191 protein-coding genes, 11 tRNA genes, 3 rRNA genes and 7 pseudogenes (2 of these 212 only partly in view) are annotated in these 230,686 nt (G+C 61.0%); 104 read left to right on the top strand and 108 right to left on the bottom strand.

From position 1 onward, the window contains the following. Positions 1 to 207 (top strand): annotated as a pseudogene (locus JOE32_RS02165) (hypothetical protein); it begins 1,025 nt to the left of the window's first position. Positions 208 to 373: 166 nt separating this feature from the next. After that, positions 374 to 723: pseudogene (locus JOE32_RS02160) on the top strand (transposase); the annotation flags it as partial. A gap of 80 nt (positions 724 to 803) precedes the next feature. Here the strand turns inward: JOE32_RS02160 and JOE32_RS02155 are convergent. After that, entirely contained in the window at positions 804 to 1,661 is an 858-nt protein-coding gene (locus tag JOE32_RS02155; RefSeq protein WP_307495551.1) for a DJ-1/PfpI family protein, read from the bottom strand. A gap of 289 nt (positions 1,662 to 1,950) precedes the next feature. On the opposite strand from JOE32_RS02155, the pseudogene JOE32_RS02145 reads away from it, so the two are divergent. Then, positions 1,951 to 2,715: pseudogene (locus JOE32_RS02145) on the top strand (zincin-like metallopeptidase domain-containing protein); the annotation flags it as partial. A 134-nt stretch (positions 2,716 to 2,849) separates the two neighbouring features. Here JOE32_RS02145 and JOE32_RS02140 read toward each other — a convergent pair. Then, positions 2,850 to 3,044, bottom strand: coding sequence for a hypothetical protein (locus tag JOE32_RS02140; protein WP_096480588.1), 195 nt, complete (start codon positions 3,042 to 3,044; stop codon positions 2,850 to 2,852). Between the two features lie 228 nt (positions 3,045 to 3,272). Between JOE32_RS02140 and mobH the strand changes: the two genes are divergently transcribed. Next, a complete protein-coding gene (gene mobH, locus JOE32_RS02135) occupies positions 3,273 to 4,994 on the top strand; it encodes a MobH family relaxase (RefSeq protein ID WP_209981003.1) in 1,722 nt (573 codons plus the stop codon). Positions 4,995 to 5,492: 498 nt separating this feature from the next. Here the strand turns inward: mobH and JOE32_RS02130 are convergent, their stop codons facing one another. After that, positions 5,493 to 6,113, bottom strand: a complete 621-nt coding sequence (locus JOE32_RS02130; RefSeq protein WP_048392779.1) for a hypothetical protein — start codon at positions 6,111 to 6,113, stop codon at positions 5,493 to 5,495. Positions 6,114 to 6,324: 211 nt separating this feature from the next. Between JOE32_RS02130 and JOE32_RS02125 the strand changes: the two genes are divergently transcribed. The 3 genes from JOE32_RS02125 to JOE32_RS02115 all read left to right on the top strand — a co-directional run bounded on the left by JOE32_RS02125 (position 6,325) and on the right by JOE32_RS02115 (position 9,637). Then, positions 6,325 to 6,945 (top strand): SLATT domain-containing protein, encoded by a 621-nt coding sequence (locus JOE32_RS02125; RefSeq protein WP_048392778.1) that lies wholly within the window; start codon positions 6,325 to 6,327, stop codon positions 6,943 to 6,945. Continuing rightward, positions 6,938 to 8,221 carry a nucleotidyltransferase gene (locus tag JOE32_RS02120; protein WP_209981001.1) on the top strand — a complete coding sequence of 428 codons (1,284 nt, stop codon included), beginning with the start codon at positions 6,938 to 6,940 and terminating at the stop codon, positions 8,219 to 8,221. The genes JOE32_RS02125 and JOE32_RS02120 overlap by 8 nt, the downstream gene beginning before the upstream one ends. 111 nt (positions 8,222 to 8,332) lie before the next feature. Further along, positions 8,333 to 9,637, top strand: a complete 1,305-nt coding sequence (locus JOE32_RS02115; protein WP_048392774.1) for an FRG domain-containing protein — start codon at positions 8,333 to 8,335, stop codon at positions 9,635 to 9,637. A 145-nt stretch (positions 9,638 to 9,782) separates the two neighbouring features. On the opposite strand, the gene JOE32_RS02110 is transcribed toward JOE32_RS02115, so the two are convergent. The 8 genes and pseudogenes from JOE32_RS02110 to JOE32_RS02075 form a co-directional block, all read right to left on the bottom strand. Next, entirely contained in the window at positions 9,783 to 12,248 is a 2,466-nt protein-coding gene (locus JOE32_RS02110) for a DEAD/DEAH box helicase (RefSeq protein WP_209980999.1), read from the bottom strand. 1 nt (position 12,249) lies between these two features. Continuing rightward, positions 12,250 to 13,050 (bottom strand): hypothetical protein, encoded by an 801-nt coding sequence (locus tag JOE32_RS02105; protein ID WP_048392770.1) that lies wholly within the window; start codon positions 13,048 to 13,050, stop codon positions 12,250 to 12,252. Between the two features lie 1,347 nt (positions 13,051 to 14,397). Further along, positions 14,398 to 16,241, bottom strand: a pseudogene (locus JOE32_RS02100) (integrase arm-type DNA-binding domain-containing protein). A 235-nt stretch (positions 16,242 to 16,476) separates the two neighbouring features. Continuing rightward, positions 16,477 to 16,552 (bottom strand) — tRNA-Gly (locus JOE32_RS02095). 60 nt (positions 16,553 to 16,612) lie between these two features. Beyond that, positions 16,613 to 17,173, bottom strand: coding sequence for a CDP-diacylglycerol--glycerol-3-phosphate 3-phosphatidyltransferase (gene pgsA / locus JOE32_RS02090; RefSeq protein ID WP_003232771.1), 561 nt, complete (start codon positions 17,171 to 17,173; stop codon positions 16,613 to 16,615). Between the two features lie 32 nt (positions 17,174 to 17,205). Next, positions 17,206 to 19,029, bottom strand: coding sequence for an excinuclease ABC subunit UvrC (gene uvrC, locus JOE32_RS02085; protein WP_209980996.1), 1,824 nt, complete (start codon positions 19,027 to 19,029; stop codon positions 17,206 to 17,208). Between the two features lies 1 nt (position 19,030). Further along, a complete protein-coding gene (gene uvrY, locus JOE32_RS02080; RefSeq protein WP_003190387.1) occupies positions 19,031 to 19,672 on the bottom strand; it encodes a UvrY/SirA/GacA family response regulator transcription factor in 642 nt (213 codons plus the stop codon). Positions 19,673 to 19,822: 150 nt separating this feature from the next. Beyond that, entirely contained in the window at positions 19,823 to 20,206 is a 384-nt protein-coding gene (locus tag JOE32_RS02075; RefSeq protein ID WP_209980994.1) for a helix-turn-helix transcriptional regulator, read from the bottom strand. 142 nt (positions 20,207 to 20,348) lie between these two features. Here JOE32_RS02075 and JOE32_RS02070 point away from each other — a divergent pair, with 142 nt between their 5' ends. After that, positions 20,349 to 20,528 (top strand): DNA-binding protein, encoded by a 180-nt coding sequence (locus tag JOE32_RS02070; RefSeq protein ID WP_307495549.1) that lies wholly within the window; start codon positions 20,349 to 20,351, stop codon positions 20,526 to 20,528. Positions 20,529 to 20,562: 34 nt separating this feature from the next. On the opposite strand, the gene JOE32_RS02065 is transcribed toward JOE32_RS02070, so the two are convergent. Together JOE32_RS02065 and JOE32_RS02060 are read right to left on the bottom strand one after the other, a co-directional pair. Further along, positions 20,563 to 20,994: a GNAT family N-acetyltransferase gene (locus tag JOE32_RS02065; RefSeq protein ID WP_209980992.1), complete on the bottom strand. Its 432-nt coding sequence runs from the start codon at positions 20,992 to 20,994 to the stop codon at positions 20,563 to 20,565. Beyond that, positions 20,995 to 21,744, bottom strand: a complete 750-nt coding sequence (locus JOE32_RS02060) for a carbon-nitrogen hydrolase family protein (protein ID WP_209980990.1) — start codon at positions 21,742 to 21,744, stop codon at positions 20,995 to 20,997. Positions 21,745 to 22,355: 611 nt separating this feature from the next. Here JOE32_RS02060 and JOE32_RS02055 point away from each other — a divergent pair. Next, on the top strand, positions 22,356 to 23,435 hold the full coding sequence (locus tag JOE32_RS02055) for a 3-deoxy-7-phosphoheptulonate synthase (RefSeq protein WP_209980988.1): 1,080 nt from the start codon (positions 22,356 to 22,358) through the stop codon (positions 23,433 to 23,435). Positions 23,436 to 23,604: 169 nt separating this feature from the next. Next, on the top strand, positions 23,605 to 24,423 hold the full coding sequence (gene dkgB, locus JOE32_RS02050; RefSeq protein ID WP_209980986.1) for a 2,5-didehydrogluconate reductase DkgB: 819 nt from the start codon (positions 23,605 to 23,607) through the stop codon (positions 24,421 to 24,423). Positions 24,424 to 24,425: 2 nt separating this feature from the next. Here the strand turns inward: dkgB and JOE32_RS02045 are convergent, their stop codons facing one another. The 5 genes from JOE32_RS02045 to mgtA form a co-directional block, all read right to left on the bottom strand. Next, positions 24,426 to 24,842, bottom strand: coding sequence for a chemotaxis protein CheY (locus JOE32_RS02045; protein WP_209980983.1), 417 nt, complete (start codon positions 24,840 to 24,842; stop codon positions 24,426 to 24,428). Positions 24,843 to 24,976: 134 nt separating this feature from the next. Then, positions 24,977 to 28,570, bottom strand: coding sequence for a transporter substrate-binding domain-containing protein (locus tag JOE32_RS02040; protein ID WP_209980981.1), 3,594 nt, complete (start codon positions 28,568 to 28,570; stop codon positions 24,977 to 24,979). A gap of 36 nt (positions 28,571 to 28,606) precedes the next feature. Beyond that, positions 28,607 to 29,233, bottom strand: coding sequence for a response regulator transcription factor (locus JOE32_RS02035; protein ID WP_209980979.1), 627 nt, complete (start codon positions 29,231 to 29,233; stop codon positions 28,607 to 28,609). Positions 29,234 to 29,529: 296 nt separating this feature from the next. Beyond that, on the bottom strand, positions 29,530 to 30,246 hold the full coding sequence (locus tag JOE32_RS02030; RefSeq protein ID WP_209980977.1) for an MgtC/SapB family protein: 717 nt from the start codon (positions 30,244 to 30,246) through the stop codon (positions 29,530 to 29,532). A 93-nt stretch (positions 30,247 to 30,339) separates the two neighbouring features. Then, on the bottom strand, positions 30,340 to 33,045 hold the full coding sequence (mgtA, locus tag JOE32_RS02025; RefSeq protein ID WP_209980975.1) for a magnesium-translocating P-type ATPase: 2,706 nt from the start codon (positions 33,043 to 33,045) through the stop codon (positions 30,340 to 30,342). Positions 33,046 to 33,818: 773 nt separating this feature from the next. Between mgtA and JOE32_RS02020 the strand changes: the two are divergent. The 3 genes and pseudogenes from JOE32_RS02020 to JOE32_RS02010 all read left to right on the top strand — a co-directional run bounded on the left by JOE32_RS02020 (position 33,819) and on the right by JOE32_RS02010 (position 37,958). Next, positions 33,819 to 35,768, top strand: a pseudogene (locus tag JOE32_RS02020) (FAD-dependent oxidoreductase). Positions 35,769 to 35,883: 115 nt separating this feature from the next. Beyond that, positions 35,884 to 36,771: a nitrilase family protein gene (locus JOE32_RS02015; RefSeq protein WP_209980973.1), complete on the top strand. Its 888-nt coding sequence runs from the start codon at positions 35,884 to 35,886 to the stop codon at positions 36,769 to 36,771. Between the two features lie 14 nt (positions 36,772 to 36,785). Continuing rightward, complete coding sequence (locus JOE32_RS02010; RefSeq protein ID WP_209980971.1) at positions 36,786 to 37,958, top strand: hypothetical protein; 1,173 nt, start codon at positions 36,786 to 36,788, stop codon at positions 37,956 to 37,958. A 620-nt stretch (positions 37,959 to 38,578) separates the two neighbouring features. Here the strand turns inward: JOE32_RS02010 and JOE32_RS02005 are convergent. The 3 genes from JOE32_RS02005 to JOE32_RS01995 all read right to left on the bottom strand — a co-directional run bounded on the left by JOE32_RS02005 (position 38,579) and on the right by JOE32_RS01995 (position 40,702). Next, positions 38,579 to 38,923: an FKBP-type peptidyl-prolyl cis-trans isomerase gene (locus JOE32_RS02005; RefSeq protein ID WP_209990257.1), complete on the bottom strand. Its 345-nt coding sequence runs from the start codon at positions 38,921 to 38,923 to the stop codon at positions 38,579 to 38,581. Between the two features lie 69 nt (positions 38,924 to 38,992). Then, positions 38,993 to 39,613, bottom strand: a complete 621-nt coding sequence (locus JOE32_RS02000; protein ID WP_122457676.1) for a hypothetical protein — start codon at positions 39,611 to 39,613, stop codon at positions 38,993 to 38,995. A gap of 120 nt (positions 39,614 to 39,733) precedes the next feature. Then, positions 39,734 to 40,702, bottom strand: a complete 969-nt coding sequence (locus JOE32_RS01995; protein WP_209980969.1) for a hypothetical protein — start codon at positions 40,700 to 40,702, stop codon at positions 39,734 to 39,736. Between the two features lie 196 nt (positions 40,703 to 40,898). Between JOE32_RS01995 and JOE32_RS01990 the strand changes: the two genes are divergently transcribed. Together JOE32_RS01990 and JOE32_RS01985 are read left to right on the top strand one after the other, a co-directional pair. Then, on the top strand, positions 40,899 to 42,395 hold the full coding sequence (locus JOE32_RS01990; RefSeq protein ID WP_209980967.1) for a helix-turn-helix transcriptional regulator: 1,497 nt from the start codon (positions 40,899 to 40,901) through the stop codon (positions 42,393 to 42,395). 103 nt (positions 42,396 to 42,498) lie between these two features. Further along, the gene (locus tag JOE32_RS01985; protein WP_057009068.1) at positions 42,499 to 42,771 is read left to right on the top strand and encodes a DUF1652 domain-containing protein; all 273 of its coding nucleotides are present in this window, start codon (positions 42,499 to 42,501) and stop codon (positions 42,769 to 42,771) included. Between the two features lie 95 nt (positions 42,772 to 42,866). Here the strand turns inward: JOE32_RS01985 and JOE32_RS01980 are convergent, their stop codons facing one another. Both JOE32_RS01980 and JOE32_RS01975 read right to left on the bottom strand, forming a co-directional pair. Further along, positions 42,867 to 43,175, bottom strand: a complete 309-nt coding sequence (locus tag JOE32_RS01980; protein WP_209980965.1) for an RcnB family protein — start codon at positions 43,173 to 43,175, stop codon at positions 42,867 to 42,869. Positions 43,176 to 43,252: 77 nt separating this feature from the next. Beyond that, positions 43,253 to 43,540, bottom strand: coding sequence for a hypothetical protein (locus JOE32_RS01975; protein ID WP_209980963.1), 288 nt, complete (start codon positions 43,538 to 43,540; stop codon positions 43,253 to 43,255). Here JOE32_RS01975 and JOE32_RS01970 point away from each other — a divergent pair. Next, a complete protein-coding gene (locus JOE32_RS01970) occupies positions 43,532 to 44,089 on the top strand; it encodes an XRE family transcriptional regulator (protein ID WP_209980961.1) in 558 nt (185 codons plus the stop codon). The two genes, JOE32_RS01975 and JOE32_RS01970, sit on opposite strands and share 9 nt — an antisense overlap. A gap of 11 nt (positions 44,090 to 44,100) precedes the next feature. After that, positions 44,101 to 45,447, top strand: coding sequence for a glutamine synthetase family protein (locus tag JOE32_RS01965; RefSeq protein WP_209980959.1), 1,347 nt, complete (start codon positions 44,101 to 44,103; stop codon positions 45,445 to 45,447). A gap of 315 nt (positions 45,448 to 45,762) precedes the next feature. On the opposite strand, the gene JOE32_RS01960 is transcribed toward JOE32_RS01965, so the two are convergent. Next, positions 45,763 to 46,656 (bottom strand): LysR family transcriptional regulator, encoded by an 894-nt coding sequence (locus JOE32_RS01960; protein WP_209980957.1) that lies wholly within the window; start codon positions 46,654 to 46,656, stop codon positions 45,763 to 45,765. 129 nt (positions 46,657 to 46,785) lie between these two features. On the opposite strand from JOE32_RS01960, the gene JOE32_RS01955 reads away from it, so the two are divergent. The 6 genes from JOE32_RS01955 (at position 46,786) to JOE32_RS01930 (ending at position 54,665) form a co-directional block, all read left to right on the top strand. Further along, complete coding sequence (locus JOE32_RS01955; protein ID WP_209980956.1) at positions 46,786 to 48,432, top strand: GMC family oxidoreductase N-terminal domain-containing protein; 1,647 nt, start codon at positions 46,786 to 46,788, stop codon at positions 48,430 to 48,432. 65 nt (positions 48,433 to 48,497) lie between these two features. Further along, positions 48,498 to 50,120, top strand: a complete 1,623-nt coding sequence (locus JOE32_RS01950) for an MFS transporter (protein WP_209980953.1) — start codon at positions 48,498 to 48,500, stop codon at positions 50,118 to 50,120. Positions 50,121 to 50,271: 151 nt separating this feature from the next. Next, positions 50,272 to 52,221, top strand: coding sequence for a DNA topoisomerase III (locus tag JOE32_RS01945; protein ID WP_209980951.1), 1,950 nt, complete (start codon positions 50,272 to 50,274; stop codon positions 52,219 to 52,221). 128 nt (positions 52,222 to 52,349) lie between these two features. Continuing rightward, the gene (locus JOE32_RS01940; protein ID WP_209980949.1) at positions 52,350 to 52,790 is read left to right on the top strand and encodes a CBS domain-containing protein; all 441 of its coding nucleotides are present in this window, start codon (positions 52,350 to 52,352) and stop codon (positions 52,788 to 52,790) included. A gap of 8 nt (positions 52,791 to 52,798) precedes the next feature. Then, positions 52,799 to 53,644 (top strand): NAD-dependent protein deacetylase, encoded by an 846-nt coding sequence (locus JOE32_RS01935; RefSeq protein WP_209980947.1) that lies wholly within the window; start codon positions 52,799 to 52,801, stop codon positions 53,642 to 53,644. Positions 53,645 to 54,335: 691 nt separating this feature from the next. Further along, a complete protein-coding gene (locus JOE32_RS01930; RefSeq protein ID WP_057009060.1) occupies positions 54,336 to 54,665 on the top strand; it encodes a hypothetical protein in 330 nt (109 codons plus the stop codon). 57 nt (positions 54,666 to 54,722) lie between these two features. On the opposite strand, the gene JOE32_RS01925 is transcribed toward JOE32_RS01930, so the two are convergent. Then, positions 54,723 to 55,625 (bottom strand): LysR family transcriptional regulator, encoded by a 903-nt coding sequence (locus tag JOE32_RS01925; protein WP_209980944.1) that lies wholly within the window; start codon positions 55,623 to 55,625, stop codon positions 54,723 to 54,725. Between the two features lie 131 nt (positions 55,626 to 55,756). Between JOE32_RS01925 and JOE32_RS01920 the strand changes: the two genes are divergently transcribed. From JOE32_RS01920 to JOE32_RS01910, 3 genes are read left to right on the top strand one after another with little or no spacing between them, the layout of a single operon-like run. Further along, positions 55,757 to 56,455, top strand: a complete 699-nt coding sequence (locus JOE32_RS01920; RefSeq protein ID WP_209980942.1) for a CoA transferase subunit A — start codon at positions 55,757 to 55,759, stop codon at positions 56,453 to 56,455. Positions 56,456 to 56,489: 34 nt separating this feature from the next. Continuing rightward, the gene (locus JOE32_RS01915; protein WP_209980940.1) at positions 56,490 to 57,149 is read left to right on the top strand and encodes a CoA transferase subunit B; all 660 of its coding nucleotides are present in this window, start codon (positions 56,490 to 56,492) and stop codon (positions 57,147 to 57,149) included. A gap of 11 nt (positions 57,150 to 57,160) precedes the next feature. Next, positions 57,161 to 58,342: an acetyl-CoA C-acetyltransferase gene (locus JOE32_RS01910; RefSeq protein ID WP_209980938.1), complete on the top strand. Its 1,182-nt coding sequence runs from the start codon at positions 57,161 to 57,163 to the stop codon at positions 58,340 to 58,342. Between the two features lie 150 nt (positions 58,343 to 58,492). Here JOE32_RS01910 and JOE32_RS01905 read toward each other — a convergent pair. The 3 genes and pseudogenes from JOE32_RS01905 to JOE32_RS01895 all read right to left on the bottom strand — a co-directional run. Continuing rightward, positions 58,493 to 58,609 (bottom strand): annotated as a pseudogene (locus JOE32_RS01905) (DUF1615 family protein); the annotation flags it as partial. Between the two features lie 204 nt (positions 58,610 to 58,813). Beyond that, positions 58,814 to 58,930, bottom strand: a pseudogene (locus JOE32_RS01900) (DUF1615 family protein); the annotation flags it as partial. Positions 58,931 to 59,124: 194 nt separating this feature from the next. Further along, a complete protein-coding gene (locus JOE32_RS01895; RefSeq protein WP_209980936.1) occupies positions 59,125 to 60,210 on the bottom strand; it encodes a DUF1615 domain-containing protein in 1,086 nt (361 codons plus the stop codon). 245 nt (positions 60,211 to 60,455) lie between these two features. Here JOE32_RS01895 and JOE32_RS01890 point away from each other — a divergent pair, with 245 nt between their 5' ends. Beyond that, positions 60,456 to 65,234 (top strand): RHS repeat-associated core domain-containing protein, encoded by a 4,779-nt coding sequence (locus JOE32_RS01890; protein ID WP_209980934.1) that lies wholly within the window; start codon positions 60,456 to 60,458, stop codon positions 65,232 to 65,234. Position 65,235: 1 nt separating this feature from the next. Further along, positions 65,236 to 65,649, top strand: a complete 414-nt coding sequence (locus JOE32_RS01885) for a hypothetical protein (protein WP_003237934.1) — start codon at positions 65,236 to 65,238, stop codon at positions 65,647 to 65,649. A 75-nt stretch (positions 65,650 to 65,724) separates the two neighbouring features. Here the strand turns inward: JOE32_RS01885 and hemB are convergent, their stop codons facing one another. The 3 genes from hemB to JOE32_RS01870 form a co-directional block, all read right to left on the bottom strand. After that, positions 65,725 to 66,699, bottom strand: coding sequence for a porphobilinogen synthase (gene hemB, locus JOE32_RS01880; RefSeq protein WP_209980932.1), 975 nt, complete (start codon positions 66,697 to 66,699; stop codon positions 65,725 to 65,727). A gap of 115 nt (positions 66,700 to 66,814) precedes the next feature. Next, positions 66,815 to 67,645 carry a PhzF family phenazine biosynthesis protein gene (locus JOE32_RS01875; RefSeq protein ID WP_209980930.1) on the bottom strand — a complete coding sequence of 277 codons (831 nt, stop codon included), beginning with the start codon at positions 67,643 to 67,645 and terminating at the stop codon, positions 66,815 to 66,817. Between the two features lie 3 nt (positions 67,646 to 67,648). After that, entirely contained in the window at positions 67,649 to 68,347 is a 699-nt protein-coding gene (locus JOE32_RS01870; RefSeq protein WP_209980928.1) for a glutathione S-transferase N-terminal domain-containing protein, read from the bottom strand. Positions 68,348 to 68,600: 253 nt separating this feature from the next. On the opposite strand from JOE32_RS01870, the gene JOE32_RS01865 reads away from it, so the two are divergent. Together JOE32_RS01865 and JOE32_RS01860 are read left to right on the top strand one after the other, a co-directional pair. Next, a complete protein-coding gene (locus JOE32_RS01865; RefSeq protein WP_209980925.1) occupies positions 68,601 to 69,302 on the top strand; it encodes a histidine phosphatase family protein in 702 nt (233 codons plus the stop codon). Positions 69,303 to 69,360: 58 nt separating this feature from the next. Continuing rightward, a complete protein-coding gene (locus JOE32_RS01860) occupies positions 69,361 to 70,416 on the top strand; it encodes a permease (RefSeq protein ID WP_209980923.1) in 1,056 nt (351 codons plus the stop codon). 118 nt (positions 70,417 to 70,534) lie between these two features. Here JOE32_RS01860 and mnmH read toward each other — a convergent pair whose 3' ends face one another. From mnmH to JOE32_RS01840, 4 genes are all read right to left on the bottom strand, one after another. Then, complete coding sequence (gene mnmH, locus JOE32_RS01855) at positions 70,535 to 71,638, bottom strand: tRNA 2-selenouridine(34) synthase MnmH (RefSeq protein ID WP_209980921.1); 1,104 nt, start codon at positions 71,636 to 71,638, stop codon at positions 70,535 to 70,537. Continuing rightward, positions 71,638 to 72,672, bottom strand: coding sequence for a selenide, water dikinase SelD (gene selD / locus JOE32_RS01850; RefSeq protein WP_209980919.1), 1,035 nt, complete (start codon positions 72,670 to 72,672; stop codon positions 71,638 to 71,640). The genes mnmH and selD overlap by 1 nt, the downstream gene beginning before the upstream one ends. 93 nt (positions 72,673 to 72,765) lie before the next feature. Next, positions 72,766 to 73,515 (bottom strand): TerC family protein, encoded by a 750-nt coding sequence (locus JOE32_RS01845; protein ID WP_209980917.1) that lies wholly within the window; start codon positions 73,513 to 73,515, stop codon positions 72,766 to 72,768. Positions 73,516 to 73,543: 28 nt separating this feature from the next. After that, a complete protein-coding gene (locus tag JOE32_RS01840) occupies positions 73,544 to 73,795 on the bottom strand; it encodes a hypothetical protein (RefSeq protein ID WP_209980915.1) in 252 nt (83 codons plus the stop codon). A 134-nt stretch (positions 73,796 to 73,929) separates the two neighbouring features. Here JOE32_RS01840 and nhaR point away from each other — a divergent pair, with 134 nt between their 5' ends. After that, positions 73,930 to 74,832 carry a transcriptional activator NhaR gene (gene nhaR, locus JOE32_RS01835; RefSeq protein ID WP_209980913.1) on the top strand — a complete coding sequence of 301 codons (903 nt, stop codon included), beginning with the start codon at positions 73,930 to 73,932 and terminating at the stop codon, positions 74,830 to 74,832. Positions 74,833 to 74,904: 72 nt separating this feature from the next. Here nhaR and JOE32_RS01830 read toward each other — a convergent pair whose 3' ends face one another. Next, positions 74,905 to 75,414, bottom strand: coding sequence for a DUF1993 domain-containing protein (locus JOE32_RS01830; protein ID WP_057009041.1), 510 nt, complete (start codon positions 75,412 to 75,414; stop codon positions 74,905 to 74,907). Positions 75,415 to 75,529: 115 nt separating this feature from the next. Between JOE32_RS01830 and JOE32_RS01825 the strand changes: the two genes are divergently transcribed. Beyond that, positions 75,530 to 76,180 carry a DUF480 domain-containing protein gene (locus JOE32_RS01825; protein ID WP_209980911.1) on the top strand — a complete coding sequence of 217 codons (651 nt, stop codon included), beginning with the start codon at positions 75,530 to 75,532 and terminating at the stop codon, positions 76,178 to 76,180. Positions 76,181 to 76,300: 120 nt separating this feature from the next. Here the strand turns inward: JOE32_RS01825 and JOE32_RS01820 are convergent, their stop codons facing one another. Beyond that, positions 76,301 to 77,119, bottom strand: a complete 819-nt coding sequence (locus tag JOE32_RS01820) for a shikimate 5-dehydrogenase (RefSeq protein WP_209980909.1) — start codon at positions 77,117 to 77,119, stop codon at positions 76,301 to 76,303. A 156-nt stretch (positions 77,120 to 77,275) separates the two neighbouring features. Between JOE32_RS01820 and JOE32_RS01815 the strand changes: the two genes are divergently transcribed. From JOE32_RS01815 to JOE32_RS01805, 3 genes are all read left to right on the top strand, one after another. After that, a complete protein-coding gene (locus tag JOE32_RS01815) occupies positions 77,276 to 77,650 on the top strand; it encodes a hypothetical protein (RefSeq protein WP_169896687.1) in 375 nt (124 codons plus the stop codon). 243 nt (positions 77,651 to 77,893) lie between these two features. Continuing rightward, positions 77,894 to 78,088, top strand: a complete 195-nt coding sequence (locus JOE32_RS01810; protein WP_209980906.1) for a hypothetical protein — start codon at positions 77,894 to 77,896, stop codon at positions 78,086 to 78,088. Between the two features lie 93 nt (positions 78,089 to 78,181). Beyond that, a complete protein-coding gene (locus tag JOE32_RS01805; RefSeq protein ID WP_209980904.1) occupies positions 78,182 to 78,358 on the top strand; it encodes a hypothetical protein in 177 nt (58 codons plus the stop codon). Here JOE32_RS01805 and JOE32_RS01800 read toward each other — a convergent pair. Both JOE32_RS01800 and JOE32_RS01795 read right to left on the bottom strand, forming a co-directional pair. Continuing rightward, complete coding sequence (locus JOE32_RS01800) at positions 78,355 to 79,422, bottom strand: AI-2E family transporter (protein ID WP_057009037.1); 1,068 nt, start codon at positions 79,420 to 79,422, stop codon at positions 78,355 to 78,357. The two genes, JOE32_RS01805 and JOE32_RS01800, sit on opposite strands and share 4 nt — an antisense overlap. 121 nt (positions 79,423 to 79,543) lie before the next feature. After that, complete coding sequence (locus JOE32_RS01795) at positions 79,544 to 80,863, bottom strand: Na+/H+ antiporter NhaC family protein (RefSeq protein ID WP_209990255.1); 1,320 nt, start codon at positions 80,861 to 80,863, stop codon at positions 79,544 to 79,546. A 241-nt stretch (positions 80,864 to 81,104) separates the two neighbouring features. Here JOE32_RS01795 and JOE32_RS01790 point away from each other — a divergent pair, with 241 nt between their 5' ends. Beyond that, positions 81,105 to 83,252 carry a methyl-accepting chemotaxis protein gene (locus JOE32_RS01790; protein ID WP_209980902.1) on the top strand — a complete coding sequence of 716 codons (2,148 nt, stop codon included), beginning with the start codon at positions 81,105 to 81,107 and terminating at the stop codon, positions 83,250 to 83,252. 313 nt (positions 83,253 to 83,565) lie between these two features. On the opposite strand, the gene JOE32_RS01785 is transcribed toward JOE32_RS01790, so the two are convergent. Genes JOE32_RS01785 through JOE32_RS01770 form a run of 4 tightly spaced genes read right to left on the bottom strand, consistent with a single transcriptional unit; the run spans position 83,566 to position 86,163 of the window. Next, the gene (locus tag JOE32_RS01785) at positions 83,566 to 84,885 is read right to left on the bottom strand and encodes a sensor histidine kinase (protein WP_209980900.1); all 1,320 of its coding nucleotides are present in this window, start codon (positions 84,883 to 84,885) and stop codon (positions 83,566 to 83,568) included. Next, the gene (locus tag JOE32_RS01780; RefSeq protein WP_209980898.1) at positions 84,882 to 85,550 is read right to left on the bottom strand and encodes a response regulator transcription factor; all 669 of its coding nucleotides are present in this window, start codon (positions 85,548 to 85,550) and stop codon (positions 84,882 to 84,884) included. The genes JOE32_RS01785 and JOE32_RS01780 overlap by 4 nt, the downstream gene beginning before the upstream one ends. Beyond that, positions 85,550 to 85,861 carry a PepSY domain-containing protein gene (locus JOE32_RS01775; RefSeq protein WP_209980896.1) on the bottom strand — a complete coding sequence of 104 codons (312 nt, stop codon included), beginning with the start codon at positions 85,859 to 85,861 and terminating at the stop codon, positions 85,550 to 85,552. The genes JOE32_RS01780 and JOE32_RS01775 overlap by 1 nt, the downstream gene beginning before the upstream one ends. After that, entirely contained in the window at positions 85,861 to 86,163 is a 303-nt protein-coding gene (locus JOE32_RS01770; RefSeq protein WP_209980894.1) for a PepSY domain-containing protein, read from the bottom strand. Before JOE32_RS01770 ends, JOE32_RS01775 begins: the two co-directional genes overlap by 1 nt. A gap of 189 nt (positions 86,164 to 86,352) precedes the next feature. Here JOE32_RS01770 and JOE32_RS01765 point away from each other — a divergent pair, with 189 nt between their 5' ends. The 5 genes from JOE32_RS01765 (at position 86,353) to codA (ending at position 91,147) form a co-directional block, all read left to right on the top strand. Then, positions 86,353 to 87,432 (top strand): patatin-like phospholipase family protein, encoded by a 1,080-nt coding sequence (locus JOE32_RS01765; RefSeq protein ID WP_209980891.1) that lies wholly within the window; start codon positions 86,353 to 86,355, stop codon positions 87,430 to 87,432. Between the two features lie 89 nt (positions 87,433 to 87,521). After that, on the top strand, positions 87,522 to 87,878 hold the full coding sequence (gene queD, locus JOE32_RS01760) for a 6-carboxytetrahydropterin synthase QueD (protein ID WP_003237990.1): 357 nt from the start codon (positions 87,522 to 87,524) through the stop codon (positions 87,876 to 87,878). An 84-nt stretch (positions 87,879 to 87,962) separates the two neighbouring features. Next, complete coding sequence (locus tag JOE32_RS01755; RefSeq protein ID WP_209980889.1) at positions 87,963 to 88,403, top strand: GNAT family N-acetyltransferase; 441 nt, start codon at positions 87,963 to 87,965, stop codon at positions 88,401 to 88,403. A 162-nt stretch (positions 88,404 to 88,565) separates the two neighbouring features. Beyond that, entirely contained in the window at positions 88,566 to 89,834 is a 1,269-nt protein-coding gene (codB, locus tag JOE32_RS01750; protein ID WP_209980887.1) for a cytosine permease, read from the top strand. Between the two features lie 65 nt (positions 89,835 to 89,899). Next, a complete protein-coding gene (codA, locus tag JOE32_RS01745; RefSeq protein WP_209980883.1) occupies positions 89,900 to 91,147 on the top strand; it encodes a cytosine deaminase in 1,248 nt (415 codons plus the stop codon). Here the strand turns inward: codA and JOE32_RS01740 are convergent. The 4 genes from JOE32_RS01740 to JOE32_RS01725 are packed head-to-tail and all read right to left on the bottom strand — an operon-like array spanning position 91,144 to position 96,930. Further along, on the bottom strand, positions 91,144 to 93,288 hold the full coding sequence (locus JOE32_RS01740; protein WP_209980881.1) for a lipase family protein: 2,145 nt from the start codon (positions 93,286 to 93,288) through the stop codon (positions 91,144 to 91,146). The genes codA and JOE32_RS01740 overlap by 4 nt on opposite strands. Before the next feature lie 15 nt (positions 93,289 to 93,303). Further along, the gene (locus JOE32_RS01735; RefSeq protein ID WP_209980879.1) at positions 93,304 to 94,083 is read right to left on the bottom strand and encodes a hypothetical protein; all 780 of its coding nucleotides are present in this window, start codon (positions 94,081 to 94,083) and stop codon (positions 93,304 to 93,306) included. Next, entirely contained in the window at positions 94,076 to 94,912 is an 837-nt protein-coding gene (locus JOE32_RS01730) for a DUF4123 domain-containing protein (RefSeq protein WP_209990252.1), read from the bottom strand. Before JOE32_RS01730 ends, JOE32_RS01735 begins: the two co-directional genes overlap by 8 nt. After that, positions 94,912 to 96,930 (bottom strand): type VI secretion system tip protein VgrG, encoded by a 2,019-nt coding sequence (locus tag JOE32_RS01725; RefSeq protein WP_209980876.1) that lies wholly within the window; start codon positions 96,928 to 96,930, stop codon positions 94,912 to 94,914. Before JOE32_RS01725 ends, JOE32_RS01730 begins: the two co-directional genes overlap by 1 nt. 574 nt (positions 96,931 to 97,504) lie before the next feature. On the opposite strand from JOE32_RS01725, the gene JOE32_RS01720 reads away from it, so the two are divergent. Further along, a complete protein-coding gene (locus JOE32_RS01720) occupies positions 97,505 to 98,656 on the top strand; it encodes an MFS transporter (RefSeq protein WP_209980874.1) in 1,152 nt (383 codons plus the stop codon). Between the two features lie 393 nt (positions 98,657 to 99,049). Here the strand turns inward: JOE32_RS01720 and JOE32_RS01715 are convergent, their stop codons facing one another. Continuing rightward, positions 99,050 to 99,967 (bottom strand): type III secretion protein, encoded by a 918-nt coding sequence (locus JOE32_RS01715; RefSeq protein WP_209980873.1) that lies wholly within the window; start codon positions 99,965 to 99,967, stop codon positions 99,050 to 99,052. Positions 99,968 to 100,198: 231 nt separating this feature from the next. Continuing rightward, on the bottom strand, positions 100,199 to 101,137 hold the full coding sequence (locus JOE32_RS01710) for a type III secretion effector protein (protein ID WP_209980871.1): 939 nt from the start codon (positions 101,135 to 101,137) through the stop codon (positions 100,199 to 100,201). Between the two features lie 126 nt (positions 101,138 to 101,263). Between JOE32_RS01710 and JOE32_RS01705 the strand changes: the two genes are divergently transcribed. From JOE32_RS01705 to JOE32_RS01695, 3 genes are read left to right on the top strand one after another with little or no spacing between them, the layout of a single operon-like run. Continuing rightward, positions 101,264 to 102,064 carry a glucose 1-dehydrogenase gene (locus JOE32_RS01705; RefSeq protein WP_209980869.1) on the top strand — a complete coding sequence of 267 codons (801 nt, stop codon included), beginning with the start codon at positions 101,264 to 101,266 and terminating at the stop codon, positions 102,062 to 102,064. Beyond that, positions 102,057 to 103,883, top strand: a complete 1,827-nt coding sequence (locus JOE32_RS01700) for a glycoside hydrolase family 15 protein (RefSeq protein WP_209980867.1) — start codon at positions 102,057 to 102,059, stop codon at positions 103,881 to 103,883. The genes JOE32_RS01705 and JOE32_RS01700 overlap by 8 nt, the downstream gene beginning before the upstream one ends. Positions 103,884 to 103,923: 40 nt before the next feature. Further along, positions 103,924 to 104,826, top strand: coding sequence for an alpha/beta hydrolase (locus tag JOE32_RS01695; RefSeq protein ID WP_209980865.1), 903 nt, complete (start codon positions 103,924 to 103,926; stop codon positions 104,824 to 104,826). 166 nt (positions 104,827 to 104,992) lie between these two features. On the opposite strand, the gene JOE32_RS01690 is transcribed toward JOE32_RS01695, so the two are convergent. Continuing rightward, positions 104,993 to 105,958: a GlxA family transcriptional regulator gene (locus tag JOE32_RS01690; RefSeq protein WP_209980863.1), complete on the bottom strand. Its 966-nt coding sequence runs from the start codon at positions 105,956 to 105,958 to the stop codon at positions 104,993 to 104,995. A 92-nt stretch (positions 105,959 to 106,050) separates the two neighbouring features. On the opposite strand from JOE32_RS01690, the gene inhA reads away from it, so the two are divergent. The 13 genes from inhA to JOE32_RS01625 all read left to right on the top strand — a co-directional run bounded on the left by inhA (position 106,051) and on the right by JOE32_RS01625 (position 122,718). Further along, positions 106,051 to 106,731, top strand: coding sequence for an isonitrile hydratase (gene inhA / locus JOE32_RS01685; RefSeq protein ID WP_209980861.1), 681 nt, complete (start codon positions 106,051 to 106,053; stop codon positions 106,729 to 106,731). Between the two features lie 632 nt (positions 106,732 to 107,363). Beyond that, positions 107,364 to 108,803: an undecaprenyl-phosphate glucose phosphotransferase gene (locus tag JOE32_RS01680; RefSeq protein ID WP_209980859.1), complete on the top strand. Its 1,440-nt coding sequence runs from the start codon at positions 107,364 to 107,366 to the stop codon at positions 108,801 to 108,803. After that, complete coding sequence (locus JOE32_RS01675; protein ID WP_209980858.1) at positions 108,803 to 110,263, top strand: mannose-1-phosphate guanylyltransferase/mannose-6-phosphate isomerase; 1,461 nt, start codon at positions 108,803 to 108,805, stop codon at positions 110,261 to 110,263. The genes JOE32_RS01680 and JOE32_RS01675 overlap by 1 nt, the downstream gene beginning before the upstream one ends. 1 nt (position 110,264) lies before the next feature. After that, positions 110,265 to 111,176, top strand: coding sequence for a glycosyltransferase (locus JOE32_RS01670; protein WP_209980856.1), 912 nt, complete (start codon positions 110,265 to 110,267; stop codon positions 111,174 to 111,176). A gap of 29 nt (positions 111,177 to 111,205) precedes the next feature. Then, entirely contained in the window at positions 111,206 to 111,982 is a 777-nt protein-coding gene (locus tag JOE32_RS01665) for a polysaccharide biosynthesis/export family protein (protein ID WP_057009108.1), read from the top strand. 14 nt (positions 111,983 to 111,996) lie between these two features. Then, positions 111,997 to 113,988 carry an exopolysaccharide transport family protein gene (locus JOE32_RS01660; RefSeq protein ID WP_209980855.1) on the top strand — a complete coding sequence of 664 codons (1,992 nt, stop codon included), beginning with the start codon at positions 111,997 to 111,999 and terminating at the stop codon, positions 113,986 to 113,988. Further along, complete coding sequence (locus JOE32_RS01655; protein ID WP_209980852.1) at positions 113,988 to 115,178, top strand: glycosyltransferase; 1,191 nt, start codon at positions 113,988 to 113,990, stop codon at positions 115,176 to 115,178. Before JOE32_RS01660 ends, JOE32_RS01655 begins: the two co-directional genes overlap by 1 nt. Beyond that, a complete protein-coding gene (locus JOE32_RS01650; RefSeq protein ID WP_209980850.1) occupies positions 115,168 to 116,496 on the top strand; it encodes a beta-galactosidase in 1,329 nt (442 codons plus the stop codon). Before JOE32_RS01655 ends, JOE32_RS01650 begins: the two co-directional genes overlap by 11 nt. Before the next feature lie 8 nt (positions 116,497 to 116,504). Continuing rightward, the gene (locus JOE32_RS01645; protein WP_209980848.1) at positions 116,505 to 117,722 is read left to right on the top strand and encodes a glycosyltransferase family 4 protein; all 1,218 of its coding nucleotides are present in this window, start codon (positions 116,505 to 116,507) and stop codon (positions 117,720 to 117,722) included. After that, entirely contained in the window at positions 117,713 to 118,816 is a 1,104-nt protein-coding gene (locus JOE32_RS01640) for a glycosyltransferase family 1 protein (protein ID WP_209980846.1), read from the top strand. The genes JOE32_RS01645 and JOE32_RS01640 overlap by 10 nt, the downstream gene beginning before the upstream one ends. Next, on the top strand, positions 118,813 to 120,249 hold the full coding sequence (locus JOE32_RS01635) for an O-antigen ligase family protein (RefSeq protein ID WP_209980844.1): 1,437 nt from the start codon (positions 118,813 to 118,815) through the stop codon (positions 120,247 to 120,249). Before JOE32_RS01640 ends, JOE32_RS01635 begins: the two co-directional genes overlap by 4 nt. After that, positions 120,249 to 121,658 carry a lipid II flippase MurJ gene (locus JOE32_RS01630; RefSeq protein WP_209980842.1) on the top strand — a complete coding sequence of 470 codons (1,410 nt, stop codon included), beginning with the start codon at positions 120,249 to 120,251 and terminating at the stop codon, positions 121,656 to 121,658. The genes JOE32_RS01635 and JOE32_RS01630 overlap by 1 nt, the downstream gene beginning before the upstream one ends. A gap of 22 nt (positions 121,659 to 121,680) precedes the next feature. Further along, a complete protein-coding gene (locus JOE32_RS01625) occupies positions 121,681 to 122,718 on the top strand; it encodes an acyltransferase family protein (protein WP_209980839.1) in 1,038 nt (345 codons plus the stop codon). Positions 122,719 to 122,764: 46 nt separating this feature from the next. Here the strand turns inward: JOE32_RS01625 and JOE32_RS01620 are convergent, their stop codons facing one another. The 3 genes from JOE32_RS01620 to JOE32_RS01610 form a co-directional block, all read right to left on the bottom strand. Next, positions 122,765 to 123,334 (bottom strand): DUF4174 domain-containing protein, encoded by a 570-nt coding sequence (locus JOE32_RS01620; protein ID WP_209980837.1) that lies wholly within the window; start codon positions 123,332 to 123,334, stop codon positions 122,765 to 122,767. A 164-nt stretch (positions 123,335 to 123,498) separates the two neighbouring features. Continuing rightward, entirely contained in the window at positions 123,499 to 124,131 is a 633-nt protein-coding gene (locus JOE32_RS01615) for a glutathione S-transferase (RefSeq protein ID WP_209980835.1), read from the bottom strand. Positions 124,132 to 124,144: 13 nt separating this feature from the next. Further along, a complete protein-coding gene (locus JOE32_RS01610; RefSeq protein WP_209980833.1) occupies positions 124,145 to 126,502 on the bottom strand; it encodes a DNA polymerase II in 2,358 nt (785 codons plus the stop codon). Positions 126,503 to 126,719: 217 nt separating this feature from the next. On the opposite strand from JOE32_RS01610, the gene JOE32_RS01605 reads away from it, so the two are divergent. Further along, a complete protein-coding gene (locus tag JOE32_RS01605) occupies positions 126,720 to 128,945 on the top strand; it encodes a TonB-dependent siderophore receptor (protein WP_209980831.1) in 2,226 nt (741 codons plus the stop codon). A 41-nt stretch (positions 128,946 to 128,986) separates the two neighbouring features. Here JOE32_RS01605 and JOE32_RS01600 read toward each other — a convergent pair whose 3' ends face one another. From JOE32_RS01600 to JOE32_RS01565, 8 genes are all read right to left on the bottom strand, one after another. Continuing rightward, on the bottom strand, positions 128,987 to 129,454 hold the full coding sequence (locus JOE32_RS01600) for an SRPBCC family protein (protein ID WP_209980830.1): 468 nt from the start codon (positions 129,452 to 129,454) through the stop codon (positions 128,987 to 128,989). Positions 129,455 to 129,604: 150 nt separating this feature from the next. Next, positions 129,605 to 131,497, bottom strand: a complete 1,893-nt coding sequence (gene mrdA, locus JOE32_RS01595) for a penicillin-binding protein 2 (RefSeq protein WP_209980828.1) — start codon at positions 131,495 to 131,497, stop codon at positions 129,605 to 129,607. 234 nt (positions 131,498 to 131,731) lie between these two features. After that, positions 131,732 to 131,847, bottom strand: a 5S ribosomal RNA gene (gene rrf, locus JOE32_RS01590). Between the two features lie 172 nt (positions 131,848 to 132,019). Then, positions 132,020 to 134,911: ribosomal RNA gene (locus tag JOE32_RS01585) — 23S ribosomal RNA — on the bottom strand. A 237-nt stretch (positions 134,912 to 135,148) separates the two neighbouring features. After that, a tRNA-Ala gene (locus JOE32_RS01580) sits at positions 135,149 to 135,224 on the bottom strand. Positions 135,225 to 135,254: 30 nt separating this feature from the next. After that, a tRNA-Ile gene (locus JOE32_RS01575) sits at positions 135,255 to 135,331 on the bottom strand. Positions 135,332 to 135,455: 124 nt separating this feature from the next. Continuing rightward, positions 135,456 to 136,992 (bottom strand): 16S ribosomal RNA (locus tag JOE32_RS01570). Together the 16S, 23S and 5S rRNA genes with 2 tRNA genes alongside form the textbook arrangement of a ribosomal RNA operon. A 292-nt stretch (positions 136,993 to 137,284) precedes the next feature. Next, a complete protein-coding gene (locus tag JOE32_RS01565) occupies positions 137,285 to 137,674 on the bottom strand; it encodes a hypothetical protein (RefSeq protein ID WP_209980826.1) in 390 nt (129 codons plus the stop codon). A gap of 9 nt (positions 137,675 to 137,683) precedes the next feature. On the opposite strand from JOE32_RS01565, the gene rhtA reads away from it, so the two are divergent. Beyond that, positions 137,684 to 138,571, top strand: coding sequence for a threonine/homoserine exporter RhtA (gene rhtA / locus JOE32_RS01560; protein WP_209980823.1), 888 nt, complete (start codon positions 137,684 to 137,686; stop codon positions 138,569 to 138,571). A 166-nt stretch (positions 138,572 to 138,737) separates the two neighbouring features. Next, positions 138,738 to 139,019: a hypothetical protein gene (locus tag JOE32_RS01555; protein WP_209980821.1), complete on the top strand. Its 282-nt coding sequence runs from the start codon at positions 138,738 to 138,740 to the stop codon at positions 139,017 to 139,019. A gap of 98 nt (positions 139,020 to 139,117) precedes the next feature. Here the strand turns inward: JOE32_RS01555 and JOE32_RS01550 are convergent, their stop codons facing one another. The 3 genes from JOE32_RS01550 to JOE32_RS01540 all read right to left on the bottom strand — a co-directional run bounded on the left by JOE32_RS01550 (position 139,118) and on the right by JOE32_RS01540 (position 142,637). Continuing rightward, positions 139,118 to 140,926 (bottom strand): aminopeptidase P family protein, encoded by a 1,809-nt coding sequence (locus tag JOE32_RS01550; RefSeq protein WP_209980819.1) that lies wholly within the window; start codon positions 140,924 to 140,926, stop codon positions 139,118 to 139,120. Positions 140,927 to 140,974: 48 nt separating this feature from the next. Further along, on the bottom strand, positions 140,975 to 142,135 hold the full coding sequence (locus JOE32_RS01545; protein ID WP_209980817.1) for an aminotransferase class V-fold PLP-dependent enzyme: 1,161 nt from the start codon (positions 142,133 to 142,135) through the stop codon (positions 140,975 to 140,977). A 232-nt stretch (positions 142,136 to 142,367) separates the two neighbouring features. After that, complete coding sequence (locus JOE32_RS01540; protein WP_209980815.1) at positions 142,368 to 142,637, bottom strand: hypothetical protein; 270 nt, start codon at positions 142,635 to 142,637, stop codon at positions 142,368 to 142,370. 254 nt (positions 142,638 to 142,891) lie between these two features. On the opposite strand from JOE32_RS01540, the gene ssuD reads away from it, so the two are divergent. From ssuD to JOE32_RS01490, 10 genes are all read left to right on the top strand, one after another. Then, positions 142,892 to 144,031 (top strand): FMNH2-dependent alkanesulfonate monooxygenase, encoded by a 1,140-nt coding sequence (gene ssuD / locus JOE32_RS01535; RefSeq protein ID WP_209980813.1) that lies wholly within the window; start codon positions 142,892 to 142,894, stop codon positions 144,029 to 144,031. 32 nt (positions 144,032 to 144,063) lie between these two features. Then, on the top strand, positions 144,064 to 145,164 hold the full coding sequence (locus tag JOE32_RS01530; protein ID WP_209980811.1) for a sigma-54 dependent transcriptional regulator: 1,101 nt from the start codon (positions 144,064 to 144,066) through the stop codon (positions 145,162 to 145,164). Positions 145,165 to 145,409: 245 nt separating this feature from the next. Further along, entirely contained in the window at positions 145,410 to 146,603 is a 1,194-nt protein-coding gene (locus JOE32_RS01525; RefSeq protein ID WP_209980809.1) for a PepSY domain-containing protein, read from the top strand. After that, positions 146,600 to 147,136, top strand: coding sequence for a thiamine pyrophosphate-binding protein (locus JOE32_RS01520; RefSeq protein WP_209980807.1), 537 nt, complete (start codon positions 146,600 to 146,602; stop codon positions 147,134 to 147,136). The genes JOE32_RS01525 and JOE32_RS01520 overlap by 4 nt, the downstream gene beginning before the upstream one ends. Next, positions 147,133 to 147,462: a hypothetical protein gene (locus JOE32_RS01515; RefSeq protein WP_209980806.1), complete on the top strand. Its 330-nt coding sequence runs from the start codon at positions 147,133 to 147,135 to the stop codon at positions 147,460 to 147,462. Before JOE32_RS01520 ends, JOE32_RS01515 begins: the two co-directional genes overlap by 4 nt. Continuing rightward, the gene (locus tag JOE32_RS01510) at positions 147,459 to 148,019 is read left to right on the top strand and encodes a DUF6162 family protein (RefSeq protein WP_209980804.1); all 561 of its coding nucleotides are present in this window, start codon (positions 147,459 to 147,461) and stop codon (positions 148,017 to 148,019) included. The genes JOE32_RS01515 and JOE32_RS01510 overlap by 4 nt, the downstream gene beginning before the upstream one ends. A gap of 19 nt (positions 148,020 to 148,038) precedes the next feature. Beyond that, a complete protein-coding gene (locus JOE32_RS01505; RefSeq protein WP_209980802.1) occupies positions 148,039 to 148,959 on the top strand; it encodes a metal ABC transporter substrate-binding protein in 921 nt (306 codons plus the stop codon). Beyond that, positions 148,956 to 149,702, top strand: a complete 747-nt coding sequence (locus JOE32_RS01500; RefSeq protein ID WP_209980800.1) for a metal ABC transporter ATP-binding protein — start codon at positions 148,956 to 148,958, stop codon at positions 149,700 to 149,702. Before JOE32_RS01505 ends, JOE32_RS01500 begins: the two co-directional genes overlap by 4 nt. Then, positions 149,699 to 150,598 carry a metal ABC transporter permease gene (locus JOE32_RS01495; protein WP_003231872.1) on the top strand — a complete coding sequence of 300 codons (900 nt, stop codon included), beginning with the start codon at positions 149,699 to 149,701 and terminating at the stop codon, positions 150,596 to 150,598. The genes JOE32_RS01500 and JOE32_RS01495 overlap by 4 nt, the downstream gene beginning before the upstream one ends. Further along, positions 150,599 to 151,564 carry a zinc ABC transporter substrate-binding protein gene (locus JOE32_RS01490; protein WP_209980798.1) on the top strand — a complete coding sequence of 322 codons (966 nt, stop codon included), beginning with the start codon at positions 150,599 to 150,601 and terminating at the stop codon, positions 151,562 to 151,564. A gap of 45 nt (positions 151,565 to 151,609) precedes the next feature. Here the strand turns inward: JOE32_RS01490 and JOE32_RS01485 are convergent, their stop codons facing one another. Further along, positions 151,610 to 152,323: a UTRA domain-containing protein gene (locus JOE32_RS01485; protein ID WP_057008221.1), complete on the bottom strand. Its 714-nt coding sequence runs from the start codon at positions 152,321 to 152,323 to the stop codon at positions 151,610 to 151,612. A 346-nt stretch (positions 152,324 to 152,669) separates the two neighbouring features. Here JOE32_RS01485 and JOE32_RS01480 point away from each other — a divergent pair, with 346 nt between their 5' ends. From JOE32_RS01480 to JOE32_RS01445, 8 genes are all read left to right on the top strand, one after another. Then, positions 152,670 to 153,746: an ABC transporter substrate-binding protein gene (locus JOE32_RS01480; protein WP_209980796.1), complete on the top strand. Its 1,077-nt coding sequence runs from the start codon at positions 152,670 to 152,672 to the stop codon at positions 153,744 to 153,746. A 166-nt stretch (positions 153,747 to 153,912) separates the two neighbouring features. After that, positions 153,913 to 154,719, top strand: a complete 807-nt coding sequence (locus JOE32_RS01475) for an alkaline phosphatase family protein (protein ID WP_209980794.1) — start codon at positions 153,913 to 153,915, stop codon at positions 154,717 to 154,719. A gap of 62 nt (positions 154,720 to 154,781) precedes the next feature. Next, positions 154,782 to 155,561: an ABC transporter permease subunit gene (locus JOE32_RS01470; RefSeq protein WP_231423328.1), complete on the top strand. Its 780-nt coding sequence runs from the start codon at positions 154,782 to 154,784 to the stop codon at positions 155,559 to 155,561. Continuing rightward, entirely contained in the window at positions 155,548 to 156,348 is an 801-nt protein-coding gene (locus JOE32_RS01465) for an ABC transporter permease (protein WP_209980791.1), read from the top strand. The genes JOE32_RS01470 and JOE32_RS01465 overlap by 14 nt, the downstream gene beginning before the upstream one ends. After that, a complete protein-coding gene (locus JOE32_RS01460; RefSeq protein ID WP_209980789.1) occupies positions 156,345 to 157,334 on the top strand; it encodes an ABC transporter ATP-binding protein in 990 nt (329 codons plus the stop codon). The genes JOE32_RS01465 and JOE32_RS01460 overlap by 4 nt, the downstream gene beginning before the upstream one ends. A 34-nt stretch (positions 157,335 to 157,368) precedes the next feature. Then, the gene (locus JOE32_RS01455; protein WP_209980787.1) at positions 157,369 to 158,022 is read left to right on the top strand and encodes an HAD family hydrolase; all 654 of its coding nucleotides are present in this window, start codon (positions 157,369 to 157,371) and stop codon (positions 158,020 to 158,022) included. Positions 158,023 to 158,376: 354 nt separating this feature from the next. After that, positions 158,377 to 160,458 carry a carboxy terminal-processing peptidase gene (locus tag JOE32_RS01450; protein WP_209980785.1) on the top strand — a complete coding sequence of 694 codons (2,082 nt, stop codon included), beginning with the start codon at positions 158,377 to 158,379 and terminating at the stop codon, positions 160,456 to 160,458. A gap of 117 nt (positions 160,459 to 160,575) precedes the next feature. Beyond that, entirely contained in the window at positions 160,576 to 162,369 is a 1,794-nt protein-coding gene (locus tag JOE32_RS01445) for a bifunctional diguanylate cyclase/phosphodiesterase (protein ID WP_209990250.1), read from the top strand. Here the strand turns inward: JOE32_RS01445 and JOE32_RS01440 are convergent. The 4 genes from JOE32_RS01440 to JOE32_RS01425 all read right to left on the bottom strand — a co-directional run bounded on the left by JOE32_RS01440 (position 162,342) and on the right by JOE32_RS01425 (position 164,667). Next, a complete protein-coding gene (locus JOE32_RS01440) occupies positions 162,342 to 162,713 on the bottom strand; it encodes a hypothetical protein (RefSeq protein ID WP_209980783.1) in 372 nt (123 codons plus the stop codon). The genes JOE32_RS01445 and JOE32_RS01440 overlap by 28 nt on opposite strands. Beyond that, positions 162,710 to 163,051: a helix-turn-helix transcriptional regulator gene (locus JOE32_RS01435; RefSeq protein ID WP_209980780.1), complete on the bottom strand. Its 342-nt coding sequence runs from the start codon at positions 163,049 to 163,051 to the stop codon at positions 162,710 to 162,712. Before JOE32_RS01435 ends, JOE32_RS01440 begins: the two co-directional genes overlap by 4 nt. Positions 163,052 to 163,157: 106 nt before the next feature. Beyond that, a complete protein-coding gene (locus tag JOE32_RS01430; protein ID WP_209980778.1) occupies positions 163,158 to 163,616 on the bottom strand; it encodes a DUF1232 domain-containing protein in 459 nt (152 codons plus the stop codon). Positions 163,617 to 163,926: 310 nt separating this feature from the next. Further along, a complete protein-coding gene (locus JOE32_RS01425) occupies positions 163,927 to 164,667 on the bottom strand; it encodes an FKBP-type peptidyl-prolyl cis-trans isomerase (RefSeq protein WP_057008231.1) in 741 nt (246 codons plus the stop codon). 257 nt (positions 164,668 to 164,924) lie between these two features. Between JOE32_RS01425 and JOE32_RS01420 the strand changes: the two genes are divergently transcribed. From JOE32_RS01420 to JOE32_RS01410, 3 genes are all read left to right on the top strand, one after another. Continuing rightward, positions 164,925 to 166,733, top strand: a complete 1,809-nt coding sequence (locus JOE32_RS01420) for a cytochrome c (RefSeq protein ID WP_209980777.1) — start codon at positions 164,925 to 164,927, stop codon at positions 166,731 to 166,733. Next, positions 166,730 to 167,899 carry a catalase family protein gene (locus tag JOE32_RS01415; RefSeq protein ID WP_209980775.1) on the top strand — a complete coding sequence of 390 codons (1,170 nt, stop codon included), beginning with the start codon at positions 166,730 to 166,732 and terminating at the stop codon, positions 167,897 to 167,899. Before JOE32_RS01420 ends, JOE32_RS01415 begins: the two co-directional genes overlap by 4 nt. 328 nt (positions 167,900 to 168,227) lie before the next feature. Then, complete coding sequence (locus JOE32_RS01410; RefSeq protein ID WP_209980773.1) at positions 168,228 to 168,839, top strand: TetR/AcrR family transcriptional regulator; 612 nt, start codon at positions 168,228 to 168,230, stop codon at positions 168,837 to 168,839. A gap of 36 nt (positions 168,840 to 168,875) precedes the next feature. Here JOE32_RS01410 and JOE32_RS01405 read toward each other — a convergent pair whose 3' ends face one another. From JOE32_RS01405 to JOE32_RS01395, 3 genes are all read right to left on the bottom strand, one after another. Continuing rightward, on the bottom strand, positions 168,876 to 169,979 hold the full coding sequence (locus JOE32_RS01405) for a polyamine ABC transporter substrate-binding protein (protein WP_209980772.1): 1,104 nt from the start codon (positions 169,977 to 169,979) through the stop codon (positions 168,876 to 168,878). A gap of 37 nt (positions 169,980 to 170,016) precedes the next feature. After that, positions 170,017 to 171,354 (bottom strand): alginate export family protein, encoded by a 1,338-nt coding sequence (locus tag JOE32_RS01400; RefSeq protein ID WP_209980770.1) that lies wholly within the window; start codon positions 171,352 to 171,354, stop codon positions 170,017 to 170,019. Positions 171,355 to 171,472: 118 nt separating this feature from the next. After that, positions 171,473 to 172,735 (bottom strand): serine hydrolase, encoded by a 1,263-nt coding sequence (locus tag JOE32_RS01395; protein ID WP_209980767.1) that lies wholly within the window; start codon positions 172,733 to 172,735, stop codon positions 171,473 to 171,475. Positions 172,736 to 172,992: 257 nt separating this feature from the next. On the opposite strand from JOE32_RS01395, the gene JOE32_RS01390 reads away from it, so the two are divergent. Next, positions 172,993 to 174,033 carry an aromatic ring-hydroxylating dioxygenase subunit alpha gene (locus JOE32_RS01390; protein WP_209980766.1) on the top strand — a complete coding sequence of 347 codons (1,041 nt, stop codon included), beginning with the start codon at positions 172,993 to 172,995 and terminating at the stop codon, positions 174,031 to 174,033. After that, positions 174,030 to 174,980, top strand: a complete 951-nt coding sequence (locus tag JOE32_RS01385) for a PDR/VanB family oxidoreductase (protein ID WP_209980763.1) — start codon at positions 174,030 to 174,032, stop codon at positions 174,978 to 174,980. The genes JOE32_RS01390 and JOE32_RS01385 overlap by 4 nt, the downstream gene beginning before the upstream one ends. Before the next feature lie 6 nt (positions 174,981 to 174,986). Here the strand turns inward: JOE32_RS01385 and JOE32_RS01380 are convergent, their stop codons facing one another. The 4 genes from JOE32_RS01380 to JOE32_RS01365 all read right to left on the bottom strand — a co-directional run bounded on the left by JOE32_RS01380 (position 174,987) and on the right by JOE32_RS01365 (position 180,027). Further along, positions 174,987 to 175,700, bottom strand: coding sequence for a GntR family transcriptional regulator (locus JOE32_RS01380; RefSeq protein ID WP_057008247.1), 714 nt, complete (start codon positions 175,698 to 175,700; stop codon positions 174,987 to 174,989). 49 nt (positions 175,701 to 175,749) lie between these two features. Further along, positions 175,750 to 177,612: a feruloyl-CoA synthase gene (locus tag JOE32_RS01375; RefSeq protein ID WP_209980761.1), complete on the bottom strand. Its 1,863-nt coding sequence runs from the start codon at positions 177,610 to 177,612 to the stop codon at positions 175,750 to 175,752. A 61-nt stretch (positions 177,613 to 177,673) separates the two neighbouring features. Continuing rightward, positions 177,674 to 179,122 carry an aldehyde dehydrogenase gene (locus JOE32_RS01370; protein ID WP_209980759.1) on the bottom strand — a complete coding sequence of 483 codons (1,449 nt, stop codon included), beginning with the start codon at positions 179,120 to 179,122 and terminating at the stop codon, positions 177,674 to 177,676. 74 nt (positions 179,123 to 179,196) lie between these two features. Then, positions 179,197 to 180,027, bottom strand: a complete 831-nt coding sequence (locus tag JOE32_RS01365) for a p-hydroxycinnamoyl CoA hydratase/lyase (RefSeq protein WP_003231934.1) — start codon at positions 180,025 to 180,027, stop codon at positions 179,197 to 179,199. Positions 180,028 to 180,215: 188 nt separating this feature from the next. Between JOE32_RS01365 and JOE32_RS01360 the strand changes: the two genes are divergently transcribed. Next, a complete protein-coding gene (locus tag JOE32_RS01360; RefSeq protein ID WP_209980757.1) occupies positions 180,216 to 180,674 on the top strand; it encodes a MarR family transcriptional regulator in 459 nt (152 codons plus the stop codon). 4 nt (positions 180,675 to 180,678) lie between these two features. Here JOE32_RS01360 and JOE32_RS01355 read toward each other — a convergent pair whose 3' ends face one another. The 3 genes from JOE32_RS01355 to JOE32_RS01345 all read right to left on the bottom strand — a co-directional run bounded on the left by JOE32_RS01355 (position 180,679) and on the right by JOE32_RS01345 (position 183,996). Beyond that, positions 180,679 to 181,626, bottom strand: coding sequence for a transporter (locus JOE32_RS01355; RefSeq protein WP_209980755.1), 948 nt, complete (start codon positions 181,624 to 181,626; stop codon positions 180,679 to 180,681). Between the two features lie 71 nt (positions 181,627 to 181,697). Next, entirely contained in the window at positions 181,698 to 182,465 is a 768-nt protein-coding gene (locus JOE32_RS01350; RefSeq protein WP_209980752.1) for a coniferyl-alcohol dehydrogenase, read from the bottom strand. 55 nt (positions 182,466 to 182,520) lie between these two features. After that, on the bottom strand, positions 182,521 to 183,996 hold the full coding sequence (locus JOE32_RS01345) for a benzaldehyde dehydrogenase (RefSeq protein WP_209980750.1): 1,476 nt from the start codon (positions 183,994 to 183,996) through the stop codon (positions 182,521 to 182,523). Positions 183,997 to 184,476: 480 nt separating this feature from the next. On the opposite strand from JOE32_RS01345, the gene JOE32_RS01340 reads away from it, so the two are divergent. Together JOE32_RS01340 and JOE32_RS01335 are read left to right on the top strand one after the other, a co-directional pair. After that, positions 184,477 to 186,255: a sigma-54-dependent Fis family transcriptional regulator gene (locus JOE32_RS01340; RefSeq protein ID WP_209980746.1), complete on the top strand. Its 1,779-nt coding sequence runs from the start codon at positions 184,477 to 184,479 to the stop codon at positions 186,253 to 186,255. A gap of 60 nt (positions 186,256 to 186,315) precedes the next feature. Beyond that, positions 186,316 to 187,179 (top strand): EthD domain-containing protein, encoded by an 864-nt coding sequence (locus JOE32_RS01335; RefSeq protein ID WP_209980744.1) that lies wholly within the window; start codon positions 186,316 to 186,318, stop codon positions 187,177 to 187,179. Positions 187,180 to 187,191: 12 nt separating this feature from the next. Here JOE32_RS01335 and gspD read toward each other — a convergent pair whose 3' ends face one another. From gspD to JOE32_RS01275, 12 genes are all read right to left on the bottom strand, one after another. Next, positions 187,192 to 189,438: a type II secretion system secretin GspD gene (gspD, locus tag JOE32_RS01330; protein WP_209980742.1), complete on the bottom strand. Its 2,247-nt coding sequence runs from the start codon at positions 189,436 to 189,438 to the stop codon at positions 187,192 to 187,194. Further along, positions 189,435 to 189,959 carry a general secretion pathway protein GspN gene (locus tag JOE32_RS01325; RefSeq protein WP_209980740.1) on the bottom strand — a complete coding sequence of 175 codons (525 nt, stop codon included), beginning with the start codon at positions 189,957 to 189,959 and terminating at the stop codon, positions 189,435 to 189,437. The genes gspD and JOE32_RS01325 overlap by 4 nt, the downstream gene beginning before the upstream one ends. Beyond that, entirely contained in the window at positions 189,956 to 190,567 is a 612-nt protein-coding gene (gspM, locus tag JOE32_RS01320) for a type II secretion system protein GspM (RefSeq protein ID WP_209980737.1), read from the bottom strand. Before gspM ends, JOE32_RS01325 begins: the two co-directional genes overlap by 4 nt. After that, entirely contained in the window at positions 190,542 to 191,585 is a 1,044-nt protein-coding gene (locus JOE32_RS01315) for a PilN domain-containing protein (protein WP_209980735.1), read from the bottom strand. Before JOE32_RS01315 ends, gspM begins: the two co-directional genes overlap by 26 nt. After that, positions 191,582 to 192,307 carry a general secretion pathway protein GspK gene (locus JOE32_RS01310; protein WP_209980733.1) on the bottom strand — a complete coding sequence of 242 codons (726 nt, stop codon included), beginning with the start codon at positions 192,305 to 192,307 and terminating at the stop codon, positions 191,582 to 191,584. The genes JOE32_RS01315 and JOE32_RS01310 overlap by 4 nt, the downstream gene beginning before the upstream one ends. Next, complete coding sequence (locus JOE32_RS01305) at positions 192,304 to 192,933, bottom strand: prepilin-type N-terminal cleavage/methylation domain-containing protein (protein ID WP_209980731.1); 630 nt, start codon at positions 192,931 to 192,933, stop codon at positions 192,304 to 192,306. Before JOE32_RS01305 ends, JOE32_RS01310 begins: the two co-directional genes overlap by 4 nt. After that, positions 192,930 to 193,292 carry a type II secretion system protein gene (locus JOE32_RS01300; RefSeq protein WP_209980729.1) on the bottom strand — a complete coding sequence of 121 codons (363 nt, stop codon included), beginning with the start codon at positions 193,290 to 193,292 and terminating at the stop codon, positions 192,930 to 192,932. The genes JOE32_RS01305 and JOE32_RS01300 overlap by 4 nt, the downstream gene beginning before the upstream one ends. After that, positions 193,289 to 193,720 carry a type II secretion system protein gene (locus tag JOE32_RS01295; protein WP_057008264.1) on the bottom strand — a complete coding sequence of 144 codons (432 nt, stop codon included), beginning with the start codon at positions 193,718 to 193,720 and terminating at the stop codon, positions 193,289 to 193,291. Before JOE32_RS01295 ends, JOE32_RS01300 begins: the two co-directional genes overlap by 4 nt. A gap of 10 nt (positions 193,721 to 193,730) precedes the next feature. Beyond that, complete coding sequence (gene gspG, locus JOE32_RS01290; protein ID WP_003231965.1) at positions 193,731 to 194,156, bottom strand: type II secretion system major pseudopilin GspG; 426 nt, start codon at positions 194,154 to 194,156, stop codon at positions 193,731 to 193,733. 19 nt (positions 194,157 to 194,175) lie between these two features. After that, positions 194,176 to 195,378, bottom strand: coding sequence for a type II secretion system inner membrane protein GspF (gene gspF, locus JOE32_RS01285; RefSeq protein WP_057008265.1), 1,203 nt, complete (start codon positions 195,376 to 195,378; stop codon positions 194,176 to 194,178). Continuing rightward, complete coding sequence (gene gspE / locus JOE32_RS01280; RefSeq protein WP_209980727.1) at positions 195,375 to 197,105, bottom strand: type II secretion system ATPase GspE; 1,731 nt, start codon at positions 197,103 to 197,105, stop codon at positions 195,375 to 195,377. The genes gspF and gspE overlap by 4 nt, the downstream gene beginning before the upstream one ends. A gap of 63 nt (positions 197,106 to 197,168) precedes the next feature. After that, complete coding sequence (locus JOE32_RS01275; protein WP_057008267.1) at positions 197,169 to 197,390, bottom strand: hypothetical protein; 222 nt, start codon at positions 197,388 to 197,390, stop codon at positions 197,169 to 197,171. A 509-nt stretch (positions 197,391 to 197,899) separates the two neighbouring features. On the opposite strand from JOE32_RS01275, the gene JOE32_RS01270 reads away from it, so the two are divergent. Next, complete coding sequence (locus tag JOE32_RS01270; RefSeq protein WP_209980725.1) at positions 197,900 to 200,656, top strand: glycoside hydrolase family 3 C-terminal domain-containing protein; 2,757 nt, start codon at positions 197,900 to 197,902, stop codon at positions 200,654 to 200,656. Between the two features lie 20 nt (positions 200,657 to 200,676). Here JOE32_RS01270 and JOE32_RS01265 read toward each other — a convergent pair whose 3' ends face one another. Beyond that, positions 200,677 to 201,303, bottom strand: a complete 627-nt coding sequence (locus JOE32_RS01265; protein ID WP_209980723.1) for a TetR/AcrR family transcriptional regulator — start codon at positions 201,301 to 201,303, stop codon at positions 200,677 to 200,679. Positions 201,304 to 201,448: 145 nt separating this feature from the next. Beyond that, positions 201,449 to 202,384, bottom strand: a complete 936-nt coding sequence (locus JOE32_RS01260; RefSeq protein WP_209980721.1) for a helix-turn-helix domain-containing protein — start codon at positions 202,382 to 202,384, stop codon at positions 201,449 to 201,451. A gap of 563 nt (positions 202,385 to 202,947) precedes the next feature. Here JOE32_RS01260 and JOE32_RS01255 point away from each other — a divergent pair. From JOE32_RS01255 to JOE32_RS01220, 8 genes are all read left to right on the top strand, one after another. Next, the gene (locus JOE32_RS01255; protein WP_209980719.1) at positions 202,948 to 204,006 is read left to right on the top strand and encodes a phenylacetaldoxime dehydratase family protein; all 1,059 of its coding nucleotides are present in this window, start codon (positions 202,948 to 202,950) and stop codon (positions 204,004 to 204,006) included. Positions 204,007 to 204,093: 87 nt separating this feature from the next. Beyond that, positions 204,094 to 204,963, top strand: a complete 870-nt coding sequence (locus JOE32_RS01250; protein WP_209980717.1) for a transporter — start codon at positions 204,094 to 204,096, stop codon at positions 204,961 to 204,963. A 153-nt stretch (positions 204,964 to 205,116) separates the two neighbouring features. Continuing rightward, entirely contained in the window at positions 205,117 to 206,631 is a 1,515-nt protein-coding gene (locus tag JOE32_RS01245) for an amidase (RefSeq protein WP_209980715.1), read from the top strand. 78 nt (positions 206,632 to 206,709) lie between these two features. Then, positions 206,710 to 207,303 carry a nitrile hydratase subunit alpha gene (gene nthA / locus JOE32_RS01240; protein WP_209980713.1) on the top strand — a complete coding sequence of 198 codons (594 nt, stop codon included), beginning with the start codon at positions 206,710 to 206,712 and terminating at the stop codon, positions 207,301 to 207,303. A 41-nt stretch (positions 207,304 to 207,344) separates the two neighbouring features. Then, positions 207,345 to 208,007, top strand: coding sequence for a nitrile hydratase subunit beta (gene nthB / locus JOE32_RS01235; RefSeq protein WP_209980711.1), 663 nt, complete (start codon positions 207,345 to 207,347; stop codon positions 208,005 to 208,007). Continuing rightward, positions 208,004 to 209,266 carry a GTP-binding protein gene (locus tag JOE32_RS01230; protein WP_209980709.1) on the top strand — a complete coding sequence of 421 codons (1,263 nt, stop codon included), beginning with the start codon at positions 208,004 to 208,006 and terminating at the stop codon, positions 209,264 to 209,266. The genes nthB and JOE32_RS01230 overlap by 4 nt, the downstream gene beginning before the upstream one ends. Next, on the top strand, positions 209,263 to 210,552 hold the full coding sequence (locus JOE32_RS01225; RefSeq protein ID WP_209980707.1) for a PAS domain-containing methyl-accepting chemotaxis protein: 1,290 nt from the start codon (positions 209,263 to 209,265) through the stop codon (positions 210,550 to 210,552). Before JOE32_RS01230 ends, JOE32_RS01225 begins: the two co-directional genes overlap by 4 nt. Positions 210,553 to 210,622: 70 nt before the next feature. Continuing rightward, positions 210,623 to 212,263, top strand: coding sequence for an AMP-binding protein (locus tag JOE32_RS01220; RefSeq protein ID WP_209980705.1), 1,641 nt, complete (start codon positions 210,623 to 210,625; stop codon positions 212,261 to 212,263). Between the two features lie 150 nt (positions 212,264 to 212,413). Here JOE32_RS01220 and JOE32_RS01215 read toward each other — a convergent pair. From JOE32_RS01215 to JOE32_RS01200, 4 genes are all read right to left on the bottom strand, one after another. Then, positions 212,414 to 212,490: transfer RNA gene (locus JOE32_RS01215), tRNA-Asp, on the bottom strand. Between the two features lie 19 nt (positions 212,491 to 212,509). Further along, positions 212,510 to 212,585: transfer RNA gene (locus JOE32_RS01210), tRNA-Val, on the bottom strand. 176 nt (positions 212,586 to 212,761) lie between these two features. Further along, a tRNA-Asp gene (locus JOE32_RS01205) sits at positions 212,762 to 212,838 on the bottom strand. A 19-nt stretch (positions 212,839 to 212,857) separates the two neighbouring features. Further along, positions 212,858 to 212,933, bottom strand: a tRNA-Val gene (locus JOE32_RS01200). Between the two features lie 159 nt (positions 212,934 to 213,092). Between JOE32_RS01200 and rdgC the strand changes: the two genes are divergently transcribed. The 3 genes from rdgC to sugE all read left to right on the top strand — a co-directional run bounded on the left by rdgC (position 213,093) and on the right by sugE (position 215,557). Beyond that, positions 213,093 to 214,013: a recombination-associated protein RdgC gene (gene rdgC, locus JOE32_RS01195; protein ID WP_209980702.1), complete on the top strand. Its 921-nt coding sequence runs from the start codon at positions 213,093 to 213,095 to the stop codon at positions 214,011 to 214,013. Positions 214,014 to 214,169: 156 nt separating this feature from the next. Next, positions 214,170 to 215,135: a bile acid:sodium symporter family protein gene (locus JOE32_RS01190; RefSeq protein WP_209980700.1), complete on the top strand. Its 966-nt coding sequence runs from the start codon at positions 214,170 to 214,172 to the stop codon at positions 215,133 to 215,135. Between the two features lie 107 nt (positions 215,136 to 215,242). Further along, the gene (gene sugE, locus JOE32_RS01185) at positions 215,243 to 215,557 is read left to right on the top strand and encodes a quaternary ammonium compound efflux SMR transporter SugE (RefSeq protein ID WP_003237114.1); all 315 of its coding nucleotides are present in this window, start codon (positions 215,243 to 215,245) and stop codon (positions 215,555 to 215,557) included. A 102-nt stretch (positions 215,558 to 215,659) separates the two neighbouring features. Here the strand turns inward: sugE and JOE32_RS01180 are convergent, their stop codons facing one another. The 3 genes from JOE32_RS01180 to JOE32_RS01170 form a co-directional block, all read right to left on the bottom strand. Beyond that, on the bottom strand, positions 215,660 to 217,534 hold the full coding sequence (locus JOE32_RS01180) for an MFS transporter (protein ID WP_209980698.1): 1,875 nt from the start codon (positions 217,532 to 217,534) through the stop codon (positions 215,660 to 215,662). A gap of 58 nt (positions 217,535 to 217,592) precedes the next feature. Further along, a complete protein-coding gene (locus JOE32_RS01175) occupies positions 217,593 to 218,741 on the bottom strand; it encodes a TDT family transporter (protein ID WP_209980696.1) in 1,149 nt (382 codons plus the stop codon). 77 nt (positions 218,742 to 218,818) lie between these two features. Further along, on the bottom strand, positions 218,819 to 220,018 hold the full coding sequence (locus JOE32_RS01170; protein WP_209980694.1) for an MFS transporter: 1,200 nt from the start codon (positions 220,016 to 220,018) through the stop codon (positions 218,819 to 218,821). Positions 220,019 to 220,109: 91 nt separating this feature from the next. Between JOE32_RS01170 and JOE32_RS01165 the strand changes: the two genes are divergently transcribed. Next, positions 220,110 to 220,649 carry a TetR/AcrR family transcriptional regulator gene (locus tag JOE32_RS01165; protein ID WP_209980692.1) on the top strand — a complete coding sequence of 180 codons (540 nt, stop codon included), beginning with the start codon at positions 220,110 to 220,112 and terminating at the stop codon, positions 220,647 to 220,649. Between the two features lie 73 nt (positions 220,650 to 220,722). On the opposite strand, the gene JOE32_RS01160 is transcribed toward JOE32_RS01165, so the two are convergent. The 3 genes from JOE32_RS01160 to JOE32_RS01150 form a co-directional block, all read right to left on the bottom strand. Then, a complete protein-coding gene (locus JOE32_RS01160; RefSeq protein WP_209980690.1) occupies positions 220,723 to 221,502 on the bottom strand; it encodes an ABC transporter permease in 780 nt (259 codons plus the stop codon). Then, positions 221,499 to 222,431: an ABC transporter ATP-binding protein gene (locus JOE32_RS01155; protein ID WP_057008301.1), complete on the bottom strand. Its 933-nt coding sequence runs from the start codon at positions 222,429 to 222,431 to the stop codon at positions 221,499 to 221,501. Before JOE32_RS01155 ends, JOE32_RS01160 begins: the two co-directional genes overlap by 4 nt. 135 nt (positions 222,432 to 222,566) lie before the next feature. After that, positions 222,567 to 223,184, bottom strand: a complete 618-nt coding sequence (locus JOE32_RS01150; RefSeq protein WP_209980688.1) for a glutathione S-transferase — start codon at positions 223,182 to 223,184, stop codon at positions 222,567 to 222,569. Positions 223,185 to 223,460: 276 nt separating this feature from the next. On the opposite strand from JOE32_RS01150, the gene JOE32_RS01145 reads away from it, so the two are divergent. The 3 genes from JOE32_RS01145 to JOE32_RS01135 all read left to right on the top strand — a co-directional run bounded on the left by JOE32_RS01145 (position 223,461) and on the right by JOE32_RS01135 (position 228,280). After that, positions 223,461 to 225,908 carry an acyl-CoA dehydrogenase gene (locus JOE32_RS01145; RefSeq protein WP_209980686.1) on the top strand — a complete coding sequence of 816 codons (2,448 nt, stop codon included), beginning with the start codon at positions 223,461 to 223,463 and terminating at the stop codon, positions 225,906 to 225,908. Between the two features lie 75 nt (positions 225,909 to 225,983). After that, the gene (locus JOE32_RS01140) at positions 225,984 to 226,391 is read left to right on the top strand and encodes a PA2817 family protein (protein ID WP_003237131.1); all 408 of its coding nucleotides are present in this window, start codon (positions 225,984 to 225,986) and stop codon (positions 226,389 to 226,391) included. Between the two features lie 149 nt (positions 226,392 to 226,540). Next, positions 226,541 to 228,280, top strand: coding sequence for a dipeptidase (locus tag JOE32_RS01135; RefSeq protein ID WP_209980684.1), 1,740 nt, complete (start codon positions 226,541 to 226,543; stop codon positions 228,278 to 228,280). Between the two features lie 60 nt (positions 228,281 to 228,340). Here JOE32_RS01135 and gltS read toward each other — a convergent pair whose 3' ends face one another. From gltS to JOE32_RS01110, 5 genes are all read right to left on the bottom strand, one after another. After that, positions 228,341 to 229,552 carry a sodium/glutamate symporter gene (gene gltS / locus JOE32_RS01130; protein ID WP_209980682.1) on the bottom strand — a complete coding sequence of 404 codons (1,212 nt, stop codon included), beginning with the start codon at positions 229,550 to 229,552 and terminating at the stop codon, positions 228,341 to 228,343. Between the two features lie 237 nt (positions 229,553 to 229,789). After that, positions 229,790 to 229,865, bottom strand: a tRNA-Gly gene (locus JOE32_RS01125). Between the two features lie 3 nt (positions 229,866 to 229,868). Then, positions 229,869 to 229,944: transfer RNA gene (locus JOE32_RS01120), tRNA-Glu, on the bottom strand. A 105-nt stretch (positions 229,945 to 230,049) separates the two neighbouring features. After that, a tRNA-Gly gene (locus JOE32_RS01115) sits at positions 230,050 to 230,125 on the bottom strand. A 3-nt stretch (positions 230,126 to 230,128) separates the two neighbouring features. Further along, a tRNA-Glu gene (locus JOE32_RS01110) sits at positions 230,129 to 230,204 on the bottom strand. Positions 230,205 to 230,576: 372 nt separating this feature from the next. Here JOE32_RS01110 and JOE32_RS01105 point away from each other — a divergent pair. Continuing rightward, positions 230,577 to 230,686, top strand: partial view of a hypothetical protein gene (locus tag JOE32_RS01105; RefSeq protein ID WP_231423310.1) — the start only. Its footprint extends 649 nt past the window's final position; 110 of the gene's 759 nt are visible here — the first part of the coding sequence; it begins with the start codon at positions 230,577 to 230,579; the stop codon falls past the right edge of the window.

Below are 230,686 nucleotides of genomic sequence, written 5' to 3'. Positions count from 1 at the left end.
AGCGATCGCGACAAGGCGCGGGATCGCGACATTGAGACCATCTGGTGCGGCGAATTCCAGCGGCTGCAGGCCTTATTAAAAGACAAGGGTAGCGAGTTACTGATCGAGCGTGCGCTTTCGGTAGGTGAGGTTCCACTTAAAGAAACGAATATTTCCGAGCCGGGCGTAGAAACAATTACTGCTCAGCAAAAGACACTTCATAAATGAACCGCTAACTACAGGCGCCTTGACCTCAATCGAACTCCAGCCCTTGAGGGGTGTACTTCTCGGAAACCGAACGTCCAAGACAGGGTCCGTTATTGGCCCAGAGTGTGTAAAACGCCTTCGCAAACCCTTGCTATGATTTCTGAGGTTTTCATCGCAGGGATCGCCCATGAAGCGCTTTATTCAAGGTGAACATCGAGGTCAAGGAACCTTCCTTCCGGAGAGCCTCGACGATTACGTCACGGAGGCCAATCCGGTACGCGTAGTCGACGTCTTTGTCGACGAACTCGACCTGGTCAAACTGGGTTTTGAAAGTGCTATTCCAGCCGATACTGGCCGGCCTGCTTACCACCCTGCGATCCTGCTGAAGATCTACATCTAGGCTATCTCAACCGCATCCAGTCAAGCCGACGTTTGGAGCGAGAAGCCCAGCGCAACGTCGAACTGATGTGGCTGACCGGGCGTTTGATGCCGGATTTCAAGACCATCGCCAACTTCCGGAAACACAACAGCAAGGCCAGCCACGCTTTGCCTACAGTGGCTTGACGAGTTTTCGCAGTTGTTCTTTCGAAAGCCGCCGGGTTCTCGCACGCGATCATCTACGGTTTGACTACGGCGCTGGCCTGTAAGCCAAGTCTCGCGGCCGCTCGCTCAGAGGCTTGTCTCGCCTGAGCGTCCATCCACACCCGGGCTTTACGCTCTTCGATCATTCGGTCCGGCCCGACCTCATCAGGTGTACCTGAATGAAAAGGTGGCTCAGGTGAATATTCGATAATGAGCTGCACATGTTTCGCAGCATCTTCTCCGCAGAGTTGTGCGGCCAGCGTCAGGCCAAAATCCAGACCCGCGGTGACGCCTCCCCCGGTCAAACGATTTCGGTCGTGCACGACACGGCCCGTTTCATGAACAGCGCCCATGAGTGGTAACAGGTCAGCAACGCCCCAGTGCGCTGTCGCCCGATAACCGTTCAATAGCCCTGCCGCTGCAAGTACCAGCCCTCCGGTGCAGACGCCGGTTACGTATTTGGCTGAAGCACCTCGATCCGCGAGGAAGCTCAACGTCTGCTGATCCTCCATTGCAACCAGAGACCCCATCAGGCCGCCAGGTACAAACAACACATCCAAATCCTTAGGGCATTTCTCAAAGGTGATGTCCGGCGTGACGCTGATACCAACATCCGTTGAAACGGGCTCTAGCGTTTTCGCGACAAGATAAATGTCACACCCGAGTATTCGGAGGATGGTCTGCGGCCCGACCAGGTCCAGTAAGGCCATGCGTGGATGAACCAGCATTGCAATCTTGCGTCCAGCCCCTGGAGCCTGGGTACGTGGCATTGGCATACCCGCGTCCATTTCTTTGGCGCTAGCCTTTTCCCCAAGCAGCAGCCCACCCGCCAGTACCATGGAGAGGGATAGGAAGTCGCGTCTTCCCGGGTAGTCGGCGTCTATGTCAGTCATCTTGGATATTCCTCTACAGCATCAGGGCTGAAATGATTAGAAAGAAAAAGTGCTTGAGACCAGAACAGTCCGTGGCGCGCCACGTGACACGCCTGCAACCTGCCCTGCGGATGCAGATGCCCAATAATCCTTGTTCAACACGTTCTCCACTGCCAAACGCAGCAGCACAGGCTTGTCCATCAGCCCTTTGAGGGCGTAGCGAGCCCCCAGGTCGTAGCGGGTCCAGGCATCAATGGACTGGGTGTTGGCAGAATCGATGTATTGCTCACCGGTACGGATCGCTCGCGGGGGGTTCACTCAAGATCGCTGGCTGACCTTCAATCAAGCCAAAAAAGCCGGCGGGCACATCCGTAAGGGTGAGCACAGCACTCTGGCAGTGCTCTACAAACCGATGGAGCGCGAGGAACAGACCGAATCAGGCCAACCCGTACTCGATGAAAACGGTCAGCCCAAGGTCGCTCACTTCGGCATTCTCAGGACACATTTTCTGTTCAACATCGAGCAAACGGAAGGGCTCGAAACGCTCAACGAAACTTTAATCGAGACGGAACCGAGCGATCCCTTCTTCCCCAACGCTGCTGCAGAAAGTTTGTTGCGAAGTTCGGGCGCAAATATCATTCATCGATTTGCCGACGAAGCCTTTTACCACCCAATCAGGGATCTCATCCAACTGCCGACAAAAGCGCAATTTCACGATCAGGGTGGGTACTACGCCACCGCGCTTCACGAGCTGACGCACTGGACCGGGCACCACTCTCGGTTGCAGCGTGAAGGCGTGACCACACCTTGCCCATTCGGCTCGCCAGGTTATGCATTTGAAGAGTTGATCGCCGAAATGGGGGCCGCTTTTTTATGTGCCTACGCCGGTATACGGGGAGAGCTTCGGCACGAGGGCTATATCGACTCCTGGCTCGGCCTGCTCAAGGCTGACAACCGCGCGATTTTCCGCGCCAGTGGCCAGGCCCGATGCGCTTCGGAGTATGTGCTCAACCTGGAGCAGCAACGGAAGCAGACGGTAATGGATGACTCGCGATGCATGAACGATGGCGCTTGATCGTCACCTCACCGCTGCAAACGCTTCATAGGGTCCAACACGAGTTGGACCCTTTTTCTATGCCCAGAAAAATCCCCACACTGCGGAGCTCTGACGCAAAGAACATGAGGTAACCCCGTAACCGCAGTACGCCGTTACGTATCCAGATTCTCCGCCAGGTAATCCACCAGATCGAGCGGACTCCGGCTGTCGATCACCTTGTAGATAAGGTCACGTTTGCTGCGCGGTAGCTTCTTGACCACGCTCTTCGCCGAGGCCCTGACGGCTTCGTCTGTTCCATGGATACGTGCCGCGAGCAGCAGCACGAGCGTGGCGTCAGTGAGATTCATGACAAAACCCAATAAAATTCGCACCGCAGTGTACCGACACTTTCCTTTTTCGTACCAGCATGCACATCCAATAAAACGGCACCAGGACAAATCGATATTCCGATTGCCGCACAAAGGGAAACGCGTCAAAAGGACCGGTAAGGGTTGGAAGGGAATGGGGGTCAAGGGTAAGAGCCCTATCCGAAAAGGCTAAAAGGCTACTGATCCGCCATCTCCCGGGAGGCCGCGATGCTCAGGCTGTTTCGCCACAAAAGGCAAAAACCTCCTCCGCCACCCACCGTCAACGTCGCCGAAGGCTACCTGCCCATCGAATCGCCCCAGAGCTTGTTAGCAGCCGAGCACCGCCGCCAGTTGCTCGATCGCATCTGGCAGTACACCGCCCTCTCCCATCAGCAGTTCAGGCAGCTCTATTTAAATCCGATCCATCGCTACGCCGAGCTGGTCCAACAACTCCCGGCCAGCGAGACACACCACCACGCTTATCTTGGCGGCATGCTCGACCATGGGTTGGAGCTGGTCGCTTGCAGTTTGAAACTGCGTCAGTCGTATCTGCTTCCCACCGGTGCCGCGCCCGAAGACCAAGCTGCACAGACAGATGCCTGGTCCGCCGGCATCGCTTATGGAGCCCTGCTGCATGACATCGGCAAAATCGCCGTGGACCTGCTGGTCGAACGCCAGGATGGCCGTGTCTGGCATCCTTGGCAGGGATCCCTGGATCAGCCGTATCGTTTTCGCTACCTCAAGGGTCGCGACTACCACCTGCACGGCGCGGCCGCAGGCTTGATCTATACCCAGATTCTTGACTGCCCGATCCTCGATTGGCTCAGTGGGTTCCCATCGCTCTGGGCCAACCTGCTGTATGTCCTGGCGGGCCAGTACGAACGTGCCGGCGTGCTCGGTGAGTTGGTGATGCAGGCCGACCGCGTTTCTACTGCGCAGAACATCGGTGGTAACCCGAACAAGGCGCTGCAAGCACCGATTCATTCGCTGCAACATCACTTGATCGGCGGACTGCGTCATCTAGTTCTGAACGAGCTGAAACTCAACCAGCCAGGTGCCGCGGGATGGCTGACCCAGGACGCACTCTGGCTCGTCAGCAAGACGGTCACAGACAAGCTCCGGGCCTATCTGCTGTCGCAATCGATTGAAGGGATTCCCTCGTCCAATCTCGCGGTGTTTGACGAGCTGCAATCGCATGGATTGGTTGAGTCCACGCCGGAAGGCAAAGCCATCTGGACCGCGCTTGTGGCACAGGGAAATTGGCAGCAGAGTTTCACCTTTCTGCGCCTTCAACCCGCACTGATTTGGGGAAACGAAGACCGGCCCAAAATTTTCAGCGGAACAGTGACCATGGTAGTCGATGACCACCCGACTGACGCTCCGGTATCACCACCAGTGCCCAAGGCAGGCGGAACAGGATCACATCAAAACCAATCGCTGGAAGATTCACTAGCGATGGATGCCGATTACCTCGGAACGTTGCTGAATATGTTCGAATTGGCAGAGCCCGAGACTCCTGAATCACCACCCGAAAGAGCTCTTGAAATCCGAAGCTCCCCTTCGGACAACCCCGGTCGGGCATTCCTGAAATGGGTCAAGGAAGGCATCCAGAGCCACAAGCTGATCATCAACGACAGCAAGGCTAAAATCCACACGGTGAGCGGCAGCGTGCTATTGGTCACACCAGGTCTCTTCCAACGCTATGTGCAGGAGTTTCCTGGTATCTCACAGGATTTCGATCAAGAGATTGAAGAATGGCGTTGGGTGCAGAAGCAGTTCGAAAAACTGAAGGTCCACAGGAAACGAGACGATGGCTTGAACATCTGGATCTGTCATGTCGAAGGTCCTCGGAAGAAAGCAAATCTTAAAGGTTATTTGCTCGAGACCCCGGCGTTGTTGTTCAATATTGTGCCGGCCGATAATCCTTTTCTTAAAATCGTAAATGCTTAGATTTCCATAGAAATCTATTGGATCCTACGACATTCTGCACCGCGAGTATTAGGACTGCCGAACTCATGGCCGGCCACAATACTGTGACGCCGTTGCAGTTTGAGAGACCGCATACTACAGCCTACACCGACGCGGTGAAATTATGACAGCGTGCCCCGGTTTGACACAGGGTCGGCCAGGGGGGGGCTCCGTCTCTCTTCGCCCCCTTTCTATCTCATCCCTGAACCCGCAGATGATCACTAGTAAGGATGTTTGTCCACGCAGTCCTGAAGTCTCGCAACGCCTGGTTCGATGCTGGCTTCCCACGGAAAATCATTGGTGAGCTAGGCTCGTGCCAAGCTCACAGCCAAAAGCGCGCATTCGCACCGAAGGAATTGTCAAACACAAATGACTTTGTATTTGATGACGGTATGGCTACAGAAGAGCTCACCTTTAGCGATCCATTGAGTCTCCTGTTTTGCTCTCACCATCAACCGAGCTGGGTGGAAAAAACAAGTCTCAGATGGATAGGCGTTCTTCTGGCAGAGATTCATACCGAATCACACCTCGTGCCCATAGATCGCCTTTGCGAGCGGCCCTCCGGATGGATGAAGGCGAGATCACGAGCCACTTCCCAATTTTCGGCTTAACCAAAGGCCTCCCCATTCGGGCGTGACAGGCCGCAAGGAACGGCTCCATCTTTTCGATGATATGCGGTGCGAGCTGGGCTACCTCCGACGATGCATAGCTGGCTTCGGGTGCATAGGTCAGTCCTTTCGGAAAAGCGTACGCTGTATCCCAAAATACTGCCGGCATTTCGCACGCTAAGAAACCTGCACCCGCAGGTAGGTAGTACGTACCCAAGTCGATAATCGAGCCATCGAGTTCCACCCAATAATGAGAATGCTCGCCGGACTCAGATGCATACCCGTGAACGAAGCCCCTTCGCTGATCCTGCGAAACCACAAAGGCTGAAAATCTACCCCCCAGCACCTCAGGGCTATGTCCCAGCGACTGCAAGAGACTGTGCACACCAAAAGATGCATACAAACATCGTTTGTAGTAGTCATCGGGAAACTGGGCCTTCAGGCATCTATCTACTACACAGAGAACGCGCTCAACAACCGTAGCATCGACCAAAGCAAGCTCCTTCTCAGATTTGGTGCTCGAAGATAAATATAGTGGCCATTACATGACATAACATGACTAAAATCCACCCCGGCACCTGACGGATCGCCTTGCGCTGGAACGCCGAATTACCACGCCCAGCGCAACATGCGACGTCAGGGCCATCTATATACCTCTCTCAGCGGTAGCAGGCGACTGATGAGACTCTCTGCAGGTAAGCTATATGGATGAGCAGGTTGCGCTGAAGTTGATCGCCGAGAAGGCCTATGACGTCGGGTACTCCGCCAAACTTCACTTCTCCACCTACGACATTGTGGAGAAAGCTCCAGGCTGGATCGGCCTGATCTCCCTGGTGATTGGCGTGCTAGCGCTCTACATCGATTTCTTGGCGGCAAAACACATCTCGGCGCTCATTACGGTGATCGGCATCTGCAGCCTCTACATCACCTATTACGGCGATACCAAAGAGCAGTATTTCCAGGCTGGGAACAAGCTGACGCAGTTGCTGGATCAGCTGAAGAGCATGTCTGCCCGGTGCAAATCCAATCACCAGTTCACCTCCGCCGATCAAGCCGAACTGGATCAAATCACCACCGATTTCCGCTCAGCCTGTCAGAGAAAGCACATCCTGTTCTCAGGCTGGCTTGCTCACAAGAAATTCTTCTGGGATCAACAGGTCGACTGGATCGCTGAGCACCGTGAGTTTTCGTTTTTCAGGGACAAGATCCCGTTTTCCGTTTACGCGCTAATTGTGGTGGTTCTGATCGCTTATGCCGGCGGGTCATGGCTTGCCGCGCATCCAGATCTTCTGCTCTCCCTAAAGGACGCTTGCACCCATGAGTAAAGAGCTTTTTGAGCAATTTCGAAGAAACCTGGCCGTCAAGAACGCCGACGAGATCTCCAAAAGCTACCGGCAGATCACCGAGAAACTGAACGGAAAATACTACGACAGTGCCTCAGACATCCTCCACTGCCGCCAGGTCGGCTCGTACGGTCGCCATACCGCCGTCCACGGCGTAAGCGATCTGGACATGGCGTTCGTGCTGCCATGGTCGGTCTACGATCGCTTCCAGCGTTACGAAAATAACAAACAGTCGGCGTTACTCGGAGAGATACGCCTAGCCCTGAAGGAGCGCTTTCCTAATCATGAGGTCAGGGCTCAGCAGCAGGTAGTGTCGATCAACTTCACGGATTACGTGGTCGAGGTGCTACCTGCGTTCGAGCATGAGGATGATAGCTACACTTATCCGGATGCGAATGACGGGGGCAACTGGGAAACCTGCAACCCGGTCGCTGAAATCGATGAGATTAACGCGCTGAACCAGGCCAAAAACCATAACCTCAAGCGCCTATGCAAAATGGTGCGGGCCTGGAAGAACGACCACGGCGTGCCGCTTAAAGGGATGATGATCGACACTCTCTGCTACCAGTTCCTCAAGAACACCGCAGACTACGACGCCAACTCCTATTCCGCCTACGGCGAAATGACTCGGGATTTCTTCGCATACCTGGTGGATATCGACGAGGACAAGGAGCAATGGCGTGCGCCTGGAAGCAGCTCGATCGTCACGAAGTCAGGTAACTTCCACCCCAAAGCCAAGAAGGCCCTGAGGCGTTTACAGGAGGCTCTGGACGATGCTGAGGTTGCCCATGAGCGGTGGAGCACTGTCTTTGGCGAACATTTCCCAGAGTATGTCGAGCAGGAAAAGAAGCAGGCGATAGCGGAAAATCGCGTCAAAAATGGCGAACAGTTCATTGGCCGAAAATTCAGCCTCGACATCCAGTACACCCTTCGTATCGATTGCTCGGTCAAAAATGAGGGTGACCGACTTCGCAACCTCATGTCACGCGTTATGACCTACCGGATCCCGAAACAGCGTGAGCTGACATTTTGGGTAGCCGAGATCGATGTGCCGCCACCTTATAAAATCTACTGGAAGGTGAAGAATCTCGGCCCGGCGGCCATCGAGCGGAACATGATTCGCGGGGAAATCCGTATCGACAGCGGCCACCATCAAATCACCGAGCACTCAACCTTCCAAGGCGACCATTACGTGGAATGCTATGCGGTGAAAGACAACGTGTGCGTTGCCCGCAGCCGAATCATCGTGCCGATATGAGTACTGTCGAAGTGTTTCAGGAGACAGTCCGCACTTACGCAACTTTTTGTGACGAAACTACAAAGCACTGGTAAAAAACAATGCCATACGCTATCGGCGAGGGAGGCAGCTTTGAAGCAATATGCAGCGAATAGCGTCGACGAGTTAAACCAGCTCCTTGGGACCTTCGGTGAGGATATTTTGTTTCGTGGCCAGATCTCCCATTACGGTGAGGTGGGAGCCCCCTCCATAGGAACGTCCTTCGACAGGAAGGGGTGCATACCGAGCGAAATGCTCAAGTGGTGTCGCTACTCCCAAGGCGTGTTGGATGCCTACATCGCCCAGCACCGATCAGACTTTGCCTACCAGCAGGCCCTCCTTCAGCACTACGGGTGGCGTTCGTTTTACGTCGATTGCACTTCAAGTGCAGCCGTAGCTGCATGGTTCGCCAGCCACAAATACAGTGAAGCAACCACGCTGGAGCTGTGCGAGGACTGTGACGAGGTGGCGGTGATGGTCAGAAAGCGCATGGCCCGCTATGCACCTGTGATCGGCACTGGTCATCTGTATGTGCTCAGTAAGCAGGCCGCCAATCATGTAGGCCTAGTCAACTTGGCTACGTTGACGGTTGAGGGCTACAGGCCGCGCACCGTGGCTCAGTCAGCTTGGCTTCTTGGCCCTCTGCACAATCCGATTCCACAGAATTGCTATCTCGCACAAATCACTGTCCCGAGCGACGTTCTGCAGGCGTATGCCGCTGCCCGTGGCTTAACCGACACGAACACGCTCTTCCCCTCTCCCGCAGACGATCCGATCTTAAGATCACTGCTGGGCTTGCCGTGGGAGGAGATCAAGTTTGAAGCAAGCCTCAAAAATCTGCCTGCGTTCAAGCGAGCACTGGAGCTTCCGGAGTACCATCCAAGCTTAGTGAAAATCGCAGGTGCGCAAACGGCGTTCTATCGTGGTGCAAGGATTCTGGATACCCAGGATTCGATTGATGGTAACCCTCACAGTGGAATCTTCGTCGAAATCCCGGACATGGTGCTCTATGGCTCAGCCGACCCGAGCAAGCCCCTTCGCTTCCCTGAAATCGAGAAGCTAATCAACGAGAATGGCACGGTAGCATTCGAAGCAGACACGTTGATCAAGCATCCAACCCTAGATCACCTGACGCTCTACCAGAAGGGCGTCGGCGTCATACCTCGCGGGCCCGACCTATTTGAGGTTTGTGAACTCACCGTCAACCACCCAGGGCTCCGACTGAGCGGCGCCGGCTTCATCACGGGCTGGACATATCGGAGGCAGGCAAGCGGAGTGTGGACACGGGAAGCGCAGACCACAGATTGCTCATGCGGCAATCCCATCGTCCATGCACAGCACATCAGCGCACTGCACATCGCCGAAGAGTTCCTGAGAGATCCCAAAGGCTTCAATTGACGAAGCTCGTGCACTCAGCCGTGCCGATCACTAAGGAGCACGGACGGCTAGCCTCGACCAATGTCGGGATGAATCTCGACTCATCGCTGTACCCGACTCACTACGCTATCCTGATCAAACTCGCAGGCGCTTCCAAAATCTTCAATCAGATGGGTTTGAGGTTCATCTTGGCTTCAAAAATCAGCAGATCGCTTTCCTCGTTGGTGATCATCATGTTGACTAGGCGAGGGCTCACTTCGATCTCGCCGCCGAGCGTCGCACGCACAGTTTCGGGATACCGTTCGAGCATCAGATCCGCCAGGCCATGGCTGTAACCATCGCGGATGAGCTTGATCTTGGTGTCATCCGCAGTGCCGTATTTGATGAGTTTGTAGAACCCTGGATCCAGGGCGCCTACCCCATTCAGCACCTCGACGAACTTGAAGATCTTGTTGTCGAAGAAATCGTCCTCGTCCTTGAGACGGACGATTGCCAGGTTAATACGCTCGCCGTCATCCTTCTGGGAGATCCTTACCCAGTTCTCGTACTTGCTGTCGCGATATTTGGTATCACCCCATTTACCCACGAACACGTGATCGCTATGGCTAGTCTCGACCAGCTTTTTCCAGTACGCGAGCGTCTGTCGGATCGTCTGCTTGACGCTGAGTTTCTTCAGCTTCCAATCCAGGATCATGGCGTAGAAATTCCGGGCAGGCTCTTGCTTGAGACGCACCAGGTCGCTGTACTCTCGGCTGTTGTCGAAGTGATCGACGAACGATTTGGAGATCGCAAGCATCAGCCGGTCAACGGTGTTGATGACGCCGTTCGCCTCGATGCCTCGCCTGATCTTCCGTTCAATAGCCTCCTCCTCTGAGAACACGTCAATTTCACTGACACTGTTCGCGATTAGGAGCTTGCCCACCTGAGTGGTAACGTACCGACACTCTCGATCTTTAACCACGCCAGGATGCAGATTCTCAAGACGAGCCACGGCGTCGTCGTAGAGAAACGACACCTTCCCATCGATGATCTTGGTGGCTTCAAGCAGAACGTTGCTGACAGTGTCCTTGACCACCTTTGAAACGTTGACGGATTTATCGTAGAAAGTCTCAAGCGCTGCATTGTCGCGGGTGTAGCCATTTACGCCCAACAGGTAGATGCTGGACTCCAGCTTTCTCAACGCAGCCTTAGCTCCAGGCGCGAAGACCTCACTGAACCGGTTGACGCGTCCGACCAGGTTCTTGAATTGAGATGGCGTCAGCTTTTGCTTCCCTTTGAAAAAATCAAAGACGAAGAGTCGTTCGATCGGCAGGTTCACCCCTTCCAGAAGCGTGGAGTTGCAGACCAAAAACCTCATCTGCTTGGAGCTGCTGAACAGGTTCTCCAAGTAAAGACGGATGGTGTCAGGGATCGAACCATGGTGGTACATAACCCCTTTGCGCAGGCAGCCGATCAGTTTGTAGCGTCGGTCAAAAAGCTCTTCTAGCTCGGCACAGGCGGTCTGGATCAGCGGACAATCTACGAGCGGCAGCACGGCTGCCAGTTCAACCGCAAATGACTCAATGCTTTTTTTCCTGTTGCCGTAAACGATGTTTTTGGACAGTGCTTCGCCTTTGATGAGCTCGAAGCAGTTGGCATACCTCCGATCGAATTCCATCCAGTCATTCAGGAAATGGTCGTAGAGCTTGAGCTTCGTCTGGCCCCTCCCTGCCCTAAAATCCTTAATGTAGAAGCGCTCAGACTTGATGTACTCGTCGATCTTGAATCCGCTCGGGATCATGTCCAAGAAGCGCACACGGACATTGAGTTCATCGCATAGGAAGGGAGTCAGGAACTTGAATGATGTTTCCGGATTACGAGCCCCCAGGATGCACAGCATGGCAGCCAGTAATTCACTTCTGCGGTCGCTCTGCAGCAGGTTGTGGGCCTCGTCGACGAAGACCATATCGAAGCTCAGCCCGGCGTTCTCGTTCAAGAGCCTGTTGAGCCGCTCCTGGGTCAGGACAAATGCCCTGTTCTTCCGCTCAACCGAATACATCTCGGGGTGGGTCACCACCTTGCCCAGCCCCTCAATGTCCGCGTAGATCAACCGTTTTTTCGTCTGGGCCAGCAGAGCCTTAGAAGGCACGAGGATCAGGATCCGCTGCCCTGGATTTTCCCTCACCGATTGGATGATGAGCTCAGATTTACCGTAACTGGTCGGAGCAACCACGACTGACGACTTACGGTACTCCGACTGAACAAATGTCCGCAGGGCATCCTGTTGCTCAGTCAGCACGATGCCTTGATCACGGAAGGTATCGATGTAGCTGCCCACGATGTTTCGGATGAACGACTCGCTGCGGTGATCATCCTCGGAAAAGTAGCTGCTGATTACTGCTGAGACAGGGTGCAGACCACTGTTGAGTGCAACATCGTACAGCGCCTGGTACTGACCCGAAGCGTTACCGTAAAACAGGATAATGCGGTAGCCGAGACGCCGAATTTCGAGGGTCTTGTGGTTAAGGAGCAGCACGGCGATCGCCAAAAGTTTCACAATCTCTGTGTTACCCAGTTCGTCTCCCTTGAGGAGTTGGAAATACAGATCCTTGAACTTGGTGTTGCCCAGTTTCCTGATAGTCAGCTCTTCCATGCTACTGCTCCGCCTCCTGCCTCAAAAACTCTTCCAGCTTTTCCATGGTGCCTTTGTGGAGGGACAGCACCCACACCGTTTTGAACACAGCTTCAGCTACCAGCTTGGTGGTGAAATTTGACACGGTATTTTCGGCGATAGCCTGGGACACTTCGCTGAACAGGGCAGAGACCAGAAACACATTGTTGTCCGAAGCACTCGCCCCGTCTTCTTCAGCCAAATCACCTTCCATCTCCAAGATCTCAATAACCGAGTCCCGGTAATTAGCTTTGTTGTGGATCGCATTTTTCGCGGCATTGATCGCGTTAAGCCAGTGATTGAGCTCCGGCTCAGCCAAACGCCTCTTGAGGTCATCCCGAGCCAAACGCAATTGCGCACTTGTGGCCGAGCAAGAAGTCTTGTCCGCCCCTCTGCCGCCCGACTTGACCTCGGTGATCCAGACGTTGTTGGTTGAGGTCTCGTATAGGAGGAGATCGAAGCCCTTCCGGATACTCTTCTCTTCCATATTGAAGAACGGGGAGACCACATCGAAGTTGGGGAAGAGCTTCAGAATGATGACGTGAGACAGGAGCTCACCCAGCATACCAATCCGGGTTTCCCAAGTTTTCTTGGAATAGCGCTCGTTCCAGAAGTGCTTAATCGTCGCAGAGTATTTGTAGATCGCCCTGTCCTTGCTGGCCTGATCAGCACCATGGCAGATACGGGTGAGGTTTTCCCTCAGCGCGAGCTTAAGCTCATCAGAAAAATTCTCGACACAACACAGCGCATACTGGTCTACCTGCTTGAAGCTCACGCCATCCATAACACTTCCTACAAACACTAAACCGCAGAATCCTCTTGCGGTTGCTGCGCGCGATCAATGATCCCGCCCTGAATAAGGGTAGGCACCAGCTGAGCAGCCGTGCGCGCGAGTGAGATCTAGTCAGGGATGACCGATAGCGGCACTGTGCCAGCGTTACCGCAAGTTAGCGTGATTGACGGGACCGGTAAACAAGATCGGAGACTATTTTTGGTGCAAATCGTCGGAGTTTGCGTAACAGCTGTATAAATATCCAATTGTTCGTAGGTCAATCAGCGTCGGACTGAAAGATACGCAGCATTGTAGACAGCCCCATCCAACGCCGCTGGTCATTCCCGACTGAGAGGTAGGCAGCGTGAGCCACTCCCCCGCACTTATGAACTACTGAAAGCCATCTGAATCCATCTGGCTCTGTCGGAAATCGCCACTCGCGAACCTGATGCACTGGGGCAAAATTGGGGGCACATTTGAATTTTTTCCGCCTGAAAATACCTTCCTAGAGCCAAGTCAAAATGTTTTTCGGATATAACGACCTTGACTGTATTTACAGGCTTGGGATTCATCAAGCTTTCCGACGGGCTCAGCATCAACCTCAATCACGTAAGGACGGCATCCATAGCTCTAGCAATTAGGTTAATGCGTGTGATCGCGGCCCGAGCTTCCATCACCAGGAAGTTGATAGCCCCCATCGAAAAGAACCTCCGCCGTGGGAAGCATGTGCTATCCGATGACTCTACCGGAGTCTGAGCGACTGTCCGGATCACCTCACCAGCAATAGAAAGCTCCGCGCTCCCTACAGCCGTAACCCGAAGCTTGCCTTGCGGAATGTCCAGATAGGCAACCCACTGATGAATGTCTTCGCATCTTCAGACTCTCGAACGCCATCTGAGACGGCATACCGAGATCCACGATATCCGTGGGAGTAAATGTGGGAGTAATTTTCAGATATGAAAAAGCCGAACTGATTAGAGTTCGGCTAAGTCATTGAATTAAATGGTCGGGACGGAGTGATTCGAACACTCGACCCCTAGCACCCCATACATGGGGTAGCTGGATATTCCAAGTTTGTCCGCCAGCCGTGCCTGCCGAACGAATAAAAACCCGGCACGAGGCCGGGTGGTTACCCGCCATCCCCAAGACGCAGCCCCCAAATGAGAGGGATGGAGAGCTGACAAGAGAGGGCGGGAGCGAGATGATGCCAAAGGGTGTCTTCCTGCGCAATAGAAGTCTCTTGCCGAACATCTCCGCCGCACCTCAGGCCACGCGTGAAGTTCACGCATTTACGGCAGCCCGAGCTAGATGGACCCAAGCAAGCAGCGACATCCATTATCACAGCAAAAAGACAGCACCTCAGCTTGAACCCAGCGCACTGCAAACGATTTGTGCGGTCACATCGAAATTCTCCGTAGTAAGCACATCGATTGGCGCGCGACCTTTTAATCGCTCATGAGGCTTACAAAGGGCGCCATAAAGCCTCCATGCATCGACATCCGGAAACCGCGCTAACGCAGCAAGTACCAACTTGTGCCGCAGTGGATCAAGCTGCCAATCGGGAATACGCTGACCGCGATTCCCCAGACTCAGGGATAGCAGGCGCCGAGCCTTGATATCTCGGTTGATCTGATCTCTGGATTTGCCTGCCAGTTTGGCGAAGACAAACAGTGCCAAATTACTCGAAGCTTCATAGGTAGCTAGCATCTCGGCGCGCTGGCGTTGTATTTCAGATACTTGGGGGTCGCGCAGCTGTTCAGTCTGCGTAGGAGCAGGTAGGACTGGTGAATACTGAGCCGCGTTAAGGAGCGGTTCGTTGCTGACGGAAACTTTGGAGGCTGGAACCGTCGTCGCTGGGAAACCACTGCTGTACAGAACAGCGTTTGCGTTCGCGCTTTCCAACGAAGGTAATGAAGCTGCACCTTCTAAACGAATAGTCAGCGGAGAGCTTGCCGCTTTTAGTTGGCCCTGCCCCCAAAGATCCAGACGATTCGCCCAGTCCTGCATCATCGTCCGGCGCTGCTCCACGTACTCCGCGTGGTTGTAAGCCGCACTCACCTTATCCGGATCAGCATGAGAAAGCTGAGCATCCACCCAAACCTTCGGGTATCCGATCTCGTTCAACGCCGTCGAGATCGTCGCCCTCATGCCATGACCGGTGAGTTGATCGGCGTACCCCATCCGGCGTAACGCGCCATTCAGAGTATTCTCGCTAATGCGTTTGCTTAGATCGCTTCGATGCGCAAACAAGTAGCGTTGCGCAGGGACTACCTGGTCCAGCAAGTGACGCACGATCTCCAGCGCCTGAACCGACAGCGGCACGATATAAGGCGGTATATTTTGGGCCTGCTTACCTGGCTTTCGCATCGCTAACTGGAGCTGCTTCACCACCTCCGCCGGTATGACCCACAAACGCTTCTCCAGATCGAACTGGTCGGGTGTCGCCAAGCGCAACTCGCCCGTGCGGACACCGGTCAGCAACAACAACCGAAGGCCAAGCCGAGTTTGGTCGGCACCGCCGTAGTTTCGAAGCGCGGCCATCAACCCCGGGAGCTCGTCCATGCGGAGAAACGGATTGTGCGTCACGGGAGGTTTGGGAAGTGCGACCACATCGAGGTCTGAAGCTGGGTTGTGTTCCAGCCCCTCGATTTTCACCAGCGCATAGCGGAACAATTGGTTGAACCAGGTCCGGCATTTTTCGGCTGTTGTTAAGGCCTTGCGCTGTTCGATCCTGCTCAGTAAATCCAGCAGATCGTGACGATTGATATCGTAGATGGACCGTTCGCCCAGGGTGGGCAGAACGTCTTTATTGAAGATTCTCAAGATCTGCGAGAGCGTGCTCTGGCGTCCTTCCTTCAGGCTCAGCCTGCGGAACTCTACCCACTGATTGAACACGGCCTCGAAGGTATGCTCCGCCGCAAAACGAACAGCACGACGCTGTTGCTTACGGTACTCATAGGGATTGATGCCTTGGGCGACCAAGGCGCGCGCCTCGTCACGCCGGGCACGGGCTTTTCCTTAAGGCTGATTTGCGGATAACTACCAAGAGACATGCGTTTCTGCACGCCCGCCCAGTAATATCTGAAACGCCAGATTTTCCCGCCGCGTGCGGTCACGTTGAGCGCAAGCCCATCCGTGTCGCCTATCGTATAGTCATTGCCGGTGATTCGGGCTTGCCGAACGGTCGTATCCGAGAGTGCCATAGCGAGCTCCTGAACAGAGTCAGGGCCAGATGCTCGTCTCGCTATCCAAGCTGCTCCAGCAAAAAACCGATTCAGTGCACATCCAAATTCAAGATTCTCATTCGGGACTTAAATCGGGACTTAAAAGCACTGGATGGAGCTGGATTTCAGTGGTTCCCGCTGGAACGAAAAAAGGGCCTAAAGGCCCTAATTTCAATCACTTACAGAATTCAGTGGAACTCTGTAGCGCAATATTTGGAGCGGGAAACGAGACTCGAACTCGCGACCCCGACCTTGGCAAGGTCGTGCTCTACCAACTGAGCTATTCCCGCTTGGTGACGCGCATTCTATAGAATCCTCGGCGCTCGTCAACACCTTGATTCAAAAAAGTTTTATTTCTTTTCGACGGTAGTGCGCAGATGCGGCCAGGCAGCGCGCAGGTATTGGAGCATGGACCACAGGGTCAGGCCGGCGGCGATCAACAACAAGGCGTAGCCTGTCAGCACCCAGAAGGAGAAGTCCGACGGGTTGGCCAGCAGAATGACCAGCGCAAGCATTTGCGCGGCGGTTTTCCACTTGCCCATGTTGGAAACGGCAACGTGGGCGCGGGCGCCGATTTCGGCCATCCACTCGCGCAGGGCCGAGACCACGATCTCGCGGCCAATGATGACCGCGGCCGGCAGCGTCAGCCACAGATTGCCGTGTTCCTGCACCAGCAATACCAGGGCAACGGCCACCATGAGCTTGTCGGCCACGGGGTCGAGGAACGCGCCGAACGGCGTGCTCTGCTCCAGTCGGCGGGCCAGGTAGCCGTCGAGCCAATCGGTGGCGGCGGCGAAAGCGAACACGGAACTTGACGCCGCATAGCTCCATTCGTAGGGCAAATAGAACAACAGAATGAAAATCGGGATAAGCAGGACGCGTAGAACGGTGATCAGATTAGGGATATTCATCGGCACAACTGGCTACGAGGTGGAAAGGCATTCTATTCGCTGTGCAGGTTTGCATAAATCAGCTCAGCGAGCTTTTTACTGATACCGGGTGCTTTGGCTATTTCGTCAATGCTGGCACGGGACAGCTCCTGCAAGCCACCAAAATGTTTAAGCAGGTCACGTCGGCGCGTCGGCCCTACCCCTGCCACCCCTTCCAGGGTTGAGGTTCGTCGGGTTTTACCACGACGGGCGCGGTGGCCGGTGATGGCGAATCGGTGGGCTTCGTCGCGGATCTGTTGAATCAGGTGCAGCGCAGGTGAATCGCCCTTCAAGGTGAACTCATGGGCGGCATCATTCAAGTACAAGGTCTCGAAACCGGCCTTGCGCGTCGTCCCCTTGGCCACGCCGAGCAGGATCAGGTCCGGCACTGCCAGTTCATTGAGCACGTCGCGGGCCATCGACAGCTGGCCCTTGCCGCCGTCCACCAAGAGGATATCGGGCAGCTTGCCCTCACCTTCCTTCAGTTTGCTGAAGCGGCGCATGAGGGCCTGGTGCATGGCCGCGTAGTCATCGCCGGCCGTCACGCCTTCAATGTTGTAGCGCCGGTAATCGGACTTGATCGGTCCTTCCGGCCCGAACACCACACAGGAGGCCACGGTGGCTTCGCCGCTGGAGTGGCTGATGTCGTAGCATTCCAGGCGCTGTGGTGGCTCCTCGAGTTTGAGGACTTCGGCCAGCGCGTCAAACCGTGCGGCAACGTGCTGCCGATTGGCAAGGCGCGCGCTGAGGGCCTGTTCGGCGTTGGTCACGGCCAATTGCTGCCAACGCGCACGGGTGCCGCGTACGCGGTGGCTGATGTCCAGCTCGCGGCCGCGCAGCTCGTGAATCGCTTCGATGAGCGTGGGGAAGTCTTCGTGTACCACGTTGACGATCAGCTCCGAGGGCAGATCGCGCTCCGGGCTGCTCACGTAGTACTGACCGAGGAACGCAGCCATGACTTCGGCCACTTCTTCGTCGATACCGGTTTGCGGGAAGAAGTTCTTGCTGCCCAGCACCCGGCCACCGCGAACGTTGATCAGGTGCACGCAGGCACCGCCGGGGTTGACGAATGCGGCGATCACATCGACGTCGCCGGTGCCACCCTCCATGCTTTGCTGATCCTGCACGCGACGCAACAGCGAGATCTGGTCGCGCAGTTCGGCGGCCTTCTCGAAATCCAGGGTACTGGCCGCCTGCTCCATGGCGCCGGAGAGCTCATCGGTGAGGGCATTGCTGCGCCCTTCGAGAAACATCACCGAATGGCGCACATCCTCGGCGTACTCCGCAGGCTCGACCAGGCCGACACAAGGCGCCTTGCACCGCTTGATCTGGTACTGCAGGCACGGTCGCGTACGGTTCTTGTAGAAACTGTCTTCGCACTGGCGCACAAAAAAGGTCTTTTGCAACAGGCTCAAGCTTTCACGAATCGCGCCAGCGCTGGGATAGGGTCCGAAGTACTTGCCCTTCTGCTTCTTGGCCCCACGGTGAATACTCAGGCGCGGAAAGGCGCCATCGGATAAAAAGACGTAGGGGTAGGATTTATCGTCACGCAGCAGGATGTTGTAGGGCGGCCGCCATTCCTTGATCAACGTCTGCTCAAGCAGCAGCGCTTCGGTTTCGTTGGCGGTAATGGTGGTTTCGACCTGGGCGATACGCGCCACCAGGGCGGCGGTCTTGGTCGCCAGACCGGTCTTGCGAAAGTAGCTCGCCAGACGGTTCTTCAGGTTCTTGGCTTTACCGACATACAGCAGGCGCGCCTCGCTGTCGAACATGCGGTACACGCCGGGGCGGCCACTGCAGGTCGAGAGGAAGGCACTTGGATCGAACGGCGTGGTCATGTCAGGCGCTGGCGTCCACCATGCCGTGACGCACCGCAAGCAGGGTCAATTCAACATCACTGCTGATGGCGAGCTTCTCGAAAATGCGATAACGGTAGGTGTTGACGGTCTTGGGTGAGAGGCACAGCTTGTCCGAAATCGTCTGCACCTTCTGGCAGCCGACGATCATGAGGGCAATCTGGATTTCCCGCTCCGACAGCGCATCGAACGGCGAATCACTGGTGGGCTGGAAAGACTTGATGGCCAACTGCTGGGCGATCTGCGGACTGATATACCGCTGGCCGGCAAATACCAGGCGAATGGCCTGTACCATTTCTGCCAGGCCTGCGCCCTTGGTCAGGTAACCGGCGGCACCGGCCTGCAACAGACGAGTTGGAAACGGGTCTTCCTCGCACACGGTGACCACCACGACCTTGATGTCCGGATGGCTGCGCAACAGTTTGGTCGTTGCCCCAAGCCCGCCGATTCCGGGCATCTTGACGTCCATCAACACCACATCGGGTTTCAACTCCCGGGCCTTGATCAGGGATTCTTCTCCTGATTCGGCCTGGCCGACTACTTGCAGGCCGTCGATGTCAGCCAGCATTCGTGTAATGCCTGTACGAACGAGATCATGGTCATCGACTACTAGCACCCTAATCAAGCAGACACCTCGCGAAATGGTCTTTATACATTGCCGAACACCTTAGCAAAAAACCAAGGCACAGACCTAGTTGCACGTGTCATATATGATTTTTTGGCGCCGCGCGCCTGTTCGTCGGATGACGAACGGCGCTTTTTCCTGGGTAAACCGTCAGGAATCCTGAAGCGGCTGCCTGGATTTGCCGTTCGCCGTAACTCTGCCGTTCACCTTAAGGGAGTGCTCAGCCAGGGTCGACGTCAGACGGCGGATCGCATCCTGGTCCTCCTTGAACATCGTGCGGTAATCACCCAGCACTTTTTCTTCGATCTGGCTCAGATGCGCCAGTTGAATCGGCGTAGCGTTGCCCGTCAGCACGTAAAGCACGTCCACGCCTTTCTCCGCCACACGAGACAGGTAGTCGGCTTTAGGCGCCCGACCGCCACTTTCATATTTACCTTGTGCGTTGGCCTCCACGCCGCCAATCTCACCAAAAACTTTTTGCGACATGCCAAGCCGCTCTCTTTCTTGCCTTAAACGTGAACTGATTCCACTCATTTGGATGCATGATCCTATTTGACCCCCCCCAAGAGATGACACACTCACCGCTTGGTTAAACAAACTTGAACGGTTTTGAACTATGCCCGGAATTCGGACCGCTGCACAAGCCAAGGCCTGGCTGGAACACCAGTGAAAGTCTGTGCAAGCGTTCGTCCGTGAACAGGGTGTAGATCCGGCAACCACCTATCAAGTGCTCGCTGGGCGCAAAAAGGGGCGGCGTGGGGAGGCCCATAAGGTAGCGGTCCTTTTGGGCATGAAAGAAGGGATCATCCTTGCTGAGGCTGAGAGCCAGAACGAAGATCAGGAATTCGGTTCCTGAAGGCAGTATGCGCTTATTAGGATTTGACGCATGGTCAGCTTGCGCGGCAAATCTGCTCCATTCGCCAGAAACAATTCTCTTCACCGACGATGCTGAAGCCCATGCGCTGATAGAGCCTGCGCGCCGGGTTGGTCTTGAACACGGTCAACCGCAACAGGCCTGGCGCCTGCGCTTTTAACGCCATCTGTTGCAGCACCCAGCTTCCCGCACCCAGACCACGACAGCCCTCGATCATATGCAGCTCGCGGATATAGAGCGCCCGGCTGTCGCGACTCAGGCTGATAAAACCCAGGACATCGGCGTCGCGGCAAATCAACCAGTTTTCCCGATCTGCCCAGGCCATGTCGAAGCCTCTGTCAGACCACAGCAAGCCGTACTGCTGGTAGTAATTGTTCATGGCTTCGTGGGTGAGCGTGCGGGCAAAAGCCAAGTCCTGCTGCGTGGCTGCGCGAAAGTGAAAGGCCATTTACAGCGCCACCACCCGGCCAGCCCACTGATCGCCATCGCAATGGGCAATCACCAGCGCATCACCGATGCCAGGCGCAGCTGCCAGCAAACGGCCATCCGCCGCCCAGACTGCGCTGCGCCCGGCACAGGCCCAGCCACCCGAAGGTCCGCCATGGTTGGCCATCAACACCAGCAGTTTGTGTTCAACGGCATAGCCCTGCAGCAGCGCACTGTCCCCCGCGTACCCTCCTTCGCTGATCAGTACACCGGCGGCATATATATTGGCACCTGACTGCGCCGCAGCTAGAGGATGACTGGCGCGGGAAAAGTCTGCACATACCGCCAGTGCGATTCGGTCGCTCCCCCATTCCAGAGCGGCACCACCTTGCCCTGCAACGAAGGCCACGTCTTCGCCGGGGTGCAAGTGCTGCTTGGTGTAGAGCGCCAGGCCGCCGTCCGCGCCCAGCACCAGCGCGCCAATCAGCACGCCTGCCTGCGGCGTCAATCGAATCGGCATGCCCACCACCGCCGTTATCTGAAGTTCGCGCGCCATTTCGCGCAGCGGTAACAGCAGCGCGTCCTCCGGAGCGATTGCCAGTTCAGCCGCCAACGAAGGCTCATACCCGGTCAACGACAGCTCGGGAAATATCAGCAATTGCACGCCTTGTTCAGCCGCCTCGCGCATGAGCGCCACATGCCGTTGGATATTCGCCGGCACATCGCCAGCAATGGAAATGGATTGCGCAGCAGCAAGGGTCAGGGCAGTCATGGTCGCATCCGATCAATCATCAACAGGCGACCAGCATATCGGCACTCACCCCATAGCGGTAAGTACCTGCGGGCAATAGAAATTACTGATTGAATCTGCCAGGGCGCCTCTAGTAAGCTCGGCACCATCATTTCGGAGAGCGACCATGCTGCAACTCACTCACCCTCAGGTTTGCCCGGCTGCCAGCGTCCAGCGCTCGGTTGCGGCTGCCCGCGTGAGCGGTTTGAGCGCGCTGGTCAGCTTTTATTTTGGGTATTGGTTCAGCCACTGGCGCGCCTGATACCTGAAATCGGCGCCCACTGTTCAAGGGGTCGCCTACCAGAGAAATCTAACCCCCGGTCGGCTCCCCGATCGGGGGTTTTGTTTTTTCAGCCCTTAACAACTTTGCACGTACACACAAGGAATCAAGCCATGAACTACGCCACCTATTACCGTTACGACACGTGCACTGCATGGCGATTTAGCCAGCTCCGCTCGGGACAGCCTGCCGCCTCCGATCGGTCACCCGCTGGTGGCAAATCCACACCCGTAGCCAACCCGGCCAATTGTCGAACACCCCAGTAGGCCAAGTGCGCGGGAATAGCCCGCCGCTTGCCCAGGAAGCCCTGAATATGAACTCCTCCGTCGCCGCCCTGCCCCTCCACGCCTTGACCTGCGCCAATGAAGCCCTGACCCGGCGCCTGCCCAGCGCGCTTGAACTCAAGCACCAGTTGCCCCTCAGTCCGTTCCTCAATGAACAGATCCACGCCCATCGCCAAGCCGTGCGCGCCATTCTCAATGGCGAAGACTCACGCTTGCTGGTGATTGTCGGCCCGTGTTCGATCCACGATCCGGCATCGGCCATGGAATACGCCCGCAACCTGAAGAAGCTGGCACTGGACGTCAGTGACCAGATGCTGCTGGTGATCCGCGCCTACGTCGAGAAACCCCGCACCACCATCGGCTGGAAAGGCCTGGCCTACGATCCGCACTTGGACGGCAGCGACGATATGGCCGCCGGCCTCACGCTGTCGCGCGAGCTGATGCGCGAAATGCTGCGCCTGGGCCTGCCGGTCGCGACCGAGCTGCTGCAGCCCATGGCAGCCGGCTACTTCGATGACCTGCTCAGTTGGGTCGCAATTGGCGCACGCACCACCGAATCGCAGATCCATCGCGAAATGGCCAGCGGCCTGGGCATGCCCGTGGGCTTCAAGAACGGCACCGACGGCGGCGTCGCCATTGCCTGTGACGCGATGCGCTCGGCCGCCCACCCCCATCGCCACTTCGGTGTCGACAGCCAGGGCCACCCGGCGATCATCCAGACCCCGGGCAACCCCGATACCCATCTGGTGCTGCGCGGCGGTCACCGCGGGCCGAATTACGATGCGCAGAATGTAGAACAGGTAAAGCGAGACCTCGCCAACGCCAAGGTGGCCGCACGCGTCATGGTCGATTGCAGCCATGCCAACAGCGGCAAGGACCCGCTACGTCAGCCGGCCGTGTTCAACGAGGTGCTGGAGCAACGCTTGCAGGGCGACACGTCGCTGATCGGCATGATGCTCGAAAGCCACCTGTTCGAAGGCTGCCAGCCGTTGAGCGCGTCGATGAAATACGGCGTCTCGGTAACCGACGGCTGCCTGGGCTGGACCGCCACCGAGCAATTGCTGCGCAGTGCGGCCGAACGCTTGCGCGCCCCCCGCACACTCGCCTGACCGCTAAAGATCAAAGTCTGGGAGGGGGCTTGCTTCCTCCCACCGTTGATCGAGTCGCACCGCTATTCGTGCCACTCGGTCAACAGTCCTTTGCGGATTCAGCGGTTTTTCCAACGGAACGACGCGTGGATACTCGACTCCATTGTTCACACCCGTTCAGGAGCATCCGATGTCCATCCCAACGCAAAAAGTCCCCGCCTTCGGTCTTGGCACCTTCCGTTTGAAGGGCCAGGTGGTGATCGACTCCGTCAGCACCGGCCTGGAACTGGGCTACCGCGCCATCGACACGGCGCAGATCTACGAGAACGAAGCCGAGGTTGGTCAGGCGATTGCCGACAGTGGCGTGCCACGTGACGAGCTGTTCATCACCAGCAAAATATGGGTATCCAATTTCGCCCAGGACCAGTTGATTCCCAGCCTGCAGGAGAGCCTGCGCAAGCTCAAAACCGATTACCTGGACCTGACGCTGATTCACTGGCCGTCACCGGAAAACCAGGTACCCGTCGCCGAGTTCATGGGCCAGTTACTGGAAGCCAAGCGCCTGGGCCTGACGCGTCAGATCGGCATCTCCAACTTCACGGTCGACCTGATGAAACAGGCGATTGCCGCCGTAGGCGCGGAGAATATCGCCACCAACCAAATCGAGCTGCACCCCTACCTGCAAAACCGCAAGGTGGTGGAATTCGCCCACGCCAACGATATCCAGATTACCTCGTACATGACCCTGGCCTATGGCGAAGTGCTCAACGACCCGGTACTCAAGCAAATCGCCGAACGCCACCAAGCCACTGCGGCGCAAGTGGCGCTGGCCTGGGCCATGCAACTGGGCCACGCGGTGATTCCGTCGTCGACCAAACGCGCCAACCTTGCGAGCAACCTGAAAGCCCTGCAACTGACCTTGAGCGCCGACGACATGACGCAAATTGCCAGCCTGGAACGTGGCCATCGGTTGACCAGCCCCAAGAGCATCGCACCGCAGTGGGATTGAACTCAGGCAGCCGGCTTGCGGGACAACTCCCGCAGCCACGGTAAAACCCGCAGCCCCCGCGAAGCCCCAGGGGGATCGATGATGTCCATGAAGTGCTTGAGGTTGACCGTGTCCGGAACGCCGGGCAAACGTACCGGCAACGTCGACATTGCGCCGGCGGGTGCGGCGAGGTTCAGATGGTCGTACACCAACACATGACGGGCCTGGGGCTGGGGCCCGGTCGCCTGGGCCGCCAGTCCCGCATTGATGATCAATACATCGAAGGGCTCGGCCGGAATGCCCGTCAGGATCTGGACTTCTTCGAAGGTTTGCACCGGCAGAATGCGGTGATATCCCAGCTGATTGAGCATTCTCTCGATGTGCAGTCGTTGCAGGTGCTGTTCATCGGCAATCAGGATGGTCAGTGCTTTGTTCGGCATGTCGGGTACCTGCGCAGGCGGAGCTCGTCAGTGAGCGCGGCCCATTTTCCAGACATATCCCGCAGACAAAATCAGGCTTGTTCCCCCTTCGCGTAGGAGTTGTCCCAAACTTACCGAATGGCCATAAATCACAGTCAAGGCTGGTTGCAATAAACATTTAAGCCGTGATGCACATCGTCAATCGCCACGCCTACCGCCTCTACCGCCGCAACCAGTGCGTTGCGCTCCTGGCGCAGGCAGGCCGCCTCCAGCGTGTCGCAACACGCGATCAGTACGTGGGCCCTGACCATGTGCGCGCCACCTTTGACGCGGTGAGCCAGATCATGCAACGCGTGAAAGTCGAGCTCACTGTGCAGCTTCGAAAGCAGCGCGCGGTCAGCCTGCAGGCTGTCGAGCAACGGCGCCAGCAGCTCAAGCAGCGCGGCGCGATCATCGCCAGTCAGCGAGACCAGAGCGCCCAAGTCAACTACAGCGGCCTGGCCCGCAGCTGACGCTTGATCGGTGAGCGCGGCCAACGCCGAGCGCAAGTCTTCGAGGCCCGCCGGTTTGAACAGGCAACCGTCCATGCCGGCCTCGCGACAGCGTTCGGTTTCTTCAGGTTGCGCATTGGCGGTAAAACCCAGCAGCAGGCATGGCACCCGGCCGTGCTCGCGTTCATACGCGCGAATATCACGGGCCAATGCGTAGCCATTCTTGAGCGGCATGTTGCAATCGGTGATGACCACATCCGCAGGTGCAGTTTTCCATAGCTCGAACCCCTGATTGCCCTCATCCGCAGTCCTGATTCGATGCCCCAGAAAGCTCAATTGACGGGCCAGCAGCACGCGGTTGGCCGGATAGTCATCCACCACCAGGATGTCCAATGCCTTAACCGGTTGCACCCGCGCGACCGGCGCCGGATGCTCGGTGGGTAACCGCGCGGTGCGGGCCAGCGTCACGACCACATCCACCCGCGTGCCCTTGCCCAGTACGCTGCTCAGGTGCAGTTTGCCCCCCATCATTTCACACAGGTTGCGGCTGATCACCAGCCCCAGCCCGGACCCGCTGCGCGCCGATTGCTCACTGTTGCTGCCCTGGATAAACGGGTTGAACAGGCGCTGCTGGTCTTGCGCACTGATGCCGATTCCGGCGTCTTCGACCCACAACTTGAACTCCAGTTGGTCAGCATCGCTGGTCGGCGAAACGCATCCTCCCAACCGCACCTGGCCCCGCGACGTAAATTTGATCGCATTGCTCAGCAAGTTGGACATCACCTGCTTGAACCGCAACGGATCAACCAGCACCGGGCAATCCATCAACGGATCCAGTTCCACCTGCAGCGCCAGGCCCTTGGACCGCGCGAGCCCTTCGAACACTCGCGCCACCGACAGCAGCAGTTCATGCAGATTGGCCGGCTCCTGGGCCAGCGAAAGGTGGCCGGACTCGATCCTGGCGATGTCCAGGATATCGCCGATCAACTCCAGCATGCCGCGTGACGCCACCGACGCCACCTGCAGGGCATCGCGGTCGGGGCGGCCCTGCTCGGCGTTCGCCAGGGCCAGCTCGATCATGCCGATCACCGCGTTCATGGGCGTGCGAATCTCGTGACTCATGGTCGCCAGGAACGTGGTCTTCGCGCGGTTGGCGGCGTCCGCATCTTCCTTGGCCTCCTGCAACTGACCGAGCAACCGTTGCCGTTCGCTCACATCCACCCAACCGGCAATCATGCCCACCACGTTCTCATCGCCATCGCGGTACGGCAGCATCCATTGGTAAATGGTCAGCACCTTGTTACCCGGCACCTTGAGGATTCTGTCGTGAATCTGCGGCACGCCGCTGGTCATCAGGCGCATGTAATCCTCATGGAACAGCTGCGCCTGGGGCGGGTTGCCGGTGTCGGTTTCGACCACGGTCTTGCCTATCACCTCTTCGAGCCTGAAGCCGAACACGTCGAGGTACGCGTTGTTGCAGGCCATCAACCGTCCCTGGCGGTCACGCACGTAAATCGGGTGCGGCGTACCGTCGATCAACACGCTCATGAAGCGCATTTGATCGCTCAAGGCGCGCTCGGCCTGCACCCGCTTGCGGATGAGGCTGCGCAGATAAATGGCCCAGCCCAGGGTGATCACCAACAGCAGCGCAGCCAGGCCGAACCCTTGCAGGATGATGTTGCGATGACGCAGCCAGTAACTGTCCTCGATGATGACCTCATTGCGCCAATGGCCGATGATTTCATCCATTTCCTGCGGCGTGATGCTCAGCAGTGCCTTGTCGAGGATCGAAAACAGTTCCAACTGGCTGCGGTTGACCCCGAAGGCGATACGCACGGGGTCCGAGCCGATCGTGCTGGTAACGCGCAGGCGGTCGCGGTAAGACCGAGCGATCATAAAGCGCGCACTGAGCAGCGAGTTGACCGCGCCCTCTGCGCCGCCATTGGCCACCAGCGCCAGCGCCTGTTCCGGGTTCTCGACGTCCACGAAACGGATACCGGGAAAGTTCTGCGCAATCGTATCGTGCAGGCCACTGCCGCCGATCAGCGCCAGGCGCTTACCCACCATGTCCTCCAGCGTAAGCGGGCTGCGCTCTTCGCCACGGGTCACCAGCACCAGCGGGTTGGTCAGATAGGGCCGGGTGAAACGAACCTTTTCGGCGCCCTCGACACTGGGCGTCACCACCGCCAGCATGTCCGCTCCGCCCGCGCTCACCTGATCGATCTGCCGCGGGATCGAGCGGCCCGGCACGGTATCGAATTTCAGGCCGGTGCGCAGGCTGATACGGGACAGCAACTCGGCGCTCAGCCCTTCGAATTGCCCCTGGTCATCGATCAGAGACAGCGGCATGAACTTGTCGGGCACCGCAATCTTGACCCGTGGATGTTTCTCCAGCCAACGCTGTTCACTGGCACTCAATTGCAAGCGCTCGGCGCCGACAATCCCCAGGTTGCCGCCACTCCAGCGGCGCAGAATCTCCATTTGCTCGCTGGCCGGCACCACCGTCAGCGCAGCGTTGATAATTGCCAGCAACTGCTTGTTGTCACGCGTCAGGGCGAACGCAAACGGGCTGACTTCCAGGGTGGAAAAGTCCACCATGCGCACATTATTCAGATGGTTACGGTTGATCAGGTAATTGGTGCTGATGGCATCGCCCAGATACACATCGGCGCGACCGAACGCCACCGCGCCGATCGCCTCGAACGTCGAGGAAAACAGCTCCAAACGCGCATCGGGGTAAAAACCGCGCACCATTTCGGGTGGCAAGTAGTGATAAAGCATCGCCACGCGTTTGCCCGCAAGGTCGCTGGTCAGCGCCTGGCTGTCACCCGTGCGAGTGACCAGGGTCGGCTGGTCGTTGGCGTAGGCGCGCGACATCACCAGTTGCGGGTCTGCGGCTTCATAGCCATTGGCGGAACCGATGAAGTCCACGGCGCCCTGCTTGAGGGCTTCGATCACTTCATCGCGGGTCTCGTAGGATCGGACCTCGATGGTGACATTCAAGGCCTGGCTGATCAGCGCCGCAAAATCAGCGGTGATGCCCTGGAACTCACCATTGTTGTTCGTCAGGTCAAAGGGCGCGTAATCGGGGGCGGAAATCCCCATCAGCAACGTGCGCCGCTCACGCAGCCAGCGCCAGTCGGACTCCTTCAATACCGGGGACGGACCATGAAAACTGGAATGCGCCAATAAACGCAGGGAGGATGGCTCGTCGAGAGCGGCCGCCACCATCGGCAGCCAGGCCAGTAACAGGGCCATGATGAAGGGGCGAATCCTGACGAACCTCATGTGCGGTCAGATCAAGTGGTTGCGCTGGGCAAATTTTGCGATGTGCACCACCGAGGACATACGCAACTTCTCCTTGAGGCGTGTCTTGTAGGTGCTGATCGTTTTATGGCTGAGCAGCATCTGCTCGGCAATCTGGTTGTTGCCCAGCCCCAGTGCGAGCATGCGCAGGACTTCCAACTCGCGATCAGACAGCGACTCCACCAGTTGCAGCTCGGTGGATTGCAAGTCGTCACGCCGTACCGAACTGCTCGGCAAGCTGGGAAAGCAGCTGTAATTGGACATCACCGCCTTGATCGCCTTCTGCAGCTCGTCCAGTTCACCGGTCTTGGCGACAAACCCCATGGCGCCGGCGCGCATGCAGCGGGCAGAGAAAAACTCCGCAAGGGACGCGGTCAGCACCAGCATCTTGCACGGCAAGCCCAGTGTCTTGACCCGACTGATCACCTCCAGCCCACCCAGCTTCGGAATGGACAGGTCAAGAATCATCAAATCCGGGCGACCTTCCCGAGCCTTCTGTACCGCGTCCGCGCCATTACCCGCCTCATCGATCTCGGTGAAACCCTCCTGTTTGAGCAGGAACCGGACGGTTTGACGGATAAACGGGTGATCATCGACGATTAACGCTTTACTCATAACACTCCCCTGAGACGCCAGTACATTCACACATCACACGAAACGCAGGTACCTGTGAGAAATGACAGTTCCGACCGGCGGCACTGCGCTCGCTCAACACCGGGTCAGCCTGTTCCCCTCGATTGAAAGCATTTTCGGATAGGCACAGCCGAATTTTTGCCGCCGGATAGCAGCGAGAGCGCAACCTTAGCAACGTAATAACGCCTGAACCGAAGGGATATTCCTGACCAGGCGTAGGACTTATCCTCACAACGCCTGAAGATCCGGCAACGTGGACGCGCCTTGCGCGCGCCCCGTCAGTCGGTGGTACTCGGACTCCAGAACGCCTGCACCACCAGGGTCGAACCGGAAATACGCGCCACCAGCGCGTCCAGCTCGTCGCCATCCACCGATGTGGCGGCCAGGGTGGCCTCGATCTCCACTTCCTCGCTGCCGAACGGCCGCACATCAATGTCACTGGCCGGGTAATTGCAGCGCGCCAGCTCGGCTTCCAGCAACACCATCACCGCCTGTTGCTGGCTGCGCCGCGCGATGACATAGAGGATGTTGGTCACCTCGGCCGATACCACGTCCAGCGGTTGGCGGTTGATGTTATTGACGATCGGCCGCAGCAAGGTATTGGCGGCCAGCACGAATAGAGTTCCCAACAACGCTTCCAGAATCAGGTCGGCACCGGCACAGGCGCCTACCGCAGCCGAGCCCCACAACGTGGCCGCCGTGTTGAGCCCGCGCACATTGCCTTCTTCGCGCATGATCACGCCGGCCCCGAGAAAGCCGATGCCCGAGACCACATAGGCAACTACCCGCACTGCGCCTTCCGCACCGCCAAGACGGCTGGCCATGTCGACGAAGATCGCCGCACCCACCGCCACCAGCACGTTGGTACGCAGGCCCGCCGTGCGCTGACGGTATTGGCGCTCGAAGCCGATCAGGCCACCGAAGATAAACGCGGCCGTGAGGCTGATCAGGGTATCGATCAACGAATCGAGGTTAATGTTATGGATTGCCTGCATAAAAAATTTCCCTGTCTGCAGCCATTGATTAAAACGACCCTGCCCCTGTGAGAGCTGGCTTCCACAGGGGCAGGCAATGTTGCCAATAAAGTCTTACTGCCAGCCAAATTTACGGATGTAGTAGCCCTTCACCGCCTGGGTCAGCGCCATGTACGCCAGCAGAATCACCGGCAGGAACACGAAGTACAGCGATGGCAGCGCCTGCAGCTTGAAGTAATGCGCCAGCGGCCCCATCGGCAGGAAAATCCCCACGGCCATGATCACTCCGGTCATCACCATCAACGGCATCGCCGCACGGCTTTGCAGGAACGGAATTTTCGGGGTGCGGATCATGTGCACGATCAACGTCTGGGTCAGCAGCCCCACCACAAACCAGCCGGACTGGAACAGGGTCTGGTGGTCCGGGGTGTTGGCATCGAACACGTACCACATGAGGGCAAACGTGGTGATGTCGAAGATCGAACTGATCGGCCCGAAGAACAGCATGAAGCGCCCCACGTCCCCCGGCTGCCAGCGTTGCGGCTTGGCGAGCATCTCCTCGTCAACGTTATCGAACGGAATCGCGATCTGCGAAATGTCATACAGCAGGTTCTGCACCAGCAGGTGCATCGGCAGCATCGGCAGGAACGGAATAAACGCACTGGCCACCAGCACCGAAAACACGTTGCCGAAGTTGGAACTGGCGGTCATCTTGATGTACTTGAGCATGTTGGCGAAGGTACGACGTCCTTCGAGCACGCCCTCCTCGAGGATCATCAGGCTCTTTTCCAGCAGAATGATGTCGGCCGCTTCCTTGGCAATATCCACCGCGCTGTCCACCGAAATCCCGATATCGGCGGTACGCAGCGCCGGCGCATCATTGATGCCGTCGCCCATGAACCCGACCACGTGCCCGTTGGCCTTGAGCAGGCGCACGATGCGCTCCTTGTGGCTGGGTGTGAGCCTGGCGAACACATTGGTGGTTTCCACCGCCTTGGCCAGCTCGGCGTCGCTCATGTCTTCAATGTCATTGCCCATCAGCAAGCCTTGCTGTTCCAGGCCTACTTCGCGGCAGATCTTGGCAGTGACCAGTTCGTTGTCGCCGGTGAGTACTTTGACCGCAACACCATGCGCCTTGAGCGCCTTGAGCGCCGGCGCGGTGCTTTCCTTGGGGGGATCGAGGAACGCGACATAGCCGATCAGGGTCAGGTTGTTTTCATCCGCCAGGCTGTAGGTATCGCGACCCGGCGCCATAGGTTGTGCGGCCACCGCCACCACGCGCAGGCCTTCTTCGTTGAACGCTGCAGTGACCTGGCGAATACGCGCCAGCAACTCGTCGGTCAGCGCCTCGTTGACGTCACCGTGACGCACACTGGTGCACACCGACAGGATTTCTTCCACAGCGCCCTTGCAGATCAACAGGTGCGGCAAGCCTTGCTCGGCGACCACCACCGACATGCGTCGGCGATTGAAGTCGAACGGAATTTCATCGACCTTGTGGAAGGCCGTGCCCACGTTCAACTCGCGGTGTACGTCCACGTGCTCCAGCACCGCCACGTCCAGCAGGTTTTTCAGCCCGGTCTGGTAGTAGCTGTTGAGGTAGGCCATTTCCAGTACGTCGTCGGAGTCCTCGCCCCACACGTCGACATGGCGTGCCAGGAAAATCTTGTCCTGGGTCAGCGTGCCGGTCTTGTCGGTGCACAGCACGTCCATGGCGCCGAAGTTCTGGATCGCGTCCAGGCGCTTGACAATGACCTTCTTGCGCGACAGAAACACCGCCCCCTTGGCCAGGGTGGAGGTGACGATCATCGGCAGCATTTCCGGGGTCAGGCCCACGGCAATCGACAGCGCAAACAACAGCGCTTCGGTCCAGTCGCCCTTGGTGAAACCATTGATGAACAGCACTGCCGGCGCCATCACGAACATGAAGCGGATCAGCAGCCAGCTGACCTTGTTCACGCCATGCTGGAACGACGTAGTGGCGCGGTCGGTGGCCGTCACGCGTTGGGCCAGCGCGCCGAAATAGGTGCTGTTGCCGGTCGCCAGGATCACTGCGGTGGCGGCGCCGGACACCACGTTGGTGCCCATGAACAGAATGTTTTCCAGGTCCAGCGGGTTGCGCGTGGCGGCGTCCTGCTGCTGCACGAATTTCTCCACCGGCATCGACTCACCGGTCATCGCCGCCTGGCTGACGAACAGGTCCTTGGCCGTGAGCACGCGGCAGTCCGCCGGGATCATGTCGCCGGCCGACAACACAATCAGGTCGCCCGGCACCAGTTGCTTGATCGGCAACTCAATGCGCTTGGCGGCATCGCGGCGCAGCACGGTCGCGGTATTGCTCACCATCGCTTTCAGCGCATCGGCAGCCTTGTTCGACTTGGCCTCCTGCCAGAAGCGCAGCAGGGTCGAGAGCACCACCATGGAGAAAATCACCGTGGCGGCTTTCATGTCCTCGGTCAGCCACGAGATCACTGCCAGCAAGGTCAGCAGCAGGTTGAACGGGTTCTTGTAGCAGTGCCACAGGTGCACCCACCATGGCAGCGGCTGCTCATGCTCGACTTCATTGAGGCCGTATTGCACGCGCAGGGCATCGGCGTCTTGGGTGCTCAGGCCCTCGGCATGGCTGCCCAGCGTGCCGAGCAATTGCCCGGCATTACTGTTGGCGGCGGCCACCAGGGTTTGCGCCAACGTCGGCGGCACTTCACGGCTGACGCTGGCGTCGGTCACGGTTTCGAGCATCGCCAGGCGGCGAAAATGCCGGGCGATATGGCGGGTCCGCAGAAAGCCTGCGAAGAACTCTTTGAGCAGCGTGAGTTTCATGGTGTTACTCCTGCGCGAGGTAAAAACCCGTCGTGCAGGTACTGCCCTCTGCACCGCGCCCGTTTCACAGGCACAGACAGATTTGGCCCGCCTGCCGTAACAGGCAGGCGCGTCCGTAGCCTCCCGAGGTTAATCGGGTGGCTGGTCAGCGTCGATGAGAGAGGATCGAGGCAGGGCCAGGACTGGCCGCTACCGGGATGCCGCTTCTCGCTTTTTTGGCGAGACAACGGCATCGAAAAGAATGCGCGTTACCTTGCCAAGTACGTGCCGGTTACCGAGACCGGCCGACAACTGTCGCTCGAACAAGTACCCACTGAGGGTCTCCGCTATTGATGAAAACGCGCGAAGCTTACGCCCCGGTGCCGGCAGAGTAAACCGTAGGAAAGTGTCGAAATGGTGAATACGAAAATTCTTCAGGGTGGGTTCAGGAACCAATTTTCAAGCCCCTTGATCAATGAAAGCCCCCGCTAATTCCCCGACCTGGCGCTGTGGCGAGCGGGCTTGCCCCGCGTTGGGGGGCGAAGTGCCCCCCGATTAAGGAGAACGCGGTGTACCTGATACTACTCAGGGCCTGGTTTTGGGGCTGCTGCGCAGCCCAACGCAGGACAAGCCTGCTCGCCACCGGGAGTCCGCGCTTAACTGAACAGCATTGGCAACACCTACGCGAGAACACGATATTCCCTATCCAACAATCACTCCAGGCTTATTCCCGTCTATCCGCACCAGCGCTCACCCTGTAAGCAGTGACTCAACACTGAACAGGGAATATCAGGATGACCATCGGCTCCAATTTCAACTACCCAGCAGACATCGCCTCTCAGGCCCATCGGGAAAAACGCTGCGCAGACAATAAGTGGCGAGCAACCTTCCATGGCCCGCCGGATTTATGCTTTGACTATCGCGCCTTGGTAGAACAGGAAAACGGTGTCGCTCACGCAACGGATACCCACCATAAAATCTGCATCATCGGTGCAGGCATCACCGGCCTGACAACCGCACGCGAATTGCATAGATGCGGCTTTAAAAATATCACGCTGCTTGAAAAGTCCCAGCGCATCGGCGGCAGACACCTTACCGCTTTTGGGAAAAACAACACGCGTACGTATGGCCGTCCCCCTTTTGAAATGGGGGCAATGAGAATGCCATTCTTCAACAAATCAGGTGAACACCCTAAAGAGGGCCGCTCGCTCATGGCCTATTACGCTGACGCATTCGAATTAGTGCATTCAGACTTCCCAAATCCGGGCAGCCCTGCCGTTCGATCAACGGGTATATACCTCAGGGAAGGCAGCGTAGAAGGAAGTGACGAGCCGACCATGCTTATATGGAAGAACGCTGATGGAAAAACGCCGCCCCCCGGAGCAGCCTTGAGCACGGTTTTCGAAAAATGGAAAATGTTTGCTGAACGCATGACGCTAAACGTATCCGAACATTATGCTGCTGAAAGCTGGAATGACATGTGGACGGCCATTGTCAAAAAATACGAAGGTATTTCATTTCGGGACTTGGTGAAAATGCCAGCCATCGACACATGGCGGCAAGATGACCCCGGCAATTTTGGCGGGATGGGCATGAACGCTCAGGAGTCGGCAATTTTTTATGCCATAGGTATTGGTGATGGCAGTTGGGGAGCGTTTTACGACGTCTGTTCGCTTTATCCACTTCGCACCGCAATATTCGGTTTCAGCAGTCATTTACAGTTGATCCATGGCCGCGTGAATGAAGACGGCAGCCCGAAAGATTCACCTTATCTGAATGCCCTGGAGACCGTCGATTCAAGAGGCCTGCCGTTCAGCAAACCCTGTTACATCGGCCTTGGATCTTTGGCAGAATCACTGCTATTCATAAAGCCTGACGAGACCCGGCAATCGCTATACGAACATTTGCTTGGACATCGGCACGGATTACTGACCAGCAGCGCGGTAACAAAACTAAAAAAATTGAACAGCGGAAAAATACGGGTTTACTACGATTGGAACAGCGCCGATCCAGAGAGGGCAAAAAAAGAGTTTATCGACGCTGACTCCGTCGTCATGACCCTACCCTCCTGGCTAATAGAAACGCAGATATCACTCGAAAACTTCGATCAGAAAATGCTTCCCTTCGAAATAATATCGGCCTACAAAACGGCCCACTGGGAAACCAGCTGCAAGGTGTATGCGCCGTTAAAAAAATCGTTTATTTCGCATAATATAACTATCCCGCAAACCATCGTAACGGACAGCCTGATACACGACGTATACACTTACCGCTATAACAACAACCACACCTACGACTGCATTCTGCTCAGCTACACCTGGGAAGACGACGCCACGAAACTATTAGTTTTCACCGATGAATAGTTGGTTGAAAAGTGCATAGACGAGCTGGATAGAATACTTCTGAAATCGACCAATATACACCAAAATATTTCGCCTTATATAGCGCGTGAACAGGCCGTCGTTCAGCGCTGGATGAATGACAAACACTCACTCGGTTGCGCGAAGCTTTATCGTGCGGGCACTTACTACGATGCGGTGAGCCTGATGAAGTACAACAGAGATTACTCATACGCGTCAGGGCTCTACTTGTGTGGCGAGTCGTTTTCGGTTGACGCTGGCTGGACGGAACCGTGCTTCAGGGGAGCAATAGATACCGTGATCAACATCTGCGAGAAGACCCAGGCATCCTTCAATGGCGGCTTTACCCTGAGTGATTATCCAGAGTATCGGGTTGAGCGTTAAATAAAGAGAAACAGGCCACGGCTCAACAGGAACCGTCTGACTTTTATATAAACATATTTTCGCCTCTTATAAACGCCCAACCATTCCGGTTGTATAAAAATAAGAGGCCACACCCATGACCGAAGCTGCAAGCCCCGCCCGCGTAGCCGTGATACAGCTTGACCCGCAGGTCGGCACCGTCAACCGCGCCAACAACCTGCGTCAGACACTGACCTTGGCCACCGACGCCGCGAACGGTGGTGCCAACCTGATCGTGCTGCCAGAGCTGTCCAATTGTGGCTATTACTTCACCAGTCGCCAGGACGCTTTCGATCACGCCGAGGCAGTCCCGGAGGGAGCCAGTGTCAGGGCCTGGATGGATTTTGCCAGCCGACATCAGGTGTATCTGGTCGCCGGGTTGAGCGAAATAGACGGTACGCAGTTGTTCAATACTGCAGTGCTGCTTGGCCCGGATGGGTTCATCGGTAAATACCGCAAAGCCCATTTATGGAACAGGGAAAAGCTGTGGTTCACCCCCGGGGACACGGGTTTTCCCGTGTTTGAAACGCCCATCGGGCGCATCGGTTTGCTGATCTGCTGGGACATCTGGTTTCCGGAAGTGCCGCGAATTCTCAGCCAGCAAGGCGCCGATATCATTTGCAGCCTGAACAACTGGGTGTGGACCCCGCCGCCGCTGTTCGATGAGGCGGGCAAATGCATGGCGTCCTACCTCACGATGACGGCCGCCCATGTCAATAACGTATTTATCGCGGCCGCCAGTCGCATCGGTGAAGAACGCGACGCCCGTTACCTTGGCTGCTCGCTGATTGCCGGCACCAATGGCTGGCCCATCGGCGCCGTGGCCTCGGCCAATCGCCAGGAGATACTGTTTGCCGACATCGACATCACCAGCGCCCGCAGCGCGCCGATCTGGAACAGCCTCAATGACCTGCAGCGCGACCGACGCTGCGATCTCTACGATCAGATGCTCGGGTATGCGCAACACCCTGCCCTTCCACGCTGATCGGAGGGCACAGCATGGAGATGTTATCAACCAAGTCCAAGGCGGCTCGCTCAAGGGCCGACACAGTAGCGCTCAGCCTGTTTCTCATCAGTGCATTGCTGGTGCTGTGGATTGCCATCCGCTACGGCGGCTCCTGGCCAGGCTACAGCGACATGACGCAAAGCCTTCCCCATCCCGTTGCCTGGCTCCGCTGGGTACTGGGAGACATCAGTGAAGTCGCTTTCTACAAGCATGAACTGGCCTCCCTTGGCCTGCTGGCCGGTGCGTACCTGGCCTGGTGGGCGAGTACGCGCAATAAGGCCTGGCAAGGCTTTTCGATTTGCTACGGCAGCGGAGTATGGCCCTGGCTGGTGACCAGTTCACTGCTCGGGCTGCTGCTGAGCAATATGCTCTGGGGCTGGAGCGTCACTGCGCAGACGTGGCAACCGACATTCGCAGCGTTTGTTTCATTACCGGCCGCCATGGTGCTGATGTTCGGCGGCGGCTGGAAAGTGACGATCAATGGGGCGGTACTGGGCGCATTACTGGTAACGCCGATGTGCCTGTTGATCGTGAACTTCGTGTGCGTGCCGCTGGGCCTGCCCGTGGTGATCGGCAACGTGTCAGGCATGGCGCTGGGCAGCGTGGTGGCGTTTGTACTCTGCCGTCACGTGCCCTCGTTGGTACGCTCGGACCACCCCGCGCCCACCCGGCCAGCCCCAGTCAAACCGCCCACCTACGGCGTAGTGTGGAGCGCGCGCAGGGTGTTGGCGGACTTTTCCGAAGCGCCGTTTTTCGGTAATGAGTGGGCCAGCCTCGGGCTGATTGCAGGCGTGTTGCTGGCCTATGCGCTGAACCCCGCCAGCCCGGCCTACGGCTCGGGCCTGGTCTTGCCACTGCTTGGCGCACAAGCCCTGACTTCGGCGTTGGGTGTGCTGATCTGGAGGCAACAATGGATCAAGCGCGGCTGGTTCCCCACGTATGTGCCGCTGGTATCGGTAGTGCCTGCCGCCGTATTGACCCTTGGCGGCAGCTGGATGGTCGTGGGCTCAAGCGCACTGCTGGGTGCGCTGATCGCACCGCCATTGGCCTGTGCGATTGCGGCGCGATTGCCGGCACATTTTCATCCGTATATTGGCAATGTGATTTCAATGGCACTGAGTACGCTCCTGGTGGTGCCGCTGGTGGGCTGGTTAAACGAGATGTAGACAACCCCACCGAATACACCAGCAATCCGAGACCTCTGTGGCGAGCGGGCTTGCCCCTAATGCCAGTCAGTTAAGCCAGCGTGATGCTCGAAGCAACGAGCGGTGCGACTTTTCGGTGTACATATCGGTTTGTGCGGTAACGGCGACTTAGGGTTCCGCCCTTACAGCGGGTCACTTTTGGAAAAGAGCCCCAAAAGTAACCAAAAGGGCTCTTGCCCCAACACTCGGCACCTCGCCCAAGCTCGGTGTGCCCGAACGCAGGCTTTGGAGCGTGGGCCGCCGCGATGGGCCATCCTTGGCCCAGCGCGGCTAACCCGGCGTCCTGCCGGGTTACCCACGCTCCAAAACCTGCGTTCGGCCAGCGTGTTTGACGGGGCGCTCCAGATCAAAAGCAAAAGCGCGGCGGCCTGAGAGCCGACCGGAATGGTCTGCCGAACGCTGTACAAAATGTGGGAGGGGGCTTGCTCCCGATGGCGTCGGCCCAGCAAACATTGATGTTGACTGACCCACCGCTTTCGCGGGCAAGTCGAATCGTCGCACCACCGCTCCCACAGGGGAGCTGCGCTTAACTGACTGATATTAGGGCTTGCCCCGCTCGCCACAGCCACAACCAACTGACCTCAATCCTCGCGCGTCAACACTTCCAGCAACTCAATCTCAAAGCGCAGGTTGCTGTTGGGCTTGATGTGCGCGCCCATCGACCGCTCGCCATACGCCAGGTGCGCGGGCACGAACAAGGTGCGTACGCCGCCCACTTGCATGCCCATCAGGCCCTGGTCCCAGCCCTTGATCACACGCCCGGTGCCGATCACGCACTGGAACGGCTTGCCCCGCTCCCAGGACGAATCGAACACCGTGCCGTCTTCCAGGGTGCCGGTGTATTGGGTGGTGATCAGCGCGCCCTTGACCACGGCTTTGCCAGTGCCCGGCCGCGTATCGGTGATCTGCAATTGGTCGTTGTTCATGGAGCCCTCATTGACGAATACGTGCGGCAAGTGCAGCAGCACCTGCGTGGGAACGATCAAGCGATCAACCTACAACCACCGCCAGAACCTGCTCCACCATCCCCGCCCCAGATCATCCTTGCACCCGGCATACTGGCGCGCATACATCTGCGAACGCGCCTGCACCTTGCCCGCCACCGGGAGCAGCCAGGGCTTGCCGGCGTAGGTGCGCTGGCGGTAGCCGCCCCAGCCTTCGTGGTAGTTCAGGTATTGGCCGTACGCGTCGTATTTGTAGACGCCGTTGATGGTGTAGGTCTTGTCCATGTACCAGCCGACGAAGTCGATGGCATCGTCGAAGTCTTCACGATCGGCGCCGCTGCGGCCGGTGCTTTTGCGGTAGTCGTTCCACACTTCATCCTTGGCCTGGGCGTAGCCGGATGCGGTAGAGACGCGGCCCCAGGGGATGATCCACAGCAGGTATTTACGCGGGGTCTTGGCGTCGTGGCGGAAACCCGACTCCTGATACATGATGGCGAACGGTACTTCGATTGGCACGCCCCAGCGCTTTTGCGTGACCTTGGCGGCGTCGTACCAGTCGTCCTTTTCGCGGAAGATGGCACACAGGTCATTGGGACTGCGCGGCGGCGAGGTGCCGCACGCGGCCAGTAGGGAAGTGAGGACCAACAGTCCGACAGCTTTGCCTGCGCTCAAGGGGCACCTTTGCGTGATATGCGAAAGGCGCCCATTTTACGCACTCATTGACGTCGATGCCGACTGCTCATCGCGTCTCCAGCGCCTGCGCCACAACCGTGGCGCAAGCACTGGGTTGAATCAGGCCAATGGCACGCGACGGCTGGTCAGTGCGAAACGGCCTACGAAGAAGCTCAAGGCAGCGCCCAGCAACAGCATCGCCAAGGTGCTCCAGGCAGCGCGCGACAGTTGCTTGGCGGCCACTTCACCGGCTTCGCGGGCTTTCTGCTCGGCTTGCTGCTTGAGTTCTTCAACCTTCTGCATGGCTTGCTGATAAGCCTGGGCATAGTTGTCGACGATCTGGGTAGCTTCTGCCTTGCTCTTGCCAGTACGCGCAGCAACGATATTGACCAGTGCTTCCTTATCGGCAGCGTTCAGCGCCGGTTCGCCCGAAGCCTTGACGCGTTCGAACCACTGCTTCAACTCATCGCCGGCCTGGGCAGGATTGTTCGCAGCATCGGTTGCCGACTGCTTGCCATCAGCAGCGGCCTGATCGGTTTTCTGCTCGACGTTGGACGGGTCCAACTCAGGCTTGCCGGTCTGCTTGAGCAAGGTGTCGAGTTGACCCTGCAGGCTGTTCCAGTCCAGCTGGATGCCCCGCTCGTTCAATTGCTGCTTGATGCTGTCACCGATGCCCGGTGCGGCGGCGGCGATACCGCTACCGGCAGCCGACAGGCCTTTGCCCACTACATTGCCGGCAGTGCCGACCACGCTTGAGGCCAGGCCGGCCAGCAGCCAGGTGGTGAACAGGGTGGTCAGGGTCCAGGTCAGCACGCCGTGCAGACCGCCGCGATCCGGCGCAGTACGCCCGGCCACGAATGCACCGACGGCGATCGCCACCAGCGTCGAAACGAACAGCCAGATCCCGGCACCGGTGCCGAAACCACTCAGCGGGTTACCCGCTTCCATCGGGTTGACGGCGCTGGCGCCGATTGCAGTGCCGAGCACGCTCAAGACCAGATAGGTCACCAGTGCAATTGCACTACCGGCCAATACCGAGCTCCAGGACACGCGAAACAACGAACGGTTGGTTTCATAGACAGTGGTCATACAAGAGGTCCTTCACAAGTTATAGAAGCAAGGCAAAGTGCCTTGATCTTGTGAGTGTGGCGAAACGACATACGTTCAGTCTTGGCCCATCTGCACTATCCAGACTGGTGCATTCGCACCTGAACGGGATCATTTTTTCTGCACGTTCACGAACCTCCCCTGTCTTAGTTTCATGCACTTAAAGATCGGAGAGCCCATGACACAGGACGTTCTTGCCAAAGAAACCAACCGCCGCCAATTGCAGCAGATCATCTCGGGCTTATCCGATGGCGTGATCCTGGCCGAGGTCGACCAGACCATCCTCTGGGCCAACGAAGCCGCGCTGGCCATGCACGGCGTCGGCGATGTGATGGGCCTCGGTAGCGACGGCCGGCAATACGCCGAACGCTTTGCTCTGCGCTATCGAAACAATCACCCGGTGCAGGCGGACAACTACCCCCTCGCCCGAGCCGCCGCCGGCGATGAATTCAGCGATGTGGTGGTCGAAGTCACGTCCACCGCCGACCCGGACAAAACCTGGGTGCACCGCCTGCGCAGCCTGGTGATCGCCGATGCCAAGGGTGAGCCGGAATTGCTGGTGCTGATCCTCAGCGACGCCACCGAGTGGGCCAGCGCCGAGCAGCGCTTCGAAAAAACCTTCAACGCCAACCCGGCGCCCGCCGTGATCTGCCGCCTGAGTGATCTGCGCTACATCAAGGTCAACCAGGGGTTTTTGGAAATGACCGGCTACAACCGCGACCAGGTCATCGGCAAGTCCGTGTATGAACTGGACGTGCTGGAGCAGGCCGAGCGCAAGGACCTGGCCATCCAGCGCCTGGGGGAAGGCGCGACCATCCCGCAAATGCAGGCCGAACTCAAACTGCCCGAAGGCGGCAGCAAACTGGTGATCGTCGCCGGGCAGCCGCTGGACATGAACGAGGAAGACTGCATGCTGTTTTCCTTCATGGACCTGGAGCCACGGCGCAAGGCGGAAATCGCCCTGCGCCAGAGCGAGGAGCGCTTTGCCAAATCCTTCCGCCTCACGCCCGTGCCGACGCTGGTGTGCAATGCCGCCAACCGCCAGGTGGTAGACGTCAACGAAGCGTTCATGAACATCACCGGCTATATCAGCCAGGAGCTGATCGGCAAGGCCATCGAAGACATCGACTTTATCGACAGCGCTTCAGCCGGCGCGCAGTTGTTCGCGACCCTGGAAAAGGTCGGCAACCTCGACGGGCAAGAGTTGAAAGTGCGCAAAAAAGGCAATGAAGTGATCGACTGCGTGGTGTCCGCCGACACCGTGAGCATCGAAAACGTGCCCTGCTACCTGCTGGTGTTGATGAACATCACCGAACGCAAACGCTCGGAGCTGGAACTGGTGGCAGCCATCGAAGAAGTGATGCAGGACGCCTCGTGGTTCAGCCAGACCCTGATCGAGAAGCTGGCCAACGCCAAAAGCGTCAACAGCCCCAACCTGCCGAACGTGACCTTCACCGACCTGACCGCACGCGAACGCGATGTACTGGGGCTGATCTGCGAAGGCCTGGCCGACAAGGAAATCGCATCGCGCCTGAAGCTGGCGCCCAATACCGTGCGTAATCATGTGGCCACGGTGTATTCCAAACTGGGGGTGCACAGCCGCAGCGCAGCGATCGTCTGGGCCCGTGAACGCGGACTGTTTGCCGGAGAACTGCGCCTGAAAAACAAGCCTTAGACATGCAAATGCACTAGTGCCTCTAGTGCGAATTCGCCTTCTGGCGCGGGGGAGCGATCAATAACCTTGAAGGGACCGCATTGAATGCCCTGAAGGAAAATGCATGCTCACCGTCTCTCAATTGCGCAATTGCATCGAGGAAGGCCTGTTGCCGTTAACCTGTGAGTTCACCCTGTGCCGGGATGCGTCACTGACCCTCAAGGTCTACGACGCCGAGACCGGCCGGGTGGACCTGGTCGTCACCGGAATTACCACCAACCGGCTGCACACCCCGGAGGAAGTGACCAGAATGGTCGAAGAGCTGCGCTACGAACTGCAAAGCAACACCGTAGGCAAGCTCACGCTGGATGATTGGCCGTCAATCACGCCCCGATAAAACAGCACACCTTCTCCCGACGATAAACTCCCCCCATCTGTAGGAAGGTAACGCGACCCTTGCGGCCGGTTACCTTGATGCAGGACGCTGCGCGATTATTTCTTCGCCGGGGTGATCTCAAGAATGGTGCCGTTGGTGGTCTTGAGCAGTACATACTTGTCGGCCGCCTTAGCCCACTGGTTGTTTTCACCTGGGTCCTTGAGGCCATGTTTTTTCCAGTCTTTTACCGCCGATTCCTCGCGCATCAGGATATCCGGCGCGCGGTCGCCCTCTTTCAAGTCACGGGCATTGATGTTGGAAGGCTGCACGGTTTCCTGGGGGGTATCACCGGCCTGGGCCACAAAGCTGGCGGTGGACAGGCTTGCAGCAACGAGAACGCAGGCAGCTAGGGATCTGGACTTCATGGGTGCTCCTTCAATTAATGACGCGTACCCAGATTCCGACCGCAGCCGCGTGGAATCATTCAGGCCATGTTTTTGTGTCAAGCGGGCTTGCCCAGATGCCGCTCAATAAAACGCAAATTCCCTGTGGCGAGCCGGCTTGTTGTGGCGAGCAGGCTTGCCCTGCGTTGGGCTGCGCAGCAGCCCCAAAACCAGTCTCCGCGCAGTATCAGGTACACCGCGTTTTGCTCGATTGGCGGCGCTTCGCACCCCAACGCGGGGCAAGCCCGCTCGCCACGGTTCGGCATCGATCCTTGGCACGGGTTGCCCGCATGAAATTTATCCTGTAATTTTTCATGAAATTTATCGACATTAATTTCATGACCCAACAAGAAGAACTCGCTACCCTCGCCGCCCTGATCCACGATCTGCGCAAGCACAAGAAACTCACACTCGCTCAGCTGGCGCAAAAGATCGAGCGATCCGTAGGGTTTCTGTCCCAGGTGGAACGCGGCCTGTCGCGCCCGACCGTGGCGGACCTTACCGCCATCAGCCATGCCCTCGACGTGCCCACCACCTATTTCTACAGCCTGCCCAAGCCCAAGGCGGTGGACTGGGTCACGCGTCCCAACGAGCGGCGCACGGTGTATTACGCCAATGGCATTACCGACATCCTCGTCTCGCCGAGCATGAACGGCGCCTTCTCCATGCTCGACAGCCTGCTGGCGCCCGGCGCCAACAGTGGTGAACAGAGCATGAGCGACCGCGCCGAGCAGGCCGGCTTCGTGCTCGAAGGCGAGTTGACGCTGTGGGTGGAGGGCGAGGCCGACAGCGTCACCCTCGGCCCGGGCGACAGTTTCCACCTGGCCAGTTTCGCCCACTGTCGCTACGCCAACCTTACCGATGTGCCTGCCCGCGTGCTGTGGGTGTACAACTAGGAGCAACCCCTGTGAAAACCCCATCCTGCACGTTGCTGGCCGAAGTCCGCGCGTTTCGCCAGAAGTACCCCGATGTGCGCTATGTCGACTTGATCGCTCTGGACATTCCCGGGCATTTCTACGGCAAGCGGTACCCGGTGGAGATGCTCGAAAAAGTCGCCGCCGGCAGCCCCTTGAAGCTGCCCCAGAACGCCGTGCTGCTGGGGGTTCAGGGCGGGCTGTTCAAGATCGGCGATTACTGTTTCAACGACGGCGACCCGGACGCCAATCGCCGCCTGGTGCCGGGCACGCTCAAGCCGGTGAGCTGGGAGTCACAGCCCCTGGGGCAGATGCTGATCACCTCCGACGGCACCGACGCGCCCATCGAGTTCGAACCCCGCGAAGTGCTGGCCAGAGTGTTGCAGCGCTTGCAGAACAAGGGTATTCACCCGGTGGTGGCGTTCGAGCTGGAGTTTTACCTGTTCGATAAAAAGCTCGCCAACGGCCTGCCGCAATTCCCCCGCGACCCGCTGAGCGATGACACCGACGACCAGCCCAACCTGCACATCGAGCGGCTGTCGCGGTTCAGCGCCGTGCTCGACGACATGGCGCAAACCGCCAGGGACCAGGGCATCGACAGCACCGTAATCACTGCCGAGATCGGCCCCGGCCAGTTCGAGATCAATTTCGGCCACTCGGACGACGCCCTGCGCGCCGCCGACTGGGCCGCCCTGTTCTGCCGCAGTACACGCGGCGTGGCGCTCAAGCATGGCTACCGCGCCAGCTTCATGGCCAAGCCCTACCTGCAATTTCCCGGCAGCGGCATGCACGTGCACGTCAGCCTGTACGACGGCGCAGGCAACAACCTGCTGGCCGCGCACCAGCAGCAAGCGCTGCGCCACGCGGTGGCCGGCTGCCTGCAACTGCTGCCCCATTGCATGCCGATCTTCGCCCCCAACCACAACGCCTTGCGCCGCCTGGGCGGCACAGTCAACGCCGCCACCCGCGCCAGCTGGGGCTTCGAAGACCGCGACGCGTGCGTGCGCATCCCCGAGTCCGACCCGCGCAACCTGCGTATCGAACACCGCCTGGCCAGCGCCGACGCCAACCCCTACCTGGTGCTGGCGGCAATCCTGGCCGGACTCGAACACGGGCTTGAAACCCGACAAGAACCCATCGCCCCGCTGAACGACGATCGCAGCAGCGGCACTGGCTTCCCCGTGGAAATGCTCGACGCCGTCCGCGCCATGCAGCCTCACACGGTGGTGCGCGACACGCTGGGCGCAGAGTTCGTTGACGTGTATTGCGAGAACAAGCGCCAGGATCACCTGGCGTTTCAGCAGGAGATTAATGCGCGGGAATATCGCTGGTTTCTCTGAACCTGGCGTTGTTCTTCAGGGACGAAAATCACCTTTTCAGGCGATTACAGGCTTGTGGCGAGCGGGCTTGCCCTAATGCCGTTCAGTTAAGCGCAGACTCCCTGTGGCGAGCAGGCTTGTCCTGCGTTGGGCTGCGCAGCAGCCCCAAAACCAGACGCTGAGCCGTATCAGGTACACCGCGTTTTGCTGGATTGGGGGCGCTTCGCACCCCAACGCGGGGCAAGCCCGCTCGCCACAACAAGAAGCCTGCTTACCACAGAGGCTGCAACTGGCTGCACGACAGCGCCAAGCTTCCCACCTTTTTACCCGGTTTCGTCAGGTAGGCGCGCCGAGCAACAACCCTTGCTCGCGGGCGCACAACTCCACCACGTAATCCCACAACACCCGCAGCCGCACCGATTTATGCAGTTCCCGGCGCGAGCTGATCCAGTAGCTGCGCTGAATGCCTTCCTCCGGTAGCAGCGCGATCAGGTCCGGGTCGCCGGCGGCCATGAAGCATGGCAGTACGGCGATGCCCAAGCCGGAGCGCGCCGCTTGATGCTGGGCTATGACGCTGGTGCTGTGGAATACCACTTTGGGGGTGCGGCAGAAGCTGCTGAGGAATTTGAGCTCCTGGCTGAACAGCAGGTCGTCGACGTAATCGATCCAGGCATGGGCCGCAAGATCTTCGCGCTTTTCAATCGGCGGGTGGCGGTCCAGGTAGGCACGGCTGGCGTAGAGCGCCAGGCGGTAGTCGGTGAGTTTGCGGGTGACCAGTTGGTCGACGCTGGGACGCTCCAGGTGGATGCTGATTTCCGCCTCGCGGTTGAGGATGCTGACGAAGCGCGGCACCGCCACCAGCTCCACTTCCAGACCGGGATAACGCTCGAACAGGCCGCCCATGCGCCCGGCCAGGAACATCACGCCCAACCCTTCCGCCACGCCCAGGCGAATCTTGCCCAGGGGCGCGGCGGAGTGGGTGAGTTCGTCTTCGGCCAGTAACGCAAGGTTTTCCATGGCTTCAGCGTGCTTGAGCAGCGCTTCGCCGGAGGGCGTCAGTTCGTAGCCCTGGGCATGCTGCACAAACAATGCGGTGCCGAGGCTCTTTTCAATCGCTTCAATATGCCGGGCCACCGTGGCATGTGTGGTTTTCAGGCGCTGCGCGGCGGTGAGCAGGCGGCCGCTGCGCTGCAACTCGAGAAAAAACCGCAGGTCATTCCAGTCGAACATGTCGCCTCCATTGCGTGGCCTCGGGCAGCGCTGTTTAAAAACGCACAGCAGCTGGGCAAAAACTAACATTTTTAAGACGAAAACTAACAACTAGGATGGAACCAATAAGAAAAACAAGCGAGACCCCAGATGCCTCTTGCAACTGCGCAATACGATTACGTGGTGGTCGGTGCCGGCCCCGCAGGCTGCCTGCTGGCCAATCGACTGTCCGCCAACCCCGCCCACCGCGTCCTGCTGCTGGAAGCCGGTGGCCGCGACAACTACCCCTGGATTCACATTCCCGTCGGCTACCTGTTCTGCATCGGTAACCCGCGCACCGACTGGTGCTTCAAGACCGAAGCACAGGCAGGCCTGCAAGGCCGTGCGCTGAGTTATCCACGGGGCAAGGTGCTGGGCGGCTGCTCGTCGATCAACGGCATGATCTACATGCGCGGCCAGGCCCTGGACTACGACGGCTGGGCGGCCGCCGGCAATCCCGGCTGGGCCTGGAAGGACGTACTGCCGCTGTTCAAGCACAGCGAAAACCATTTTGCCGGTGGCTCGGAGTTCCACAATGACGGCGGCGAATGGCGCGTTGAGCAGCAGCGCTTGCACTGGCCGATCCTCGATGCCTTTCGCGATGCGGCGGCGCAAAGTGGCATCGCCTCGGTCAGTGATTTCAACCAGGGTGACAATGAAGGCTGCGGATATTTCCAGGTCAACCAGAAAGCCGGGGTGCGCTGGAACGCGGCCAAGGCGTTTCTCAAACCCGTCCGCCAGCGACCCAACCTCACCGTGTTGACCGACGTGGAAGTCGACCGCGTGGTACTCGAAAACGGCCGTGCGTCAGCGGTGGTCGGCCGTCAACATGGCCAGCAGATAACCTGGAAAGCGCACAAGGAAATCGTGTTGTGCGCAGGTGCCGTGGGCTCGCCGGGCATCCTGCAGCGTTCGGGCATTGGCCCCTCCAGCGTGCTCAAGCCGTTGGGCATCGAGGTGCTGCATGAATTGCCGGGCGTCGGCGGCAATCTGCAGGACCACCTGCAACTGCGGCTGATCTACAAACTGGAAAACGCCCGCACCCTCAACCAGATCGCCGGCACCGTGTGGGGCAAGATGGGCATGGGCCTTCAATACCTGTATGACCGCAGCGGCCCGCTGTCGATGGCGCCCAGCCAGCTCGGCGCATTTGCCCGCTCGGGGCCCGAACAGACCTCGGCCAACCTTGAATACCACGTGCAGCCGCTGTCCCTGGAGCGTTTCGGTGAGCCTTTGCACGGGTTTCCGGCGTTTACCGCGTCGGTCTGCGACCTGCGCCCGCAGAGCCGCGGGCGTATCGATATTCGCTCGGCCAACCCGGCAGATGCGCCGCTGATCCAGCCCAATTACCTGAGCCATCCCGAAGACCTGCGCGTGGCCGCCGACGCCATTCGCCTGACCCGACGCATCGTCGCCGCACCGGCGCTGAGCCAGTTCAAACCGGTGGAATACCTGCCGGGCGAAGCGTTGCAGACCGAAGAACAACTGCACGAAGCCGCCGCCCGTATCGGCACGACGATCTTCCACCCGGTGGGCACCTGCCGCATGGGCAGCGACAAAGACGCCGTGGTCGACGCGCAACTGCGAGTACACGGCGTACCGGGGCTGCGCATTGCCGACGCCTCAATCATGCCGCGCATCACCTCCGGCAACACCTGCTCACCCACGCTGATGATTGCCGAGAAGGCTGCGCAGCTGATCCTTTCACCGCCCACAAGGAGCCTCGCCCCGGAGAAAGAACGGGTTCATGCAATCTGAACAGCGGCGTCACCTTTGACGCCGACAGTGGAACAACAATAAATAATCACTGTGAGGACTACCCGATGTCAGAACATGCTCAACCGCTCGGCGCCGCACTGCCTGCCAGCGCCGGTAACGACTCCAGAAAAGTCATCTTCGCCTCCTCCCTCGGCACAGTGTTCGAGTGGTATGACTTTTTCCTATACGGCGCCCTGGCGGCCGTGATCAGCAAGCAGTTCTTTGCCGGGGTCAACGACACCACGGCGTTTATCTTTGCCTTGATGGCCTTCGCGGCGGGATTTGTAGTGCGCCCGTTCGGCGCGCTGGTGTTCGGCCGCCTGGGCGACATGATCGGGCGCAAATACACGTTTCTGGTCACCATCATTTTGATGGGCGTGGCCACGTTCTGCGTCGGGCTGTTGCCGACCTACGCCAGCATCGGCATCGCGGCGCCGATCATCCTGATCGTGCTGCGCATGCTGCAAGGCCTGGCACTGGGCGGCGAATACGGCGGCGCTGCGACCTACGTGGCCGAGCACGCACCCGCAGGCAAACGCGGCCTGCACACCAGTTGGATCCAGTCCACCGCCACCCTCGGCCTGCTGCTGTCGCTGCTGGTGGTGCTGGCCTGCCGTTACTTCACGGGCGATCAATTCGAAGTGTGGGGCTGGCGCATACCGTTCCTGTTCTCCATCGTGCTGCTGGGCATTTCTACCTGGATCCGCATGAGCCTGCATGAGTCGCCGGCCTTTCTGAAGATGAAAGAGGAAGGCAAGGCCAGCAAGGCGCCGATCCGCGATTCCTTCGGCAAATGGGAAAACCTCAAGGTGGTGCTGATCGCCCTGTTCAGCATCAACGGCGGGCAAGCGGTGACCTTCTACGCGGCGCAGTTCTATGTGCTGTTCTTCCTGACCCAGTTCCTGAAAATGGACCCGGCCCTGGCCAACATGCTGCTGATCATCAGCGTGGTGATCGGTGCGCCGTTCTTTATCTTCTTTGGCTGGCTGTCGGACAAGGTCGGGCGCAAGCCGGTGCTGATGCTCGGCCTGCTGCTGGCAACCGTGCTGTACTTCCCGATCTTCAAGAGCCTGGCGCACTACACCAACCCGGCCATGGACCAGGCCAGCCGACAGGCGCCGATCACCGTACTGGCCGACCCCGCCACCTGCACGTTTCAGTTCGACCCGGTGGGCAAGGCGCGGTTTGACAGCCCCTGCGACAAGGTCAAGACCTTCCTGGTCAAACAGGGCCTGCCTTACACCAGCGCTGCCGCACCGGCCGGCAGCCCGGTGCAGGTGAGCGTGGGTGACGTGCGCATCGATGGCTTCGACGAAGCCGCCCTGCGCGGCGCGGTGACCCTGGCCGGCTACCCGAGTTCGGCGGATGCGGCCCAGGTGAACAAGGTGATGGTGGTGGTGCTGATCGTCGCACTCATCCTGATCGCGGCCATGTGCTACGGCCCGCTGGCGGCACTGATGGTGGAGCTGTTCCCGACGCGCATCCGCTACACCTCGATGTCCCTGCCCTATCACATTGGTAACGGCTGGTTCGGCGGGTTCCTGCCGACGGTGTCGTTTGCGTTGGTGGTGTACACCGGGGATATTTTCTACGGGTTGTGGTATCCGGTGGTAGTGACGGGTGTGAGCCTGATCGTAGGGCTGTTCTGCCTCAAGGAAACGCGCCACGTCGACATCGATAACAACTGATTGATCGGTGGAAATCCCTGTGGGAGCAAGCCTCTCCCACAGGGTTTTGCAATGAATACACAAATAGCTGTACATCCATACAGATAATGGTTGCTCAATTGCCTTCGACTAAGCATCCTGCAAGGCATCAACCCAAGCTGATGTGATGACCATGCGGCTGTACCTCTGTGAAAAACCTTCCCAGGCCAAGGATATCGCGGCCGTGCTCGGCGCCAGTCGCCGCGGCGACGGTTGCTGGCTGGGCAATGGGGTCACCGTCACCTGGTGCATCGGCCATCTGCTGGAAACAGCTCCGCCCGACGCCTACGACGCCAAATACAAGCGCTGGGTACTGGCCGACCTGCCGATCGTCCCGGAAAAATGGAAAATGCAGGTCAAACCCAGGACCGCCAGCCAGTTCAAGGCAGTCAAGCGCCTGCTGGGGGAAGCCCAGGAACTGATCATTGCCACTGACGCGGACCGTGAGGGCGAGATGATCGCGCGTGAGCTGGTGGAGCATTGCCGTTATCGCGGGCCGATCCAGCGGCTGTGGCTGTCGGCGCTGGACGACGCCTCCATCCGCAAGGCCCTTGCCGCGCTCAAGCCCGGCGCCGAAACCTTCAGCCTGTACCACTCGGCCCTGGGTCGCTCGCGCGCCGACTGGCTGATCGGTATGAACATGAGCCGCCTGTTTACCTTGCTGGGTCGTCAATCCGGTTATCAGGGCGTGTTGCCGGTCGGTCGCGTACAAACCCCGACCCTGCGCCTGGTGGTGGACCGCGACCGCAGCATCGCCGATTTCGTCCCGGTGGCGTACTGGGCCATCGATGTCGACCTGCGCCACGACGCCATCACCTTCACTGCTCAGTGGCGTGCCGCAGAGGATGCCTGTGACGACCAGGGCCGCTGCCTCAACCCGCAAATCGCCCGTGACGCCGCCCAAGCGATGACCCAGGCCGCCAGCGCCCGGCTGGTGAAGCTGCGCACCGAGCGCATGCGTGAGGTGGCGCCCCTGCCCTTCGACCTGGGCACCCTGCAGGAAATCTGCTCGAAGAAGCTCGGCCTCGGCGCCCAGGAAACCCTGGATATCGCTCAATCCCTCTACGAGACGCACAAGGTCATCACCTACCCGCGCAGCGACTGCGGCTACCTGCCCTTGAGCCAGCACAGCGACGCGCCGAAGATTCTCGCGGCGCTGGGCCGCGCGGATGCCGCGGTGAACGAGCTGATGCCCCATATCGACCCCCAGCGCCGCTCGCGGGCCTGGAACGACAGCAAGGTCAGCGCCCACCATGGCATCATTCCCACCGGGGCCGGCAAGGATGTCGGGCAACTCGCCGGCAAGCAGCGAGCGGTGTATACGCTGATTCGTGCGCGTTACCTGGCGCAGTTCCTGCCCAACCATGAATACGATCGTACCCAGGCCGATTTCGACTGCGCCGGCCAGGCGTTGCGCGCGGTGGGCAAGGTAGTGATCGAGCCGGGCTGGAAGCGCGCACTGCCCGAAGCACTGGCCCCCGCCAAAGGCCGCGAAACCCCTGCGCCCCAGGCGTTGCCGATGCTGGCGCAAGGTCGGGACTACGCGGTGGCCAGGGTCAACCTCAAGGACCTGTGGACCCAACCGCCCAAGCCGTTCACCGAAGGCGACCTGATCAAGGCGATGAAGAACGTCGCCAAGCTGGTGCAGGACCCGCTGCTCAAGCAAAAACTCAAGGACACCACCGGCATCGGCACCGAAGCCACCCGCGCCGGCATAATCCAGGGCCTGCTGGACCGCGGTTACCTGGTGAAGAATGGCAAGGCGCTGTCGGCCACGCCGGCGGCGTTCAGCCTGATCGACGCGGTGCCCCGGGCCATTGCCGACCCCGGCACTACCGCCATCTGGGAGCAGGCGCTGGACATGGTGCAAAGCGGCGAAATGAGCCTTGAGGAATTCGTCGCCAAACAAGCGGCCTGGATGAGCAAGCAGGTGGCCCGGTGCAATGGCATGCGCATGACCATCACCGGCCCGGCCAGCCCGGCAGGCCGGGGTGCCACGCCCTGGAAAAACAAACGCAAGAGCGCCCCGCGCAAGGCGGCAACCAGCGCCAAGCGCGCGAAAAAGCCGACCAAAGCAGGTTAAAACACGAAAAAATCCGGTAAATGACGTTTTTCGACGGGTTTAACGCCGCTTTGGACCTTGCCCGGTTGTGGGCCGTCTAGGATTCTGTAGGACCCTGACTCACCAACAACAATACCGGAGTGGCCGCCATGAAAACCGTTGCACAACTGCTCAAAGCCAAGGACCAGAAGCATCACGACGTGCATACCATTCAATGGGACCACACCGTGTTTGAAGCGCTGGTGCGCATGTCGGAAAAAAACGTCGGCGCCTTGCCGGTCGTCAAGGACGGTGCGGTGGTAGGGATCATCAGCGAACGTGACTACGCGCGCAAACTCATCCTCAAGGGCCTGTCGTCGGTGACCACGCGGGTCGATCAGGTCATGAGTTCGCCGGTCATTACCGTTGAGCCCCATAAAAGTGTCGAGGAGTGCATGAACATCATGACCGACAGTCATCTGCGCCACTTGCCGGTGGTAGAAGATGGCAAGCTGCTGGGCTTGCTGTCCATTGGCGACTTGGTCAAGGAAGCCATTGCCGAACAGACGGACCTGATCAGGCAACTGGAGCAATACATTCGCGGCGAATAGGGGAACCCATGCTCGACACGCTGGAACATCTTGCCGATCAACTCGACACCCTGCACCGGGCGATGAGCGAACGGCGCTTTCTGGTCCTGACCGGTGCGGGGATCAGCACCTCCTCGGGCATCCCCGACTACCGCGACAGCGAAGGCGTGCGCCGTGGCAAGGCGCCGATGATGTACCAAGAATTTCTCGCCACACCCCAAGCGCGCCGTCGCTACTGGGCGCGGGCGATGCTGGGCTGGCCGAAGGTGCGCATCGCGCAGCCCAACGCGGCCCATCTGGCACTGGCGACCCTGCAACACCGCCAGCGCATCAGCGGGCTGATCACGCAAAATGTCGACACCCTGCATGATCAGGCCGGCAGCCAGGATGTGATCGAGCTGCATGGCAGCCTGCATCGGGTGCTGTGCCTGGATTGCCAGCAGCGCAGCCCGCGCGATGGAATCCAGCGGCAGATGGAGATCGACAATCCCTACCTCGCCCGGGTACATGCCGTGCAATTACCGGACGGCGACACCTTGCTAGACCCCACATTCGAAGAACGCTTCCAGGTGCCCCGATGCCCACGCTGCCATGGCGAGCGGCTCAAGCCCGACGTGGTGTTTTTTGGCGAGAATGTGGCACCGGCTACAGGCGCCAGGGCCATGACGGCGGTGGAGCAAGCCGATGGGCTGTTGGTGGTGGGGTCGTCCTTGATGGCCTATTCGGCGTTTCGTCTGTGCAAAGCGATGGTTGAACAGGACAAGCCGGTGATCGCCATCAATTTAGGCAAGACCCGTGGCGATGAGCTGTTGCAGGTGAAGATTGAAGCGTCCTGTGAGCATTTGCTGCCCTTGCTTGCCGAGCGATTGAGCTAGCAAAAAACACTGCCCATCAAAAATGCCTTGTGGCGAGCGGGCTTGCCCTAATGCCGTTCAGTTAAGCGCAGACTCCCTGTGGCGAGCAGGCTTGTCCTGCGTTGGGCTGCGCAGCAGCCCCAAAGCCAGGCGCTGAGCCGTATCAGGTACACCGCATTTTGCTCGATTGGGGGCGCTTCGCACCCCAACGCGGGGCAAGCCCGCTCGCCACAAAGTCGGCTTGCCACAGAGGCGACCCACCGCTCCGAAAATGACGCCCAGGTCACGTTTTTACGCATTCTCCCGTCATCAAAGCATTTTATGTAGTGAGCAAAAATAATCACTACATAATCGTTGACGCGGCGTTTTTGTCCTAGCATGATCTAGACGTCTCCCGCATCGGGAGCGTTGGTAACAGGTGTTTTGAAGACGCTCGTCTGACCGCCGAGCTGTTTTTTCCGGATGTGCACTGCCCACAAGGCAGATTGATGAAGCTGACCTGCCCCGCAAGGGTTGGGTACAGGCGCTCAAATGCTGCCTGTCTTCGTTATGAATGCATTGCGTAGCAGTTCATCAGCAAGACTACATGCATCAGTTTCAAGACCCTGCCCGTATTTGGCAGACCGTCACTGACGCCCGGTTTTTTGAGCCGGAGACAACTAATTTTAACGGAATTAACGGATAGATCACCAACTGGTCAAGGGGCTTACACATGAATCTGAATAACCAACCCACTATCGATGAATTGGCTGAGATGTTCGCCGCGCAGAAAGACACACTCGACGACCATATCCTGTGGGTGGAAAAATCGGGCGAAGTGAAAATTGACTGCCTGGCGCCCCACTCCGAAGAAGCCGATTTCGACCGCAGCCACCGAGAGCTGGCGGCGCGCCTGAAGATGTACCGTCGCGGCCAGGGTTATGTCGGCAAGAAAGCAGCCGCCGATCGCAACTTTATCGAGCAGGTATTCGACACAATCAACAATGCCTGGGCCTCTTTCAAAGACAGCTCGCAAGTTAAAGTGATTGATCGCTACTACTAGCCAAGTGCAACTTCAGGGAGCAGGTTTGCCTGCTCCCTGAAGTGACCGTGCCGTCACTCAGAACCTTGGAAACCTTCCCTTCTGCGCCTCATCCCGAAAGATATCAAACAACACTTGCGCCGCCGCCGACAGCTCATGCCCCGGTTTGGTCAATACGCCAATCGGCCGTTCGATCACCGGACCGGTCAAGGTAATGCACCGCGCGCCCGCCTCCTCCATCTGCCCTCTGCATAACGCCGGCACGGCGCTCACGCCCAGGCCACTGGCAACCATCTTGCCCACCGTCGCCAGTTGATGGCTTTCCAGCGCCACCGGCAGCTTCATGTGCAACGCACCGAGGTGCTCCTCCAGCATCACCCGCACCGTGGAGGGTCGCTGCAAGGTAATGAATGGGTATTCGAGCAAGGTTTGCCAGTTGATTGCCGTGTGCCGCGCCAAGGGTGAGTCGCCCGGCACTACGGCAATGAAGCGGTCCAGATACAGGGGCGTAAACGCCAATGTCGAACCTTCACCCGGCTCGAACGCCACGCCCAGCTCCACCTGGCGGTCGCGGACCATTTCCAGCACCTGCTCATTGATCAGGTCATGCACGGTCACGTTCACCTGAGGGTAACGCGCGCGGAAGAGGGTCAGGATCGGCGGCAGCAGGTTGCCGGCAAACGATGGCATCGCCGCCACGGTCACCCGCCCGCGCTGCAAGGTAAAACGCTGACGCAGTTCGTCTTCGGCATTGTCCCAGTCAGCAATCAACCGGCGCGCCAGCGGCAGGAGGGATTCGCCCTCCGGGGTGAGCGCCACATTGCGCGTGGTGCGGCTGAACAGACGACCGCCCAGGCCTTCCTCCAGCCCTTTGATGGTCAGGCTGAGTGCCGACTGGGACAGGTGCAGGCGCTCACACGCGGCGGCGAAACTCAGGCTTTGCGCCACGGCCAGGAAGGCACGCAGCTGTTTGACGGTCATGACTGCTCCGGGCGGCGGCTCGACTATGCTGTTTTCTAAATCAATCAACCTTAAAAAACAACTTAACAAATCAATGCGGCGGCGCAACACTCGGCTCATTGGCTGGCCCACACATAATAAAAGAGGTGCATATGGCAGGTTTCGATAAACGCGTGGCGTCCTACGAGGAAGCCCTGGCAGGCCTGGAAGACGGCATGACCGTCCTCGCCGGTGGTTTTGGCCTGTGCGGCATTCCGGAAAACCTCATCAACGAGATCAAGCGCAGGGGCACGCGCGACCTGACCGTGGTCTCCAACAACTGCGGTGTCGACGGTTTCGGCCTCGGCGTGCTGCTCGAAGAAAAACAGATCAGCAAAGTGATCGCGTCCTACGTGGGTGAGAACGCCATGTTCGAGAAGCAACTGCTCAGTGGCGAAATCGAAGTGGTGCTGACCCCGCAAGGCACCCTCGCGGAAAAAATGCGCGCAGGCGGCGCCGGCATTCCGGCGTTCTTCACCGCCACCGGCGTTGGCACCCCGGTGGCCGAAGGCAAGGAAACCCGTGAATTCAACGGCCGCCCCTACCTGATGGAAGAATCCATCACCGGCGACTTCGCCATCGTCAAAGGCTGGAAAGCCGACCACTTCGGCAATGTCATCTACCGCCACACCGCCCAGAACTTCAACCCGCTGGCCGCCACCGCCGGCAAGATCACCGTGGTGGAAGTCGAGGAAATCGTCGAACCGGGCGAGCTGGATCCGGCGCAGATCCACACCCCTGGCATCTACGTCGACCGGATCATCTGCGGCACCTTCGAAAAGCGCATCGAACAGCGCACCGTCCGCACATAATCTGCCTCAGGCCCTGACAATAAGGACTCAAGAAATGGCGCTTACCCGCGAACAAATGGCTCAACGCGTCGCCCGCGAAATGCAGGACGGTTTCTACGTGAACCTCGGCATCGGCATTCCAACCCTGGTGGCCAACTACATCCCCGACGGCATGGAAGTGATGCTGCAATCGGAAAACGGCCTGCTGGGCATGGGCCCGTTTCCTACTGAAGAGACGCTTGATGCCGACATGATCAACGCCGGCAAACAGACGGTGACCGCGCGTATCGGCGCCTCGATCTTCTCCTCCGCCGAGTCCTTCGCGATGATTCGCGGCGGCCACGTCGACCTTACGGTGCTCGGCGCGTTTGAAGTCGACGTGCAGGGCAACATCGCCTCGTGGATGATCCCCGGCAAGATGGTCAAGGGCATGGGCGGCGCCATGGACCTGGTGGCCGGTGCGGAAAACATCATCGTGATCATGACCCACGCGTCCAAGGACGGTGAGTCGAAATTGCTCAGCCAATGCAGCCTGCCGCTGACCGGCGCCCACTGCATCAAGCGTGTGCTCACCGACCTGGCTTACCTGGAAATCGGCAATGGCGCGTTTATCCTCAAGGAACGCGCACCAGGCGTCAGCGTTGAAGAAATTGTGAGCAAGACCGCCGGTAAACTCATCGTCCCGGACACTGTTCCGGAAATGCATTTCCAGTGAGGACCGATGCCATGCAAGACGTCGTGATTGTTGCTGCCACCCGCACCGCCGTGGGCAGCTTCCAGGGTTCGCTGGCGACTATTCCGGCACCGGAACTCGGCGCCGCCGTGATCCGCCGCCTGCTGGAGCAGACCGGCCTGGACCCGGCCCAGGTAGATGAAGTAATCCTCGGTCAGGTGCTCACCGCAGGCTCGGGTCAGAACCCGGCACGCCAGGCCTCGATCCTCGCCGGTTTACCCCACGCCGTACCCGCCCTGACCCTGAACAAGGTCTGCGGTTCGGGCCTCAAGGCCCTGCACCTCGGCACGCAGGCGATTCGCTGCGGCGATGCCGAGGTGATCATCGCCGGCGGCATGGAAAACATGAGCCTGGCCCCCTATGTGTTGCCGGCCGCGCGCACCGGTTTGCGCATGGGCCACGCCAAAATGGTCGACAGCATGATCACCGATGGCCTGTGGGATGCGTTCAACGACTACCACATGGGCATCACCGCCGAGAACCTGGTGGACAAGTACGGCATCAGCCGTGAAGCGCAGGATGCCTTCGCCGCCGCGTCCCAGCAAAAAGCCGCTGCGGCCATTGAAGCCGGGCGATTTGTCGATGAGATTACGCCGGTCCTGATTCCCCAGCGCAAGGGCGACCCCGTAGCCTTTACCGTGGATGAGCAACCACGCGCCGGCACCACGGCCGAGTCCCTGGGTAAACTCAAGCCCGCGTTCAAGAAAGACGGCAGCGTCACGGCCGGCAACGCTTCCAGCCTCAACGACGGCGCTGCGGCGGTGTTGCTGATGAGCGCGGACAAAGCCAAGACACTCGGGCTGCCGGTGCTGGCGCGTATCGCTGGCTACGCCAATGCCGGCGTCGACCCGGCCATCATGGGCATTGGCCCGGTGTCGGCGACCCGCCGCTGCCTGGACAAGGCCGGTTGGACACTCGCCGACCTGGACCTGATCGAAGCCAACGAAGCCTTCGCCGCGCAAGCCCTGGCGGTGGGCAAGGAACTGGAGTGGGACGCCGACAAGGTCAACGTCAACGGAGGCGCCATCGCCATCGGCCACCCGATCGGCGCTTCAGGCTGCCGCGTGCTGGTGACCCTGCTGCATGAAATGATCAAGCGCGACGCCAAAAAAGGCCTGGCCACCCTGTGCATCGGCGGCGGTCAGGGCGTAGCCCTGGCCCTCGAACGCAGCTGATTTCACAGACCAATACAGTCCAACTGTGGGAGGGGCTTGCTCCCGATGGCGGTGGTTCAGTCAGCACACTCGTGACTGCATCACCGCTATCGGGAGCAAGCCCCCTCCCACATGGTGCTCTTCATCATGACTGGAAAGGCTCAGCGCTTACGGCAGCGGCCTGCCGGCAGCCTTGTCGGCCAGGGCGAACACGCGCTTGTAGAGGGTCGTGTCTTCGAAATCCAATTGCTCGCCCTGTTCCAACTGGCTGCGAAAGAGGCCTGGGTCTCCTGTGCATCGGCGGCGGTCAGGCCGGGGCCCTGGCCCTCGAACGCAGCTGATTTCACAGACCAATACAGTCCAACTGTGGGAGGGGGCTTGCTCCCGATGGCGGTGGTTCAGTCAGCACACTCGTGACTGCATCACCGCTATCGGGAGCAAGCCCCCTCCCACATGGTGCTCTTCATCATGACTGGAAAGGCTCAGCGCTTACGGCAGCGGCCTGCCGGCAGCCTTGTCGGCCAGGGCGAACACGCGCTTGTAGAGGGTCGTGTCTTCGAAATCCAATTGCTCGCCCTGTTCCAACTGGCTGCGAAAGAGGCCTGGGTCTCCTGTGCATCGGCGGCGGTCAGGCCGGGGCCCTGGCCCTCGAACGCAGCTGATTTCACAGACCAATACAGTCCAACTGTGGGAGGGGGCTTGCTCCCGATGGCGGTGGTTCAGTCAGCACACTCGTGACTGCATCACCGCTATCGGGAGCAAGCCCCCTCCCACATGGTGCTCTTCATCACAGTCGGAGAGGCTCAGCGTTTCATGCAGCGCTGATAACGCTCATCCACCCGTTTGGCAAACCACGCCGTGGTGAGGTTTCGGGTGATCTTCGGGCTCTTGAGCACAATGCCCGGCAACACGGCACGCGGCAGCGGCTTGCCGGCCGCCTTATCGGCCAGGGCGAACACGCGCTTGTAGAGGGTCGTGTCTTCGAAATCCAATTGCTCGCCCTGTTCCAGCTGGCTGCGGATGCTGGGGTTGCGCATGTCCAGTTTCGCGCCCAGCGAGCGCACCGCCAGCTCGGTGGTGCCGGGTAGTACCGAACCGTAGCGAATCAAGTCCCCATCCAACGCCAACTCACTGCCGGAAACGCGGCTGACTGCCGCCTGGAACGCGGCATTGCGGCTTGCGTACCACCCCGCATTGAAGTCGGCAAAGCGATAAAGCGGTTGTTCATAATTGACCGGGTAGCCCAGCAAGTGAGCGATGCCGAAGTACATGCCGCCACGGCGGGTGAACACTTCGCGGCGAATCGTGCCGTCCACCGTGTAGGGATAATCGCGCGCCTGCTTCTGCGCAAACTCGATGCTGACCTGCATCGGGCCTGCGGTGTGCACCGGGTTGAAGCCGCCGAACAGCGTATTGCCCAGAGGCACCATACTGATGAAATCGTCGAAGATACCGCTGAGGTCCTTCTCGGTGCGCGCGGCATTCAGGCGCTCGGCGTAGGTCTTGCCGCCGGGAGAACGCACCTGCAAGGCGCTGCGGACCACAAACGCTGGCACATGCACCTTGCCGGCACGGCGCAGGATTTCATCCTGGGCGATCTTGCCCATATTCGGCACGGGCGGGTCGACCTGGTAGGTGGATTCCTGTTCGGTCACCGCCAGCACGGCGCAGATATTTTCGGTGCTGGGATAGATGTGCTGGGTATCGAACGCGGTGTAAATGTCCTGGGCCCAACCGTTGCGGTCGGCGACTTTGGCGGGCAGCAGGCGCACGATCTGCGCCTTCACGTCGGCCTCGCTGCGTTCCGGCTGCTGCGGGCCGCGTGACGTTGAGCAGCCGGCCAGCACCAGCAAAGTCGTGAGGCTGAGGATCAAGCGTGTTGAGTACATGGAGCTTCCTTGGATAACGACGGGCCAGGCAGTGCGGATATCGACAGGCAAGTCTAACGCGGGTTCGCCACTCTACCCTGCGCCATTTGAAAGGGGACACATCCCGCTGAAATCTCCCACATGAGCCTCGGATAACCTCTACTCCCCTCCTCCAGACACCTCGGCAAAGTCCGTCGCCTGATCACACAGTGCGAAGGATTGCAGATGGATTTGTTCGTTAAGGCCCTGGTTGCCGGGGCTGTCTCATGATCAACCCTACCAGCCAGGCCATTGGCTTTCTGGTGCTGGCCGCCATGGACTCGAAGACGCGGGACGTCGAAGCCGTTCTCGGCGATTTCCGGCGTTGCCTCAATTCCTACGATCTATGGGCGCAAAGCTATTTCAGCTTTTCCGCGCTCGATATCGAGCAGGTGTTCAAGGTCGGCGACGAGGTGGTGGTCGCGCCGATCAACCGTTCACTCTTTCCCAGCAGCACCGTCGCCGCCTGCCCTGCTGATGGCACGCTGACTCTGGTGCATATGTTCGAGAGTTCACGCTTTGTGCCCATTGGCAATACGCCGGTGGTGCTGCAGCGAATTGACCCGAACGGCGGGCCGCTGGGCGAGCCCATCCATCACACCATCGGGCCCGGCGGCATTCTTGAGGTCAAGGAATGTGATCGCAACCAGCGTTACCGCATCAGCTTTTACCCCAACGTTTCCCAGGAGCACTTCAAGGCGCTGTACGCCTCCTATCAATCGGTGATCGCCCCCCTCGAAAGTTGGCTGCGCAATGAATGGCACGACACATTCGAACCCTTGTGGAAGGGCTATTCCGAGGCGAATTTTCTCAAGCGCTATCGCTCGTTGCATCGAGCCTATGCCCAGGGCTTCGGCGAAGCGCTGTATTCATTGTGGGACAGCATCAAGCAGCTGTTGGAGTGGCTTTCAGCCCCGCTGGCAAATGCTGAAAAGCTGCTGCATTACCTCTCACAGGCAGAACTTGACCAGTTACTGGCGTTGAGTGCCGAGACCCTCGCCAAGGGGCTGCTGGTGCTCAGCGATGAACCCTTGTTGTTCGTGTACCTGGCGGCGCTGGTCAGTTGGATGCGCCTGCTACCGCCGCCCTACATGAACGAAATGCTGGGAGAGCTCGGCGCCGAAGTACTGATCAATTTGTTGCTGGCGATGGCAACGGCCGGGATGGGCATGGCGGTGCGCATCAGTACGAAAGTGCTCGGCCGCATCAAGTCTCACCGTACACGCCAGTGGTTGCAGCAGATAGCCAGTCAGTTTGGCAAGGCGAACCTGGACGAGCATACCGATGCGCTGAAGCCGGTGTTGTTAGCCAGTGCGGCCACGCCGATCAAGACGGTGGCGCCGCTGAAAGTTGGCGAGGAACTGGTGCCGAACGCCGTGCCGGCAGTGCGCAGCAAGCAGCAGCGCACCGCACTCGTGCACGAATCGCCCGTGGATGACGTGCCGGTTTCGGCGAAAAACCCGGCGGGGGATGCGTCTGCTTCTTCCGATAAAACTGTGACCAACGGCTGCCCGGTGTCGATGGTCACCGGCGAGGAATTGCTCACCCTCACCGACGGCACGCTGGACGGGATTTTACCGTTTGAGTGGACGCGGGTGTATCGCACCAGTGCGGTGGAAATCGACGTTGGGCTGGGGTTTGGCTGGAGTCACGCCCTGGCGCAGCGGCTGGTCGTGTCCGGCGATTCGGTGGTGTGGACCGACCATGAAAATCGCTCGACCACCCTGCCCTTGCCGACCGCTTCGCGCCCGGCGATCACCAACAGCCTGGCCGAAGCGGCGATCTTCCTGGGCGATTTGCCGGATGAACTGGTGCTGGCCCAGGCGTCGCGGTTTTACCACTTTCGTGATGGCGTGCTGGTGTCGATCAGCGATGCGTATGACAACCGGCTGCGCATTTCCCGTGATGTGCTGGGGCGCATTGAACGGCTGGACAACGGCGCCGGGCGCTCGCTGTGGTTGCGTTATGCGCAGGGCCGGATTGGCGCGGTGGACTATCAGGTGCATCGCGCCAAGGGGCGTGAGCCTTACGAGTGGGTCACTGAGCAGACGGTTGTGTCCTACGCCTACGACGACACAGGCCGACTGGTGTCGGCGACCAATGCCGTAGGTGAATGCGAGGTTTATCGGTACGACGAGCAGCACGTGATTCTGGAACGTGGGCTGGCCGGTGGGGCGAGTTTCTTCTGGGCGTGGGAACGTTCCGGCAAGGCGGCGCGCTGTGTACGGCACTGGGCCAGTTTTGCGCAGATGGACACGCGCTATGTGTGGGGTGATGACGGACGCGTCACCGTGCATAACGCCGATGGCAGTCAGGAAGTGTATGTGCATGACCCGCGGGCGCGGCTGGTGCAGCGGGTTGATCCGGACGGCGCTCAACACTTCAAATCCTACGATGAAAAAGGCCGGCTGACGGTTGAGCAGGACCCACTCGGCGCGGTGACGGCGTATCAGTATGACGACGCTGGGCGCTTGGTGGCGCTGTTTCCGGGGGACGATGAGCCGGCGTCCTACGAGCATGACAACGGGTTCGTACGGGTGGTGCGCCGGGGTGAGGCGGTTTGGAAGTACGAGCGCAACGAGCAAGGCGACGTAACGCGTAAGACTGATCCAGACGGCCATATAACCGACTACAGCTACAACAAACACGGGCAACTGATTGGCGTCTGGTATCCCGATCACAGTTGCCAACGGCTGGTGTGGAATGAGCGCGGGCAACTGCTTGAGGAACAGTTGCCCAATGGCGGGATCAAGCGCTATCGCTATGACGACCTGGGACGGGAGGTTGCCCGCGAGGATGAGCATGGGGCGCTGAGCCAATACCAATGGGACAGCGTCGGTCGATTGATTCGGCTGATATTGCCGGACGGTGCATGCAGGGAATACAGCTACAACGCCTACGGAAAAATCACCGCCGAACGCGATGAACTGGGGCATATCACCCGCTACGAGTATGCCGACGGGCTGCACCTGATCAGTCGACGGCTCAATGCCGATGGCACACAGGTCCAGTACCGCTACGACAATGCTCGGTTGCTGCTGACCGAGATTGAAAACGAGGTCGGCGAGACCTACCGGCTTGCCTACCATCCCAACGGGTTGATCGAGCAGGAAATCGGCTTTGATGGCCAGCGTACCGCCTACGTTTATGACCTCAACGGCAATCTGCAGGAAAAGACCGAACATGGCGACGATGGCGGTCAGCTCATCACGCGTTATGAGCGAGATCCTGCCGGACGCCTTGTCAGAAAAACCCTGCCGGACGGCGCCGTTGTTGACTATGCCTACGACCGCCAGGGCAATCTCCTCAGCGTCGTAGACGGTCACTGGGCGCTGGCCTACGAATACGATCGACAAAACCGCCTGACCGCCGAGCATCAAGGCTGGGGCACCTTGCGTTATGGCTATGACGCCTGCGGACAACTGCAACGCCTGCGCCTGCCGGACAACAACCGCGTCACGTTTAACCACGATAAAGGTGGCCACCTTGCGACGGTTCAGCTCAACGGTGAAGTGCTCACTTCGCATCTATTCAAAACCGGTCAGGAGCAGCAACGACAGCAAGGCGAATTAATCAGCCATTACCACTACGACGACCAACACCGCCTGCACGCCCACGCCATCACGCAACAGGAAAACCGCCACTACCGCCGCCAATACGACTACGACAAATCCGGCAACCTCAGTCGTATCCTCGACACCCGCAAAGGCGAACACCGCTACGCCTACGACCCGCTCCACCGCCTGATCCGCGCCGATCATTCGCAGGACCTGCAGGAACGCTTCGGCCACAACCCGGCCGGCAACCTGCTGATGCACGACCGCCCCGGCCCGGACATCGTCGCCGGCAATCGCCTGATGATCCAGGGCGACCGGCATTACGACTACGACGCCTTCGGCAACCTGATCCGCGAACGCCGAGGCAAAGGCCACGCACTGGTCACCGAATACCGCTACGACTGCCAACATCGTTTAACCAGCCTCACCCAACCCAGCGGCCAAACCGCCCACTACCGCTACGACCCCTTTGGCCGCCGCATCAGCAAAACCGTTGACGGCGTAACGACGGAGTTCTTCTGGCAAGGCGACAAACTGATCGCCGAACACCACGCCGACCGCCACCGCAGCTACCTCTACGAACCCGACAGCTTCCGGCCATTGGCCTTACTGGAAGGCTTCGGCCCCAACGCCACCCAGCCCTACCACTACCAACTCGACCACCTCGGCACGCCACAGGAACTCACCGCCGCAGACGGCGAAATCGTCTGGTCCGCCCACTACCGCGCCTACGGCCAGATCAGCCGCCTCGACGTCGGAAAAGTCGACAACCCGCTGCGCTTTCAAGGTCAATACTTCGACGAAGAAAGCGGCCTGCACTACAACCGTCATCGCTACTACAATCCGGATGTTGGGCGCTATCTGACGCCGGACCCGGTGAAGCTGGCGGGCGGGATCAATGCGTACCAGTATGTGCCCAATCCTACGGGTTGGGTGGATCCGCTAGGTTTGAACACGTGCCCTGAAAACAACGGCTGCAAACCTTCACTAAGCATTAATGATCCCGCTGAACAAGCATCTATAAAGAAAATAGAACCTGCAACGCCCACTCCGCAGGAAAGCGAAGACTATCTTTTCCGTGGAGATAAAGCATCACCTGACGAGGTATTCAAAAATGGGTTTAAGAGCAAAGGAGACAGTGAGGACCTATACTTGCACGCGGTAGATAGTGATGACCCTGCGAGCAACTTCATAAGCACTTCACCTTCGCGGACGGTAGGAATCATGTTCGCCACAAGTTACGGCACTAAAAAAGGTTATCTATACACGCTCAAAAGCATTGAGGGTCACGATATAAATTTAGAGCTAGGAAAGCAAACACCTTATCCAAAAGAAAAAGAATTTGCCATCCATCATGTAATAAACTCAGAGGACATTCTGGGTGCTACACCGGTAAAGGCTGATGGAAGCTATATAGGCTACTCAATTCCAAACCCAAATAGGAAATAACATGAAAACACAAAAAATACAGGTGATCGTCAACAACCAAAAAGCAGAGGTGACAGTAAAATATGACTCTGGAAAACTTATGATGACGTTTTCGGAAGCTGAAAACTTTCAGAAAACTTATGAAGGAAATGACATGTATGTTTGCCTGGCTAAAATTCGAGCGGAATTTCCCCATATTACCTTTCTATGCAAAGGCGCGAAGATAAATGTAAGACCCTCAAGAATGGCCTCTCAAATGAGCGCAGGACTAGTTGCTTACGAAATGAACTTAGGCAAACAAGCGACCAATGAAGATATCGTCCGCATCTTTGATTACGAGGAGGAAAACCTAACAAACGACCCAAAAGAACAGATCGACTTCTTTAAAAAATGGCTGGCATCATTAGGCGCACAAGATTATGAAAAATTTAACTGAGCATGATCTCGAAATATCAAAGAGCACTGCACCTGTGGCGAGCAACTCACCTCGCCACAGACCTACGAACCAAAATCAAATCCCCGCCAACGCCAACTCCATCGCAAAATACGTAAAAATCAAATCCGCGCCCGCTCTCTTAATCGACCCCAACGTCTCCCGCACCACGCGATCTTCGTCAATCGCGCCAGCCTGGGCGCCAAACTTGATCATCGCGTACTCACCACTTACCTGATACGCCGCCACCGGCAAGCGCGAGGCTTCGCGGATGTCGCGGATGATGTCGAGGTAGGCGCCTGCTGGCTTGACCATCAATGCGTCCGCGCCTTCCTGTTCATCCAGCAGCGATTCACGGACGGCTTCGCGGCGGTTCATCGGGTTCATCTGGTAGCTTTTACGGTCGCCCTTGAGGGCGCTGCCGCCGGCTTCGCGGAAGGGGCCGTAGAGGGCCGAGGCGAATTTGGTGGAGTAGGCCATGATCGGGATGTGGGTGAAGCCGGCGTCATCCAGGGCGCGACGGATGGCCTGGACCTGACCGTCCATCGCGGCTGACGGGGCGATCACATCGGCACCGGCGCGGGCGGCGGCCACGGCTTGTTTGCCGAGGTTGACCAGGGTCGCATCATTGTCGACATGGGCGCCGTGCATCACGCCGCAGTGGCCGTGATCGGTGTATTCGCAGAAGCACGTGTCGGACATCACGATCATTTCCGGCACGGCGTCCTTGATGATCGACGACATGCGCGAGACCAGGCCGCGTTCCTGCCAGGTGTCGCTGCCGTTGGCGTCCAGGTGGTGGGACACGCCGAAGGTCATTACCGACTTGATGCCGGCGCGGGCGTAGCGCTCGATTTCACCGGCAAGCTTCTTCTCGGGGATGCGCTGCACGCCCGGCATGCTGGTGATCGGCACGAAGTCGTCGATTTCCTCCTCGACGAAGATCGGCAGCACCAGGTCATTGAGGGTGAATTCGTTTTCCTGGAACAAGCCGCGCAACTGCGGTGAGCGGCGCAGGCGGCGGGGACGGGACTGGGGGAACTGGCTGGTCATGGAACTCCTGAAAAACGGCGGAAACAGTTGGGCAAAAGCTTATGCCCCTTGATTGCACGGCACAAACGCCGAAGGCCCAATAGTCTGTTGCATGGCCTGTAACAATTGCCTTGCGCTAGAGCTGCAAACGCCCGTCGATACACACCGCAACGGCGCCACCGACCCAGATCTCATCGCCCTGGCGTTCGATGTGGATGCGCCCTGCCCTGCCCATCGCCGTGCCCTGGCTGACCACGTAATGTTCAGGCGCCAGGCCCTCACTGAGCAACCATTGTGCGACACCCGCGTTCAGGCTGCCGGTGGCCGGATCTTCCGGAGCGCCGTCGCCCGCGACAAAGGCGCGGACCTCAAACTGAGTGTCGCCCACGTCGCTCGGCGCAATCACGCCGACCGCCAGGCCAAGCAGTTGCGCGTAATCGGGCTGCAGGTCCAGCACGCTCTGTCGGTCGGCCAACATCACGGCCAGCCAACCGGCGCCATTGTCGACCCACTGGCTGCGCAGGATGGCACCGGGCGCCAGGCCCAACCCCAGGCGAACGCGCTCCAGCAATGAAGCCTCCACCTCGCCGGACCGCAACAACGGCGGCGCAATAAACGCCAGTTCGTCGCCCTGGCGCCGGATACGCACCAGGCCGATTTCGCACTCCTGAATGATCTCTTCGCCCTTCGGCACACCGCCGGCCTGCAGCCACGCGTGACAGCTGCCCAGGGTCGGGTGCCCGGCGAACAGCAGTTCCCGCAGGGTGGTGAAGATGCGCACGCGGTAGTCAGCCTTTGGATCGCGTGGCGTCAGCAAAAACGTGGTTTCGCTGAGGTTGGTCCACTTGGCGAAATCGGCCATCTGCTGGTCGGTCAGGCTGTCAGCGCCCAGCACCACCGCCAGCGGGTTGCCTTTGAGCGGCACGCTGCTGAACACATCCAGTTGCTTGAAATCAAAAGTCGGCATGGGTCAGCTCGGTATGCTCAGGCCACGGATCACTGCCGGCCGGGCGACGAAGCAATCCAGCGCGCGCAGTACATTGGGGAAGTCGGCGATGCCCACCACGTCGCCGGATTCATAGAAGCCGATGAGGTTGCGAATCCAGGGGAAGGTTGCGATGTCGGCGATGCTGTAGTCGTCGCCCATGATCCAGGTACGGCCCAGCAGGCGTTTTTCCAGCACCTCGAGCAGGCGCCGTGATTCGGCGGCGTAGCGATCGCGGGGGCGTTTGTCTTCGTAAGCCTTGCCGGCGAACTTGTTGAAGAATCCGAGCTGGCCGAACATCGGGCCGATGCCGCCCATCTGGAACATCAGCCATTGCAGGGTTTCGTAACGGGTGGCCGGGTCTTCGGAGAGCAACCGGCTGGTTTTTTCCGCCAGGTAGATGAGGATCGCGCCGGACTCGAACAACGCCAGCGGCTGGCCGCTGGGGCCATTGGGGTCGATGATGGCGGGAATCTTGTTGTTGGGATTGAGCGACAGGAACTCGGGGGAGAGCTGGTCCTGAGTGTCGAAACTGACCTTGTGCGCCTCATAGGGCAGCCCCAGCTCCTCCAGCATGATCGAGACTTTGACACCGTTGGGCGTGGGCAACGAATACAGCTGCAGGCGTTCGGGGTGCTGGGCGGGCCATTTGGCTTTGATCGGGAAGGCAGCGAGTGGATTCATCGGGAAACCCCTGGGCGGAAACTCACCATCATAGTCATCTGCCCACCTTCGTGCATGCGTCATCATTGCGCAACAATGGTGCGCTAATCTGCCGCGAGCGCGAACCAAAGTGCCCCGATGCACTCTTAAGTGCGCCCTCTTGGGTGAATGGAGGCACCTTGCTATATCGACAAGGAACACCGCAGCACGCGCCAAGCGCCACTGTGGCCGGGCCTGTCGGCCTTAACCTGACGCACGAAGACTCGAACCTATCATGAAGATCAAGCCTCTGCGCCTAGTGCAACGTTTCAAACGCTATTCATACATTATGTTACCGATGCTGCTGGTCAGCGGCGCCATGGTTGCCGTCCTTGACGCCCGTGAAAGCCGCGCGCAGCCGGTGGACGGCGTGCAAACCCTGGTATTTTTGCGCCACGGCGAAAAACCGGCCGGCGGCCTCGGTCAGCTCAATTGCCAGGGCCTTAACCGTGCGATGAACCTGGCCACGGTGCTGCCGGAAAAATTCGGCAAGGCCAATTACGTGTTTGCAGCCAACCCGACGCGCAATATCGAGGAAGGCGAGAAGGATAATTCCTACAGCTACATTCGTCCGCTGATGACCATCAGCCCCAGCGCGATCAAGCTCGGCCTGCCGGTCAACATCAAGTTCTCGGCCAACGACACCAGCGCCCTGGCCGACGAGTTGGTGGAAGACAAGTACCACAACGCGACCATCTATACCGCCTGGTCTCACGGCTATCTGCCGGAACTGATCAACAAGGTGGCCAGCGAAGCGGTGGGCGAGAAGCACACCATCACCGAAGACTGGTCCGGCAGCGATTACGACACCCTCTACGTGCTCACGCTGACCTGGCACAACGGCAAGGCGTCGTTGTTGAGTCGCAACTATAAGCAGGGCCTGAACGACGGCGAGCAAAGCTGCCCGGAAGCGACACAGGTGAGTGCAGATATCTGAAGGTTGAGCGGCAGGGGCGTATGATGCTGCGCTATCGACTCCTCTGCGGATTATCAGCATGTCCAACCTCATCTCCACCCAGCCCAACCGGGGCTGGTCTTTCTGGTGGAAGCCGGCGCTGTTCCTATTGGTGGCCTGTGTCGGCCTCTACTATGTGAAGTGGTCGCCCTACTACTTCAAGGCGTTTGTCGCGGCCGACAACCACAGCATCGGCGCCTCGATTCTCAATGACCAGCAAAGCTCGCCCCTGGCGGCCGCGCTGGCCTACGCCCAAGTGTATTTCCTGGCGATCTGGAAAGCCGCCGTACTGGCGGTGATTCTTGGCTCATTGCTGCAAGTGCTGATCCCCCGTGACTGGCTGCTGCGCCTATTCGGCCGTGCCGGGCTTGGCTCGACCCTGCGCGGTGGGTTGTTCGCCCTGCCGGGGATGATGTGCAGTTGCTGCGCCGCGCCTGTGGCGGCGGGTATGCGCCGTCAGCAGGTATCGGTGGGCGCGGCGCTGGCGTTCTGGATCGCCAACCCGGTGTTGAACCCGGCCACTCTGGTGTTCATGGGCTTCGTGCTGGGCTGGGGCTTTACCGCGTTGCGGCTGGTGGCAGGGATTGTGCTGGTGGTGGGCGTGTCCCTCGTGGCGCAGCGTATCGCACGCCCCGAGCAGGTGCCGGAGGCCGCGCTGGAAGCTGTGGCCGATGTGAGCACGGTGGACGCGCAACCGTTTCTCGGCCGCTGGCTGCGTACCCTCTGGCAGCTGTTCTGGAGCACCATCCCGGTGTACATCCTGGCGGTGCTGGTCCTGGGCGCGGCACGGGTGTGGCTGTTCCCCCACGTGGACGGCGCAATGGCCAACAGCCTGGTGTGGCTGGTGCCGCTGGCGATTGTCGGCACGCTGTTCGTGATTCCTACGGCGGCGGAGATTCCTATCGTACAAACCATGATGGCCCTTGGCATGGGCACCGGCCCGGCGGTGGCGCTGCTGATGACCCTCCCCAGCGTGAGCCTGCCGTCGCTGTTGATGCTGCGCAAGGATTTCGATGCGCGGGTGCTGGTGACGGTGGCCGGATTGACCATGCTGATCGGGGTGGTCTGTGGCTTGATCGGGGCGGTGATTCTCTAGAATTCGGATGAGGCTGATGGCCCTTTCGCGAGCAAGCCCGCTCCCACGTTTTGGATGTAGTTACAGATCAAAAGGTGGGAGCGGGCTTGCTCGCGAAGAGGCCCGTCAGACCAACCCTTTAACCGTGCCGTATACCACGCTCGCGCAAATACTCCACGACAGCCCCCTGCTCCCCCGCAAACTCGATCCGTGCACCTTTGCTCTCGCGCTGGAAGGCGTACATCGGGTCGTAGTATTCACGCAACAACCCCTCAATCCACACCCGGTGCAAATGCACCTCGCCACTGCGCGCCTGCTCCGCCAGAGCGTCCTGCAGAATCGCCTGCAACCGCTGGAAGCGTTCGCCGCCCAGGCGCTTGTGGATATTGGCCAGGCTCTGGGTCAGGCGTTCGGCAAACAGCGCCTGGCCCTGCTCGCCAAACACTGTAATGAACTCGGCACATAGGTCCACCACATAGTCGCGCAGGATCCGTTCCACGCGCCCTTCCACGCTGTCTTCCAGCCACACCATCGCAAAGCGCTGCATGCCTTTGTGCAACGGCAGCGGCAACGCACAACTGCCGATCATGCGGCTCTCGTCCTCGACCACGAACTGCTCGACGCCGGCGGCGCGTTTTTTCAGCAGGTCCACCGCCAGGCGATTCTCGAAGTCGATGTTGGACGGTTGCGCCGTGGCGCGCTTGCCGAAGCTGGAGCCGCGATGGTTGGCGTGGCCTTCCAGGTCAAGGGCGTTGTGCAACTGGCCGAGCACTTCGGTCTTGCCGGTGCCGGTCATGCCGCCGAGCAGCACGAAATCACACTGGGCAGTCGCTTGCTCGATGGCGTCCACCAGGAACGTACGCATGGCCTTGTAGCCACCGCCGACGCGGGGGTATTCGATGCCGGCTTCGGTCTTCAGCCATTGCTGCACGATCTGCGAGCGCAGCCCGCCGCGAAAGCAGTACAGGTAGCCATGGGGATGGGCCTGGGCGAAGTGCGCCCATTGCTCGATACGCTGAGCCTTGATCGCCCCGGACACCAACTGGTGGCCCAGGACGATTGCGGCTTGCTGGCCCTGCTGCTTGTAGCAGGTGCCGACCCGCTGGCGCTCGTGGTCGGTCATCAGCGGCAGGTTGATCACCCCCGGGAACGCGCCCTTGATGAATTCAACCGGCGCGCGGGTGTCCATCATCGGCCGGTCGTTGAGGAAAATGTCGCGGTAATCGGTGATGTCGGCCGCCATCAAATCACCTCGACCGCGTTGGTCTGTCGCTCGAGCAATTCGCCGATTGGCGTAAGGTTCAGGCCCAGCTCCGCCGCCACGGCGTGAAACTCGGCGTCGCCTTCAGGCGTGACGGCGATCAGCAGGCCACCGCTGGTTTGCGGGTCGCACAATACGCGCTTGTGCAGCTCCTGCACGCGCCCGAGCTTTTTCGCGTAGCTGTCGAAATTACGCAAGGTACCGCCGGGCACGCAGCCCTGGTCGAGGTAGTATTCCACCCCTGGCAGGCGTGGCACCTTTTCGTATTCGATGCGCGCCGTAAGGCCACTGCCGTCGGCCATTTCCACCAGATGGCCCAACAGACCAAAACCGGTGACGTCGGTCATGGCGGTCACCCCGGCCAACTTGCCAAAGCGGCTGCCCGGTTTGTTGAGGGTGCACATCCAGTCTCGGGCCAGGCCGATATCCGACTCGCGCAGCTTGCCCTTCTTTTCCGCCGTGGTGAGGATGCCGATGCCCAGGGGCTTGGTCAGGTACAGCCGACAACCGGCGGTGGCGGTGTCGTTGCGCTTCATGTGGCGCTTGTGCACCAGGCCCGTAACGGCCAGGCCGAAGATCGGCTCGGGCGCGTCGATCGAGTGCCCGCCCGCCAATGGAATGCCGGCTTCGTCGCACACCGAACGGCCGCCACGGATGACTTCGCGAGCCACCTCCGGCGCCAGCACATTGACCGGCCAGCCAAGGATCGCGATGGCCATCAGTGGGTCGCCGCCCATGGCGTAGATGTCGCTGATGGCATTGGTGGCGGCGATGCGGCCGAAGTCGAAGGGGTCATCGACAATCGGCATGAAAAAGTCAGTGGTGGAGACCACGCCACGCTCGTCGTCGATGGCGTACACCGCCGCATCGTCGCGCGAGGCGTTGCCCACCCACAGCTTGGGGTCGAGGTTTTGCGCGCCGCTGCCGGCAAGGATCACTTCCAGCACCTGGGGCGAAATCTTGCAGCCACATCCCGCGCCATGGCTGTACTGGGTAAGGCGAATCGGCTCGTTCATGGGAAACCTCAAGCTATCAAGTGGGACGATTCTAGCAGACAGCAAAAGGCCGGCTTGCGCTTGTGAGCGCAGCCGGCCTGTTTGTTTCAGCGCTTACTGACGGGCAGCAAGCAAACGCTTGTGGCGGTTACGCCGGGCGATGTTCAGGCATTCGATCACCGCCGAGAAGGCCATGGCCGCATACACGTAGCCTTTGGGCACATGGGCACCGAAGCCTTCGGCGATCAGCGTCATGCCGATCATGATCAAAAAGCCCAGGGCCAGCATCACCACGGTCGGGTTGTCGTTGATGAACCTGGCCAACGGTTCGGCCGCCACCAGCATCACGATCACCGAGGTCACCACGGCAATGATCATGATCGGCAAGTGTTCGGTCATGCCCACGGCGGTGATGATGCTGTCGATGGAGAACACCAGGTCCAGTAGCAGGATCTGGCCGATGGCCGCGGCAAAACCGATGGTAACGGCGTTGCCGGTGCTGGTCTTTTCCTCTGGCTCCGGGTCCATGCTGTGATGGATCTCGGTGGTCGCCTTCCACACCAGAAACAGGCCACCGGCGATCAGGATCATGTCTTTCCACGAAAACGCCTGGCCGAAGATCTCGAACACCGGGGCCGTCAGTTGCACGATGAACGCGATGGTGCTCAACAGGCCCAGACGCAGGATCAGCGCCATGCTGATACCGATGCGCCGCGCCTTCGCCCGATGTTTCTCCGGCAGTTTGTTGGTGAGGATCGAGATGAAGATCAGGTTGTCGATGCCCAGCACGATTTCCATGACGATCAGGGTCGCCAGGGCGATCCAGGCGGTGGGGCTGGCGGCCAGTTGTAAAAGGTAGTCCATAGGTCAGTCCTGAGGTTGTGCCGGGAAGTTAGGTGTCTTGGGTATTGGAGTCTGACTCGTTTTTTTCCTGATCATCCTTTTTTTGCGGGCTGATCAGGCCTTGTGTCGCTTCGCTCAACGCCTGTTCGGCGGCCTTGTGGGTGTCATCGATGGCCTGCTTGGCCGATTCGGTGGCTTTGCCCAACACCTGCTGTGCACTTTTTTCGACCTGATCACACCCGCTGATCATCACCAATGAAAGCGCAAGCAAGGACGCCGCGCCCAGGGAATTGAGTTTCATGATGCATTCCTCGTTAGAACCAATGGGTCCAGAGAGTGGCCCCGTGATAGCGAGGCATTCTATGCAGGCGGACAGTTCAGTAAAATTCGTATTTTTCTCACGTATACTTCGATTTTCACGAAGTGTAGGTCGCCATGCTCAATTACCGACAACTGCACTACTTCTGGGTGGTGGCCAAGACAGGCAGCATCGTGCGCGCCTGCGAGCAACTGAACCTCACGCCGCAGACCATCAGCGGGCAGATCAGCCTGCTCGAACATACCTATGGCATCGCATTGTTTCAGCGGGTAGGACGCCAGCTGGAACTCACCGAGGCCGGGCGCAAGGCCCTGCCCTACGCCGAACAGATGTTCCAGACCGGCAATGAACTGGAGGCGATGTTGCGTGCGCAACCGGATGAACAGCAGATCCTGTTCCGGGTCGGGGTGGCGGATGTGGTGCCCAAGTCCATTGTTTACCGGCTGATCGCGCCCACCATGGAGTTGAGCGAGCCGCTGCGCATCACCTGCCGCGAAGACAAGCTCGAACGGTTATTGGCAGACCTGGCGATCCAGCGCCTGGACCTGGTGATCTCTGACAGCCCGATGCCGACGCACCTCGACATCAAGGGCTACAGCCAGAAACTGGGCGAATGCGGCATCAGTTTTTTCGCCACCCAGGCCTTGGCCGACCGGCATCCCGGCGCTTTCCCACACTGCTTGCAGGGCGCGCCATTGTTGATTCCGGGCGCGGAGACGGTGGTGCGCAGCCGTTTGCAGCGCTGGTTTGCCGAGCAGCAGATCCAGCCGAAGATCATCGGCGAGTTCGACGACAGCGCTTTGATGCAGGCCTTCGGCCAATCCGGCAGCGGCATATTCATCGCCCCCAGCGTGATTGCCGACGAGGTGGTGCGCCAGTACGGCGTGGCTTTAATTGGCCAGACCGATGCGGTGACCGAGTCGTTCTACGCCATCTCGGTGGAGCGCAAGGTCAAGCACCCCGGCATCGTGGCGATTACCGAAGGCGCACGACGCGAGTTGTTTACCGCCCTGCCCTGACCGCCAACGCAGACACAAAAAAACCGGAGTGGCTCATTGAAGATCCACCCCGGTTTTTTTGTAAATGGCTGCTTAGAACGCGCCCATGTAATCACGCTTGCCCACTTCCACACCGTTATGACGCAGCAGTGCATAGGCCGTAGTGACATGGAAGAAAAACTGCGGCAGGCCGTAGGTCAACAGGTAGGACTGGCCAGTGAAGCGCTTCTCTTTCGGTGTGCCTGGGCGGGTGACGATCTCGATGCCTTCCTTGCCGTCGATCTGCTCGGGCTTGAGGGTGTCGATGAAGGCCAGCACCTTGGCGATCAGCGCTTGCAGGTCGGCGAAGGTGACTTCGTTGTCCTCGTACTTGGGCACGTCGATCTCGGCCAGGCGTGCCGAGACACCCTTGGCGAAGTCGACGGCGATCTGCACCTGGCGCACCAGTGCGAACATGTCCGGGAACAGGCGCGCCTGCAGCAGCGCGTTCGGCTCGATGTTTTTGGCGGTGGCGTGGGCTTCGGCTTTGTTCAGCACATCGCTCAGGGCGCTGAGCATTTGCTTGAAGACCGGGATTGAGGCGGCGTACAGGGAAATAGTCATGACAGTCTCACGGTTATGGCAGGGTTTGAACCAGCGTCGATTATAGGCATGCCAGCCGCTTGTCTTTTATTTTTTCCGGCATAGGCTAGTGCTCTCACTGCATAGGGAAAGCGCGATGACCGCCGAGCACGACACCGACACCCCTGAGCCGCGCCTGAACAGCACGGAAATCCGCATCCTGGGCTGCCTGATCGAAAAACAGGCGACCAACCCGGAAACCTACCCCCTGACCCTCAACGCGCTGGCGCTGGCCTGCAACCAGAAGACCAGCCGCGAGCCGGTGATGAACCTGAGCCCGGGTCAGGTCGGCCAAAGCCTGCGCGTACTCGAAGGTCAGGGCTTTACCCGGCTGGTGATGGGCAGCCGCGCCGACCGCTGGGAACACCGTGTGGAAAAAGCCCTGGAACTGGTGCCGGCCCAGGTGATTCTTATCGGCCTGCTGTTTCTGCGCGGGCCACAGACGGTCAACGAGTTGCTGACCCGCAGCGGGCGCATGCATGACTTTGAAGACGCCGAGCAGGTGATGCACCAGCTCGAACGCCTGATTGCGCGAGGCCTGGCGCTGTTGGTACCGCGCCAGGCGGGGCAGCGCGAAGACCGCTACACCCATGCGCTGGGCGACCCGGCGGATATCGAAGTGATCATCGCGGCGCGCGGAAGTCCGGTGGAACGTGGGGCGCAGGGCGTCCCGGTCGAGCGCATTGAAGAACTGGAAGCGCGCATTGCCGCCCTTGAAGAGCGCCTGGCACAGTTGGAACGGGCGTAACGCGGTGACCTAGGTGAGAGGGGGCTTGCTCCCGATGGCGAAGTGTCAGTCACTGAATTTGTTGCTGACCCACCGCCATCGGGAGCAAGCCCCCTCCCACATTTGGATCGGCACAGGGCTTCAACCCCGGGCGAAGGCGACTGCCGCCTCGAATTGCTCATTCGTCGGCCGTACGCCGGTGTAAAGCACAAACTGCTCCAGTGCCTGAATCGCGATCACCTCCAGCCCGGTAATCACTCGTTTGCCTTTGGCCCTGCCTCGCAGGATGAACGGCGTTTCGGCAGGAATCGCCACCACATCGAACACCGTGTCCGCGCTATCCACCGCATCGGCGTCAAACGCCAACTGATCCGCTTCCGATCCGCCGGTCATGCCGATCGGGGTCACGTTGATCAGCATCTGCGGGCGCAGTTCGCCCAGGTGCGCCTGCCATTCATAGCCCAGGTTCTGCGCCAGCGCCCGGCCCGCCGCTTCGTTGCGCGCCACGATCACGCCGTTGGCATAGCCGCCATCGCGCAGTGCACTGGCCACAGCTTTGGCCATGCCGCCGCTGCCGCGCAGGGCAAACGTGGAATCCTTGGGCACCATATGTTTTTTCAGCAGTTGTTCGATGGCGATATAGTCGGTGTTGTACGCCTTGAGATGGCCATCGGTGTTGACGATGGTGTTCAGGGAATCAATGGCTTGAACCGACTCGTCAAGTTCGTCCACCAAGGCAATGGCAGCCTCCTTGAACGGCATGGACACCCCGCAACCGCGTACACCCAGCGCCCGGATGCCGCCGATCGCGCCGCGCAGATCGCGGCTGCTGAAGGCCTTATAGTAGAAATTCAGGCCCAACTGCTCGTACAGATGGTTATGGAAACGCAGGCCAAAATTTCCGGGACGCGCCGACAGTGACATGCACAGCTGGGTGTCCTTGTTGGGGTGCATCTGCATGGTAGCTCCTTGAAAGTAAGCAAATCGGTACAGACCTTACACAACCTTTACCTGGCGGCTGTGCTGTTTTTCAGAAATACGTTGTCTTAAAAGTATCCCCGCGACATTACTTGAGTCTATTGATTGCAGACCACAAGCGCAGGGGCTAACCGAGGAATGACCATGATGCGTAAACTCCCCAGGATCGCCTTGCTTATCGGCGCACTCGCAATGGCCGGCCAAGCCTCCGCCCACGGTGGTGGATGGGGTGGCCCTGCCGTCTTGGGTGCACTGGTGGGCGCCGCCGTAGTGGGCTCCGTGGTGGCCAACCAGCCCCGTGAGGTCTATGTGCAACAGCAACCGGTGTATGTGCAACCGCAGCCGGTCTATGCGGCGCCGCCACCGGTCTACTACGCCCCGCCGCCGCCGGTGTATGTGCAGCGCGAGGTCTATTATCGCCCGGCGCCGGTCTATTACGGCCCACCGCGCGGCTATTACGGACCTGCCCACTACTACGGTCCTCCCCATGGCTACTACGGCCGCGGCTGGTAAGCGTCATCACCTTGTATGAACAGGCCCCGCCCACACGCGGGGCCTTTTTTTGCGCGCAATTCATGGGGGCTACGTCCGACTCAGCCGCGTGGGGGTCGTTTTGAGGACAGCGACCAACGCGTAATCCCACATCATTGATGTCAAAGTCTGCTTGCTTGACCGGGGCCGGCGCTGGCATGTTGGAGCCACTCACACGCTCATCACCGCGCCTGTCCACCCAATAACAACAAAGGACGACTGACCATGCCCACGCAAAACCCACACCGCACCGCAGGCCTGTGCACATCCAGCAAGGTCTACAACGCATTGACCGAACTCAAGCACCTGGAAGGCCACCGCAACGCGAAGTTCCTGGCGTTGCTGGCGGAAAATCTGGTGCGCAAAGGCGTGCTCAGTGAAGCGGAAGTGGTGCACATGCTTGATCAGGTGGTGGAGTAACGCCTGGCGTTGATGACGACTATCGAGACAGATGATTTTTCCCGTGCCTTCATGCCGCTTAAGGTAGCCCCATCATCACGTTTGGAGGTCTGTATGCCCACCACCGTTCACATCATGTCCGTCGTCGGCACCGCCGTTCCCGCTTCCCTGCGCAACAGGGGTCTGCTGGCCTGCTGGTACCTGGTAAGCAATGGCGAGCCCATCAGTGGCCCGCTCCTGTCACTGTCTGACGCAAAACAGCAGCTGCAACAAACGTCGCTTCGCGCTTAAGGCAACGGCAACTTGACCCGCGGCTTGGTCTCCACAAACAGCGCCCAGCTGGACATGAACAGCGCTGCCACCAGCGGACCGATCACGAAGCCGTTGAGGCCAAACACCGACAGACCGCCCAGGGTCGAGATCAGGATCAGGTAGTCCGGCATCTTGGTGTCCTTGCCGACCAGAATCGGGCGCAACACGTTGTCGACCAGGCCGATCACGAACACGCCGAACAGCCCCAGCACCACACCCTGCCAGATCGCCCCGCTGAGCAGGAAGTAAACCGCCACTGGCGCCCAGACAATCCCCGCGCCGACCGCCGGCAACAAAGATAGAAACGCCATCAGCACGGCCCAGAGCAGCGCGCTGGGAATGTCGAGAAACCAGAAAATCAAGCCGCCCAGCGCGCCCTGAGTCACCGCCACCAATACGTTGCCCTTGACCGTCGCCCGCACCACCCGGTTGAACTTCAATTGCAGGCGACGCTTCTGCGGCTCGGCCAGCGGCACCGCGGTACGCACCTTGCGCACCAGCTCCGGGCCATCGCGCAGCAGGAAAAACAGCAGATACAGCATGATGAAAAAGCTCACCAGGAAATCAAACGTACCCTGGCCAAAGCTGAACGCCTGTGACGCAAAAAACTGGCTGCCCTGCATCGCGCCCTTGACGATCTTTTCGCGCAGCCCCTCCAGATTGCCCATGCCAAACCGGTCCAGCAGGTGCTGGAAGTAAGGCGGCAGGAAGTTCTTGAACTGCTCGATATAACCGGCCACATCCAGCTTGCCGCTTTCGATGTTCTTGTACAGCGTGGCGCCCTCCTGCACGAGCAGGGCGCTGGTGATGATCACCGGCAGGATCGCGATCACCAGACACGCCGTCAACGTGGTCAGGGACGTGAGGTTGCGGTTCCAGCCGAATTTCGTCTGCACGCGGCGCTGCATGGGCGCAAAGATGATGCCGAGGATCACTGCCCAGAACACCGCGCCGTAGAACGGCAGCAATATCCAGATGAACGCCACGGTCACCAGGACCAGCATCAGCAGCAGGGTTTTGAATTGAAGGTTGGTCGCGTTCATGTCCGGTCCGTGTGAAAAAAGCGGGGTGCATCCTGCTGCTTAGTCCGCAGCGAATCCTGCGAGTGCCATCTTTGTTGCACTGAGCGTAGCCGCCGTACATCGGTCGATGGCGGCGTTCGCCTCAGAGGGTCATCGCGGCGATCCAGCCGAAGGCCAGCAACGGGATGTTGTAGTGCAGAAAGGTCGGCACCACGGTGTCCCAGATATGGTGATGCTGGCCGTCGATGTTCAGGCCGGAGGTCGGGCCGAGGGTGGAGTCGGAGGCAGGCGAACCGGCGTCGCCCAGCGCGCCGGCCGTGCCGACGATGCACACGATGGCCAGCGGACTGAAGCCCAGTTGCACGCACAGCGGCACGAAGATCGCTGCGAGAATCGGCACCGTGGAAAACGACGAGCCAATGCCCATGGTCACCAGCAGGCCCACCAGCAGCATCAACAACGCCCCCACCCCACGGCTGTGGCCGATGAAGGCCGCCGAGGTTTCCACCAGCGAGCGCACGTCACCGGTGGCCTTGAGCACTTCGGCAAAGCCCGACGAGGCGATCATGATGAAGCCGATCATCGCCATCATTTTCATGCCTTCGGTGAACAGATCATCGGTTTCGCGCCAGCGCACGATGCCCGATACCGAGAAAATCAGGAACCCGGCCAAAGCGCCGATGATCATCGAATCCAGCCACAACTGAATGATGAACGCCGAGGCAATCGCCAGGCCGGCCACCAGCAGGGTCAGCGGGTTGTATTGCACGGCCACCTGCTCGACACGCTCGATTTTCTCGAGGTCATACACGCGCTTTTTGCGGTAGCTGACAAACACGGCCACCAGCAGGCCGACCACCATGCCCAGTGCCGGCAGGCCCATGGCGTGGGTGACGTTGACCTGGCTTACGTCCACCCCGCTCTTGGCCACGTTGGCCAGCAGGATCTGGTTGAGAAAGATATTGCCGAAGCCCACTGGCAAGAACATGTACGGCGTGATCAGGCCGAAAGTCATCACGCAGGCGATCAGGCGGCGGTCCAGTTGCAGCTTGGTCAGCACATACAGCAACGGAGGCACCAGCAACGGGATGAACGCGATATGGATCGGCAGGATGTTCTGCGAGGCAATCGCCACCACCCACAGCAGTCCGATCAACAGCCATTTGACGTGGCTGCCACCAGTGGCTTCCTGGCGATCGACCAGCATCAGCGCTTTGTCCGCCAGCGCATGGGCCAAGCCGGATTTGGCAATCGCCACCGCGAAAGCACCGAGCAATGCGTAGGACAGGGCCACGGTCGCACCGCCGCCCAAGCCGCCGTTGAACGCCTGAAGCGTGGCCTCGATGCCCAGGCCACCGGTCAAGCCGCCCACCAGCGCGCCAATAATGATGGCGATGACCACATGCACGCGGGACAGGCTGAGCACCAGCATGGTGCCGACCGCGGCGATGACTGCGTTAATCATGGTTACCTCAAGCAGAAACATAAAAAGACAGGCATGCCCGCGCGCGCAGCCAATGAATAGGGCGACCGGCGAACAGGTTTCAAGGAGGTCTTGTTAGAGGGCGCGCACTTTGCAGCAGGCAGGGCCGCATGTCAAAAAACGGCGCCGTTTTCAGGTTCGATGGATCAGTTGAATAAAGAATCTTTCGCCGCAGCCGACACAGTAGTTCTCTGTGCCTTCAGGTTAAGGATGCTTTTTGATGTCCCTTAGACAACTGTCCATTCAATGGAAAATCACCCTGCTCGCCGGTTTGTGCCTGCTGGGCATCGTCACCCTGCTCGTGGGCCTGTCGCTGTATCGCATGGAACACAGTTCGGCACAGGTCAAGGCGGCCAGCATGCAAATGCTGGATGAGGCGGCGCAGGCTCGCATCGAGGCACAGGGTGAGGGACAGGCACTGAACATTCGCCGGCAGTTCATGGACGCCTACCAGTACGGCCACGGTTTTTCCCGTCAGGTACTGTTCCTGCGCGAACAGGCCGAAAAACGTTTTCTCGACGCCTTCGACACGCGCGAAGACCTGACCCGGCAGGTCAAGGCCGCATTGCAGGCCAACCCCGATCTGCTCGGCCTGTCCCTGGTGTTCGAAAGCAATGCACTGGACGGCAAGGATGAGCTGTTCGCCAATCAGGCCGAACTGGGCAGCAATGAAAAGGGACGTTTCGCGCTGTACTGGTCGCAACCGACACCGGGCAAGATCACCTCCATGGCGCTGCCGGAAAGCGACATGGCCGATGTTTCCGTCGGTCCCAGTGGCGAGAAGGCCAACGCCTGGTTCACGTGCCCGCGCACCACCCTCAAACCTTGCGTGATCGAACCGTATTTTTATGTGATCGACGGGCAAAACGTGCTGATGACCAGCATCGTGTTTCCGCTGATGGTCGATGGCAAGGTCGTCGCTTCACTGTCGGTGGACATCAACCTCAACAGCCTGCAGGCGGTGAGCCAGCAGGCCAGCCAGAAACTGTATGACGGCCAGACCCAGGTCAGTATCCTCAGCCCCACCGGTGTGCTCGCCGGCTACAGCCCGGATGCGAGCAAGCTCAGCCAACGCCTGGACCAGGTCGACCGCACCAGCGGCGCGCAACTGATCAGCGCACTCGCCGGAAGCACCCAGGTACGCAGCCTGCGCGCCGATCATCAATTGAAAGTGCTTGCGCCGTTCACCCCCATTCCAGACGGCAAACCCTGGGGCGTGTTGCTGGATGTGCCGGAAAAAGTCCTGATGGGCCCGGCCGAAGCGCTGAAGGCGCAACTGGATGCCGACAACGCCCGCGGCACCTGGCTGGAGTTAAGCCTGGGCCTGCTGGCCGCCGTGCTCGGCCTGATCCTGGTGTGGCTGATGGCCCGCAGCGTGACACGGCCGATCCTCGGTGTGGCGCGCATGCTGGAAGATATCGCCAGCGGCGAAGGCGACCTGACCCGCCGCCTGGCCTACGCCAAACAGGATGAGCTGGGGCAACTGGCCGGCTGGTTCAACCGTTTCCTCGACAAGCTGCAACCGATTATTGCCGAGGTCAAACGCTCGGTGCAGGACGCCCGCGGCACCGCTGACCAATCCGCCGCGATTGCCACTCAGACCAGCGCCGGCATGGAACAGCAGTATCGCCAGGTCGATCAGGTGGCCACCGCCTCCCATGAGATGAGCGCCACCGCGCAGGACGTGGCCCGCAGTGCCGCTCAGGCCGCTCAGGCCGCACGCGATGCCGACCAGGCGACCCGCGAAGGCCTGACGGTGATCGACCGCACCACGCGTAATATCGGTGAGCTTGCCGCTGATATGAGCACCGCTATGGCTCAGGTCGAAGGCCTGGCCGTCAACAGCGAGAAAATCGGCTCGGTGCTGGAAGTGATTCGCGCCATTGCCGAGCAGACCAACCTGCTGGCGCTAAATGCTGCCATTGAGGCCGCCCGCGCCGGTGAGGCCGGTCGCGGCTTTGCGGTGGTGGCCGACGAAGTGCGCAACCTGGCGCGGCGCACTCAGGAGTCGGTGGAAGAAACCCGGCGGGTGATCGAGCAGTTGCAAGGCGGCACTGAAACCGTGGTGGGCGCCATGGGCAACAGCTATCGCCAGGCCCAGGGCAGCGTCGAACAGGTCGGCCAGGCGGTGACCGCACTGCGTCAGATTGGCGAGGCGGTCACGGTGATCAGCGACATGAACCTGCAGATCGCCAGCGCCGCAGAAGAACAAAGCGCGGTGGCCGAGGAGATCAACAGCAACGTGGCGACGATCCGGGATGTCACCGAATCCTTGTCGGAGCAGGCCAATGAGTCGGCGCGGGTGAGCCAGGCATTGAACAGCCTGGCCAATCAGCAACAGGGGTTGATGGATCAGTTCAGGGTGTAAGCCTCAGGAGGCAACGGCACCAGCAGCCTCCGTGGCGAGCGGGCTTGCCCTAATGCCGTTCAGTTAAGCGCAGATTCCCTGTGGCGAGCAGGCTTGTCCTGCGTTGGGCTGCGCAGCAGCCCCAAAGCCAGGCGCTGAGCCGTATCAGGTACACCGCGTTTTGCTCGATTGGGGGCGCTTCGCACCCCAACGCGGGGCAAGCCCGCTCGCCACAACAAGCCTGCTCACCACTGGGATGTGGCTGCCTGAAATAGCGCGTACGCAGTCATTACTTCAGCTTGAGCGCTTCCCCCGCACCTTGGTTTTTGGCAACTCAGGAATGGCGTTTGGGTAGCTCGATCAGTACCTTCAGGCCACCCAATTCGGATTCCTGCAACTGCAACACCCCTCCCCACACCTCGGCGATGTCACGCACGATGCCCAGGCCCAGGCCGTGGCCGTCGATCTGTTCGTCCAGGCGGGTACCACGGCTCAGCACTTGCTGCCGCTGGGCCTCGGGAATACCCGGGCCGTCATCTTCCACGGCCAGCAGGTAACTCTTTTCGGTTTCGCTGATCGTCAGCCGTACGTCGGCATCCGCCCATTTGCAGGCGTTGTCCAGCAGGTTGCCGAGCAGCTCCAGCAAATCTTCGCGGTCCCACGGCAGTTGCAGTCCGGGAGCAACCTGGTAGCTCAGGCCCAGGTGTTCGCCGTGGATCATGTTCAAGGTGGCGAGCAGGCCCGGCAGCTCCTGTTCACAGTCAAACAATGCACCCGGCAGGGTTTCGCCGGCCAGGCGCGCGCGGTTGAGCTCACGGTTAAGGCGTTGTTGCACCTGCTCAAGCTGATCACGCAGCAGTTTGCTTAACTGCGGGTGCTCCCTGAGCGCCTCGCTCGACGCCGCACTCAGCATCACGGCCAACGGCGTTTTCAGCGCGTGGCCAAGGTTGCCCAAAGCATTGCGTGAACGCTTGAGGCTGTCTTCGGTGTGGGCCAGCAGGTGGTTGATCTGCGCCACCAACGGCTCCAGCTCCAGCGGCACCTGGGTGTCCAGTTGCGAGCGCTGGCCTTGTTGCAGTTGGGCGATCTGGTTACGCGCGGTTTCCAGCGGGCGCAAGGCTCGGCGCACAGTGACCCGTTGCAGCACCAGCACCAACAACAAGGCCGCCAGCCCCATCACCAGACCGATCTGACGCATCAGCCGAAAGCTTTCGCGCACCGGCGTGTAGTCCTGGGCCACGCTGATGGAAATCGACTGGCCAAAGCGTTTGTAATCCGAACGCAATACCAGCAGTTGCTGGCCTTCCGGCCCCAACTGCAGGTTACCCTTCAGACCGGTCTCGGGCAGCCTGGGCAGTTCCTGGTCCCACAGTGAACGGGAACGCCAGTGTGTTTCGGCAAAATCGATACGGAAATAATGCCCCGAAAAAGGCCGCTGATAGGCCGGCGACAGGCGTTGCTCATCCAGCTGCACGCCGCCCGGCCCGCGCACCAGCGCCACCAGCAGGTTCTCGCTGTCGTTACGCAGACCGGCTTCCAGGTAGCGCTGCAATCCGGCCTCGAACAACCATAGGCTGGTTTGCGCCAGCACCACGCCGACGATCACCATCACGCTGATCAACCCCAGGCTCAGGCGCCGCTGGATCGACCTCATACAGGGCTGGCGCCAAACCGGTAACCCTGGCCGCGCCGGGTTTCGATCACACTGCGACCCAACTTGCGACGCAGGTGATTGACGTGCACTTCCAGCACATTGGAGTCGCGCTCCGTCTCACCGTCATACAGGTGCTCGGCCAGATGGCTTTTCGACAGGATCTGTTCGGGGTGCAGCATGAAATAGCGCAGCAGGCGAAATTCCGCGGCAGTCAGCTGGATTTCCTCACCGTCGCGCAGCACGCACTGGCGGCCTTCATCCAGATGCAGACCGGCCGCTTGCAAGGTCGGCTGGTTCGCGTGCCCATGGGAGCGACGCAACAGCGCCTGGATGCGCAGGTGCAGTTCTTCAGGGTGAAAGGGCTTGCTCAGGTAATCGTCGGCGCCGGCCTTGAGCCCTTCGATGCGTTCAGCCCAGGAGTCGCGGGCGGTCAGAATCAGCACGGGCGTGGCCAATGCCGCTGCGCGCCACTGCACCAGTACGTCGAGCCCGGGCAGGCCCGGCAGGCCAAGGTCGAGGATGATCAGGTCATAGGGTTCGCTGCGGCCCTGATACACGGCGTCGCGCCCATCGGCCAGCCAGTCGACCGCGTAACCCTGACGCTGCAGGCCAGCCAGCAGTTCATCGGCCAGCGGTACGTTGTCTTCCACCAGTAGCAGGCGCATCAGTCTTCCTTATCTTTGATCAGCACACCGGTGGTGGCGTCGAGTTTGATTTCGCGCACCACGCCGTCAGTCGTCACCAGTTCGACTTCATAAGCATACTCGCCGTGCTTTTTCTCAAGCTCCGCTTCCAACAGTCTGGACCCGGGATGCCGCGCCATCGCCTGCTGCAGCAGTTGCTCCAGCGGCAGGATCACTCCCTGCTGGCGCAGCGCCAGCGCTTCGTCCTGGTTGAGGTCGCGGGCGGCCAGGCTTGAGCAGAAGGCCAGGAGCACCAGCACTGCCAGACTCGCGACGCGTCGATATACCGTCATTACGTATCCTGATGATTCTTGAGAACGTGCCCGGAGAGCGCGTCCAGTTCAACGTCCCATTCGACGCCATGGGCATCCTCGATCTCGACCTCATAGATGTACCGGCCATAGTGCTCGTCCAGGTCGGTGTCCAACAGGGTCGAACCCGGATGCAAAGCCAGCGCCGTGGCTTCAAGCTGATCGAAGGCGACAATGGTAACAGCGCCGGGCACATTCGGTGGTTTGTCGGGGTTCACTGCCCACGCCTGCACCGCAAACGCAGCGATGATACCGGCGGCGACCAGCGCTGTGGGGCGCTTCATGATGAGTCTCCGTTTCAGGATGTATTTCCTACATCTGCGACGGTACGCGCTGCAACTTAACTCAAACTGAATTGCCACCATGGCAATTTTCCATAAGAAAAATCTCAACGTCACTCTGTTTATTCCGGATACACGCGTTATGGTTGGCGTTTTTCGCGAGCGAACTCGCTCCTTCAGTTTGAGACGTGTATGGCCGCTATTCATGTCAAGTTTTCCGCCCTGACCCTCAAGGCGGGTAAACGCGCATTCACCCGTATCCGTGAGCAAGGCCTTGGGCCTGCCGAGGTCGGCATCCTGCCGGGCGCAGCTGGCGGCCCCAAGGCTTTGGGAATCCAGGGTCTGGACCTGGCGCTGTTTGGCGACTGGCTGCGCCGTACACCGCGTGAGCGCGCACTGATCGGCGCGTCCATCGGTTCCTGGCGGTTTGCCAGCGCGTGCCTGCCCGACCCGGTGCAAGGCCTGCTTGATCTCGGGCGTCTGTATAACGAACAACGGTTTGCCAAAGGCGTGACCATTTCCGAGGTCACCCGCAGTTGCCAGCGCATGCTCGACGATCTACTGGCCGGCCGCGATGCACAGGTGCTGGACAATCCCGACTATCGGCTGAACATCATGGTGGTCAAAAGCCACGGCCTGCTCGCCGATGACCACCGCGGACGGCTGGGTCTGGGCCTGTCGTCGGTGATTGCCGACAACCTGCGCGCTCGCGCACGGCTGTCGCGGCATTTCGAGCGGCTGATCATCCACGACCCGCGCCAGGCGCCGCCGGTGCACCCCTTGAAGGATTTCCCGTCGCGCTTCATTGCGCTGGGTGTGGGCAACCTGCGCCAGGCGCTGCTCGCCTCCGGCTCGATCCCCATGGTGATGCAAGGCGTGCGCGACCTGCCCGGCGCAGGCGCAGGCACCTACCGCGACGGCGGCCTGCTGGATTACCACCTCGACCTGCCCTACAGCGGTGATGACATCGTGCTGTACCCGCACTTTACCGACCGGGTCATTCCAGGCTGGTTCGACAAGGGCCTGCCATGGCGCCGCAGCAGTCAACAGGGTTTGCAGGATGTGTTGCTACTGGCGCCCTCAAAGGACTACCTCGCTCGCCTGCCCCACGGCAAACTGCCTGACCGCAGCGATTTCAAGCGCTTCATGGGCGATGACGCCAGTCGCCACAAATACTGGCAAACCGCGATGAGCGAGAGCCAGCGGCTGGGGGATGAGTTTCTGCAATTGGCGGATAACGGCAGGCTGGGCGAGCGGCTGCTGGCCCTCTAAAACGGCAGGAGCGAGGGACGGTGTGCGCAGTGCGGGATCAAGCTGTTAAACTCGCCGCCTGCCAGATACCTGACCGAGCCGAAAATACCGTGGAAATCTTCAAAGAGTTTACGTTCGAATCCGCCCATCGCCTGCCCCATGTACCGGAAGGCCACAAGTGCGGGCGCCTGCATGGGCATTCGTTCAAAGTGGCGATCCATCTCAGCGGCGACCTGGATCCCCATACCGGCTGGATTCGCGACTTTTCGGAGATCAAGGCAATTTTCAAGCCGCTCTACGAACGCCTCGACCACAACTACCTCAACGACATCCCCGGCCTGGAAAACCCGACCAGCGAAGTGCTGGCCAAGTGGATCTGGACCGAACTCAAACCTCTGCTGCCGGAACTCAGCGCGATCCGCATCCATGAGACCTGCACCAGCGGTTGCATCTATCGCGGCGAGTGAGCGGTTGATGAATGGAAAGCCACCTGCGGGTGGCTTTTTTGTGCACGGTCACATACCAGTCATTTTTCGACGGAGCCCGCAACAATGATACGCCCCGCTACCGCCCACGATGTCACTGCCATTGAATTCATTGTCCAGGCCGCCTACGCGCCGTACATAGAGCGCATCGGTCGTAAACCCGGCCCGATGCTGGAGGACTATCACCAACGGGTTGCCTGCGGCGGGGTGCATGTGCTGGACGATGGCGGGCGGGTTCAGGGTTTTATCATCCTGGCCTTTGCCAGTAATGCGCTCTTGCTGGATAACCTCGCCGTCGACCCGAATGCCCAGGGCCTCGGGTTCGGGCGGCAGTTGATGGACTTTGCCGAGCAACAGGCTGTTCAGTCGGGCGCTACGAGCATCGTCCTCTACACCAATGAAGCCATGACCGAGAATATCGCGCTCTACACTCGCAGAGGCTATGTAAAAACCCATCATTGCGTCGAGAACGGCCTGCGCAGGGTGTATATGAGCAAACAACTCTGACTCAGCTAACGATCCAATGTGTCTCACTGCTGCACCGCTTTCGCGCTGGGTGAGCACCGGTCTTTCAGATGGCTAAAAGTACGGTGCAGTGATTATTGACCGCCTGCCGGTTTGGCACGCGCGGTGCAACACACCTGCGTCAACCATCAGGGAGCAAGGCACATGACGCAGCACGAACCGGGCAACGATTACCCTCTCAGCGAGGTCCCGCTGCATGCGCGCAAGGGCTTGGCGTCCACCGCGATGGTGCTGTTGGGGTTCACCTTTTTTACCGCGACCATGTTTGCCGGCGGCAAACTGGGTGTGGCGTTCAGCTTCGTCGATATGCTCGGTGTCGTGGCGTTGGGTAACCTGCTGTTGGGCATCTACGCTGCAGGACTGGGATACATCGCGTTCAAAAGCGGCTTGAACTCCGTGCTGATGGGCCGCTTCTGTTTCGGCGAGGTGGGCAGCAAGCTCAGCGACCTGATTCTCGGTTTTACCCAGATCGGCTGGTATGCCTGGGGTACCGCCACGGCAGCCGTGGTACTGGGCAAATATTTCGCATTGAGCCAGGGCAGCATGCTGGGTTTGATGGTGCTGTTTGGGCTGGTGTTCTGCGCGACGGCATACGTGGGGTATCGCGGCCTTGAGATCCTGTCGTATATCGCGGTGCCGGCGATGGGCATTCTGCTGTGCCTGTCGATGTGGGTGGCAACGGTACAGGTCGGCGGGCTGGATGGCCTGCTGGCGGTGGTGCCGACGGGTGAGTTGAACCTGTCCACGGCGATCACCCTGGTGTTTGGTACCTTTGTCAGCGGGGCGACCCAGGCCACCAACTGGACGCGATTTTCCCGCTCGGCCAGAGTCGCGGTGCTGGCCAGTCTGATCGGATTCTTTGTCGGCAATGGCTTGATGGTGTTGATCGGCGCTTATGGCGCCATCGTCTATCAGCAACCTGACGTGGTTGAAGTGTTGCTGCTGCAAGGCTTTGCCATGGCGGCGATGGCCATGTTGCTGCTCAACATCTGGAGCACTCAGGACAACACCATTTACAACTTCGCCGTGGCCGGTTGCAACCTGTTACGCACTCGCCGCCGCAAGACCGTGACCCTGGCCGGCGCAGTGATCGGCACCTTGCTGGCCTTGCTGGGCATGTATGACATGCTGGTCCCGTACCTGATTCTGCTGGGCACCGTGATCCCCCCGATAGGAGGAGTGATCATGGCAGACTTCTTCTACCGCTATCGTGGCCGTTACCCGCGCCTGGCCGTCGCCCGCCTGCCCGCCTTCAACTGGCCGGGACTGGCGGCATATGCCGTCGGCACCGTGCTGGCGTTCAGCTCGCCCTGGGTGGCGCCACTGGTGGGGATAGTCGCCGCGTCCCTGACCTACATGCTGCTCACCGCCGTACTGCACGTACGCGAACCATTGGCTGACGCGCAGGCATGAGCCTTACCCTTGCCGATGGTAATCTGTCGGCCGCCTGATTGTTTTTAGCCAAGAGGAACGTGCCCATGCACATCATCAATGCCCGCCTGCGCAACCGTGAAGGCCTGCATGATCTGCACCTGGAAAATGGCCGGATTGCCAGCATCACGGCACAGACCGCTGTGCCTGGGTTAACAGCCCACGACCTGGACGCCGCCGGCAATCTGGTGATACCGCCCTTTGTCGAACCGCATATCCATCTCGATGCCACCCTCACGGCCGGCGAACCACGCTGGAACATGAGCGGTACGTTGTTCGAAGGCATCGAGTGCTGGGGCGAACGCAAGGCCACCATCACCGAGGAAGACACCCGCACGCGTGCCCGCAAGACCATCCAGGCCCTGGCCGCCCACGGTATCCAGCATGTGCGCACCCACGTCGATGTCACCGACCCGGACCTCACCGCGCTCAAGGCCATGCTGCAGGTGCGCGAGGAAAGCGCGCACCTGATCGACCTGCAAATCGTCGCCTTTCCCCAGGAAGGCATCGAGTCCTACCGCAACGGCCGTGAGCTGATGGAAGAAGCCATTCGCCTGGGGGCCGATGTGGTCGGCGGTATTCCGCACTTCGAGTACACCCGTGACCAGGGCGTAAGCTCGGTGAAATTTCTGATGGACCTGGCCGAGCGCACCGGCTGCCTGGTGGACGTGCATTGCGACGAAACCGACGACCCCCACTCGCGCTTCCTCGAAGTGCTTGCCGAAGAAGCGCGCAGCCGCGACATGGGTGCCCGTGTCACCGCCAGCCACACCACGGCCATGGGCTCCTACGACAATGCCTACTGCGCCAAACTGTTCCGCCTGCTGGGGCATTCGGGCATCAGCTTCGTGTCCTGCCCCACCGAAAGCATTCACCTGCAAGGGCGCTTCGACAGTTTCCCGAAACGCCGTGGCGTTACGCGCGTCAACGAACTGCTGGAGGCCGGCATGAACGTGTGCTTCGGCCAGGACTCCATCGTCGATCCGTGGTACCCGCTGGGCAACGGCAACATCCTGCGCGTATTGGAAGCGGGCTTGCACATCTGCCATATGCTCGGCTACCGCAACCTGCAAAGCGCCCTCGATCTGGTCACCGACAACAGCGCCAAGGCCATGGCCCTGGGTGACCGGTACGGCCTGGCGCCCGGGCGGCCGGCCAACCTGCTGATTCTCTCGGCAGACAGCGACTATGAGGTAATTCGCAGCCAGGGCCTGCCGCTGTACTCGATCCGCAATGGCAAGGTGCTAATGAAACGCCAGCCCGCGCAGGTGGAATTTTTGCACGCTGCGGGCTAGACGATCGAGTCGATATCCAGCGTATGCGCCCTCCCTCGATCATCGAGGGTGGGCGGCGGAATGCTGGCAACCTGGCACAATGCGCGGTTCTCGCGATGGCTGAACCAACGTTTAAGGCAGGGTTGCAGATGCGGCGCGTCGGCATGACTGCCATAGACGTCGCGGGCATCAAGGCGGCGCCAGCGCAAGCTCTGCAGGCGCTCGCGGCTGGTGCGCAAGCGGTCGATTTCGGCACTCAAGGCCTGGCTGAGTGGGTGCGCGTGACTGCGCTGGTTAGTCGGCCGACGACGATCAAGTTCGCGGTTCCTGTTGCGCAGTTGCTGGCCCATATGCTCAAGCGCTCGGTCGATCCATTCGAACTCCCTCGGCGTGACCAACGTACCCTGGCTTTCCAGGGTCTGCTGCCAACGACGCAAGGTGGCCCAGGCGGCCGGTATGTAACTGGCAGTCATGAAATGCTGGCTGGCCTGAAATAGCTGTTTCAGCAGGTTGTCACGCGCGGGCATGTCACCGTACAGCTGCAGCGCGCGATTGCAGGCCGCTTCCTGGATGGACTCACAACCGGGTTTCCACAACACCGAAGACTGCGTGCCATCCGGCAGCTTGATCGGCATGAAATGCTGCTGTTCGCCATGATGCTGATAGGGGTCGCCACCCACGCGCACCAGCCCGGCGGCGAACAACAAGCCGCCGGGGCCGGGGGCACTGAACAATGCGACAGCACCGGGAATCCACAGCTTGGCAGTGGTGTTCATCCATGTGGCCGGGACACTGGGCACTGGGTCGTTGTGGTTGACGATGCGATGGTGCACCAAGCTGGACGCGCCGGCGACGAACTCGGAGTCGGCTGCGCGGGGGGCGCCGTAAGTGTAGAGGAGTGGGTTGTAATCTCGGTCAGGGACGCGACGCAGCCCTTCAGCCAATAGCAAGGCAATTGCGCCGCCAAGACTGTGACCGCAGATGACAATGCGCTGGTCTTTGTGAAATCGGAATAGATAGTCCAGTACATGGTTATGCATGGCTTGAAATGCTTGGTAAAACCCTTGGTGAGCTTTCCCAACCCCTTCGACAAAGGACACTTGATGAGCATCTGCATCGCGCAAAGCATCCGCCCCACTGGCCGTGCCACGCACTGCGACAAGCACTACCTCATCGTGATGACAGATAAAAGCCTGAGTGTCGGTGCCGAATTCAGCATCGTTGAAAAAGTGAAGTCGCTGCGGACTTTCACCAGCGGAGTGATTCCGCTCATACAGTTTCGGATCAAAAGGCAAGATCTCAAAACGCTTGGAGTAAGCCACGTTTTCGTACAGTGGATAAAACCGCTGCACTTGCGCTGGGTCGAACTTCCAGGCTTCTCGGTAGCAGGACAAATGCTCTACGAACATATTTCCGATACTAGGGTTGAGCGGGAAGCTGACCGTTTCTTCTGAACCGGATGTAGGGTCTTGGCCGAACTCGCAATAGCTTAACGTCGCCATTAGAGCTAACTGGTAAAGGTTCAACGCGCAAAATTGATCACCCGTGGAAATGACAGGCCGCAGCGCTCGCAGAGGCCGAACCTCCAACACCGTGAATTTTTTTGGAAACAGCACCAACCCGTCGAGGAACAATTCTGGAGGGCCAAAGCCCAGCTCTGCCATCATTTTGAGCGCATGCCGCATCGGACGATTAGTGCGCGCCGATATTGGCGGCAAGTGAGCACGGTGCCGTACCAGATCACTGACTTCGACCTGATAAAAATGATCCGCTTTTTTTTGCGCAGGGTTACGCTCGATAAGGGGATCGTCTTGATCAAGAAACAGTGTCTGCTCTGCCCGCACTTGAAGCTCAGTGATAGGCAGTGCGTAATCGGCTCGCGTCCCAAGCCACTGATAGGGCATTAAGTTACCCGAATAAGAATCCTCCAGCATCAGGACGACAGGGCCACAGAAAAAACCCTCAACCCTGGCAAAGCCGTCCCCATTCAAACGACCTTTATATTGCCTGCCAGCACTGTCATTGATGGTGTAGGCCAACCCACCATAACGTTGTCCACTTCCCGCTGTATCAACCAGGCAGAAGGTCAACCAATCTCCGCTTAATGCACAAGCGGGCATCTGACTACTGAAGAATTGCTGCTTCCATGCATCCTGTCCCATGAATGTTCTCCTTAGTTAATAACAAGTCGGATAAATACTGCAAAAGCGTCCATCAGGCATTTTGAACGTCTTGAAGTCAGTGACATTGCCGCGACAAAAGCCGAACACGTCATCCTGGCTTTCCCCCATACACCGCCTCCAGCCGCCTGGGACGCTTACCCAGTTATCACCATCAGCGGGTGATTCTTCCTCGCTGAGTGCCCATGTCATCCTCAACGTCCGGCCAGCTAATCCGTCGCGAGTTACATATCCACCTGGCCGCTCAGTTGTGATTTGACCGCCGTCATCCAATGATCTGCAACGCAGCCCCTTGATCAAGGCATGCGCATAACCAACCGTTCGAAATACCCACTGGCATTGCCCATGAAGCTCCTGTACTCCCGACTCAGGCATCGGAGATGTCCAGGCCTCACCGTTATCGCGAAAATAAATGATCGCGTAATCTCGTCCAATATCCGACCAGCGCGTTCCCCATCTGGCATTGAGTGCGAAAACAAGCTCGCGCACTACCAAGGCACAACCGTCCACGCTCTCCGTCAGCGGCACATCGAAACTCACTCTATTAGCTACCGGCTTGCTGGCGGCCTTGAATATTTTCAACTCAGGCCGTTTACCCATTCTTTTGGGCAGCTTGCAGGTTTCACCGGGTGCAGGTGTATAGGTGGCGTCCCCTAGAGCAGCAAATCCGGCCGGCAAATCCAACTCCAACGTAAAGCGCTCCGCCGCCCTCCCCGCACCCCCATAAAGCCCCGCCATCACAAAAACAAATAACGTCGCTCCCACCCACCTATTCATCCTCGCACCCCGCCCTGCGCCACTGCCCAGCGACCCGTTGAAAATGCTCTCCCGGCGCCTCGCCGGTTCTCGGTTGCCAATGAACAATGCTGCCTCGCGTCGCTTCCTCCAGCCTGCGCACCACCAGGAATTCCAGTTGCTCCACCCCACTCCACTGCCAGGCACGTGCCTGTTCCAGTACTTGCGTCAACCAGATTCGGGGGTCCTGAAATTCAAACAGCGCAGCAAGGTTTTCGCTGTGTTCGGCCAACAGGTAGCGCAGGATATTGCCGTGCAGGATCGCTTCGGACTGTGGGTTTGGGACGGTCAGCCATGGGGCCGGATCAGGCACCGGGTAGTCTCCGGGGGCAGGGTTCTCGGCTTGTTGCCAGGCGCCTTCATGCCAGTAGCACACGCTGATCATAGGGCCGAGAAAGGTCGGCCAGTGTGCTTTCGGTAAATGGGCCAGGGCACGGGCGAAGGTGCGACTGTCGTGGAAACGGTAGAGCGCCTGACTACCAGCCGCCCCCATGATCAACCGCTCGCGCCAGTGTCGCGCCAGGCTGGTCAGGTCTTCATCGGGCAGGCTCCCCAGCCAACCCCAATGGCCCTCGGGATGTTGCAGCAGCTCAACCAGAGCGGGTTCATTCAGATGCTCCAACAGCAGGATCACGGGACCTGAGTCTGCCAGCTGCGCTGCAACGGTCTCGCTGTACAGGCTGCGGTAGTAAGGCGGCTCACGCACGGCCAGCAGTGGCTGACGCGCACGGTTGCTTCCCTCGAGTATCAGACACAGACGCCGTCCCGCCTGTTGTTGCCGGACCATCCATTCGCTGGGCAGGTTCTCCATCATGCAGCCCTCCCGAGCCTGTCGCACAGGCCTTCGCGGCAGCGTTCACAGAGTGGGCAAAAATCCGCGTCCAGTTTTCGAGCCAAACGCATGATGGCGCCCTGTGCCGTGGAGATACTCGCAGCCGCCGCCGGCATGGCGCTGATCGAGCGCGTGAGGGACGGCGCGCCGCCCGGGATGATTGGCCGGCTGCTGAAGATACCGCCGGCCTGGATCACCAGGTGTTCGCCTCCGGCCTTCAGACTCAGTTGCGCCCCCGCATCAATCACCAGGCTGGCACCGGCCTTGAGGTGCAGTTGCTGCCCGGCCTCGATCACCAGGGTCTGGCCGACACGGGTCAGGCTGTCGCCCTGTACATCGAGGTGATCGTGCGCCTCGAGCACCACCTTGCGATCACCCACGACATGGCAATGATCCTCGCTTTCCAGGCGCACCGAATTCACTCCGCGAATGACTTCACGCCGCTCGCCGGCCACCTCAAGGCGACTGTCATGCCCGACCTGTTGTTCCAGGTCACGCTGGGCGCGCAGGAAGATGAGTTCCTCGCCGCGCCGGTCTTCGAGGTGCAACTCGTTGGCGCCATCGCCGCCGGGTGAGCTGCAACTGCGCAACACGCTGCGCGTCTTGTGTTGTGGCAACGGGTAGCTGGGCAGGTGTGATGCATTGGGCAGGCAGCCGTTGACAAGCGGCCGGTCCGGATCGCCTTCCAGGAACGTCACCAGCACTTCCATTCCCACCCGTGGAATCATCATCGCGCCGAAGCCATCACCTGCCCATCCCGACGCCACCCTCACCCAGCAACTGCTCTTGTCGTCGGTCTTGTCCAGGCGATCCCAATGAAAGCGGACCTTCACCCGGCCATAGGCATCGCAATGCACATCCTCCCCGGCAGGCCCGGTCACTGTCGCGGTCTGGCTGCCGTTGATGGTTGGCCTGGGGTGTTTGAGGGGCGGTCGGTGTACGGCGCGCCAGGGTGTCGCGGTGAAGCGGTTGCGATAACCACGGAACTTGCCAGCCTCGACGACTGCTTCCTCCAGCACCTGCGGTTGATAACCTTCATGGCGCACCGACGTAAGCAGCCACAAGTCATTGCAGTCCGGGTCCGGGTGGTCCTGTAACGGCAGGAAGTGACCGCTGCGCAGCGCAGGTTGATCACTCCTGCCCAGCACCCGATGCCGATCGCTTTGATGGCGCTCCAGGCCCCGTCGCGCCAATTGCACACCCCGTGCATGGCCGGTAAAGCCTGCGGGGTACCGATAGTCCTGATGGGGTAGCGCGCCGGTATCCCCGGCGGTGTCCTGCAGGGACAGCGAAGGGTGCTCGAAATCATGATCACGGCGCACGGTTTGCTGGCTGCGTGTCGCCAGCCGCCGGTCGAAACGCTGGACCACCGGAGCGCCCTGATGCATCGGGTCGGCTGAGGCGCTGTAACGCTGCGCGGGCAGGCGCTGAAACACCGTCTGGTCATCGCCGAATACCAGTAGATGATTGTCCGCAGTGTGGCGAAAGTGGAAATGGATGCCCTCCTCCTCGCACAGCCGCTGGATGAAATGCAGGTCGGTTTCTGCGTATTGCACGCAGAACTCGCGCGGCGGATACACCACCGGGCCAAGCTCAAAGGCATAGGCGTCGGCGAGGATGCCGTGGTGTTCGAGCACCGCCGCAATGATCTGCGGCACACTGCGCAGCTGGAAAATCCTCTGGTCGCGGCGGTGGGCCAGGCACGCCAGCCGCGGTGCCAGGGTGAGGCGGTAGCGCGTGAGCCGTGCACCCGGGTCATCGCGACCGACGCTGTAGACCTGCCCATGCAGGCCTTCATCGACTTCGCCCAGGCACAGGAAGACTGGTTGATGAAGCAAGGCCTCCAGGTCAATAGAGGCGTTTTCGCTGACTAACTGAACCTGAATAAAGTATGGCTGATCAATGGCCTCAGTGCCCTTGAATGCCAATACCTGAAAGTCTGTATCCAGCCCTGGAAAGATTAATTTACACCGTGAAGAAACAAACGCATCAGCCATCTTGGGTAACCGCCAATCAACTTCCTGATTGAAATGCTTTTCCTCGTCAGTCCCCGCTGGGTGGCGAAAAAAAGTGCCTGAACGCCCTGAAGCTTAGCGATTCCAGAGGAAATTCGGCCTTTCAAAAATAAAAAAGAAGTTTCGTACGACGAGGATGGAAGTGTCTTTTACAAGATAATAAAAAAGACCAACAGACTGATTGCTATCAATAAGAAATTTCGTACGTTAGTTCGTAGGCAGATAACTAACATGCTGTAGTCACATGCCAAGCAAGTGTCGATTTATCACAAAAAACCGATCCTGTGGGAGGTGCACTGATAAGAGTAATCCCTGCGGGAAATCCGGGGTTCAGCCTTTCCCCCGGGGACTACACCCCTTCAAGACCACCTCCCATAGGCTCGATAGCCTTTCTGTGGTCAGTAACGTGCTGAGCGTTCCCGCATTTGTAAAATAATATTCGCGACCGGCGCTTTTAGCCCCGAATGGCGACGCAAGCACGCTCGCTCGGGACGGCCTGATGTGCAAGGATGTCGCGCAGGACATCGTTAGTTGAACGTCAAACCAAGGACTCTGCATGACTGCCATCCCCACCCCAGCGCCCGTGGTTCCCGGCCGGCTGGAACAAATGTCGACACGCATCGCCTTTTTTATCGCCGGCTTCGGCATCGCGGCCTGGGCCCCTCTGGTGCCCTATGCCAAGGCGCGCGCGAACCTCAACGAAGGCACGCTGGGCCTGCTGCTGTTATGCCTGGGCGTGGGGTCGATCCTCGCCATGCCAATGGCGGGCGTGCTCGCATCACGCTATGGCTGCCGCCGCGTACTGACGGCGGGTACGATCATGATCTGCCTGGCCTTGCCGATGCTGGCCACGGTCAGTTCTATACCGCTACTGATTGCCGGGTTATTCCTGTTCGGCGCGGGCCTCGGCGCGGTGGACTCTACGGTCAACCTGCAAGCGGTGATCGTTGAGCGCGCCAGTGGCAAGACCATGATGTCAGGCTTCCATGGGTTGTTCAGCCTGGGAGGCATCGTCGGCGCGGCGGGTGTCGCGGGCCTGCTGGGGCTCGGCTGCTCGCCATTGCAGGCGACGCTGGTGGTGATCGTGATCATGGTCCTGGCGCTGCTCAAGGCCGGGCCGCATCTGTTGCCTTACGGCAGTGAAAGCTCCGGACCTGCGTTTGCCATTCCCCATGGCGTGGTGCTGTTTATCGGCTGTCTGTGTTTTATCGTGTTCCTGGCCGAAGGCGCGGTACTGGATTGGAGCGCAGTGTTCCTCAGTGCCGAACGCGGCCTGGATGAAGCCTATGCGGGCCTGGGCTACGCAGCCTTTGCCTTGACCATGACCGCCGGACGCCTGACCGGTGATGTGATCGTGCGTCGTCTGGGCGCAACGCGTGTGATCGTGGTCGGCGGCGCGCTGGCGGCGGCCGGCATATTCCTCGCGACACTCTCCCCTGCCTGGGAAATGGCATTGCTCGGTTATGCGCTGGTGGGCGCCGGCTGTTCAAACATCGTCCCGGTGCTCTATACCGCAGTCGGCAAGCAGACCGTAATGCCGGAACACATTGCCGTGCCGGCCATCACCACGCTGGGCTATGCAGGGATTCTGGCGGGCCCTGCCGTGATCGGGTTCATTGCTCACGGCAGCAGTCTGGCCACCGCCTTCATGCTGATCGGGATTCTGCTGGCAGGGGTAGCGGTCAGCGGGAAAATACTGCGGGCATGATCACGTGCGACGGGAAAACAGGTTCCGTAAGCTGGCGAGCAGTGAACTCGACAAACCGGATTCAGACTTCTCCGTGAGCGCTCTCGAACCTTTATGAAAGTCCTCGGTAGTAGGCGCCTTGAAGCTGAATTTAGGCGTGGACGTGAGGTTGAGGCCCTGCGTCAGAGACTTGTCCTGTTTTTTGGCCTCACATGCAGCAGTCAGGGGTACTACGGTGTACTGGGCGTGACGAGATTCAACGGATGTCGAGTTCATGATCCAGACCTGATCCAGTAGTTGAAGACACCCATCGGCACACTCCTACCGATGGGGTGTCTTATTCGTGGCAAACCGCCGCAAATGGTTCCCTCCTGACCGCTCCAAACGTTTGTAAAGGGGCTCCGCCAACTGCCATCAACGCGCCTTGCGCTCTGCGTCCTGCTCAAGCCAATGATCAAGGCTCGTATTGCTGAGATAGCCCTGCGGACACATCGGACCAAACAGCAGCGCGGCGTTGGTGCGCTCCAGAGAGGGCATCAATTCCGGTCGAGTGAACAGATTTTTCGCCATGTACACGCAGCGCTCGCTGTATTTGGGTCTGGGCATGCCTGTGAACGGATCGACTACAGGCACTGCGTGCCGATCGACCTCGTAAGGGTCCAGCATCACCTCCTTGAGCGCCGCGATTGCCACATACTGGCGAGCGCCAAAGAAAAACTTTCGATCCTTCGCCGGCTCGCGCAATTGCTCGAACAATTCCTTAAGAGCCAGCACCACCTCGTGATTGCCCTTGCCATGAAACGGATCCTGGCTGAATACCTGCGGTGAACTGCTGCCCTGGATCGCCGTAGCGGCGATCTTGAGGCTGTCGCGAGTGATGTCGCCATCGCGGGTCAAGATCGCATCGGTCAGTCGCGGGCGCTTGAGGATTTCCCCCACTGTCGGGCTCAGGCGGCTGCGCTCGTCGCAATCGTCATGGGGCTCTGCCGCGAACTGGTGCAGTGATGACAGGGTCAGGCGGCCCTCCTTCAGGAAGGGGCACAACAGGTAATAGTCTTTTTCCAGTGCCGAGGCCAACTGGCTGTCCGTCGTTGCGCAGCCGATGGGAGAAGTCCGCGCCCGCACATTGGGGAGATTCTGCAAACCTCGGTGATGCAGCACGGATAATGATCCGCGCAACCGTGAAGACTGACGAGGCGTTTCGGCCGTTAAAGGCGTCCGGCTTTCACCCCAGGCCTCGGGGGGCGATGCCGGTGTTGCCACGGCTGACCGCATAGCCGTTGTATCCAGCGCTGAAGGCCGTGCGTAAGGTAATGCGCCCTCGATACTCATGAGCTATCTCCAACTTTTTCAAATATAGGCCTGCCTGGTGAGCATCAACTTGATGAGCCCGGTCATCGAGTAAACTCAGGTCAGGCAAACACCTGATATGTGGCTGGATGAGAGGGACAGTTCCGAACGTTCGAAAAACACCAATGACAGCATGTAAAAAACGTTGCGCCCTGGCGGGCAGCCAACCCGTTACCCAGGCGCCACGTACGGTGGGTGGCGCCGGGGCAACAGTCAGCGAGACAAGTGGTAGAGCGCTGACAGCATGAGAGTGTCGCCGCCGGACCCGAGTTGAAAGGCATTGATGTTTTCCAACAACTGAGAACGCTTGAGGATTTCACGGGCCATCTGAATCAGGTCATCCTGATGACCTTTACCCATCAGAGGTTCGGCAGCCCACCTTGCCAGATCGCTGATACGGAGGTCCTGCGCACCCGGCGATTTCAATTCGTTGAAGTGCTGGAATATCGATCCGACCAGCTCTTTATCGCCTTTGTACTTGAAGTAAGTATCGCCCCGGCTGACGGCGGCCAGGTCTTGCAACCTGATCAGGCCATCCTGCGCACCCGTGAATTTATCCTGATCGAGACCTCTCATGAGCGCCGGGCGCTTGAGCATTTCTCTGGCCAGAAGGATGTTCTGGTTCATGACCGGATCGCTGGTCCAGGCTTTTTTCGCCATCGTTCGAATACTGTCGAAGCTGACATAACTCGGCTTCTTCGGGTCTCTGAAGGCGTCGAAATTATTGAACAGCATTTGCGCCAGCTGTTCGTTATTCTGCGTCGACAAGCCCGCAAGCAGGGGTGGCCGGGCGAACCCTAACAGGCTCATCAAGTTACTGACCATTGCCAGCAAACCCCACATCGAAGGCGCAGGGCGCTGAGGCTCGGCGGGCTGATGCTGAATGTGCGCTGTCGTTTGCGCTTGACCGAAAACCGGTCCGGCCTGATTTTGATGGAAGTGAAAGCTCACATTGGCCATTTTCTGCCCATTGACGGACGGCGCAGCAGGCGAAGAGCGTTTGGCCGCTTCCTCAGGCCTGGCGTTAGCCTGGGAGTGGCTATGGAAGGATGAAGTGGATACGGATGGATCAGTCGTCGATACCGACATGGGTTTCTCCAGTGAACGGGGGCGGTCTGCAGCCGAGAGATCCGACCTGCGGTCGAAACGCATCAACTGACCTCCTGTGTGGCGCATCGGTCGGAATCGGTTCCTGGCGGGCAATCATGCATGGCCCTGAACTTCCAGCGCCGCCCGCCAGTCAGCACAAGGGACTCTCAACAATCAGTGGGTGGGCCGATGCAGATCACATTGCAGCAACAAGTAGCGCTGGTCACCGGTGCCAGCTCCGGCATCGGCGCAGGCGCCGCCAAGGCCCTGGCCGAAGCGGGCGCTGCCGTAGTGCTCAATTACAATTCCCAGGCGGCACCGGCCGAAGCCCTGGCCGCGCAGATCAATGCCGGCGGCGGCCGCGCCATTGCCATCGGCGGCGATGTGTCAAAAGAGGCTGACGTGGAGCGTCTGTTTGCCCAGACCCTCGACGCATTCGGTCACCTGGATATTCTGGTCGCCAACTCCGGCCTGCAAAAAGACGCCAAGCTGGTCGATATGACCCTCGACGACTGGAACACCGTGATCGGCGTCAACCTCACCGGCCAGTTCCTTTGCGCCCGTGCAGCGGTGCGCATTTTCAATCGCCAGGGTGTGCGCGAAGGTGTTTCCCGCGCGGCCGGCAAGATCATCCACATGAGTTCGGTGCACCAGCTGATTCCCTGGGCCGGCCATGTGAATTACGCAGCGTCCAAAGGCGGTGTGGAGATGTTGATGCGCACCCTGGCCCAGGAGGTCAGCGAGCAACGCATTCGCATCAATGGCATCGCGCCGGGGGCGATTCGCACGGCGATCAACCGCGCAGCCACCGAAGGCGCGGCAGAAAAAGAGCTGCTCAAGCTGATCCCCTACGGCCGCGTTGGCGACGTGGAAGACGTGGCCAACGCGGTGGTATGGCTGGCCAGTGACGCATCTGATTATGTGGTCGGCAGCACCCTTTTCATTGACGGCGGCATGAGCCTTTATCCGGAGTTTCGTGGCAATGGTTGATTTCAGGAACGAACCCCAGAGCGCGATCGATGCCCACGGCATCATTGGCGACATGCGCAGCGCAGCATTGGTGAACGACAAGGGCAGCATCGACTTTTTCTGCTGGCCGGAATTCGACAGCCCGTCGATCTTCTGCGCGTTGCTCGACACCCCTGACGCCGGCACTTTCCAGCTCACCCCCGACCTGCCCGACGCCCGTCGCGAGCAGATCTACCTGCCCGACACCAATGTGCTGCAAACCCGTTGGTTGAGTGACGAAGCCGTGGTAGAGATCACCGATCTGCTCACCGTCAGTGAGGATGTCGATGACCTGCCGCTGTTGATTCGTCGCGTACGCGTGGTCAGCGGCAAGGCGACCATTCACCTGCGCTGCGCCGTGCGCCATGACTATGCGCGGGCCACCACCCGCGCCGAGATGGCCAATGCAGGCGTGGTGTTCAGCGCCGCCGACCAGCCTGGCCTGCGCCTGAGCGGCAGCCATGCGCTGACCCTCGAAGACGATGCCGCCGTCGCCAGCTTCAGTCTGGCCCAGGGCGAAGGCGCCGAATTCGTGCTCGGCGGTGAGGATGATCCGCGCGTCACCAACGCATGCACCGACCTCTATCTGGAACGCACCTTGAAGTTCTGGCGCGGCTGGATCAGCCAATCCAATTACCGTGGGCGCTGGCGCGAAATGGTCAACCGCTCGGCCCTGGCACTGAAACTGCTGACCTCGCGCAAACACGGCGCAATCATTGCCGCCGCCACCTTCGGCCTGCCTGAAACTGCCGGCGGCGAGCGCAACTGGGATTATCGCTACACCTGGATCCGCGACGCTTCTTTCACTGTCTACGCGTTCATGCGCCTGGGATTTATTGAAGAAGCCAACAGCTACATGCGCTGGCTCAAAGGCCGGGTCAGCGACTGCTGCGGCCAGTCGATCAAGATCAACATCCTCTACGGTATCGACGGTCGCCAGCAGTTGCCGGAAGCCACTCTCGACCACTTCAGCGGTCATGGCGGCGCTACGCCGGTGCGCATCGGCAACGAGGCGTTCGATCAGGTTCAGCTGGATATCTACGGCGAGCTGATGGACGCGGTTTACCTGGTGAACAAATACGGTGAAGCCATCTCCCATGAGGGCTGGAAACACACGGTGGACGTGGCGAACCAGGTCTGCGAAATCTGGAATACCAAGGATGTGGGCATCTGGGAGATGCGCGGCGAACAGCATCACTTCCTGCATTCGCGGCTGATGTGCTGGGTGGCCCTGGACCGCGCAATCCGCCTGGCCTCCAAACGTTCGCTGCCGGCCCCGTTCGCCCGCTGGGACCAGACGCGCCAGGCGATCTATGCCGACATCTGGGAAAACTTCTGGAACGAGGAGCGCGGCCATTTCGTGCAGCACATCGGCAGCACCGCCCTCGATGGCTCAATGCTGCTGATGCCGCTGGTACGCTTCGTCGCCGCCACCGACCCGCGCTGGCTATCGACCCTGGCCGCGATCCAGAAAAGCCTGGTACGCGACGGCATGGTCTACCGCTACCGCAACGACGACAGCCAGATCGACGGCCTGCAGGGCACCGAAGGCGCTTTCGCGGCCTGCTCGTTCTGGTACGTCGAATGCCTGGCCCGCGCCGGCCAGGTGGAAAAGGCACATCTGGAATTCGAGCAACTGCTGCGCTACGCCAACCCGCTGGGCCTGTACGCCGAGGAATTCGACACCCAGGCACGGCACCTGGGCAACACGCCTCAGGCGTTGAGCCATCTGGCGCTGATCAGCGCGGCGACGTTTCTGGACAGGAAGTTGAGTGGGGAGAAGACGGTGTGGCAGCCGTGACCATAGGGTGTCACTTTTGACGCATCGATAGGAGCCAACGATGAACTGCCCTGCCCCGCTGCTTTACGTGCGTACCTCCATGCTGGACATGGCCTATGAGGCCCATGGTCCGGCCGACGGTGAACCGGTGATTCTGTTGCACGGTTTCCCCTATGACCCGCGCAGCTATGATGGGATTGCGCCGGCCCTGGGCGAGCAGGGCTATCGCGTGCTGGTGCCCTACCTGCGCGGCTACGGGCCGACGCGGTTCATCAACACACAGGTGATGCGCTCGGGGCAGCAAGCCGCGCTGGCCAGGGACTTGCTGGACTTCATGGATGCACTGTCGATTGCGCAAGCCACGCTGGCCGGTTACGACTGGGGCGGGCGCGCTGCCTGTATTGTCGCGGCGCTGTGGCCGGAGCGGGTGCGCGGGCTGGTCACCGGCGATGGCTATAACATTCAGGACATCGCCCACTCGCACGAGCCTCAGGCGCCCGCGACGGAGCATCGTTTGTGGTACCAGTACTATTTTCATACCCCACGCGGCGTGGCGGGCTTGACGGCCAATCGCCGCGAACTCTGCCAATTGCTGTGGACGCTTTGGTCGCCGTCCTGGGCAGAAGGACCGAGCCAGTATGCGCAGACCGCGCCTTCATTCGATAACCCCGATTTTGTCGCGGTGGTGATTCACTCCTATCGCCATCGATTCATGTACGCGCCGGGTGATCCTGCGCTGGAATCCATTGAACAGGCGCTGGTGCAACAGCCACCGATTTCAGTGCCGAGTATTTCGTTGTGCGGGGCCGACGACGGCGTCGGGCCTGCGCCGGAAGAAGATGAAGACCTCGCGCATTTCAGCGGGTTTTATCGACGCCAGGTATTGCCTGGCGTGGGCCACAATATTCCTCAGGAAGCACCGCGAGCGACCCTGGCGGCGTTGCTGGAATTGCTGCACCGATAAAAGCACCCTCCCCGCCGGATAAGGCTTGTGATGCAGGCAATGCGGTCTGGCAGGCACACCGCAGCGATCGCATCGCAGCCTCGCTGAAGCTCGACAGTTTCCAGAGGGGTTGGCGCTCGCCACAGGAGCTACTTGTTGGGTAGGGCCGTTTCCATTGGCACCGTGGCTACGCCGGTGAAAAACGCTCCCGGTATGCCTGAGGTGTCACCGACACTGCGCGCAGGAAGCTGCGGCGCAGGGTTTCTTCGCAACCAAACCCGCACTGCACGGCGATGCGCTTGATCGACGCTGCGCTGTCTGCCAGTTGCCGGCGGGCGGTTTCGACGCGGATCAGGTCGACGGCGCGAGCGGGAGTCTGGCCGGTTTCGGCGCGGTAGTGGCGCACGAAGCTGCGCTCGCTCATGCCGGCCTGTGCAGCCAGGGTGGCGATGCTCAGATCCAGCGTCAGGTTTTCCGCGATCCAGGCGTGCAATTCGGCGAAGCGGCTGCCGCCGTTCTGCAACGACAGCGTGACGCTGAATTGCGACTGCCCGCCCGGGCGCTTGAGGAACACCACCAGGTGCCGCGCCACTTCCAGGGCCACGGCGCGGCCAAGATCTTCTTCGACAAGCGCCAGGCACAGGTCGATACCGGCGGTGACACCGGCCGACGTCCACACCGCACCCTGCTGGATGAAGATCGGGTTGGGCTCCACCGTCAAGGCGGGAAACTTGCGCGCCAGTTCCTCGCAACGTGTCCAGTGGGTGGCGACGCGACAACCGTCGAGCAGGCCACTGGCTGCCAGCAGAAAAGCACCGGTGCACACCGAGGCCATGCGCCGGGTGTGCCGGGCTTTTGCGCGCACCCATTGCACCAGCGCCGGGTCTTCGGCTGCACCGTAGACGCCCCAGCCGCCAGCGATCACCAGGGTGTCGCACGGCGTGTCGACTGCCGGCAACGGCTCGGCCAGCAGCGCCAGGCCCGCAGACGTCATGACCGGTTCGGCCTGGGCCGCGATCACCGAGACGCGGTACGGCAACGGCTGGCCACGCTGGCGGGCCAGGTCGTTGGCCGATGCGAACACCTGCAACGGCCCGGTCACATCGAGCACCTGGGCGTTATCAAAAGCGAGTACGTGAATGATTCTGGGCATGATTGGCGCGATTTGTGGGCTCAATGGCGTATACGCCAGAGCCTAGGCCTCTACAGTGCAAGCGTCTACTTCTTCTCAACGGAGTTTCATTCATGACCTTGCAGATCGGCTTCCTGCTGTTCCCCGGCATTCAGCAACTGGACCTCACTGGCCCTTACGACGTGCTGGGCTCGCTGCCGGAGGTGAAATTACATTTGGTATGGAAGGACCTCGCACCGGTCACCTCCAGCACCGGCCTGGTGTTCACGCCGACCATGACCTATACCGACTGCCCCAACCTGGATGTGCTCTGCGTACCCGGCGGTGCCGGCGTCGGTGCGTTGATGGAAGATGCCGACACCCTCGATTTCCTCAAGGCCCAGTCGCTCACTGCACGCTACGTGACCTCGGTGTGCACCGGCTCGCTGGTACTCGGTGCGGCGGGTTTGCTGCGCGGTCGCAAGGCCACCACTCATTGGGCCTACCACGACATGCTCGCCCCGCTCGGCGCAATCCCGGTGCAGGAACGCGTGGTGCGCGACGGCAACCTGTTCACCGGCGGCGGCATTACGGCAGGGATCGACTTTGCGCTGGTGCTGGCGGCGGAGCTGTACAGCGAAGCGGCGGCGCAGTTGGTGCAGTTGCAGATCGAATACGCCCCCGCGCCACCGTTCGACGCCGGACGTCCGGACACTGCGCCACAGCATGTGTTGGACGAAGCCCACAAGCGCACCGCCGAGTCGCGCAGGGTGCGAGGTGAAATTACCGCACGCGCGGCCGCGCGATTAGGCTGACGACGCAGTATCTCTGTGGGAGCGGGCTTGCTCGCGAAGGGGGGTGTGTCATTCGCTGAATCCGGCACTGACATACCGCCTTCGCGAGCAAGCCCGCTCCCACATTTTGAATAAGTGATGACGTCCCCCTTTCGGTAGCAGGCATTCCCATTAAAAACGGTCGCTATCGGTCCTTCGATTAACTTTTTTTCATTTATTTTTGAAGTTAAAAAGACAACTTCCAATCCCACTAAAACCCCGCAGCCACGGCACTTAGTCGTAACTTCCCTCTCCTCTCTGTCCCCCTTTCCCACCGCGTTTTGAAAAACCTTCGCTGTTAAGCAGGAAAATTTTCAAATTTGTTCCTACACTCAAAAACACACCCCTCTTACCACCTGCACGGACAAGGAATGTCAATAAAATGCCTCATAACACACTGATTAACATCTTTAAAACGTTGTATCCGCACCACCGTCAATTCGTTGACTAAGCAACCATGAGGAACACTTCCTTTAGCCACTGCTCCGCAAGATCCCTTCAAATGGATGTGTCGCATTTGGATTGATTAGTTGCGATTTCACCAGCGTAGCCGAGTTTAATGCACTACTAACGCATACCGGTTAAAGCGCATGGAGTGCAATGAGGGATGTTTTATGCGAGAAAAGTCATCAGTCGATAGCTTGTTTTTAACGCGTGCCGGTTTTGTTGAGTTCTTTGTTGTTTTTGTCAAATTTATTCATGGTCTAAGTGCGATATTACCCCCGCTGGTACTGGTTTTTTTCATCGATCCGATGAACCCAGAGATGCGTTCGCACTTCCTCGGCCTGCTCGTATTTTTTGCGTTTCTGACCATCATTTTGTTCCAGGCGTTGGGCATTTATTCGGAGGAATTGTTCAGCAACCGTCTGCGCCTGAAAACCAAGATCAAGGCCTGGTCAGCCGCCTTCTGCATCCTGCTGTTCATGTATCAGATATTGCAGTTTTTTCCACAATTGACGCCACGTAACCTGTTGACCTGGTACTTCGCCAGCCTTGGGCTGTTTTGTCTCGAACGTTTGTTGATGCTGCGCCTTTACAGCAGTTTGATGCGCAAGGGTAAGTACCTGCAGCGCACGGTGATCCTTGGGTTTACCGACACCGCCGTGCACGTTGCCGACCACCTGCAACGCAACGGCGATATCCGCTCCGGTCTGATCGGTTTTATCGATGATCGCACCGAGCGCATCCCCAAGGAGTTAAGCAATCTGCCATTGCTGGGTAACACCCGCGACCTGGAAAAGCTGATCCGCGCCGAGCAGGTCAACCAGGTGATGATCTGTCTGCCCTGGGCTGCGGAGCAGCGCATCCATGGGCTGGTCAATCGTCTACGGCAGTTGTCGGTGAACGTGATGCTGGTGCCGGACATGGCCGCGCTGCGCTACGGCCATAGCAAGATCACCGACGTGGGCGGCATCCTGATGTTCAACACCTCGCAATTGCCATTGCGTGGCTGGTCGCCGGTGATCAAGCGCCTTGAAGATTGTTTGCTGGCGAGCCTGGCGCTGGTGGCGCTGTCGCCGCTGATGATCATCACGGCCATTGCGATCAAGCTCGATTCCAGGGGCCCGGTGCTGTTTCGCCAGAACCGCTTTGGCTATAACGACAATGAAATACGCGTGTTCAAGTTTCGCTCTATGTACACCGACCAGAGCGATTTCACCGCGCAACAACAAACCACCCGGCACGACCCGCGCATCACCCGCGTCGGGCGCATCATCCGCAAGACCAGCATCGACGAGCTGCCGCAGCTGTTCAATGTGCTGCTGGGCAACATGTCGATGGTCGGCCCGCGCCCGCACGCCACTGCTACCAAGGCCGCCGGCGTGCCCTTCGAAGTGGCGGTGAGCGAGTACAGCTCCAGGCACCGGGTCAAACCGGGCATCACCGGCTGGGCGCAGATCAACGGTTACCGGGGTGAAACCGACACCCTGTTCAAGATCCAGAAACGTGTCGAGTACGACCTGGAATACATCTCCAAGTGGTCGGTGTGGTTTGACTTGTACATCGTCTTCATGACGGTTCCCGCCGTTCTATCCACCAAGGAAGTCTATTGATGAATACCCTCAACGGATTAATTCCCTGCATTATTTCCGGTGGGTCGGGCACGCGGCTGTGGCCGGTGTCACGCCAGAACATGCCCAAGCCGTTCATGCGCATGCGCGATGGCCAGAGCCTGTTGCAGAAGACCTTCCAACGCGCCGCACGCCTGCCCGGTGTGGAGAGCGTGCTGACGGTGACCAACCGCGAGATGCTGTTTCGTACACTCGATGACTACCGGTTGGTCAACCCGTCCCGCCTGCCCCTGGACCTGCTGCTGGAGCCGTTCGGGCGCAACACGGCTGCGGCCATCGCCGTGGCGGCGCTGCATGTGCAGGAACATTTTGGCGATGACGCACAACTGTTGGTGATGCCCGCCGACCATTTGATCCACAACGAGACTGCGTTCGCCGCCGCCGTGACCCAGGCCCGTGATCTGGCCGAGGCAGGCTTTCTGGTGACCTTCGGCATCCAGCCCGACCACCCGGAAACCGGCTTTGGCTATATCGAGAAAGGTGAGGCGCTGAGTACCGGCAACCGCGTGCAGCGCTTTGTCGAGAAACCGGACCTGGCCACCGCACAAGCCTACCTCGACGGCGGCAAGCACCTGTGGAACGCCGGGATGTTCTGCTTCAAGGCCAAAACCCTGGTGGACGAACTGACCACTTACGCGCCCGAGGTATTGCAGGCGGCCCGCGCGGCCTTGGAGCACAGCCAGCACCTGCAGAACAAAACCTCGCGCCAGCGTGAGCTGGATGCAGAGGCCTTCGGCAGCGCGCCGGACGTTTCCATCGACGTGGCGCTGATGGAGAAATCCACGCAAGTGGCCGTGGTGCCCTGCGATATCGGCTGGAGCGACATCGGCTCGTGGGAAGCCCTGCGCCAGCTCACGCCGAGCGATGCCCATGGCAACCAGATCAACGGCGAAGCGATTTTGCATGATGTGCACAACTGCTACATCGACTCGCCCAAGCGCGTGCTCGGTGCCGTGGGCGTGCGCGATCTGATCATTGTCGACACCCCCGATGCCCTGCTGATTGCCGACGCCCACCGCAGCCAGGATGTGCGCTATATCGTCGCCGAACTCAAGCGCCAGAACCATCCGGCCTACAGCCTGCACCGCACCGTCACCCGGCCCTGGGGCACCTACACCGTGCTGGAGGAAAGCAGCCGGTTCAAGATCAAGCGCATCGTGGTCAAACCGCAGGCGTCGTTGTCGTTGCAGATGCACCATCACCGCAGCGAACACTGGGTGGTGGTCAGCGGCGCTGCGCAGATCACCAATGGCGAGCGCGAGTTTCTGATCAACGCCAATGAGTCCACCTATATTCCCGCCGGGCACAAGCATCGCTTGACCAACCCCGGCATCATCGACCTGGTGATGATCGAGGTGCAGAGCGGCGAGTACCTGGGCGAGGACGATATCGTGCGCTTTGACGATATCTACGGGCGCGCGCCTGCCGACGTGAAGAAGTGACATGCGCACCTCGCTGATCATCCCGACCCGCAACGCCGCCGGCCACCTGGCGCGGCTGTTGCCTGCGCTGCAGATGCAAACCAGGCAACCGGACGAGATGCTGGTGGTGGACAGTGCCTCCAGCGACGACACGGTGGCCCGCTTTCGCGAGTTCGGCGCCCAGGTCGAGGTGATCGACGCCCGCGATTTCAACCACGGCGGCACGCGGCGCTGGGCCAGCGAACAGGTGAGCGGCGATGCGCTGATCGTGATGACCCAGGACGCGATTCCTGCCGACCCCGAGACGTTCGCCAACCTGCTCGATGAACTGCAGCAGGACCTGCTCAACGGCGTGGCCTACGGGCGCCAATTGCCGCATCCGGACGCCGGCGTGCTCGGCGCGCAGTCGCGGCATTTCAACTACCCGGCCCAGAGCCGCAGCAAAAGCCTGGCCGACGCCCCGCAACTGGGGATCAAGACCTGCTTCAGTTCCGATTCGTTTTCGGTGTACCGGCGCAGCGCACTGCAAGCCGTGGGTGGCTTCCCCGCCGATGTGATCGGCAGCGAAGACGCCTACGTGGCCGCGCGGATGCTGCTCGACGGCTACAAGGTGCGCTACGCCGCCTCGGCGCGGGTGTACCACTCCCACGATTACCGTGTCATGGATGAATTTCACCGCTACTTCGACATTGGCGTGTTTTACGGTCGCGAACCGTGGATCCGCCAGGCCTTTGGCGATGCCGGCGGTGAAGGTAAACGCTACGTGCTGGCGGAGCTGGCGGCACTGCGCAAGGCCGGTGCACTGCACCGCGTCCCCGAAGTGCTGGTGCGCAGTGCCTTCAAGTTGCTCGGCTATCGCCTGGGCCATCTGGAGCGCCGCCTCCCCGTCGCGCTCAAGCGCCGTATCAGCATGTTCCCCGGCTATTGGAAGTGAGCATCATGAACTACAGGAAGTCACCTATGATGAAACGAATCTTGCTTGTTGTAGCGTTGCTCGCCCTGGCCGGGTGCAACACGCCGGCCCGCATTGTCGCGCCGGATGACCAGGCGGTGGAGGAAGGCAAGCGTGCCCTCGACCAGTTGGCCCAATTGCCACCGGCGGTGGAACGCATCCGCGTCGGCGACCAGTTGCGTATCGTGCGCGATGCCGGGGAGATGCCGACATTGTCGGCGTTCAACGTCAGCACCATCTACGAGCTGACGCTGTACACGGTGCAAACCGACGGCAAGATCAACTACCCGTTCCTGGGGCCACTGCAGGTCGCCGGGCGCCAGCCCTCGGAGCTGGCGGCCGAGTTGAGCAACAAACTGGCACCGGTGTACCGCGAACCGCGGGTGACGGTGAATATCAACCAGGCACCGAGCAACTCGGTGATCGTCGGCGGCGCGGTGAATAACCCGACGTCGGTGCAGATCGGTATCGCCAACACGCTGGAGCAGGCGATTGTCGGCGCCGGCGGCGTGAACCCGGCGGGCAACGCAAGCATGGTTGCGTTGCTGCGCGAAGATGCCGAGGGCACCTACCGCGCCTACTTTCTGGACTTCAGCCAATACCTCAAGACCGGCCCCGTCGGCCGCAAACCGGTGCGACTGCAACGCGGCGACGTGGTGTTCGTGCCCAAATCCAACGTAGGCGAGCGTATCCAGGGAGTGGACACCTACTTGAACCAGCTGATTCCGTTCACCAAGTCCATCGGGGTTGGCTACAACTATTCCCGAACCAGCGGCGGCACCAACTAAAGGAGCGACATCCCATGATCGAGATCCGTTCTTTTCGTGATCTTCTGCGCCTGTTTTTCATCTTCCGCCACGAGTTCAAGCTGGCGGCCATCGCTGCGCTGGTCATTATCCTGCTGGGGGCGTTCCTGCTGCCGGCCAAGTACGAATCCACCGCGCGCCTGCTGGTGAAACCGGGGCGTGATTCGACGCTGCCCATCGAGATCAGCAACCGTCAGGCGCTGGTGATGCCCAGCACCCAGCGCGACCCGATTGTCGACGAAGAGCGCCTGCTGACCGGGCGCCCGATTGTGCGCGCGGTTGCCGAGCGTTACCTGGAAGTGCTGGCCAACCAGCCGCCGCCGGAAGGCGTCTGGAAGCTGGGCAAATACCATGTCAAAAATGCGACCGGGGCGATCTCCGATGGCGTGCGCGTGGTGCTGGAATCCCTGGGTGTCATTGAAAAAACCACCCCGGTCGAACGCTTGGCCGCAGGGCTGGAACAAAGCTTCGAAGTCAGCCACGCCGCCGGCTCCACGGTGATGGACATCAGCTTCAAGTGGGGCGACCCGCAGATCGCCCAGGCCGTGGTCAAAAGCTGGGTCGAGATCTACATCAACGAACGCACCCAGGCGCTGGGGCGCAAAAGCCTCTACGCGTTCTATGAGGGCCAGGTGTCCAACAGCGCCACCGAGATCAAGAGCTACAAGGAGCAGATTCTCACGCACCTGAACGAAATCGGCGCGGCCAGCATCACCGATCGCCTGGAAGATCTGTCCGAGCGCATCAACGTGCTGCGCGGCGAAACCTTCAACACCACCCGCCTGATCGCGTCCTCCGACAGCGCCATCGAGAGCACCCGCACCCAGCTCAAGAGCCAGCCCAAGGAAGTGACCACGGTGCGCCAGATTGCGCTGAATCCGCAGCAACAGGATCTGCGCCGCCTGCTCAACCAGAAGCTGCTGGAACGCGCCGACATGATGCGCACCTACACCGATAACGCGCCGCCGGTCAAAGCCCTGGATGCGTCGATCCGTGCCATGCAGGTGCAGGTGGCAGCTGAAAGCAACACCGTGCAAAGCTCGGAAAACCGCGCGCCGAACACCCTGGAAATCCACCTGCAACGGGTGCTGCTGGACGAGTCCAGCAACAACCTGGCGCTGCGCACCCAACTGGTTCAGCAGCAGAAACAACTGGTCAACCTGGAAGCCCAGCGCAAGCAGGCGCTGGAGATCGAACCGGAGTTGACGCGCCTGTCCCGCGAGCTGAGCGCCACCGAGCGCAACTACGCGCTGTATGTGGACAACCTGGAAAAATCGCGCATCGACCGTGAACTGGACAACAGCCAGATCAGCAACATCGCGGTGATCGAAGAAGCCACCCTGAACCCGGGGCGCATCTTCCCGAAAACCCTGGTGATGCTGACGCTGGCGATCCCGTTCGCCATCGTCGTCGGCCTGCTGGTGGTGTACCTGTGCTACCTGCTCGATCAGCGCATCCATGACGGCGGTCTGGTGGAACGCAAGTTCGGCCTGCCACTGTGGACCACCCTGCCGGAGCTGGACACCAGCACCGCGCAGAGCACCAACGCGTTCAATGCCAGCATCTATCGACTCTACGGTTTGCTTGAGCCTGAACGAATAACCGAACAAGGCATGACCCTCGGCCTGACCTCGGCGCGCCACGGCGAAGGGGTAAGTTTTGTGGTGGGGCAACTACGGCAACTACTTCAGGAAAATGGCATCAAGGTCCGCGTCGGAGGTGCGCGGACGGCCTCGCCGGGAGAAGTGGTGCTGCTCGATGCCTCAGCGCTTTTGGATAACCGCGACGCCTTTGTCAGCCTCAGGCGGGCCGATCTGATTGCGTTGGTGGTGGAGGCCCAGAAAAGCACGGTACCGGTGGTGGAACATGCGCTATCGATCCTCAATACGGCCTTCGGCAAGGTGGACGGCATCATTATCAACCGACGAAGGTTCGAGGTACCGGCCAAAGTGCTCAAGACCATTGCCAAGTACCGGGGGGTGTTCTGATGCGCATTGCCCTGCTGGCTCCCTTGCCACCCGAGAAAAACGGCATCGCCGATTACGCGAACCATTTCAAGCTGGCGCTGGAACAGTTGGGTGTGACGGTGCTGACACCGTTGAGCGGCGTCGAGGGATCGAGTGCGGCGATCAAGCGGGCCATCGGCACGTTCGACTGGCACAGCGTGGACCTGGTCCACGGCGAGCTGGGCGGCGGACGACTGGGGGAATTTCTGGCCCTGCGCGAGCTGCACAAGGCCTACCCTGCCCTGCCGCTGACCGCCACCGTGCACGACCCGGAGCGTATGGTGTGGCGCCGCGAACGCCTGCCGTTTCCCCTGCAACTGATGGAGCGATTGCCCAGCCCGTTGCCGCAGGCGGCGGTGGTGTTGGCCGACCCGCTGACGTTGCGCGAAGAGCGCCAGGTCGCCGCCGGTTTGACCCGGTTGATCACCCTGACGCGCCTGGGAGCCGAATGCCTGAGCCAGCGCATGCGCCTGGCGGCCGGCAAAGTCGCGGTGATCAACCACGCCAACCTGGCGATCGCACCGACGCCGTTGCCATCGCTGGACACGCTGCGCCTGCTGTATTTCGGGTTTATCTACCGAGGCAAAGGCATCGAGGACCTGTTGCAGGCCCTGGCCGACGTGTTCAGGCAAGCGCCCGAGTTGCGTGGCCGCGTACGGCTGACATTGGCCGGTGGCACGGCTGCGGAAATGGCGTTCGGCGCGGGGGGCAATTACCTCGACCAGTTGCACAGCCAGATCGCCGACCTCGACCTGGCCGACGCCATCGACTGGCGGCTGAACCTGCCGGCGGATGAGATTGCCGCGACGATCCAGGCCCATCATGTGATGGTGCTGCCCTACCGCGAGTCGAAAAAACTCGGCCTGCTGGGGCGCCAGCGTGGCACCAGCGGTGCGTTGTCATGGGCGGCGGCGTGCGGGCGTGGGGCGATCACTTCGGATGCGCGGGCGTTCGCCGAAGAAGTCGCCAGCGGCAATGGCGCGATCTATCCTCAGGGCGATGTGGCCGCCCTGAGTGCGCAACTGCTGCGTCTGGCCCTTACACCGACGCTGGCGCGGGACTGGGCCGAGCGCGCCGGGGAAATCGGGCGCGAACGTTTGTGGCCGTTGACCGCGCAGCAGTTCAGGCAACTTTTCAAGCAGGCAATTGTGGGAGGTCCCCATGGTGCGTAAGGGCACGTACTTTTTGACGCTTGTGCTGGTCGCGGCGCTGGGCCTGGGCGCTGTGCTCTGGGGGCGCCAGGCCGACGCCGAGAGCCATGTGCTCAAGGGCAGCAAGGTGCTGGTGTGGAAGGACTTTCTGGGCGTTAACGCGCAGTTCCTGTGGTTCAGCCCCGAGCGCTACCAGAAGCAGATCGACCGTCTCAAGGCGCTGGGCCTGGAGTGGGTGCGCCTGGATCTGCATTGGGATCAACTGGAGCCGGTGCAGGGCCAATACCAGGTCGCAACCCTCGACCAATTGGTGAAGAAGCTGCAGGACAACCAGCTCAAGTCGGTGTTCTACCTGGTCGGTTCTGCGCCCTTTGCCACCACCGCGCCGGTGGGCGCGCCTTATCAGGACCAATACCCGCCAAAAGACCCGCACGTGTTTGCCAACCGCATGGCGCTGCTGGCCGAGCGTTACCCCAGCGTGGACGCCTGGCAGGTGTGGAACGAGCCGAACCTGCTCGGCTTCTGGCGCCCGGTGGCCGACCCGGCGGGTTACGCCACACTGCTGACCACCACCGCCGCCGCGCTGCGCGCCATGCGCCCGGACAAACCGGTGGTGGCCGCCGGCATGGCGTTCTTCAGTGAGATGCCCAACGGCCAGACCATGTTCGACGCCCTGGGCGCGTTGGGTATCGCCAGCCTCAACACGGTGATTGCCTACCACCCCTACACCCAACTGCCCGAGGGCAACGACCCGGCCAACCTGGACTTCATCGCCAAAACCACCGCGCTCAACCAGGCCTTGCGCGCAGGCGGCGTGCAAACGCTGTGGACCACCGAGTGGGGCTGGTCCACCTACACCGGCCCCAAGGACGCCCAGGACATCATCTCGCTGCAAGGCCAGGCCGATTACGTGGTGCGGCGCTTGGCGCTGATGAGCGCGCTGGATTACGACCGCACGTTCCTGTTCACCTTGAGCGACCTCGACCAGCGCGCCAGCGTGCGCGACCAGTCCTACGGCCTGCTTGATATCGACGCCAACCCCAAACCTGTCTACACCGCCTTGAAGTACTTTCTCGACGTAAGCGGGCCGAGCCTCACCCCCGGCGACCCACCCAGCGCCGACCAATTGCCCGACGGCCTGTTCAGTATCGGCTGGACCCGCGCCGATGGGCGCAAGTTGTGGTTTTTCTGGGCGGCCCAAGGCGGCAACGCGCATTTGCCGGGCCTTGCCAGCGCGACGCTGTACGACCCGCTGCGCGGCACGCAAACCCCGGTCAGCGGCACCGGCGGCTTGACCGTGCCGGTCAAATCGAACCTGCAAATTCTGCTATGGGATTGAAGCCAGCCATGCGCATTTTATGGATCCTGCCCTACTCGCCCTGGCCGGCCACCAGCGGCGGCAAGACGCGCCAGTTCCACCTGCTGCGCAGCCTCGCGGCGCGCGGGCACCGGATCACCCTGTTGCTGCATGACAAGCACCCGGTGTCGCTCGCCGACCGTCAGGTGCTGGAGACCTTTCTCGACCACCTGATCGTGCTGCCGCGCCGTCCACTGCGCAGCCTGAAGACCCTGGTGGCCGGGCTGTTTGCGCCCTACCCGCTGCTGGCCAGCGTGAATGGCCTGTCCGCGCCCTTGCAGGCGCGCTTCAACCAACTGCTCAACGAGCACTGGGACGTGGTGCAGATCGAGCACACCTACAGCTTCCAACCTTACGAAGACGCACTGGCGCGCACCGCCCAGCCTTTCGTGCTGACCGAACACAACGTCGAATCGGCCCTCGGCGCCGCCACTTACGATCGCCTGCCGAACTGGGCGCTGCCGTTTATTCGCTACGACCAGTGGCGCTACGGCCGCTGGGAACACCGGGTGATGCGCCAGGCGACGCAGGTGGTGGCGGTCACCGACAGCGATGCGCAAACGTTGGCAAAGATCGCCGGCAAGCCGGTGCCGGTGGTGGTCAACGGGGTGGACTGCGACCACTTCGCCGGCGCCCGCCCGGACCCGACCAGCCGCCGCGTGCTGTTTTTGGGCAACTACGAATACGCGCCGAATGTGGACGCCATCGAGTGGGCGCTGGATGAGATCCTGCCCAAGGTCTGGGAGCGCTGCCCGCAGGCGCGCATGAGTGTGTGTGGCTTCGGCATGCCCGACAGTTGGCGCACGCGCTGGCCGGATCCGCGTATCGAGTGGCAGGGGTTCGTGCCCGATCTGCTGAGCCTGCAATCGAGCTGCTCGGTGTTTCTGGCGCCGTTGCGCCACGGGGGCGGCTCCAAGCTCAAGGTGCTCGAAGCGCTGGCGGCCGGCCTGCCGCTGGCGAGCACCGAACAGGGCGTGTCCGGCCTGGACCTGGTGGAAGGCCTGGACTACCTCGGCGCCCAGAGCGCCACCGGCCTGGCCGACGCCGTGGTGCGCCTGCTGCAGTTTCCCGACGCCGCCACGCCCATGGGCGAAGCCGGCCGCGCCTACGTGCGCCGCGCCCATGACTGGAGTGTCGCCGCCAGCCAGCTGGAGCGCGTGTACGCCAGCCTTTCGCCGCTCACCGAAAAGGAACCCGCATGCGTGTAGGCCTTGATTACCGCACCGTCGGCACCTCGCCGCAATCGGGCATCAGCCGCCAGGTGTATGCGCTGGAAAGCGCCTTGCACACCTTGCCGGGCGTTGCGCTCGAGCGCTTTACCGTGGCGCCGCTGGGGGACGAAACGCGGCTGCAGGCGCACTGCCCGGCCTGGGGCTGCGCGAAAACCGCGATGCACCAGCCGCACAATCGCCTGCGCTTCGAAGCCGGTTTTTTGCCACGGGCGTTGCGCGAGCAGCATATCGATTTGTACATCAGCACCTTCAACATGGGCCTGCCGTTGCCACCCAAACCCAAGGGATTGCGCACGGTGGTGCTGCTGCATGACCTGTTCCAGATCACTCTGGACAATTACCACGCCAACCGCCTGAAGGCGTTGATCTACAAGACCAGCGATCGCCTGTCGATTGCCTACGCGGTGCACAGCGCCGACCGCGTGTGGACGCCGTCGCAGTACAGCGCCGATGAAACCGTGCGCCTGTTTCCCAAAGCGGCGGGCAAGGTTCGCGTACTGCCCAACCAGGTGGACAGCTTTGTCGAACTGGCGGCGGACCTCACTGCGCGGCAAATGCCCGAGCGCTATTGGCTGCTGGTGGGCACTCGCGAATTGCGAAAGAACGTGCCGTTTCTGGTGCAGGCCTGGCAGGAGGCCCGTCGGCTGTCCCCTGCCGTGCCGGAACTGGTGCTGGTGGGCAGCCTCGATCATCTGCCGCAAGCCCAGCGTAGCGTGGCGGGGATTCGCGCCTTGAGCGGCGTGTCGGATGCCGAGCTGCACGCGCTGTACCGCCGCGCCGCGCGCCTGTGGCAGCCGTCGTATGCCGAAGGCTTCGGTTTGCCGGTGATCGAGGCGCTGAGCGTCGGCACGCCGGTGGCCGTGGCCAGCGGTACGTCGCTGGATGAAATCACCCCACCCTCGGCGCCGCGTTTTTCGCCCACCGACGGGCCGGCGCTGGTGCAACTGATGGTGAACCTGGGCGAGCAGCCTGACGAAGAGTCGCCCGAGCAACGCCGCCAGTGGGCGCAGCGCTTCAACCATCAGGCCTATCGCCTGCGCCTGGTGCAACTGATCGAGGAATTGCAATGAGAGACTCCCTGGGCGCCCCTGTCGCGATCCTCTTCGGCCTGCTGTTCGGCGTAATGGCACTGGCGCTGTCACCGGCCAAGGCGTTGCTTGGCGTGGTTGGGCTGGCGGCGGCGGTGACTATCCTGCGCTTTCCGCTGTGGGGCTTGTTGCTGTTCGCCATGCTCGCGACGTTTATGCCGTATTCCACTATCAACCTGGGGATTCGCAGCACGGTCAGCGAGGCGATCCTCGCGCTGACCTGGGGCGCGGTGCTGTGGCAGACGTTTCTCTCGCGCCTGCCGGCGGCGCCCAGCCTGTGGCGCCGGCCCACCGACCAGATGCTGCTGTGGCTGATGCTGTTCAGCGTGTTCCCGTTCATTGTCGGCCAGGTGATCGTCGTCAATGTCGAAACCAGCGGCGTGGCCAACTGGCTGCGCTGGTTGCTGAGCCTGTCGGCGGTGTTTCTGTGCGCCAAACTGCTGGTGGAACCCAAACAGCGCGAGTCGCTGGTGGTCGCCCTGCTGCTGGGCACGCTGGCAATGCTGGTGATGTCGATTGCGGTGTTCGTGCGCACGCGTTCCGGGGCGGGCATTGCGCCGATCCTGGCGCTGCTCAATTACGGCAACTTCGACATGCTCAAATTCGGCCTGGAAGCGATGTCTTCGCGCATGGGCTCGCCGTGGATGCACCCGAACGCCATCGGCGGGATCATGGCGCTGCTGCTGCCCCTGGCGTTCTGCTTCGGCATGACCGAGCGCGGCTGGAAACGCGCACTGGGTCTGGGCGTGGCGTGCCTCGGCGCGGCGGCGCTGCTGCTGGCCAGCAGCCGTGGTGCGATGGTCAGCCTGGCGCTGGTGCTGATGTGGATGGCCACGCGCCGCGTGCCGTACACCGGGCGCCTGCTGATGATCGGCGCGGCGCTGACCGTGGCGCTGGTGCTGGCGTATCCACCATTGCAGGAGCGGCTGGCGACGATATTTTCGTCGGACAACGCCAGTACCGAAATCCGTTTCGACGAGTACCGCATGTTTCCCCAGGCGGTGGCGGCCTATCCGTTCGGCATCGGCTTCAAGGTCGACCCGCCGGTACCGGGCACGCCGTTTCTGGGGATCTCCAACCTGTGGCTGAATTTCATCTACAAGACCGGCATTGTCGGCATGCTGCTGTTCGTCGCCGTGACCGTGCGCTGGTGGCGCGAGGCGCGCCCGGAACGCGGCCCGATTCGCCTGACCAAGGACAATGCGCTGTGGCTCGGCAGCACTGCCGGGATCCTCGCGGCGCTGGTCAGCGGGTTGTTCGACCACTACTTCAGTTTTGCGGTGGTAATGGTCGCGCTGTTCTGGCTGATGGTGGGGCTCAATGTGCTGGAAGCACGCCGCCTGTTTGCGGCGCGCGTGCCGCAGGTCAAGCGCGTGGCCCATCGCAAACCGCTAACTGATGGCGCACGTCCCTGATGCTTGGCTCCGCCGCCTGGCTGACGCTGGCGACCCTGTTGGGTCTGTGCCTGGGGTTTGCGCGTGAATGGCTGCTGGTGGCGGCCTGGGGCGCGGGCGAGCGCAGTGACGCCTTCCTGATTGCGCTGTTTTTGCCCGAGGCGCTGCGCATGTCGTTGGCCGGCGGTGTGCTGAGTGCCGCGGCGTTGCCACTGTATCTGCAGCGCAAGGATGCCGACCGCCTGGGCTGGCTGACCGTGCTGTTCCCGGCCCTGATGGCGATTGCGTTGGTCACCAGCCTGCTGCTGACGCTGTTGGCGCCGTGGCTGGTGCAACTGCTGGGGCCGGGGTTGGCGGACAGCGCCACGGCACTCGCCGCCGGCAATCTGCAGGTGGTCGCCTGGTGCGTGCCGGGCCTGATGCTGCACGCACTGTTCAGCATTCCGTTGCAGGCCGGTGAGCGGTTTGTGTTGGCGGGGCTGGGCTCGTTACTGTTCAACCTGCCGCCGGTGACCTACCTTGCCCTGGCCGGAACCGCGACCGCGCCGCACACGCTGGCCCTGGCGTGCCTGGCCGGCAGCCTGCTGATGCCGCTGGCGCTGTTGCCGTCGATCTGGCGCCAGGGTTGGCGACCGTGGCGCTGGCAGTGGTCGCCGGCGCCGTTGCGGGAGCTGGGCCAGCGCATCGGCCCCTTGTTGCTGAGCAACGGTGCGAGCCAGGGCCTGGCGTTGATCGAACGGCTGGTGGCGTCGCTGCTGGGCGAAGGCGCGGTGACCTGGGTGAACCTCGCGCGCAAGCTGATGAACCTGCCGCTGATTGCGCTGATGAGCCTCAATCAGGTGCTGCTGGGCATGATGAGCCGCCGCCAGGGCGATGCGCGCCTGGCCCTGCTCAAACGCGGTCTGGACACCGCGAGCATGCTGACCCTGCCCGCCGGGGTCGGCCTGGTGGCGGCGGCACCGAGCCTGGTGGCGCTGCTGTTGCCCAGGCAGTCGGCGGACTCGCCGTTACCGCTGCTGCTGGCATGGTTCGCAGTGCCACTGGTGTTCGGCGCGTGGAACGCACTGCTGGCGCGTTATGCCTATGCGGCCGGTGACACACGCCAGCCCCTGCGCTGCGAACTGCTCGGCAGCCTGGTCAATGTGCTGCTGCTGGGCGCCCTGCCCTTCATGTTCGGCCTGGCCGGTATTCCCTTGGCCGCGCTGGCCGGGGTGATCTGCACGGCGTTGTTGTTGATGCAGCGTCAGGCGCTGCTTGGCGCCCTGCCCTGGGCCAGGCACTGGCTGCTGAGCGCAGCACTGATGCTGCTGGCGGGGTTGCTGCTGTTTCGAATTGACGGCGTGTGGCTGCAACTGGGGCTCAGCACCCTGGCCGGGGCCTTGGTGTTGCTGGGCATGGGGCTGTGGCTCAAGCCGTGGCGCAAGGCATGAATGATCGATCGGGAAGACGCCCATGAAACATCGTTGGATTCAAATGGATATCGCCAAAGGCATCGGCATCCTGGTGATCGTGTTCGCTCACAGCTGGTTCGTGGCGAACTCACGGGACCTGATGTACCCGATACTGGCGTCGTTCGTCATACCGCTGTTCTTCTTTTTATCCGGGGTATTTTTCAAGCCGGAACAGCCGTTTGTGGAGATGGCCGTGCGCAAGGCCGATGGCCTGCTCAAGCCGTTTTTTTTCACCCTGCTGCTGTATGTCAGCCTGCGTGCGCTGCTGCGCGACCAACCCTTGCTGCCGGACATTGGCGGCGTGTTCTATGCCTCGGTGGACACCATTCCGTGGCAGGCCATGTGGTTTCTGCCGCACATGTGGGTGGCGATCCTGTTCAGTTGGGTGATGCTGCGCCTGATCCTGCGGCTGAAGCTTGCGCCGTGGGCCAGTGCCCTGCTGCTTGCCGTGCAATTGCTGCTCGGGATCTGGATGTTGCCGCTGTTCTGGCAATGGCCAGTGACGCTCGGCGAGCACACCTGGGTACTGCCGGGGCTGCCGTTCAGCCTGGATATCACGCTGATCAGCAGCGCCTGCTTCATCGCCGGCTACCTGCTGCGCGACTGGCTGCGCACGCACCCTGGCAGTTGGCTGACGCTGTTGATCGCGGTGGTGGTGTTCGCCGTGTTGTTCGACTTGACCTGGGACACCATGGACCTGGCGCAACGGCGTTATGACCACTGGTTGTGGACCAGCCTGCTGGCGGTGATTGGCATGTACGCGTGCTGGGCGTTGGCGAAGGTGTTGACGGTCTCGGCGCTGGTGACGCGGGCGATGACCTACATCGGTCAGTCAACGCTGATCCTGCTGATTTTTCACGGGGAGATTCAGCACAAGACCTTCGACCTGATGCAACGCCTGGGGCTGCATCCGTTCCTGGCGGCGGGTGTGGGTTTGGTGGTGGCGGTGGTGGGGCCACTGCTGATCGGGGAGGTGATCAAGCGAGTGGCGGTTCTGCGGTTTTTCTACTTTCCGTTTCCGGTGGCGAAGCAACGCTGAGGCGGCTGTGGGAGCGGGCAAGCCCGCTCCCACAAGGGAGGGCGGGTTAGTCGTCGAGTTGTTGAGGGGCTTTGGCGCCGGGCTTGCCGGGTTTGCCCTTGGCGGGGGCAGGTTCGGCTGGCGCAGCTTCTGCGGCGGCGGCGGCCTCTTTCTCGGCCATGGGCATCTGGTCGATGGTGCTGAAGAACTCCTTGAGGTCGAGGGTATCCGGAGGCACGGTCTTCTCGAGCTTCTTCTCGCCGTCCTTGCCGATCAGGATCACCTTGGTGCCGCTGCCGGCGCCCAGCTTGAGGGCACGGATCAGCGCATTGGTTTCAGGCGGCGTGAGCTTTTTGTTGTCCTTGGCCTCCTTGGCGAACTTTTCCCCTTCGGCGCCGATACTGCCGAACTTGACGGTGTAGAACACCATGTTGCGCTCTTCGAACGACTGCTTGTTGGCAGGCTCGTCCAGCTGCTTCTGCAGCGTGGACAATGTGGCGTTACCGGAATCGAGCTCCACCACCACCAGCGGACGGGCCTTGCCCATGTCCTGCTTGAGCGGGTTGATATCATCCGCGGCCAACAGCGGCCCCGTAAAAGCCATCAAGGTAGCCAGGGTCAGCGACCGGATGAGCATGCGCACCTCCTTTGAATTGCGTGCAGGTTCTTGAGTTTCATGTGTGCGACCGTCAATTTCAAGGATGATTCCTACGCCGGGTTCTGAAAGCGTAGGTCAGGACGTGCGCCGCGCAAGGGATCAGGCCGGTTGGGCAGTGATTGTTTCTTCTGATTGCACGAACCTCACAGGCCATTCCAGTGTGGCCAATGCCGGGCGAATACCGGGGCCACGATCGGGTCGGCATCCACCTGCGCCAGGGTGTGGGCAAAGCCCGGGGCCAATGCGCTCAACGCTTCCCGCGCGCCGTCCCAGCGCGACACCGCCGCCGCCATGATGCCCAAAGCGTTCGGCGCATGGTTGGGCGCGAACAACTGTTCGGCAAACTGATCGGCAAACACCACCCAGGCCTGGTGCAGGTAGCGTCGCGTGCCGGTGACCAGTTGCGCCTGCAGCGCCTGATCGACGTCGCCCAGCCAGCGTTGCGGGTAGTCGATGATGCCAATGGCCGAATAGCAATTGGCAGCGATGTACAGCAGGCCACGCAGAATTTGCCCGCGATTGCCAGCCAGCAAGCCGGCGTCGGGAAACTCCAGGCCGAGGTGGATCAGGATGGCCGCGCTTTCGGTGAGGACCTGCCCATCGGGTGTGACCAGGGTAGGGATCTGTTTGAGCGGATTGATTCGCGCAAGCGCTTCACTGCCCTCGCCCTCATGCCAGGAACTGGCGTCCACGCGGTGCCACGGCACGGCGCAACGTTGCAGGGCAATCTCGATCATGCACGAGCCGGATTCGTCGGTGCCGTAGAGCGTATACATGGTGCTGCCTCCTTCAAAACAGCCCCATCTGTCCGCCGACCAGGGTGCTGAAATCGTCATCCACGAACGGCAGGATCGCCTCCGCCACCGGCTGCAATTGTCGCGTCACGTAGTGATCGTAGTCGATCGGCGCCTGCCGCACTTCCAGCGGCTCCGGGCCGTTGACGCTGATCACGTAGCTGATCCAGCCGCCACGCTGGTACTGGCGCGGGCGGCCCAGGCGGTCGTTGTAGTCATCAGCCAGGCGCGCGGCGCGTACATGGGGCGGCACGTTGCGCTCGTAGTCGTCCAGGCGCCGGCGCAGACGTTTGCGATAGATCAGCAGTTCATCGAACTCGCCGCTCACGGTGCGGCGCACGTAGTCGCGAATGTAATCCTGATGGGGCTGGCGGTGGAAGATGCGCTGGTAAAGCTCCTGCTGGAACCGCCGGGCCAGGGGCGACCAGTCGCTGCGCACGGTCTCGAGGCCCTTGTAGACCATCTCTTCGCTGCCGTCGGCGCGCACCACCAGTCCGGCGTAGCGTTTCTTGCTGCCCTCCTCCGCGCCACGGATGGTCGGCATCAGAAAGCGCGTGAAGTGGGTCTCGAACTGCAGCTCCAGTGCACTGTGCAGGCCGAACGCCGTCTGCAGGTGCGCGCGCCACCACTCGTTGACGTGGGCGACCAGCGCCTGGCCGATGCGGCTGGCGTCCTCCTGGGCGTGGGCGCTGCCGAGCCAGACGAAGGTAGAGTCGGTGTCGCCGTAGATCACTTCATAGCCCTGGGCTTCAACCAGCTTGCGGGTCTGGCGCATGATTTCATGGCCCCGCAGGGTAATCGACGAGGCCAGGCGCGTGTCGAAGAACCGGCAACCGCTGGAACCGAGGACGCCGTAGAAGGCGTTCATGATAATTTTCAGGGCCTGGGACAGCGGCGCGTTGCGCTCACGCTTGGCCACCTCGCGGCCTTCGGAAACCCGCGCGACGATAGCGGGCAGGCAGTGCCGGGTGCGGGAAAAACGCGCGCCGCGAAAACCTTCCACCGAGTCGCTGTCGTCGGGGTGCTTAAGACCTTCGATCAGGCCCACCGGGTCGATCAGGAAGCTGCGGATGATCGACGGGTAGAGGCTTTTGTAGTCCAGCACCAGCACCGATTCATACAGGCCCGGACGCGAGTCCATGACAAAGCCGCCGGGGCTGGCCTGGGGTGGTTTGTCGCCCAGGTTCGGCGCAACGAAGCCCTGACGGTGCATCAGCGGCAGGTACAGGTGGGTAAAGGCGGCGACGGAACCACCGTTGCGGTCGGCCGGCAACCCGGTGACGCTGGCCCGCTCCAGCAGGAACTTGAGCAGCTCGGTCCTGGCGAAGATCCGCGTGACCAGCTCGCAGTCCTTGAGGTTGTAGCGCGCCAGGGCGGGCTTGTCCTCGGCGAACATGCGGTTGATTTCGTCCATGCGCTGATACGGCGTGGAAATATCCTTGCCTTCGCCGAGCAGGGTTTGCGCGACGTTTTCCAGGCTGAAGGACTCAAAACTCCAGGTGGCCGAGCGCAGGGCTTCGATGCCGTCGATGATCAGGCGCCCGGCGGCGGCGGCGAAGTAATGATTGCGGCTGCCATGTTCGCGCCACGCCATCGGCTCGTCGCCACGGCCAAGCATCAGCGGCACGTTGAGGCGCTGGGCATGTTCGTGGAGCACGCGCAGGTCGAACTGCACCACATTCCAGCCGATGATCGCATCGGGGTCATGGGTGGCGAGCCAGAGGTTGAGGGCCTCGATCAGTTGAGCACGGGTGTCGCAGTAGTCGAGCTTGAAGTCCACCGCGCAGGCGTTGTTCGGCGGGCCGAGCATGTACACCTGACGCTCGCCGCAACCTTGCAGGCCAATGCAATAGAGATCGCCCTGGGCGGTGGTTTCAATGTCCAGGGACACCAGCTTGAGCGGCGGGCGGTAGTCGGGGGCGGGTTTCATCTGCGCGTCGAGCAAGGTGCCGTCGGCATCGGGGGTGCCACCGAACCACACCGGGGCGGTGATGAAGCGCTCCATCATGTAGCGCTCGGGCGGGCGCACGTCGCCCTCGTAGACGTCAACGCCGGCGGTGCGCAGGCGCTTTTCCAGGTCCATTGCCTGGCGGTGCTGGCGCGTATACAGGCCCAGGACGGGGCGGTGATGGAAATCGCACAACTGCAACGGCCGCAGCTGGATGTCGCGCTCGTCCTTGAGCAGCCAGTCGAGCGGTTTGCGATGGGCTTCGGGGATGAACATCACCGAGGTCTGTACGGGCAGGCGGACAAACCTGGGCCCCTGGTCGGTGGCCAGCCAGAAGCTGACCTGCGTGCCCTCCGGGGTGTCGCGCCAATGCCGGGTCAGGACGAAACCCTGCTGTAAATCCACCGTGCCGCACCTCAAACATTGCGTTCAGGGGGTGATTCTACCCGGCATCCGGCCGGACGCGGCAGGTTAACGCTCGCGCGGAGCCTAATCTGACAAATTTGTTGCAAAACGCTAATAACAATTACTATCATTTGCACCGGAGTCGTATCCGCGCAGTGAGGACGCGCAACGCTGTTGCCCTTTTCCTCACATTGACGGTTCTCCGTCAGGATCGACCATGCCCACCTGTAACCGACTCGCCGTGCCGTTTCTCCCTACCCTGCTCGCCCTTTGCTGCTCCCTGAGCCTTACCGCACAGGCTGCTACCGCGGCCGATCCGACTACGCGCCAGGACGGCAACACACTGGAATTGGGCGCCACCAACATCAGCGCCGACGCACCCGCGCCGAACGCGCTGCCACCGGCGTACAGCGGCGGACAGGTGGCACGCGGTGGCCAATTGGGTGTGCTGGGCAATCAGGACATCATGGATGTGCCGTTCAGCATGGCGTCCTATACCGAGAAGTTGATCCGCGACCAGCAGGCCGAAACGGTGGCCGATGTGCTGCTCAACGACTCGTCCGTGCGTCAGGCCTCGGGGTATGCAAACCAGGCGCAGGTCTTTGTGATTCGCGGCCTGCCACTTAATGGTGACGACATTTCCTTCAACGGCCTGTACGGCATTCTGCCACGTCAGATCATGTCCACCGACGCGCTGGAGCGCGTGGAAGTGTTCAAGGGCCCCAATGCCTTTATCAACGGCGTCACGCCGGGCGGCTCGGGCATTGGCGGCGGCGTGAACCTGCAACCCAAACGCGCCGATGATGTGCCGCTGCGCCGCTTCAGCACCGATATCAGCAGTGATGGCCGGGTGGGCGAGCATCTGGATGTGGGCCAGCGGTTTGGCGAGGGCAATCGGTTTGGCGCGCGGGTGAATATTTCCCAGCGCGAAGGCGATACCGGCATTGATGACGAGAACCAGCGGGCCAAGCTGTTCGCCGTCGGCCTGGATTATCGTGGCGATGCCCTGCGTTTATCGGGTGATTTCGTTTACCAGAAACAGCGCGTCAACGGCGGCCGTAACTCGGTGTTCCTGGGCACCGGCGTCACCCACATCCCGAGTGCACCCTCGGCCGATACCAACTACGCGCCAAGCTGGAACGCGACCAACATCGAGGACACGCTGGGCATGCTGCGCGGCGAATACGACCTCAACGACACCTGGACCGCCTACCTTGCCGCCGGCGCCAAACATACCAATGAAAGCGGGCGCTATTCGTCGGTGACCCTGACCGATAACTTCGGCACGGCCAAGGTGACCGGTTCGCGCATCGCCCATCAGGAAGACAACACCAGCCTGATGACCGGTCTCAATGGCAAGTTCCAGACCGGTGCGGTCAGCCACCAACTGAACCTCGGCCTGACAGGCACCTGGACGCAGGCGCGCAATGCCTACGAGTTCGACTTTACGCCCAATGCCAGCAACCTCTACCACCCTTCCAGCGACATTGCACAACCGCTGCGCGGCACGGTGAACGGCGGTGACCTGGGTGACCCCGGCATCACCGCCAAGACGTTCGTGCGCAGTGCGGCCATCTCTGACACCTTTGGTTTCCTGGATGACCGTCTGCTGTTCACCGCAGGGCTGCGCCATCAGGAAATGGTCATGCAGAACTATGCGTATGGCTCCGGCCCGCGCAGCTCCAACTACACGGCGTCAATCAACACGCCGGTTTACGGGATCGTGTTCAAACCCTGGGAGCATGTGTCGTTTTATGCCAACCATATCGAAGGCTTGACCCAGGGGCCGACGGCTCCCGTGTCATCCGGTGGCCTGACGGTGACCAATAGTGCACAAGCCTACGCGCCCGCCCGCTCGAAACAGACTGAAGCGGGGGTAAAACTGGACATGGGCACCTACGGCGCAACGCTGGGTGTGTACCGTATCGAGCAGCCGAGTGATGGTTACTCGATCCAGACTGGCGCGACCACCGCCGCCTATGTGCGCGAAGGCCAGCAAATCAACCAGGGGGTGGAGCTGAATGTCTTCGGTGAGCCTGTGAGTGGTTTGCGTTTGCTCGGTGGCGTAACGGTAATGAAGACCGAGCTCAAGGACACGCTCAATGGCGCCAACGACGGCAATCGCGCAATCGGTGTGCCTTCGTTCCAGCTCAATGCGGGGGTGGATTGGGATGTGCCGGGCCTGCAGGGCGCAACCCTCAGCGGTCGCATGCTGCGCACTGGCGGCCAGTATGCCGATGCGGCCAACAACCTGAGTCTGCCGGCCTGGAATCGCTTCGACCTGGGTGCGCGCTATACCTTCAAGGTGGATCAGCGCGATGTGACGCTTGGCGCCAATGTGGAGAATGTCGCCAATGAGAAATACTGGGAGTCGGCGTTGGGGGGTTACCTGAGTCAGGGTGAACCGCGTGTTGCCAAGTTGTCGGCGACGATCGATTTTTAATCGCCATCGAAACCGGGCATCGCTATCGATGCCCGCTTGAGTCACGCCTGGCGAGCGGCGCCCAGGTAGCTTTCGATATTGCCCATCTGGTCGTCCCAGCCACGGGAGTTCATCTTGAACGCCTTCTGACGACGGGCTTCAGGCACCTTGTCGAAACCGGATTCGACCACCCGCAGCAGGATGCCTGGTGCACGGTCCTCGATGGTAAATTCGACCAGCGTCGGGGTTTCGTTGTCGTAGTCGACGCCCTCCAGCACCGCGAAGGGATGCCAATGGAAAGAGAACAGGGTTTGCGGCAGGATGCGTTCGATTCTGGCTTTCCAGACCACGTGTTCGTAGCCCGGATAAGTGATCGGCGCTTCGACGGTCTCCCCTTCGACAAAGCGCTTGCCCTTGAGGGCAACGCCGAACCAGGCGCCAAATTGCTCGGCATCGGTGAGTGCTTCCCACACCTTTTTACGTGAAGCGTTGAGCAGAATTTTCCGCTCGATGCGATCCAATACGTGCATAAGTCACCTCCTCCATTGACCTTAGGTGACATCGACAGATGCGCAACCCGGGTTGCGCGCGATGATGCCCCCGTCCTTGACCAAGCCAATGGTTATGACTGACCCGTTGCAGGGAAGTTGCTTTTGTAATCTGCGCGCTAACGGCTTGATCTAGACGCGCGGGTCACCTGGCGCCTTGCTCGGCGTCGCGTACTGCGGCTTCAGGTGGCCTTCCTGGTCGAGCAGCCAGGCGTCCATGATCTGCCTGACCACAGGGCCGGCCACGCGTCCGCCGGCTTCGCCGTTTTCAATCATCACCGAGATCACGATTTTAGGGTGCTCGGCCGGCGCGAAGCCGACGAACAAGGCGTTGTCACGATGGCGCTCCAGGGTCTTGTCGCGGTTGTAACGCTCGCCCTGCTTGATCGCCACCACCTGCGCCGTACCACTCTTGCCGGCGATGCGGTATTGCGCACCCTGTGCCGCAGCCCGAGCGATGCCGCGCGGGTCGTGCATCACCAGTTGCATGCCGTGATTGACCTGCTCCCAGTCACGCGGATCCTTGAGAACGACATTGGGCATCGGGTTTTCGTCCACCGGCGGCACACCATTGATGGTCTTGGCCAGATGCGGCCGATTCCACACGCCCTTGTTGGCGATCAAGGCCGTGGCCTGGGCCAACTGCAACGGCGTGACCTGCATATAGCCCTGGCCGATACCGAGGATCACCGTTTCGCCGGGGAACCAGGGTTGACGTCTGGTCGCGCGCTTCCAGGCCTGAGATGGCATGAGGCCTGCGGACTCTTCGAACATGTCCAGCGAGACTTTCTGGCCGAGGCCGAATTCGGCCAGGTAGTCGTGCAGGCGGTCGATGCCCAGCTTGTGGGCGAGGTCGTAGAAGTAGGTGTCGTTGGAGCGCATGATCGCCGCATCCATGTCCACCCAGCCGTCGCCACTGTGGTTCCAGTTGCGGTATTTGTGATCGAAATCCGGCAGTTGATAGTAGCCCGGGTCGAACACACGGGTTTGCGGGGTGACGACGCCACTGTCCAGGCCCGCGATGGCCACTTCCGGCTTGATGGTTGAGCCTGGGGCGTACAAGCCTCTGAGGACGCGGTTGAACAGCGGTCGGTCAATGGAGTCGTGCAGTGCGGCGTACTCCTTGAAACTGATACCGGTGACGAACAGGTTCGGATCGAAACTGGGTTTGCTGACCATGGCCAGCACTTCGCCGGTTTGCGGATCGAGAGCGACCACCGAGCCACGACGGTCGCCCAGGGCCTCTTCGGCGGCTTCCTGAAGGTGAACGTCGAGGCTCAGGACAATATTTTTACCGGGGATCGGATCAGTGTGCTTCAGCACTCGTAATACACGGCCCTGGGCATTGGTCTCGACTTCTTCATAGCCGACATGACCATGCAACTCGGATTCGTAGAAGCGTTCAATACCGGTTTTACCGATGGACTGGGTGCCACGGTACTCCACCGAATCCAGGGCCTTGGATTCTTTCTCGTTGATACGACCAACGTAGCCGATGGAGTGTGCGAAATGCGCACCGAGCGGGTAATGCCGAACGAACTGCGGTTCGACATCCACTCCGGGCAGGCGGAATTCGTTAACCGCAAACAGAGCAATCTGTTCTTCCGTCAGCTCGTAAAACAATGTGACAGGAACGAAAGGATGACGTGCCTGCTTCAATGCCTTGTCGAATACCGCACGGTCTTCGGCAGGCAAGTGCAGCAGGCTGACGATGGCGTCCAGCTCCCCCTTGAGATCAGTGGCGCGCTCCCGGGTGATGGTGAGGTTGTAACTGGGACGGTTGTCAGCCAGCACCACGCCGTTACGGTCATAAATAAGGCCGCGGGTTGGGGTGATGGGCAGAACATGGACACGGTTGTTTTCAGAGATCGTGGAGTGGTAATCGAACTGCACCACCTGCAGGAAATACAAGCGGCCCACCAGGGCACAGGTGATGCCAATCACCAGCAGGGCGCAGGCCAGCAGGCGCTTGTTGACCAAGCTATTTTCTTTTTCGTGATCTTTGATCGGTATGGGTCCTGGCATTTCTACAGCATCTCGTTGAAGAAGGTCGACGCCGCATCCTGCGGAAAGAGATCAATCCTTGTGAAAAGGTGGTGCACCATACCAAAAATGCAGAAACACTTTGCATCGATTTCCCGAACGGCAGGTCGGTGATGGCGTCGGACGTCGATCAAAACGGTGCACGTTTAGTGAATACTTTTCCAACGCCCAAAACAAAACCCCATCTGCTTTCGCAAATGGGGTTTCGGAATTTAATCTTGACGATGACCTACTCTCACATGGGGAAACCCCACACTACCATCGGCGATGCATCGTTTCACTACTGAGTTCGGGATGGGATCAGGTGGTTCCAATGCTCTATGGTCGTCAAGAAATTCGGGTACTGAGTCGTGGCCAGATGGCCTCGCTTCAGCAAATTGGGTATGTGACAGCTGTCGGTGTTTTGTGAGCGTCGAACTTTCGGTTCATCTCGTCTTCACACACCGCAATCTGATGCTTCTACTTGTTTCCAAGTCAGGAGTAGTCAAATTGCTTGGGTGTTATATGGTCAAGCCTCACGGGCAATTAGTATTGGTTAGCTCAACGCCTCACAGCGCTTACACACCCAACCTATCAACGTCGTAGTCTTCGACGGCCCTTCAGGGAACTCAAGGTTCCAGTGAGATCTCATCTTGAGGCTAGTTTCCCGCTTAGATGCTTTCAGCGGTTATCTATTCCGAACATAGCTACCCGGCAATGCCACTGGCGTGACAACCGGAACACCAGAGGTTCGTCCACTCCGGTCCTCTCGTACTAGGAGCAGCCCCTCTCAAATCTCAAACGTCCACGGCAGATAGGGACCGAACTGTCTCACGACGTTCTAAACCCAGCTCGCGTACCACTTTAAATGGCGAACAGCCATACCCTTGGGACCGGCTTCAGCCCCAGGATGTGATGAGCCGACATCGAGGTGCCAAACACCGCCGTCGATATGAACTCTTGGGCGGTATCAGCCTGTTATCCCCGGAGTACCTTTTATCCGTTGAGCGATGGCCCTTCCATACAGAACCACCGGATCACTAAGACCTACTTTCGTACCTGCTCGACGTGTCTGTCTCGCAGTCAAGCGCGCTTTTGCCTTTATACTCTACGACCGATTTCCGACCGGTCTGAGCGCACCTTCGTACTCCTCCGTTACTCTTTAGGAGGAGACCGCCCCAGTCAAACTACCCACCATACACTGTCCTCGATCCGGATAACGGACCTGAGTTAGAACCTCAAAGTTGCCAGGGTGGTATTTCAAGGTTGGCTCCACGCAGACTGGCGTCCACGCTTCAAAGCCTCCCACCTATCCTACACAAGCAAATTCAAAGTCCAGTGCAAAGCTATAGTAAAGGTTCACGGGGTCTTTCCGTCTAGCCGCGGATACACTGCATCTTCACAGCGATTTCAATTTCACTGAGTCTCGGGTGGAGACAGCGCCGCCATCGTTACGCCATTCGTGCAGGTCGGAACTTACCCGACAAGGAATTTCGCTACCTTAGGACCGTTATAGTTACGGCCGCCGTTTACCGGGGCTTCGATCAAGAGCTTCGCGTTAGCTAACCCCATCAATTAACCTTCCGGCACCGGGCAGGCGTCACACCCTATACGTCCACTTTCGTGTTTGCAGAGTGCTGTGTTTTTAATAAACAGTCGCAGCGGCCTGGTATCTTCGACCGGCATGAGCTTACGGAGCAAGTCCTTCACCCTCACCGGCGCACCTTCTCCCGAAGTTACGGTGCCATTTTGCCTAGTTCCTTCACCCGAGTTCTCTCAAGCGCCTTGGTATTCTCTACCCAACCACCTGTGTCGGTTTGGGGTACGGTTCCTGGTTACCTGAAGCTTAGAAGCTTTTCTTGGAAGCATGGCATCAACCACTTCGTGTTCTAAAAGAACACTCGTCATCAGCTCTCGGCCTTAAGATCCCGGATTTACCTAAGATCTCAGCCTACCACCTTAAACTTGGACAACCAACGCCAAGCTGGCCTAGCCTTCTCCGTCCCTCCATCGCAATAACCAGAAGTACAGGAATATTAACCTGTTTTCCATCGACTACGCTTTTCAGCCTCGCCTTAGGGACCGACTAACCCTGCGTCGATTAACGTTGCGCAGGAAACCTTGGTCTTTCGGCGTGGGTGTTTTTCACACCCATTGTCGTTACTCATGTCAGCATTCGCACTTCTGATACCTCCAGCAAGCTTCTCAACTCACCTTCACAGGCTTACAGAACGCTCCTCTACCGCATCACTTACGTGATACCCGTAGCTTCGGTGTATGGTTTGAGCCCCGTTACATCTTCCGCGCAGGCCGACTCGACTAGTGAGCTATTACGCTTTCTTTAAAGGGTGGCTGCTTCTAAGCCAACCTCCTAGCTGTCTAAGCCTTCCCACATCGTTTCCCACTTAACCATAACTTTGGGACCTTAGCTGACGGTCTGGGTTGTTTCCCTTTTCACGACGGACGTTAGCACCCGCCGTGTGTCTCCCATGCTCGGCACTTGTAGGTATTCGGAGTTTGCATCGGTTTGGTAAGTCGGGATGACCCCCTAGCCGAAACAGTGCTCTACCCCCTACAGTGATACATGAGGCGCTACCTAAATAGCTTTCGAGGAGAACCAGCTATCTCCGAGCTTGATTAGCCTTTCACTCCGATCCACAGGTCATCCGCTAACTTTTCAACGGTAGTCGGTTCGGTCCTCCAGTTAGTGTTACCCAACCTTCAACCTGCCCATGGATAGATCGCCCGGTTTCGGGTCTATTCCCAGCGACTAGACGCCCTATTAAGACTCGCTTTCGCTACGCCTCCCCTATTCGGTTAAGCTCGCCACTGAAAATAAGTCGCTGACCCATTATACAAAAGGTACGCAGTCACCCAACAAAGTGGGCTCCCACTGCTTGTACGCATACGGTTTCAGGATCTATTTCACTCCCCTCTCCGGGGTTCTTTTCGCCTTTCCCTCACGGTACTAGTTCACTATCGGTCAGTCAGTAGTATTTAGCCTTGGAGGATGGTCCCCCCATATTCAGACAAAGTTTCTCGTGCTCCGTCCTACTCGATTTCATGACTAAGAGATTTTCGCGTACAGGGCTATCACCCACTATGGCCGCACTTTCCAGAGCGTTCCGCTAATCTCAAAGCCACTTAAGGGCTAGTCCCCGTTCGCTCGCCACTACTAAGGGAATCTCGGTTGATTTCTTTTCCTCAGGGTACTTAGATGTTTCAGTTCCCCTGGTTCGCCTCTTACGCCTATGTATTCAGCGTAAGATAACCATCTTATGATGGCTGGGTTCCCCCATTCAGACATCTCCGGATCAAAGTCTGTTTGCCAACTCCCCGAAGCTTTTCGCAGGCTACCACGTCTTTCATCGCCTCTGACTGCCAAGGCATCCACCGTATGCGCTTCTTCACTTGACCATATAACCCCAAGCAATCTGGTTATACTGTGAAGACAACATTCGCCGAAAATTCGAATTTCTCAGTTAAGAGAACTCACAAATTTTACCTTAGCCTGATCCGTTACCAGTGAAAGTAACGTTCAGTCTATCTTTCTATCACATACCCAAATTTTTAAAGAACGATCTAATCAAAGACTAGAAATCAATATTCACTTCAGAATATTCATTTCTAAACTCTAACAGCAGAAGCAGTTAATGGTGGAGCCAAACGGGATCGAACCGTTGACCTCCTGCGTGCAAGGCAGGCGCTCTCCCAGCTGAGCTATGGCCCCGTATTTCTACAGGCGTTTCCCACACAAAATTGGTGGGTCTGGGCAGATTCGAACTGCCGACCTCACCCTTATCAGGGGTGCGCTCTAACCAACTGAGCTACAGACCCAATTTCGAGCGCGTAACTGATTAGCTAAGAGCTATCAGCTTGGAGCTTAAAGCTGCTTCTATCGTCTTCTTCAATGAATCAAGCAATTCGTGTGGGAACTTATGGAGCAGCTGATGTCGTCGATTAAGGAGGTGATCCAGCCGCAGGTTCCCCTACGGCTACCTTGTTACGACTTCACCCCAGTCATGAATCACACCGTGGTAACCGTCCTCCCGAAGGTTAGACTAGCTACTTCTGGTGCAACCCACTCCCATGGTGTGACGGGCGGTGTGTACAAGGCCCGGGAACGTATTCACCGCGACATTCTGATTCGCGATTACTAGCGATTCCGACTTCACGCAGTCGAGTTGCAGACTGCGATCCGGACTACGATCGGTTTTGTGGGATTAGCTCCACCTCGCGGCTTGGCAACCCTCTGTACCGACCATTGTAGCACGTGTGTAGCCCAGGCCGTAAGGGCCATGATGACTTGACGTCATCCCCACCTTCCTCCGGTTTGTCACCGGCAGTCTCCTTAGAGTGCCCACCATTATGTGCTGGTAACTAAGGACAAGGGTTGCGCTCGTTACGGGACTTAACCCAACATCTCACGACACGAGCTGACGACAGCCATGCAGCACCTGTCTCAATGTTCCCGAAGGCACCAATCTATCTCTAGAAAGTTCATTGGATGTCAAGGCCTGGTAAGGTTCTTCGCGTTGCTTCGAATTAAACCACATGCTCCACCGCTTGTGCGGGCCCCCGTCAATTCATTTGAGTTTTAACCTTGCGGCCGTACTCCCCAGGCGGTCAACTTAATGCGTTAGCTGCGCCACTAAAAGCTCAAGGCTTCCAACGGCTAGTTGACATCGTTTACGGCGTGGACTACCAGGGTATCTAATCCTGTTTGCTCCCCACGCTTTCGCACCTCAGTGTCAGTATTAGTCCAGGTGGTCGCCTTCGCCACTGGTGTTCCTTCCTATATCTACGCATTTCACCGCTACACAGGAAATTCCACCACCCTCTACCATACTCTAGTCAGTCAGTTTTGAATGCAGTTCCCAGGTTGAGCCCGGGGATTTCACATCCAACTTAACAAACCACCTACGCGCGCTTTACGCCCAGTAATTCCGATTAACGCTTGCACCCTCTGTATTACCGCGGCTGCTGGCACAGAGTTAGCCGGTGCTTATTCTGTCGGTAACGTCAAAACAATCACGTATTAGGTAACTGCCCTTCCTCCCAACTTAAAGTGCTTTACAATCCGAAGACCTTCTTCACACACGCGGCATGGCTGGATCAGGCTTTCGCCCATTGTCCAATATTCCCCACTGCTGCCTCCCGTAGGAGTCTGGACCGTGTCTCAGTTCCAGTGTGACTGATCATCCTCTCAGACCAGTTACGGATCGTCGCCTTGGTGAGCCATTACCCCACCAACTAGCTAATCCGACCTAGGCTCATCTGATAGCGCAAGGCCCGAAGGTCCCCTGCTTTCTCCCGTAGGACGTATGCGGTATTAGCGTCCGTTTCCGAACGTTATCCCCCACTACCAGGCAGATTCCTAGGCATTACTCACCCGTCCGCCGCTCTCAAGAGAAGCAAGCTTCTCTCTACCGCTCGACTTGCATGTGTTAGGCCTGCCGCCAGCGTTCAATCTGAGCCATGATCAAACTCTTCAGTTCAAACATCTTTGGGTTTTTAAGAAACCCTAAACTTGGCTCAGCAATCGTTGGTTATTCTTTGATTTCTCGCGGAGTAACTTGTGATGCTGATAATCTTGTTGACTATCAGTCTGACTCCACAAGCACCCACACGAATTGCTTGATTCAGTTGTTAAAGAGCGATTGGTTAAGATCTTTCGTCTCAACCGAGGCGCGCATTCTACAGCAGCCTCATTTGCTGTCAAGTGATTATTTTCAGAAGCTTTCGAAGAATTCTTCAACAACTTCAACCACTTGCGCTTCAGATCTCTCGTTAGCGGGAGGCGAATTCTACAGCATTACACGCTGCTGTCAACACCTCTTTTCCTCCGCTTTCGACCGAGAAGATCGAAACGTTAATAGCGCCAAACAACACCACACTATCAACTTCTTCTGGACTTCGATGAACTGAAGCAACTCGCTGTCGAATCTTGCATAACTGCTTGTTTACCAAGGAGTTTTCCGTTTCGACTGCGCCGGAAGTGGGGCGAATTATAGACATCCAGAATCTGCCGTCAACCCTTAATTTTGATTTTCTATCAATCCATACCAATTTGAGCAGGCCACTCTTTATAGGCATAGGCACGTTGCGTTGAGCAATATATTGCTCATCAAGCCACACTTGAGCATCATAGCGTCCTCTGCCGTTAATAACCCTGGACAAACTTCCTTAATGATCACCGCACCCCGCAGCCTGGCATCGACGCTGTTCCCGGTAGGCCTCCTGTTAATAGCCATGGCCTCGATCCAAACCGGTGCCTCGCTGGCCAAAAGCATGTTCCCGGTCGTTGGCGCACAAGGCACCACCACTTTGCGCCTGATTTTCGCCAGCATTATCATGCTGCTCATATTACGTCCGTGGCGCGCCACGTTCACGGCGAGATCGCTGCGCACCGTGTTCATCTACGGGATAGCGCTGGGCGGCATGAACTTCCTCTTCTATATGTCGCTGCGCACCGTCCCCCTGGGTATTGCGGTAGCCCTTGAGTTCACCGGCCCTCTCGCTGTGGCGATCTACGCCTCGCGCAGGGCAATAGATTTTCTATGGATCGCGCTAGCGATTATCGGCCTGCTCCTGCTCATACCAACCGGCGAAGCCAGCAATAGCATTGACCTGACAGGTGCTGCCTACGCGCTGAGCGCAGGCGCGTGCTGGGCGCTCTACATACTGTTCGGGCAAAAGGCCGGTAATGACAATGGCGTCCAGACCGCAGCGCTGGGTGTAATGATCGCTGCCCTGTTCGTCGCACCGATCGGTATCGTACACGCCGGCAGCGCACTGTTGACGCCAGCCTTGATACCCGTCGCCATCGCCGTAGCTATTCTCTCAACCGCCCTGCCCTACACCCTCGAGATGGTCGCGCTCACCCGTCTTCCTGCCCGCACATTCGGCACACTGATGAGCATCGAACCCGCATTCGGCGCGCTGTCGGGTTTGCTCTTTCTGCATGAACACCTCTCCTTCGCGCAATGGATGGCCATCACCTGCATCATCCTGGCGTCCACAGGCGCAACCCTGACGATGCGTAACCAAGCCAAACCGCTGGTGCCTGTCGACTGATCATCTTTCAACACCGGGGATGGTATTTACTGCTCTTTTAGGCCATGTTTAGGGCGTAAACGGATAGCATTCATGGAGAGTTTCGACAAGGACAGCGCGGACGCACAATCGAGAGCGAACACAGCCTGCTTCAAGCAGTTTTGCCAAGCGGCTATTAAGGATGCGAATGAAGCGAATTTTGATACTGTTAGTGATCGTGGCCGTTTCAGGCTGTGCCGCGACCACCAAGACAGAAGTTAAGCGGGGCAAAAAAGGGCTGCATATCAACTGTTCCGGCCTGTCCTCCTCCTGGGACCAGTGCTACACCAGTGCGGCCAACGCATGCGGCGCCAAGGGCTACCGGGTGATCGCCAAGTCCGGCGAAAACTCCGAAGAACCCGGGGACTATCCGTTCGGCCTCAACCCTGCCGGTTACACCAGTCGCAGCATGATCGTCATCTGCAAGTAATCGCCTGAGCAGTCCGCCCATGACTGCTTCTGTATAGCCTAGCCCACTCGACCATCGCCGCAACGGCGCCCTTACCCGGGCGCCCCAACCGCAACCTCTCAAATAGCCAAGGTACGCACCAGCAACCACTCCAGCGCGGCGCCATTGAGCAATGGGCTCAAACGTTCACGCACCTCGGCATGGTAAGCATTGAGCCATGCGCGCTCGTCAACCGTCAGCAACGACGCCTCCAGACAACGCGTATCAATCGGACACAGGGTCAGGGTTTCAAACCTGAGGAACTCACCGAACTCGGTTTTACCCGCCTCACGGTTCAACACCAGGTTCTCGATGCGCACCCCCCAGCGGCCCGGACGATACGTGCCAGGTTCAATGGACGTAATCATCCCCGGTTGCATCGCCGTCTGTGGCGCGGCGGCGGCCTGATAGGCAATCACCTGAGGACCTTCGTGCACATTGAGGAAATAACCTACACCGTGACCAGTGCCGTGACCGTAATCAACACCTTCAGCCCAGATCGGCGCGCGTGCGATGGCGTCCAGCAACGGCGACAGAATGCCCTTGGGAAAATGCGCCTGTGACAAGGCAACCACGCCCTTGAGCACCCGCGTGCAGTCGCGCTTCTGCTCTTCACTCGGCGTACCGATAGGCACCATCCGCGTGATATCCGTGGTGCCCCCCAGGTATTGGCCGCCCGAGTCGATCAGCAGCAAGCCATCACCCTCGATCAACGCATGCTCTTCTTCAGTCGCGTGGTAGTGCGGCATCGCGCCATTGGCGTTGAACGCGGCAATGGTGTTGAAACTCAGCGACACATAACCCGGGCGACGCGCACGCGCAGCGGTCAGGTGCTCATCAATCGTCAACTCGGTAATACGCTCACGCCCCAGAGCGCTGTCCAGCCAGGCGAAAAATTCGCACAAGGCCGCACCATCCTGCTCCATCGCCTGACGGATATGTTCCGCGTCGGCCAGACTCTTGCGGGATTTGGCAAGCGTGGTCGGGTTGAGGCCTTCCACCAACTTGACGTCAGCATCGAGGTTTTCCAGCAAACCCGCCGTCACCCGTGCCGGATCAATCTGCAAGCTCGCACCTGACGGCACTGCACGCAGCGCATCGTCCACCTCACTGTAATCACGCAGGGTCACGCCATCCTGCTCGAGCACGGCACGCAGCTCGGCATCGACCTTGCTCAGGGCCACAAACAAGGTGGCCTGTTGCTGGCTGATCAAGGCAAAGGACACAAACACCGGGTTGAACGACACGTCGCCGCCGCGCAGGTTGAACAACCAGGCAATGTCATCCAGGGTCGCGATGAAATGCCAATCGGCACCCTTTTCTGCCAGGCTGGCGCGCAGAGCGGCAAGCTTCTCGCCACGGCTGACGGTCGCCTGCGGCGGCAGATGCTGGTAAATCGGCTGATTCGGCAGCGGCGGTCGGTCCTGCCAGGCTTCACTGAGCACATCGATATCGGTGCGCAAGCGCGCGCCCCGCTCGGCCAGCCTGCCGCCCAGGGTACGCGCCGAGGCCACGGCCATTACTGCGCCATCCACTGCCACCACACCGCCTTCGGGAGTCTGTTCGGCCAGCCATTCCAGTGGGCCGGGTTGACCCGGTTGCAGCTTGACCAGCTCGATGCCGCTGCCCTTGAGCTCCTTGGTCGCCTGTTCCCAGTAGCGACTGTCTGCCCATACGCCGGCAAAATCCGCAGTGACGATCAGCGTTCCCACCGAGCCATGAAACCCCGACAACCATTGGCGGCCCTGCCAGTAACCCGGCAGGTATTCGGACAAGTGCGGGTCGGCCGAGGGCACCAGCAGAGCATGAATGCCCTCGCGGCTCATCAGTTCACGGGTAACTGCCAGGCGCCGGGGCACCGTGCCATGGGTCAAAGGCTGCGTACTCATTGTGTCTCCTGCTAACCACTCATCATTATTATGTGTGCGAATCAAAACTCAGACAGCCCAGAATGCCGGTGCACTGGCGACTGCTGCCTTGATCAGTTGCACGGCTTCATCGATATCCTGCTCGGTGGTAAACCGACCGAGGCTCAAGCGAATGGTACGACCGGCAGCACGCGCATCATGCCCCAACGCTAGAAGAACGTGGGACGGCGCGTTGCTTGCCGAGTTGCACGCCGACGTCGCTGAAAACGCAATGCCCGCACTCAGTGCAGCGGAATTGAATTCGCCTTCACTGAACGTGAGGCTCAACGTGTGGGGAATACGTTGCGTGGGGCTGCCATTGAGGCGCACGCCGGCAATTGACTGCAGTTGATCCAGCAAGCGCTGACGCAAGGCCGCGATCTGTGCCTTCTCTTCAGCAAAAGACTGCGCCGCCAGGGCGAATGCCGTGCCCATGCCGGCAATCTGGTGCGTGGGCAAAGTGCCGGAACGCAGACCACCCTCGTGACCACCACCGTGAATCTGCGCCAGCACCTTCTGCTGCGCACGGGGCCCGACATACAACGCGCCGATCCCCTTGGGACCGTAAAGCTTGTGAGCGGAAAATGACATCAGATCCACTGGCCACTGGGCCAGGTCGATAGCCACCTTGCCCGCACCCTGCGCCGCATCCACATGAAACAACGCGCCGTGCGCTCGCACGCGCGCACCGATGGCCGGGATGTCGTTGAGGGTACCCAGCTCGTTGTTCACCAGCATCAGCGAGACCAGAAAAGTGTCTTCGCGCAAAGCTTCGCTGACCGCATCGGCACTGATCAGGCCATCGGCGTCCGGCACCAGGTAGGTCACCGCCACGCCGGTGTCCTGCAGTTGCCGAGCGGTATCCAGCGTGGCCTTGTGCTCGATCTGGCTGGTGATGACATGCCCACCCGGCACTCCACGCGCCTGGGCCACACCCTTGATCGCAAGGTTGCTGGACTCAGTGGCGCCGGAGGTCCAGACGATCTGCTCGGGCCGGGCACCCACCAATTCGGCCACCTGGCCACGTGCCTGCTCAACCGTATGCCGGGCCGCCTGGCCAAACGCATGGGAACTGGACGCGGGGTTGCCGAAGTTGGCATTCAAGCCCAGGCACTCGACCATCACCTGGATCACGCGCTCATCCACCGGTGTGGTGGCGGCGTAGTCGAAATACAACGGACGTTTATTCATGACGTTAAAAACTCGCAGAGCGTATTACCGAGAGCAACATCCCGGGGCATTGACCAGAACAGAGTTCGTCAGGTTTAACCGATCAAGTGCCATTGAAGAAGGGCCACTGTGTGTAAATGTGCGTAGGAACGGTCTTGAAAATCAGCTTAACAGGCTGAAGTGATCCCATGGCAAACAAAAAGCCCGAGATTCCTCCCTGGAAACCTCGGGCTTTTTGCCACCGGCTGCACGCTCAACTGGGACGACCCAACAACTTGACGCTGCGCTCTGCATTCATTTCGCCCTGGCGATCAAAACCGATCGGCTTGGGCGACTGCCGGGTCAGTGCGGCGCGCTGCTGCTGATAATCATCAAACGACAAACTGCGACGGCTCAACGCTTCCAGCGCCAACTGGCGGGTTTCTTCAGCAGTATAGGGACGCAATTGCGGCGCCGGATGTGTCGCACATCCGGCCAGCACAGAGGTAACGAGCAGTAGCAAAACGGCGAGTGAACGGTTCATGGCAATGGCCCTGGAAGTCGGTTATGAGTCAATGAACACAGGCTACTCCCGACCCCTCCAGGTGAAAAATCACCGCCCGTGATAGTCGCTATCAACCGTTTCGTCCGCTTCGACAGAAAAACACTCATATTCAATTATGTTCTATAAATAGAGAAATACGTTCATTTACGGAATAAACATAACCTTTTATAACTAATGCCGCCTTTAAAAGCGCATGCGCCATCTCCCTGCTGAATATCGCTCAAGGATCTGTCATGGATGTTTTCTGGTTTCTGCCAACACATGGCGACGGTCATTACCTGGGCACTACCCAGGGTGCTCGCCCGGTCACGCTCAATTACCTGAAGCAGGTCGCCCAGGCGGCCGACAGCCTGGGTTACTACGGCGTGTTGATTCCTACCGGTCGCTCGTGCGAAGACTCCTGGGTCATCGCCTCGGCGCTGGTACCGCTGACGGAACGCCTGCGTTATCTGGTAGCGATTCGCCCTGGCATCATCTCGCCCACTGTCTCGGCACGCATGGCTGCCACTCTGGATCGCCTGTCCAACGGTCGCTTGCTGATCAACGTGGTCACCGGCGGCGATCCGGATGAAAACCGTGGTGACGGCAGCTTTCTCGACCACGCCGAACGCTACGAAGTCTCTGACGAGTTTCTCAGAATCTGGCGCCGCGTCTTGCAGGGCGAATCGGTCAATTTCGAAGGCAAACACCTGCGCGTGCAAAACGCCAAGGCGCTCTACCCACCGGTGCAAAAGCCCTATCCACCGCTGTACTTCGGTGGCTCCTCCGACGCCGCCCACGACCTCGCCGCCGAACAGGTTGACGTGTACCTCACCTGGGGCGAGCCGCCGGCCGCTGTCGCAGAAAAACTCGCTGACGTTCGCGAGCGCGCCGCGCGCCATGGCCGAACGGTGAAGTTCGGCATCCGCCTGCATGTGATCGTGCGCGAAACCGCAGAAGAGGCCTGGAAAGCCGCCGACAAACTGATCGAACACATCAGCGACGAGACCATTGCCGCCGCGCAAAAATCCTTCTCGCGCTTCGACTCCGAAGGCCAACGCCGCATGGCCGCCTTGCACGATGGGCGTCGCGACAACCTGGAAATCGCGCCCAACCTGTGGGCTGGCGTCGGCCTGGTACGTGGCGGCGCCGGCACCGCACTGGTGGGCAACCCCCAGCAGGTGGCCGAACGCATCAAGGCATACGCCGACCTCGGGATCGAGAGCTTTATTTTCTCCGGCTATCCGCACCTGGAAGAGGCCTATCGGTTCGCCGAGCTGGTCTTTCCCCTGCTGCCGGAACCGTACGCCAGCCTGGCCGGCCGCGGCGTTACCAACCTGACGGGACCGTTTGGCGAAATGATTGCCAACGATGTACTGCCCGCCAAGACCTGAGATCTTCGCCAAACAAAAAGAGTGAGCAAACCATGCAGCTTTTGACCCTACCGCCCTCGCCCGCCCTCGCCACCTCGATCCGCGCCACGGCCCAGGTGTTCGAAGATCCCAAATCCCAAGCGCTGCTCGACCATATTCAGCAAGTGGCGCCCAGCGAAGCCAGCGTGTTGATCATCGGCGAGACCGGCACCGGTAAAGAGCTGGTGGCGCGCCATATCCACAACCTCAGCGCGCGACGCAACCGGCCATTTGTGGCGGTCAACTGCGGCGCGTTTTCCGAATCGCTGGTGGAAGCCGAACTGTTCGGCCATGAAAAAGGCGCGTTTACCGGCGCCCTTGGCGCCAAGGCTGGCTGGTTCGAAGAGGCGGATGGCGGCACGCTGTTCCTGGATGAGATCGGCGATTTGCCGATGGCGATCCAGGTCAAGTTATTACGCGTATTGCAGGAGCGCGAAGTGGTGCGCCTGGGATCGCGCAAGAGCATCCCGATCGATGTGCGCGTGCTCGCGGCCACCAACGTGCAACTGGAAAAAGCCATCAACGCCGGGCACTTTCGCGAGGACCTTTATTATCGACTCGACGTGGTCAGCCTGGAGCTCAGCCCGTTGCGCGAGCGCCCCGGCGATATCATGCCGCTGGTGCGGCACTTTATCGAAGCCTACAGCCGGCGCCTGGGCTACGGCTCGATCAGCATCAGCCGTGAGGCCGAGCAGAAACTCAAGAGCTACAGCTGGCCGGGCAACATCCGTGAGCTGGAAAACGTCATCCATCACACCCTGCTGATCTGCCGTAACCGCGTGATCGAACGCGAAGACCTGCGCCTGTCGAACCTGCGCATCGAACGCCAGGACGACAGTCAGCACATCGACAACAGTGCCGAAGCCCTGCTGGCCCGCGCCTTTCAAAAGTTGTTCGAAGAGCAGGCCGGCGCCCTGCATGAAAAAGTCGAAGACGCGCTGCTGCGCGCTGCCTACCGCTTCAGCCATTACAACCAGGTGCACACCGCCAGTCTGCTGGGCCTGAGCCGTAATGTGACGCGCACGCGCTTGATCAAGATCGGCGAATTGGCGGTGAACAAACGGCGGCCCGGCGAAAACATGCAGGGCGAACGAGTACTGCACCTGTCCGTTTAGGCGGCGGTGCAACGCGTCGCCCCTCTCCCCCCCCGATAAATATAGGACGAACTCATGTGGGCGCGGGCTTGCCCGCTCCCACAAGGGCATCCGCGTGACCGCCTGAAACATTTTCTTTCATTTGCGCCTTGGGGATTTCTTATCCTCATCCGTCTTAACTTAGATACAGCCTGTCGCGTCAGCAAAAGCTACGACCGGCCTTTCCCGGGCCTGCATCGCCCTCCCCCATCAAGACCCGCATTGACATGTCGAAGAAGTCACGCTCAAAACTCTGGTTTCTAGTACACAGCTGGCTGGCATTGCCCATCTGGTTCTTTGTGCTGATCGTTTGCGTCACCGGCACCCTGGCAGTGGTCAGCCAGGAAATCGTGTGGCTGGCCAACCCGGACATCCGTGCGAGCAAACCGTCGGATGATGCCCAACCGCTGAGCTTCGACCAGGTGATCGCTGCCATCGGGCGCGACGAGCCCAAGGCGATCGTGCGATCGATCATCCGCCCCGATGAATCGCACTTTGCCCTGACCGTCGGCCTCAGCTACCCCGACGGCCGCACAGTGGAGGCCTACGCCAACCCATACACCGGAACGATCCAGGGCATCAGCCCGTCGTTCAACTTCCAGCAATTCACCCGCGCTCTGCACGGCTGGTGGCTGGTGCCGTTCACCCATGGCTACAGCTGGGGCTGGTACCTGGTGTCGCTGCTCGGTCTGCCGCTGCTGGCGTCCCTGATCACCGGGCTGGTGGTGTACAAGCGCTTCTGGAAAGGCTTCCTGCGCCCGACCCTGCGCATCCGCCATGGCGCGCGCATTTTCTGGGGCGACTTTCACCGCCTCAGCGGGATCTGGTCGATCTGGTTCATCGCAGTGATCTCCATCACCGGCACCTGGTTCCTGATCCAGGCGATCCTGGGCGACAACCAGATATCCATCTCCAGCGAGCCCATCGTGCCGGTGATAGCCCGCGACAAGGTGCCGTTGTCGGCCCCCGGCGTGCCGGTGCCCATGATTGCGCTGGACGAGGCGATCAAAATCGCCACCCAGCGCATTCCCGGGCTGGATGCCACCTTCGCCTTCCTGCCGCTCAATGCCTATAGCCACCTGCAGATCGGCGGCCGGGGCTGGTACCCGCTGATGTTCCAGACCGCGCAACTGAACCCCTATAACGGCGAAATCGCCGTGTCGCACCTATTGTCCGACCGCAGCACGCTGGAGTTCGTCACCGAATCCATGCGTCCGCTGCACACCGGTGATTTTGGCGGGCTGTGGATCAAATTGATCTGGGCCTTCTTCGGCCTCGTACTGAGCATGATGGTGTTGAGCGGCCTGTTGATCTGGACCAAGCGCACGGCGCTGGCCACGCTCAACGCCCTCAAGCGCGAAGCCAAAGGGCAGCGGGCGCAGATTGCAAAACCGATCGATTCCTCGCAGGTCCACTCATGAGCAAGGTCGCTGCCGTAACGCCCTCGCCACTGCGCGCCTTTTGGCTCAAATGGCGCTTCCACATCAATGTCCTGCTGCTGCTGATCCCACTGGGTTTCATGCCCAAGTACTTTGCCGACGCCGCGCTGTTTCGCGGCGACACCGGCCTGGGCGAACGGGTGGCCGGCCAGGTGCAGGTCGGGCCCTGGAGCCTGACACTCGCCGAATTTCGCAACGAGGGCCCAAGCCCGGACCCGGCCGGCCCGATGAAGTTCTTCAACGCCGCCCTGTGCGACAACTGCGCCGAACAGGTCAAGGCCACCTACCTGCGTATCGGCAAACCCCGCAGCCTGCGCGCCGCCGGGGTGATCTTCTTCGGTACGCCGTACCGCATGGGTGCCGCCCTGCCCGTGCCGGAACGCACGCCGGCCGACGCTGAACTGTGGGTCACCATGGAAGGCTGGGACGGCACGATGCACCAGGGTTCCATCCCGCTGAGCCAGGCCTCGCCTGCCACCATCGCCTGGCTGAACAAGCAAGGAGTCAAACCATGAACATGATGCATCCGGCCCGCGTCGCCGCAGCGCTGCTGCTGTGCGCCGGCTTCAGTAACCCGGCGCTGGCTCACAACCCGATGTGCGAATGCAAGGAAATCCCCGGCGAGCAGATCCAGTGCAAAGGCGGATTTTCCGACGGCAGCGGCGCACCCGGCGTGACCCTGGACGTGATCGGCTACGACGAGACCATCCTGGTGCCGGGCAAGCTCGGCGAGGATTCGACCCTGACCTTCAAGAAGCCTTCGGCCGAGTTCTATGTGCTGTTCGACGCGGGCCCCGGCCATGTGGTGGAAATCGACCAAGCGGATATCCAGCCGCAATGAGTACCACACAGGTTGTACGCCCCGCGGGGGCCGGCCACGAAACCCTCTACGTGCTGCTGCTGTGCCTGATCATTCTGGCGGTGGCGGGCAGCGTGGTGGCGGTGCATGGTGAATCCCGCGAAGTGGCCGCCGTGCCCAGCCATCAGTGGGATGCCCGCCGCGACCTCAGCGCCGCCGAGCAAGGCATCTACGCCGACCTGCGGGTGACCCTGGATGAAATCCATCTGCTGCAACAGGAGCAAAGCGCGCTGCCGACGCCTGAGCAACTGGCCGAAGAAGGGTTCGCGCCATTTGCCCAGGACGCAAGTTCGGTCAGCCGTGGCGACCATCGCTGGCAGTTGCTGGCGCCGGCGGCCTACCTGGGCCTGAGCCAGGCACCGACCACCAGCGGTTCACTGCTGATGCGCGTGCAGGGCAGCGAGCCGGATATCTGGCTCAACCGCAACGCCAACCTCGCCGCACCCTCCGACCTTACTGACCAGGCGCTGATCGCCGCCGGCTGGCGGCAGGTGGTTGCGCAATTCGATGCCGGCGTCACCCGCCAGCACCGTCACTGAACGAGAAGACCGAGTGCTTATGTCCATTTCATCTCCCCTGTTGCGACTGTTACTGGTTGGCCTGCTCAGTCTGCTGCTGGCGCCCCTCGCCAACGCCGAGGCGGCCAAACGCCTGCGCATCGGCATCACCCTGCACCCTTATTACAGCTACGTGGCGAACATTGTCGGCGACAAAGCCGACGTGGTGCCGTTGATCCCGGCCGGCTTCAACCCCCACGCCTACGAACCGCGTGCCGAAGACATCAAACGCATCGGCACCCTCGACGTGATCGTGCTCAACGGCGTCGGCCATGACGACTTCGCCGACCGCATGATCGCCACCAGCGAGCGCCCGGATATTCCCGTGATCGAGGCCAACGCCAACGTGCCACTGCTGGCTGCCACCGGCAACGCCGCGCGCGGTGCGGGCAAGGTGGTCAACCCGCACACCTTCCTATCGATCAGCGCGTCGATTGCCCAGGTCAACAACATCGCCCGCGAGCTGGGCAAGCTCGACCCGGACAACGCCAGGACCTACACACAGAACGCCCGCGCCTACGGCAAACGCCTGCGCCAGATGCGCGCCGACGCCCTGGCCAAGCTCACCCGCGCACCCAACCCGGATTTGCGCGTGGCCACTGTGCACGCAGCCTACGACTACCTGCTGCGCGAGTTCGGCCTGGAAGTCACCGCCGTGGTCGAACCGGCCCATGGCATCGAGCCGAGCCCCAGCCAGTTGAAGAAGACCATCGATGAGCTGCGTGCACTGGACGTGAAGGTGATCTTCTCCGAGATGGATTTCCCATCCACCTATGTCGACACCATCCAGCGTGAGTCGGGCGTCAAACTGTACCCGCTGTCGCATATTTCCTACGGCGACTACAGCGCCGAAAAGTATGAAGTGGAAATGACCGGCAACCTCAACACGGTGGTGCGCGCGATTCAGGAGTCGGGGGCATGACGGCGGCCGAACAGCTCAACGTTGCCAGCGTCGGCCCGACCATCGATTTCGACAAGGTATGCCTTACCCTGGGCCGCACGCTGATTCTGGACAGCGTGAGTTTCCAGGTGCAGCCAGGCAGCATCCATGCACTGGTGGGCCCCAACGGCGGCGGCAAAAGCTCGCTGATCAAGACCCTGCTGGGGCAGACGCCGCACCAGGGCCGTTTGAGCCTGGCGTGGCCGCACAGCCCCGGCACCATCGGCTACGTGCCACAGGCGCTGGAATTCGACCGCGGCCTGCCGATGACGGTGGACGATTTCATGGCCGCCATGTGCCAGCGCCGCCCTGCGTTTCTCGGCCTGTCCCGACATTACGCGGCGGCGATCGGCGAGGCGCTGGAGCGCGTCGGCATGCAGGATAAACGCAAGCGGCGCATGGGCGCGCTGTCTGGCGGTGAACGCCAACGCGTGCTGCTGGCCCAGGGCCTGATTCCGGCCCCGCACTTGCTGGTGCTGGACGAACCGATGGCGGCCCTCGATGAGGCGGGCATCCAGGTGTTCGAGCGCCTGCTGCACGACTGGCGCCTGGCCGGCATCACCGTGCTGTGGATCGAGCACGACCTGGAGGCCGTTGGCCGTCTGGCGGATCGCGTCACCGGCCTGAACCGCCGCGTGCTGTTCGACGCCGCCCCGAAAGAGGCGCTCACCCCGGATCGCCTGCTGACGCTGTTTTCCACCCATCCTCGGAGCCCGGCGCAATGAGTTATGAAGCGTTTCGCCTGATGGTTCAGGGCTGGGCCTCGTCCGGCTACCTGCCGGAAGCACTGGCCTACGGTTTTGTGGTCAACGCCCTGCTTGCCGGCCTGCTGATCGGCCCGGTGCTGGGCGGCCTCGGCACCCTGGTGGTGGTCAAGCGCTTTGCGTTTTTCTCCGAGGCAGTCGGTCACGCCGCGCTGACCGGCGTGGCCGTGGGCATCCTGCTCGGCGAGCCCTACACCGGGCCCTATGGCAGCCTGTTCGGCTACTGCCTGCTGTTCGGCATCCTGCTCAACTACCTGCGCAACCGCACCGGCCTGGCGCCGGATACCTTGATCGGCGTCTTTCTCTCGGTGTCCCTGGCACTGGGTGCGAGCCTGCTGCTGATCCTGGCCGGCAAGATCAACGTGCACATTCTCGAGAACGTGCTGTTCGGCTCGGTGCTGACGGTCAACGGCAATGACCTGCTGGTGCTGGCGATTGTCGGTGCGCTGGTGATGGCGCTGGCATTGCCGCTGTACAACCGCATCATGCTCGCCAGCTTCAACCCGCAGCTGGCGGCAGTGCGCGGGGTGGCGGTGAAGACCCTGGACTACCTGTTCGTGATCCTGGTGACGCTGATCACCGTGGCGGCGGTCAAGGTGATCGGCGCCATTCTGGTGGGTGCGCTGCTGGTGATCCCGGCGGCGGCGGCGCGTTTGTTGAGCCAGTCGCTCAAAGGGTTCTTCTGGATCTCGGTGCTGATCGCCACCGTCAGCACCCTGTGCGGCATCCTGCTGCCGATCATCTTCGACCTGCCTGTTCCGTCCGGCGCCGCGATCATTCTGGTGGCCGGTATCGCTTTCGCCGTGGCCGCCATCGCGCGCGGCACCGTGCCCAGCCTCAAAGGGAATCTTGGATAAATGCGCCCTGTATGTCGCCCAATGGCTCTGGCCATCGCTTGCTTGCTCAGTACACCGGCGCTGGCCGTGGTGGATGGCTTCCACACCAAGGATTTCGTCGCCAATCACGGGCTCGGCCATGCCGCACTGATCAAGGCCAAATCCGTCAAGCCGGTCAAGGTGCTGGCTTCACTGCCCATCACCTACGGCCTGGCCGAGGTGCTGCTCGACGGCACCGATGTGCAACTGGAGCGCGCCGCGCCGGCCAACCTGCCCGGCTCGCGGCAGGTGTCCTACTTCACCGGGCGCGGCGCCCAGGCGCTGGGCACCCTTGCCCAGGACGCCGACGCGGCCATCGGGCTGCGCTCACTGTGGCCGGACGACCCGCTTTACCCGGTGGCGCGCCGCAGCAACATCCGGATTGTCGAGGTCGATGCCGGGCGACCGGTGGACGGTAGCTTGCCGGGCATCGCCCTGCAGCCGGCTGCCGCCGATGGGCTGAACAGCCAGCCCTGGCAGTCCAGCAACAATATGGGACGCATGGCCGATGTGATGGCCGCCGACCTCAGCCGTCTGGCACCCGGCGCCAAGGCGAAGATCGACGCCAATCTGGCCGCACTCAAACACCGCCTGCTCCAGCTCAGCGCCGACAGCGAGGCACGGCTGGCCAAGGCGGACAACTTGAGCGTGGTGAGCCTGAGCGATCACTTCGCTTATCTGGTCAGCAGCCTGAACCTGGAAGCATTACGCACAGACGCCCGCCCCGACGCCCAGTGGACGCCCGAGGATTTGCAAAAACTCAGCGCTGAGCTGAAGGAAAACGATGTGGCGGTGGTGCTGCATCATCGCCAGCCGAGTGAGCCGGTGAAGGCTGCCATCACCGAAGGCGGCGCGAAGTTGCTGGTGCTGAACGTCGACGGTGCCGATCCGGTGGGAGAACTGGAAACCAATGTTGCTCAGGTGATCAAGACCCTCTCCACCGACTGACACCTAACCTGCGGGAGGGGCTTGCTCCCTCCCACACGTTGTCTCTCACACCACATCAACCCCCACATGAATCGCATCATGCCGCCAGAACTCCAGGTCGCAGTCGATCAACCGTTGGTGCTGGTCATAATTGACCCGGGCAATGCGCAAGCCCGGGCTGCCCGCCGACACGCGCAACGCAGCGGCGGCCTCCACCGGCAGTGACGTCGGCACAATCTCAAAGCGCACGCGACCGTAATGCAGGTCGTAAATGCGCGCATACAACTCGGTCATCGACTGATTCAGGTCGCACTCGAGAATCCCCGGAAAGTACTGCGGGTTCAGGTAGTGCTCCACGTACAGCACCAGCCGGCCATCGATCCGCCGGCTGCGGCAGATCTGGATCACGCTGGACAACGCCGGCAGTTGCAACCACGCACACACCGCCGCCGACGCCGGTTGCAGGCGCGCAGAAATCACTTCGGTGGAGGCTACCCGGCCCTGGTCGGCCACCATGGCGTGAAAGTGGCTGCGCTGTATCAGGTTGTAGGCCAGTCGTGGCGGCGAGACAAACCAGCCACGGCGCTCCTCGCGGTAAATCTGCCCTTGAGCCTCCAACTGCAACAAGGCTTCGCGCACCGTAATACGTGTGGTGCCGAACAGCTCGCTGAGCTTGCGCTCGGCCGGCAGCTTGCTCGCCGGCGCCAGCAGGCCGTGGTTGATCTGCTCCTGCAGCGCCAGGCCAATGGAAGTTACCGCCTTGATTGCCTCATCCCGCATCAACGTTACCTATCTGGACTAGACCAGCACCATTGGGGGGCACAAAACCCCGCATAACCGCTCCTGTTTCTTGCCGTATCAGCCTAGGCAGTGCAGATGACCGACAGATGACAGCCGCTGCACGGCCCGCCAGCAAACCTTGCAATACATCGGCCAAGTCCCGGGCCTGCGGGCATTTGAGCATGGTCTACGCTCAGTCAGCGCCAGACGACATTGGCGTTTCAAAAACGACATCGACACGAAACTGTCATCCATCGCGTCTAGATTGGCTCAGGTATTGCTCTGACCTAGACCAACAACACCGCCCGCTACAACGCCGCGTTGAATACGCCCAAAGGAGCTTCGGATGAAACAGCTTTTCCTGGCATCACTGTTAGGCTCGACCATTGCCCTGTGCACCACCGCCATGGCCGCTGATACCGATTTGAAAACCCTTGAAGCGGCCGCCAGGAGTGAAGGCGCCGTCAACAGCCTCGGCATGCCCGACGATTGGGCCAACTGGGGAGGCATCTGGGCGGACATGACCCGGCTCTACGGCCTCAAGCACATGGACACCGACATGAGCTCGGCCCAGGAAATTGCCAAGTTCAAAGCCGAAAAAGACAACGCCAGCGGGGATATCGGCGACGTGGGCGCAGCCTTCGGCCCACTCGCGGTCAAGCAAGGCGTGACGCAGCCGTACAAACCGTCCAACTGGGCTTCGGTGCCGGATTGGGCGAAAGACAAGGACGGTCACTGGGCCCTGGCCTACACCGGCACCATCGCGTTTGTGGTCAACAAGAAACTGCTGCACGGCTCCGAAGTGCCGACCAGTTGGTCAGACCTGCAAACCGGCAAGTACAAGGTGTCGGTGGGTGACGTAAGCACTGCGGCCCAGGCGTCCAACGCGGTACTCGCCGCTGCCATCGCCAACAAGGGCGATGAAAAGAACATCGCGCCCGGCCTGCTGTTCTTCACCAAGATTGCCCAGCAAGGTCGCCTGTCGCTGTCCAACCCGACCATTGCCACCATGGAAAAGGGCGAAGTCGAGGTGGGCATCCTCTGGGACTTCAACGGCCTGAGCTACAAAGCCAAGATGGCCAACCCGGATGACTACGTGGTGCTGATCCCATCGGACGGTTCGGTGAAATCTGGCTACACCACCATCATCAACAAATACGCCAAGCACCCCAACGCCGCCAAGCTGACCCGCGAATACGTGTTCAGCGATGCCGGCCAGCTCGCCCTGGCCAAGGGCAATGCGCGTCCGATCCGTGCCGAAACCGACCTGAAACTGCCGGCCGATATCGCCAAAAACCTGATCCCCGCCGAGCAGTACACCAAGGCCAACCCGCAGCCGATCAAGGACGCGGATGCCTGGGAAGCGACCTCCAAGAAGCTGCCACAGCTGTGGAACGAGCAGGTCATCGTAGAGATGAAGTAAGCCCGCAATCGGTGTCTGTGGGAGGGGGCTTGCTCCCGATAGCAGCAGGTCAGTCAATGAATCTGTTGAATGACACACTGCTATCGGGAGCAAGCCCCCTCCCACACTGAGTCCGGTCCTACAGCCAGTATCGAGTCAACCCCTATGTTGCGGAGCGCCAGCCCCCATGAAGCACACTGTCATCCTTGTCGTGCTCGACGGCCTGAACGTCGAGGTTGCGAGGCACGCCATGGGACACTTGCAGGCCTATGTCGGCGCAGGACGCGCAGCCCTCTACACCGTGGAATGTGAACTGCCCGCCCTGTCCCGCCCGCTGTATGAATGCATCCTCACCGGTGTGCCGCCGATCCAGAGCGGCATCGTGCACAACCAGGTCGCGCGCCTGTCCAACCAGCGCAGCATTTTCCACTACGCCACCGATGCCGGCCTGACCACGGCGGCGGCGGCCTATCACTGGATCAGCGAGCTGTATAACCGCACGCCCTTCCTCGCCGCCCGCGACCGCCACACAGACGACGCGACATTGGCGATCCAGCACGGGCATTTCTACTGGAATGACCATTACCCCGACTCCCATCTGTTTGCCGACGCCGAGAGCCTGCGGCTCAAACACGCACCGGACTTTCTGCTGATACACCCGATGAACATCGACGACGCCGGCCACAAGCACGGCCTCGACACCGCGCAATACCGCAATAGCGCGCGCTCGGCCGACATCATCCTGGCCGACTACCTGCAAGGCTGGCTCGACGCGGGCTATCAGGTGCTGGTCACCGCCGATCACGGCATGAACAATGACCGCTCCCACAACGGCCTGCTGCCGGAAGAACGTGAAGTGCCGCTGTTTGTCCTCGGCGACGCCTTCAGCCTCAACCCTGACGCTGCGCCAACACAGACCGAGCTGTGCGGCACGGTCTGCGAACTGCTCGGCGTGCCCCACGACAAACCTGTCTGCCGGGAGCTGCTCGCGTGAACTCACTGACCCGCGGCAAATGGCTGGCCCTGCTCTGCCTGTTGCCCTTCGCCCTGTTCTTCATGGTGTTCGAAATCGCCCCGCTGGTGTGGGTGCTGATCAACAGCGTGCAAACCGAAGAAGCCGGATGGAGCCTGGAAAATTTCACCCGTATCTTCAGCTCGAAGTTCTATCTGCAGGCCATCCAGCTCAGCCTGGAAATCAGCTTCTACTCCAGCGTGTTCGGCATCCTCATCGCCACCCTTGGCAGCTACTCGTTGCGCCGGGTGGACTCGCCGCTGCGCAACTTCGTCACCGCCTTCACCAACATGACCAGCAACTTCGCCGGCGTGCCCCTGGCCTTCGCGTTCATCATCCTGCTCGGTTTCAACGGCAGCATCACCATCATGCTCAAGCAGGCCGGGATCATTCAGGACTTCAACCTCTATTCCAAAACCGGCCTGATCATCCTCTACACCTACTTCCAGATTCCGTTGGGCGTGCTGCTGCTGTACCCAGCCTTCGATGCATTGCGCGAAGACTGGCGTGAATCGGCCGCGCTGCTGGGGGCCAATGGCTGGCAGTTCTGGCGGCATATCGGCCTGCCGGTGCTCACGCCTGCGCTGCTGGGCACGTTCGTGATCCTGCTGGCCAACGCCCTCGGTGCGTACGCCACGGTCTACGCGCTGACCACCGGCAACTTCAACGTGCTGCCGATCCGCATCGCAGGCCTGGTCTCCGGTGATGTTTCGCTCGACCCGAACATGGCCAGTGCCCTGGCCGTGGTGCTGGTGGCGCTGATGACCGTGGTCACGGCGGTCCATCAACTGCTGCTCAAGAGGAGCTACCATGTCTCGCGCTGACGCCGGCCCGGCCTCCCTCTACCACCGCGCAGTGGTGTACCTGCTGTTTGCGATCCTGGTGCTGCCGCTGATCGGCACCTTTGTCTACTCCATTGCCAGCAGTTGGTCGGCAACCATCCTGCCCGCCGGCTTTACTGTGAAATGGTACGTGCAACTGTGGAGTGACCCGCGCTTTCTGATGGCCTTCGGGCAATCGCTGCTGGTGTGCGTCGGCGCGCTGGCGCTGTCGGTGGTGCTGATTCTGCCGCTGCTGTTTGTGGTGCACTACCACTTCCCAAGGCTCGATGCGCTGATGAACATTCTGATCCTGCTGCCCTTCGCGGTGCCGCCGGTGGTGTCGTCGGTGGGGCTGTTGCAGCTGTATGGTTCCGGGCCGCTGGCGATGGTGGGCACACCGTGGATTCTGATCGGCTGCTACTTCACCGTGGCGCTGCCATTCATGTACCGCGCGATCACCAACAACCTGCAGGCCATCAACCTGCGCGACCTGATGGACGCCTCGCAACTGCTCGGTGCCAGCACCTGGCAGGCGGCGATCCTGGTGGTGCTGCCCAACCTGCGCAAGGGCCTGATGGTGGCGCTGCTGCTGTCGTTCTCGTTCCTGTTTGGCGAGTTCGTGTTCGCCAATATCCTCGTGGGCACTCAATACGAGACCCTGCAGGTGTACCTGAACAACATGCGCAACAGCAGCGGCCACTTCACCAGCGCCATCGTCATTTCCTACTTTTTCTTTGTGCTGGTGCTGACCTGGGCCGCCAATATCTTGAACAAGGACAAAAGCCAATGAGCTTCGTCAGCGTCCAACATCTGCAAAAAGGTTATTCCGGTACGCCAGTGTTCAGCGACATCAGCTGCGAGATCGCCAAGGGTGAATTCGTCACCCTGCTCGGCCCGTCCGGCTGCGGCAAGTCCACGCTGCTGCGCTGCATCGCCGGCCTGACCTCGGTGGACAGTGGGAAAATCCTGCTGGATGGCCAGGACATTGTCCCGCTGAGCCCGCAGAAACGTCACATCGGCATGGTGTTCCAGAGCTACGCGCTGTTCCCCAACATGACCGTGGAACAGAACGTCGCCTTCGGCCTGCGCATGCAGAAGGTCAACACCGACGACAGTCACCGGCGCGTGCAGGATGTGCTGCAACTGGTGGAGCTGCGCGAGTTCGCCGGGCGCTACCCGCACCAGCTGTCCGGCGGGCAGTGCCAGCGCGTCGCGCTGGCCCGCTCCCTGGTCACCCGCCCGCGCCTGTTGCTGCTGGACGAGCCGCTGTCGGCGCTGGATGCGCGGATTCGCAAGCACCTGCGCGAACAGATCCGCCAGATCCAGCGCGAGCTCGGGCTGACCACGATTTTTGTGACCCACGACCAGGAGGAAGCGCTGACCATGTCCGACCGCATCTTCCTGATGAACCAGGGCAAAATCGTGCAGAGCGGCGACGCCGAGACCCTCTACACCGCGCCGGTGGATGCCTTTGCCGCCGGCTTCATCGGCAACTACAACCTGCTCGACGCCGGCAAAGCCAGCCAGCTGTTGCAGCGGCCGATCCACGGGCGCATCGCGATCCGCCCCGAGGCCATCGAACTGAGCCGCAACGGCGAACTCGACGCGCTGGTGCGCAGCCACAGCCTGCTGGGCAACGTGATCCGTTACCGCATCGAAGCCCGAGGCGTGGAACTGGTGGTGGACGTGCTCAACCGCTCGGCGCAAGACCTCTACCCGGACGGCCAGCGCCTGGCACTTTCCATCGACCCAGCCGCACTGTGTGAAGTAGCCTGACCGGCACTGACTGACGAAAGAGAGAGCATCACGGATGGCATTGGTAATTTTTGATCTGGACGACACCCTGATCCACGGTGACTGCGCCACCCTGTGGAGCGAGCAGATGGGCCGCCTGGGCTGGGTCGACCCCGAGTCGTTCATGCGCCGCAACACCGAGCTGATGGACGCCTACAGCCGAGGCGAGTTACGCATGGAAGACTTCATGGACTTCAGCCTGGAGCCGATGATCGGGCGCACGCCGGCAGAAATCGAACACCTGGTCGACCCCTGGGTCGAGGACGTGATCGAGCCGTTGATCTACAGCGACGCGACCAAAACCATCGCCCGCCACCGTGCGAACGGCGACCGCATCCTGGTGATATCCGCATCGGGCACGCACCTGGTCACGCCGATTGCGGCGCGTATCGGCATTGATGAAGTGCTGGGGATTGACCTGGACGTGAGCCATGGCGTGTACAGCGGTCAGACCGTGGGGGTGCTGACCTATCGCGAAGGCAAGATCACGCGTTTGCTGGAGTGGCTCGAACAGACAGGTGAAACGCTGGAGGGCGCGTACTTCTACTCGGACTCGCGCAATGACCTGCCGCTGCTGCTGAAGGTCGATCACCCGCAGGTGGTGAACCCTGATCCGGTATTGCGTGCCCACGCCGAACAGGCCGGCTGGCCGATCCATCACTGGGTCTGACATTGATCAACGGTGGGAGGGGCTTGCTCCCGATTGCGGTGTATCAGATGAAAAAGTCTTCACTGACATACCGCAATCGGGAGCAAGCCCCCTCCCACAGTGACGGCATTTCAATCCGGTAACAGGGCGGGCGTTAGTCGATCGGGCCTACACAGGGCGTAGGAGCGAGTTGTTCCAGGCCACCACATCACCGTCAACGCCTTGCAATGCTCTCACAGTGCCTCCATAGTGAGTCCGGACTGAGCCCGTAGCAGTAGCGCCGGGCTTTTTGCATTATGCGACCGGACCATATGGAACCGGCTCCCTCAAAGACGGCCTAATATGCGTTATCAATTGCCCCCGCGTCGAATCAGCATGAAGCATCTGTTCCCCAGCACCGCCCTCGCTCTTTTCATTGGTCTCGGCTTCGCGTCGATGTCGACCAATACGTTCGCAGCCAACAGCTGGGACAACCTTCAGCCTGATCGCGATGAGGTAATTGCCAGCCTTAACGTCGTCGAGTTGCTCAAGCGTCATCACTACAGCAAGCCGCCGCTGGACGACGCACGCTCGGTGATCATCTACGACAGCTACCTCAAGCTGCTGGACCCGTCGCGCAGCTACTTCCTGGCCAGCGATATCGCTGAGTTCGACAAATGGAAGACGCAGTTCGACGACTTCCTCAAGAGCGGCGACCTGCAGCCCGGCTTCACCATCTACAAGCGCTATCTGGACCGCGTCAAAGCGCGTCTGGACTTCGCCCTCGGTGAGTTGAACAAAGGCGTCGACAAGCTCGACTTCACCCAGAAGGAAACCCTTCTGGTGGACCGCAAGGACGCCCCCTGGCTGACCAGCACCGCCGCCCTCGACGACCTGTGGCGCAAACGCGTCAAGGACGAAGTGCTGCGCCTGAAGATCGCCGGCAAAGAGCCCAAGGCCATTCAAGAGCTGCTGACCAAGCGCTACAAGAATCAGCTGGCACGTCTGGACCAGACCCGTGCCGAAGATATCTTCCAGGCTTACATCAACACCTTCGCAATGTCCTACGACCCGCACACCAATTATCTGTCGCCGGATAACGCGGAAAATTTCGATATCAACATGAGTCTGTCGCTGGAAGGCATCGGTGCCGTCCTGCAGAGCGACAACGACCAGGTCAAGATCGTGCGCCTGGTGCCGGCAGGTCCGGCAGACAAGACCAAGCAGGTCGCTCCGGCGGACAAGATCATCGGCGTAGCCCAGGCTGACAAAGAGATGGTCGACGTGGTGGGCTGGCGCCTGGACGAAGTGGTCAAGCTGATCCGCGGCCCCAAAGGCAGCGTAGTGCGCCTGGAAGTGATTCCGCACACCAACGCACCGAACGACCAGACCAGCAAGATCGTGTCCATCACCCGCGAAGCGGTGAAGCTCGAAGACCAGGCCGTGCAGAAGAAAGTCCTCAACCTCAAGCAGGATGGCAAGGACTACAAACTGGGCGTGATTGAAATCCCGGCCTTCTACCTCGACTTCAAGGCGTTCCGTGCCGGTGACCCGGACTACAAGTCCACCACCCGTGACGTGAAGAAAATCCTCACCGAACTGCAGAAAGAAAAAGTCGACGGCGTGGTCATCGACCTGCGCAACAACGGCGGCGGTTCCCTGCAGGAAGCCACCGAGCTGACCAGCCTGTTCATCGACAAGGGCCCGACCGTGCTGGTGCGCAATGCCGACGGCCGTGTCGACGTACTCGAAGACGAGAACCCGGGCGCCTTCTACAAAGGCCCTATGGCGTTGCTGGTCAACCGCCTTTCGGCCTCGGCCTCGGAGATTTTCGCTGGCGCCATGCAGGACTACCACCGTGCGTTGATCGTCGGCGGCCAGACCTTCGGCAAGGGCACCGTGCAGACCATCCAGCCGCTCAACCATGGCGAGCTGAAGCTGACCCTGGCCAAGTTCTACCGGGTTTCCGGGCAGAGCACCCAGCATCAGGGCGTACTGCCGGACATCGATTTCCCGTCGATCATCGACACCAAGGAAATCGGCGAAAGCGCCCTGCCCGAAGCCATGCCGTGGGACACCATCCGTCCTGCGATCAAGCCGGCGTCGGACCCGTTCAAACCGTTCCTGGCGCAGTTGAAGGCTGACCACGACACCCGCTCCGCCAAGGATGCCGAGTTCGTGTTCATCCGCGACAAGCTGGCCCTGGCCAAGAAGCTGATGGAAGAGAAAACCGTCAGCCTCAACGAAGTGGACCGTCGCAAGCAGCACGCCGACATCGAGAGCCAGCAACTGGCCCTGGAAAACGTGCGCCGCAAGGCCAAGGGCGAAGACCCACTCAAGGAACTGAAGAAAGAAGACGAAGACGCGTTGCCGACCGAGGCAGAAAAAACCAAGCCGGAAGACGACGCTTACCTGGCCGAGACCGGCCGGATCCTGCTGGACTACCTGAAAATCAGCAAACAGGTGGCCAAGCAGTAAAGGATGGAGATTTAAGGTGATCGCTCCTCGGAGTGTCATCATATAGACATCATTCTGTCGTGAAATGAAGGACTGCATGCTCACCGCATGCGGTCCTTTTTTTTGACCGAGATCGCCATGACCATGATCGAACAGCTGAATGCACTGGGCGCTATCCTGGCTCAAGGCAGTTTGCACAGCTTGTTCCAACCGATTGTCTGCCTCTCCGAACGACGCATCCTCGGCTATGAAGCCTTGAGCCGTGGCCCGTCCAACAGCACGCTGCACTCCCCCGTCGCCCTGTTCGCCGTGGCCGGCCAGGCCGGGCGCCTCAGCGAACTGGAAATGGCCTGCCGCACGAGTGCCTGTCGGCGCTTCAGCGAGCAGAAGTTGCCGGGCAAGCTGTTCCTGAATATCTCACCGCACTCGCTGATGGAGACGGCCCACCAGCCTGGGCGCACCCTGCAACTGCTGCGCGAATTCGGTATCCCGCCGAGCCAGGTGGTGATCGAACTCACCGAGCAGACGCCCACCGACGATTTCGACCTGCTGCAGAAGGCGCTGCATCATTATCGCGCCATGGGCTTTGCCATCGCGCTCGACGACCTCGGCGCGGGCTATTCCAGCCTGCGCCTGTGGTCGGAACTGCGCCCGGACTACGTGAAGATCGACCGGCACTTTATCGACGGCATTCACCAGGATGCGCTCAAGCGCGAGTTTGTCGGCTCGATTTTGCAGATCGCCAGGGCGTCCCGTGCCCAGGTGATTGCAGAGGGCATTGAACTGCCGGAAGAATTGGCGGTGCTGACGGAAATGGGCGTCGACCTGGTCCAGGGCTACTTGCTCTGCAGGCCGCAGGAACATCCGCCGCAGGAAGCGCGCCTGATGCTGCCCAAGCCGGACAACGCCAACGTCGCCCTCAATGAAGAGGCCGGCGACCTCAGCGCATTGCTCAACGAGCAGCCGGCCGTGCATCAGGACACCGCGACCGCAAAGGTGCTCGAGGCCTTTCGCCGCCAGGCCAACCTCAATTCCCTGGCCGTGCTCAATGGGCTGGGTCAACCGATTGGCATCGTGCACCGGCATTCGCTGTCGGACGCGCTGCTCAAGCCGTTTGCCACCGATCTGTTCGCGCGCAAGCCGATCAGCCGGCTGATGAGCGCAGACTTTCTGGCGGTGGAACTGAGCCAGTCCTTGCAGCAGGTCAGCCGCTTACTCACCAGCCGCGCGCGGCAACGCATCGAAGAAGACTTCATCATCACCCTGAACGGCGACTACCTGGGCCTGGGTCGAGTGATCGATGTGCTCAAGCTGATCACCGAGTTGAAAATCCAGCAGGCGCGCCATGCCAACCCGCTGACCCTGCTACCCGGCAATGTGCCGATCCAGCAATGCCTGACGCGGTTGCTGCATCAGCAGCGTGAGTCGGTGATCTGCTACGTGGATATCGACAGCTTCAAGCCATTCAACGATATCTACGGTTATGGACGCGGGGATGAAGTGTTGCTGTGCCTGGCGCAATGCCTCAACGATCGGGTCGACCCCAGCCGTGATTTTGTCGGGCATATCGGCGGTGATGATTTTTTGCTGGTGCTGGGCCCGCAGGACTGGCGCAAGCGGCTCAATCAACTGCTGGATGACTTCCACACCCAATGCCGGCGCTTTTACCGCGCCGAACACCTTGATGCGGGCTGCTTCGTGGCCCTCAACCGCCAGGGCGTGCGGCAGGAGTTTGCGCTGTTGTCGCTGTCCATCGGCGTGGTGCACTTATACCCACAGGCCTGTGCGCAACTGGACGCAAGCCGGTTGGCGGAACTGGCGTCCCAGGCCAAGCACCACGCCAAGGACGTGGCGGGCTACAGCATCCATGTGATCAACAGCATGGACGCGCTGGCGCAAACGCCTCAGGCCTCGGCGGATTCCGGGTATTGATACTCGAACACACGCACCACTTCCGACGCATGCCAGGAGGCAGCCGCCACGCCATCGGAGGGCCCGCTGAAACGCCCGAGACGCTCGGCGCACTCGAAGAACCCGGTGCGCGGCAGACGGCTGGCGCCCTGGCTGATCACCAGGGAACTGCGCAATGGCTGATCGGCCTTGGCGTCGAGAGCGGCCAGATGCTCCAGGGCGGCGGCCAGGGTCTGCATGGCCGGCGAAGGAAATTGCAGACGCTCGAGCAGCGCGCGGTAGGTCAGCAGGTGACGCTGGCGGCGCGCCTGGTCGAGTTCGTTGAGTAGCCCGTCCCAGTGTTGACGGCTAATACGCAGGCTCACGATTCATCTCTCCAGCCGGCAACGCCCAATTCCCAGGCAAGACTGCGGCGGATTGCGGCATCGGGCTGGCGCTCGCCACTTTCGATCAAACCAAGGTATGACGGGCTGATGCCCACGGTGCGCGCCAGGGTTTCAATGGCCAGGCCCTTGGCTTCGCGCAGACCGCGCAGGTCGGCAAGCGCGCGCTGGTCCTCTGCGGGAGCGGCCTGGGGATTGGACGACACCGGCGCTGGCGTGGGTCGCTGCGAACCGGCGGCGGCTAACAGCGCCTGGTACTGATCCCAAGGCAAGACCGCATATTCGGGCTCGCCATTGCGTGAAATTATCTGAATATCCATGACTGCCCCGTAGGATAAAAACACTTACCAGGTAAGCACTTTCCTTAAGTACCTTCCCGGGGAGTGTAATCCTAACTGCCGTAAAGGTCGCCGGGGGATCACCGCCTCAGGCGTTTTTTTGCCGCTGCTCGCTGGCCAGCAGCGCAGCGGTCGCCGGAAGCCGCTCAACCACCGCGAGCTTTTCCGGACGCTGGGCGTCACGCCACGCGCGAAAGGCGCTCAGTTCGCCATCCAGGGTCTTCATGACCCACGCCAGCACGGCAATGTCATCGAACATGCCGAACATCGGGATAAAGTCCGGGATCGCATCAATCGGGCTGAGGAAGTACATCAGCCCCGCCACCACCGAGATCAACGCCTTGGGGCTGATTGCGCGGTACTCGCCGCGCCAGTATGCCAGGCACAGACCCTGCAGCAGTTTCAGGTCATCCTTGAGCTTGCCTAGGCGATTGCCCTGGCTTGAGCCTTTGGCGGCGACGGCAAACAACAACGTGGGCAGACGGCCACGGCCCAGCAGCCGCGCGGCGATGGGCAGGAAACGGGTGAAGTTGAAGGGTGGTCTCATGTGTCACTCCAGTTCCATGCGAATGAAAGGTTATCCACACAAATTGTGGATAACCTTGTGAACAGAGCCTTTTTTTTCGGCTCAAAGCCACGCCCCGCAAGGCTCGCAGTCAGATCGGGCGTTTTTTGCGCACATAAAAAACCCCAAGATTTCATTGACTTGGTGGTGATGTGCGGTTACCCCTGCTCGGGTCTTACGTGTGACTGTGCGCCAGAGCCCGGGTTCGATCAGATTTACAGCCGCATCATTTTCCAATCGGCAGAAACGACAACGCCCCGTCGAAACGGGGCGTTGTCTGTTCAGACGCCGATTACTTCTTGGCGGCAGGTGCAGCAGGTGCGGCAGGCGCTTCAGCCTTGGCCGGGTCTTTGATACCCAGCAGCTCCAGGTCGAATACCAGCACCGAGTTGGCCGGGATAGCCGGGCTCGGGCTCTGGGCGCCGTAGGCCAGGTCGGACGGAATGTACAACTCGACCTTCTCGCCAACGTGCATCAATTGCAGGCCTTCGACCCAACCCGGAATCACGCCGCTGACCGGCAGGTCAATCGGGCTGCCGCGATCCACGGAGCTGTCAAAGGTGGTGCCGTTGGTGAGCTTGCCGGTGTAGTGCACAGTCACCACGTCGGTCGGCTTGGGCTGAGGGCCATCGGCCTTCTTCACGATCTTGTACTGCAGACCGGAAGCGGTGGTCACCACGCCGTCTTTCTTGGCGTTTTCTTCGAGGAATTTCTTGCCGGCGGTTGCCGACTCTTCGCTCATCTTGGTCATGCGTTCTTCAGCGCGCTTTTGCAGAGCGGCAAACGCTTCAACCAGTTCGTCGTCTTTGAGCTTCTGTTCTTTCTTGCCGACGGCATCTTCGATGCCCTGGGCTACGGCTTTGGAATCCAGGTCATCCATGCCTTCCTGGGCGAGACTCTTGCCCATGTTCAGGCCGATGCCGTAGGAAGCTTTCTGCGCCGGGGTTTTCAGCTCTACGCTGGTCTGCGAATCACAACCCGCAAGTACCAGGCCAACCAGGGCCACCGCCGCCGCCAACCGATGCTGTTTCATGCTATTTCCTTGTTCATGCGCCAATAGGGCATTTGAATAAAGTCGCGAGCTTATCAGCCGGCCACGACCAATGGCTACCGGCATGTGAGCGGGAATCGCCTGATAAGTTCACGTGTTTAAAAGCATTTTCATTCATGATGCGGGCCCGCGACGGATCGCGGAGCGCCCTGACGCACATTCATGGCCACTTGCCGCACCTGTGGCGTAGTGGCATAACAGCGCTACCGTTCGACAAGACCGAGACAAGGATAGCCCTCTTGCGCATTTTCTCCCGTGCCTTACTTCTGCTTCTTATCGCCCTGGGCCTGCTCCTGGGCGTGGTGCTCTACTACATCGTCAACCCCAGGCTGCCCAATTACGTGCCCGTGGAGCAGGTGCGCTACCAGGACCAATGGAGCGCCACCGACCGCCAGACCTACTACTTCACGCCCCAGGGCACCCAGGTCAAGGGCCTGCATTACGACTGGTTCACCGCTCTCGAACTGCCGTTCTCCGAACAGCGCTTTGCCGCACCCGAGTACCTGGCGCGCTTCGGCTTCCTCGTGGACCCCAAACAAGTGCCCACCGCGCAGAACCCCGGCAACCTGCCAGTCGGTTTCGCCCGGCATAAAAACGCTGACAGCAACGTTGAATACCTGGACATCACCTGCGCCGCCTGCCACACCGGCGAGCTGCATTTCAAAGGCCAGGCCCTGCGCATCGACGGCGGCTCGGCGCAACACGTGCTGCCCTCCAGCGTACCCACCCTGCGCGGCGGCAGTTTCGGCCAGGCCCTGGTGGCAAGCCTTGCGGCCACCTATTACAACCCATGGAAATTCGAACGCTTCGCCCGTCAGGTGCTGGGGGATCGTTATGAAGCCGAACACCGCCAACTGCGCGAGGCCTTCAAACAGTCCCTCAACCGGTTTATCACGGTCGCCTGGAACGACACCCATCGCGGCCTCTACCCCACCCAGGAAGGCCCCGGCCGTACCGATGCGTTCGGCCGCATCGCCAATGCCAGCTTTGGCGATGCGATTTCCCCGGACAACTACCGCATCGCCAATGCGCCCGTGGACTACCCGCAGCTGTGGGACATCTGGACCTTCGACTGGGTGCAATGGAACGGCTCGGCCCAACAACCCATGGCGCGCAATATCGGCGAAGCCCTGGGCGTGGGCGCGACCCTGGACTTTTTCGACAGCGCCGGCCAGCCGCTGCAGGGCCAGGCCCGTTACCCGTCCAGCGTACGCGTGCGCGACCTGCACCTGATCGAAGAAACCCTGCAACGCCTCAAGCCGCCCACCTGGCCGCAAGACCTGTTCGGCGCCATCGACAAACCGCTCGCCGCCCAGGGCCGCGCGCTCTTTGCCGAAAACTGCGCCGCCTGCCACGTGCCCACCGTCACCCAGGAACCGGGCCGGGCGGTGCAGCACCTGCAAATGCTCACCGTCGACTACATCGGCACCGATCCCACCGCCGCCACTAACATCGCCGACCAGCGCTACGACCTCAGCGCGCTGCAATGGGACAGCGCAGAACTGGCCGCACTCAATGTGCAACTGCACCCCAGGCAAAGCGAACCGCTGGACCTGAAAAGCATGTCCGTGGCCAAGGGTCTGGCCTACGTCACCGCCTACGTCGAAGACCACGCCTACCGTGCCGCCGGCGTCACCCCGGCCGAGCGCCCGAACCTGGACGGTTTCGATCAACCCATCGGCGTGCGCGAACTGCGTGCCTACAAGGCGCGGCCACTGGCCGGTGTGTGGGCCACCCCGCCGTTCCTGCACAACGGCTCGGTGCCCACGCTCTACCAACTGCTCTCGCCCCAGGACGAGCGCAGCGTCACCTTCTATAAAGGCACCTTCGCCTATGACCCGCGCCATCTCGGGTTTGAAACCGGCGCATTCAAGAATGCCTTCCTGTTCGATACCAACATCACCGGCAACCACAACAGCGGCCACGAATTTCGTGACGGCAAGCGTGGCGACGGCGTTATCGGCCGTGGCCTGCTGCCGCAGGAACGCTGGGCGCTGCTGGAATACCTGAAAGTGCTGGGCGGCCCGCTGGAGCAACAACTGCCATGATTATCCGATCGCAATACAACCAACGCTCACTGCTCGCCCGCCTCTGGCTGCGCCTGGGCGCCTTGCTCGGCAAAACCCTGCTGTGGCTGGTGGGGCTGGGACTGCTGGGCTGGCTGGCGGCAACCGCCTGGTACGCCTGGCAGCACAGCGGCCCGGTGTCACCGAACGAGCAGATTCCGCCCGGCGAGGCGGCGATGACCCAGGGCATCATCCAGACCGCCGTGCGCATCGTCGACCAGCACCGCGAAGGCACGCGCTACCTGCGCGACGCCCATGCCAAGGCCCACGGCTGCGTGAAGGCCGAAGTCAGCGTGCTGGCCGACCTTGACCCAGCCTTGCGCCAGGGCGTATTTGCCGAACCCGGCAAAACCTGGCAAGCGACGATCCGCCTGTCCAACGGCAACGCCTACCCGCAGTTCGACAGCATCCGCGACGCGCGAGGCATGGCCCTCAAGTTGTTGGACGTTCCGGGCAAGCAGTTGATGGCCGATCAGCAGGCGCGCACGGAGCAGGACTTCGTGATGTTCAGCCATCCGAACTTCTTCGTCAGTGACGTGGCCGAATACGCGCAGAATATCGGCGCCCAGGCGGACGGCAAGAAAATCCAGGCATTCTTCCCCAGCCTCGACCCGCGCAGTTGGCAGGTGCGCCACCTGTTCATCGCCCTGGCGACCCTGGCCCCCGCGCCGGCCAGCCCCACGCAGACCACCTATTTCTCTGTTTCACCGTATAAATTCGGCGCGGCCAACGCCAAATTCCGCGTGGCGCCCGACCCGCACAGTTGCCCGCAATACGCGCTGCCCAAGCAGAACGAGGACCTGCCGAACTTCCTGCGCAGCGCCCTCAACCAGCAGTTGTCCACCGACCGTGTGGCGGCCTGCTTCGTGCTGCAAATCCAGCGGCAGAGCCCGCAGAAGTTCATGCCGATCGAGGACACCAGCATCGAGTGGAAGGAAAGCGACGCGCCCTACGAGACCGTGGCCAACGTGCGGATTCCCGCGCAGGATTTCGACACCCCGGCGTTGAATCTGGCGTGCGACAACCAGTCGTTCAACCCCTGGTTCGGCGTGGAAGCACACCGCCCCATCGGCGGCATCAACCGGCTGCGCAAAGCCGTGTACGAAGCCGTGAGCGATTACCGCCACAGCCGCAACACTTCACCCTAAGGCATGGCAAGGTCAAGTTGCAGGCGCAAAGGCACCAGTCACAGGTGATCGCGCCTTTCCACGCGCGGCCGCTTTTGAGCATCGACTGGTTGGCACGGTCGCGCACCAGTTGCATCCAGCCGGCCCGCAACGTGATCAGTTCGCCGTCAAAGCGCCCCGGGGTCAATTGGCAATTTCCATTCCCCCTGGAGCGCCCGCAGGCACGCTGTGCCGAAATCGGCTAGTGCCTCCGCAAAAAAATGAGCGCTTTAAAGTTTTTACCCCGTAAAGTATTTTCACAGCACTGCCGGGGCCGACTGCCCCGCTCTTTACCCGACAAGGATCTTGCGTGAGCGGACTGCGTGAACGGCAACGGCTCGAACGCCGCCAAGCCATCAGTACAGCGGCGATCGAACTGTTCGAACGCCAGGGTTACCAGAACACCACCATCGAACAGATCGCCAACCAGGCGGGCGTTTCGGCGCCCACGGTGTTCAAATACTTCGGCAACAAGCAGGAAATCATCCTGGAAATCCTGCACGAGGCCGACCGCCGCGCCCTGCACGACACACGGCGCCTGATGCCGGCCATGGACGACCCGGTGGACGCGCTCTGCTACCTGGAAAAACTGCTCACCAACTATGCGCTCGAGGTCATGCACCCCAACCTGTGGCGCGAGCTGCTGCCGTTGATCCTGTTCGGCGGCGAAAGCGAATTGCCCGCCGGCTACCGCACCATGAACGATGCGTTGCGTGGGCAAATCAGCGGCCTGCTGCGCGAGCTGCAACAGGCCGGCAAGCTGCGCGATGACCTGGACGTCGACCTCGCGGCGTTCCTGCTCAACGACTACGCGCACCTGCAGCTGTTGCGCCTGGTCAGCCAGACCCCGCCAGACATCGAATCCCACTCCAGTCAGGTGCGCCGCATCACTGCCCTGCTGTTCCAGGGCATGCGCACCTGAAGTCGCGTCAGCCAGTGCAGCCGACCGTTGCGCTGTTCAGCGGTTGGTCTTGATGGTGGTCCATACGCGGGTGCGGACACGCTCGATCGCCGCCGGCATCGGTTGCAGGGGGAACAGGGTTTTGCGCGCCGCATCGGGAATGTACATGTTCGGGTCGTTGCGAATCTCGGCATTGACCATTTCCGTCGAGTCCTTGTTGGGGTTCGGGTAACCGATTCGGTTGCTGATCAGAGCGATCACTTCCGGACGCAGGATATAGTTGATAAACGCGTAGGCCTCTGCCGCATGCGGCGCATTTTTCGGCACCGTCATCACGTCCGACCACATCGGCGCGCCCTCCACGGGCAACGCCATCGCCACCTTGACGCCCTTGCCTGCCGCGTCCGCCAGTCGCTTGGCCAGGGCCACACCGCCGGACCAGCCCACCGCCACACAGACATCATCGTTGGCCAGGTCCATGCCGTATCGCGAGGAGTTGAAGTAGGTGACATAGGGGCGGATCTTGAGCATCAACTGCTGCGCCTGGGTGTAGTCCTCACGCTTCTGGCTGTTGGGATCCAGACCCAGATAGTGCAAGGCGATGGGCAGAATCTCATTGCCGGCGTCGAGGAAGCCGACGCCGCAGCCGGTCATTTTTTTCAGGTTCTCTTCCTTGAAGATCATGTCCCAGGTGTTCATCTGCACATCCGCGCCGAAGATTTTCTGAATCTTGTCGACGTTGTAACCAATCAGCGTGGTGCCCCACAGGTAAGGCACGGCGTAGCGATTGCCGGGGTCACCCACCGCCTCCAGAGAGGTCATGAATTGCGGGTCGAGGTGTTTCCAGTTGGGCAACTGGCTGCGGTCCAGCGGCTGGATGGCGCCAGCGGTGATCAGATTGCTGATGTAGGAGCTGCCGGGAAATACCACGTCGTAGCCGGAGTTGCCGGTCAGCAATTTGGCTTGCAGCGTCTCGACACTGTCGAACACATCGTAGATCGGGTGAATGCCGGTCTCTTGTTCGAAGTTCTTGAGGATTTCAGGCGGCAGGTACTCGATCCAGTTATAGATGCGCACCGTGCGCTCCCCGGCCAGGCACCAGCCGCTGCACAGCCAGGCGATGGCGACGCCCAGCACGGTATTACGCAAAGACTTGTTCATGCACACACTCCTGCGCGGCCGCAATGGCTCGCGGCGCTCAATAACGGTAGGTGAAGTAGAGTTCCAGGGCACTGAATTTCTGGTCATCGCCGAACACTTGCCTGGCCGCCGCCAGCGGTTTGACCCAGTTGTAGGAGAGTGAGGTGTAGAAGGACGGCGTGGGGGTCCAGTCGAGAAACACCACGCTTTCATCGGCAAAGCGCCGGTCGTTGACCGCCGCGCCCATGTAGTTCTTCTCGTCGAGCCAGAACTGATAGTGGATCGCGCCCAGGGTAAGGGTCTGGCTCAGGTGCGTCTTGAGCGAGAACTGCTGGACGTTTTCATTGCTGTTGAACAACAGGTAGTTGCCGACCACATCGCCCACCAGCCAGGTGCCCCAGTCGATGAAGCCCTTGCTCAACGGGTCCCAGGCCTTCTGCCGGTTGTCGCCCAGGTTGTCGTCCCCGGAAAAGCTTGCGTAGCGATAGCCGAGGATCGGCGTCAGCGGCAGGTCGCCAAAGGCGTAGTCGGCCTGGGCGTACCAGGCGTTGGCCGCGTAGTCGACGCCCTCGCCGCTGCCGCGTTCCACCGCGTATTCGGCGTTCAGGGTCAGCGGCGCGATGCCCGGCACCCTGGCATTCAGCGCGCGCAGGTTGTACACCTGCATGCCGTCGCGGCGCCGTGGCCAGGTGCTGCCCCGTGGGCCGAGGGCGTTGACCTTGAGCGCCATCGCGCCGAGGGTCACCTGGTCATCGAGGTTGTAGTCGAGGTTGACCCCGGTCATGCGAAAGTCGCCCAGGTCATCGTCGGTGCGCAGGCTGAACACCTGGCTCTTCAGCGCGCCATGGTCCCAGGCGAGGATCGCCGAGTCCTTGAACGCGGTGCGCGGGCTGAGCCAATAGGCGCCGTCCTTGAACTGGTCGAGGTTGCCATCCATCACGATGAAACCGGTGCCGACCTTGTAGTTCTGGCGCCCGGCAGTGAAGGTCCACTCGCCGACCCGCACCCCGGCGAACAGCTCTTCGGTGGCCACCCGGCCATCGGAGCTGCGGCTAAAGCCGCCGGCGTCGCCATCGCCGAAGGTGGTGGCGGCCACCACCGACGCGCCGCCGAGCAGGCTGACGTCGGGGTTCAGCGCGTAGTTGAAGGTGATACCGGGCTTGACGTAGAACTCCTGCCAGCCAATCGAACTGCCGTCATTGCGTCCGTTGCGCTGGTCGACCCGGCCGCTGCCGAAGTTGACGTTGCGCGTGGTGATGCTGGCGCCGCCGGCGGTGAGGTTGACCTCGCCCTTGAGGTCGCCGTCCTCGAAGGTATAGCCCGCAAGGGCGACCTGGGCGCTCAGGGGCAGACTCACCGCCACCAGCGCGCGGGTAAAACGCGTCGTGAAATACATCGTGAAGCTCCTGTGTCGTTATTGTTGTACAGGGCAGTTGCAGGCGGCGCAGTACGCCGCCAACACCTGGGCAAGCCAGGTGGAATCCAGACGCTGGATCGTTATTGTTGAAAGGGTCTCAGCGCGTCAGGTGCGCCGCGATGGCGCGCAGCATGCGCACGCTGTCGGCATCGACCGGGCCGACCGCCTCGGGCAGCGATGACTGCTTGACGATCACCACACGGGACGGTTTGTCGATGAACAGGTATTGGCCATGGATGCCGCCCGCCATCAGCGCCTGACTGTGGTCATTGAACACGTACCACTGGCTGCGGTAGGACGCGCCGGGGGCCCACTCGGCGAACTCCGGATTGGCCGCGTAGATCGCCGGGTCCGCGCCCCTGGCGATGCGCGCGATGGCCTCGCTTGGCAGCAACTGGTCGCCGTTGTGGCGGCCGTCATTGGCCAGCAATCGGCCGAAACGCGCCATGTCGCGCAGGGTCGCGCTGAAGCCGGCGCCGGCTACGCTGCGGCCCCAGGGATCGGCCATGAAGTAGCCGTCGCGCTCGCAACCCAGTTGGCTCCAGACCCTTTGCAACAGCTGCGCGCAGGGCACGCCCGAGGCACGCTCCATGACCCAGGCCAGCGCCTCGGTGGCAGCGGTCACGTAGTGGAAGAACCCGCCATGCTCGCCGCGTTTGCGCAGCGACGGCAGGTATTGGTAGAGGGATTCAAACTCGCGAAACTGGCTCGGCGCCGGGTTGAAGCCGCAGGCGTAGCCGTATTGCGAACTCTCGGACGTCGGGTCGTCGTACACCTCGCGGTAGTCGATGCCCACGGCCATGTCGAACAGCTGGCGCACCGTCGCATCCCCGAAGGCGCTGCACGCAAGCTCCGGCACGTAGCTGCCGACCAGCCGCGTCGGGTCGAGTACGGTCTCGCTGACCAGTTGTTCGCCGAGCACGCCGATCAGCGACTTGGTCACCGAAAACATGATGTGCCGATCGTCCGGCCGCTGGCCGTTGAAGTAACGCTCGAACAGCACCTGATCGCCCTGCAGCACCAGCAGGCCGTCGGTGTGACTGGCCTTGAGGTGGTCGAGCACGCTGATGCTCAGGCCGCAGACGCTGTCAAAGTGCAGCGCGTCCAGCGCCTGGGGCGCTTCGATCAGCGGCGCGCACGGGCCACGCCCGGCCTGCACATCGATCGAGGGACGCAAGCGCGCCAGGTGACGAAACCCCCAGCGGTTGAACGGCGGGCGCATCCAGTTATCCCAGGTCACGCGCTGCTCCGGCGCGGCGGGAAACCCCTGCATCAGGCGCGGTGCGGGTGGCTCGGTCGGTGAAGATTCATTGGCCTCGACATACAGTCTGACGAGTAAAGGGACGGCGTTCTGGCTCATCTCTGTGATCCTGGAAATGACTCTGCGTGAGAGCAGATGCAGGAAAATAATTACGCTTATTAATTATTTTAGTCAATAAAATATTTAACAGATATTTCATAAAAGCTGGACTTTTATGGATCCAATAAGACGTAAAAAATTGGCCGATAATCGCCCGTATTTTCCATGAAACCTGAAAATACAGAATTGACCGGAAAACCTACCGCGCCTCTAATGGATCCATTAAATAAAAACAACGACCAGCCTGGAGAACCGTCATGTACCCAAAAAACACTTGGTATGTCGCCTGCACCCCCGATGAACTGGTACACAAACCCCTCGGCCGGCAAATCTGCGGGGAAAAGCTGGTGTTTTATCGAGACCAGACGAATCAGGTCAGAGCCCTTGAAGACTTCTGTCCCCACCGTGGTGCGCCGCTCTCTCTGGGCTATGTCGAAAACGGAAACCTGGTGTGCGGCTATCACGGCCTGGTGATGGGCGGCGATGGCAGGACCGTGGAAATGCCCGGCCAGCGGGTACGCGGGTTTCCGTGCAACAAGGCGTTCGCCGCCGTTGAGCGTCACGGCTTTATCTGGGTGTGGCCTGGCGATCAGGAGCAGGCCGACCCCGCGCTGATTCCGCACCTGGAATGGGCCGACAGCGACCAATGGGCTTACGGCGGCGGGCTGTTCGACATCCAGTGCGACTACCGCCTGATGATCGACAACCTGATGGACCTGACCCACGAAACCTACGTGCACGCCTCCAGCATCGGCCAGAAAGAGATCGACGAAGCGCCGCCCGTGACCACCGTGGAAGGCGATGAGGTGGTGACCGCCCGGCACATGCAGAACATCATGGCGCCGCCCTTCTGGCGCATGGCGCTGCGCGGCAACCAGCTGGCCGACGATGTGCCCGTGGACCGCTGGCAGATCTGCCGCTTCACCCCGCCCAGCCACGTGATGATCGAAGTCGGCGTGGCCCACGCCGGCAAGGGTGGCTACCACGCCGCGCCGGAACACAAGGCGGCGAGCATCGTGGTGGATTTCATCACCCCGCAGACCGACACCTCGATCTGGTATTTCTGGGGCATGGCGCGCAATTTCCAGCCCCACGACGAGGCGCTGACCGCCAGTATCCGCGAAGGCCAGGGCAAGATTTTCAGCGAAGACCTGGAGATGCTCGAACGCCAGCAACAGAACCTGCTGGCACACCCCACGCGCAACCTGCTCAAGCTGAATATCGATGCCGGAGGCGTGCAGTCACGCAAGATTCTCGAACGCCTGATCGCCAGGGAACGCGCCGGAGAACCGACATGATCGAGGTGGTGGTGACGTCCCGCAACGACGAGGCGCTGGACATTTGCAGCTATGAGCTGACCCGCGTCGACGGCACGCCGCTGCCGGCGTTCAGCGCCGGGTCCCACATCGACGTGCACTTGCCAGGCGGCCTGGTGCGTCAGTATTCGCTGTGCAATCCCCCTCGGGAGCGCCACCGTTACCAGATCGGCGTGCTCAAGGACCCCGCCACGCGCGGCGGCTCGCGCGGCCTGCACGAGCAGGTGCAGGTCGGCACGCACCTGAGCATCAGCGAACCGCGCAACCTGTTCCCCCTCGCTTTACAGGCGCGACGCAGCCTGCTGTTTGCCGGCGGCATCGGCATCACCCCGATCCTGTGCATGGCCGAGCAACTGGCCGAGGCCGGCGCCGACTTCGAGCTGCATTACTGCGCCCGCGCCAGTGAGCGCGCGGCGTTTGTGCAGCGACTCAAGGCGTCGGCATTTGCCGAGCGGGTATTCCTGCATTTTGACGCACAACCGCACACCGCCCTCAACGCTGCCGAGGTGCTCGCCACCCCGGCCGATGATGTGCATCTGTACGTGTGCGGGCCCGGCGGCTTCATGCAGCATGTGCTCGACAGCGCACGCGCCCAGGGCTGGCAGGAGGACTGCCTGCACCGCGAGTATTTCTCGGCGCCGGCTGTGGACGGAGGTCTTGACGGCGCGTTTGCGGTGCAGGTCGCCAGCAGCGGTGAGGTGTTCGACATACCGGCCGACAAGAGCGTGGTGCAGGTCCTGCAAAGCCACGGCATCGAGATTGCCGTGTCCTGCGAACAAGGGATTTGTGGCACCTGTCTGACCCGCGTGCTTGAGGGCATTCCCGAGCACCGGGACCTGTTTCTCACCGAGCAGGAGCAGGCGTTGAACGATCAGTTCACGCCGTGCTGCTCGCGCGCGAAAACCGCGCTGCTGGTGCTGGATATCTGACCCGCCTCAGGCCGACGGCACAATGACCTTGATCCGCTCGCGGGCGGTGGCGGCGCTGAAGATCTCGGCATAGCGCAAGGTCGCGTTGGCATGCTCGCGCATGATCGCCTCGGCCCGCGCGCCCTGGCGATTGACCAGCGCATCGAACACCGAGTGATGCTGCAGGTGGGCGTAGTTGAAACGGCGGTACTCGCGCGCCATGTCCTCGCGGTCGATGGCCAGCGCGGTGACGGAAGCGAACGGCAGATGATCGTTGCGTGCCAGCGCGTCGGTGATTGCCGGGTTGTGGCTGCCGGCGACGATGACCTGATGAAAACGCATGTTCAGGTCGTGATAGACCTCCAGGTCGTCCTCGGTGACATAGCCCTTCTCGAACAGTTGATCGCCCTCCACCAGGCAGCGCTCCAGCGCGCGCCGCGCCTCATCGGACAGCCCATGCTCGGCGGCCTGACGCGCCGCCAGCCCCTCAAGCACGCCACGCACTTCGACGGCGCCGGCGATATCGCTGGGGCTGACCGAACGCACCTGATACCCGCGCCCGCCAAAGGGCACCAGCAGCCCTTCCTGTTCGAGGGTGCGAAAGGCCATGCGCACCGGCATGCGCGACACGCCGAAGCGCTGCGCGGTGGGCACTTCCAGCAGCCGTTCGCCCGCCGCCAGCTCTCCGCTGGCAATCATCTTGCGCAGTGCAACCAGCACCAATTGACCGGGCTTGCTCATCCAGGCAGCTTCCAGAAAAACACGGGCTGCCATAGTACCGCAGCGCGCGTCAGGCGCGCAGGACTGTGGGGTCTTCACCGCGATACAGCGCCTCGACCCGCGCCGCGCGCCATTGCAGCACCGCACGCTGGTTGATCGAGCCCTTGTCGGTGATCTCCCCTCGGTCGATGGACGCCGGCTCGTCGAGCAAGGCAATCCACTCCACGCGGCTGGCGTTGCCGGTCGCCTCGCGATTGAGCCGCTGCAGCCAGTCGCCGAACCACTGGCGCACCGCCGCGCTGGCCAGCACTTGGGCGTCGCTGGCGTCGGCGTGCAAGCCTGCCAGCCGCCGGCACTCGTAGAGCCTGGGGAAGACCAGCGCGCCGAGGCACTCGCGGTCCGGCGCGGTGATCACCAGGTCCTGCACATAGGGTGAGCCTTCGAGCACCGCGCGATTGCGCAACGGCCCGACGCTGACAAACACCCCGGAAGACAGCTTGAAGTCCTCGGCGATTCGCCCGTCGAACATCAACCCCAACTGCGGCTGCTGCGCATCGGCGAGCTTGATCGCGTCCCCCGAACAGTAAAAACCTCGCTCGTCGAACACCTCGGCGGTCTGCTCCGGCGCGCGCCAGTAGCCCGGCATGATGTGCGGCCCGCGAAAGCGCCCTTCCAGCTTGCCGTCCACCGGCACCAGGCATACTTCGCAGCCCGGCGCGGGCAAACCGATGTAGCCGGCCATGGACAACGGCCCGGTGGTGAAGGTGCAGGACGGCGCGGCTTCGGTCATGCCCAGCCCGGCCATCATGCGGATGCGCTCACCGCAGTGTTGTTCGGCCACGCGGTCGAGGCGATCCCAGATACTTTGCGACAGGCCGGCAGCGGCAAAGAAGAACAGTTTCATGCGCGCAAAAAACCGCTCGCGCAATTCGCCGTCCTGCTCCAGGGCATTGACCAGTTCTTCCCAGCCCTTGGGCACGGTGAGGTAGGCCGTGGGCGACACCTCCTTGAGGTTGCGCAGGGTCTGGGCGAAACCCTGGGCCGTGGGCTTGCCGTCATCGAGATAAAAGGTGCCGCCGTTGTAGAGCACGATGCCGACGTTGTGGCTGCCGCCAAAGGTGTGGTTCCACGGCAGCCAGTCCACCAGCACCGGCGGCTCCTCGCCGAACACCGGAAAGGTCTGCAACAGCATTTGCTGGTTGGCGCAGAGCATGCGCTGGGTGGTGACCACCGCCTTGGGCAGCTTGGTGGAGCCGGAGGTGAACAGGAACTTGGCGATGCTGTCCGGCCCCGTGGCCTCGAACGCCGCCTCGGCCGCCTGCCCGCCCGGGGTTTGCAGCAGGCTGGCGAACGCCGTGCAGGGACGCCCCGGCACCTCGCCGCGCACCGTGATCAGCGGCGTCGTGGCCGGCAATACCGCCTCGATCGCGCGCTGGTAGGCGGCGGCATCGCTGACGAACACCAGCCCCGGTTGCAGCAGGTCGCACACGTGCCGCAGCTTGGCGAAATCCTGGGACAACAACGCGTACGCCGGCGACACCGGGCTGTAGGGAATGCCGGCATACATCGCGCCGAGCGCCATCTGCAGGTGCTCGATGTCGTTGCCCGAAAGCAACGCCAGCGGCTTCTGCGCCGACAGCCCGTAACCGAGCAGGCTCTGGGCAATCGCGCGCACGCTGTCGAGCATTTCCCTGTAGCTGACGTGGCGCCAGTCACCGCCGGCCTGGCGCGCCGCGATAAACGTCTGCGCGGGGCGCACCTGCGCCCAGTGCACCAGCCGGTCAAGCAGGCGCGGCGGCAGCGGCGCCAGGGGTTCGAGGGAGCGCATGTGCAGCACGCCGTGTTCTTCAGTGATCGCCACCGGCGCTTGGCCGATGGACACGTCGCGGTAGCGCGGTGCGGGCTGGGGTTGCGATCTGAATTCGGAACTCACGGGGGATGTCCTCTGCCTTTTTTTGGGATGTACAGGGCCACCGCAACGCGGCGGCGCCGGCTCAGATCGGGTAATGCCGTGGGCCGTTCTGCAACGTCACCCAGCGCAACTGGGTGAAGTGCTCGATGGCGGCCTTGCCGCCAAAACTGCCGTAGCCACTGGACTTGACGCCACCGAAAGGCATCTGCGCCTCGTCGTGCACGGTGGGGCCGTTGATATGGCAGATGCCCGATTCCACCCGCTGCGCGAGCGCCAGCGCACGCCCGGTGTCACGGCTGAAGATCGCCGCCGACAGCCCGAACTCGGAGTCGTTGGCCAGGCGCAGCAGCGCCTCGTCACCGTCACCGCGCAGCAGCACTGCCACCGGGCCGAACGACTCTTCGCGGTACAGGCGCATCGCGTCGGTGACCCCATCGATCAGGGTCGGCTGCAAAATGCTGCCCTGCAGTTGCCCACCTGCCACCAGCCGCGCGCCCTTGGCCAGGGCATCGTCGATCATCGCCTTGATGCGCGTGCCGGCGCTGGCATCCACCAGCGAGCCGAGCACCGAATCCGCCGCGGCGGGGTCGCCGGCCGGCAAGGTCGCAAGTTTGGCGGCCAGCTGGGTCACGAAACGGTCGGCGACGCTGGCGTCGACAATGAGGCGCTCAGTCGACATGCAGATCTGCCCCTGATTGAAATACGCGCCAAAGGCCGCCGCCGCCACGGCGGCGTCGAGGTCGGCGTCATCGAGCACCAGCAGCGGCGCCTTGCCGCCCAGCTCCAGCAGCGCCGGCTTGAGGTGCCGCGCCGACAGTTCGCCGACGATTCGCCCCACATGGGTCGAGCCGGTGAAATTAACCCGGCGCACGGCGGGGTTGGCGATCAACCGCTCGACAATCGCGGCGGCATCGGCGGGGGCGTTGCTGATCACATTGACCACGCCATCGCCCAGCCCGGCGTCCTGCAGCACTTGGCCGATCAGGCGGTGCACCGCCGGGCTCAACTCGGAAGCCTTGAGCACCACGGTATTGCCGCAGGCCAGCGGCATGGCGATGGCCCGCGTGGCGAGGATCACCGGCGCATTCCACGGTGCAATGCCCAGCACCACGCCGCAGGGCTGACGCAAGGCCATGGCGAAACTGCCGGGCACATCGGAGGGAATCACATCGCCGGTGATCTGGGTGGTCATCGACGCCGCTTCGCGCAGCATGTTGGCGGCCAGGCGCACGTTGAACGCGTACCAGTTGGCCATGGCGCCGGTTTCGCCAGCGGCGGCGATGAATTCGGCGCTGCGCGCCTGCAACTGTTCGGCGGCGTTGAGCAGGCGGGTGCGACGCTCGTTGGGCGCCAGCGCCGCCCACGCGGGGAACGCGGCCTGGGCGGCGGCGACAGCCGCGTCGGCATCTTCCAGGGTGGCGGCGGCGACCCGCGACACGACGTCGCCGGTCACCGGGTTACAGCGTTCGAAGGTTCGGCCGTCGCTGGCAGGACGCGACTGGCCGCCGATCAACAGGGGCACATCCAGCATGCTGATTCCTCTTTTTGTCTTTATCGGGAATACGTTCAAGCAGGTTTGCGAGGGGCGGCCGGTGGCCGCTGCGCTCAGCGCTTATAGGTCTGCAGGCCAGGCTTGATGCTCTTGTCGTCGAGGAACTGTTTCATGCCCTGCTCGCGGCCGCCTTCGGTATCGAGCAAACGCGACTGATCGAGCTTGGCATAGAGGTAATCCTCGTTCTGCTCCCAGGTCAGTTCGCGGCACCGCTTGAAGCCATGCTTGGCCGCACGCAGCACCACCGGGTTTTTCTCCAGCAGGTTGCGCGCCAGTTCGAGGGTAACTTCCCGCAGTTGCGCCAGCGGCACGCTCTCGTTGACCAGGCCCATTTCGGCGGCTTTCTGCCCGCCGAACGTCTTGCCGGTCATGATGTAGTACAGCGACTGGCGATGGCCCACGGTGTCGGCCATGGCCTTGCTCACCAGGTTGCCCGGCGGGATGCCCCAGTTGATTTCCGAGAGACCGAAGGTGGCTTCGTCGGCGCAGATCGCCAGGTCGCAAGCCACCAGCGGGCTGAAGCCACCGCCGAAGCACCAGCCGTTGACCATGGCAATGGTGGGCTTGGCGTACATGCGCAGCAGTTTCCATTGCCATTGCGAGGCTTCGCGGCGGATTTTTTCCTGGAGGATTTCCGGGCCGGCATCCACCTCGCGAAAATATTCCTTGAGGTCCATGCCGGCGGTCCACGCCTCGCCGGCACCGGTCAGCACCAGCACACCGGCGTCTGGATCCTGCTCCAGGGTTTCCAGCACATCGATCATTTCCCGGTTGAGGGTGGGGCTCATCGCATTGCGTTTTTCCGGACGATTGAGGATGACCCAGGCGATGCCTTGCTCGATCTCAACCTTGACAGTGCTCCAACGACCTTCGTAATTGCTCATGGCGGTACGCTCTTGTTCTGGGAGTGAAGATGCTTCGAAACTAAACCGCAAATATAGTTATGTCAATTAACTATTAATCCGAATATTGCCTGATTTTCCGGCTTTGTATAACGCCGGCATAGCCACGGCGCGCCAACCCCGGCAAACTGCATAGCCTTCATAACCACCCTTCCGAGGATTGCATCGCAATGGCCAAGCCCTCCCCCATCGCCGACATGCCGCCGCCGCTGGATTCGGCGCTGGACGACCTGATCGGCTACGCCATCCGCCGCGCCCAGCTCAAGCTGTTCCAGAACCTGATCGGCCGGCTCGCCGAACACGACCTGCGTCCCGCGCAGTTCTCGGCCCTGGCGATCATCGAACAGAACCCCGGCCTGATGCAGACCGACCTGGCCCGCGCGCTGGCCATCGAACCGCCGCAAGTGGTGCCGCTGCTGAACAAGCTCGAAAGCCGCGCCCTCGCCGTGCGCCTGCGCTGCAAGCCGGACAAGCGCTCCTACGGAATCTTCCTCAGCAAGAGCGGCGAAACCCTGCTCAAGACGCTCAAGGACATCGCCGCCCAGAGCGACCTGGACGCCACCGCCGCGCTGGACAGCGAGGAACGCGCCACCCTGCTGCGCCTGCTGAAGAAGGTGTATCAGGACTGAGTGCCTAGAACTTGTGCAGCCAGTTGAGCACCAGCTTGTTGCCCTGGGTGCGGTTCTCGGCCTGCTGCTCGAAGTAGGCGTTCACCGACAGCACATTCTCCTTGCTGAACCCATAGACCAGCCCCGGGCCGATGGCCCAGACCTTTTCCCGCCGCCCGCTGACGGCATGGCCGTCCACCTCGGTGTCGGTGATCTGTTTGAGCCAGTAGCCGTTGAGGCCCACGCTCAGTTGCTCGCTCACGGCATATTGCAGGGTCAGGTTGGCATGCAGCGCCTGGCCGGCCTGGGTGTTGGAGACGTCGCCGAAGCCTGCCTGCGGCTCGTCGTTTTTGCCGTTCCACAGGTACATGAAACGCCCGCTGGCCGACCACGCGGGGCTGAACCAGTAGGTCGCCGCGTAGTACGGGTTGAATGACCAGAAGTTGCTGCCCGGGTTGATCGAGCGCGTGCGGTCATAGGCGCCCACCGGTATCGACACATCGGCCTCCACGCGCTGGGTCAGCCAGGGGCTGCCATCGGCCCGGCTCAGGGTCGGCAGTTGCACAAACGCGCCGAGCGTCAGGTCGCCAAAGCCTGCGCGCGAACTCAGCGCCGCGTTGTTCAAGCCATCGTCGACCTCGGCGTGGGCCAGGGAGGTGTTGATCAGGGTGAAGCCGGGCATCGCGCCGTTGGCCAGGGGCTTACCGACGTAGATGATCTGCGTGGTCGGCGCCACCACTTCCACGTCCTGTCGCGGCAGCGCCAGTTTGTTGCCGTTGGCGTCATTGAAGCGACTGGCACGGCTGTAAGTCAGGTATTCCTCCAGGTACCAGCCGGGGCCCGCCGGGGCCGGGGAGCCGTCGTAGAAACTGGTGGTGCCCAGGTTGAGCCCGGGCAAGTCATAGGCATGGACCGCCGCCGACACGGCGATCAACGTCACGGCCGCAGCCGCCCGCAAGATAGGCTTGAGCATCTTGTATGTCCTGTATTTTTGTTGTTGTTCAAGACCCCCGGTGCAGGGTTCCACACCGGGGTTGGCTGCGCTTATACGTAGGTGGCTGCCAGCCCGCCATCCACCGGCAGGTTGACCCCATTGACCCAGCGCGAAGCATCCGAACAGAGGAAGGCGATCACCGCCGCCACCTCATCGGCCAGGGCTGGACGGGTCATGCGCTGGTTGTCGCGGGCCACGCGCTCCGGGCCGAGCATGCTGACGAAATCGCCAAGGATCGGCGTAAACACCGGCCCCGGCGCCACGCAGTTGATGCGCACCCCAAGATCGCGAAACCAGCCTTGGGCCTGCTGGTAACTCCAGACAATCAGCGCTTCCTTGAAATACTGATAACAGGTGGCCTGTTCCACCGGATTGGCCGCCAGCCACTGCTGCCCGGCGGCAAAGCTGTCGGTGGCGGCCAGCGACGTGTGCTGCTCCAGGCGCTGCGGCCATTGCGCGCCAAGGATCGAGGCGACATTGACCACACTGGCACCCGCCGGCATACGCGGCAGCAGCGCCTGGGTGAGGTGGCGCACCCCCAGGTAATTGACCTGCGCCACCGTGTGCGCCGGCGCCGTGCCGGGCACGCCGGCAATGTTGCACAGCGCGTCGACCCGCGCCGGCAAGCGCGCCACCAGCGCGTCGATGCTCGCCGCATCGCCGAGGTCGGCATGCAGGAAGCCATCCAGGGTCAGGTGCGGCTCCGCGCGATCGACACCGATCACCGTCGCGCCCTGGAACCGCGCCAGCCGCGCCACTTCGGCGCCAATGCCGGAGGCGACGCCGGTGACAATCAAGGTTTTGTTATGCAGGTTCATGTTCAGCCCTCTTGTTTTTGTATAGGCGTGCGTGTTTCAACCCCCCGAGCCGGGCTCAGAAGGGATAGGTCGGTGGTGTGTTTTTTACCGTGACCCACTGCCACTGGGTGTACTCGTCCCAGTCGGCCGGCCCGCCGACGTTGCCACCATTGCCGGAGGCGCCGCGCCCGCCGAACGGGTTGATGCATTCGTCGGCCACGGTCTGGTCGTTGATGTGCAGCAGGCCACAGTCAAGCCGCTCGCCAATGGCCATGGCGCGGCCAACCGACGGTGAGATGATGGCGGCGCTGAGCCCGTACTCGCTGCGGTTGGCCAATTCGATGGCCTGCTCGTCCGTGGCAAAACTGACCACCGTGGCCACCGGTCCGAAGACCTCCTCCTCGAAGGCGCGCATGCCGGGACGCACGCCACTGAGCACGGTGGGCTGATAGAACAACCGGTCGTACTCGCCCCCCGCCTCCAGCCGCGCGCCGGCCTGCAGGCTGTCGCTGACGATGGCGTGCACGCGCTGCAATTGCCGCTCATTGATCAACGGCCCCAGCGCCGCCTCGCCCCGGGCGGCATTGCCCACGCTCAGCGCGCGGGCCTTTTCCACCAGTTTGCGCGTGAGGCTGGCGGCGATGGATTCATGGGCCAGAATCAACCCTGTCGCCATGCAGATCTGCCCCTGGTGCAGCCACGCGCCCCAGGCCGCGTTGCTCGCGGCCAGGTCCAGGTCGGCGTCTTCGAGAATGATCAGCGCGTTCTTGCCGCCCAGTTCCAGCGCGACTTTTTTCAGGTGCCGTCCGGCCACCTCGGCGACCTTGCGCCCCGCCGCCGTGGAACCGGTGAAGGCGATCATGCGCACATTGGCGTCGCGGCACAGTGCTTCACCCGCCGGCGCCGACCCTGGCAGCACGTGCAGCAACCCTTTGGGCAGGCCCGCCTCTTCGAACAGCCGCGCGATAAGAAAACCGCCACTGACCGGGGTTTGCGGGTCGGGCTTGAGCACCACCGCATTGCCGGCGGCCAGGGCCGGCGCCACCGAGCGCATCGACAGCACCAGGGGGAAATTGAACGGTGAAATCACCCCCACCACGCCATGGGGCTGGCGCCGCGCATAGGACAACCGCCCGGCCTCGCTGGGCAGTACCAGCCCGTGGGGTTGGGACAACAGGCCCGCCGCCTGATGCAACAGCACAATCGCCTCGCGCACTTCGTGTTCGCCCTTGTACAGCGCGCCGCCGGTTTCGCGGGCGACATACAGCGCCAGTTCGGCGAACGAGCGCAGTGCCACATCCGCCGCCTTGCGAAACACCTCGGCGCGTTGCCGTGGGCCCAGCGCGGCCCAGGCCGGCTGGGCCAGCGCCGCGCTGCGACAGGCAACGGCAACCTCGGCCGGGCTGGCCATGGCGCATTGCATCAGGGTTTCGCCGGTGGCCGGCTCGATCACCGGGAGCACAGCTTCAGACGCTTTGCTCCAGTCGCCGTCGAACAGGCATTCGGACTCGATGGCCCGCTGTAACAGGGGGATGGTTTCAGACACTGACATGGTGACTCCCGGTTCTTGTAATTGTCATCGTCTGCACAGAGGCAAACGCCGCCTCAAGCCTTGAGCAAAGGCTGTGCCGTTTAAAGGCCAAGGCGCTGACATAACGCCTCGAAGGCTCTGCGTCGGGGCTTGCCGTTCACGGCTCAGGCACACGCACAGGAACGTCAGCAAAAACCGCCTCGCTGCCACTTGTTCAATTGATAAGGTTATGTTTAATAACTATCTCGGCGGTTACTCATATCGATCACACGCTTTGCAGGGGCATAACAACAACGCCGTTCAGTTGAGCGCAGATTCCCTGTGGCGAGCAGGCTTGTCCTGCGTTGGGCTGCGCAGCAGCCCCAAAACCAGGCGCTGAGCCGTATCAGGTACACCGCGTTTTGCTCGATTGGGGGCGCTTCGCACCCCAACGCGGGGCAAGCCCGCTCGCCACAATAAGCCCACACATTTTCCTTAACTGAACGGCATCAGGGCATAACAATGACTCATCCCTTCAGCGCACACCCCAACGTCCAGGCGACCACCACGCCTTATCACCCGCGCGGCGACAGCCGCCAGCTCAGCGACAGCAGCTCGCCCACCCCGGCGGAGCTTGCCGACTGCCTGTTCTTTTCGCCCGAAGACGGGCGCATCTGGCTCAACGACCAGCGCATGGTGCTGCTGCACGGTTCGTCATTCGGCGCGCTGCGCGCAAAGATCATCGAGCGCCTGGGGCTGGAACAGGCGCGCGGACTGTTCACCCGCACCGGCTTTGCCTCCGGTGCACGGGACGCGCGCCTGATCCGCGAGCGCTGGCCCCAGGCCGATGCTGCCGCCGTGTTTCGCGCCGGCACCCACCTGCACACGCTGGAAGGCATGACCAAGGTCGAGCCCGTGCATTTCAAGTTCGACGCCGACTCCGGTTTCTATGAAGGCGAATTTCTCTGGCACCACTCGTGCGAGGCCGATGAGCATGTGAATGCCTACGGCATCGGCCAGGACCCGGTGTGCTGGACCGAAACCGGCTACGCCATGGGCTTCGTCAGCGGGCTGTTCGGGCAGATGGTGATTTTTCGTGAAGTCGAATGCCGCGGCATGGGCCACGGCAGTTGCCGCGTGGTGGGCAAGACGGCCGCGCAATGGGGTGACGTCGAGCAAGACCTGCGCTACCTGAATGTGTCGCAGATGCCTGGCACCCCGCCGCTCGCGTCCACGCCCGACAGCCTGCCCGGCAGTAACGCGCGTGACACGTTGATCGGCGCCAGCGCCACCTTCAACGCCGCCACGCAAGCCCTGGCGCGCGTCGCATCGACCCCGGCGACGGTGCTGATCAGCGGCGAATCCGGGGTGGGCAAGGAGATGTTCGCCCGCCAGTTGCACCAGCTCAGCCCACGCCGTGACGGCGCGTTCGTGGCGCTCAATTGCGCGGCCATCCCGGACAACCTGATCGAGTCCGAACTGTTTGGCGTCGAGCGCGGTGCCTATACCGGCGCCACCCATGCGCGCCCCGGCCGCTTCGAGCGCGCCCAGGGCGGCACGCTGTTCCTGGATGAAATCACCAGCCTCAGCCTGGCCGGGCAAAGCAAGCTGCTGCGCGCCCTGCAGGAGCGGGAAATCGAACGGGTCGGCGGCGTGCGCGCCATCCAGGTGGATGTGCGGGTGGTGGCCGCCACCAATATCGATCTGCGCAAGGCTGTCGCCGACGGCACGTTTCGCGAAGACCTGTTCTACCGGCTCAACGTCTACCCCATCGCGCTGCCGCCCCTGCGCGAACGCCGTGATGACATTCCGTTGCTGATCAACGCATTCCTCACGCGCTTCTGCCAGGACTACGGGCGCACGCCCGCCGGCCTGACCATGCGCGCGCTCAAGGTGCTGCTGCGCTACGACTTCGCCGGCAATGTGCGCGAACTGCAAAACCTGATCGAACGCGGCCTGATCGCCAGCGACGAAGGTCAGGCCATCGACCTGGTGCACCTGTTTCGCAACGAACCCATGCCGGCGGACCCGTACAGCCTTGACGGGCAAGGCAGCCTGTCCAATGCCACTGCGGTGGTGCGCCCTGCCCTGCTCGACACCCTAGGCCAACTGGACCAGGGGTTTTCCATCGACGGCCTGGAAGCCCGCCTGATCAACGAAGCGCTGCAACGCAACGCCGGCAACCTGGCCGCCGCCGCCAGGCTGGTGGGGCTGAGCCGCGCGCAATTTGCCTACCGGCTGAAGAAACACCAGCGGCAACCGGCTGAGGCACCGGAGCCGTCGATTGAGGAGAAATCTTGAACGACGGGGACGCCAGCTGGATCACAACCTTCTTGAACACAGTCTTGAAGGAAGCCAGTGATGATCCAGCTAAACAGCTACACCACCGTGAAACGTCGCGAGCGCGTCCCCCACGACATCTTCGCCACCTACTGGCGCGACGCACACGGGCCGCTGTGCGCGCGCTTGCCCGGGCTCGGTTTGTACATTCAGCATCACTTCGACCGTAACCAGGACGCGCACCTGTGGCCGCTGGCCGACGGCATCAGCGAGATCGAACACTACGAGCTGGACGGTGGGGTCGAGATTGGCTTCGCCAACGCTGATGACCAGAAGCGGTTCCAGGAGGCCGCCTCACTGCTGTTTTCCGACGAACAAAACATGTTCGAGGAAACCCTCGCCTATGACCTGCCGCACGGCTCGCAAAAGCGCGTCAATCGCTTGCATGACAGCACCTTCAACGGCACGGACAGCGTCGACCGCCTCCATGTGCATTGCAGCCCGCGCGGCAGCCTCGCCGAACTGCACGACTACCTCAGCCATGAGCTGGCCGACGTGCTCGGCAGCGCCGATGACGTGCTGAAACTCACGCTGCACCTGACGTCGCGCTTCAACAATGACGGCATGCATCCGCCGGCGCCGAATGTCGCGCACCATGCCAGCCCTGCGCGGGAAGAACTGGCCATCATGGAAATCGCCTTCGCCAGCCCGCTGACGCGCCGCGCGTTCTTTGCCAGCGAGACGTTCCAGCGCACCCTGGCAGGTCAGGCCCGACACATCGCCCAGCTCAAGGCCTTTGCGGTGTCCGGCCTCTACACCTACGTCAACGACAAAACGCTGACCACCGCCGGACTGCGCGGCAGCAGGACCGCGCAGTTGATCGAGTACCTGGGCGCCAACAATCAGCTCAACCCCGAGGTCGAGCAGTTGTTCCGGCGCGGTTGAACCCGAGCGTGGTCATTTTGCCGGCCGCAGCAACTGCATCTGCTGGCGGTAATCATCGGTCACCTGCCGTGCCTGGCTGCTGCTGGTGATGACCCGCGGCGTGATCAGCACGATCAACTCGGTGCGGTCCTTGGATTTACTGGTGTTACCGAACAGCCAGCGCAATCCGGGGATCCTGCCCAGATACGGCACAGCGCTGACGCTCTCGGCGTTGTCCTGCTTGATCAGGCCGCCGAGCAACACGGTCTGCCCGCTTTGCACGGCCACTTGGGTGGACACCGAACGCGTGGAAATACGCGGGTTGTTTTGCGGGTCGTTGTTGGACGGCTGGTCCTGGGCATCGCTGACTTGCTGCTGAATGTCCATGTACACCAGGCCCCCCGGATTGATGCGCGGCACCACGTCGAGGATCACCCCGGTCTGTACGTATTCGACACTGCTCAAGGTGGTGTCGGAGGCGCCGGTGTTGACCGTGGTCTGGCTGATGGGAATGTTGTCGCCCACCTGGATCTGCGCCGGCTGGTTGTTCATCACCACCAGCGACGGCGCCGACAGCACTTGGGTGCGGCCGTTGGTTTCCAGCGCGTGCAGGGCCACTTGCAGGTTGGTGCTGACGAACGAATAGAACAACGAATCGGCGCCCAGGCCGGCACCGCCGGCGCCCAATGCGCCCTGGCTGCCGGCCGCATTGGCCACCGTGTTGCTGGTGGAATTGCCCGCCAGGCGACCCAGGTACCATTGCACGCCGAGGTCCAGTTCGCCGGTGAGCTTGACCTCCAGAATGCGCGTTTCGATCTGCACCTGCAGCGGCGGATTGTCGAGGCGCTTGATCGCCGATTCGATCTCCTTCCACTGCACCGGGCGCGTGCGCACCAGCAACTGGTTACTGCTTTTTTGCGCGGTGATGCGCGTGCCGGCGTCGAGGCTTTTGGCCGGTGCGCCTTCTCCTTCGCCGGCGCCCTGCTCGGCGCTCTCGCTGCCCTGCTCAGCCTCAGCGTCGGGTTCCTGCTCCTCTTGCTCGGCAGAGGCAGGCGGGTTATTGCCCATGCCATTGCCGTTGCCATTGAGGCCGCCGGGCATGCTGCCGGAGGTGCTGTTGGTGCCGGGCGATGACAAGGTCGCGGTGCGCAGACCGGGGGCGACTTTCGCCGGCGCATCGTCCTTGATCGCGCCACTGCCGTAGATCTGCCGCAGGTATTTGGCGAGGTCAGTGGCCTTCATGTTGCGCACGTCGTAGACGTACATCTGCGGCTCGTTGCCGCCGCCTTCGTCGATGGTGTGTATCCAGTCGCCGACCTCGCTGAGGTACTGCGGCTGGGACGAGATCGCGACCACCGAATTGGTCCGCTCGATGGGCAAAAAGCGCACCATGCCCGCCAGGGGCATGCCGCTGTCGGGGCCGAACATCTTTTGCAGCTCGGGCATCAGCTCGGCCACGGACGCGCGTTGCAGGCCGAACACGCCCACCGACATGCCCTTGAGCCAGTCCACATCGAAGGTGTCGATGGTGTCCTGGTAGTTGGCCAATTCCTCGGGTGTGCCGGCCAGGCTGAGCACGTTGCGCGCCGGGTCCACCAGCAAAAATGCATTTTCCCGGGCGAACGGCTTGAGCAGTTTCTGCATCTCGGTGGCCGAGATGTAGCGCAACGGAAACAGCCGCGCCGACAGGCCGCTGGACGGTTGCGACACGCGCATCTGCGGCACCAGCTTGCCCGCCACCGCCTGGCTGGCCGGCAGGATCACGTAGCGGTTGCCCTGCTTGATCATGGCGTTGTCGGTCCACGACAACAGGGTTTCGAGAATCGACAGCGCCTGCTGCTTGTTCACCGGTTTGGAGGTGGAAAAGCTGACGTTGCCTTTCACACCCTGGGCAATGCTGTAGCTCTCGTGCAGCAGGTCGCCCATCACGCTGTTGATGACCGCCTCGATGGGCTGGTCGGCGAAGTTGAACACGATGTCGCCGCCGGCCTCCTCTTTGCCGGCACGGCTCGCGGCCGGCTGACGCACAAACTGCTGGTTGCCGCGAATCAACTGGCGCTGCGGCGGCGTGCTTGCCTGGGGCTGGCTGCTGCCGGGCGACGCCTGTTCACTGGCCGGGTCCACGGCCGGGCGCTGCGAACCAGTGCCCTGCAGCGCCTCATGCAGCAGGGACTCGTCAGGCGCTGGGTGCTTGGGGAACGACCCGCAGCCGCCAAGGGCAACGGCGGTGGCCAGGCAAAACACGGTGGTGCGCAAGGCGCCGGGGTAGGTATCGATCAAGGGGATGACTCGTGAGGAAGGGTAATCGGAGGTGTGCTGGACGGCGGCGGCAAACGCAGGGCCCGCAGGCTCAGGGTTTGCGTGCGGCCATCAAGCACGAAACGGGCAGTACGGGCGTCGAGGTGTTCCAACACCCAGCCATTGGGCAGGGTCTGGCCCTGGCGGACTTTCAGCGCGGGGCCGTCGGCACGCTTGAGCAGCGCCACGCGCAGGTCGCCGTCGAGCACGATGCCGGTCAGCGTCAGGCTCGACAGGCTGGAGGTCTCGGCCTGGCCGACGGCGCGGTCGGGGCTGCGGTCGGGGCTGAACAGCGGCGCCTGCCAGGTGCCGGCCAGGCTGTCGAGGGTCGCGCTCGGCGCCACCAGCACCGTGGCCGCGGCGTTGGCCCGCGCATCCGGCGCGGGCGGCGGCAACCACTGCGGCGCATCGCCGAGGTTGCTGAGAATGCCGACCATCAAAACACCCAGCAGCCCGGCCACGCCGAGCAGGCCCCACTCCAGGGGACGCAATGGATTGATCATCGGCGCACCTGCACGGCAGCGGCCGGTTGCAGGTAGCCGCGCACCAGCAGGTGCACCACCAGTTTGCCGGCGGCGCCGCTGGCGGGGGCATTGGGGCCACGGCGAATGCTCATTTCATCGACGAACAGAAACGGGCGCTGATATTCCAGTTCATGCAGGATCGCCGTCAGCGGTTCAATCGCGCAATCGAGGGTCAGGCTGACTTTGACCTGGCGATACGGCTCGGCCTCATCCTGCTCCGGGGTGATGGGCATGCGCTGGGTCAGGCTGCAGCCGCCGCCGAGGCTGGCGCGGCTGTTGATCAGGTCGGCGAGGCGTTGCATCAGGTCCGCCGCCACGGCGCTGGGATCGTCCCCCGGCAGCAGGCTGGTGCTGCTCGCCGGGTCCTGGCGCGCCTGCTCCAGTTGTTCGCGCAGGCTGTCGCGCTGGCGCAACACGCCGGCGTAACGCTGCTGCTGCTCGCGCAGTTGTTCGGCCTGCTCGCCCATGGCGCGCAACGGCCCGGCGAACCAGCTGTCGATCAACAGCCAGTACGCGGCGCCGAGCACCAGCGCGAGGGCGATCAAGGCCGCGCCACGGCGTTCACGGGGTGTCAGTGGACGGCGCATCGGCAGCCTCCTGGTGCAGGTGGGCGCGCAAGGAAAACTGATCCTTGCCGGTTTGCGCATCGGGCTGGATCACCCCTTCGAACTGAGCATTTTCCAGGCTGCGACAGGCCTTGATGCGGGTGATCAAGGCACTGGCCTTGGCGCTTTGCCCGGAGAACGAAACGTCGGCGCCGTCGTTGACTTCCAACTGGTCGATCCAGGTGTCGGACGGCAGGCACGCGGTCAGTTCATTGAGCAGCGCCGCCAGCGGCGGTTGCGCCATTTTGCGGCGGATCAGGTACTGCGCGGCGCCACGGGTATTGAGCAATTGCTGACGCAGCGCCTGCACCTGAGCCACCTCGGCTTTTTGCTCGCGCACACGCTGATGCATGGCGTCGAGCACACGCTGGCGGTCGTTGAGCCACAGCAGCATCGCCGCCATCAGCAGAGCGCCGCACAGCCACGGCAGGCTGCGCTGCAAACCCTTGCCGGCAGGGCGCTGGCGTGGACGCAGCGGCGCCGGCAGCAGATCGATGCCCATCGACTGCCCCGCGCCATCGTCCACGTCCACCGCATGGGGACGCAGGCCGAGGGCGGCACACTCTTCGAGAATCCGGTCCAGGCGCTCGCGCAGGATCGCCACCAGCGTCACCTCAACATGGGTCGCTGTGCGGCGCTCCTGGCGCGCGACGAAGTACACCTGCGTGGCGTCGAACGGCGTAAAGCGGTCAAGCTCATAGCCGACCACCGTCGACAGGTTGCGCGCGGCGGCCAGCGGCAATTGCAGGGTCTGGCGCAGCACCGCGTCGCGGCCCAGCAGCAGTACCTGGCGCGCGTCGCCCGCGAGGGTTTGCACCGGCGCGGTCAGCGGCCAGCGGTAAACCTGCTCGGCGGCATCCTGCACCAGCAGCCATGCCGGCACGCAGCCGCGCAGCTCCTTGAGCCACAGCCGCCAGCCCTGTTGCAGGACGCTGCCGTGCCAGCGGCGTGTGACCGGTTCGGTCAGCCCCTGCAGGCGGGCGGCCAGATGTTCATTCATTCTTGCCAACGTAGGACTCGATAAGGTTGTGCGCTGCCTTGCGCGGGACTCAATAAAACCGTGACTTGCAACTGCGCGTGATAACCGCCGGGGCGTTGTGCGCGGCTGTCGATCACCAGCACATCACCGGCGTTGGCGCCCACCGCGCTTTGACGCGGCAGGTTCAGGGCACGGCGCATCAACGGGCTGGCGAACGCCGGGTCGGGCCGGTCCAGCCCGCTCCACAGGCTGATCTCCGGCACCATTTCGCTGTACAGGGCGCGACTCATGCCCGGCAACTGGCGCAGTTCTTCCACCACGCGAAACGGCGCATGGCCCTGGTTGCGCCGCACCTCCAGGGCTCTGGCCAACTGGTCGGCCTGGGCCTGGGTGGCACCGCAGGCCAGGGCCAGGCGCGCAAAATCGCCCACGTCGGCACTGTTGAGGTACAGCTTGCCGAGGTCGCTGCGAACGCTGACGCGCAATTGCGCATCATCGAACGTCAGCGGGACCTCACGGCCATCGGCCACCCATTGCTTGCGCTGCGTCGGGTCAGCCAGGGCCTGCAGGGTCAATGTCACACCCGCCTCGGCGGCCAGCAGCGCCTGGGTGTGCTGGCGATGCCAGGCGGCCTGGCGGGTCTGCAGTTGTACCCAGCCGGCCAGCCCGCCCAGCAGCAGGCTGAGCAAGGCCAGCACCCACAGCACCAATAACAGCGCGACACCGCGTTGCTGCTTGATCATTCCGGCGCCCCGCCCGACAGGTTCAGCCGTAGCGCAACCACCTGGGTGACCCACGGCACCGGCCCGTTTACCCGTGCGTCGATGCGCACCGCATAGGGCAGGCGCTTGCTCCACGGCCACTCGTTGATCCAGCCGGTGGCCTGGCCCTTGGGCGACACGCCGCGATAGCTGAACTGCAAGTCCTCGACACCTTTGAGCAGCACCTGCGGTTCGCCGCGCGAGGCCGGCACGCTGACCTGCGCCGCCGACTCGAACCGCGCGAACGCCACCTGCAAATCACGCGCGGCCTCGGGGCCGCTCAGTTGCAGGGTAAAGCGCTGGATGCCGCCGCCCAGCACACCGGGCAAGGTCGCGACAAACTGCATGCGCTGCGCGGTGCCGCTGAAAAAACCGTCGGCCTGGCTGTCGTCCTCGGTCACGTCCAGCGGCAGCGCCTCGCTGATGGCGGTGCGCAAAAACTGCTGGGCGGCGCGCATTTCATCCAGGCTGACCGTGTAGCGCTGGGCCTTGAGCACCGCGCGATTGGCGCCGAGCAAGGCACCGCCGACCAGGGTCAGCAACACGCCGAGCAGGCTGAGCACGATCATGATTTCAAGCAGGGTGAAGCCCTGCTGCCGCCGCGTCACAAACCGGCCCCGGCGGCACGCAGTTTCAAGGTGCTGAAGTGCGCCTGACGCGCGCCCTCGCTGACGGTCAAGTCGAGGCGAAACAGGTGAGGCTGGCCCATGCGGGTCGGCTGCTGGGCGATGTTCAGTTGCCAATGGATGCCATCGAACTCGCCTTGGCGCACCTCGTTGGCCAACGGGCCCATGGTTTCCTGGTCCAGCAGGCTCTGCGCCGCGAGGGTCAGGCGATCACTGCGATTGACCTGCAACAACGAGCGCGCGCTCTGGCCGAAAGCGACCAGCAACACCGTGCTGCAGATGGCCATGAGCGTCAGCGCGGCGAGCATTTCCAGCAGGGTAAAACCGCGCTGGCGCTTCATGGCAAGGCCCTGGATTCTACGCTGCCGGTCAGCCAGCCAACGTCGATGCGCCAGCGCCGAGTGCCGTTGGCCAACAGCAGGTTGCCGCCGGTGGAACTGCCATCCGGGTAGAACTCCACAGTGGAACCTGCCTGTTCGGCGGTGTGCAAGGTGACCTGCAGATCGGCCGGCCAATATTTTGTTGGCCGGCCCGGCGCGGCAAAGCTCAGCCTGCGCAAGTCGAACACGGTGTGTTGCGCCGTGCCGCTGACAATCGCCCGCGCCCGCGTGCTGCGCAGCGCTTCGACCATCTGCCCGACCACCTGGCGTTCTTTTGCCGCGCGCAGGCCTTGTTGCAGGCCAAACCCCACCAGGCCGGCCGCGATGCTGATCAGCACGATCACCACCAGCATTTCGAGCAAGGTAAAGCCGCGTTGGAGGTTGGGCATGGGCGCAGGTTTATTCCCAGTTGCCCAGGTCGGCGCTGTAGCCTTCGCCGCCGGGCTGGCCGTCCTGGCCGTAGAAAATCAGGTCGAACGCGCCGTGCTCGCCGGGGAAGCGATAGCCGAAGGCATGGCCGAACGGGTCCTTGAGGTCCGACTGCTTGGCGTACGGGCCGGCCCAACCGGCGGTGTTGCCCGGCTTTTCGACCAGTTGCTGCAGGGACTTGGGCGGCGAGCCGACGTCCAGTCCGTAGCTTTCGATCTTCATGCCCAGGCTGGCCAGTTGCGCCTTGCCGGCGCCGTACTTGCCCTTGTCGACGTTGCCGCCGACCTGGCGCACCACGATGGTGGCGACGATGCCCAGCAGCACGATCACGGCGAGCATTTCCAGCAGGGTAAAACCGCCCTGGCGGCGGGCAGGCTTGAATCGGGTGTGACGCATGGGTTGCTTCCTCAAGGGTTCATATATTGCTGGTCAGGCTCATCAGCGGCAGCATGATCGCCAGCATGATCACCGCCACCAGCACCGCCATGACCACGGTCAGGGACGGCACCAGAGCGGCCAGCAGGCGGTCGATGCCGCGTTTGGCTTCCACGTCGAACACGTCGGCGACCTTGAGCAGCATGCTGTCGAGTTCGCCGGCCTGTTCGCCGACTTCAATCATTTGCAGGGCCAGGTCGGGCAGCAGCGGTTGCGCGCCAAAGGCGCTGGCCAGAGTGCCGCCGCCCTTGACCGAATCGGCGGCGTCGGCGACCTGGGCCTGCAGCGCGCGGTTGGTGCAGACCTGCCGCGCGATGACCAGCGCTTGCAGCAGCGCCACGCCATTGCTGAGCAAGGTGCCAAGGGTGCGCGTCAAGCGGGCCGCCTCGACGCGTTGCAACAGCGGGCCGATCACACGGATGCCGAGCAGGCGCCGGTCGTAACGCTCACGCCGCTGCGGGTCGCGCAGGCGCGCGGCCAGTGTCCAGCAGGCGACGATCAGGCCGGCCAGCACGGCCAGCCCATACGCACCCAGAAACTGCCCGAGACCGAGGATCACTTCGGTGATCAACGGGATCGGCACGCCCAGGTCTTTGAAGATCGGCACGAATTGCGGCACCACGTACGCCAGCAGAAGGGCCAGCGAACCGAGCACGCCGACCACCAGAAACGCGGGGTAGATCAGCGCGTTGATCACTTCGCCTCTCAACAGCTGGCTGCGCTCCAGGTAATCACTGAGCTGACGCAAGGTATTTTCCAGGGCGCCACCGGCCTCGCCGGCGCGCACCATGCTCAGGTACAACGGCGAGAACTGGCTGCCCTCCTCCTCCAGCGCTTTGGATAATGGCTGGCCGGCCTTGACGTGTTCGCGAATGCGCTCGATCAGCGCGCGGGTCTGCGGCTGACCAGGCTGTTTGAGCAGGATGCCCAGGGAACGTTCCAGGGGTTGCCCGGCGCCGAGCAGGGTTGCCAGTTGCTGGGTGAAACTGACCAGCGCCGCGCCGTTCAACTGACCACGGCCGAAGGCCTTGCGCAGGCCCTGGGCACCGGCCACATCGATGTGCAACAACAGCAGGCCGCGCTTGTGCAGCGCGGCAACGGCGGCGTCCTGGTCCCTGGCTTCCAGGGTGCCGTTTTGCGGCTGGCCCTGGCTGTCGAGGGCGCGGTATTTGAACAGGCTCACGCGCCGTCTCCACGGGTGACGCGCAGCACTTCTTCCAGCGAGGTGACACCCGCCACGGCCTGGCGCAGGCCCTCTTCATGCAAGGTGCGCAGGCCGCCACGGCGGGCGGCCTGCTCGAGGGTGGCGGCATCGGCCTGACGCATCAGCAGGCTGCGCAGTTCGTCGTTCATCACCAGCAATTCGGTGATTGCGCTGCGCCCGTGATAGCCGCCGCCCGGCGCGTCGGCGCGGGGGCGGTAAAGCAGGATCGGGCGTTGTTCGGTAAAGCGGTCCAGGCCGTGTTCGGCGATCAATTCCGGCGGCGCTTCGAAGGCTTCACGCGTCGCCGGGTCGAGACGGCGCACCAGGCGCTGGGCGAGGATGCCGTTGACCGTCGAGGCGATCAGGTAGCTTTCGACGCCCATGTCCAACAGGCGCGTGATACTCGCCGCCGCACTGTTGGTGTGCAGGGTCGAGAGCACCAGGTGGCCGGTCAGCGAAGACTGGATGGCGATGCGGCAGGTTTCGAGGTCGCGGATTTCACCGATCATGATCACGTCCGGGTCCTGACGCACGATGGAGCGCAGCGCGCCGGCAAAGTCGAGGCCGATGGCCGGTTTGACCTGGATCTGGTTGATGCCTTCGAGCTGGTATTCCACCGGGTCTTCTACGGTGATGATCTTGCGCTCGGCGGTGTTGAGCCGCGACAGCGCGGTGTACAGCGTGGTGGTCTTGCCCGAGCCGGTGGGGCCGGTGACCAGCAGGATGCCGTGGGGACGCTCCAGCACTTCAAGGAAGGTTTCCAGTCGCTGGCCGTCGAAGCCCAGGCTCTGGAAATCGAACTGCACGGTCTGGCGGTCGAGCAGGCGCATCACCACCGATTCGCCAAAACTGGTGGGCACGGTGGACACCCGCAAGTCGAGTTCCTTGCCCTGGATGCGCAGCATGATGCGGCCATCCTGGGGCAGGCGCCGCTCGGCGATGTCCAGCCGCGCCATGATCTTTACCCGCGAGATCACCGCCGCCGACGAGCTGGACGGCGGCGCTTCGGCTTCGTGCAGCACGCCATCGATGCGGTAGCGCACCTTGAGCTGGTTTTCGAAAGGTTCGATATGGATGTCGGAGGCGCGATGTTCCACCGCGCGCTGCAGGATCAGGTTGACCAGGCGAATCACCGGCGCTTCGGAGGCCATGTCCTTGAGGTGTTCGATGTCTTCCAGCGTGCCGCCCTGCTCATCGAGGTTTTCGATCAGGGTGCCCATGGCCGAGCGGCCCTGGCCGTAGTACCGCTCGATCAGCGTTTCGACCTCATTGCGCGGGCCCACCGCCAGCCAAACCGGTACGCCGCAGGCATAGGCCATGGCCTGGAACGGATAAGCCTGCGCGGGGTTGGCGGCCAGCACGCGCACACCACCCTGGCTCCAGCCCACGGGCACCACCTGGTAATGGCGCATGAAACGCTCGGTCAGGGCCGGCAGTGGGTCGAGCAACGGCGGCGCCGCATCGGCCAGCACCAGCGGTGCGCCGAGCAGGTCGGCCCAGGCGCGGGCCAGCTCTAGTTCCGAGACCAGCCCGAGGCGGGTGAGCAGGCCGAGCAATTCGGTGTCGTCGGATTCCTGGGACAGGCGCCGGGCGCGCTCCAGGTCAACGGTTTTCAACCCGGCCTGCTGCATCAGCCACGCGCATACCTGGTCGGTATCCGGAATGTGCATCTGGCAGGCATTGAGGGGCGTTGACGGGCTGGGCATGGGCGACTGTCTGAGAGGAGTAGTTTGCAGGAGCCAGAAGCTCGCTCCTGCAAAGGGTTGCGCTTAGTTGGACGTTTTCGGCGTGCCCGAACTGTTCTGCGGGCGGCCGCCCTTGGTGGTTTCGGCCTTCTGTTTTTTGGCTGCCTTGGCGTCGTGGGCCTGGGTCAGCACGGTGGAATCGGTGGCGCCGGACTTGGCGTCGGCATCGGTGGACTCAGCAGCCATGGCCGCGCCACTCAGTGCAACGCCCAGCACAACACCAGCACTCAACAGGGAAATCTTCATCAACTTTCTCCAGATCAACAACAGCGATTAGCTCGAGTGGCGCCTTGAACTCGCTCAAGACCCTACACCAAAGCCGTGTATATGACAGCCTGTTTAGGGCATGGCCTTTTAGAACTACTGGACAGAGCCATTAGTTCGCCACCCCGGCAGACATTTTCTTAAACCAATCGACTTGTAGGTTTAGTTAAAGTTCAAAATCGTAAAAGAATATTTCTAATTTTACGCAAAAATTAGCTTTTGTTTGACTTACAAGCGCAAGAATTGTCTTAATTACGGGGTTTTTGCGATTCAAAATGCCACATCGTGATATCGCATAGACACCACTCATACTAATAACTCATACAATTATTACACTAATAAAACAGTGAAACTTGCCAAGTAATTGCAATTAGCCATCGGCTAAAAATTGCGTTAATGGCCAACTATTGCCTGTGAAAAAGTGACGAGCGTGTGCGCTGGAACACACTTGCTGCAGCGCCATGTTCAATAAACAGTGACTGGAGAGACCCATGAGTAAACGCAAGATGATCGGTGCGCAGTCGGCTTTTGCCCTGCTGGCACTGGCGGTATCCCAGGTGCACGCGGCGACCAGCCCGGCGCTGGATGAAGGCCGCGTGAGCCGCGCGGAAAAGGCCGCGGATAAAACCCTGGCCAAAATGACCATGGAAGAAAAACTCGCCTACATCGGCGGCACCGGTGGCTGGGACGTCAAGCCGTTGAGCCAGTACGGCATCCCGCAGATTCACGGCGCCGATGGCGGCGTGGGCGTGCGTTACACCAGCGAGGGCAATGCCCAGGGCGTGGTATACCCGTCCGGCCCGAACCTGGCAGCCAGCTGGAACCCGCGCCGCGCCATCGACGTGGGTCGCGCCCTGGGCTACGACACCGCCAGCGGTGGTTACCAGTTCGTCACCGGCCCCGGCATGAACCTGTACCGCATGCCCTACAGCGGCCGTGCGTTCGAGTACCTGTCCGGTGAAGACCCGTTCCTCGGCGCCAGCCTCGGCCCGGCACTGATCAACGGCATCCAGTCACGCGGGGTGTGGGCCAACGCCAAGCACTACGCGGCCAATGACCAGGAAAGCAACCGCTTCCACCTCAACGAAACCATCAGCGAGCGCGTGCTGCGCGAGATGACCCTGCCGCCTTTCGAGTCCGCCTCGAAGAACAGCAAGGTGGCGATGATGATGTGTGCGTTCCAGAAGGTGAACGGCGAATTCGCCTGCGAAAACTCGCACCTGATCCACGACATCCTGAAAACCGAATGGGGCTATCCGGGCTTCGTCCAGAGCGACTACAACGCCGTGGTCAACGGCCTGCCTGCCGCACAGGCCGGCACCGACCTGGACATGATGGGCTACCAGATGAACAGCACGGTGCTCAAGCCGTTCCTGGACAGCGGCGAGCTCAGCAGCGCAACCATCGATGACAAGGTGCGCCGCATCCTCAAGCAGATCTACCTGTACAAATTCGACAGCAAGGCGCCGTTGACCAGCCACAACATGAACAGCGCCACCAGCAACCGCGTGGCGCTGAACGCCGCGCGCGAAGGTATCGTGCTGCTGAAGAACCAGAACAACCTGCTGCCGCTGGACGCGAAAAAGGTCAAGACCATCGCCGTGGTGGGCAACCTCGCCAAGTACGCACCGCCGACCGGTTTCGGCAGCGCGAACGTGATGGCGGCCAACTACGTCAGCGAACTGAGCGGCCTGCAGCAACTGGCACCGGGTGCCAAGGTCGAGTTCATCGACGGTCTGTCCCTGGACCCGACCGCCTCGAACTGGACCCATCTGGACGGCAACGGCAACAGCGTCAAAGGCGTGAAGACCGAGTTCTTCAGCAACACCAACTGGTCCGGCGACCCGGCGGCCAGCCGCACCGATCAGCACGTTGACCTGGACTGGTCGACCGACAGCCTGCCGGTGAACGGCGATACGGCGGCCACGTCGATCCGCTACAGCGGCCAGATCACACCGACCGTCAGCGGCGAACAGGTGTTCAAGATTCGCGCCGACGGTGCGGTACGCCTCTACGTCAACGGCAAGAAGGTGCTCGACAACGGCGACGGCAAGCCGCTGCCGAACAACAGCATCCCGCCGACCATCCCCGTGTTCGCCAAGGTCAACCTGGAAGCCGGCAAGCCGGTGGACATCAAGCTCGAGTACTCGCGCCGCAACGGCTACCTCTCGACCATGGGCGGCCTGGTGGGCGTGCAGATGAGCTGGGCGTCGCTGGTTGCGCCGCAGGACCTGGCCAAGTACGACGCCGTGCTGGTAGCCGCCGGCAACAGCAGTGAATACGAAGGTGAAGGCTTCGACCACAGCTTCGACCTGCCGGAGTTCCAGGGTCAGTTGATCCAGAGCATCGCCAAGGTCAACCCGAACACCGTGGTGACCCTGCACGGCGGCACCGGGCTGAAAATGAGCGACTGGATCGACCAGGTGCCGGCCGCGCTGCATGCGTTCTACCCTGGCCAGAACGGCGGCCAGGCCCTGGCGGAAATCCTGCTGGGCAAGGTCAATCCGTCGGCCAAGCTGCCGATCAGTATTGAACGCAACATCGAAGACAACCCGATCTACGCGACCTTCCCCAAGTTCGACAACCAGGAAACCCTGGCCGAGATGAGCTACAAGGATGACCTGTTCGTCGGCTATCGCGGTTACGAGAAAAAAGGCATCAAGCCGCTCTACCCGTTCGGCTACGGCCTGTCGTACACCACCTTCGGCTACAGCAACATCAGCGTGACCCCTGGGGTCGCGGTGGCCGGCGCACCGATCAAGGTGTCGTTCGACCTGGCCAACACCGGCAAGGTCGCCGGTGCCGAGGTGGCCGAGCTGTATGTGGGGCAGAACAATCCCAAGGTTGAACGCGCACCCAAAGAGCTCAAGGGCTACAAGAAAGTGTTCCTCAAGCCGGGCGAAAGCAAGCGCGTGACCATCGAGCTGAACGACCGCTCGCTGGCCTACTTTGACGAGGCCAGCAAGCAGTGGGTGGTGGATGCCGACAGCTTCAACCTGTCGGTGGGTGGATCGTCCCAGGACATCCGCCTGAACGCCAAACTGGTCAACTCGTTCCGCCAGGAACTGTCGACCACCAGCAGCAACCCGTTGCCGCGTTCGGCGCTCAATTCAACGCTGCGTGAAGCGCCAAAGGTGAAGACCGGTGGCGTGCTCAAGCAGAACGAAAATACCGACAGCGACACCAGCGAAGGTGATGGCTACGACATGTCCGATGACAGCAGCCAGGGCAGCGCAGCCGGCAATTGATCGGCTGATTCAGGGATAGATCACGGTTCAGGGACGAACCTGATGGCTGCATCGACCCGCGCGATGTAAGTATCAAACCGCGCCACCAGGTCCACCTGCCCGGGAAAGCGCAGCCATTGGATCTGCAGGCCGTCCATCATGGCCAGGATCTCTTCGGTGAGCCCGGCAAGGTCCACATCCCCACGCACCTCCCCCATCGCTACCAGATCGGCAAACTGCCCGTGCAGTCGCTGCTGAATGCCCGCATAACGCTCCTGGAACCAGGTCCAGGCGGGTTGAGTGTCGAGCAGATTTTCCGCATTCAAAATCGTGAAGGCCCGCACCACGCCCGGCGCACTGGCATTGGAGCGGTTGATCGCGCGCAGGCTGCCAAGCAATCCAGACAGCGATTTCTCCGCCCGCACCTCGTCGGCAATCCGTTGATTCACCTCGTCGCGGCGCTGCAGTACGCCCATCAATAATGAAATCTTGCTGGGAAAATGATGCAGCAGGCCGGCCACCGAGATGCCGGCAATCGCCGCCACCCGGGCCACGGATGCACCGCTGTAGCCTTCCAGGGAAAACACCTGCAAGGCAGCGTCGAGCAGCTCTTCGCGGCGTTTTTCACCTTTGGGCGCGCGGCGGGTCTTGGGGGCAGGTTTGATCATGGGGACGTCCTTGTGGGCAGACGTGCACCGTATCCAAATTGCTGGCGGGTCGCAAATAAAGCGCGGGGGGCTTTTCAGCAGGCGAGAAACGCCGGGGCAGCGATCATGAATGCCTGCACGGGTGGAGTCGGTTAACACCGCCGCGTTACGTTCGATGCAGCAGGGTATTGGGCGCAACCCCAAAGGCCTTTCGAAACGCATGACTGAAGTGCGAGAAATCGGAAAAGCCGAAGTCCAGCGCCGCCTGGGAAACGCTGCGCACCTGGCCGCGCTCAATCGCTTCGCGACTGGCATTCAGGCGTTCTTTCCAGATCTCTGCGACCGGCGTTTTCTGATAGCGAGCGAAGGCGCGGGTGACGGTTCTGGTCGACACGTGGTGGGCCTGGGCAATGACTTCAATCGAAAGATCCGGCTCGGTCAGGTGCCGCTGGATGTACTGCATGATGCGGCCGTAGAGATCCAGTTCCTCGTGAGTCGTCTTGAGGTCCTGGAGCTCAAGGCTGATAACGAGCAGATCGAGCATGGCACTTGAGTAACGGGTGGAGATATTCGCATCCTGCAACGAAGCCGACGTATTTGACGCCTGTCGCAGCATTTCACGCAATGGGATGACGCCGGGGCGCCGGTCATCAAGGACCATGGCCGTGTAGTCGGCGATGCGTGGCAGGCGCTCGGTGAGCAGCGCTCGCGGGATTCGGACCAGGTGGTTTTCGGTACCACCAAAGCTGAATCGGAATGCCTGATTTGCGTCATAAAGAAACAAATTGCCAGGCGACAGGGTTGTTTTGCGCCCGCCCTGCTCAAGTTGGCCATAGCCGTTTCGAGAGAAACCCAGCCATATATCTTCAGCCGGACCGCTGCGCAAATGCCCGGCGGAGCGCTCCCAATAATGCAGGGGTGAGGACAACGAACAGATATCCAGAGCGCCCATGGGATTGACTGCGAGCGCACCGTCAAAACTGCTCTGGGACATGGGCTGGCTATCGGCCGCCAGGCAATGGCGGCACACCACTTCTTTCCAATAATCGAAGCGACGAGGTGCCGAAACGGCAAGGGTCGAATACTGAGTGGTTGAGTTCATGGCACGTCCCTCGGTACCGGTGCAGTAAGCGTTCGATAAGTTGTCATTGGTTTTTGAACGCAGGCAATCAAGCAATTAACAGGCCAGGCGAAATCACCTGGCCCCGCAGAGCGTCAAGCGCGTCACTCCTCTGCAAGTCACCGCCACGCGGCAGGGTGGGTGAAAAGCAAACCCTCCCCATTTGGACGCAAAGGTCTTCAGGCGTTGGCCGTGCGCGCACCAAAACCGTTCGTGGCGAGCCGTCAATGCCGTGTTGTCCTTGCCAGCCAAACAGTTGTCCTGACGAACAAAGCGGCCTATCGCCAGCCAGCCTAATTTCTGCCTCACAGCCGCTCATACCCCCGCTGATGAGGCACACCATGCATCCACACTCTGCGCAACGATTGTCTGACTCATCCTGGCTTCTGCACCAGCGCGACCTCGTGCCGGAAGAGTCGACCTGCTGGTGGATCGAATGGGGCGTCATGCAGCTGCTGCATCGCCGGCAGGTCACCGAGCGCGGACAACCGCGGGACCGCCAAGCCTGAACCGTATGCCTGAACGATAATAACCAGGAGCTCAACATGGAATCTGCAATCGACAAACATCTCAAATGTCCGCGCACCCTGTCTCGCCGCGTGCCCGAGGAGTACCAGCCGCCGTTTCCGATGTGGGTGGCACGCGCTGACGAGCAGTTGCAACAAGTGGTGATGGCTTACCTGGGTGTGCAATATCGAGGCGAGGCGCAACGCGAGGCTGCATTGCAGGCCATGCGGCATATCGTGAACAGCTTCAGCCTGCCCGATGGCCCGCAGACCCACGATTTGACCCACCACACCGACAGCAGCGGCTTCGATAATCTGATTGTCGTGGGTTACTGGAAAGACCCGGCCGCCCACTGCCGCTGGCTGCGTTCAGCCGAGGTGAATGGCTGGTGGGCGGCGCCGGAGCGTCTCGGTGAGGGCCTGGGTTACTTCCGTGAGATCACCGCACCACGTGCCGAGCAGTTCGAAACCCTGTATGCCTTCCAGGAAAACCTTCCGGGTGTCGGCGCGGTCATGGACGCCACCAGTGGGGAAATCGAAGAGCATGGTTATTGGGGCTCGATGCGCGATCGTTTTCCGATCTCTCAAACGGACTGGATGAAGCCGTCCGATGAACTGCGCATCGTCGCAGGCGACCCTGTCAAAGGCGGGCGCGTCGTGGTGCTGGGCCATGACAACATTGCGCTGATTCGTTCGGGCCAGGACTGGGAGGATGCCGAGGCGGATGAACGTTCACTGTACCTCGATGAAATCCTGCCGACGCTACAGGACGGCATGGACTTCCTGCGCGACAACGGCCAACCCCTTGGCTGCTACAGCAATCGGTTCGTGCGCAATATCGATATGGACGGCAATTTCCTCGACGTCAGCTACAACATCGGCCATTGGCGCTCACTCGAAAAACTCGAACGCTGGGCCGAATCCCACCCCACCCACCTGCGCATTTTCGTGACGTTTTTCCGCGTGGCCGCCGGTTTGAAAAAGTTGCGCCTGTACCACGAAGTGTCGGTGTCGGACGCCAAAAGCCAGGTGTTCGAGTACATCAACTGCCACCCGTGTACCGGCATGCTGCGCGACGCGCAAGCGGCGTCAGCCTAAGCCCCAGCGGCGTTACAGCCCACCCGGACTTCAGCTCGCTTGCCGCCTTTTTCAGGCGGCACGGCCCCCCTTTGCAAGGAATACGCGATGAACAACAAGATCCGTCTGCTGACACTCACCACCGTATTGCCCACGCTGCAGGCGCACGCCGTCGAGGTGGCCCCCGGCGATTACGAGCAATACCCCGTCGGCGCGACCATCGGTGCGATTTACTACCAGCACTCCACCACGAACTCGGCCTATACCAACGGCCATAAGGCCAGCTCGGACTTCAACCTGAACTCGGACGTTGGCATCCTGCGTCTGCTGCATGTTTACGCGTTGAGCGACACGCTCACCATCGACCCGCAATTCCTGTTGCCGTTCGGCCACGTGTCCACCGGCGGCGATGCCTCGGCGCTGGGCAGCACGCGCGGCATCGGCGACCTGATCCTGACGGCGCCGCTCAAGTGGCGGCTCAACGACGCCCGCGACACCCTCAGCATCGCGCCCTATGTGTATGTGCCCACCGGCACTTACGACAAGGACGACGCGCTGAACATCGGTGAGAACCGCTGGAAGTTCGAATTGCAGAGCGCCTACGTCAAGCACTTCACTGAACACTGGGCGATGGACCTGGTAGGCGGCGCGACCTGGTATGGCGATAACACCGATTTCGGTGCCAATGGCGACCGCCTCAAGCAGGACGTGTCCTACGCGGCGCAGGTGATGGGGCGCTACATGCCTGACGCCACGACCGCGTTCGGCTTAGGCTTTGGGCGTACCTGGGCCGGCGAGACCCATATCGAACACGTCAACCAGGACAACGAAATGGGCACGACCAACTTTCGCGTGACGGCCACCAAATTCTTTACCGCCCAGGACCAGATCCAACTGCAGTTGGGCAAGGACCTTTCGGTGGAGAACGGCCCCAGGGAAAACTTTCGGATGAACCTGCGTTACGCGCGCGTGTTTTGAGACAGACAGAGAGCTGTCCGTTTCAACCAAGCCGCTGTCTTTTTCAGCCAAGCCCGAGTGGGTCGGCCGGGATTATCCTGGCTTCCAGGCCCACTGATTTTTTTTGCCGAGCACGCCGTGCTCACAGGCCTTTACGATAAGGAAAGCCTCACTATGGCAATCGTTCGCCCCACCCTGGAGCAGCTACTGGATATCGCCGGTAACCTGCACATGCAGCTCGACCACGCACAGGCCAGCGAATACCTGGCCCTGATGCAACCGAGTTTCGACGCCTACGACCTGATCGATTCGCTGCCTGACTGCATCCCGCCGATACGCTACGAGCGCACGCCGGGCTATCGCCCCTCGGCGGCGCACAACCCGCTCAATGCCTGGTATGTACGCACCGAAGTCAACGGTGCCCGCACCGGCAAGCTGGCGGGCAAAACGGTCGTCCTCAAGGACAATATCTCGCTGGCCGGCGTGCCCATGATGAATGGTGCCAAGCCGCTGGAGGGCTTCGTGCCGTCGTTCGACGCCACGGTCGTCACCCGCTTACTGGATGCGGGGGCAACCATCATTGGCAAAGCGACGTGCGAGCATTATTGCGTGTCCGGTGGCAGTCATACCTCCGACCCCGCGCCGGTGCATAACCCCTACCGCCAGGGCTTTTCGTCGGGCGGCTCGTCGTCCGGCAGCGCGGCGCTGGTTGCCACGGGCGAAGCCAATCTGGCGGTCGGCGGCGATCAGGGCGGGTCCATCCGGATTCCGTCGGCATTCTGCGGCACCTACGGGATGAAGCCGACCCATGGCCTGGTGCCTTACACCGGCATCATGGCCATCGAAGCGACGATCGACCATGCTGGCCCCATCACCGCCACGGTGCGCGACAACGCGTTGATGCTGGAGGTCATGGCCGGCGCGGATGGGCTCGATCCACGCCAGGCCGCGCCCCGGGTCGACAGCTACAGCGACTATCTGCAGCGCGGGGTGCAAGGGCTGCGGATCGGCATTCTGCAGGAAGGCTTCGCACTGGCGAACCAGGACCCGCGCGTCACCGCCTCGGTACGCAACGCCATCGCCCAACTTGCGCGGCTGGGCGCAGAGGTCGAAGAGGTGTCGGTGCCCGAACACGCCATCGCCGGTTCGCTGTGGCTGCCCATCGGCTGTGAAGGCCTGACCATGCAGATGATGCACGGCAATGGGGCCGGCTTTAACTGGCAAGGTCTGTATGACGTCGCGTTGCTCGACAAACAGGCGCAATGGCGCGAGCAGGCCGATACGTTGTCGGCGTCCCTGAAGATGTGCATGTTCATCGGCCAATATGGCCTGGATCGCTACAACGGGCGTTTCTATGCCAAGGCGCAAAACCTGCGGCGCATGGCGCGGGCCGGTTATGACGCGGCACTGGCGCGCTATGACCTGCTGGTATTGCCGACCGTGCCTATCGTTGCCCAGCCCCATCCGCACGCCGATTGCTCAATCACCGAATACGTGGCCCGCGCGCTGGAAATGATCGGCAATGCCTCAGCCCAGGACATCACCGGCCATCCGGCCATGTCGATTCCCTGCGGCCTGGTGGACGGCCTGCCGGTCGGGATGATGCTGGTGGGCAAGCATTACGCCGAAGGCACGATCTACCAGGCAGCCGCCGCCTTCGAGGCGTCCGTCGACTGGAAAACCCTGTAATCGATTCGCCCCCGTGAAGCGCAAAAACAATAAAGCCATCAGTCGCTGCTTCGAAGCTCAATGATGAGGAGTCCAACGATGAAAACCCATGACCACACCACTTCGACCCCAGGCGAGCGAGCACAGGCGTTACTTCAGGTGCTCAAGCAAAAGGAGCTGATTCCCGACGGTTACATAGAACAGATGACACAGCTGATGGCACACGAATGGAGCCCGGAGAACGGCGCACGGGTGGTGGCCAAGGCGTGGGTGGACCCGGCGTTTCGCGAGCTGCTGCTACGCGACGGCACCGCCGCCTGCGCGCAGTTCGGCTACACCGGCCCACAGGGCGAATACATCGTCGCCCTTGAAGACACCCCGACACTGAAAAACGTCATCGTCTGCAGCCTGTGTTCCTGCACCAATTGGCCCGTCCTCGGCCTGCCGCCGGAGTGGTACAAGGGCTTCGAATTCCGTGCCCGACTGGTCCGTGAAGGCCGCACTGTCCTGCGCGAACTGGGCACCGAGCTGCCCCATGAAGTCACCGTCAAGGTGTGGGACACCAGCGCCGAAACCCGCTACCTGGTATTGCCGGTAAGGCCCCAGGGCAGCGAGGCCATGGATGAAGAGGCGCTGCAAAAACTGATCACCAAGGATGTGCTGATCGGTGTCGCGCTGCCCCACGTAGCGTAGCCGAGACGCGTTGTTCCGTTAACTTTTCAGAGGTATGCACAATGGATGGCTTTCATGATCTTGGCGGTTTCCAGGGCTTTGGCAAAATCCCCCACACCATCAACAGCCTGAGCTACACACCGGTGTTCAAACAGGACTGGGAGCACCTGGCCTACAGCTTGATGTTCATCGGCGTCGATCACTTGAAGAAGTTCAGCGTGGACGAAGTGCGTCACGCCGTCGAACGCCTGGACGTGCGTCAACACGTGGGCACCCAATACTACGAACGCTATGTCATTGCCACCGCCACCCTGCTGGTCGAAACCGGCGTGATCACCCAGGCGGAGCTCGATCAGGCGCTGGGCTCGCACTTCAAGCTGGCCAACCCCGCCCATGCCAAAGGTCGCGCGGCGCTGACCGGGCGGCCGCCGTTCGACGTGGGCGACCGTGTGGTGGTGCGCGACGAGTACGTGGCAGGGCATGTGCGCATGCCGGCTTACGTGCGTGGCAAAGAGGGTGTGGTGCTGCACCGCACATCGGCGAAGTGGCCGTTCCCCGACGCAATTGGCCATGGCGATACGAGCGCGGCGCATCAGCCCACCTACCACGTCGAGTTCCGCGTGAAAGACCTGTGGGGGGACGCGGCGGATGATGGGTTCGTGGTGGTCGACCTTTTCGAAGGCTACCTGGACAAGGCCAGCCCTGCACAAGCGGTGAACGCATGATGACCGGCGCCCAGTCGGGCCGACTACCGGTGACGGTACTTTCGGGCTTCCTCGGCGCCGGAAAAACCACCCTGCTCAACCATATTCTGCGCAATCGCGAAGGCCTGAGAGTGGCGGTAATCGTCAACGACATGAGCGACGTCAATATCGATGCCCAGGAAGTGCAGCGCGACGTATCGCTGCAGCGTGGCAGCGATGAACTGATCGAGATGAGCAATGGCTGTATCTGCTGCACGCTGCGCGCCGATTTGCTTGAGCAGATCAGCGCCCTGGCACGCCAGCAGCGTTTCGATTACCTGCTGATTGAATCCACCGGGATTTCCGAGCCGATGCCGGTCGCGGAGACCTTCGCCTTCCTCGACACAGAAGGCTTCAGCCTCAGCGAACTGGCGCGGCTCGACACCCTGGTGACGGTAGTCGACGGTAGCCAGTTTCAAGCACTGCTGGAATCGAGCGACAGCGTTGCGCAAGACAATACCGAGGGCGCGCCTGCACGCCCGCTGGCAGACCTGCTGATCGAACAGGTGGAATACGCCAACGTCATTCTCGTCAACAAACTGGACCTGATCGGTGAGCAGGATTACCTGGCATTGCGCTCGATCCTCGCCAGCCTCAACCCGTCCGCACGCATCCTGCCGATGGCCCACGGTCGGGTGGCGTTGGCCGCCCTCCTCGGCACCCATCTGTTCGATTTGCCCAGCCTGGCGGCATCGCCGGGATGGATGAAGAAAATGGACGCTGTCGACGCAGCGGCTTCCGAGGCGGATACCTATGGCGTGACGTCCTGGGTGTACCGCGAGCGCGCGCCTTTTCATCCGCAGCGCTTGCTCGACTTTCTCCAGCGGCCCTGGTGCAACGGTCGCTTGCTGCGCAGCAAGGGCTATTTCTGGCTGGCCAGCCGTCACCTGGAAACCGGCCTGCTGGTGCAAAGCGCCAGGCAGTTCCAGTGGGACTATGTCGGCCGTTGGTGGCACTTCGTCGAACCGGCGCAATGGCCGCGAGACGAATACCGCCTGCAGAGCCTCATGACCAAGTGGGACAGCATTGTCGGCGACTGCCGGCAGGAGTTGGTCTTCATTGGCCAGGGCATGGACACGGACAGGTTGCAGCGCGAACTCGACAACTGCCTGCTGAGCGTCGAAGAAATCGCCGCCGGCCCACCGGTCTGGCAGGCACTGCCGGGGGCGGCCGCATTTGATGCCGCTGCCATGTCCGCAGTCGCCCCGGCGGTGGATCCCATTCAAGGAGGTGCTGCATGATTTTTTTCAACCGGACCAGCCGCTGGGTATTGGCGCCGCTCGCCGACAGACTCGACCAGCCGGACCAGGCGAGCACACCTTTATCGTCGAGCAACCCGCTGTTGCGACGCATCCTGGCAGGCGTCGAGCACCTGCTGCAGGAACGGCGCGCCCTGCAGGAGCAGGCGCGCACGCTGACGCTGGATGTCGCCGAATTGAGCACAGGCCTTGCCGCGCGCGAAAAGCTGTTGCAGCAACTGGAAAACCGCCTGGCGCTGATCACCCAAGGGGCTGATGCCTTGTTTTGGGAGCTTGAGCTGGACGGGAACACACTTGCACCGACCTGTACGGTGCGCTGGAGCGGATGCTGCTCGCCCGAGCACCCATCGATTGACTCATTGGCGCGGTGGATTGAACAGCTGCATCCGGCTGACCGGCAACGCTTTCCGGCAGCCCTGGAGCGGCACCTGGCCGATCGCAGCGGGCGTACAGGTTTTGCCTTGGACGTGCGCATGGCGCCCGCTCCGGGAAACGACTATCGCTGGCGCAGGCTGCGCGGTCATTCGCGCCGCGATGCGCAAGGCGTGGCGGTCGCCGTGGGCGGAAGCCTGCAGGACATTCACGAACAGTACACCCGGCACGCGGAACTCGAACTGACGGCTGCGCGTTTCGAGATCTCCCGCGAAATGCTGCATGACGGGCTGTGGGATATCGAGGTGGTGGCCGGCGATCCGGCGAACCCGAACAATGTCATCTGGTGGTCTTCGCAAATGCGCCGGCTGCTGGGCTGCTCCACGGTCGAGGAGTTTCCCAACACCCTGGAAAGCTGGACCTCGCGCCTGCATCCCGAGGATAGCGCACGGGCCATCGCGGCATTTGTGGCGCATGTCGAGGACCGCAGCGGCAAAACCCCGTTCGATGTGGACTATCGGCTCAAGCACCAAAACGGCACCTACCGCTGGTTTCGCGGGCGTGGCCAGACGCGCCGCGCAGCGGATGGCTCACCGCAACGGGTGGTGGGCGCCATCACCGACATCCACGCCAGGCATGAAGAAAGTGCGATGCGCGAGGCTCAGGAGCAACAGCACCGGGTCATGCAAGAAACCCTCAGCAAGCTGACGCACATTGTCGCCACCATCCAGGGCATTGCCAGCCAGACCAACCTGCTGGCGCTCAACGCCGCCATCGAAGCAGCGCGGGCAGGTGACGCCGGGCGCGGGTTTGCGGTGGTCGCCGATGAGGTGCGCAAGCTGGCCACCCGCACCAGCCAGGCCACCCAGCAAGCCGCCGACATGATCGAGAGCTGAACCGCTGAAACCGCCTGCCAGGCCAATGTGTTTGCAGACCCTCTTCCAACAATAAAAACCAGGTGTCGTTATGCGTGATTATGAATCCGTCGTTACCTCTTTCGATTATCTGCAGCTCGCCGCTCGGGAGCTGCAGGGTGAGCTCACTGCCATGAATGCCTGTATCGAATGCTGCGACCGGCACGCCGAGGGCGATGCAGTGGCGCTGTATTGCGAAGCGCAGGATGGCCGCGCCGCGCGCTATACGTTTCGCGAGCTGCAAGCCCACGCGGCAGGCTTCGGCAACTTTCTGCGCGAGCAAGGGGTCAAGCCCGGGGACCGCGTGGCCGGCCTGATGCCACGCACGGTTGAACTGTTGATTGCTGTGTTAGGGACCTGGCGCATCGGCGCTGTTTACCAGCCGCTGTTTACCGCCTTCGGCCCCAAGGCGATCGAACAGCGGCTGGGCTGCTCCGGCGCCCGCTGGATCGTGACCGACACGCACAACCGCGCCAAGCTGGACGACATTGCTGACTGCCCCAACATCGTCGTGGCCGGTGATGTCTCGATCAACGCGGGTGACCACGACTTCTGGGGCATTGTTGGCCGCCAGCCTGAGGATTGCGCCCCCGTAATGCTGGACGCCAGTGCACCCTTCCTGCTGATGTGCACATCGGGTACCACAGGGCCGGCCAAACCGCTGGAGGTACCGTTGAGCGCCATCCTTGCCTTCAAGGGTTACATGCGTGATGCGATTGATCTGCGTGAGGGAGACCGATTCTGGAACCTTGCCGACCCCGGCTGGGCCTATGGCCTGTATTACGCCGTGACCGGCCCGCTGGCGCTTGGACACGCCACGTTGTTCTATGACGGCCCGTTCACGGTGCAAAGTACCCAACACGTCATTGCCAGGTACGCCATCAACAACCTGGCAGGCTCGCCGACGGCCTATCGCCTGCTGATCGCGGCGGGGGCCGAGTTCGCCGACGCCGTGCGTGGCCAACTGCGGGTGGTGAGCAGCGCCGGCGAGCCGCTCAACCCGCAGGTCATCCGCTGGTTTGCCGAAGAACTCGGGGTGGTCATTCACGATCACTATGGCCAGACCGAAATCGGCATGGTGCTGTGCAATCACCACGCGCTGCGCCATCCGATACGCGAGGGCTCGGCCGGTTATGCGGTGCCCGGTTACCGTATTGTCGTGCTGGATAAAACTCATCGGGAACTGCCGACCGGCCAGCCTGGGACACTGGCGGTCGATCGCGAGCGCTCGCCCCTGTGCTGGTTCGGCGGGTACCTGGGTATGCCGACCAAAGCCTTTGTCGGCCGTTATTACTTGAGCGGCGATATCGTCGAGCTCAATGACGACGGCAGCATCAGCTTCGTCGGGCGTACCGATGACGTGATCACCACGTCCGGCTACCGCGTCGGGCCTTTCGATGTGGAAAGCGCACTGATCGAACACCCGGCGGTGGTCGAAACCGCCGTGATCGGCAAACCCGACCCGCAACGCACCGAGCTGATCAAGGCGTTTGTGGTGCTGAGCAGCCAGTATCCGCCCAGCGCCGAGTTGGCTGAAGAACTGCGCCTGCATGTGCGACAGCGCCTGGCCGCACATGCTTACCCACGGGAAATCGAGTTCGTCGAGCACCTGCCCAAGACCCCCAGTGGCAAGTTGCAGCGGTTCATTCTGCGCAATCAGGAAATTGCCAGACAGCAGGTGCTCGACACATGACACAGGAAATCGCAAAAGGCTATGCCAGCGGTGTACGTGAAAACCGTGGCTGGAGAGGAAGTCCAGTGGACTTCAGAAACGAAAAAAGCGGCACAAGGCCGCTATTTCCGTGGCTTCCAGGCGCTCTGTTGGCCTTAGTGGAAGCGAATATGGCGCAGCGGACGGGACTCGAACCCGCGACCCCCGGCGTGACAGGCCGGTATTCTAACCGACTGAACTACCGCTGCGCGTAACACATGAAGCGAATGGTGGGTGATGACGGGATCGAACCGCCGACCCTCTGCTTGTAAGGCAGATGCTCTCCCAGCTGAGCTAATCACCCTTCGTTTCGGTGTGGGCGCATCATACACCAAAAAATCGTAATGTCTTGATTTAAATGCACTTTATTTAAAAAAAGATTCATTCACGACTGTTTGCCATATTTCGGACAATAAAAAGCCCGCGATTAAGCGGGCTTTCCGTGGCGACCTGGCGTTCAGCATTCCAGGTAACCGAATATGGCGCAGCGGACGGGACTCGAACCCGCGACCCCCGGCGTGACAGGCCGGTATTCTAACCGACTGAACTACCGCTGCGCGTAACACGTGAAGCGAATGGTGGGTGATGACGGGATCGAACCGCCGACCCTCTGCTTGTAAGGCAGATGCTCTCCCAGCTGAGCTAATCACCCTTCGTTTCGGTGTGGCGCGCATTCTACGGAGCGACCCTGGGTCTGGCAAGCACTTTCTTGAATCTTTTTTTTCAGCGCTTCCAATGGCTTACGCAGGGTTGGCCTGCGGCCATATCAAGAGAATAATGCCCTCCTTTGTATAGAGGAGAGACTCACCCCATGTGGTTCAAGAACCTGCTTATCTATCGCCTGACCCAAGATCTGCCTGTTGATGCCGAGGCGTTGGAAGCGGCCATGGCCACCAAACTGGCGCGCCCGTGTGCAAGCCAGGAGCTGACCACTTACGGTTTCGTCGCCCCTTTCGGTAAAGGTGAGGACGCGCCTCTGGTTCACGTCAGCGGCGACTTCCTGCTGATCGCTGCGCGCAAGGAAGAACGTATCCTGCCGGGCAGCGTGGTACGTGATGCGGTCAAGGAGAAAGTTGAAGAGATCGAGGCCGAGCAGATGCGCAAGGTCTACAAGAAGGAACGCGATCAGATCAAGGATGAAATCATCCAAGCGTTCCTGCCCCGGGCCTTCATTCGTCGCTCGTCGACCTTCGCCGCCATCGCGCCGAAACAGGGCCTGATCCTGGTCAACTCGGCCAGCCCGAAACGCGCCGAAGACCTGCTGTCGACCCTGCGCGAAGTGATCGGCACCCTGCCGGTACGCCCGCTCACGGTGAAAACCGCACCGACCGCGATCATGACCGACTGGGTCACCACCCAGAAGCCGGCCGACGATTTCTCCGTGCTCGACGAATGCGAACTGCGCGACACCCACGAAGACGGCGGCATCGTGCGCTGCAAGCGCCAGGACCTGACCAGCGAAGAGATCCAGCTGCACCTGACCACCGGCAAGGTGGTGACCCAGTTGTCGCTGGCCTGGCAGGACAAGCTGTCGTTCATGCTCGACGACAAGATGACCGTCAAGCGCCTGAAGTTCGAAGACCTGCTGCAGGACCAGGCCGAACAGGACGGCGGCGACGAAGCCCTGGGTCAACTGGACGCCAGCTTTACCCTGATGATGCTGACGTTCGGTGATTTCCTGCCGGCGCTGATCGAAGCGTTGGGCGGCGAAGAGAGCCCACAGGGCATCTAAAGCCATGTGAAGATCAAAATGTGGGAGCGGGCTTGCTCGCGAAGGCGGTGAGCCAGTCAATATATTGGCTGACTGATCCACCGCTTTCGCGAGCAAGCCCGCTCCCACCTTTGATGTGTGTTGACACTTCAAGAATCCAATAACAAGGACATCCCCATGCGCGCACTCGCCGCACTGAGCCGCTTCGTCGGCAATACCTTCGCTTACTGGGTGTTGATCTTCGCGGTGCTCGCCTTCGTCGAACCCGGCTGGTTCATCGGCCTGAAAAGCGCCATCGTCCCGCTGCTGGGCCTGGTGATGTTCGGCATGGGGCTGACCCTCAAACTCGAAGACTTCGCCGAGGTCGCTCGCCACCCGTGGCGCGTCGCCCTGGGCGTGGTCGCGCATTTTGTAATCATGCCGGGCGTAGCCTGGTTGCTGTGCCGGGCCTTCAACCTGCCAGCGGAAATTGCCGTCGGCGTGATCCTGGTCGGCTGCTGCCCGAGCGGCACCTCGTCCAACGTGATGACCTGGCTGGCCCGGGGCGACCTGGCGTTGTCGGTGGCGATTGCCGCCGTCACCACCCTCCTCGCCCCGCTGCTCACGCCGGCGCTGATCTGGCTGCTGGCCTCGGCCTGGCTGCCGGTGTCGTTCATGGAGCTGTTCTGGTCGATCCTGCAGGTGGTGCTGCTGCCGATCATACTCGGCGTGCTGGCGCAACGCGTGCTCGGCGCGCGGGTGCGCCATGCGGTGGACGTGCTGCCGCTGGTGTCGGTGATCAGTATCGTGATCATCGTCGCCGCAGTGGTGGCTGCCAGCCAGGCGAAGATCGCCGAGTCGGGCCTGCTGATCATGGCCGTGGTGATACTGCACAACAGTTTCGGCTACCTGCTGGGCTACTTTACCGCGCGCGTGTTCAAGCTGCCGTTGGCGCAACGCAAATCGCTGGCACTGGAAGTGGGCATGCAGAATTCCGGGCTGGGCGCGGCATTGGCCAGCGCGCACTTCTCGCCACTGGCGGCGGTACCGAGCGCGTTGTTCAGCGTCTGGCACAATATTTCCGGGGCGTTGCTGTCGACCTACTTCCGCCGCATGAGCGAGAAAGAAGACCGTCGTCTGCTGGAGGACGCGCCGCAAACTTGATCGCTCGATCAATCTTCGGCACTCTACCGAGCTTCGCGGGGACGACCTCGCGACGCTGTCAAAGCGCCGAATCCGGGGACGACCCCGCCTGAGAAAGCGAGGTCATCATGTCCTGGATCATCCTGTTTTTTGCCGGCCTGTTTGAAGTCGGCTGGGCCGTCGGTTTGAAGTACACCGACGGTTTCAGCAAACCACTGCCCACTGCCCTGACGATTGCCGCCATGGCCATCAGCCTTGGCTTGCTGGGCCTGGCCATGAAGGAACTGCCGCTGGGCACTGCCTACGCCATCTGGACCGGAGTGGGTGCGGTGGGCACGGTGATTGCCGGGATTATCCTGTTTGGGGAGTCCATGGCGCTGTTTCGGCTGGCGAGTGTGGCATTGATTATCTGCGGGCTCATTGGCCTCAAGATCTCCACCTAAGCCACTGCCGCTATCGGGAGCAAGCCCCCTCCCACACGTGGAATGCATTTCAAATGTGGGAGCTGGCTGGCCTGCGATGAGGCCCTCACTGCCGACACAAAACTACCTGATACTCCCGCGCAACCCACCCACCACCGCCTGCAAGTGCGCAGGCGTTGCCGACTCGACCGATACCGGCTCGCCCGCCACCAGCACCACCCGCGACCAGATGCGATGAAAGAACCCCTTGTGCGGATCACGGCTGAAAAAGCTGCCCCACAACCCCTGCAACGCCATCGGAATCACCGGCACCGGCGTCTCCTCGAGAATGCGCGTCAGCCCACCGCGAAACTCATTCATCGCGCCGTCAGCGGTCAACTTGCCCTCGGGGAAGATGCACACCAGTTCGCCCTCCTGCAGATACCGCGCAATGCGCGTGAAGGCCTGTTCATAGATCTGGATATCTTCATGCCGCCCGGCAATCGGGATAGCGCCCGCGGTGCGGAAGATGAAGTTCAGCACCGGCAGGCGGTAGATCTTGTAATACATCACGAACCGGATCGGCCGACGCACCGCGCCGCCGATCAACAGCGCGTCGACAAACGACACATGGTTGCACACCAGCAAGGCGGCGCCTTCGTCCGGGATCTGTTCGAGGTTGCGATGCTCCACGCGGTACATGGAATGGCTGAGCAGCCAGATCATGAAACGCATGGTGAACTCGGGGACGATCCTGAAGATGTAGGTGTTGACCGCGATATTGAGCAGCGACACCACCAGGAACAATTCGGGGATCGACAGCTTGGCCACGCTCAGCAGCAGGATCGACACGATGGCCGACACCACCATGAACAACGCGTTGAGAATGTTGTTGGCGGCAATCACCCGCGCACGTTCGTTTTCGGCAGTGCGCGACTGGATCAGCGCATACAGCGGCACGATGTAGAAACCGCCGAACACGCCCAGGCCGAGAATATCGAACAGCACCCACCACGCCTGGCCGTAGCCGAGCACCGCCAGCCAGTCGTTGGGCTGGACGTTCTGCGGGAAGCCGCCGGAATGCCACCACAGCAGCAGGCCGAACACCGTCAGGCCGAACGAACCGAACGGCACCAGGCCGATCTCCACCTTACGCCCGGAGAGTTTTTCGCAGAGCATCGAGCCCAGCGCGATGCCCACCGAGAACACCGTGAGGATCAGCGTCACCACGGTTTCGTCGCCGTACAGCCACTCCTTGGCGTAGGCCGGGATCTGCGTGAGGTAGATTGCCCCGACAAACCAGAACCATGAGTTACCGACGATCGAGCGCGACACCGCCGGCGTCTGCCCAAGCCCCATGCGCAAGGTGGCCCACGACTGGGTGAAAATGTTCCAGTCCAGGCGCAACTGCGGGGTGGACGCCGCCGCCCGTGGAATGCTGCGGCTGGCCAGATAGCCCAGCACCGCCACGCCAACAATCGCGGTGGCCACCAACGGTGCGTAATGGGCGGATGACATCATGATGCCCGCACCAATGGTGCCGGCGAGGATGGCGAGGAAGGTGCCCATCTCCACCAGACCGTTGCCGCCCACCAGTTCATCGTCGTGCAGGGCCTGGGGCATGATCGAATACTTCACCGGGCCGAACAGCGCCGAGTGCGTGCCCATGGCGAACAGCGCCAGCAGCATCAATTCAAGGTGGTTGATCAGAAAGCCAGTGGCGCCCACGGTCATGATCACGATTTCGCCGATCTTGATCGCGCGGATCAACGCATCTTTGTTGAATTTCTCGCCAAACTGCCCGGCCAGTGCCGAGAACAGGAAGAACGGCAGGATAAACAGCAAGGCGCAGAGGTTGACCCAGATCGAGCGATCACCGTCGAGGGTCAGCTTGTAGAGAATCGCCAGGATCAGCGATTGCTTGAAGATGTTGTCGTTGAATGCGCCCAGCAACTGGGTGATGAAAAACGGCAGGAAACGCCGGGTGCGCAGCAAGGTGAATTGCGAGGGGTGGCTCATCGTCCGTGTTCCTGCGTGGCCTGTTATCGAGTCAGGCCACGACTTTACCTAACTCTGCCTACTTATTCGCTAACCCTGCAATGCAAGGTGAAACAAAAAGCTCACCTTTATAGGCGCCCTGCACGGTACGCCTGGCCACAATCAGCCACATCAGCGCCAACGCCACCACCAGTGCGCTGCCAAATACGCTGAAGAACCCCAAGTGCAGCAGATTCGCCAACTTCAACGTTGCCAGCGCATACACCCCCAATGGAAAGGTAAAGCCCCACCAGCCGAGGTTGAACGGAATACCGGCGCGCAGGTAACGCAGGGTGATCAACACGGCAATCAGCATCCACCACAAACCGAAGCCCCACAGCGTGATGCCCGCGACCAGGCCCAGGCCGTTGGCCATCTCGCCGACTCCGGGCAAGCCGTTGGCAGCAAAAATCGCTGGCGCGTCGCCACCCAGCAGCAACATGCCCAGGGCGCCGGTGCCGATGGGTCCAAGCGCCAGCCAGCTCGAGGCGGCCATGTTCGCGTGTGGCAATTTGTGCAGGGCCATGCGCAGCATCAGGATGGTCAGGATGCTGAACGCCACCGGCAGGGAAAACGCCCACAATACATAGCTGGTCACCAGCATCACCCACTGCGAATGCGCATCCGCCAGGTGCGGCGCCAGCAGCCCACCGCTCGCCGCCGCGACTTCAGCAGCGACCACCGGCAACAGCCAGACGGCGGTCATCTGGTCGATGCTGTGTTCCTGGCGGGTGAACATCATGAATGGGATCAATACGCCGCAGGCCAGGGCCATCGCCACATCGAGCCACCAGATGACTTCGGCCACCGCGATCACATCGCCGCCCCAGCGCGACAGGCCGAACACCAGCAGGCCGTTGAGAATGGTCGCCAGGCCCATGGGGATCGTGCCGAAGAACATCGACACCGTGGAGTGCCCGAAAATGCGCCGCGCCTCGTTGAAAAACATCACCCAGCGCGCGGCATACAACACGCTGAACAGGATGAACAGGCCGCAGGTGAACAGCCATAACCCTTCACCCAGCGTGCGCAGCGCGGGCAGGTTGACCGGCAATTGGGCCAGGGCCAGCGCGAGCACGCCGGTGCCCATGGTGGCGGCGAACCAGTTGGGGGTGAACTGGCGAATCACTTCCCGGGGTCGGGTCAGGTGGCTGAACGGCTTGTAGCTGATGGTATTCGGGCAGGTCATGCTGGCGATCCTCTTCCTCGTATGAGGTGGAGGCCATCATAGAAGCTGAGCGAATATCTATATAACGGGTAATATCTCTAACTGTTATCTATTTTACCAATATGCACCGACTGCCGGCTCTGCCACATCAGCGCAGCCAGGGCACCCAACGCCAGCAGGATCAGCACCGCGCCATAACCGTCGGTGGTCGCGATCAAGCCAAAACGTCGAATCAGGTTGCCCGCCAATAACGACGGCAAACAGAACGCCAGGTAACTCAGCACATAAAATGCCGACATCAAGCCCGCCCGCTCATGGGGCAAGGCCAGCGGTACCACACTGCGCAAGGCGCCCAGAAAGCCTGCGCCAAAGCCGCTGCCGGCGATCAGGGTGGCGATGAAAAACAGCGGCAGGCTGGCGCTATGCACCGCCGTAAGGATCAGGGCCACGCCGATGGCCAGCAATCCGGCGCCGAGGCGCAGCACCTTGTCCGCGGGTCGATTGCGCAGGGTGAGGATCATCAGCGCGCCACTCAAGGTCAGCACCGCCACCAGGCCGCCACCGATCAGGTTGGACGTCGAGCCGGTGGCCGCCCGCACCAGCGACGGCGCCAGGGAGAGGTAGAACCCGCCCATCGCCCACACCGCCACATCCACCGGCAACGACAGCCACAACGCCCGGCGTGCCTGAGGCGGCACATGCAGGGTCGGACGCAACGAGGCCAATGCACCCGGGATACGGCTCACGCTTTCCGGCAGACGCCACACATACACGGCCTGCAATACCATCAGCAGCAACAATGTGCAGTAGATCAACTGGGTCGGCAGCGGCGCGAACTCCACCAGCAAACTGCTGCCCATCGCCCCACACGCCATGCCCAGCAACGGCGCCACACTGTTGACCAACGGGCCCTGCTGGCGGTCGCTGTCGAGCAGCGCCGCGCCCAACACCGCGGTGGCCATGCCGGTGGCAAACCCTTGCAGGGTGCGCGCAGCAATCAGCCAGGCCACACTGCCTTCATTGATAAACAGCAACATCGCCAGCATATTCAGGACCAGCGCGGCAAAAATCACCGGCTTGCGTCCGAGGTAGTCCGACAACGAACCCACGGTCAGCAACGCTGCCAGCAGGCTCATGGCGTACACCCCGAAGATCAGTGTGAGCATGCCCGCCGAAAAATGCAGACCTTCCTGATAGAGGTGATACAGCGGCGTCGGCGCACTGGAAGCGGCCAGGAACGTCAGCAAGGTGATCGCGAGGAACACCAGACTGGGACGATGAGAGGTGGGACTGGACATAGGCACGCTCCGCTAAAGCTAATATTTTGCTTTTGCGGAGTGTGCTACCGGCTGGCTCTTAAAGCAAATTCTTTGTGTTAAGGTCGCAACCATGGCGATAAAAGAAGGCCTCCGCCCGGGGGGCCGTAGTGCCCGGGTACAAGAATCCGTTCATTCGGCGGCGCGTGAACTGCTGGAAACCCATGAGCGTTCCAGTGTTACGGTGCCGATGATCGCCGCACGTGCAGGTGTCACGCCCTCGACCATCTACCGGCGTTGGGGTGACCTTGGTGTGTTGCTCGCGGATGTGGCCCTGGCCCGCATGCGCCCGGACAGTGAGCCGGCCAACACCGGCAGCCTGCGCGGCGATGTGCAGGCCTGGGCCGAGCAGTATCTGGATGAGATGAGCTCCGAGCCAGGGCGCAACATGATGCGCGACCTGCAATGCAGCGTGACCCCGGGCTGCTGCGTGAGCATCCTCAGCGGGCAGCTTCAAGTGATTGTCGATCGCTATCCCGACAGCAACCCACCGAGCGTGGCCCACTTGATCAATCTGATCGCGGCGCCGACGGTATTTCGAATTCTGTTTTCAACGGCGCCGCTCACCGTGCAAGAGCTGCACGCCCTGATCGAGCTGGCATTGAAAAAGTAGAGGCCCTACCCAAATCCAAATGTGGGAGGGGGCTTGCCCCTTCCCACATTTTTGGCCTGGTTAAGGTCAGCAGTTATGTACGCATCCCGCGCCCGCTCACCAGCAACCGTGCACAGCCGAAGTACAAGACAATAGTGGCAACGATCATGAAGGTGATCGCCACGCTGATCCTGATATCCGACACACCCAGAATGCCGTAGCGGAAAGCATTGACCATATGCAACACCGGGTTGGCCAGCGACACGGTCTGCCAGAATGGCGGCAGCAGGGTAATGGAGTAGAACACCCCGCCCAGGTAGGTCAGCGGCGTGAGCACGAAGGTCGGGATGATGGAGATATCATCGAAATTGCGTGCAAACACCGCGTTGATAAACCCCAGCAGCGAAAAGATCGTCGCCGTCAGCACCACCACCAGAATGGTGACGCCCAGATGGTGCACCTGCAGGTGAGTGAAGAACAGCGACAGCAGGGTCACGATCACGCCGACCATCAAGCCGCGCAGAACGCCGCCTGCGGTGTAGCCGATCAGGATGGTGTGCGGCGAAACCGGCGACACCATCAGCTCTTCGATGGAGCGCTGGAATTTGCTGCCGAAGAAGCTGGAGACCACGTTGCCGTAGGAGTTGGTGATCACCGACATCATGATCAGGCCCGGCACGATGTACTCCATGTAGGTGAAACCACCCATGTCACCGATCTGCCGACCGATCAGGTTACCGAAGATCACGAAGTACAGGACCATGGTGATCGCCGGCGGCAGCAGCGTCTGCGGCCAGATCCGGGTGAAGCGCTTCACTTCGCGATAGACGATGGTTTGCAGCGCGACGAGGTTGGGTTGCAGTTCGGAGCTCATACCGCCACCTTCGCCAGATTTTTCTCCACCAGGGACACGAACAACTCCTCAAGGCGATTGGTTTTATTACGCAGGCTCAGCACTTCGATGTTCTGGGTCGCCAACTGCGTGAACAGCGCGGTGATGCCCATGGCCTTGTCCACCTGGACTTCCAGGGTGCGACTGTCCACCAGGCGGCTCGGGTAGCCCAGCAACTGCGGCGGCGCCGACAACGGGTTTTTCAGGTCGAGCAGGAACGTTTCCACGTGCAGTTGGCCCAGCAGATTACGCATGCTGGTGTTCTCGACGATGGTGCCGTGGTCGATGATGCCGATGTTGCGGCACAGTTGCTCGGCCTCTTCCAGATAGTGAGTGGTGAGGATGATGGTGATGCCCTTCTCGTTCAACTCGGTGAGGAAGGTCCACATGGAGCGGCGCAGTTCGATGTCAACGCCGGCAGTGGGCTCGTCGAGGATCAGCAGGCGCGGCTCATGCACGAGTGCGCGGGCGATCATCAGACGGCGTTTCATGCCGCCGGACAGCGAGCGCGACGGCACGTCACGCTTGTCCCAAAGGCCCAGTTGGGTCAGGTACTGCTCGGCGCGCTCCTTGGCGACTTTCGACGGGATGCCGTAGTAACCGGCCTGGGTCACAACGATGTCGAAGGTTTTTTCGAACTGGTTGAAGTTGAATTCCTGGGGCACCACGCCAATGGAGCGCTTGAGCGCCGCCGGGGATTTGTCCAGGTCGTGACCGAAGATGTTCACCGTGCCGCTGGTCTTGTTGACCAGGGTGGAGAGAATACCGATGGTGGTGGATTTGCCGGCACCGTTGGGGCCGAGCAAGGCGAAGAAATCACCTTCGGCAACGTCCAGATCGATACCACTCAAGGCCTGGAAACCGTTGCCGTAGGTTTTGGTTAGCTGCCGGATGGACAGAGCGGAACTCATATCGGAATACGCACCAAAAGAAGGGAATGGAAAGGGTAGATGAAGGCGCACCGCAGGTAGTTCAACCGGGGTGCATGGCGGGCATGGTGAGTGCCCGCGTCACACAAGTACAGTCAAGCGCATTAATAGTGGGTATTAAGTCAACGCAGTCATCACTGCCTTGCGGAAGGCCGGGCGCTGTTGCAGGCGCTGGTACCAGGCCTCCAGGTGCGGCATGGCGGGGCGCTCGATGGGCATTTCGAACCAGGCGTAGATGAAGCAGCCGAGGGGAATATCGCCCATGCCGAACGCGTTGCCGGACAGATAAGGTTGCCCGGCGAGCGCTTGCTCAACGGTGTGGAGCGCATCGATACAGGCCTCGCGCCCGGCATTGATGCTGTCCGGATTTCGTTTTTCCGGCGCAGTGCGCACGATGCCCCAGAACACCGCTTTGAACGGATCGGCCAAGGTCGAGGTGGTCCAGTCCATCCATTTTTCCGCGTTGGCGCGGGCTTGCAGGTCAGCCGGGTAAAATTCCGACGCGTGTTTGGCGCAGAGATAGCGCACGATGGTGTTGGATTCCCACAGCACAAAGTCGCCGTCTTCGATCATCGGCACCCGGCCGTTGGGGTTCAATGCCCGGTATTGCGGCGTGTCGACGACCCCGAATGCCCCGCCCGCATCAATCGCCTCGTAGTCCAGGCCGAGTTCCTCGGCGCACCACAGTGCTTTCCTGACGTTTGACGAATTTTTACGACCCCAGATCTTCAGCATGACCGCTCCCTGATTGGGTGAATGGACAACATGTTGTAATAGAAACCGCAGCATACGACGCCTGGGTCGCAAAACGGTACTGCATGACTGCCAGGTCAGATAAATCCGCACGAGTTCCGCTACGTTTTCATACGAACTCCCCCCGCACCGGACGGTCACTACCCAGTAAGCGACTGGAACTGTCTTGAACACGTGGTAACACCTTGATCACCGCGCTTGCTCGCATGCCGACTAAGCTCCCTGGTGGTTCGCCCCTGGTTTCACGGAGGATTGAATATGCTGTTGTTGTGGATACTGGTGCTGGTGGTCGGCATTGCCTACCTGGCACACCGCCGCGTCGCCCCGCTGCCCGCCCTGGGCGTGGTTGCCGTTTACCTGCTGGCGATGGGCGCCTGGAGCCACGCACCGGGTTGGCTGCTGCTGATCTTCTGGGTGTTGATCGCTCTGGTGGCCGCGCCCCTGCTGCTGCCCGACCTGCGCCGGCAATACTTCACGAAGCCGCTGTTCAGCTGGTTCCAGAAAGTTTTGCCGCCGATGTCCGAAACCGAGCGTGACGCCATCGACGCAGGCACGGTGTGGTGGGACGGCGAACTGTTCAGCGGCCGCCCCGACTGGGACAAGTTGCTGGCCTACCCCAAGGTAAAACTGACCGAAGAAGAACAGGCGTTTATCGACGGCCCCACCGAAGAACTCTGCGCCATGGTCAGCGACTGGGAAATCGGCCAGGCCATGGACCTGCCGCCCGCCGCCTGGGAGCACATCAAGACCCACGGTTTCTTCGCGCTGATCATTCCCAAGGAGTACGGCGGCAAGGGCTTTTCCGCCTACGCCCACTCCCAGGTGGCGATGAAACTCGCCACCCGCAGCGGCGACCTCGCGTCCACGGTGATGGTGCCCAACTCCCTGGGCCCGGCCGAACTGCTGCTGCACTACGGCACTGACGAACAACGCAACCACTACCTGCCGCGCCTGGCGCGCGGCGATGACATCCCGTGCTTCGCCCTCACCGGCCCGCTGGCCGGCTCCGATGCGGGCGCCATGCCCGACACCGGGGTGATCTGCAAAGGTGAATGGGAGGGCAAGGAGACCCTCGGCCTGCGCCTGAACTGGGAGAAACGCTACATTACCCTCGGCCCGGTGGCGACCCTGCTGGGCCTGGCCTTCAAGGCCCATGACCCGGATCACCTGCTGGGCGAGGAAGAAGACCTCGGCATCAGCCTCGCGCTGATTCCCACCGACACCCCGGGCGTGGAGATCGGCCGTCGCCACCTGCCGCTGGGGGCCGCGTTCATGAACGGGCCCAACTCGGGCAAGGACGTGTTCATTCCCCTGGAATACCTCATCGGTGGTCAGGAGATGCTCGGCAAGGGCTGGATGATGCTGATGAACTGCCTGTCGGTGGGCCGCTCGATCTCATTGCCGGCCGTCGGCACCGGTGCCGCCAAGTTCACCAGTCTGGTCACTGGCCAGTACGCCCAGGTGCGCGAACAGTTCAATGTACCGCTGTCGGCATTCGAAGGTATTCAGGAGTCCCTGGCACGTATCGGCGGTAACGCCTGGCTGATGGACAGCGCGCGGATGCTCACCGCCAACGCCGTCGACCTGGGGGAAAAGCCCTCGGTGCTGTCGGCGATCCTCAAGTACCACCTGACCGAACGTGGCCGCGAGTGCATCACCCACGCCATGGACGTGCACGGCGGCAAGGGCATCATCATGGGCCCGAACAACTACCTGGGCCGCAGCTGGCAGGGCGCGCCGATTTTCATCACGGTGGAAGGCGCCAACATCCTCTCGCGCAACCTGATGATCTTCGGCCAGGGCGCGATTCGCTGCCACCCGTTCGTGCTCAAGGAAATGGCGCTGGCCGGGCGTGAAGATCGTGACCAGGCCCTCAAGGAGTTCGACGGCCTGCTGATGCAGCACATCGGTTTTGCCGTCAGCAACGCCGCCAGCACCCTGGTGCTGAACCTGGGCCTTGGCCACTTCGAGAAAGCCCCGGGCAACCGCCTGAGCCAGGGTTATTTCCGCGCCTTGAACCGGCAGGCTGCGGCCTTCGCATTGCTTGCCGACTTGAGCATGATGCTGCTCGGTGGCGAGCTCAAACGCCGCGAACGCCTGTCGGCGCGCCTGGGCGATGTGCTGAGCCATATGTACCTGGCCTCGGCGGCGCTCAAGCGTTACCACGACCTGGATTCACCGGATCACCTGGAGCCCTTGTTTGCCTGGGCCATGGAAGAAAGCCTCGGCGAGTCGGAGCGTGCGCTGGATGAACTGCTGAGCAACTTCCCGAACAAGGTGCTGGGCTGCCTGTTGCGAGTGATCGTGTTCCCGTTCGGACGGCGCCACACCGGGCCATCCGATGCACTGGATGCCGAAGTGGCAGCAGTGATTGGCCGCGCCAAGGGCGACCCGACGCTTGAAGAGCTTCTGGCAGGCTGCTACCGCCCGCAATCGGCGCAGGATCCAGTCGGCGCCCTGCAGCATGCCTACGACCTGCTCGGCGCCAGCCATCCGCTGCAAAAGAAGCTGCACAGCGCGTTGAAAAGTGGCCAGGTCAAACCGACTGCCGGCGAACACGCCATCGACGCCGCCCTGCAAGCGGGCGTGCTGCAACCGGCCGAAGCGCAGACCCTGCGTGACGCCGAAGCGGCGCGACGCAAGGTGATCGACGTGGATGATTTCAGCAAGGAAGAGCTGACCCAGGCTGAAGGCAAGGTCCGCTGATACCCGCGGTCATATAATTACGGGCGCTTGAGCTATATACTCTCGCGCCCGTTTTTGCTTTAGAGGACTTATCGCGTGTCCAACGTCGTTGCCGATCATCTCGTCTTGCTCGACCACCTGCGCAGCATCCTGGTTGCCGTTGGCGAAGCCGAACAAGTGCCCGAGGAAAGCCACACCCTGTTTCTGGAGCGCTTCGACGAACTGCGCGCCCTGCTGCCGATCGACCCGATCGAAAGCCAGTACCTGGGCCAGGACCTCATGAGCCAGGTCATCCTGCGCTACCCGCAAATCGCCCACCTCGTGCCACGCGACCTGCTGTGGTTCTTCGGCGGCGACTGTCTGCACTTCATGCCCGACGAAGAACTGGACCTGTACCAGGCGCTGGAAGAACGCCGTCATGAAGCCGAGCTGAATGATGAACCGTTCGACTGGAACCAGGAAAAGCAGCTGCTGGCCATGCCGGACGACCAGAGCAAGCACTGATTGTCGCAAGCTTGATAAACCCGATGCGGGAGCAAAAACCTCCCGCACTTTTGAGCGCACGCTGCGCCTGAGTGATGGTAATGTGTGGAAATGTTTCTGACAGATCGGTCAGAAACGTCTCCAGTACCTGCAAAGGAATGCGACTCTCCATGCACTTTCCACTCAAGCAACTGGCAGTAGCGACCCTCCTGGCCGCCAGCCTGTCGAGCGTCACCCCCTCCGCTTTTGCCAACATCACTCCCGAGCAAAGTGCCGCGATCCTGAAAAATTTCAGCGAAACGCCGGCCACTGATTTCCGCAGTTTCCTCGCTGCTCTGCATAAAGATGACCTGGGCAAGACTATTGACACAGGTCCGGCGATCAACGCGTTTCTCGACAACAAAACCCTCACCGCCGACCAACAAAACGAAATCCACCGCCTGCTCGGCATTTACACCCGTGCGAAATACGGCAAGGCCGCTCTCGAAACCCTGCGCGAGCTGGTAGAGATTCCAACCTTCAACGTCGACGGTCTGCCGCAGTACAAAAACCCCGAATTTCTCAAGATCGCCGACAGGATCCAGACGCTGGCCAAGTCGTTCAACCTCACCTTCCGCAACGTTGACAACCGGGTGTACGAGATCTCCCTGGAAGGCAGTGGCGATGAGCTGGTGGGCATCCATGCCCACGCCGATGTGGTCCCGGTGACGCCGGAGAATTGGGTGCTCAAGGACGGCACCCGGCTTGACCCGTTCAAGGTCACGCTGATCGGTGACCGCCTGTACGGTCGTGGTACCGAGGATGACAAGAACGGCATCGTGGTGGCGATGTACGCGATGAAAGTGATCAAGGAAGAAAAACTGCCGCTGGCGCGCACCTTCAAGTTGCTGGTGGACACCACTGAAGAAACCGCCGGAGATGCCATCCCCTACTACTTCGCGCGTAACCCGGTGCCGCAATACAACCTGGCACTGGACGGCGGCTACCCGGTGGTGATTGCCGAGAAAGGCTCGGGCACCGTCATGGCCACGTTCCCGGTGCGCAAGGGCGAAGGCAGCGGCGCAGAAATCATCTCCATGACCGGCGGCAAGGCCACCAACCAGATTCCGTCAGCGTCGGTGGCCACGCTGATCAGCGATAAACCTGCAGAACTGGCCGCCGCCCTGCAGCAGGCCGGCACTGAATACGCCGAGCGCAACGGCGGTGATTTCCAGGTAAGCGCCAAGGTCGACGGCAAGGACGTCAAGCTCACCGTCACGGGCCTGTCTGCCCATTCCTCGGCGCCGCAATCCGGGGTCAATCCGGTGGCGCGCATGCTGGAGTTGATCCACAGCGTCGACGGCAAGATCGCGCTCAAGCACAACCACATCACCGACGCCGCGCGGTACGCAGCCGACAACTGGGGCCTGGATTACCTGGGTGGCAAGCTGGGGGTGGGCTTTTCCGATGCGTTCATGGGGCCGCTGACCACCTCGCTGACCTTCGTCAGCCAGGACGACAAGGCTTTCAAGCTGGCGGTGAATCTGCGCGCGCCGAAAGGCAAATCACCGGAAGCGCTCAAGGCGCAGATCGAGCAGAAGTTGAACGCCTGGAACGCGCATGCCAAGGTCAACGTGAGTTTCACCTGCTCGCTCAACACGCCGATGTACCGCAACCCCGAAGGTGAATGGGTGAAGGCCCTGCTGGCGGTGTCCACCGAAAACCTCGGCATGGCGCACACGTTCGGCACCTCTGCCGGCGCCACGTCCGTGCACGATCTGCCCAATGGTGTGCAATTTGGTCTGGCGCGCCCGGAAACCAAGTACACCGGGCACACCGACGGCGAATTCAAGACCGTCGAGCAGTTCCTGCTGGACCTGCAGATCGTGACTGAAATGATGGGCCGCATAGGTCAGTTGCCAAAGCTCTGACAAATAAAAACGCCGATCAATCCTGATCGGCGTTTTTGTCAGCGACGTAGTGTGCCCCCCTCACCCGCCCGCGCCCAGGAACGGCAGCGCCAGATACAGCTTGATCACCACCGCGTTGGTGATGTCGATGAAAAACGCGCCCACCATCGGCACTACCAGAAAGGCGATCTGCGAGGGCCCGAAGCGTTGAGTCACGGCCTGCATATTGGCAATCGCAGTGGGCGTGGCGCCCAGGCCGAACCCGCAGTGCCCCGCCGCCAATACCGCCGCATCGTAATTGCTGCCCATCACGCGGAAGGTCACGAATATCGCGAACAGCGCCATCAACAGCGCCTGAGCCGCCAGCAGAATCACAATCGGCAAGGCCAGGGCAGCCAGGTCCCACAGCTTGAGCGACATCAAGGCAATCGCCAGGAACAACGACAGGCTGACATTGCCCAGCAGCGACACCTCACGTTCGAACACCTGGTGCCAACCCAGCGCCGACAGGCCGTTGCGCAACACCACGCCCACGAACAGCACACAGACGAAGGTTGGCAACTCGAACGCCGTGCCCTGGATCAACCCGCTGAGGAAAGTACCCATCTGCAGGCTTATCGCCAACAGCGCCAGGGTCTCGATAAACGAGGACGAGGTAATCATGCGTTCGCGATGGGGTTGTTCAAAGCCCTTGGGCAGGCGCGGCAACGCCTGCTCGACGCCAGGCACCTGCACCCGCTTGATCAGCAGCCTCGCCACCGGCCCACCGATCAAGCCGCCCAGTACCAGGCCAAAGGTCGCCGACGCCATTGCCAGCTCGGAGGCCGAGGCCACGCCGTACTTGTCGCTGAACACCGCGCTCCAGGCCGCACCTGTGCCGTGTCCACCGGACAGGGTGATGGAGCCGGCCAGCAAACCCATCAGTGGGTCGAGCCCGAGCACCTTGGCCAGCGCGATGCCCATGGCATTTTGCAGCACCAGCAGGCCCGTCACCACCAATAGGAAAATGCCGAGTATGCGCCCACCGGTCTTCAGGCTGGCGAAGTCCGCATTCAGGCCAATGGTGGCGAAAAACGCCAGCATCAAAGGCGCTTGCAGCGATGCATCGAAGCGAACTTCAACACCCGCCATTAAACGCAACACCACAAATAGCGCGGCCACCAGTAACCCGCCGGCCACCGGCTCGGGAATGCTGTAGGTGCGTAAAAAACCGATGCGAGCCACCAGCCAGCGCCCCAGCAATAGCACCAGGGAGGCAGCGACCAAAGTCGAATAAAAGTCGAGCTGAAACATCCGGGCAGTTCTCTGAAGTGAACGGGGAGAATGGGGCGGTCAGAGTAGACACACAGCCCCCCGGGCACAGCTACCCGAAGCGAAGTACAGAACGTTCTTACGCACTTCACAAAAAACCCTACACGCAGGGTAAGTTTTTCGCTTTCCAGCCCACCCAAGCAGAGGTTGATATGCATGGGATCAAAAAACGCACAAACAAAAACGCCGATCATCTCTGATCGGCGTTTTCGTTGAATATGGAGCGGGAAACGAGACTCGAACTCGCGACCCCGACCTTGGCAAGGTCGTGCTCTACCAACTGAGCTATTCCCGCAAATGGCGTCCCCTAGGGGACTCGAACCCCTGTTACCGCCGTGAAAGGGCGGTGTCCTAGGCCACTAGACGAAGGGGACACGCTACTGAAACACATGGTGTGTATTTCAGTGCCCAGAGACCGCATCCGAAGACGTGGTCCTGGTTTCACTCAGTGCCGCCCGAGAGCAACACTGCTTAAAAACTGGAGCGGGAAACGAGACTCGAACTCGCGACCCCGACCTTGGCAAGGTCGTGCTCTACCAACTGAGCTATTCCCGCATATGGCGTCCCCTAGGGGACTCGAACCCCTGTTACCGCCGTGAAAGGGCGGTGTCCTAGGCCACTAGACGAAGGGGACACACGTACAACATTCACTCCCTACCGCGTTTCGCTGTGTGCTTTACGCTGTAAGTGGCGCGCATTCTATGGATGGATTGAAAGGTCGTCAACCCCCAAGGATAAATTTATTTAAATCAATGACTTCCCCCGTGTTTACGCGCCTGCACGGGCGTTGCGCCGCCCTGCAACCCGGCGCCTATATTCTGGCGCCCGACAAGGCGCTATAGTTCGCTCCAACAGATGATGGCAATGTGCGCCCATTCATCGAGCGCTATACCTATATAGAAGAAGGTACCTGGGCAACCGGTCGAACAGTCCTATCCGCCGGACGGCCCAGTCACTACACTCCACAGCAAACCCCTATTAAGAGGTCACGCCGGTGACACCACTCATGATCACCCTGCTGGTAGTAGTCGGGATCGTAATATTGATCGCCATTGGCTACATGAACCACGTGGTGGAAAACAACAAGCTGGAAAAGAAACGCACTGAGATCGAACT

This window comes from Pseudomonas sp. PvP025, from assembly GCF_017832155.1.
In the GTDB taxonomy this organism is placed as follows: Bacteria; Pseudomonadota; Gammaproteobacteria; order Pseudomonadales; family Pseudomonadaceae; genus Aquipseudomonas.
Note: the sequence above shows the minus strand (reverse complement) of the source record. Positions and strands in the feature narration are given on the sequence as shown.

Excerpts from the sequence above, each read along its gene's own strand:
- JOE32_RS02155 (WP_307495551.1), bottom strand. The coding sequence starts at position 1,661 with ATGACTGACATAGACGCCGACTACCCGGGAAGACGCGACTTCCTATCC.
- JOE32_RS02140 (WP_096480588.1), bottom strand. The coding sequence starts at position 3,044 with ATGAATCTCACTGACGCCACGCTCGTGCTGCTGCTCGCGGCACGTATC.
- mobH (WP_209981003.1), top strand. The coding sequence starts at position 3,273 with ATGCTCAGGCTGTTTCGCCACAAAAGGCAAAAACCTCCTCCGCCACCC.
- JOE32_RS02125 (WP_048392778.1), top strand. The coding sequence starts at position 6,325 with ATGGATGAGCAGGTTGCGCTGAAGTTGATCGCCGAGAAGGCCTATGAC.
- JOE32_RS02120 (WP_209981001.1), top strand. The coding sequence starts at position 6,938 with ATGAGTAAAGAGCTTTTTGAGCAATTTCGAAGAAACCTGGCCGTCAAG.
- JOE32_RS02110 (WP_209980999.1), bottom strand. The coding sequence starts at position 12,248 with ATGGAAGAGCTGACTATCAGGAAACTGGGCAACACCAAGTTCAAGGAT.
- JOE32_RS02105 (WP_048392770.1), bottom strand. The coding sequence starts at position 13,050 with ATGGATGGCGTGAGCTTCAAGCAGGTAGACCAGTATGCGCTGTGTTGT.
- pgsA (WP_003232771.1), bottom strand. The coding sequence starts at position 17,173 with ATGAATATCCCTAATCTGATCACCGTTCTACGCGTCCTGCTTATCCCG.
- uvrC (WP_209980996.1), bottom strand. The coding sequence starts at position 19,029 with ATGACCACGCCGTTCGATCCAAGTGCCTTCCTCTCGACCTGCAGTGGC.
- JOE32_RS02075 (WP_209980994.1), bottom strand. The coding sequence starts at position 20,206 with ATGAGTGGAATCAGTTCACGTTTAAGGCAAGAAAGAGAGCGGCTTGGC.
- JOE32_RS02065 (WP_209980992.1), bottom strand. The coding sequence starts at position 20,994 with ATGGCCTTTCACTTTCGCGCAGCCACGCAGCAGGACTTGGCTTTTGCC.
- JOE32_RS02060 (WP_209980990.1), bottom strand. The coding sequence starts at position 21,744 with ATGACTGCCCTGACCCTTGCTGCTGCGCAATCCATTTCCATTGCTGGC.
- JOE32_RS02055 (WP_209980988.1), top strand. The coding sequence starts at position 22,356 with ATGAACTCCTCCGTCGCCGCCCTGCCCCTCCACGCCTTGACCTGCGCC.
- dkgB (WP_209980986.1), top strand. The coding sequence starts at position 23,605 with ATGTCCATCCCAACGCAAAAAGTCCCCGCCTTCGGTCTTGGCACCTTC.
- JOE32_RS02045 (WP_209980983.1), bottom strand. The coding sequence starts at position 24,842 with ATGCCGAACAAAGCACTGACCATCCTGATTGCCGATGAACAGCACCTG.
- JOE32_RS02040 (WP_209980981.1), bottom strand. The coding sequence starts at position 28,570 with ATGGCCCTGTTACTGGCCTGGCTGCCGATGGTGGCGGCCGCTCTCGAC.
- JOE32_RS02035 (WP_209980979.1), bottom strand. The coding sequence starts at position 29,233 with ATGAGTAAAGCGTTAATCGTCGATGATCACCCGTTTATCCGTCAAACC.
- JOE32_RS02030 (WP_209980977.1), bottom strand. The coding sequence starts at position 30,246 with ATGCAGGCAATCCATAACATTAACCTCGATTCGTTGATCGATACCCTG.
- mgtA (WP_209980975.1), bottom strand. The coding sequence starts at position 33,045 with ATGAAACTCACGCTGCTCAAAGAGTTCTTCGCAGGCTTTCTGCGGACC.
- JOE32_RS02015 (WP_209980973.1), top strand. The coding sequence starts at position 35,884 with ATGACCGAAGCTGCAAGCCCCGCCCGCGTAGCCGTGATACAGCTTGAC.
- JOE32_RS02010 (WP_209980971.1), top strand. The coding sequence starts at position 36,786 with ATGGAGATGTTATCAACCAAGTCCAAGGCGGCTCGCTCAAGGGCCGAC.
- JOE32_RS02005 (WP_209990257.1), bottom strand. The coding sequence starts at position 38,923 with ATGAACAACGACCAATTGCAGATCACCGATACGCGGCCGGGCACTGGC.
- JOE32_RS01995 (WP_209980969.1), bottom strand. The coding sequence starts at position 40,702 with ATGACCACTGTCTATGAAACCAACCGTTCGTTGTTTCGCGTGTCCTGG.
- JOE32_RS01990 (WP_209980967.1), top strand. The coding sequence starts at position 40,899 with ATGACACAGGACGTTCTTGCCAAAGAAACCAACCGCCGCCAATTGCAG.
- JOE32_RS01985 (WP_057009068.1), top strand. The coding sequence starts at position 42,499 with ATGCTCACCGTCTCTCAATTGCGCAATTGCATCGAGGAAGGCCTGTTG.
- JOE32_RS01980 (WP_209980965.1), bottom strand. The coding sequence starts at position 43,175 with ATGAAGTCCAGATCCCTAGCTGCCTGCGTTCTCGTTGCTGCAAGCCTG.
- JOE32_RS01970 (WP_209980961.1), top strand. The coding sequence starts at position 43,532 with ATGACCCAACAAGAAGAACTCGCTACCCTCGCCGCCCTGATCCACGAT.
- JOE32_RS01960 (WP_209980957.1), bottom strand. The coding sequence starts at position 46,656 with ATGTTCGACTGGAATGACCTGCGGTTTTTTCTCGAGTTGCAGCGCAGC.
- JOE32_RS01955 (WP_209980956.1), top strand. The coding sequence starts at position 46,786 with ATGCCTCTTGCAACTGCGCAATACGATTACGTGGTGGTCGGTGCCGGC.
- JOE32_RS01950 (WP_209980953.1), top strand. The coding sequence starts at position 48,498 with ATGTCAGAACATGCTCAACCGCTCGGCGCCGCACTGCCTGCCAGCGCC.
- JOE32_RS01945 (WP_209980951.1), top strand. The coding sequence starts at position 50,272 with ATGCGGCTGTACCTCTGTGAAAAACCTTCCCAGGCCAAGGATATCGCG.
- JOE32_RS01940 (WP_209980949.1), top strand. The coding sequence starts at position 52,350 with ATGAAAACCGTTGCACAACTGCTCAAAGCCAAGGACCAGAAGCATCAC.
- JOE32_RS01935 (WP_209980947.1), top strand. The coding sequence starts at position 52,799 with ATGCTCGACACGCTGGAACATCTTGCCGATCAACTCGACACCCTGCAC.
- JOE32_RS01930 (WP_057009060.1), top strand. The coding sequence starts at position 54,336 with ATGAATCTGAATAACCAACCCACTATCGATGAATTGGCTGAGATGTTC.
- JOE32_RS01925 (WP_209980944.1), bottom strand. The coding sequence starts at position 55,625 with ATGACCGTCAAACAGCTGCGTGCCTTCCTGGCCGTGGCGCAAAGCCTG.
- JOE32_RS01920 (WP_209980942.1), top strand. The coding sequence starts at position 55,757 with ATGGCAGGTTTCGATAAACGCGTGGCGTCCTACGAGGAAGCCCTGGCA.
- JOE32_RS01915 (WP_209980940.1), top strand. The coding sequence starts at position 56,490 with ATGGCGCTTACCCGCGAACAAATGGCTCAACGCGTCGCCCGCGAAATG.
- JOE32_RS01910 (WP_209980938.1), top strand. The coding sequence starts at position 57,161 with ATGCAAGACGTCGTGATTGTTGCTGCCACCCGCACCGCCGTGGGCAGC.
- JOE32_RS01895 (WP_209980936.1), bottom strand. The coding sequence starts at position 60,210 with ATGTACTCAACACGCTTGATCCTCAGCCTCACGACTTTGCTGGTGCTG.
- JOE32_RS01890 (WP_209980934.1), top strand. The coding sequence starts at position 60,456 with ATGATCAACCCTACCAGCCAGGCCATTGGCTTTCTGGTGCTGGCCGCC.
- JOE32_RS01885 (WP_003237934.1), top strand. The coding sequence starts at position 65,236 with ATGAAAACACAAAAAATACAGGTGATCGTCAACAACCAAAAAGCAGAG.
- hemB (WP_209980932.1), bottom strand. The coding sequence starts at position 66,699 with ATGACCAGCCAGTTCCCCCAGTCCCGTCCCCGCCGCCTGCGCCGCTCA.
- JOE32_RS01875 (WP_209980930.1), bottom strand. The coding sequence starts at position 67,645 with ATGCCGACTTTTGATTTCAAGCAACTGGATGTGTTCAGCAGCGTGCCG.
- JOE32_RS01870 (WP_209980928.1), bottom strand. The coding sequence starts at position 68,347 with ATGAATCCACTCGCTGCCTTCCCGATCAAAGCCAAATGGCCCGCCCAG.
- JOE32_RS01865 (WP_209980925.1), top strand. The coding sequence starts at position 68,601 with ATGAAGATCAAGCCTCTGCGCCTAGTGCAACGTTTCAAACGCTATTCA.
- JOE32_RS01860 (WP_209980923.1), top strand. The coding sequence starts at position 69,361 with ATGTCCAACCTCATCTCCACCCAGCCCAACCGGGGCTGGTCTTTCTGG.
- mnmH (WP_209980921.1), bottom strand. The coding sequence starts at position 71,638 with ATGGCGGCCGACATCACCGATTACCGCGACATTTTCCTCAACGACCGG.
- selD (WP_209980919.1), bottom strand. The coding sequence starts at position 72,672 with ATGAACGAGCCGATTCGCCTTACCCAGTACAGCCATGGCGCGGGATGT.
- JOE32_RS01845 (WP_209980917.1), bottom strand. The coding sequence starts at position 73,515 with ATGGACTACCTTTTACAACTGGCCGCCAGCCCCACCGCCTGGATCGCC.
- JOE32_RS01840 (WP_209980915.1), bottom strand. The coding sequence starts at position 73,795 with ATGAAACTCAATTCCCTGGGCGCGGCGTCCTTGCTTGCGCTTTCATTG.
- nhaR (WP_209980913.1), top strand. The coding sequence starts at position 73,930 with ATGCTCAATTACCGACAACTGCACTACTTCTGGGTGGTGGCCAAGACA.
- JOE32_RS01830 (WP_057009041.1), bottom strand. The coding sequence starts at position 75,414 with ATGACTATTTCCCTGTACGCCGCCTCAATCCCGGTCTTCAAGCAAATG.
- JOE32_RS01825 (WP_209980911.1), top strand. The coding sequence starts at position 75,530 with ATGACCGCCGAGCACGACACCGACACCCCTGAGCCGCGCCTGAACAGC.
- JOE32_RS01820 (WP_209980909.1), bottom strand. The coding sequence starts at position 77,119 with ATGCAGATGCACCCCAACAAGGACACCCAGCTGTGCATGTCACTGTCG.
- JOE32_RS01815 (WP_169896687.1), top strand. The coding sequence starts at position 77,276 with ATGACCATGATGCGTAAACTCCCCAGGATCGCCTTGCTTATCGGCGCA.
- JOE32_RS01810 (WP_209980906.1), top strand. The coding sequence starts at position 77,894 with ATGCCCACGCAAAACCCACACCGCACCGCAGGCCTGTGCACATCCAGC.
- JOE32_RS01805 (WP_209980904.1), top strand. The coding sequence starts at position 78,182 with ATGCCCACCACCGTTCACATCATGTCCGTCGTCGGCACCGCCGTTCCC.
- JOE32_RS01800 (WP_057009037.1), bottom strand. The coding sequence starts at position 79,422 with ATGAACGCGACCAACCTTCAATTCAAAACCCTGCTGCTGATGCTGGTC.
- JOE32_RS01790 (WP_209980902.1), top strand. The coding sequence starts at position 81,105 with ATGTCCCTTAGACAACTGTCCATTCAATGGAAAATCACCCTGCTCGCC.
- JOE32_RS01785 (WP_209980900.1), bottom strand. The coding sequence starts at position 84,885 with ATGAGGTCGATCCAGCGGCGCCTGAGCCTGGGGTTGATCAGCGTGATG.
- JOE32_RS01780 (WP_209980898.1), bottom strand. The coding sequence starts at position 85,550 with ATGCGCCTGCTACTGGTGGAAGACAACGTACCGCTGGCCGATGAACTG.
- JOE32_RS01775 (WP_209980896.1), bottom strand. The coding sequence starts at position 85,861 with ATGACGGTATATCGACGCGTCGCGAGTCTGGCAGTGCTGGTGCTCCTG.
- JOE32_RS01770 (WP_209980894.1), bottom strand. The coding sequence starts at position 86,163 with ATGAAGCGCCCCACAGCGCTGGTCGCCGCCGGTATCATCGCTGCGTTT.
- JOE32_RS01765 (WP_209980891.1), top strand. The coding sequence starts at position 86,353 with ATGGCCGCTATTCATGTCAAGTTTTCCGCCCTGACCCTCAAGGCGGGT.
- JOE32_RS01755 (WP_209980889.1), top strand. The coding sequence starts at position 87,963 with ATGATACGCCCCGCTACCGCCCACGATGTCACTGCCATTGAATTCATT.
- codB (WP_209980887.1), top strand. The coding sequence starts at position 88,566 with ATGACGCAGCACGAACCGGGCAACGATTACCCTCTCAGCGAGGTCCCG.
- codA (WP_209980883.1), top strand. The coding sequence starts at position 89,900 with ATGCACATCATCAATGCCCGCCTGCGCAACCGTGAAGGCCTGCATGAT.
- JOE32_RS01740 (WP_209980881.1), bottom strand. The coding sequence starts at position 93,288 with ATGGGACAGGATGCATGGAAGCAGCAATTCTTCAGTAGTCAGATGCCC.
- JOE32_RS01735 (WP_209980879.1), bottom strand. The coding sequence starts at position 94,083 with ATGAATAGGTGGGTGGGAGCGACGTTATTTGTTTTTGTGATGGCGGGG.
- JOE32_RS01730 (WP_209990252.1), bottom strand. The coding sequence starts at position 94,912 with ATGGAGAACCTGCCCAGCGAATGGATGGTCCGGCAACAACAGGCGGGA.
- JOE32_RS01725 (WP_209980876.1), bottom strand. The coding sequence starts at position 96,930 with ATGGCTGATGCGTTTGTTTCTTCACGGTGTAAATTAATCTTTCCAGGG.
- JOE32_RS01720 (WP_209980874.1), top strand. The coding sequence starts at position 97,505 with ATGACTGCCATCCCCACCCCAGCGCCCGTGGTTCCCGGCCGGCTGGAA.
- JOE32_RS01715 (WP_209980873.1), bottom strand. The coding sequence starts at position 99,967 with ATGAGTATCGAGGGCGCATTACCTTACGCACGGCCTTCAGCGCTGGAT.
- JOE32_RS01710 (WP_209980871.1), bottom strand. The coding sequence starts at position 101,137 with ATGCGTTTCGACCGCAGGTCGGATCTCTCGGCTGCAGACCGCCCCCGT.
- JOE32_RS01705 (WP_209980869.1), top strand. The coding sequence starts at position 101,264 with ATGCAGATCACATTGCAGCAACAAGTAGCGCTGGTCACCGGTGCCAGC.
- JOE32_RS01700 (WP_209980867.1), top strand. The coding sequence starts at position 102,057 with ATGGTTGATTTCAGGAACGAACCCCAGAGCGCGATCGATGCCCACGGC.
- JOE32_RS01695 (WP_209980865.1), top strand. The coding sequence starts at position 103,924 with ATGAACTGCCCTGCCCCGCTGCTTTACGTGCGTACCTCCATGCTGGAC.
- JOE32_RS01690 (WP_209980863.1), bottom strand. The coding sequence starts at position 105,958 with ATGCCCAGAATCATTCACGTACTCGCTTTTGATAACGCCCAGGTGCTC.
- inhA (WP_209980861.1), top strand. The coding sequence starts at position 106,051 with ATGACCTTGCAGATCGGCTTCCTGCTGTTCCCCGGCATTCAGCAACTG.
- JOE32_RS01680 (WP_209980859.1), top strand. The coding sequence starts at position 107,364 with ATGCGAGAAAAGTCATCAGTCGATAGCTTGTTTTTAACGCGTGCCGGT.
- JOE32_RS01675 (WP_209980858.1), top strand. The coding sequence starts at position 108,803 with ATGAATACCCTCAACGGATTAATTCCCTGCATTATTTCCGGTGGGTCG.
- JOE32_RS01670 (WP_209980856.1), top strand. The coding sequence starts at position 110,265 with ATGCGCACCTCGCTGATCATCCCGACCCGCAACGCCGCCGGCCACCTG.
- JOE32_RS01665 (WP_057009108.1), top strand. The coding sequence starts at position 111,206 with ATGAAACGAATCTTGCTTGTTGTAGCGTTGCTCGCCCTGGCCGGGTGC.
- JOE32_RS01660 (WP_209980855.1), top strand. The coding sequence starts at position 111,997 with ATGATCGAGATCCGTTCTTTTCGTGATCTTCTGCGCCTGTTTTTCATC.
- JOE32_RS01655 (WP_209980852.1), top strand. The coding sequence starts at position 113,988 with ATGCGCATTGCCCTGCTGGCTCCCTTGCCACCCGAGAAAAACGGCATC.
- JOE32_RS01650 (WP_209980850.1), top strand. The coding sequence starts at position 115,168 with ATGGTGCGTAAGGGCACGTACTTTTTGACGCTTGTGCTGGTCGCGGCG.
- JOE32_RS01645 (WP_209980848.1), top strand. The coding sequence starts at position 116,505 with ATGCGCATTTTATGGATCCTGCCCTACTCGCCCTGGCCGGCCACCAGC.
- JOE32_RS01640 (WP_209980846.1), top strand. The coding sequence starts at position 117,713 with ATGCGTGTAGGCCTTGATTACCGCACCGTCGGCACCTCGCCGCAATCG.
- JOE32_RS01635 (WP_209980844.1), top strand. The coding sequence starts at position 118,813 with ATGAGAGACTCCCTGGGCGCCCCTGTCGCGATCCTCTTCGGCCTGCTG.
- JOE32_RS01630 (WP_209980842.1), top strand. The coding sequence starts at position 120,249 with ATGCTTGGCTCCGCCGCCTGGCTGACGCTGGCGACCCTGTTGGGTCTG.
- JOE32_RS01625 (WP_209980839.1), top strand. The coding sequence starts at position 121,681 with ATGAAACATCGTTGGATTCAAATGGATATCGCCAAAGGCATCGGCATC.
- JOE32_RS01620 (WP_209980837.1), bottom strand. The coding sequence starts at position 123,334 with ATGCTCATCCGGTCGCTGACCCTGGCTACCTTGATGGCTTTTACGGGG.
- JOE32_RS01615 (WP_209980835.1), bottom strand. The coding sequence starts at position 124,131 with ATGTATACGCTCTACGGCACCGACGAATCCGGCTCGTGCATGATCGAG.
- JOE32_RS01605 (WP_209980831.1), top strand. The coding sequence starts at position 126,720 with ATGCCCACCTGTAACCGACTCGCCGTGCCGTTTCTCCCTACCCTGCTC.
- JOE32_RS01600 (WP_209980830.1), bottom strand. The coding sequence starts at position 129,454 with ATGCACGTATTGGATCGCATCGAGCGGAAAATTCTGCTCAACGCTTCA.
- mrdA (WP_209980828.1), bottom strand. The coding sequence starts at position 131,497 with ATGCCAGGACCCATACCGATCAAAGATCACGAAAAAGAAAATAGCTTG.
- rhtA (WP_209980823.1), top strand. The coding sequence starts at position 137,684 with ATGATCACCGCACCCCGCAGCCTGGCATCGACGCTGTTCCCGGTAGGC.
- JOE32_RS01555 (WP_209980821.1), top strand. The coding sequence starts at position 138,738 with ATGAAGCGAATTTTGATACTGTTAGTGATCGTGGCCGTTTCAGGCTGT.
- JOE32_RS01550 (WP_209980819.1), bottom strand. The coding sequence starts at position 140,926 with ATGAGTACGCAGCCTTTGACCCATGGCACGGTGCCCCGGCGCCTGGCA.
- JOE32_RS01545 (WP_209980817.1), bottom strand. The coding sequence starts at position 142,135 with ATGAATAAACGTCCGTTGTATTTCGACTACGCCGCCACCACACCGGTG.
- JOE32_RS01540 (WP_209980815.1), bottom strand. The coding sequence starts at position 142,637 with ATGAACCGTTCACTCGCCGTTTTGCTACTGCTCGTTACCTCTGTGCTG.
- ssuD (WP_209980813.1), top strand. The coding sequence starts at position 142,892 with ATGGATGTTTTCTGGTTTCTGCCAACACATGGCGACGGTCATTACCTG.
- JOE32_RS01530 (WP_209980811.1), top strand. The coding sequence starts at position 144,064 with ATGCAGCTTTTGACCCTACCGCCCTCGCCCGCCCTCGCCACCTCGATC.
- JOE32_RS01525 (WP_209980809.1), top strand. The coding sequence starts at position 145,410 with ATGTCGAAGAAGTCACGCTCAAAACTCTGGTTTCTAGTACACAGCTGG.
- JOE32_RS01520 (WP_209980807.1), top strand. The coding sequence starts at position 146,600 with ATGAGCAAGGTCGCTGCCGTAACGCCCTCGCCACTGCGCGCCTTTTGG.
- JOE32_RS01515 (WP_209980806.1), top strand. The coding sequence starts at position 147,133 with ATGAACATGATGCATCCGGCCCGCGTCGCCGCAGCGCTGCTGCTGTGC.
- JOE32_RS01510 (WP_209980804.1), top strand. The coding sequence starts at position 147,459 with ATGAGTACCACACAGGTTGTACGCCCCGCGGGGGCCGGCCACGAAACC.
- JOE32_RS01505 (WP_209980802.1), top strand. The coding sequence starts at position 148,039 with ATGTCCATTTCATCTCCCCTGTTGCGACTGTTACTGGTTGGCCTGCTC.
- JOE32_RS01500 (WP_209980800.1), top strand. The coding sequence starts at position 148,956 with ATGACGGCGGCCGAACAGCTCAACGTTGCCAGCGTCGGCCCGACCATC.
- JOE32_RS01495 (WP_003231872.1), top strand. The coding sequence starts at position 149,699 with ATGAGTTATGAAGCGTTTCGCCTGATGGTTCAGGGCTGGGCCTCGTCC.
- JOE32_RS01490 (WP_209980798.1), top strand. The coding sequence starts at position 150,599 with ATGCGCCCTGTATGTCGCCCAATGGCTCTGGCCATCGCTTGCTTGCTC.
- JOE32_RS01485 (WP_057008221.1), bottom strand. The coding sequence starts at position 152,323 with ATGCGGGATGAGGCAATCAAGGCGGTAACTTCCATTGGCCTGGCGCTG.
- JOE32_RS01480 (WP_209980796.1), top strand. The coding sequence starts at position 152,670 with ATGAAACAGCTTTTCCTGGCATCACTGTTAGGCTCGACCATTGCCCTG.
- JOE32_RS01475 (WP_209980794.1), top strand. The coding sequence starts at position 153,913 with ATGAAGCACACTGTCATCCTTGTCGTGCTCGACGGCCTGAACGTCGAG.
- JOE32_RS01470 (WP_231423328.1), top strand. The coding sequence starts at position 154,782 with ATGGTGTTCGAAATCGCCCCGCTGGTGTGGGTGCTGATCAACAGCGTG.
- JOE32_RS01465 (WP_209980791.1), top strand. The coding sequence starts at position 155,548 with ATGTCTCGCGCTGACGCCGGCCCGGCCTCCCTCTACCACCGCGCAGTG.
- JOE32_RS01460 (WP_209980789.1), top strand. The coding sequence starts at position 156,345 with ATGAGCTTCGTCAGCGTCCAACATCTGCAAAAAGGTTATTCCGGTACG.
- JOE32_RS01455 (WP_209980787.1), top strand. The coding sequence starts at position 157,369 with ATGGCATTGGTAATTTTTGATCTGGACGACACCCTGATCCACGGTGAC.
- JOE32_RS01450 (WP_209980785.1), top strand. The coding sequence starts at position 158,377 with ATGAAGCATCTGTTCCCCAGCACCGCCCTCGCTCTTTTCATTGGTCTC.
- JOE32_RS01445 (WP_209990250.1), top strand. The coding sequence starts at position 160,576 with ATGACCATGATCGAACAGCTGAATGCACTGGGCGCTATCCTGGCTCAA.
- JOE32_RS01435 (WP_209980780.1), bottom strand. The coding sequence starts at position 163,051 with ATGGATATTCAGATAATTTCACGCAATGGCGAGCCCGAATATGCGGTC.
- JOE32_RS01430 (WP_209980778.1), bottom strand. The coding sequence starts at position 163,616 with ATGAGACCACCCTTCAACTTCACCCGTTTCCTGCCCATCGCCGCGCGG.
- JOE32_RS01425 (WP_057008231.1), bottom strand. The coding sequence starts at position 164,667 with ATGAAACAGCATCGGTTGGCGGCGGCGGTGGCCCTGGTTGGCCTGGTA.
- JOE32_RS01415 (WP_209980775.1), top strand. The coding sequence starts at position 166,730 with ATGATTATCCGATCGCAATACAACCAACGCTCACTGCTCGCCCGCCTC.
- JOE32_RS01405 (WP_209980772.1), bottom strand. The coding sequence starts at position 169,979 with ATGAACAAGTCTTTGCGTAATACCGTGCTGGGCGTCGCCATCGCCTGG.
- JOE32_RS01400 (WP_209980770.1), bottom strand. The coding sequence starts at position 171,354 with ATGTATTTCACGACGCGTTTTACCCGCGCGCTGGTGGCGGTGAGTCTG.
- JOE32_RS01395 (WP_209980767.1), bottom strand. The coding sequence starts at position 172,735 with ATGAGCCAGAACGCCGTCCCTTTACTCGTCAGACTGTATGTCGAGGCC.
- JOE32_RS01390 (WP_209980766.1), top strand. The coding sequence starts at position 172,993 with ATGTACCCAAAAAACACTTGGTATGTCGCCTGCACCCCCGATGAACTG.
- JOE32_RS01385 (WP_209980763.1), top strand. The coding sequence starts at position 174,030 with ATGATCGAGGTGGTGGTGACGTCCCGCAACGACGAGGCGCTGGACATT.
- JOE32_RS01380 (WP_057008247.1), bottom strand. The coding sequence starts at position 175,700 with ATGAGCAAGCCCGGTCAATTGGTGCTGGTTGCACTGCGCAAGATGATT.
- JOE32_RS01370 (WP_209980759.1), bottom strand. The coding sequence starts at position 179,122 with ATGCTGGATGTGCCCCTGTTGATCGGCGGCCAGTCGCGTCCTGCCAGC.
- JOE32_RS01365 (WP_003231934.1), bottom strand. The coding sequence starts at position 180,027 with ATGAGCAATTACGAAGGTCGTTGGAGCACTGTCAAGGTTGAGATCGAG.
- JOE32_RS01360 (WP_209980757.1), top strand. The coding sequence starts at position 180,216 with ATGGCCAAGCCCTCCCCCATCGCCGACATGCCGCCGCCGCTGGATTCG.
- JOE32_RS01355 (WP_209980755.1), bottom strand. The coding sequence starts at position 181,626 with ATGCTCAAGCCTATCTTGCGGGCGGCTGCGGCCGTGACGTTGATCGCC.
- JOE32_RS01350 (WP_209980752.1), bottom strand. The coding sequence starts at position 182,465 with ATGAACCTGCATAACAAAACCTTGATTGTCACCGGCGTCGCCTCCGGC.
- JOE32_RS01345 (WP_209980750.1), bottom strand. The coding sequence starts at position 183,996 with ATGTCAGTGTCTGAAACCATCCCCCTGTTACAGCGGGCCATCGAGTCC.
- JOE32_RS01340 (WP_209980746.1), top strand. The coding sequence starts at position 184,477 with ATGACTCATCCCTTCAGCGCACACCCCAACGTCCAGGCGACCACCACG.
- JOE32_RS01335 (WP_209980744.1), top strand. The coding sequence starts at position 186,316 with ATGATCCAGCTAAACAGCTACACCACCGTGAAACGTCGCGAGCGCGTC.
- JOE32_RS01325 (WP_209980740.1), bottom strand. The coding sequence starts at position 189,959 with ATGATCAATCCATTGCGTCCCCTGGAGTGGGGCCTGCTCGGCGTGGCC.
- gspM (WP_209980737.1), bottom strand. The coding sequence starts at position 190,567 with ATGCGCCGTCCACTGACACCCCGTGAACGCCGTGGCGCGGCCTTGATC.
- JOE32_RS01315 (WP_209980735.1), bottom strand. The coding sequence starts at position 191,585 with ATGAATGAACATCTGGCCGCCCGCCTGCAGGGGCTGACCGAACCGGTC.
- JOE32_RS01310 (WP_209980733.1), bottom strand. The coding sequence starts at position 192,307 with ATGATCAAGCAGCAACGCGGTGTCGCGCTGTTATTGGTGCTGTGGGTG.
- JOE32_RS01300 (WP_209980729.1), bottom strand. The coding sequence starts at position 193,292 with ATGAAGCGCCAGCGCGGTTTTACCCTGCTGGAAATGCTCGCCGCGCTG.
- JOE32_RS01295 (WP_057008264.1), bottom strand. The coding sequence starts at position 193,720 with ATGCCCAACCTCCAACGCGGCTTTACCTTGCTCGAAATGCTGGTGGTG.
- gspG (WP_003231965.1), bottom strand. The coding sequence starts at position 194,156 with ATGCGTCACACCCGATTCAAGCCTGCCCGCCGCCAGGGCGGTTTTACC.
- gspE (WP_209980727.1), bottom strand. The coding sequence starts at position 197,105 with ATGCCCAGCCCGTCAACGCCCCTCAATGCCTGCCAGATGCACATTCCG.
- JOE32_RS01275 (WP_057008267.1), bottom strand. The coding sequence starts at position 197,390 with ATGAAGATTTCCCTGTTGAGTGCTGGTGTTGTGCTGGGCGTTGCACTG.
- JOE32_RS01270 (WP_209980725.1), top strand. The coding sequence starts at position 197,900 with ATGAGTAAACGCAAGATGATCGGTGCGCAGTCGGCTTTTGCCCTGCTG.
- JOE32_RS01265 (WP_209980723.1), bottom strand. The coding sequence starts at position 201,303 with ATGATCAAACCTGCCCCCAAGACCCGCCGCGCGCCCAAAGGTGAAAAA.
- JOE32_RS01260 (WP_209980721.1), bottom strand. The coding sequence starts at position 202,384 with ATGAACTCAACCACTCAGTATTCGACCCTTGCCGTTTCGGCACCTCGT.
- JOE32_RS01255 (WP_209980719.1), top strand. The coding sequence starts at position 202,948 with ATGGAATCTGCAATCGACAAACATCTCAAATGTCCGCGCACCCTGTCT.
- JOE32_RS01250 (WP_209980717.1), top strand. The coding sequence starts at position 204,094 with ATGAACAACAAGATCCGTCTGCTGACACTCACCACCGTATTGCCCACG.
- JOE32_RS01245 (WP_209980715.1), top strand. The coding sequence starts at position 205,117 with ATGGCAATCGTTCGCCCCACCCTGGAGCAGCTACTGGATATCGCCGGT.
- nthA (WP_209980713.1), top strand. The coding sequence starts at position 206,710 with ATGAAAACCCATGACCACACCACTTCGACCCCAGGCGAGCGAGCACAG.
- nthB (WP_209980711.1), top strand. The coding sequence starts at position 207,345 with ATGGATGGCTTTCATGATCTTGGCGGTTTCCAGGGCTTTGGCAAAATC.
- JOE32_RS01230 (WP_209980709.1), top strand. The coding sequence starts at position 208,004 with ATGATGACCGGCGCCCAGTCGGGCCGACTACCGGTGACGGTACTTTCG.
- JOE32_RS01225 (WP_209980707.1), top strand. The coding sequence starts at position 209,263 with ATGATTTTTTTCAACCGGACCAGCCGCTGGGTATTGGCGCCGCTCGCC.
- JOE32_RS01220 (WP_209980705.1), top strand. The coding sequence starts at position 210,623 with ATGCGTGATTATGAATCCGTCGTTACCTCTTTCGATTATCTGCAGCTC.
- rdgC (WP_209980702.1), top strand. The coding sequence starts at position 213,093 with ATGTGGTTCAAGAACCTGCTTATCTATCGCCTGACCCAAGATCTGCCT.
- JOE32_RS01190 (WP_209980700.1), top strand. The coding sequence starts at position 214,170 with ATGCGCGCACTCGCCGCACTGAGCCGCTTCGTCGGCAATACCTTCGCT.
- sugE (WP_003237114.1), top strand. The coding sequence starts at position 215,243 with ATGTCCTGGATCATCCTGTTTTTTGCCGGCCTGTTTGAAGTCGGCTGG.
- JOE32_RS01180 (WP_209980698.1), bottom strand. The coding sequence starts at position 217,534 with ATGAGCCACCCCTCGCAATTCACCTTGCTGCGCACCCGGCGTTTCCTG.
- JOE32_RS01175 (WP_209980696.1), bottom strand. The coding sequence starts at position 218,741 with ATGACCTGCCCGAATACCATCAGCTACAAGCCGTTCAGCCACCTGACC.
- JOE32_RS01170 (WP_209980694.1), bottom strand. The coding sequence starts at position 220,018 with ATGTCCAGTCCCACCTCTCATCGTCCCAGTCTGGTGTTCCTCGCGATC.
- JOE32_RS01165 (WP_209980692.1), top strand. The coding sequence starts at position 220,110 with ATGGCGATAAAAGAAGGCCTCCGCCCGGGGGGCCGTAGTGCCCGGGTA.
- JOE32_RS01160 (WP_209980690.1), bottom strand. The coding sequence starts at position 221,502 with ATGAGCTCCGAACTGCAACCCAACCTCGTCGCGCTGCAAACCATCGTC.
- JOE32_RS01155 (WP_057008301.1), bottom strand. The coding sequence starts at position 222,431 with ATGAGTTCCGCTCTGTCCATCCGGCAGCTAACCAAAACCTACGGCAAC.
- JOE32_RS01150 (WP_209980688.1), bottom strand. The coding sequence starts at position 223,184 with ATGCTGAAGATCTGGGGTCGTAAAAATTCGTCAAACGTCAGGAAAGCA.
- JOE32_RS01145 (WP_209980686.1), top strand. The coding sequence starts at position 223,461 with ATGCTGTTGTTGTGGATACTGGTGCTGGTGGTCGGCATTGCCTACCTG.
- JOE32_RS01135 (WP_209980684.1), top strand. The coding sequence starts at position 226,541 with ATGCACTTTCCACTCAAGCAACTGGCAGTAGCGACCCTCCTGGCCGCC.
- gltS (WP_209980682.1), bottom strand. The coding sequence starts at position 229,552 with ATGTTTCAGCTCGACTTTTATTCGACTTTGGTCGCTGCCTCCCTGGTG.